Source organism: Flavobacterium sp. ASW18X (genome assembly GCF_005144745.1).
In the GTDB taxonomy this organism is placed as follows: domain Bacteria; phylum Bacteroidota; class Bacteroidia; order Flavobacteriales; family Flavobacteriaceae; genus Croceivirga.
The window spans coordinates 115,343-346,028 of sequence record NZ_SWKK01000004.1; the positions used below are offsets into that span (position 1 = coordinate 115,343).

Annotated in this window: 211 protein-coding genes and 1 tRNA gene (2 of these 212 cut by a window edge); 99 read left to right on the top strand and 113 right to left on the bottom strand. The window is 36.3% G+C overall.

Features of this window, described 5'->3' with window-relative positions:
- The 10 genes from glpK to FBT53_RS03325 all read left to right on the top strand — a co-directional run.
- A protein-coding gene (gene glpK / locus FBT53_RS03280; protein ID WP_136949745.1) for a glycerol kinase GlpK crosses the window boundary here: on the top strand, positions 1-467 show its end. The gene continues 1,030 nt to the left of window position 1, outside the view; only the last 467 of its 1,497 coding nucleotides appear in the window; its start codon lies beyond the left edge, outside the window; it ends in the stop codon at positions 465-467.
- A gap of 24 nt (positions 468-491) precedes the next feature.
- Positions 492-1,229, top strand: coding sequence for an MIP/aquaporin family protein (locus FBT53_RS03285; RefSeq protein WP_136949746.1), 738 nt, complete (start codon positions 492-494; stop codon positions 1,227-1,229).
- An 88-nt stretch (positions 1,230-1,317) separates the two neighbouring features.
- Positions 1,318-2,394, top strand: coding sequence for an ABC transporter substrate-binding protein (locus FBT53_RS03290; RefSeq protein ID WP_136949747.1), 1,077 nt, complete (start codon positions 1,318-1,320; stop codon positions 2,392-2,394).
- 163 nt (positions 2,395-2,557) lie between these two features.
- On the top strand, positions 2,558-3,100 hold the full coding sequence (locus FBT53_RS03295) for a hypothetical protein (protein WP_136949748.1): 543 nt from the start codon (positions 2,558-2,560) through the stop codon (positions 3,098-3,100).
- Positions 3,101-3,697: 597 nt separating this feature from the next.
- Entirely contained in the window at positions 3,698-4,162 is a 465-nt protein-coding gene (locus FBT53_RS03300) for an MFS transporter (protein ID WP_136949749.1), read from the top strand.
- Positions 4,163-4,183: 21 nt separating this feature from the next.
- Positions 4,184-4,807, top strand: a complete 624-nt coding sequence (locus FBT53_RS03305) for a CatB-related O-acetyltransferase (protein WP_136949750.1) — start codon at positions 4,184-4,186, stop codon at positions 4,805-4,807.
- A 47-nt stretch (positions 4,808-4,854) separates the two neighbouring features.
- Positions 4,855-5,352: a hypothetical protein gene (locus tag FBT53_RS03310; protein WP_136949751.1), complete on the top strand. Its 498-nt coding sequence runs from the start codon at positions 4,855-4,857 to the stop codon at positions 5,350-5,352.
- 11 nt (positions 5,353-5,363) lie between these two features.
- Entirely contained in the window at positions 5,364-7,889 is a 2,526-nt protein-coding gene (locus FBT53_RS03315; protein WP_169630307.1) for a YARHG domain-containing protein, read from the top strand.
- Positions 7,890-8,261: 372 nt separating this feature from the next.
- Positions 8,262-8,465, top strand: coding sequence for a hypothetical protein (locus FBT53_RS03320; RefSeq protein ID WP_136949753.1), 204 nt, complete (start codon positions 8,262-8,264; stop codon positions 8,463-8,465).
- 6 nt (positions 8,466-8,471) lie between these two features.
- The gene (locus tag FBT53_RS03325) at positions 8,472-8,951 is read left to right on the top strand and encodes a hypothetical protein (protein ID WP_136949754.1); all 480 of its coding nucleotides are present in this window, start codon (positions 8,472-8,474) and stop codon (positions 8,949-8,951) included.
- Positions 8,952-9,440: 489 nt separating this feature from the next.
- Here the strand turns inward: FBT53_RS03325 and FBT53_RS03330 are convergent.
- Positions 9,441-9,525: transfer RNA gene (locus FBT53_RS03330), tRNA-Ser, on the bottom strand.
- Between the two features lie 120 nt (positions 9,526-9,645).
- Between FBT53_RS03330 and FBT53_RS03335 the strand changes: the two genes are divergently transcribed.
- The gene (locus tag FBT53_RS03335; protein WP_136949755.1) at positions 9,646-10,836 is read left to right on the top strand and encodes a DegT/DnrJ/EryC1/StrS aminotransferase family protein; all 1,191 of its coding nucleotides are present in this window, start codon (positions 9,646-9,648) and stop codon (positions 10,834-10,836) included.
- Here the strand turns inward: FBT53_RS03335 and ribB are convergent, their stop codons facing one another.
- The 11 genes from ribB to FBT53_RS03390 all read right to left on the bottom strand — a co-directional run bounded on the left by ribB (position 10,837) and on the right by FBT53_RS03390 (position 21,792).
- Positions 10,837-11,967 carry a 3,4-dihydroxy-2-butanone-4-phosphate synthase gene (gene ribB, locus FBT53_RS03340; protein ID WP_136949756.1) on the bottom strand — a complete coding sequence of 377 codons (1,131 nt, stop codon included), beginning with the start codon at positions 11,965-11,967 and terminating at the stop codon, positions 10,837-10,839. It lies immediately after the preceding gene.
- A 4-nt stretch (positions 11,968-11,971) separates the two neighbouring features.
- A complete protein-coding gene (locus FBT53_RS03345) occupies positions 11,972-13,414 on the bottom strand; it encodes an LptF/LptG family permease (protein ID WP_136950125.1) in 1,443 nt (480 codons plus the stop codon).
- Positions 13,415-13,530: 116 nt separating this feature from the next.
- The gene (locus FBT53_RS03350) at positions 13,531-14,175 is read right to left on the bottom strand and encodes an outer membrane lipoprotein carrier protein LolA (protein WP_136949757.1); all 645 of its coding nucleotides are present in this window, start codon (positions 14,173-14,175) and stop codon (positions 13,531-13,533) included.
- A gap of 16 nt (positions 14,176-14,191) precedes the next feature.
- Positions 14,192-16,588 carry a DNA translocase FtsK gene (locus tag FBT53_RS03355; RefSeq protein ID WP_136949758.1) on the bottom strand — a complete coding sequence of 799 codons (2,397 nt, stop codon included), beginning with the start codon at positions 16,586-16,588 and terminating at the stop codon, positions 14,192-14,194.
- Positions 16,589-16,645: 57 nt separating this feature from the next.
- Positions 16,646-17,011, bottom strand: coding sequence for a diacylglycerol kinase family protein (locus FBT53_RS03360; protein WP_010516569.1), 366 nt, complete (start codon positions 17,009-17,011; stop codon positions 16,646-16,648).
- On the bottom strand, positions 17,004-17,510 hold the full coding sequence (gene tpx, locus FBT53_RS03365) for a thiol peroxidase (RefSeq protein ID WP_136949759.1): 507 nt from the start codon (positions 17,508-17,510) through the stop codon (positions 17,004-17,006). Before tpx ends, FBT53_RS03360 begins: the two co-directional genes overlap by 8 nt.
- Positions 17,511-17,603: 93 nt before the next feature.
- Positions 17,604-17,861, bottom strand: coding sequence for a hypothetical protein (locus FBT53_RS03370; RefSeq protein WP_010516571.1), 258 nt, complete (start codon positions 17,859-17,861; stop codon positions 17,604-17,606).
- Positions 17,842-18,156 carry a thioredoxin family protein gene (locus tag FBT53_RS03375; protein ID WP_010516572.1) on the bottom strand — a complete coding sequence of 105 codons (315 nt, stop codon included), beginning with the start codon at positions 18,154-18,156 and terminating at the stop codon, positions 17,842-17,844. The genes FBT53_RS03370 and FBT53_RS03375 overlap by 20 nt, the downstream gene beginning before the upstream one ends.
- A gap of 6 nt (positions 18,157-18,162) precedes the next feature.
- Positions 18,163-18,807, bottom strand: a complete 645-nt coding sequence (locus FBT53_RS03380; RefSeq protein ID WP_010516573.1) for a peroxiredoxin — start codon at positions 18,805-18,807, stop codon at positions 18,163-18,165.
- A gap of 212 nt (positions 18,808-19,019) precedes the next feature.
- The gene (nhaC, locus tag FBT53_RS03385) at positions 19,020-20,501 is read right to left on the bottom strand and encodes a Na+/H+ antiporter NhaC (protein WP_136949760.1); all 1,482 of its coding nucleotides are present in this window, start codon (positions 20,499-20,501) and stop codon (positions 19,020-19,022) included.
- Positions 20,502-20,571: 70 nt separating this feature from the next.
- Entirely contained in the window at positions 20,572-21,792 is a 1,221-nt protein-coding gene (locus FBT53_RS03390; protein ID WP_136949761.1) for an aminotransferase class I/II-fold pyridoxal phosphate-dependent enzyme, read from the bottom strand.
- Between the two features lie 150 nt (positions 21,793-21,942).
- On the opposite strand from FBT53_RS03390, the gene FBT53_RS03395 reads away from it, so the two are divergent.
- The gene (locus tag FBT53_RS03395; RefSeq protein ID WP_010516576.1) at positions 21,943-22,401 is read left to right on the top strand and encodes an Lrp/AsnC family transcriptional regulator; all 459 of its coding nucleotides are present in this window, start codon (positions 21,943-21,945) and stop codon (positions 22,399-22,401) included.
- 64 nt (positions 22,402-22,465) lie between these two features.
- On the top strand, positions 22,466-23,872 hold the full coding sequence (lpdA, locus tag FBT53_RS03400) for a dihydrolipoyl dehydrogenase (RefSeq protein ID WP_136949762.1): 1,407 nt from the start codon (positions 22,466-22,468) through the stop codon (positions 23,870-23,872).
- 111 nt (positions 23,873-23,983) lie between these two features.
- Here the strand turns inward: lpdA and FBT53_RS03405 are convergent, their stop codons facing one another.
- Positions 23,984-25,180, bottom strand: a complete 1,197-nt coding sequence (locus tag FBT53_RS03405) for a heparan-alpha-glucosaminide N-acetyltransferase domain-containing protein (protein WP_136949763.1) — start codon at positions 25,178-25,180, stop codon at positions 23,984-23,986.
- A 128-nt stretch (positions 25,181-25,308) separates the two neighbouring features.
- Here FBT53_RS03405 and FBT53_RS03410 point away from each other — a divergent pair, with 128 nt between their 5' ends.
- The 5 genes from FBT53_RS03410 to FBT53_RS03430 are packed head-to-tail and all read left to right on the top strand — an operon-like array spanning position 25,309 to position 33,159.
- The gene (locus tag FBT53_RS03410; RefSeq protein ID WP_136949764.1) at positions 25,309-25,842 is read left to right on the top strand and encodes an NADPH-dependent FMN reductase; all 534 of its coding nucleotides are present in this window, start codon (positions 25,309-25,311) and stop codon (positions 25,840-25,842) included.
- Positions 25,843-25,861: 19 nt separating this feature from the next.
- The gene (gene tilS, locus FBT53_RS03415; RefSeq protein WP_136949765.1) at positions 25,862-27,166 is read left to right on the top strand and encodes a tRNA lysidine(34) synthetase TilS; all 1,305 of its coding nucleotides are present in this window, start codon (positions 25,862-25,864) and stop codon (positions 27,164-27,166) included.
- The gene (locus FBT53_RS03420; protein WP_136949766.1) at positions 27,167-29,125 is read left to right on the top strand and encodes a protein-disulfide reductase DsbD; all 1,959 of its coding nucleotides are present in this window, start codon (positions 27,167-27,169) and stop codon (positions 29,123-29,125) included.
- A gap of 49 nt (positions 29,126-29,174) precedes the next feature.
- Positions 29,175-31,568, top strand: a complete 2,394-nt coding sequence (locus FBT53_RS03425; RefSeq protein WP_136949767.1) for a penicillin acylase family protein — start codon at positions 29,175-29,177, stop codon at positions 31,566-31,568.
- 55 nt (positions 31,569-31,623) lie between these two features.
- A complete protein-coding gene (locus FBT53_RS03430) occupies positions 31,624-33,159 on the top strand; it encodes a YifB family Mg chelatase-like AAA ATPase (protein ID WP_136949768.1) in 1,536 nt (511 codons plus the stop codon).
- Here the strand turns inward: FBT53_RS03430 and FBT53_RS03435 are convergent.
- On the bottom strand, positions 33,156-33,599 hold the full coding sequence (locus FBT53_RS03435) for a hypothetical protein (RefSeq protein WP_136949769.1): 444 nt from the start codon (positions 33,597-33,599) through the stop codon (positions 33,156-33,158). The two genes, FBT53_RS03430 and FBT53_RS03435, sit on opposite strands and share 4 nt — an antisense overlap.
- 169 nt (positions 33,600-33,768) lie before the next feature.
- Between FBT53_RS03435 and FBT53_RS03440 the strand changes: the two genes are divergently transcribed.
- From FBT53_RS03440 to FBT53_RS03455, 4 genes are read left to right on the top strand one after another with little or no spacing between them, the layout of a single operon-like run.
- On the top strand, positions 33,769-34,965 hold the full coding sequence (locus FBT53_RS03440) for an Nramp family divalent metal transporter (RefSeq protein ID WP_136949770.1): 1,197 nt from the start codon (positions 33,769-33,771) through the stop codon (positions 34,963-34,965).
- A complete protein-coding gene (locus FBT53_RS03445; protein ID WP_136949771.1) occupies positions 34,965-35,720 on the top strand; it encodes a LamB/YcsF family protein in 756 nt (251 codons plus the stop codon). Before FBT53_RS03440 ends, FBT53_RS03445 begins: the two co-directional genes overlap by 1 nt.
- Positions 35,699-36,433 carry a 5-oxoprolinase subunit PxpB gene (pxpB, locus tag FBT53_RS03450; RefSeq protein ID WP_136949772.1) on the top strand — a complete coding sequence of 245 codons (735 nt, stop codon included), beginning with the start codon at positions 35,699-35,701 and terminating at the stop codon, positions 36,431-36,433. Before FBT53_RS03445 ends, pxpB begins: the two co-directional genes overlap by 22 nt.
- On the top strand, positions 36,430-37,266 hold the full coding sequence (locus FBT53_RS03455) for a biotin-dependent carboxyltransferase family protein (protein ID WP_136949773.1): 837 nt from the start codon (positions 36,430-36,432) through the stop codon (positions 37,264-37,266). The genes pxpB and FBT53_RS03455 overlap by 4 nt, the downstream gene beginning before the upstream one ends.
- Here FBT53_RS03455 and FBT53_RS03460 read toward each other — a convergent pair.
- Positions 37,256-37,981 (bottom strand): nitroreductase family protein, encoded by a 726-nt coding sequence (locus tag FBT53_RS03460; protein WP_136949774.1) that lies wholly within the window; start codon positions 37,979-37,981, stop codon positions 37,256-37,258. The two genes, FBT53_RS03455 and FBT53_RS03460, sit on opposite strands and share 11 nt — an antisense overlap.
- A gap of 290 nt (positions 37,982-38,271) precedes the next feature.
- Here FBT53_RS03460 and ilvD point away from each other — a divergent pair, with 290 nt between their 5' ends.
- The 8 genes from ilvD (at position 38,272) to FBT53_RS03500 (ending at position 48,963) form a co-directional block, all read left to right on the top strand.
- Positions 38,272-39,948 carry a dihydroxy-acid dehydratase gene (gene ilvD / locus FBT53_RS03465; RefSeq protein ID WP_136949775.1) on the top strand — a complete coding sequence of 559 codons (1,677 nt, stop codon included), beginning with the start codon at positions 38,272-38,274 and terminating at the stop codon, positions 39,946-39,948.
- Between the two features lie 11 nt (positions 39,949-39,959).
- Entirely contained in the window at positions 39,960-41,693 is a 1,734-nt protein-coding gene (gene ilvB, locus FBT53_RS03470; protein ID WP_136949776.1) for a biosynthetic-type acetolactate synthase large subunit, read from the top strand.
- 12 nt (positions 41,694-41,705) lie between these two features.
- A complete protein-coding gene (ilvN, locus tag FBT53_RS03475) occupies positions 41,706-42,236 on the top strand; it encodes an acetolactate synthase small subunit (RefSeq protein ID WP_010516606.1) in 531 nt (176 codons plus the stop codon).
- A 26-nt stretch (positions 42,237-42,262) separates the two neighbouring features.
- Positions 42,263-43,738, top strand: a complete 1,476-nt coding sequence (gene ilvC / locus FBT53_RS03480; RefSeq protein ID WP_136949777.1) for a ketol-acid reductoisomerase — start codon at positions 42,263-42,265, stop codon at positions 43,736-43,738.
- A 50-nt stretch (positions 43,739-43,788) separates the two neighbouring features.
- Positions 43,789-45,054 carry a threonine ammonia-lyase gene (ilvA, locus tag FBT53_RS03485; protein ID WP_136949778.1) on the top strand — a complete coding sequence of 422 codons (1,266 nt, stop codon included), beginning with the start codon at positions 43,789-43,791 and terminating at the stop codon, positions 45,052-45,054.
- A 46-nt stretch (positions 45,055-45,100) separates the two neighbouring features.
- Positions 45,101-46,690: an NADP-dependent glyceraldehyde-3-phosphate dehydrogenase gene (locus FBT53_RS03490; protein WP_136949779.1), complete on the top strand. Its 1,590-nt coding sequence runs from the start codon at positions 45,101-45,103 to the stop codon at positions 46,688-46,690.
- A gap of 97 nt (positions 46,691-46,787) precedes the next feature.
- Positions 46,788-47,501: a DUF4197 domain-containing protein gene (locus tag FBT53_RS03495; RefSeq protein ID WP_080318411.1), complete on the top strand. Its 714-nt coding sequence runs from the start codon at positions 46,788-46,790 to the stop codon at positions 47,499-47,501.
- A 235-nt stretch (positions 47,502-47,736) separates the two neighbouring features.
- Positions 47,737-48,963, top strand: coding sequence for an MFS transporter (locus tag FBT53_RS03500; RefSeq protein WP_136949780.1), 1,227 nt, complete (start codon positions 47,737-47,739; stop codon positions 48,961-48,963).
- 71 nt (positions 48,964-49,034) lie between these two features.
- On the opposite strand, the gene leuB is transcribed toward FBT53_RS03500, so the two are convergent.
- The 5 genes from leuB to recG form a co-directional block, all read right to left on the bottom strand.
- Positions 49,035-50,090 (bottom strand): 3-isopropylmalate dehydrogenase, encoded by a 1,056-nt coding sequence (gene leuB, locus FBT53_RS03505; RefSeq protein ID WP_136949781.1) that lies wholly within the window; start codon positions 50,088-50,090, stop codon positions 49,035-49,037.
- A 24-nt stretch (positions 50,091-50,114) separates the two neighbouring features.
- The gene (locus tag FBT53_RS03510; protein ID WP_136949782.1) at positions 50,115-51,629 is read right to left on the bottom strand and encodes an alpha-isopropylmalate synthase regulatory domain-containing protein; all 1,515 of its coding nucleotides are present in this window, start codon (positions 51,627-51,629) and stop codon (positions 50,115-50,117) included.
- Between the two features lie 9 nt (positions 51,630-51,638).
- Positions 51,639-52,235, bottom strand: a complete 597-nt coding sequence (gene leuD, locus FBT53_RS03515) for a 3-isopropylmalate dehydratase small subunit (RefSeq protein WP_010516622.1) — start codon at positions 52,233-52,235, stop codon at positions 51,639-51,641.
- A gap of 57 nt (positions 52,236-52,292) precedes the next feature.
- Complete coding sequence (gene leuC, locus FBT53_RS03520) at positions 52,293-53,702, bottom strand: 3-isopropylmalate dehydratase large subunit (protein ID WP_010516624.1); 1,410 nt, start codon at positions 53,700-53,702, stop codon at positions 52,293-52,295.
- A gap of 122 nt (positions 53,703-53,824) precedes the next feature.
- Positions 53,825-55,930, bottom strand: a complete 2,106-nt coding sequence (gene recG / locus FBT53_RS03525; RefSeq protein WP_136949783.1) for an ATP-dependent DNA helicase RecG — start codon at positions 55,928-55,930, stop codon at positions 53,825-53,827.
- A 47-nt stretch (positions 55,931-55,977) separates the two neighbouring features.
- On the opposite strand from recG, the gene FBT53_RS03530 reads away from it, so the two are divergent.
- Positions 55,978-58,056, top strand: a complete 2,079-nt coding sequence (locus FBT53_RS03530) for a M1 family metallopeptidase (RefSeq protein ID WP_136949784.1) — start codon at positions 55,978-55,980, stop codon at positions 58,054-58,056.
- A complete protein-coding gene (locus FBT53_RS03535) occupies positions 58,053-58,967 on the top strand; it encodes a patatin family protein (RefSeq protein WP_010516631.1) in 915 nt (304 codons plus the stop codon). The genes FBT53_RS03530 and FBT53_RS03535 overlap by 4 nt, the downstream gene beginning before the upstream one ends.
- A gap of 12 nt (positions 58,968-58,979) precedes the next feature.
- Here the strand turns inward: FBT53_RS03535 and FBT53_RS03540 are convergent, their stop codons facing one another.
- The 6 genes from FBT53_RS03540 to FBT53_RS03565 form a co-directional block, all read right to left on the bottom strand.
- On the bottom strand, positions 58,980-59,498 hold the full coding sequence (locus FBT53_RS03540; RefSeq protein WP_136949785.1) for a hypothetical protein: 519 nt from the start codon (positions 59,496-59,498) through the stop codon (positions 58,980-58,982).
- Between the two features lie 70 nt (positions 59,499-59,568).
- A complete protein-coding gene (locus tag FBT53_RS03545; RefSeq protein ID WP_136949786.1) occupies positions 59,569-60,081 on the bottom strand; it encodes a DinB family protein in 513 nt (170 codons plus the stop codon).
- Positions 60,082-60,086: 5 nt separating this feature from the next.
- Positions 60,087-60,854: a hypothetical protein gene (locus tag FBT53_RS03550; RefSeq protein WP_136949787.1), complete on the bottom strand. Its 768-nt coding sequence runs from the start codon at positions 60,852-60,854 to the stop codon at positions 60,087-60,089.
- A 7-nt stretch (positions 60,855-60,861) separates the two neighbouring features.
- Entirely contained in the window at positions 60,862-62,421 is a 1,560-nt protein-coding gene (locus tag FBT53_RS03555; RefSeq protein ID WP_136949788.1) for an FMN-binding glutamate synthase family protein, read from the bottom strand.
- 107 nt (positions 62,422-62,528) lie between these two features.
- The gene (locus FBT53_RS03560; protein WP_136949789.1) at positions 62,529-63,806 is read right to left on the bottom strand and encodes an amidohydrolase; all 1,278 of its coding nucleotides are present in this window, start codon (positions 63,804-63,806) and stop codon (positions 62,529-62,531) included.
- Positions 63,807-63,816: 10 nt separating this feature from the next.
- A complete protein-coding gene (locus FBT53_RS03565; RefSeq protein WP_240729753.1) occupies positions 63,817-64,347 on the bottom strand; it encodes a DsrE family protein in 531 nt (176 codons plus the stop codon).
- A gap of 127 nt (positions 64,348-64,474) precedes the next feature.
- On the opposite strand from FBT53_RS03565, the gene FBT53_RS03570 reads away from it, so the two are divergent.
- Positions 64,475-66,799, top strand: coding sequence for an ATP-dependent helicase (locus tag FBT53_RS03570; protein WP_136949790.1), 2,325 nt, complete (start codon positions 64,475-64,477; stop codon positions 66,797-66,799).
- Between the two features lie 3 nt (positions 66,800-66,802).
- On the opposite strand, the gene FBT53_RS03575 is transcribed toward FBT53_RS03570, so the two are convergent.
- Positions 66,803-68,641 (bottom strand): HAMP domain-containing sensor histidine kinase, encoded by a 1,839-nt coding sequence (locus FBT53_RS03575; protein ID WP_136949791.1) that lies wholly within the window; start codon positions 68,639-68,641, stop codon positions 66,803-66,805.
- An 86-nt stretch (positions 68,642-68,727) separates the two neighbouring features.
- On the opposite strand from FBT53_RS03575, the gene FBT53_RS03580 reads away from it, so the two are divergent.
- Entirely contained in the window at positions 68,728-69,348 is a 621-nt protein-coding gene (locus tag FBT53_RS03580; RefSeq protein ID WP_136949792.1) for an L-threonylcarbamoyladenylate synthase, read from the top strand.
- Positions 69,349-69,403: 55 nt separating this feature from the next.
- Here the strand turns inward: FBT53_RS03580 and FBT53_RS03585 are convergent, their stop codons facing one another.
- The 3 genes from FBT53_RS03585 to FBT53_RS03595 form a co-directional block, all read right to left on the bottom strand.
- Positions 69,404-70,276: an OmpA family protein gene (locus FBT53_RS03585; RefSeq protein WP_136949793.1), complete on the bottom strand. Its 873-nt coding sequence runs from the start codon at positions 70,274-70,276 to the stop codon at positions 69,404-69,406.
- A gap of 74 nt (positions 70,277-70,350) precedes the next feature.
- Complete coding sequence (locus FBT53_RS03590; protein ID WP_136949794.1) at positions 70,351-71,352, bottom strand: glycosyltransferase family 2 protein; 1,002 nt, start codon at positions 71,350-71,352, stop codon at positions 70,351-70,353.
- A 12-nt stretch (positions 71,353-71,364) separates the two neighbouring features.
- Positions 71,365-71,811, bottom strand: coding sequence for a type I restriction enzyme HsdR N-terminal domain-containing protein (locus tag FBT53_RS03595; protein WP_136949795.1), 447 nt, complete (start codon positions 71,809-71,811; stop codon positions 71,365-71,367).
- Between the two features lie 26 nt (positions 71,812-71,837).
- Between FBT53_RS03595 and holA the strand changes: the two genes are divergently transcribed.
- Entirely contained in the window at positions 71,838-72,839 is a 1,002-nt protein-coding gene (gene holA / locus FBT53_RS03600) for a DNA polymerase III subunit delta (protein WP_136949796.1), read from the top strand.
- A gap of 27 nt (positions 72,840-72,866) precedes the next feature.
- Here holA and FBT53_RS03605 read toward each other — a convergent pair whose 3' ends face one another.
- From FBT53_RS03605 to uvrA, 5 genes are all read right to left on the bottom strand, one after another.
- Complete coding sequence (locus FBT53_RS03605; RefSeq protein ID WP_136949797.1) at positions 72,867-73,229, bottom strand: DoxX family protein; 363 nt, start codon at positions 73,227-73,229, stop codon at positions 72,867-72,869.
- 116 nt (positions 73,230-73,345) lie between these two features.
- The gene (locus FBT53_RS03610; RefSeq protein ID WP_136949798.1) at positions 73,346-75,757 is read right to left on the bottom strand and encodes a thiamine pyrophosphate-dependent enzyme; all 2,412 of its coding nucleotides are present in this window, start codon (positions 75,755-75,757) and stop codon (positions 73,346-73,348) included.
- Positions 75,758-75,914: 157 nt separating this feature from the next.
- Positions 75,915-78,779: a metalloprotease gene (locus tag FBT53_RS03615; protein ID WP_240729754.1), complete on the bottom strand. Its 2,865-nt coding sequence runs from the start codon at positions 78,777-78,779 to the stop codon at positions 75,915-75,917.
- Positions 78,780-78,782: 3 nt separating this feature from the next.
- Positions 78,783-79,469 carry a TIGR00730 family Rossman fold protein gene (locus tag FBT53_RS03620; protein WP_136949799.1) on the bottom strand — a complete coding sequence of 229 codons (687 nt, stop codon included), beginning with the start codon at positions 79,467-79,469 and terminating at the stop codon, positions 78,783-78,785.
- 5 nt (positions 79,470-79,474) lie between these two features.
- A complete protein-coding gene (uvrA, locus tag FBT53_RS03625; RefSeq protein ID WP_136949800.1) occupies positions 79,475-82,336 on the bottom strand; it encodes an excinuclease ABC subunit UvrA in 2,862 nt (953 codons plus the stop codon).
- Positions 82,337-82,450: 114 nt separating this feature from the next.
- On the opposite strand from uvrA, the gene FBT53_RS03630 reads away from it, so the two are divergent.
- A complete protein-coding gene (locus FBT53_RS03630) occupies positions 82,451-82,975 on the top strand; it encodes a hypothetical protein (protein WP_136949801.1) in 525 nt (174 codons plus the stop codon).
- A 45-nt stretch (positions 82,976-83,020) separates the two neighbouring features.
- Here the strand turns inward: FBT53_RS03630 and FBT53_RS03635 are convergent, their stop codons facing one another.
- Both FBT53_RS03635 and FBT53_RS03640 read right to left on the bottom strand, forming a co-directional pair.
- Positions 83,021-83,794, bottom strand: a complete 774-nt coding sequence (locus FBT53_RS03635) for a TIGR03915 family putative DNA repair protein (protein WP_136949802.1) — start codon at positions 83,792-83,794, stop codon at positions 83,021-83,023.
- Between the two features lie 17 nt (positions 83,795-83,811).
- Positions 83,812-85,077, bottom strand: coding sequence for a putative DNA modification/repair radical SAM protein (locus FBT53_RS03640; protein ID WP_136949803.1), 1,266 nt, complete (start codon positions 85,075-85,077; stop codon positions 83,812-83,814).
- Between the two features lie 96 nt (positions 85,078-85,173).
- Here FBT53_RS03640 and FBT53_RS03645 point away from each other — a divergent pair, with 96 nt between their 5' ends.
- Positions 85,174-85,935 carry an XRE family transcriptional regulator gene (locus FBT53_RS03645; RefSeq protein WP_136949804.1) on the top strand — a complete coding sequence of 254 codons (762 nt, stop codon included), beginning with the start codon at positions 85,174-85,176 and terminating at the stop codon, positions 85,933-85,935.
- Between the two features lie 3 nt (positions 85,936-85,938).
- On the opposite strand, the gene FBT53_RS03650 is transcribed toward FBT53_RS03645, so the two are convergent.
- The 6 genes from FBT53_RS03650 to FBT53_RS03675 are packed head-to-tail and all read right to left on the bottom strand — an operon-like array spanning position 85,939 to position 91,351.
- Positions 85,939-86,460 carry a DUF3124 domain-containing protein gene (locus FBT53_RS03650; protein ID WP_136949805.1) on the bottom strand — a complete coding sequence of 174 codons (522 nt, stop codon included), beginning with the start codon at positions 86,458-86,460 and terminating at the stop codon, positions 85,939-85,941.
- Positions 86,461-86,485: 25 nt separating this feature from the next.
- On the bottom strand, positions 86,486-87,187 hold the full coding sequence (locus FBT53_RS03655; protein WP_136949806.1) for a hypothetical protein: 702 nt from the start codon (positions 87,185-87,187) through the stop codon (positions 86,486-86,488).
- A gap of 23 nt (positions 87,188-87,210) precedes the next feature.
- Positions 87,211-88,116 (bottom strand): DUF1338 domain-containing protein, encoded by a 906-nt coding sequence (locus FBT53_RS03660; protein WP_136949807.1) that lies wholly within the window; start codon positions 88,114-88,116, stop codon positions 87,211-87,213.
- 34 nt (positions 88,117-88,150) lie between these two features.
- Positions 88,151-89,071 carry a RimK family alpha-L-glutamate ligase gene (locus FBT53_RS03665; RefSeq protein ID WP_136949808.1) on the bottom strand — a complete coding sequence of 307 codons (921 nt, stop codon included), beginning with the start codon at positions 89,069-89,071 and terminating at the stop codon, positions 88,151-88,153.
- A gap of 4 nt (positions 89,072-89,075) precedes the next feature.
- Positions 89,076-90,770, bottom strand: a complete 1,695-nt coding sequence (gene ggt / locus FBT53_RS03670; RefSeq protein ID WP_136949809.1) for a gamma-glutamyltransferase — start codon at positions 90,768-90,770, stop codon at positions 89,076-89,078.
- The gene (locus FBT53_RS03675) at positions 90,758-91,351 is read right to left on the bottom strand and encodes an ACP phosphodiesterase (RefSeq protein ID WP_136949810.1); all 594 of its coding nucleotides are present in this window, start codon (positions 91,349-91,351) and stop codon (positions 90,758-90,760) included. Before FBT53_RS03675 ends, ggt begins: the two co-directional genes overlap by 13 nt.
- 92 nt (positions 91,352-91,443) lie before the next feature.
- Here FBT53_RS03675 and glmM point away from each other — a divergent pair, with 92 nt between their 5' ends.
- Positions 91,444-92,832, top strand: coding sequence for a phosphoglucosamine mutase (gene glmM / locus FBT53_RS03680; protein ID WP_136949811.1), 1,389 nt, complete (start codon positions 91,444-91,446; stop codon positions 92,830-92,832).
- Positions 92,833-92,878: 46 nt separating this feature from the next.
- On the opposite strand, the gene FBT53_RS03685 is transcribed toward glmM, so the two are convergent.
- Complete coding sequence (locus FBT53_RS03685; RefSeq protein WP_255578200.1) at positions 92,879-93,817, bottom strand: lysophospholipid acyltransferase family protein; 939 nt, start codon at positions 93,815-93,817, stop codon at positions 92,879-92,881.
- Positions 93,818-93,828: 11 nt separating this feature from the next.
- Here FBT53_RS03685 and FBT53_RS03690 point away from each other — a divergent pair, with 11 nt between their 5' ends.
- Together FBT53_RS03690 and FBT53_RS03695 are read left to right on the top strand one after the other, a co-directional pair.
- Positions 93,829-94,479, top strand: coding sequence for a rhomboid family intramembrane serine protease (locus FBT53_RS03690; RefSeq protein ID WP_136949813.1), 651 nt, complete (start codon positions 93,829-93,831; stop codon positions 94,477-94,479).
- A gap of 131 nt (positions 94,480-94,610) precedes the next feature.
- Positions 94,611-96,248, top strand: a complete 1,638-nt coding sequence (locus FBT53_RS03695; RefSeq protein ID WP_136949814.1) for a hypothetical protein — start codon at positions 94,611-94,613, stop codon at positions 96,246-96,248.
- Between the two features lie 58 nt (positions 96,249-96,306).
- Here FBT53_RS03695 and FBT53_RS03700 read toward each other — a convergent pair whose 3' ends face one another.
- Positions 96,307-97,419, bottom strand: coding sequence for a TlpA disulfide reductase family protein (locus FBT53_RS03700; protein ID WP_136949815.1), 1,113 nt, complete (start codon positions 97,417-97,419; stop codon positions 96,307-96,309).
- Between the two features lie 95 nt (positions 97,420-97,514).
- Entirely contained in the window at positions 97,515-98,009 is a 495-nt protein-coding gene (locus tag FBT53_RS03705; RefSeq protein WP_136949816.1) for a hypothetical protein, read from the bottom strand.
- A gap of 87 nt (positions 98,010-98,096) precedes the next feature.
- On the opposite strand from FBT53_RS03705, the gene FBT53_RS03710 reads away from it, so the two are divergent.
- Entirely contained in the window at positions 98,097-101,000 is a 2,904-nt protein-coding gene (locus FBT53_RS03710; RefSeq protein WP_136949817.1) for an FAD-binding and (Fe-S)-binding domain-containing protein, read from the top strand.
- Here FBT53_RS03710 and FBT53_RS03715 read toward each other — a convergent pair.
- Complete coding sequence (locus FBT53_RS03715; RefSeq protein ID WP_136949818.1) at positions 100,959-101,912, bottom strand: UDP-2,3-diacylglucosamine diphosphatase; 954 nt, start codon at positions 101,910-101,912, stop codon at positions 100,959-100,961. The genes FBT53_RS03710 and FBT53_RS03715 overlap by 42 nt on opposite strands.
- Positions 101,913-102,100: 188 nt before the next feature.
- Between FBT53_RS03715 and aroC the strand changes: the two genes are divergently transcribed.
- The 3 genes from aroC (at position 102,101) to FBT53_RS03730 (ending at position 105,845) form a co-directional block, all read left to right on the top strand.
- Entirely contained in the window at positions 102,101-103,165 is a 1,065-nt protein-coding gene (gene aroC / locus FBT53_RS03720) for a chorismate synthase (RefSeq protein WP_136949819.1), read from the top strand.
- A gap of 60 nt (positions 103,166-103,225) precedes the next feature.
- On the top strand, positions 103,226-104,551 hold the full coding sequence (locus tag FBT53_RS03725) for a dicarboxylate/amino acid:cation symporter (protein ID WP_136949820.1): 1,326 nt from the start codon (positions 103,226-103,228) through the stop codon (positions 104,549-104,551).
- 124 nt (positions 104,552-104,675) lie between these two features.
- Positions 104,676-105,845, top strand: a complete 1,170-nt coding sequence (locus FBT53_RS03730) for a flavohemoglobin expression-modulating QEGLA motif protein (protein WP_136949821.1) — start codon at positions 104,676-104,678, stop codon at positions 105,843-105,845.
- A 17-nt stretch (positions 105,846-105,862) separates the two neighbouring features.
- Here the strand turns inward: FBT53_RS03730 and FBT53_RS03735 are convergent, their stop codons facing one another.
- The 6 genes from FBT53_RS03735 to FBT53_RS16340 all read right to left on the bottom strand — a co-directional run bounded on the left by FBT53_RS03735 (position 105,863) and on the right by FBT53_RS16340 (position 114,009).
- Positions 105,863-106,969, bottom strand: coding sequence for a DUF748 domain-containing protein (locus FBT53_RS03735; RefSeq protein WP_136949822.1), 1,107 nt, complete (start codon positions 106,967-106,969; stop codon positions 105,863-105,865).
- Positions 106,970-107,132: 163 nt separating this feature from the next.
- Positions 107,133-109,160 carry a mucoidy inhibitor MuiA family protein gene (locus tag FBT53_RS03740; RefSeq protein WP_136949823.1) on the bottom strand — a complete coding sequence of 676 codons (2,028 nt, stop codon included), beginning with the start codon at positions 109,158-109,160 and terminating at the stop codon, positions 107,133-107,135.
- A 107-nt stretch (positions 109,161-109,267) separates the two neighbouring features.
- Complete coding sequence (locus FBT53_RS03745; RefSeq protein ID WP_136949824.1) at positions 109,268-109,672, bottom strand: thiol-disulfide oxidoreductase DCC family protein; 405 nt, start codon at positions 109,670-109,672, stop codon at positions 109,268-109,270.
- A 4-nt stretch (positions 109,673-109,676) separates the two neighbouring features.
- A complete protein-coding gene (locus FBT53_RS03750) occupies positions 109,677-111,848 on the bottom strand; it encodes a DNA mismatch repair protein MutS (RefSeq protein ID WP_136949825.1) in 2,172 nt (723 codons plus the stop codon).
- Between the two features lie 66 nt (positions 111,849-111,914).
- Entirely contained in the window at positions 111,915-112,946 is a 1,032-nt protein-coding gene (locus tag FBT53_RS03755) for a DUF1611 domain-containing protein (RefSeq protein WP_240729755.1), read from the bottom strand.
- A 25-nt stretch (positions 112,947-112,971) separates the two neighbouring features.
- Positions 112,972-114,009 carry a dipeptide epimerase gene (locus tag FBT53_RS16340; RefSeq protein ID WP_136949826.1) on the bottom strand — a complete coding sequence of 346 codons (1,038 nt, stop codon included), beginning with the start codon at positions 114,007-114,009 and terminating at the stop codon, positions 112,972-112,974.
- Between the two features lie 108 nt (positions 114,010-114,117).
- Here FBT53_RS16340 and ung point away from each other — a divergent pair, with 108 nt between their 5' ends.
- Both ung and FBT53_RS03770 read left to right on the top strand, forming a co-directional pair.
- Positions 114,118-114,783: a uracil-DNA glycosylase gene (ung, locus tag FBT53_RS03765; RefSeq protein ID WP_136949827.1), complete on the top strand. Its 666-nt coding sequence runs from the start codon at positions 114,118-114,120 to the stop codon at positions 114,781-114,783.
- Between the two features lie 98 nt (positions 114,784-114,881).
- The gene (locus FBT53_RS03770) at positions 114,882-115,277 is read left to right on the top strand and encodes a response regulator (protein ID WP_167987910.1); all 396 of its coding nucleotides are present in this window, start codon (positions 114,882-114,884) and stop codon (positions 115,275-115,277) included.
- Here FBT53_RS03770 and FBT53_RS03775 read toward each other — a convergent pair.
- From FBT53_RS03775 to FBT53_RS03800, 6 genes are all read right to left on the bottom strand, one after another.
- Positions 115,274-116,125 carry a substrate-binding domain-containing protein gene (locus FBT53_RS03775; protein ID WP_136949829.1) on the bottom strand — a complete coding sequence of 284 codons (852 nt, stop codon included), beginning with the start codon at positions 116,123-116,125 and terminating at the stop codon, positions 115,274-115,276. The two genes, FBT53_RS03770 and FBT53_RS03775, sit on opposite strands and share 4 nt — an antisense overlap.
- Complete coding sequence (gene ppk1, locus FBT53_RS03780) at positions 116,112-118,145, bottom strand: polyphosphate kinase 1 (RefSeq protein ID WP_136949830.1); 2,034 nt, start codon at positions 118,143-118,145, stop codon at positions 116,112-116,114. Before ppk1 ends, FBT53_RS03775 begins: the two co-directional genes overlap by 14 nt.
- A 54-nt stretch (positions 118,146-118,199) precedes the next feature.
- Positions 118,200-119,066: a nucleoside phosphorylase gene (locus tag FBT53_RS03785; protein WP_136949831.1), complete on the bottom strand. Its 867-nt coding sequence runs from the start codon at positions 119,064-119,066 to the stop codon at positions 118,200-118,202.
- A gap of 9 nt (positions 119,067-119,075) precedes the next feature.
- Positions 119,076-120,008 carry a DUF1835 domain-containing protein gene (locus FBT53_RS03790; protein WP_136949832.1) on the bottom strand — a complete coding sequence of 311 codons (933 nt, stop codon included), beginning with the start codon at positions 120,006-120,008 and terminating at the stop codon, positions 119,076-119,078.
- Between the two features lie 136 nt (positions 120,009-120,144).
- A complete protein-coding gene (locus tag FBT53_RS03795) occupies positions 120,145-120,477 on the bottom strand; it encodes a translation initiation factor (RefSeq protein WP_136949833.1) in 333 nt (110 codons plus the stop codon).
- A 2-nt stretch (positions 120,478-120,479) separates the two neighbouring features.
- The gene (locus FBT53_RS03800; protein ID WP_136949834.1) at positions 120,480-121,430 is read right to left on the bottom strand and encodes an isopenicillin N synthase family oxygenase; all 951 of its coding nucleotides are present in this window, start codon (positions 121,428-121,430) and stop codon (positions 120,480-120,482) included.
- A gap of 250 nt (positions 121,431-121,680) precedes the next feature.
- Between FBT53_RS03800 and FBT53_RS03805 the strand changes: the two genes are divergently transcribed.
- Complete coding sequence (locus tag FBT53_RS03805; protein WP_136949835.1) at positions 121,681-122,163, top strand: lipocalin family protein; 483 nt, start codon at positions 121,681-121,683, stop codon at positions 122,161-122,163.
- A 4-nt stretch (positions 122,164-122,167) separates the two neighbouring features.
- Positions 122,168-122,860: an OmpA family protein gene (locus tag FBT53_RS03810; RefSeq protein ID WP_136949836.1), complete on the top strand. Its 693-nt coding sequence runs from the start codon at positions 122,168-122,170 to the stop codon at positions 122,858-122,860.
- Between the two features lie 56 nt (positions 122,861-122,916).
- Here the strand turns inward: FBT53_RS03810 and hpf are convergent, their stop codons facing one another.
- Complete coding sequence (gene hpf / locus FBT53_RS03815) at positions 122,917-123,222, bottom strand: ribosome hibernation-promoting factor, HPF/YfiA family (RefSeq protein ID WP_136949837.1); 306 nt, start codon at positions 123,220-123,222, stop codon at positions 122,917-122,919.
- A 189-nt stretch (positions 123,223-123,411) separates the two neighbouring features.
- On the opposite strand from hpf, the gene FBT53_RS03820 reads away from it, so the two are divergent.
- From FBT53_RS03820 to FBT53_RS03840, 5 genes are all read left to right on the top strand, one after another.
- A complete protein-coding gene (locus FBT53_RS03820; protein WP_136949838.1) occupies positions 123,412-123,729 on the top strand; it encodes a hypothetical protein in 318 nt (105 codons plus the stop codon).
- A 52-nt stretch (positions 123,730-123,781) separates the two neighbouring features.
- On the top strand, positions 123,782-124,363 hold the full coding sequence (locus FBT53_RS03825) for a Crp/Fnr family transcriptional regulator (protein WP_136949839.1): 582 nt from the start codon (positions 123,782-123,784) through the stop codon (positions 124,361-124,363).
- 92 nt (positions 124,364-124,455) lie between these two features.
- Complete coding sequence (locus tag FBT53_RS03830; protein WP_136949840.1) at positions 124,456-125,571, top strand: alkene reductase; 1,116 nt, start codon at positions 124,456-124,458, stop codon at positions 125,569-125,571.
- 23 nt (positions 125,572-125,594) lie between these two features.
- The gene (locus tag FBT53_RS03835) at positions 125,595-126,650 is read left to right on the top strand and encodes an NAD(P)-dependent alcohol dehydrogenase (protein WP_136949841.1); all 1,056 of its coding nucleotides are present in this window, start codon (positions 125,595-125,597) and stop codon (positions 126,648-126,650) included.
- Positions 126,651-126,776: 126 nt separating this feature from the next.
- Positions 126,777-127,955, top strand: a complete 1,179-nt coding sequence (locus FBT53_RS03840; RefSeq protein ID WP_136949842.1) for a sorbosone dehydrogenase family protein — start codon at positions 126,777-126,779, stop codon at positions 127,953-127,955.
- On the opposite strand, the gene FBT53_RS03845 is transcribed toward FBT53_RS03840, so the two are convergent.
- Positions 127,952-128,620, bottom strand: a complete 669-nt coding sequence (locus tag FBT53_RS03845) for an NAD-dependent epimerase/dehydratase family protein (RefSeq protein ID WP_136949843.1) — start codon at positions 128,618-128,620, stop codon at positions 127,952-127,954. The genes FBT53_RS03840 and FBT53_RS03845 overlap by 4 nt on opposite strands.
- A 169-nt stretch (positions 128,621-128,789) precedes the next feature.
- On the opposite strand from FBT53_RS03845, the gene FBT53_RS03850 reads away from it, so the two are divergent.
- From FBT53_RS03850 to FBT53_RS03890, 9 genes are all read left to right on the top strand, one after another.
- The gene (locus tag FBT53_RS03850) at positions 128,790-129,476 is read left to right on the top strand and encodes an FAD-binding oxidoreductase (protein WP_240729757.1); all 687 of its coding nucleotides are present in this window, start codon (positions 128,790-128,792) and stop codon (positions 129,474-129,476) included.
- Between the two features lie 7 nt (positions 129,477-129,483).
- The gene (locus FBT53_RS03855) at positions 129,484-130,110 is read left to right on the top strand and encodes an SDR family oxidoreductase (RefSeq protein WP_136949844.1); all 627 of its coding nucleotides are present in this window, start codon (positions 129,484-129,486) and stop codon (positions 130,108-130,110) included.
- Positions 130,111-130,114: 4 nt separating this feature from the next.
- Positions 130,115-130,624 carry a peroxiredoxin-like family protein gene (locus tag FBT53_RS03860; RefSeq protein ID WP_136949845.1) on the top strand — a complete coding sequence of 170 codons (510 nt, stop codon included), beginning with the start codon at positions 130,115-130,117 and terminating at the stop codon, positions 130,622-130,624.
- Positions 130,625-130,854: 230 nt separating this feature from the next.
- Entirely contained in the window at positions 130,855-132,801 is a 1,947-nt protein-coding gene (locus tag FBT53_RS03865; RefSeq protein WP_136949846.1) for a hypothetical protein, read from the top strand.
- A gap of 8 nt (positions 132,802-132,809) precedes the next feature.
- The gene (locus FBT53_RS03870) at positions 132,810-133,637 is read left to right on the top strand and encodes a DUF2490 domain-containing protein (protein ID WP_136949847.1); all 828 of its coding nucleotides are present in this window, start codon (positions 132,810-132,812) and stop codon (positions 133,635-133,637) included.
- 5 nt (positions 133,638-133,642) lie between these two features.
- On the top strand, positions 133,643-134,506 hold the full coding sequence (locus FBT53_RS03875) for an MORN repeat-containing protein (RefSeq protein ID WP_136949848.1): 864 nt from the start codon (positions 133,643-133,645) through the stop codon (positions 134,504-134,506).
- Between the two features lie 39 nt (positions 134,507-134,545).
- On the top strand, positions 134,546-136,093 hold the full coding sequence (locus FBT53_RS03880) for a hypothetical protein (protein WP_136949849.1): 1,548 nt from the start codon (positions 134,546-134,548) through the stop codon (positions 136,091-136,093).
- Between the two features lie 90 nt (positions 136,094-136,183).
- Positions 136,184-136,375 (top strand): cold-shock protein, encoded by a 192-nt coding sequence (locus tag FBT53_RS03885; protein WP_136949850.1) that lies wholly within the window; start codon positions 136,184-136,186, stop codon positions 136,373-136,375.
- A gap of 127 nt (positions 136,376-136,502) precedes the next feature.
- Complete coding sequence (locus FBT53_RS03890; protein ID WP_136949851.1) at positions 136,503-136,961, top strand: cold-shock protein; 459 nt, start codon at positions 136,503-136,505, stop codon at positions 136,959-136,961.
- 58 nt (positions 136,962-137,019) lie between these two features.
- On the opposite strand, the gene FBT53_RS03895 is transcribed toward FBT53_RS03890, so the two are convergent.
- A complete protein-coding gene (locus FBT53_RS03895; RefSeq protein ID WP_169630308.1) occupies positions 137,020-138,384 on the bottom strand; it encodes a S41 family peptidase in 1,365 nt (454 codons plus the stop codon).
- A 215-nt stretch (positions 138,385-138,599) separates the two neighbouring features.
- Here FBT53_RS03895 and FBT53_RS03900 point away from each other — a divergent pair, with 215 nt between their 5' ends.
- A complete protein-coding gene (locus FBT53_RS03900; RefSeq protein ID WP_136949853.1) occupies positions 138,600-139,226 on the top strand; it encodes a TetR/AcrR family transcriptional regulator in 627 nt (208 codons plus the stop codon).
- Between the two features lie 16 nt (positions 139,227-139,242).
- Positions 139,243-139,728, top strand: coding sequence for a DUF962 domain-containing protein (locus FBT53_RS03905; RefSeq protein WP_010516741.1), 486 nt, complete (start codon positions 139,243-139,245; stop codon positions 139,726-139,728).
- On the opposite strand, the gene FBT53_RS03910 is transcribed toward FBT53_RS03905, so the two are convergent.
- On the bottom strand, positions 139,725-140,612 hold the full coding sequence (locus tag FBT53_RS03910) for an AraC family transcriptional regulator (RefSeq protein WP_136949854.1): 888 nt from the start codon (positions 140,610-140,612) through the stop codon (positions 139,725-139,727). The two genes, FBT53_RS03905 and FBT53_RS03910, sit on opposite strands and share 4 nt — an antisense overlap.
- 154 nt (positions 140,613-140,766) lie before the next feature.
- Between FBT53_RS03910 and FBT53_RS03915 the strand changes: the two genes are divergently transcribed.
- The 3 genes from FBT53_RS03915 to FBT53_RS03925 are packed head-to-tail and all read left to right on the top strand — an operon-like array spanning position 140,767 to position 143,361.
- Complete coding sequence (locus FBT53_RS03915) at positions 140,767-141,807, top strand: L-dopachrome tautomerase-related protein (RefSeq protein WP_136949855.1); 1,041 nt, start codon at positions 140,767-140,769, stop codon at positions 141,805-141,807.
- Between the two features lie 34 nt (positions 141,808-141,841).
- On the top strand, positions 141,842-142,516 hold the full coding sequence (locus tag FBT53_RS03920; RefSeq protein WP_136949856.1) for an NAD(P)H-dependent oxidoreductase: 675 nt from the start codon (positions 141,842-141,844) through the stop codon (positions 142,514-142,516).
- Between the two features lie 11 nt (positions 142,517-142,527).
- Positions 142,528-143,361 carry a DUF4437 domain-containing protein gene (locus FBT53_RS03925; RefSeq protein WP_169630309.1) on the top strand — a complete coding sequence of 278 codons (834 nt, stop codon included), beginning with the start codon at positions 142,528-142,530 and terminating at the stop codon, positions 143,359-143,361.
- Positions 143,362-143,440: 79 nt separating this feature from the next.
- On the opposite strand, the gene FBT53_RS03930 is transcribed toward FBT53_RS03925, so the two are convergent.
- Both FBT53_RS03930 and FBT53_RS03935 read right to left on the bottom strand, forming a co-directional pair.
- Positions 143,441-144,811, bottom strand: a complete 1,371-nt coding sequence (locus tag FBT53_RS03930) for a hypothetical protein (protein ID WP_136949858.1) — start codon at positions 144,809-144,811, stop codon at positions 143,441-143,443.
- A 23-nt stretch (positions 144,812-144,834) separates the two neighbouring features.
- Positions 144,835-147,204 carry a carboxypeptidase-like regulatory domain-containing protein gene (locus FBT53_RS03935; protein WP_136949859.1) on the bottom strand — a complete coding sequence of 790 codons (2,370 nt, stop codon included), beginning with the start codon at positions 147,202-147,204 and terminating at the stop codon, positions 144,835-144,837.
- Positions 147,205-147,364: 160 nt separating this feature from the next.
- On the opposite strand from FBT53_RS03935, the gene FBT53_RS03940 reads away from it, so the two are divergent.
- Together FBT53_RS03940 and FBT53_RS03945 are read left to right on the top strand one after the other, a co-directional pair.
- Positions 147,365-148,321, top strand: a complete 957-nt coding sequence (locus FBT53_RS03940; RefSeq protein WP_136949860.1) for a helix-turn-helix domain-containing protein — start codon at positions 147,365-147,367, stop codon at positions 148,319-148,321.
- An 84-nt stretch (positions 148,322-148,405) separates the two neighbouring features.
- Positions 148,406-149,773 (top strand): NAD-dependent succinate-semialdehyde dehydrogenase, encoded by a 1,368-nt coding sequence (locus FBT53_RS03945; RefSeq protein WP_136949861.1) that lies wholly within the window; start codon positions 148,406-148,408, stop codon positions 149,771-149,773.
- 67 nt (positions 149,774-149,840) lie between these two features.
- Here the strand turns inward: FBT53_RS03945 and FBT53_RS03950 are convergent, their stop codons facing one another.
- Together FBT53_RS03950 and FBT53_RS03955 are read right to left on the bottom strand one after the other, a co-directional pair.
- Positions 149,841-150,425, bottom strand: coding sequence for a hypothetical protein (locus FBT53_RS03950; protein ID WP_136949862.1), 585 nt, complete (start codon positions 150,423-150,425; stop codon positions 149,841-149,843).
- A gap of 102 nt (positions 150,426-150,527) precedes the next feature.
- Entirely contained in the window at positions 150,528-150,890 is a 363-nt protein-coding gene (locus FBT53_RS03955) for a hypothetical protein (protein ID WP_136949863.1), read from the bottom strand.
- 240 nt (positions 150,891-151,130) lie between these two features.
- On the opposite strand from FBT53_RS03955, the gene FBT53_RS03960 reads away from it, so the two are divergent.
- From FBT53_RS03960 to FBT53_RS03980, 6 genes are all read left to right on the top strand, one after another.
- Entirely contained in the window at positions 151,131-151,583 is a 453-nt protein-coding gene (locus tag FBT53_RS03960) for a PA2169 family four-helix-bundle protein (RefSeq protein ID WP_136949864.1), read from the top strand.
- Between the two features lie 362 nt (positions 151,584-151,945).
- The gene (locus FBT53_RS03965; RefSeq protein WP_136949865.1) at positions 151,946-152,500 is read left to right on the top strand and encodes an AraC family transcriptional regulator; all 555 of its coding nucleotides are present in this window, start codon (positions 151,946-151,948) and stop codon (positions 152,498-152,500) included.
- A gap of 15 nt (positions 152,501-152,515) precedes the next feature.
- Complete coding sequence (locus FBT53_RS03970; RefSeq protein WP_136949866.1) at positions 152,516-152,962, top strand: response regulator; 447 nt, start codon at positions 152,516-152,518, stop codon at positions 152,960-152,962.
- A gap of 3 nt (positions 152,963-152,965) precedes the next feature.
- Positions 152,966-155,134 carry an ATP-binding protein gene (locus FBT53_RS03975; RefSeq protein WP_136949867.1) on the top strand — a complete coding sequence of 723 codons (2,169 nt, stop codon included), beginning with the start codon at positions 152,966-152,968 and terminating at the stop codon, positions 155,132-155,134.
- A gap of 152 nt (positions 155,135-155,286) precedes the next feature.
- The gene (locus tag FBT53_RS16345) at positions 155,287-155,415 is read left to right on the top strand and encodes a hypothetical protein (protein ID WP_255578203.1); all 129 of its coding nucleotides are present in this window, start codon (positions 155,287-155,289) and stop codon (positions 155,413-155,415) included.
- A gap of 21 nt (positions 155,416-155,436) precedes the next feature.
- Complete coding sequence (locus FBT53_RS03980) at positions 155,437-156,453, top strand: AraC family transcriptional regulator (RefSeq protein WP_136949868.1); 1,017 nt, start codon at positions 155,437-155,439, stop codon at positions 156,451-156,453.
- A 323-nt stretch (positions 156,454-156,776) separates the two neighbouring features.
- Here the strand turns inward: FBT53_RS03980 and FBT53_RS03985 are convergent, their stop codons facing one another.
- The 5 genes from FBT53_RS03985 to FBT53_RS04005 form a co-directional block, all read right to left on the bottom strand.
- Positions 156,777-157,796 carry an AI-2E family transporter gene (locus FBT53_RS03985; protein WP_136949869.1) on the bottom strand — a complete coding sequence of 340 codons (1,020 nt, stop codon included), beginning with the start codon at positions 157,794-157,796 and terminating at the stop codon, positions 156,777-156,779.
- A 55-nt stretch (positions 157,797-157,851) separates the two neighbouring features.
- Complete coding sequence (locus FBT53_RS03990) at positions 157,852-158,004, bottom strand: YqaE/Pmp3 family membrane protein (protein ID WP_136949870.1); 153 nt, start codon at positions 158,002-158,004, stop codon at positions 157,852-157,854.
- A 108-nt stretch (positions 158,005-158,112) separates the two neighbouring features.
- Positions 158,113-158,748 (bottom strand): DUF1989 domain-containing protein, encoded by a 636-nt coding sequence (locus FBT53_RS03995; protein WP_136949871.1) that lies wholly within the window; start codon positions 158,746-158,748, stop codon positions 158,113-158,115.
- A gap of 1 nt (position 158,749) precedes the next feature.
- A complete protein-coding gene (gene gntA / locus FBT53_RS04000) occupies positions 158,750-159,439 on the bottom strand; it encodes a guanitoxin biosynthesis heme-dependent pre-guanitoxin N-hydroxylase GntA (protein ID WP_136949872.1) in 690 nt (229 codons plus the stop codon).
- Between the two features lie 153 nt (positions 159,440-159,592).
- Entirely contained in the window at positions 159,593-160,399 is an 807-nt protein-coding gene (locus tag FBT53_RS04005; protein ID WP_136949873.1) for a glucose 1-dehydrogenase, read from the bottom strand.
- Positions 160,400-160,616: 217 nt separating this feature from the next.
- On the opposite strand from FBT53_RS04005, the gene FBT53_RS04010 reads away from it, so the two are divergent.
- Positions 160,617-161,681, top strand: coding sequence for a leishmanolysin-related zinc metalloendopeptidase (locus tag FBT53_RS04010; protein ID WP_136949874.1), 1,065 nt, complete (start codon positions 160,617-160,619; stop codon positions 161,679-161,681).
- Between the two features lie 54 nt (positions 161,682-161,735).
- Here FBT53_RS04010 and FBT53_RS04015 read toward each other — a convergent pair whose 3' ends face one another.
- From FBT53_RS04015 to FBT53_RS04025, 3 genes are all read right to left on the bottom strand, one after another.
- On the bottom strand, positions 161,736-162,635 hold the full coding sequence (locus FBT53_RS04015; protein ID WP_136949875.1) for an EamA family transporter: 900 nt from the start codon (positions 162,633-162,635) through the stop codon (positions 161,736-161,738).
- A gap of 74 nt (positions 162,636-162,709) precedes the next feature.
- Entirely contained in the window at positions 162,710-163,282 is a 573-nt protein-coding gene (locus tag FBT53_RS04020; protein ID WP_136949876.1) for a DUF4494 domain-containing protein, read from the bottom strand.
- A 131-nt stretch (positions 163,283-163,413) separates the two neighbouring features.
- Positions 163,414-166,677 (bottom strand): sensor histidine kinase, encoded by a 3,264-nt coding sequence (locus FBT53_RS04025; protein WP_136949877.1) that lies wholly within the window; start codon positions 166,675-166,677, stop codon positions 163,414-163,416.
- A gap of 416 nt (positions 166,678-167,093) precedes the next feature.
- On the opposite strand from FBT53_RS04025, the gene FBT53_RS04030 reads away from it, so the two are divergent.
- Positions 167,094-168,692, top strand: a complete 1,599-nt coding sequence (locus FBT53_RS04030) for a hypothetical protein (RefSeq protein WP_136949878.1) — start codon at positions 167,094-167,096, stop codon at positions 168,690-168,692.
- 40 nt (positions 168,693-168,732) lie between these two features.
- On the opposite strand, the gene folE is transcribed toward FBT53_RS04030, so the two are convergent.
- Complete coding sequence (folE, locus tag FBT53_RS04035) at positions 168,733-169,437, bottom strand: GTP cyclohydrolase I FolE (RefSeq protein ID WP_136949879.1); 705 nt, start codon at positions 169,435-169,437, stop codon at positions 168,733-168,735.
- Positions 169,438-170,230: 793 nt separating this feature from the next.
- Here folE and FBT53_RS04040 point away from each other — a divergent pair.
- From FBT53_RS04040 to FBT53_RS04055, 4 genes are all read left to right on the top strand, one after another.
- The gene (locus FBT53_RS04040) at positions 170,231-171,106 is read left to right on the top strand and encodes a hypothetical protein (protein WP_136949880.1); all 876 of its coding nucleotides are present in this window, start codon (positions 170,231-170,233) and stop codon (positions 171,104-171,106) included.
- Positions 171,107-171,213: 107 nt separating this feature from the next.
- On the top strand, positions 171,214-171,504 hold the full coding sequence (locus FBT53_RS04045; RefSeq protein WP_136949881.1) for a WYL domain-containing protein: 291 nt from the start codon (positions 171,214-171,216) through the stop codon (positions 171,502-171,504).
- Positions 171,501-173,828: an AAA family ATPase gene (locus tag FBT53_RS04050; RefSeq protein ID WP_136949882.1), complete on the top strand. Its 2,328-nt coding sequence runs from the start codon at positions 171,501-171,503 to the stop codon at positions 173,826-173,828. Before FBT53_RS04045 ends, FBT53_RS04050 begins: the two co-directional genes overlap by 4 nt.
- Positions 173,821-174,852 (top strand): hypothetical protein, encoded by a 1,032-nt coding sequence (locus tag FBT53_RS04055; RefSeq protein WP_136949883.1) that lies wholly within the window; start codon positions 173,821-173,823, stop codon positions 174,850-174,852. The genes FBT53_RS04050 and FBT53_RS04055 overlap by 8 nt, the downstream gene beginning before the upstream one ends.
- An 817-nt stretch (positions 174,853-175,669) precedes the next feature.
- On the opposite strand, the gene FBT53_RS04060 is transcribed toward FBT53_RS04055, so the two are convergent.
- From FBT53_RS04060 to FBT53_RS04070, 3 genes are all read right to left on the bottom strand, one after another.
- Positions 175,670-176,773: an adenylate/guanylate cyclase domain-containing protein gene (locus FBT53_RS04060; protein WP_136949884.1), complete on the bottom strand. Its 1,104-nt coding sequence runs from the start codon at positions 176,771-176,773 to the stop codon at positions 175,670-175,672.
- 419 nt (positions 176,774-177,192) lie between these two features.
- On the bottom strand, positions 177,193-177,567 hold the full coding sequence (locus tag FBT53_RS04065) for a hypothetical protein (RefSeq protein WP_136949885.1): 375 nt from the start codon (positions 177,565-177,567) through the stop codon (positions 177,193-177,195).
- A 212-nt stretch (positions 177,568-177,779) separates the two neighbouring features.
- Entirely contained in the window at positions 177,780-178,691 is a 912-nt protein-coding gene (locus FBT53_RS04070) for an AraC family transcriptional regulator (protein ID WP_136949886.1), read from the bottom strand.
- Positions 178,692-178,887: 196 nt separating this feature from the next.
- On the opposite strand from FBT53_RS04070, the gene FBT53_RS04075 reads away from it, so the two are divergent.
- Positions 178,888-180,411 carry an aldehyde dehydrogenase family protein gene (locus FBT53_RS04075; protein WP_136949887.1) on the top strand — a complete coding sequence of 508 codons (1,524 nt, stop codon included), beginning with the start codon at positions 178,888-178,890 and terminating at the stop codon, positions 180,409-180,411.
- A gap of 1 nt (position 180,412) precedes the next feature.
- Positions 180,413-180,772, top strand: a complete 360-nt coding sequence (locus tag FBT53_RS04080) for a DUF779 domain-containing protein (protein WP_136949888.1) — start codon at positions 180,413-180,415, stop codon at positions 180,770-180,772.
- 19 nt (positions 180,773-180,791) lie between these two features.
- Here FBT53_RS04080 and FBT53_RS04085 read toward each other — a convergent pair whose 3' ends face one another.
- Both FBT53_RS04085 and FBT53_RS04090 read right to left on the bottom strand, forming a co-directional pair.
- A complete protein-coding gene (locus tag FBT53_RS04085; RefSeq protein WP_136949889.1) occupies positions 180,792-181,358 on the bottom strand; it encodes a DUF4251 domain-containing protein in 567 nt (188 codons plus the stop codon).
- 79 nt (positions 181,359-181,437) lie between these two features.
- Entirely contained in the window at positions 181,438-182,388 is a 951-nt protein-coding gene (locus tag FBT53_RS04090; RefSeq protein WP_136949890.1) for an EamA family transporter, read from the bottom strand.
- A gap of 110 nt (positions 182,389-182,498) precedes the next feature.
- Between FBT53_RS04090 and FBT53_RS04095 the strand changes: the two genes are divergently transcribed.
- Both FBT53_RS04095 and FBT53_RS16350 read left to right on the top strand, forming a co-directional pair.
- Complete coding sequence (locus FBT53_RS04095) at positions 182,499-183,131, top strand: GntR family transcriptional regulator (protein ID WP_136949891.1); 633 nt, start codon at positions 182,499-182,501, stop codon at positions 183,129-183,131.
- A gap of 39 nt (positions 183,132-183,170) precedes the next feature.
- The gene (locus FBT53_RS16350; protein ID WP_255578204.1) at positions 183,171-183,302 is read left to right on the top strand and encodes a hypothetical protein; all 132 of its coding nucleotides are present in this window, start codon (positions 183,171-183,173) and stop codon (positions 183,300-183,302) included.
- Between the two features lie 415 nt (positions 183,303-183,717).
- On the opposite strand, the gene FBT53_RS04100 is transcribed toward FBT53_RS16350, so the two are convergent.
- The 11 genes from FBT53_RS04100 to FBT53_RS04150 are packed head-to-tail and all read right to left on the bottom strand — an operon-like array spanning position 183,718 to position 193,581.
- Entirely contained in the window at positions 183,718-184,317 is a 600-nt protein-coding gene (locus tag FBT53_RS04100) for an NTP transferase domain-containing protein (RefSeq protein WP_136949892.1), read from the bottom strand.
- A 4-nt stretch (positions 184,318-184,321) separates the two neighbouring features.
- The gene (locus tag FBT53_RS04105) at positions 184,322-185,329 is read right to left on the bottom strand and encodes an XdhC family protein (RefSeq protein WP_136949893.1); all 1,008 of its coding nucleotides are present in this window, start codon (positions 185,327-185,329) and stop codon (positions 184,322-184,324) included.
- Entirely contained in the window at positions 185,330-186,526 is a 1,197-nt protein-coding gene (locus FBT53_RS04110; RefSeq protein WP_136949894.1) for a molybdopterin molybdotransferase MoeA, read from the bottom strand.
- On the bottom strand, positions 186,523-187,305 hold the full coding sequence (locus FBT53_RS04115) for a sulfite exporter TauE/SafE family protein (protein ID WP_136949895.1): 783 nt from the start codon (positions 187,303-187,305) through the stop codon (positions 186,523-186,525). Before FBT53_RS04115 ends, FBT53_RS04110 begins: the two co-directional genes overlap by 4 nt.
- Entirely contained in the window at positions 187,286-188,356 is a 1,071-nt protein-coding gene (locus FBT53_RS04120; RefSeq protein ID WP_136949896.1) for a HesA/MoeB/ThiF family protein, read from the bottom strand. The genes FBT53_RS04115 and FBT53_RS04120 overlap by 20 nt, the downstream gene beginning before the upstream one ends.
- Entirely contained in the window at positions 188,357-188,944 is a 588-nt protein-coding gene (locus FBT53_RS04125; RefSeq protein ID WP_136949897.1) for a molybdenum cofactor guanylyltransferase, read from the bottom strand. It abuts the gene before it with no gap.
- Between the two features lie 10 nt (positions 188,945-188,954).
- A complete protein-coding gene (gene moaA / locus FBT53_RS04130) occupies positions 188,955-189,938 on the bottom strand; it encodes a GTP 3',8-cyclase MoaA (RefSeq protein WP_136949898.1) in 984 nt (327 codons plus the stop codon).
- Between the two features lie 9 nt (positions 189,939-189,947).
- Positions 189,948-190,586: a transglutaminase family protein gene (locus tag FBT53_RS04135; RefSeq protein WP_136949899.1), complete on the bottom strand. Its 639-nt coding sequence runs from the start codon at positions 190,584-190,586 to the stop codon at positions 189,948-189,950.
- A 3-nt stretch (positions 190,587-190,589) separates the two neighbouring features.
- On the bottom strand, positions 190,590-190,844 hold the full coding sequence (locus tag FBT53_RS04140) for a MoaD/ThiS family protein (protein ID WP_136949900.1): 255 nt from the start codon (positions 190,842-190,844) through the stop codon (positions 190,590-190,592).
- 10 nt (positions 190,845-190,854) lie between these two features.
- Positions 190,855-193,095 (bottom strand): molybdopterin cofactor-binding domain-containing protein, encoded by a 2,241-nt coding sequence (locus FBT53_RS04145; protein ID WP_136949901.1) that lies wholly within the window; start codon positions 193,093-193,095, stop codon positions 190,855-190,857.
- Positions 193,096-193,119: 24 nt separating this feature from the next.
- Positions 193,120-193,581: a (2Fe-2S)-binding protein gene (locus FBT53_RS04150; RefSeq protein WP_136949902.1), complete on the bottom strand. Its 462-nt coding sequence runs from the start codon at positions 193,579-193,581 to the stop codon at positions 193,120-193,122.
- A gap of 170 nt (positions 193,582-193,751) precedes the next feature.
- Here FBT53_RS04150 and FBT53_RS04155 point away from each other — a divergent pair, with 170 nt between their 5' ends.
- The 3 genes from FBT53_RS04155 (at position 193,752) to FBT53_RS04165 (ending at position 196,880) form a co-directional block, all read left to right on the top strand.
- Positions 193,752-194,846 carry a VWA domain-containing protein gene (locus FBT53_RS04155; RefSeq protein ID WP_370323666.1) on the top strand — a complete coding sequence of 365 codons (1,095 nt, stop codon included), beginning with the start codon at positions 193,752-193,754 and terminating at the stop codon, positions 194,844-194,846.
- A gap of 134 nt (positions 194,847-194,980) precedes the next feature.
- A complete protein-coding gene (locus FBT53_RS04160; protein ID WP_136949904.1) occupies positions 194,981-195,802 on the top strand; it encodes an OmpA family protein in 822 nt (273 codons plus the stop codon).
- Between the two features lie 157 nt (positions 195,803-195,959).
- Positions 195,960-196,880, top strand: a complete 921-nt coding sequence (locus FBT53_RS04165; RefSeq protein ID WP_136949905.1) for a DUF1080 domain-containing protein — start codon at positions 195,960-195,962, stop codon at positions 196,878-196,880.
- 54 nt (positions 196,881-196,934) lie between these two features.
- On the opposite strand, the gene FBT53_RS04170 is transcribed toward FBT53_RS04165, so the two are convergent.
- Together FBT53_RS04170 and FBT53_RS04175 are read right to left on the bottom strand one after the other, a co-directional pair.
- Positions 196,935-198,413 carry a M14 family zinc carboxypeptidase gene (locus FBT53_RS04170; RefSeq protein WP_136949906.1) on the bottom strand — a complete coding sequence of 493 codons (1,479 nt, stop codon included), beginning with the start codon at positions 198,411-198,413 and terminating at the stop codon, positions 196,935-196,937.
- A gap of 3 nt (positions 198,414-198,416) precedes the next feature.
- Entirely contained in the window at positions 198,417-199,070 is a 654-nt protein-coding gene (locus FBT53_RS04175; RefSeq protein WP_136949907.1) for a peptidoglycan recognition family protein, read from the bottom strand.
- A gap of 128 nt (positions 199,071-199,198) precedes the next feature.
- Here FBT53_RS04175 and FBT53_RS04180 point away from each other — a divergent pair, with 128 nt between their 5' ends.
- Together FBT53_RS04180 and FBT53_RS04185 are read left to right on the top strand one after the other, a co-directional pair.
- Complete coding sequence (locus tag FBT53_RS04180) at positions 199,199-200,533, top strand: serine hydrolase (RefSeq protein WP_136949908.1); 1,335 nt, start codon at positions 199,199-199,201, stop codon at positions 200,531-200,533.
- Positions 200,534-201,259: 726 nt separating this feature from the next.
- A complete protein-coding gene (locus FBT53_RS04185) occupies positions 201,260-201,658 on the top strand; it encodes a hypothetical protein (protein ID WP_136949909.1) in 399 nt (132 codons plus the stop codon).
- Between the two features lie 26 nt (positions 201,659-201,684).
- Here FBT53_RS04185 and FBT53_RS04190 read toward each other — a convergent pair whose 3' ends face one another.
- The 3 genes from FBT53_RS04190 to FBT53_RS04200 are packed head-to-tail and all read right to left on the bottom strand — an operon-like array spanning position 201,685 to position 203,523.
- Positions 201,685-202,530 (bottom strand): 1,4-dihydroxy-2-naphthoyl-CoA synthase, encoded by an 846-nt coding sequence (locus FBT53_RS04190; RefSeq protein ID WP_136949910.1) that lies wholly within the window; start codon positions 202,528-202,530, stop codon positions 201,685-201,687.
- Positions 202,531-202,532: 2 nt separating this feature from the next.
- Positions 202,533-202,892 (bottom strand): hypothetical protein, encoded by a 360-nt coding sequence (locus FBT53_RS04195; protein ID WP_010518855.1) that lies wholly within the window; start codon positions 202,890-202,892, stop codon positions 202,533-202,535.
- A complete protein-coding gene (locus tag FBT53_RS04200; protein WP_136949911.1) occupies positions 202,879-203,523 on the bottom strand; it encodes a SatD family protein in 645 nt (214 codons plus the stop codon). The genes FBT53_RS04195 and FBT53_RS04200 overlap by 14 nt, the downstream gene beginning before the upstream one ends.
- Before the next feature lie 112 nt (positions 203,524-203,635).
- Here FBT53_RS04200 and FBT53_RS04205 point away from each other — a divergent pair, with 112 nt between their 5' ends.
- On the top strand, positions 203,636-204,058 hold the full coding sequence (locus tag FBT53_RS04205; RefSeq protein WP_240729758.1) for a GNAT family N-acetyltransferase: 423 nt from the start codon (positions 203,636-203,638) through the stop codon (positions 204,056-204,058).
- A gap of 108 nt (positions 204,059-204,166) precedes the next feature.
- Positions 204,167-205,000: a formate/nitrite transporter family protein gene (locus FBT53_RS04210; RefSeq protein WP_136949912.1), complete on the top strand. Its 834-nt coding sequence runs from the start codon at positions 204,167-204,169 to the stop codon at positions 204,998-205,000.
- A 68-nt stretch (positions 205,001-205,068) separates the two neighbouring features.
- Here FBT53_RS04210 and FBT53_RS04215 read toward each other — a convergent pair whose 3' ends face one another.
- Positions 205,069-206,301, bottom strand: coding sequence for a glycosyltransferase family 4 protein (locus FBT53_RS04215; protein WP_136949913.1), 1,233 nt, complete (start codon positions 206,299-206,301; stop codon positions 205,069-205,071).
- On the bottom strand, positions 206,301-207,812 hold the full coding sequence (locus FBT53_RS04220) for a DEAD/DEAH box helicase (protein ID WP_136949914.1): 1,512 nt from the start codon (positions 207,810-207,812) through the stop codon (positions 206,301-206,303). Before FBT53_RS04220 ends, FBT53_RS04215 begins: the two co-directional genes overlap by 1 nt.
- Before the next feature lie 228 nt (positions 207,813-208,040).
- Between FBT53_RS04220 and FBT53_RS04225 the strand changes: the two genes are divergently transcribed.
- Together FBT53_RS04225 and FBT53_RS04230 are read left to right on the top strand one after the other, a co-directional pair.
- Positions 208,041-208,904 (top strand): RNA polymerase sigma factor RpoD/SigA, encoded by an 864-nt coding sequence (locus FBT53_RS04225; protein WP_136949915.1) that lies wholly within the window; start codon positions 208,041-208,043, stop codon positions 208,902-208,904.
- Positions 208,905-209,405: 501 nt separating this feature from the next.
- Complete coding sequence (locus tag FBT53_RS04230; RefSeq protein WP_136949916.1) at positions 209,406-209,930, top strand: DUF4269 domain-containing protein; 525 nt, start codon at positions 209,406-209,408, stop codon at positions 209,928-209,930.
- On the opposite strand, the gene FBT53_RS04235 is transcribed toward FBT53_RS04230, so the two are convergent.
- The 6 genes from FBT53_RS04235 to FBT53_RS04260 all read right to left on the bottom strand — a co-directional run bounded on the left by FBT53_RS04235 (position 209,923) and on the right by FBT53_RS04260 (position 219,039).
- Positions 209,923-211,143, bottom strand: a complete 1,221-nt coding sequence (locus FBT53_RS04235; protein ID WP_136949917.1) for a YaiO family outer membrane beta-barrel protein — start codon at positions 211,141-211,143, stop codon at positions 209,923-209,925. The two genes, FBT53_RS04230 and FBT53_RS04235, sit on opposite strands and share 8 nt — an antisense overlap.
- On the bottom strand, positions 211,140-213,467 hold the full coding sequence (locus FBT53_RS04240) for an alkaline phosphatase family protein (protein WP_136949918.1): 2,328 nt from the start codon (positions 213,465-213,467) through the stop codon (positions 211,140-211,142). Before FBT53_RS04240 ends, FBT53_RS04235 begins: the two co-directional genes overlap by 4 nt.
- Positions 213,467-214,900: a glycosyltransferase gene (locus tag FBT53_RS04245; RefSeq protein ID WP_136949919.1), complete on the bottom strand. Its 1,434-nt coding sequence runs from the start codon at positions 214,898-214,900 to the stop codon at positions 213,467-213,469. Before FBT53_RS04245 ends, FBT53_RS04240 begins: the two co-directional genes overlap by 1 nt.
- Positions 214,901-214,902: 2 nt before the next feature.
- Positions 214,903-216,783 carry a HEAT repeat domain-containing protein gene (locus FBT53_RS04250; RefSeq protein ID WP_136949920.1) on the bottom strand — a complete coding sequence of 627 codons (1,881 nt, stop codon included), beginning with the start codon at positions 216,781-216,783 and terminating at the stop codon, positions 214,903-214,905.
- Positions 216,784-216,921: 138 nt separating this feature from the next.
- Positions 216,922-217,302, bottom strand: a complete 381-nt coding sequence (locus tag FBT53_RS04255; protein ID WP_136949921.1) for a response regulator transcription factor — start codon at positions 217,300-217,302, stop codon at positions 216,922-216,924.
- Positions 217,303-219,039, bottom strand: a complete 1,737-nt coding sequence (locus FBT53_RS04260) for an ATP-binding protein (protein ID WP_136949922.1) — start codon at positions 219,037-219,039, stop codon at positions 217,303-217,305.
- A 167-nt stretch (positions 219,040-219,206) separates the two neighbouring features.
- On the opposite strand from FBT53_RS04260, the gene FBT53_RS04265 reads away from it, so the two are divergent.
- Positions 219,207-220,511, top strand: a complete 1,305-nt coding sequence (locus FBT53_RS04265; protein WP_136949923.1) for a dipeptidase — start codon at positions 219,207-219,209, stop codon at positions 220,509-220,511.
- Here FBT53_RS04265 and FBT53_RS04270 read toward each other — a convergent pair.
- Positions 220,508-220,927: an acyl-CoA thioesterase gene (locus tag FBT53_RS04270; protein WP_136949924.1), complete on the bottom strand. Its 420-nt coding sequence runs from the start codon at positions 220,925-220,927 to the stop codon at positions 220,508-220,510. The two genes, FBT53_RS04265 and FBT53_RS04270, sit on opposite strands and share 4 nt — an antisense overlap.
- Positions 220,928-221,228: 301 nt before the next feature.
- Between FBT53_RS04270 and FBT53_RS04275 the strand changes: the two genes are divergently transcribed.
- Positions 221,229-221,636: a glyoxalase gene (locus FBT53_RS04275; protein WP_136950131.1), complete on the top strand. Its 408-nt coding sequence runs from the start codon at positions 221,229-221,231 to the stop codon at positions 221,634-221,636.
- On the opposite strand, the gene FBT53_RS04280 is transcribed toward FBT53_RS04275, so the two are convergent.
- Positions 221,637-222,308, bottom strand: coding sequence for a DUF2461 domain-containing protein (locus FBT53_RS04280; protein WP_136949925.1), 672 nt, complete (start codon positions 222,306-222,308; stop codon positions 221,637-221,639).
- A 107-nt stretch (positions 222,309-222,415) separates the two neighbouring features.
- Here FBT53_RS04280 and epsC point away from each other — a divergent pair, with 107 nt between their 5' ends.
- Both epsC and cysM read left to right on the top strand, forming a co-directional pair.
- Entirely contained in the window at positions 222,416-223,210 is a 795-nt protein-coding gene (epsC, locus tag FBT53_RS04285; protein WP_136949926.1) for a serine O-acetyltransferase EpsC, read from the top strand.
- Complete coding sequence (cysM, locus tag FBT53_RS04290) at positions 223,203-224,087, top strand: cysteine synthase CysM (RefSeq protein ID WP_136949927.1); 885 nt, start codon at positions 223,203-223,205, stop codon at positions 224,085-224,087. The genes epsC and cysM overlap by 8 nt, the downstream gene beginning before the upstream one ends.
- 52 nt (positions 224,088-224,139) lie before the next feature.
- Here the strand turns inward: cysM and FBT53_RS04295 are convergent, their stop codons facing one another.
- From FBT53_RS04295 to FBT53_RS04315, 5 genes are all read right to left on the bottom strand, one after another.
- Positions 224,140-224,679, bottom strand: a complete 540-nt coding sequence (locus tag FBT53_RS04295; protein ID WP_136949928.1) for a hypothetical protein — start codon at positions 224,677-224,679, stop codon at positions 224,140-224,142.
- A 47-nt stretch (positions 224,680-224,726) separates the two neighbouring features.
- Positions 224,727-225,227 carry a Dps family protein gene (locus FBT53_RS04300; RefSeq protein ID WP_136949929.1) on the bottom strand — a complete coding sequence of 167 codons (501 nt, stop codon included), beginning with the start codon at positions 225,225-225,227 and terminating at the stop codon, positions 224,727-224,729.
- Positions 225,228-225,386: 159 nt separating this feature from the next.
- Complete coding sequence (corA, locus tag FBT53_RS04305) at positions 225,387-226,460, bottom strand: magnesium/cobalt transporter CorA (RefSeq protein ID WP_136949930.1); 1,074 nt, start codon at positions 226,458-226,460, stop codon at positions 225,387-225,389.
- A gap of 89 nt (positions 226,461-226,549) precedes the next feature.
- On the bottom strand, positions 226,550-228,013 hold the full coding sequence (locus FBT53_RS04310) for a magnesium chelatase (RefSeq protein WP_136949931.1): 1,464 nt from the start codon (positions 228,011-228,013) through the stop codon (positions 226,550-226,552).
- Between the two features lie 58 nt (positions 228,014-228,071).
- A complete protein-coding gene (locus tag FBT53_RS04315) occupies positions 228,072-229,232 on the bottom strand; it encodes a VWA domain-containing protein (protein ID WP_136949932.1) in 1,161 nt (386 codons plus the stop codon).
- 78 nt (positions 229,233-229,310) lie between these two features.
- On the opposite strand from FBT53_RS04315, the gene FBT53_RS04320 reads away from it, so the two are divergent.
- The gene (locus tag FBT53_RS04320) at positions 229,311-230,114 is read left to right on the top strand and encodes a DUF1853 family protein (protein ID WP_136949933.1); all 804 of its coding nucleotides are present in this window, start codon (positions 229,311-229,313) and stop codon (positions 230,112-230,114) included.
- Positions 230,115-230,169: 55 nt separating this feature from the next.
- On the opposite strand, the gene FBT53_RS04325 is transcribed toward FBT53_RS04320, so the two are convergent.
- Positions 230,170-230,686, bottom strand: the 3' portion of a protein-coding gene (locus FBT53_RS04325; RefSeq protein WP_136949934.1) for a DUF4249 domain-containing protein. It continues 329 nt past the right edge of the window; 517 of the gene's 846 nt are visible here — the last part of the coding sequence; its start codon lies beyond the right edge, outside the window; it ends in the stop codon at positions 230,170-230,172.

Consider the following 230,686-nt stretch of genomic DNA (forward strand, 5'->3'; position numbering starts at 1 on the left):
TACCAGCATTAACTGGTTTAGGTGCGCCATATTGGGACCAATATGCTAGAGGCGCGATGATGGGGATTACTAGAGGTACAACAGATGCTCATATTGCTAGAGCAACGGTAGAGGGTATTGCTTTTCAAGTATATGATATTGCAAAAGCGATGGAAGCAGACGCTGGAGCAAAAAGCATAGAGCTTCGTGTAGATGGTGGGGCTAGTGCAAGTAATCTATTGTTACAAATACAATCCGATTTATTCGATTTTAAAATCATCAGACCCAAAACATTAGAAACCACTGCAATGGGAGCGGCATATTTAGCTGGACTAGCAGTAGGATATTGGGAAAATATAGAGGAAATACAGCAGCAATGGAGTATTGATAAAGAGTTTTATCCAGAAGCACCTAAAGAAAAGATTGCAAATATGCTACATTACTGGCATAAAGCGGTGAAGTGCGCACAAAACTGGATAGAAGAATAAACCAACCCTTTTAAATAGTAAATTATGTCAATACTTGTTGCAGAACTGTTAGGTACCATGCTACTCATTCTCTTGGGTAATGGGGTGGTAGCCAATGTGGTTTTAAAAGATACAAAAGGGAATAATGCAGGTTGGATGGTCATTACTACGGCTTGGGCGTTAGCAGTATTTGTTGGAGTAGTGGTAGCTGGGCCATATAGTGGAGCGCATTTAAATCCTGCTGTGACCATAGCCTTAGCTGTCGCTGGTAAGTTAGCGTGGGGATTGGTTCCAGAATACCTTGCGGGCGAATTGTTAGGTGCCATGCTTGGTGCTTTTTTGGTTTGGGTGTTCTACAGGGACCATTTTAAGGTAACCGAAGACGAAGGAGGAGTGCTGGCCTGTTTTAGTACAGGCCCTGCTATAAGGAATCCATTTTCTAATTTGTTGAGTGAGGTTATTGGAACATTCGTACTGGTATTTGTAATTTTTTATTTAGCAGGTCCAGAGCTAGATATTGTAAGTACGGTAGATACCAAAGCTGTGATGGGACTTGGTTCCATAGGAGCAGTGCCAGTGGCATTTTTAGTATGGGTAATTGGCCTTGCATTGGGTGGTACTACAGGCTATGCTATTAATCCTGCGCGAGATTTAGGCCCAAGAATTGTACACACCTTATTACCCTTAAAAGGTACTAGTGATTGGGGATACGCCTGGATACCCATTGTAGGGCCCATTCTAGGCTGCGTAATTGCAGCATTAGTTTATATGGCGCTAAGTTAACATAACAGGGGTTTTCCTTTAATCGGATTTTAGTAGTTTTACACCTAACAGTATTATTATTGAAGATTTTTGTAGAAAATAGGTAGCTATGCATAAACAAAATACCCCTATTTATTTAGGTGTAATCGTTCCTTTAACTAGTCCAGGTTGGGCGGAGGCAGGAAAACAAGTACTTGCGGGTATAGAGCTCGGAGTTTCAGAAATAAATAGTAGCGGTGGTATTAGTGGAAAGCCTATAAAATTATTAGTAAGAGACAGTGCGGCGGACCCCAAAAAAGCCTCCAAGTTTGTAGAAGAATTGGTTGGTTTAGAGGTAAAGGCAATCCTTGGCGAATACCATAGTGTTGTTGCAAAGCATATAGCGGTTAAGGCAGATGAGCTAAACGTTCCTTTTTTATGTACGTCTGCCGTTATAGATAATTTAATTGATAAACCTTCTACATACATTGCAAGACTACCTCTGGTACAATCCAAAGGGTGGGAGGTTTATTCAAGATTTTTGATGGATGAGGGCCATACAAATATAGCAGTAGCAATTGCACCAAGCGTGTATTGGGAATCTGGAGTAACTATTCTTAAAAAAGCGTTTAGTCAGCAAAACGGTTCTGTAATAGCGTTTAATATCCAAGATTATACACCATTAGAATTATGTGATGTTGTTGCAGCCAATAGCGCCACAGCATTGCTGCTTTTAACAGGATATCCAGAACCTGCAACAGCTATTGTAAAAGCTTTACGAGAAGATAATAGATTGCAAAATTTGAGGATAGGAGCCCCCGCTGGACAACCAGAATTCAATGGCTGGACCAATACTCTTGGCACAATAGGTAGTTCAATTCCGTTTTTGCGGTATATGCCCAAGGAAGCTAATTCACAAATGGAATATGTTCTAAAAGAAATACGTGAAAAGGGTAAAGAAGAACCTTCATTTGTAGCTTTAGAAGGTTATGATGCCATACAGTTGATAGCAGAAATAATGAACCAATTTGGAACAAACCGAGAGCATATTGCAAACGCTTGGACTAAAGTAAGTATGCAAGGTACTCGTGGTGCCATTAATCTATCTCAAAATGCAAAAGATATGTTTGCACAATGGAAAGAAGCTCCTGTACAGGTTGTAGAAAGAGATAAAGAAGATTTAAGCTGTTTTAGAGTATTATTTTAATTGTAGTCATCTCCATTTACTACAACCGATACTCCAGAATTTAGAATCTTAAAAGGTTTAGAGAAAGAATCTTTGTTTGTGGAAGATTTGGTAGTTTTATACAAAAGAGATATCCGCTTTATTACGGATATTTTAGTGTTGTATTGCATTTTGACTACGAAAAATGGAAAACTCAAAACATTGTGAAATTTGCGACCATCAATCATTCAATTTTAAAGATGGGATTATCTGTGGCTTGATAGAAAGAAAAGCGGAATTCAATAATAAATGTCCAGATATTAAACTGGACAAAAATCTTAAGGAAAAGATTATTGAAATAAACACGGAATTTCAAGATTCCAAATATGTCAAAAAACTAGCTATTGGAAACCTAATCTTTTATGGGATTATCGGGTTGATTGTCCTAGGATTTTGTAATTACCTGACAACAAAATTATTTGGACTTGGTGTCTTCCATACGGGTTCAATTGTCATTTTTGTAATTGGAATAATGATACTTGGAATTGGAATTGGAGCTATGAATTATTCAAGGCAAAAACGTGAAATAATATTTCCAAAAAAACAAACATTGGACAAATTAGCGGGAATTTATAACATCCGCTATGAATTCGACTCTCAGATATCGACCGATATAATGGGAATTAAAGAAACGAAAATCACCTTGCGCCTAAATGGAGAAAAAATCGAAAGAATTAACCGATATTAAAAACGCAATACAACACGGTGTATAATTAATTGCGGGCGGATTTCTTAAACGGAATCCTTTGAAATCAATTATCTTTATTCACAGGCGGACATTTTCCGTTGGAAAAGTCCGCAACCAATCATACACGAACCGTTACCTGCAAGCTTGAAAAACCGGATTGTCCTGAAATAGGTTGACTAAAAAAGTTATCCTATTTAGTAATCTATGAAAGAATCAAAAATACCACCTTGTCAAAAAAAAGGAAGTATGAAAAAGTGGGTTTTGAACACAAACTTTTCATCATTGACCAAATTCATAATGGACAAATTTCTATTACTTCTGTTAAGCAATAAGATGGTATCTCCATTAGTTCTATTTCATCGTCTTAAATACTCTACATAAATGGAATAAATAGCTGTATAAATTTTTACTCAATAGATTCTGTTATACTATAGTAGCTAAACCATAGATTGTATTATTGCAGCACTTTTGATAAGAAAATAAAGTTTGTTAAAACTTTTAGTAGCAACCAATGTGGAGAAAAATTAAAAACATGGTAACATTTTGCACTGCTTGTACACCTATAGTAGACGTTAATTCTAAACCTAAAATTTACAGATGAAAATAAAAGAGCTTAAAAAAAGGCCAAGCATTGACCAAAATAAAAACTTGACTAATACTTATTCTCAATTTGATAAACTTTTGATTGAATTGAAAAAAAAGGAACTGCCAGAAGAAATTGTAAAGTTTGTTAATGATGGAATTGAACAAATAAACGCAGTTTCGGAATCAAACAAAGAACTAAGAATACAAATAAAAAAGAGTCAGTCAAGTATTCTTAAGTTGATTGAGAAGAAACTTAAGCTAGTGACTAAAAATCATTATAAAAATACTTGGTTAGCATTAGGGATGGTTGCATTTGGTATCCCTTTAGGAGTTGCTTTTGGGACAATCCTTGGGAGTATGGCTTTTTTAGCAGCAGGATTACCCATCGGATTGGCTATGGGTATCGCAGTCGGTCAAGGGATGGATAAGAAAGCATTTGAAGAAGGAAGACAATTGAATTTAGAAATAAAACACTAAGCAAAACAAAATTAAGATTGAATGGCAGGTCCCGATAAAAACCTAAAGTTTCCACTTAAAAATTATGAAAGGCTTTGTTTCTTAAAAAATATTGTAAAGAATCCTAACATAATCGTTGGAGATTACACTTATTATGATGATTTTGAAAACGTTGAGAATTTTGAAAAAAATGTAAAATATCACTTTGATTTTGTTGGTGACAAATTAATAATTGGAAAATTCTGTATGATTGCTTCTGATGTTAAATTTATAATGAACGGAGCAAATCACTTAACTGACTCATTATCAACTTATCCTTTTGCGATTTTTGGGAATGGCTGGGAAAATGCAATGGATGAAAAGAGCTATCCCCAAAAAGGAAATATTAATATTGGTAATGATGTTTGGATAGGTTACAATGCAACAATTATGGCAGGAGTAACAATTGGCGACGGAGCAATAATTGCTGCAAATTCCACAGTAATTAAAGATGTTGAACCTTATTCAATTGTTGGAGGAAACCCAGCTAAAGAAATTAAAAAAAGATTTTCAAGCGAAATAATCGGAAAATTATTAGAGCTGAAATGGTGGAATTGGGATATTGAAAAAATAACTCAAAACGTACAACATTTAACAGATAATAAAGTTAAAAATATAATTGAGTAACAACCAAAGCACAACATACAAACCAACAAACATATCCCCAAACCAAGATGAGATTAAGCAAGCTAGTATACCTATTGCTGATAACTGTTCTGCTCAATAGCGTTAAAACTCAAGCCCAAAAAGTATGGACAGGCAATTTATTGACCCAAGACTTAAAAGATTTTGCCGCTGGCCACTATACAGAAGTTAAAGGAACTATTACTATTCAGGATTTTGATGGAGTAGATTTAAGACCCTTAGAAGGACTACAAAGATGTTCGGGGAATATTGTTATTAGCAAAAACCAAAAATTAGAATCCTTAAAAGGTTTAGGTAATTTACAAGAAGTTGGAGGCAAAATTGTGATTGAAAAAAATCCAGAATTGTACAAATTTTGCTCACTTACCAAACAGTTATTGGAACATGGAATTAAGGGAGAAGAAATTAGTAAAGGTATTATGGATAAGATAGATATAAACCGGAACGGCTATAATCCTGAACTCATTAATTTACTCAATAAGGATTGTTCCTATGAGAGGTTTCGAGACTTTTGTTTCTCTTGCTAAACCTACACCAATTGACAACTAAAATTATACAACTAGTACTATTACTAACGTTTATAGTGAACGTAAATACGCAAACTTCTAAAGTTTGGGAAGGAGATGTAACACCTAAAGATTTAGACACTTTTTTAGAGGGCGGGTACACTGCAATTAAAGGCGACCTTAAAATTGGTAAAACAAAGCTTACCCAATTGGCGCAGCTCAAATCGCTAAAAGTGGTTAACGGCAATGTATCTATAGGTATTCAGGATTATACCGAAGATGTAGATGATGGTAATGAGGGGTTGCAATCCTTAGCAGGTCTGGAGAATTTAACAGAAATTACCGGTAAGCTTTTTATTAGTGGTAATGATGCATTAGAAAACATAGACGCCTTAAAAAACTTAAAAAAGGTACACTGGCTCAATATTTCTAACAATGCCAAGATTATAACCTTAAAAGGTCTCAGTAATCTTTCGGGAGAATTGTTAGGAGGGTTAGAAATCTATAAGAATAAAAGATTAGAAAGTCTATCCTCACTATCTGGCATTACAGGAGTGGGTCGTGTTCTATCTGTACATTCATTGTTATCTATAAAAAGTTTAGAAGGATTACATAATGTAGAAACTATAAAAGAGGGGGATATAAGTGTAAGTAGTAATGCAAACCTTAAAGATTTAAAAGGGTTAAGAAAACTGAAAATTGTAGAGGAGTCTGTATACATACAAAGCAATCCCTTACTAGAGAATTTAGAAGGTCTAGAAAAATTAACAGAAGTTGGTGAGTATCTAAATATTAAGCAAAACCACAACCTTAAAAATTTAGAAGGATTATCTTCTTTAAAAAGTATAGGAGGAGGCTTTTATGTTACTAAGAATGATAATTTAACTGCTTTAAATGGAATTAAAAAACTGAGTACTCTACAGGGAAATTTAAAAATAACAGAGAATCCACTACTAACAGATATTAGTGCCATTAATAGTTTAAAAGGGACCGTAAAAGGAATTTATATTGGCAGAAACCCTTCTTTAAGAGAAATTAATGGGTTAAACAATATAGTAGGCGTTGCAGAGAATGTACAAATCTATAAAAATCACTTGGAAAGAATTACAGGTTTTAACGGGTTAAAAACTATAGGAGAGGGGCTTAGTCTTGTATTTAATCACATCAAAGATTTTAATGCCTTTGAAAACCTTACAAGTGTTGAAGATTTGGGAATTGGGACCAATTTAGAGGTTGTTGATTTAACAAACACATTTAAAAATTTACGGTTTGTTAAAGACGGTTTTTTTCTGAGGAGTGAAGAAACGTTAAAACATTTTAGTGGACCCAATGCTATTGCAGAAATAGGGAAAATAGTTGTAACAGATAATGAGAAGCTAGAGTCATTGTCTGGGTTTAATGGTCTTAAAACGGTTAGAGAAAATATAGATATTAAAAAGAATAAACGATTAAACAACGTACAGGGATTCAATAGTTTAGTGACCTTAACGGGCACTTTTAATATTGTAGAAAATCCAGTGCTAAAAAGTATACAAGGGTTTAAAAACATAGACTTTATTTCTTACCTCTACGTACATGAAAATAGCGAATTAGTAGACCTTAGTGGTTTCAGTAATTTAAAAAGCGCAGATGAAATCTTTTTAAGACGAAACTATGCCCTAGAAGATTTAACAGGCTTTAGAAGTTTAGAGAAAGTGTATAAGGATTTAGACCTTAGTTATTTATCGGAATTAAAATCGTTAAATGGGCTGCAGAAGCTGATGTTTATTGGTAATCAATTAGATTTTACTGATAATAAGAAATTAATAGATTATACAGCTTTGCAAATTCCTTTTTTAGAAACGATAACTAATAAAAACCTATGGTTTTCTCGTAATGGTTATAGTCCCTACAAAACAAGAATGCTAATACATGATAGGTTAGACACGCGTATTATTCCTGAAGAATACCTGAAATTAAATAGTAGGTGGGAGCTATCTCTCCTTAGAAATGAGATTTTTGCTAGAAGAGGTTTTGATTTTGGGAGTTCAGAGTTAACAGAATTTTTTTCAAACATGGGGTGGTACCAACCTGTAGAAGGCGTGGAAATTGTTTTAAATGATATTGAAGAAGAAAATGTGCGACTCATAAAAATGTACGAACAAGAACGTATAGAGGCGGCTACCAAAGCAATACAAGGTTTAAAAAATAAATACCAAAACAGTATAGATTTTTCTAGTGATTATGAGAAGTACTATGCCATTTTAAGAAAGTTTATAAACGCTATAGCGGTTAAGAGCGTCGCAAAATCTAACAAACTCACCTATTCTAGAACAGCAAATCTTGATAGAAATTTGCTACTGGAAAATGGTGCAGAAGATGTTAGCCAAGCGGAATTAGATAAGATTTCAATTGATTTTAATCACGAAGAAGAAACCACAACCATCAGTATTGAAGATAATCGTATTGAAGAAGATGAATACGATAGTTGGTTGGTAAAAGAGCTTATTAATTTTAAATTTAAGGTAAAAGATGGCTCTACCGTAAATTTTTTACAAGCTACAGGGGAGTATCTGTAACAAATGGTTTTAAGTACTTTCCGTTTCGTTTAATTTTGAGCTTATAAAAATGGCTTTATTACAAGTTTAGACAGCTAGGGTAGGGGTTCTTTGCCAACCTACCAGAGTCGTCTGCTTAATGGGGTAGTTTTGCTTATTTCTCGGGTGATTCTAATTGCGTTTAGGTGTTGTTTTATTTTAAACATGAAAAAAATAACGCACACAAAAACCAATTTTATTTGTCTATAATTTATTAGTTTTATACAAAAGAGTTATTCGTTATTACGGACATCCGCAAATAATAGTATAATTTACGTCAAATGACAGGTATTAATTATTATTCTTTATATTGAGGAACATTCAAACATTTTTTATTTTTATAGGACCAACAGCATGAAAATACGCTTGTTGGAAAATGATAATGATGCTGCAATCTTTTTTATTAGTACAACTATCCTGCACGAGTATGTTCATTATGGTGATTACAGTAATGGATTTGATTATCCCGGTGAAGAAGGTCGGAAATTTGAAATTTCTGTATATGGCGAAAATGTTCATACTGATAGAGCAAGAATAGTGTTAAACAGAATAAATTAAAAGCATATGTGGAATTTTAAAGCTATTTTTTTTATATACTTGACACTATTCCTTTTATGCTGTAAAAGAAATACATCTAATTTTTCCGATTCCATTTTACAGCCTGCTCCCTTAGATATTGTAAAAAAATGTTTTACCAAACAGGATAAAGAAAATATTTTGGAATCAATAATGGGTACTGAAGAATTTCAGATGTTCTTGCATCCTGAAATCGATGGTCGTTTACCAATTTTGTTAGTTAAAAGTGAGTTTATATCTACTGATTTAGAACTTTTTTCTAATGGACAAAAGGTAGAATATGTAGACTCATTAAATCTACCAAATGGTAGACAACACAGAATTAAACTATTAGAGATGGATTGCGAAAAAAACATTATAAAATATTCTATTTTTTATCCCATTGAAGGAGCAATCATTTCTGGTTCAGTTAAAAAAAAAGAAAATATTTGGGTTCCATTTAATACATCATGGGGCGAGAAAAATTAAATACAAACCACAACAAAGAACTTAGGTATAAACGCATTAACGGCAAGAGTAATTAGCCCAGCCCGCTTTGCTCTATGAACCAAAACCCAACTAAACAGTAAATTAAGTTTCTAAATATTGCTATTGCGCTTATACTAACCGTTGAAAGTTCATAAAAAGGATTGGTTCTGAAATTACTGAGTAGTATAGTTAAGCGTAGAAAGTCTACTTAATTAGATTGTAGGAATCTAAAATTCTATTTAAAGGACAATTAATAAACAGGTTTTAAAAAAATGAAGCCAGATACTAATATCGTTTTGCAGATAAGGGACAAAAAACTTTATTGTATATCAGAAATTTGTGAAAAATCAATTTTATATTTTTCGTTAGACAGCAATCAATCTTAAAAATTTTATCGTCTAGCAAAATCTTATGGCCGCAACAACTGTCAACTATACTATCATCTAAAAAATAAAAACCCTGTAAATCATCAGATTACAGGGTTTTTTGCGGAGAAAGAGGGATTCGAACCCCCGGAGGTGTGACCCTCAACAGTTTTCAAGACTGCCGCATTCGACCACTCTGCCATTTCTCCTAAGCGGGTGCAAATATAAGAACCTTTTTTAAATCTGTAAAAACATTCTTAACAAATTTTATTAGAAGGTATATTTCTTTTGTTCTCCATACTTTTGTAATCACTTTAAAACACATAGGCATGCCAGGATTTGAAATGATAGCTGAAGAAGAAAAAAAGCACGTAAACCAAGTATTAGATTCTACCGTTTTTATGCGTTACGGTTTTGATGGTATGCGCAATGGGCATTGGAAAGCTAAAGAACTGGAGCAGGCATTAGCGTCTAGAATGCAGGTAAACGAGGTACATTGTGTAAGTAGCGGTACCGCAGCCTTAACCGTTGCCTTAGCGAGCGCAGGTATTGGTGCAGGAGATGAGGTCATTATGCCCACATTTACTTTTGTAGCAAGTTTTGAATCTATCTTAGCCTTAGGCGCAGTTCCTATTTTAGTAGATGTTGACGATACCTTAACATTAGAATCATCGGCGGTAGAAAAAGCAATAACACCAAACACTAAAGCTATAATGCCGGTGCATATGTGTGGTTCTATGGCAGATTTAGATGTATTAAAAGCAATTTGTGCCAAGCATAGCTTACTATTAATAGAAGACGCTTGCCAAGCCATTGGGGGAAGCTATAAAGGCCAACCCTTGGGTAGTATTGGTGATCTAGGTTGCTTGTCTTTTGATTATGTAAAAACGATAACGTGTGGCGAAGGTGGTGCTGTGTTAACTAATAACAAAACCTACTACCAGAATGCCCATAAATATTCTGACCATGGACATGACCATATAGGGAATGATAGGGGAGCAGAGGCTCATCCATTTCTTGGATACAACTATCGTATTTCTGAGCTACATGCAGCTGTAGGCTGTGCGCAAATAGAAAAGTTAGATGGCTTTATAGCATTACAAAAAAGAAACTATACTATTTTAAAGGAGAAATTAAAGGCTGTGCCCGGTATCACTTTTAGGCGGGTGCCAGAAGGCGGTGAAGAAAACTTTTCTTTCTTAAATTTTTACATGCCAACTATAGAAAAGGCAAGATTAGCACATAAAGCACTTAAGGACGGGGGTGTAGATGCTTGTTTTTATTGGTTTGATAATAATTGGCACTATTACCGTAAATGGGAGCACTTAACTCATAAAACAGCGCTAGGGAAATTACCAAAAGAAGTATTACAACAGCTACCAGACTACAGCAAAGCAGACTTTTCTGCCTCTGACGCTTGGGTAGGACGCAATATATCTTGTTTAATTAAATTAAGCTGGTCTGCGGAAGAAATGGAAGCACGCGCTACAAAAATGGCAACCCTACTGGCTACTATTTAATTAGTAGCCAACGTATTCCACAATTTCTAATCCATAACCCACAATACCAACACGCTTGGTATGTTCAGAATTAGAAAGTAGTTTAATTTTTGTTAGGTTAAGGTCGTGCAGAATCTGTGCGCCAACGCCAAAGTCTTTATTATCCATTTCTATTTTTGGAGCTTTAAATTCGCCTTGACCCTGTAACTCTTTTACTTGCGCTAAACGCGCTAAAAGATTCATGCTTTTAGGTTCTTGGTTTATGAATACAAAAGCGCCCTTTTCTTCCTTATTTATCGCTTTAAACATGTCTTTTAACTTGTCTTCAGGATTATTGGTTAGGGTGCCTAAAATGTCATTATTTACCAAGGTACTATTGATACGTGTTAATACACTTTCACCTTTTTTCCAATTTCCTTTGGTAAGAGCAATGTGTATTTGGTCATTAGTAGTCTGTTTATAGGCACGTAGACGGAACGCTCCAAAACGAGTGGTGATATTAAAATCTTCCTTTTTCTCAATCAAACTATCATGTTCCATACGGTAAGCCACCAAATCTTCTATGGAGACTATTTTGAGGTCGAATTTCTTAGCTACTTCCATCAATTGCGGTAACCGAGCCATGGTACCGTCTTCATTCATTATTTCTACTATTACTCCAGCCGGTTTTAGACCTGCTAAGCGCGCAAAATCAATAGCAGCTTCTGTATGCCCTGTTCTTCTTAATACGCCCCCTTCTTTAGCAATCAATGGAAAAATATGTCCAGGCCTTCCTAAATCGTGTGGGCGTGTATCTTCGTCCACTAGAGAAAGAACGGTTTTAGCTCTATCTCCAGCAGAAATTCCGGTAGTTACCCCATGGCCTCTTAAATCTACAGAAACGGTAAAAGCAGTTTCTAAGGGGTCTGTATTGTTGGTTACCATGCGGTGTAACCCTAATTGGTTGCATCGGCTTTCTGTTAGTGGAGCACAAATTAAGCCTTTACCGTGGGTGGCCATAAAATTGATGGTTTCTGGCGTAATAAGCTCAGCAGCTGCAAGAAAATCACCTTCATTCTCTCTGTTTTCATCATCAACTACAATAATTACCTTCCCTTTTCTAATATCTGCAATTGCTTCTTCTATGGTATTTAAAGTAAATTTCTTTTCCATGCTATTATGCAGCCTCTTGGCTTTTTTTCTTTTTGAATAGTTTAGTTACTTGTTGAATCCAGTTTCCGTCTCCCATTAGACCACGGTCTGCAGTAGCCCTTCTAGTTAAATAAACCCCTAAGGGTAACATGATGATGGTAGATAACCATGCGCCTAAGATTGGATTGATACCGCCTTGTTTAGCAGAATTCTCTGCAAAAACTCCAATAAAATAATAGGTTAGAAATAAGATGATTGCAATAACCATGGGTAATCCCAATCCACCTTTACGAATTATAGCACCCAAGGGAGCACCAACAAAGAATAATATTATACATGATAGTGCCAGTGCGAATTTTTTGTGTAGCGATAAAATGTGGCGATTATACACCTCATACCGTTTACCCAGTTCTTCTTTTTTAGAATTGACGGTATTCATAACGTTCTTTACAGAATTTTTGGCATTATTATAAATTTGTGTTTGCTGCCAGTCCTTGTAAAGCATTGGAATATCATCTGTGTCTATGATACTGTCTAAAGGTTTTAGTTTCGGCTTTCCTTTTAAAGAATCTTTTGGGTTAACTGGGAAAGCGCCCATCCGAGCATATATGTTATGAGAAAAAGCTGTAACCTGTTTTAAATTTACTCCTTTTAGCGAATCGATATCCTTAGTTAAACGTACTACGTTTTTCATTTTATCTGTCATGATATCTGATTCTTCCTCAATATCTTGACTATTTAATGCGGATACGTCTATGTTTTTAATGTAAGTATCAAAATAAGCCTTAGCAAAGGGTTGTTGCCGTTTTTCTTTGGCGGCTTTAGGTTGCATTTCTTCGTAGTAATACCCATCTTTAAGTACAAGAGAAATAATGTCTGAACCTTCACTGCTAACCAGTTCACCTTCTTTGGCTTTGATTACCGTGGTATTTACGTTGCTTTTAGATTTTTGGTGGATGATAACGTCGTGAAGGTATTGGTCTTTGTCACCAGATTTTTTAGCAACCTTCATATTCATATTGGTGCCTTCTACATCACTAAACACTCCTTCTACTATTACAGCAGCCGGTTTTACCTTGGCAATATTTCTACGCATGTTAAAAATCTTCTGTTCAGAAGCAGGTATTACATTATTGGCCAAAAAGAACGCTCCAATCCCAAGAATACTTACAAATACAATTAAACTTCGCATTGCTTTTTGTAAAGAAACACCAGAAGCTTTCATAGCAGCGAACTCATAGTTTTCTGCGAACGTACCAAAAGTTAATATACTAGCTAGTAGTACTGTAAGTGGTAATACTTTGTCTATAAGTGTAGGCATGTAGTACAACAAGAATTTACCAATGATGGCTAAATCTAAATCTTTCCCTGCCAAGTCATCTATAAATAGCCATACGGTTTGGAAGATGAAGATAATCATCAGAATTGCGAACGAACTGAAGAAGTTGTATAGGAATCGCGATAATATATATCGGTCAATGATAGGTAGCACCTGGTCTTTCTTGTTATCTAGTTATAAAAACCAAAAGAGGTGCCTTAGCCAAGGACCTCTTTATGGAAATGTGTTTTATTTAATTCAGGCTATTAGTTTTTAATAATGTAATACCCTTCATCCTCATACTTGGCTTGGTCAAAGGTAAACAAGCTTTTTGATAAAGGTTGATTCGTTTTAAAAGAATTAACTGTGATGGTAGTTTTAGTACCGTTTTTACCCGTTTCTATAACCTTATAAATATGTTTGGTTTCTGCATCTATACCTAAAAGAATAGATTTAATGTCAGAATAGGTGTCTATAGGGGTAAGTTTTACATATTGTATTTTTCTGCCTTGTACATTTTGTAAAATGTCCCACTTATAATTGTGACCTTCTCTGTAAAAAGTTAGCATTTTAGAAGGGGTTATCGTGTCTTCTTCCTCGGATTTATCATCAATAGTAACCTCTTCATTATCAGGAACAATAGTGTACACTTTAGCACCATCAAACAACTGGGTTGCACCAAATAAATTTACACGGTACTTTTCGCCTTGCATGGTGGCATTACCTTTAGTTTCACTCTTTGTATTGGCTTCTGTGTTTTCTAAAGCATACTTAAAAGCAACTTCAATATTATCGTAAGACTTTACTTTGTTGTAGACATCATCTAACAACGCTTTTGCTTTTGGTGAATTCTGGGCAAAAGTGGTTGCACTTAGTGCGATAAATAAGATAAATGGTAATACTTTTTTCATCGATTTTGTATTCGTTTTATGTATTCGATTCATTTTCTAATAATTGGTCTAAAGCTACCATGTCTGGTACCAGAACCTGTCTAGCTTTACTACCTTCAAAAGGACCTACAATTCCCGCAGCTTCTAATTGATCTATTATTCTACCTGCACGGTTATAGCCTAATTTAAGTTTACGTTGAATAAGAGAGGCAGAACCTTGCTGTGCAATGACAATAACTTCCGCTGCTTCCCGGAACTTACTATCCCTTTCGCTTATCTCATAATCAATTCCCGTGCCAGAGTCTTCACCTACAAATTCTGGCAGTAAATGAGCATCTGGGAAAGCCCGTTGAGACCCAATAAATTCGGTTATTTTACTTACTTCTGGTGTGTCTACAAACGCACATTGTATACGGGTAACATCATTGCCTTGAGTATAAAGCATATCTCCACGACCAATTAATTGGTCTGCTCCTTGTGCATCTAAAATAGTTCTAGAATCTATTTTAGAGGTTACCCTAAACGCAATACGCGCAGGGAAGTTTGCTTTAATAATACCCGTAATTACGTTCACAGAAGGTCTTTGCGTGGCAATAATTAAGTGAATACCAATAGCTCTTGCCAATTGTGCCAAACGTGCAATAGGCGTTTCTACTTCTTTCCCTGCGGTCATAATTAAATCTGCGAACTCATCTATTACCAATATAATGTATGGTAGGTATTTGTGCCCTTCGTTTGGATTTAATTTACGAGCCTTAAACTTGGTGTTGTATTCTTTGAGGTTCCTTACCATGGCTGTTTTTAAAAGCTCATAGCGATTATCCATTTCTATACAAAGTGAATTTAGCGTACTAATAACTTTACTGTTATCTGTGATAATGGCTTCCTCAGAATCTGGAAGTTTGGCTAAGAAATGACGTTCAATTTTATTATACAGCGTTAACTCTACCTTTTTAGGGTCTACCAGAACAAATTTTATTTCTGCTGGATGTTTTTTATAGAGTAGGGAAGTAATAACAGCATTTAAACCAACCGATTTACCTTGACCGGTAGCACCTGCCATAAGCATGTGCGGCATTTTTGCAAGGTCTACCACAAAGGTTTCATTGCTAATGGTTTTACCAAAAGCAATGGGTAATTGCATTTCTGCTTTTTGAAATTTAGCGGAAGCAATTACCGAACGCATACTTACTATAGAAGCATTTTTATTGGGCACCTCAATACCAATAGTTCCTTTACCTGGAATGGGGGCTATAATTCTAATACCCAATGCCGCAAGTGAAAGTGCAATATCGTCTTCTAAATTTTTGATTTTAGAGATGCGAATACCTGCTTCGGGTACAATTTCATATAAAGTAACGGTAGGCCCAATAGTAGCTTTAATCTGCGCAATACCAATTTTATAGTTTTTAAGCGTAGAAACAATTTTGTTTTTGTTTTCTTCTAACTCTTCTTGATTTATAGTGATACTGGTATTGGCACCATGTTGCTCTAATAAATCCAGTGGTGGGAATTTATAATTACCAAGCTCTAAAGTAGGGTCAAACTCACCAAAATCCTTTACCAATTGTTCCGCAGTGCTACTTGTCTCTTCCTTTTCTACCGTGGCAGCCTCTACCTGTAAATTAACATCTTCTTCCTCCTCTTCGGGTTGAGCTATGGTAATGTCCATATCCGATGAGTTTGTTACTGATGTTTCTGGCGCTTCGGGTTCTAATGGAGGTATATCTTCTTTATGGGTGTAGGTGTCCAGATTAATTTCGGAATCCTCATCAGAAATGGATAGCGGTGTATCTTCTACTTTTGAAGTAACCGTATTTTTTGCCGGTTTTGGTTTCCGTTTGGGCAAATCCATCGCCTTAAAATAATTACCTATAGCTTCTGGTGAAAAATTGAATAGTTGTACCAAGATAACTATCAAAGCAAATAACAATACCAGAAATATACCAATTTTACCCACATAATCTTGGAGAAAGTCGTTCATCTCAAAACCTATCAATCCACCCAAAAGCGGATGTTCAAAAGCAAAGAAACCTAAAGCGATAGAGGTCCATATCATCCCTATTAGGCCCCAAATCCACTTACCAATTAAGTTTTTGTATTGCAATCCTAAAAAAAAGTATAGCCCGCTAATGGCCATAAGTACAGGCAACAGAAAAGATGCTAACCCAAAACCCTTGTACATAAAAAAGTGGCTTACCGCTGCTCCAAATTTATTGAGCAAGTTTTTAGCTTCTGCATTACGGTCTCTAAATTCGGTCAACAAGCTTTGGTCTGCTTGCCAGGTAAAATAAAACGAGATAAACGAGAAGAATAAGGCAATACTCAACACGATTAAGAAACACCCAAAAATAATTTTATTCTTTTTGGATAGTACAAACCGATTTGGTTTAGGGGTTGAAGATGCTTTGGATTTTCTCCGTTTTTTGGCCATAGGTTGAATAAAAGGGCAAATTTACAAAATTAGCTTAGCTGTAAAAGCCGAAGCTTTTTAAAGTATTTTGGGAATATAAATGATTAGGCCAACTGCCACCGCAACTAAGGAAACCAGCATAACAGCCCCGGCGGAAACGTCTTTGATTAGGCCTATTTTTTCATCGTATTCTGGTTGTACAAAGTCCGAAATCTTTTCTACAGCGGTATTTAGGCCTTCTATGCCCATAACCATGCCAACCGCTAAAAATTGCAATGCCCATTCCATGGCGGATATCTTAAAATACCACCCCGCAATAGTAACCATAACCGCAATAAAAAGCTGAATTTTTATACTTGCTTCTGTAAAAAGCAGAATAAAAAGGCCTTTAAAAGCATATCCTACACTTTTTATGCGGTTAATGATAAATGGTTCCTTAGGCATTCATCAAAGCTTCAAGTGCGGCTTTATAATTAGGCTCATCTACCGTTTCTGCAACTTGTTCTGCATACAAAACTTTCGCATTTTCATCTAAAACTACTACAGAGCGGGAGTGTAGTCCTTTCAAAGGTCCATCCGTGAATTCTAATGCGTACGCTTTACCAAAATCTCCAGACCTAAAATCAGATAGGGTTTCTACACTATCAATACCTTCTGCACCACAAAAACGGGCTTGCGCAAAAGGTAAGTCTCTAGAAATGCATAAAATTTTGGTATTTTCTAGTTCGGCTGCCTCCTGGTTAAATTGTCTAACCGATTGTGCACATGTTCCGGTATCTATACTTGGAAAAATGTTTAGCACTACTTTTTGTCCTTTAAAATCCGACAGGGAGCACTCACTTAAGTCGTTTTTGACCAACGTAAAATCTGGGGCAGCACTGCCAACTTCTGGTAGGTTCCCCACTGTGTGTATTTCGTTTCCTTTTAAGGTAACTGTAGCCATTTTTTTGTTTTTATGTTTTCTCAAAAATAGCACAAAAAGAAAACCTTCCACAAGTTAATGTGGAAGGTTTATAGTATTTAGGTTTAAAAACCTCTATTTATCTATGGCTCCCGTTACCCTAGACATAAAACCGTTTAAGGCTTCTTTTTTGGGAGTACCCTGCTTTACTTCTTTGTAAACTTCTATAGCCCCGTAGATATTAGAAATTAATTCGCCCACGGTATCCAGTTCTTCATCTTTTAAAGATGGACTCTCTGTAAGGTCTTCTAACGTTTCTGCAGTCTCTATTAAGAAATCTTCATCGTTGGCTTCTGCAAAAGCCACCAAATGTTTAATTAGCGGCAACCTCATGAACTAATGTTTTTAAAACATCGTACTTATTGGTTTGTACTTGGTTTTTTAAACTTCCATTTTGAAAAGCAGCAAATGTTGGCAAGTTATCTACCGTTGCTAATTTGCGCGATTCTGGAAACTTTTCTGCATCTACCAAGACAAAGGTTACATTCTCATTTTCCCTAGCTTCTTTTTTAAACTTGGGTTTCATGATTCTGCAGTTACCACACCAAGAAGCAGAATATTGCACAACTACATTACTGTTCTCAGCAATGATTTCTTGTAAATTGTCCTGTTCTAATTCTAGTAACATACTTAATTAATTTACGTGGTTAGCCAAGTAATCTGCAACACCCTTACGGTCTGCATTCATAGCTTCTTTACCTTCTTCCCAATCTGCTGGGCAAACTTCACCTTTTTCTTGTACGTGGGTATAAGCATCTACTAAACGTAAAAATTCGCTAACGTTTCTACCTAAAGGCATGTGGTTTACGCTCTCATGAAATACAGTACCTTCTTCGTCTATAAGGTAAGTGGCTCTAAAGGTAACATTATCACCATCTAACAATACAGAATCCGTTTCTTCATTGTACTCTTCTGTAGTGTTATCTAAAATATTAAGTGCACTTGCTAAATTTCTATTGCTATCTGCAATTAATGGGTAAGTAACACCTTCTATACCGCCATTGTCCTTTTCTGTATTTAACCAAGCAAAGTGAACTTCTGCAGTATCACAAGAAGCGCCAACTACTAATGTATTTCTTTTTTCAAATTCTGCTTGAGCTTTTTGAAAAGCGTGTAATTCTGTTGGGCAAACAAAAGTAAAATCTTTTGGGTACCAGAAAAGAACCACTTTTTTCTTTTCTTCCTGTGCTTTTTTAAGGATGTTTAATTTGAATACATCACCTAATTCGTCTATTGCGTTTACTTCAATGTTTGGGAATTTTCTTCCTACAATTGCCATAACTATTCGTGTTTATCGGTTCAAAATTTTAGCAAAATTAACCCCTATAATACAGTTATTAAAATGACGTACAATAAGTAAATGTTATACTAAAATAGGTAACGGTTATACTGTAGAATTTGACCTAATTTATTAACGATTTGACAAAAACAAACCCACTAATTTGTCATATTGAAAAGAAAAGGGTAGATGTGTAGATTGCTCCTAATAATTTATTTTGATTCTAATTGCTTAATCTTAATATTCAATGCTGCAAATAAGAGCGTCATTAATGGACTTAACCAGTTGAAGATGGCAAAAAGAGCGTATTCCGCTACGCCAACACCTAGTACGCTACTGTGGTAAGCCCCGCAAGTGTTCCAAGGAATTAAAACGGAGGTTACTGTTCCAGAATCTTCCAATGTTCTACTTAAGTTTTCTGGGGCTAAACCTCTTTCCTCGTAGGCTTTAGAAAACATTTTACCGGGCACAACTATGGCCAAATATTGGTCAGAAGCCGTTATATTTAATGCCAAACAGCTACCTACGGTACTAGCGAACAACCCAAAGGTAGATTTGGCTAATTTTAGTAGGGATTTAGTAATTCTTTCCAACGCGCCAATACCATCCATAATACCACCAAAGACCATAGCACATAGAATAAGCCAAATAGTACCTAACATCCCTTTCATACCTCCAGAAGAAAACAAGTCGTTTAGGCTACTATTATCGGTTTCTATTGCCACATCTACTGTAATGGCATCCATTATTCCTTTGTATGCTGTCTGTAGATTTAGACTTTCTCCGCCCCCTATTTTTGCAACAATTTCTGGCTGAAATATAAGTGCGAATAAACCGCCTAAAAGCGTACCTACCAGTAAGGCCAACAACGGTGGTGCTTTTTTTACAATCATGGCCACAACAACTACGGGTACTAAAAACAACCAACCGCTCACATTAAAAGTACTGCTAATAGTACCCAGTAAGGCATCAGTTTGTGCGGTTCCTGTTGTTTCTATGGTGAAACCAAGGATGATAAATACAACCAAAGTAACAATTACCGTAGGTACTGTAGTAATGGTCATGTATTTTATGTGAGAAAACAATTCGCCACCCGCCATGGTAGGGGCTAAGTTGGTAGTATCACTCAAAGGCGACATTTTATCACCAAAATAGGCCCCAGAAAGTACAGCGCCCGCTGTCATCCCCAAAGAAATACCTAAGGCTTCTCCAATACCTATTAACGCAATTCCTACTGTAGCAGCGGTGGTCCAACTACTACCTGTTGCAATAGATATAATGGCACAAATAACAACACAGGCCGCTAAGAATATGGTTGGGTTTAAAATTTGCAGCCCATAATAAATCATGCTGGGAATAATACCGCTGATAAGCCATGTGCCAGAAAGTGCACCAACCATAAGAAGGATCAACAATGCACCTGTGGTAGACCGCACATTTTCTGCTACTTCATCCATCATTTGTTGGTAAGATACTTTATTAAAAAAACCAACAATGGCAGCAACAGCTGCGCCAAGTAATAGAATAAATTGGTTGGAACCGCTTAGGGCATCGTCTCCATAAACAAATACATTAAAGGCAAGCATGCCTACAAGAATAAAAACAGGCAATAAGGCTTCCCAAATATTTAATTCTCTGTTAGAAACTATATTCTCGTTTTCTCTGTGTTCGTAGTTTGGTTTGTTATCTGCCATGTAATACAAGTTGCAATCCTGTAATATTACGACTTTGACCTAGGTTCTGCAAGCCGTAAAATGCTTCTAATTATGCTGTGACTGTGGAACTATTTAGAATTCCAAGTTTTAGCATGCAACTTTTCATCGCGTTATATGTATGTTCTATATCATGGTCCAAACCTATAGAAAAACGTATTAAACCATCCGTAAGGCCCATTTCTTCTTGCTCCTCTATTGGAATTTCAGAAGAGGTAGAAGTTCCCGGAGCACTAAATAAGGTCTTGTAGAATCCTAAGCTTACCGCAAGGTATCCCAAGTTTTCTTGCTGCATCAATTCCATCAGCGCATTCGCCTTGTCCAAAGAGCCAACGTCTAAAGTCATCATACCACCAAAACCGTATTCAGGATTCAATTGTTTTAGCATGGTTTCGTGCCCAGGATGGGATGCCAGACCGGGATAAACCACTTTTAAACCATCCGCTTCAAACTTGTTGGCTAAATAATGGGTGTTTTCACTGTGTTTTTTAATCCGGATATGCAGGGTGCGCATATTTTTCAGGATGGAAGCGGCGCGTAGGCTATCCAGCGTGCTGCCAAAAAGCATACCAGCACCATCATTTACATCTTTTAAACTTAAGCAAAAGTCTGTAGTACCACACACCACGCCAGCTACACAATCACTGGTGCCATTAATAAATTTGGTTAAACTGTGAATTACAATGTCCGCACCAAGACTTGCCGGGCTAATGCTTAGCGGGGAAAAAGTGTTATCCACTACTAAGGGAATATTGTGTTGTTTTGCCAATTGGGCAAGTGCTGTAATATCCGCTATTTCTAAGAGTGGATTACTAACCGCTTCGCAGTAAATCATCTTGGTTTTTGGGGTAATGGCTGCAGCTACAGCTTCCAATTTAGTAATATCAACAAAACTGCTATTAATATTGAATTTTGGTAAAAAATTCTTCATTAATGCGTAGGTGCCGCCATAAATGGTTCTACTGGTTACTATATGTTCATTAGTACTGCACAATTGCATTATTACCGCTGTAATGGCTCCCATGCCGCTGGCATATACGTTGGCAGATTCTGTCTGCTCCAATGCTGCTAGTGCTTCACCCAAATATAAATTAGAAGGGGAGGAGTGTCTGCTATACAAGTAACAACCTTCAGTATTTCCCTCAAAGGTATCGAACATGGTTTTAGCAGATAAAAAGGTATAGGTAGAAGAATCGGATATTGATGGATTAACACCTCCAAATTCGCCAAAGTAATGTAAGTCTTGTAATTTCTGTGCGGCTTTGCTTTTCATGATAGAACTATTTTTGGTAAAAATCAATTTTAAAAGCGTATTTATCAATAGAGTTTATAAAATGAAGAATTTAATTCAGTTTTATTATAATTATTAGAAAATTAATCACTTTTACTATCTTTAAACTGATGTTTAACGAATAACATTAAGATGGAACTAGATGCAACGGACAAAAAACTACTGAACCTATTGCAACAAGATTGTAAAAAGACTACAAAAGCGTATGCTTTAGAATTAGGGTTGTCCACGACGGCTGTTTTTGAGCGTATAAAGCGGTTAGAGCGCAATGCCATTATTACAGATTATGTTGGGTTGGTAGATAAAAAAAAGGTGCAAAAAAGCTTTACGGTGTATTGCCATATTAAGTTGATACAACACACAAAGGAAAATGTGTTACGTTTTGAGCATCAAATACAACAATTGCAAGAAGTACAAGAGTGCCAACATATTAGTGGTGATTATGATTACATTGTGCTGGTGAATGTGGCTAATATGCAGGAATACAGGGAGTTTATGGTTAATAAATTAACAGCTATAGACCAGATTGGTAGTACGCAAAGTTCTTTTGTGATTAATCAGGTTAAAAAAACAACCGCCGTTTACATCTAATTACGCTAGTTTTCTATACCAATTTTATGTGGTATTTTTGTTTTAAATACTGAATTCTGAATTTATGAGTCAATTTGATGTGGCCGTTATCGGTTCTGGACCTGGAGGCTACGTTGCTGCTATACGTTGTGCCCAGTTAGGCCTAAAAACAGCTATAATAGAAAAATACGCTACCCTTGGTGGAACTTGCTTAAATGTAGGATGTATCCCTTCTAAAGCATTATTAGATTCCTCTCACCATTACGAGGATGCCGTTAAACATTTTGAAGAGCACGGAATTGAAATTCCCGGAGAGATTAAGGTGAATTTAGCACAAATGATAGCCAGAAAGGACAGCGTGGTAGAGCAAACTACTAAGGGAGTTCAGTTCTTGATGGATAAAAACAAGATAACAGTTTTTGAAGGTGTAGGTAGTTTTAAAGATGCTACTACAATTACTATAGCTAAGAACGATGGTAGTACAGAGACCATTGAAGCAAAAAATACCATTATTGCTACCGGTTCTAAACCGTCTAGCTTGCCTTTTATTTCTATTGACAAGGAAAAAATTATTACATCTACCGAAGCCTTAAAACTTAAAGAAATACCAAAACACCTATTAGTTATTGGTGGTGGTGTTATAGGTCTAGAGCTAGGTCAAGTATACAAACGCTTAGGAGCAGAGGTTACGGTAATTGAATATATGGACCGCATAATTCCAGGTATGGATGGTGCTTTGTCCAAAGAACTTACTAAAGTGATGAAGAAGCAAAAAGTGAAATTTGCGCTTTCTCATAAAGTAAAGTCCGTGGAGCGTGTTGGTGATGAAGTGGTAGTAAAAGCAGACGATAAAAAAGGCAATGAAGTTGAGTTCAAGGGCGATTATTGTTTGGTATCCGTAGGTAGAAAACCATATACCGATGGTCTAAATGCAGAAGCGGCTGGTGTAAAATTGGACGATAGAGGTAGGGTAGTGGTAAATGATCATTTACAAACAAATGTCTCTAATATCTATGCCATTGGTGATGTTGTACGTGGCGCTATGTTAGCCCACAAGGCAGAAGAGGAAGGTACCATGGTAGCGGAGATTTTAGCTGGGCAAAAACCACATATAGATTATAATTTAATTCCTGGTGTAGTGTATACTTGGCCAGAGGTTGCCGCTGTTGGTAAAACAGAAGAGCAATTAAAAGAAGATGGTATTAGTTACAAAGTAGGTCAATTTCCTATGCGTGCTTTGGGGCGTGCCCGTGCAAGCATGGATATAGATGGTTTTGTTAAAATTATTGCAGACAAGCAAACAGATGAAGTGTTGGGGGTTCATATGATTGGTGCCCGTTGTGCGGATTTAATTGCCGAAGCAGTTACTGCTATGGAATTCCGCGCGTCAGCGGAAGACATCTCGCGTATGAGCCATGCGCACCCTACATTTGCAGAGGCGGTTAAGGAAGCTGCTTTAGCGGCAACAGATGATAGGGCTTTACACGTTTAATTTACTATTCATTTTACCATAAAAAATCCCGAAACTAAATATTTAGTTTCGGGATTTTTTAATTTTTGTCTTGATAGTTCTAATCATGCAATATACTTACGTATCCTCGCATTAACTTCGAACACCTATAAATAGTCGAATTATAAAAAGACGTAAACGGGAAATACCCATTTTTACTATTGGAATAGCAAATGCGACACCGTTATTTAAATGTATTAAGGTTTGTTTTCCAGCATAACTAATTTGTGTTTTAACTTCATCTTCGTGCTTCATATACATCAAAGAAAGGTAAGTGCAAATAAACATAAATGCTAGTGCTCCAGGAATTGCCATGGCGGGAGTCAAATCGTGATGCAAAAATTTATACAAACCTAAGCCTGTAAAACTTCCATAAAGTAAGATAAAATGCATTACATAGATAGTTAAGGTACTCCCTCCAATTTTTAGAATGGTTTTATGCGTTAAGGCTTGCCTTAAAAGCATGAAGACTGCAAAAACTAGAAAAACATCTCCTAGACGTATAAACAAATAGTTATTATTTAAAATAAGCTCAAAAAGCTTCCACTGGGTTTGAGCTAGTAAAACCTCAAATAAATTAGAAGATTGAAAAAGCAGTAAGTAGCCTATTACTAAAGCCACAGGAATTGCTATGAAATATAGGTTTCTATAGGACTTGAATTTGGTAAAGAGGAGCGATAAAAAAGCACCAACCGTTGCATAACCAAACCATGGAAAAATAGTGAAAACAGAGCCATTAACCTTTGTGAAATAATTAGCGATACCAATGGGTAACCCTTCAAAAGTCCATGTTTTATATATCGGTTCTAAAAGGAAGAGGAATAGAGTAATGCTTATTAAAACGCTAGGAAATATCCAAGCTTTTCTTTTAGCGGTGATTATATACGTAGTTATTATACCCAAAATAGATAGCCCTATACATTGTAGAACGTCTATCAAAAAAAAACCGTCATAGAGTTCTCCTTTGAGTAACCCGAATAAATTTAAACGAAGGAGGTAACCTATAAATAATAGTTGCAATCCACGGCGAATCCCCTTTTTAACTCTAGGATTTTTCCAGCCAATTTCCGGGGCAGCTACCAATAAGTAGGTAAAAATAAATCCAGAGACAGTGAAAAAGACAGGGGCTGTTATGCCTCTAAAGTAAAGCCAAATAGAATAAGCTAAATTATTAGGTTGTCTAAATACTGGGTCTAATAATCCATCTATAAAATGGCCTTGTAGCATCATCAAGATTGCCCATGCGCGCATGGCATCAATAAAAAAGAGTCGTTTAGAATTTGAACTCACATGCAACTATTTGTATGGATATACTCAAAATAACCATCCATGGATTATTAATGCCGCAAAATTAGGTAAAAAACAATCAAATGGCTGATATTTAAGTTATTTTAGGGATAAATAATCAATAAATCACTATGGCTAATATATTGGCATTCGCTGGGAGTAATTCTTCAAAATCTATTAATTATCAACTGGTGCTTTACACAGTTTCTCAAATAGAAAATCACCAAATACAAACACTTAATCTTGCCAATTATCCATTTCCTATGTTTAGTGAAGATTTAGAGGAAAAAGAAGGGTATTCTAATTCTTTGATAGAGTTAAAAAATGACATTCAAAAAGTAGACGCACTAATTATTTCTGTGAATGAACATAATGGAAGTATGTCTGCTTATTTTAAAAATTTATTGGATTGGTTATCCAGAGTAGACCGTAAATTTCTAGCAAACAAAAAGATTTTATTAATGGCAACTTCTACAGGACAACGCGGCGCAAATGGTGCATTGACATCTGTGTCTGCTTTGTTACCAAGATTTGGAGCAGAAGTAATAGCCACTTTTTCCCTACCTAGTTTTATGGCTAATCTTAGCGCGGAAAAAGGAATTTTAGATTCCCATTTAGAAGCTGAATATAATAAGGCATTGTCTAGCTTTTTAGATTCTTTGTAAACCGTACCTTTGTCCAGCTATGTTGGACCAATTTAAAGCTCATTTAGAACGGCATTTTCCACATTTATTCTCTGCAAAAATACTTGTGGCATGTAGTGGAGGTATAGATAGTGTGCTATTGGCTTATTTTGCAAAAGCTTGTAGGCTTAATATAAGTTTAGCACATTGCAATTACCATTTAAGAGGTGAAGAGAGTGACGGTGATGCTGATTTTGTGCGCCAACTGGCAAAATCATTACAGGTGCCCTTGCACAGCACAGGGTTTAATACCTTGGAAATACAAAGAAAACAGGGCGGTTCCATACAAATGGTTGCACGGGAATTACGATATGAATATTTTGAGGAACTTTGCCAAAAAAATGGTTATGACTTTGTGCTTACAGGTCACCACGCTAATGATAGTTTAGAAACTTTTACAATTAATTTATCTAGAGGTACAGGTATAGATGGCCTTTTGGGTGTGCCAGCCATAAATGGTAAATATAATAGACCTTTGTTACCTTTTACGCGTAAAGAGCTAATGGCTTATGCTAGGAATCACCGTATTCAATGGCGAGAGGATAGTAGTAATAAAAGCAACAAGTATATCCGAAATAGAATCCGGAATAAAATTGTGCCAGAATTAGAACGTTTGCATCCTAATTTTGACCAGAATTTTATTCAAACCCTAGGTTATTTAAAAGAATCGGCTACGCTTTTAGAGGCATATGCCAATCGCCTTAGAAAAGAATATTTTATGCAAGGTGAATACGGTACTCGTATTCCTATAAGTGATTTACAAAATCTACAACCTTTAGATGCACATCTGCATCTACTCTTTAAACCCTATGGCTTTACACAATGGGAAGATTTATTGCGAATGTTACAGAGTACAAGTGGTAAAGAAATTTATTCTACAACACACAGATTGGTTAAAGATAGAGAAGAGTTGCTATTGCTAACTCTATGTACAGCAACAGAAAATGAATTTTTTATAGAAAAAGAAATGAGTCAAATAGTACGGCCAATTTCTTTGCGATTTGAAGAAGTAGATACGATTAAAGAAAAGAATCAAAACATTGCTTATTTAAATAAGGATTTGTTAAAGTATCCGTTAGTGTTAAGAAAATGGCAGAATGCCGACTATTTTTATCCCATCGGAATGCAGGGCAAAAAGAAACTGTCTAAGTATTTCAAGGATAAAAAAATGAGTATTATAGCTAAAGAACAACAGTGGTTGCTGTGTTCTGGTGAAGACATAATTTGGGTTGTAGGTCATCGTTTAGACCATAGATATCGTGTAACTGCTGATACTACTCAAATTGTAAAAGTGATTTTATATTAAATGAAAAAAAATTTCCTGTTCTTATTTGTATTAATTACCAATGTACTTTTTGCTCAAACTGAAGAATCGCCAGCTATTTGGTCTCATCAGGTACAAAAACTATCTGAAACAGAATATGAGTTACAGTTTAAAGCAAGTATTTTAAAAGACTGGTACATCTATTCTCTATATACCGCAGAAGGTGGTTCTATGCCAAGTGAGTTCGAATTTGTGGGGGAAGGAGAAGATTATGAATTACTAGGAAAAACGATAGAGGGTAAAACCTATACTAAATACACCGAAGTATTTGATGTGGATGAGACCTTTTTTAAAAATGAAGCACTTTTTAAACAAAAAATAAAGCTTAATAACAAAGCAATTAACCAGTTAAAAGTAGTGCTGTATTATCAAATTTGTAAAGAAGTTTGCGTTTTAAAGGAAGAAGAATTTAATATCTCTTTAGATGGTTCCGCTTTAAATGTAGTGACAGAAAAGCTAGATGATAAAAGTTTAGCAATGACTGATGCCCTTAAATTGGATTTAAAGAAAAAAGAACGTTTAAATGGAGCGGATGGAGTAGCTAGTCCATCTAAAAACAGTCTCTGGGTGGTGTTTGGACTGGGTTTTTTAGGAGGGTTAATTGCGTTGTTTACCCCTTGTGTCTTCCCTCTCATTCCTTTGACAGTTTCCTTCTTTACCAAGCATACTGGTAGCAGGGCAAAGGGTATTAAAAATGCATTGCTTTATGGTTTTTTTATTGTTCTTATATACTTTTTATTAAGTATGCCCTTTCATGTATTTAATTCAGTAGACTCTCAGGTATTAAATACCATTGCAACTAATATTTGGCTCAATCTTTTTTTCTTTATCATTTTCATCTTTTTTGCCTTTTCTTTTTTTGGGTATTATGAGCTTACATTACCAAGTTCTTGGGCAAATAAATTAGACAGTGCCTCCAATAAAGTTGGTGGTGCTTTAGGCATATTTTTTATGGCTATTACGTTAGCTATAGTATCCTTTTCTTGCACAGGACCTATTTTAGGTGGTTTACTAGGAAGCACAACACTAGCAGAAGGTAGTGTGGCCAATAATTTAACGGCAGGGATGACGGGTTTTGGAGCTGCCTTAGCATTACCTTTTATGCTTTTTGCCTTATTCCCAGCTTGGTTAAATTCTTTACCTAAATCTGGTGGATGGATGACTACAGTAAAAGTGGTGTTAGGCTTTTTAGAGCTAGCCTTAGCCTTTAAGTTTCTTTCTAATGCTGATTTGGTAGGGCATTGGGGATTATTAAAACGAGAGGTTTTTATAGCTATATGGATTATAGTCTTTGTATTGCTGACACTATATCTATTTGGTATTTTTAGATTTCCGCATGATGGTCCAAAGCAGAAGTTGTCTGCAGGTAGAAAAATTGTTGGTGTGGTTAGCCTTGGTTTTAGTCTCTTTTTAATTTTAGGACTAGCAAAAGTGGTTCCGCTAAAAGTTTTAAGCGGGTTTCCACCTCCAGACTTTTATTCAATTACCGAACAAAAGTCAGATTGTCCCTTAGGACTTGATTGTTATAAAGATTTTGAAGAGGGTTTGGCGGTCGCTAAAGCGGAAAACAAACCAATTTTATTAGATTTTACAGGTTGGGCATGTGTAAACTGCCGTAAAATGGAAGAAAATGTATGGAGCGACCCTGAAATCTATCCTATTCTTAAAGAAAAGTATGTTTTAATATCACTTTATGTGGATGACCGTAAGGAATTAGCGGAAGAGGAACAGTTTAAATTTCAATATGATGGTGGTCGAATTAAAGCTATTAAAACAGTTGGGCAAAAATGGGGAACGTTTCAGACTGTTAATTTTAATGCAGCTTCTCAACCTTACTATGTTTTACTATCACCAGATTTAGAAGTACTTACAGAGGCCGTACAATACGTGGATAAAAATACCTATTTAAATTGGCTAAAAACCGGGCTAAACACTAGATAAAATCTTAACAATTTCATTAAATTAGTCGCTCAACCAACGATTAAAGTACATGAAAAGATTCAAAAAAGTGCTGCTGAGCTTTTTGGGTGTTTTATTGATTTTTGTTTTTTTTCTTTTCGTATTTATTAACTCTTTAAAACCTACTTATAATGGTACTAAAGAGTTAAACGGAATTGCTGCAGAAGTAAAAGTTTACTACGACACTTACGGAATACCTCACATCTATGCGCTGACAGATAAAGATGCCTATAAGGCTTTAGGCTATGTACATGCTCAGGACCGTTTATGGCAGATGGAATTGATGCGACGTATTGCTAAAGGGGGCCTTTCAGAAGTATTTGGAAAGGACTTGCTTAGTACGGATAAATTTATGCTCAGCTTAGGTATAGATGAACACGCAAAAGAAACTGTTGCTAACTTAGATAAGGATGGTGAAATGGCGCAGCTAAGTTTAGCATATTTAGAAGGAATAAACACATTTATAGAAGAAGGGCCTACACCAATAGAGTTTTACTTAACAGGCTTGGATAAAACGCCTTTTAAGTTAGAAGATATTTATAACACAGTAGGTTATATGGCATTTTCATTTGCGCAAGCCCATAAAACGGACCCATTATTAACGCATATTAAAGAGAATTTAGGGTACGATTATATTAAAAATTTAGCCATAGATGCAGATACGGTGGGGGTCAGAATAAAATCTTTTACCTCTTCTACGGATAGTCTTTCCAAAACACTAATGCAAGCTTCAGAAAAAGCGTTAGCAAAGTTGCCCATTCCTAAGTTAGAAGGCAGTAATAGTTGGGTTTTAGGACCCAAGAAAACAAAAAGCGGACAAGTTATTTTTGCAAATGACCCACATATAGGTTTTGCGCAACCATCTGTTTGGTATGAGGCACATGTAAAAACTCCAACCTATGAAAAATATGGATATCACCTTGCAGGAATCCCTTTTCCGTTATTGGGGCATGACAGAAATATAGCCTACGGATTAACCATGTTTCAAAATGATGATATCAATTTTTATTACGAAACACCCCATCCTACGGATTCTACCCAATATAAAACACCAGAGGGTTGGGCTAGCTATAATTGGGTGGATAAGACTATTAAAGTTAAAGGCGAAGAAGATGTTAAATTTAGTTATAAGGTGAGTAGGCATGGTCCTATTTTAAACGGAATAGCTAATCAGATAAATGGGGATAAGCCTGTAGCAATGTACTGGGTATATACCCAAAAAGAAAATAAGGTTTTAGAAGGGTTGCATGGTATGATTAAAGCGAAAGACATTAAAAGCTTTAAGTCTGCTTTGCCTAATATTCACGCACCAGGTTTAAATGTGATGTACGGCGATAAGCAAGGTAATGTAGCATGGTGGGCTTCTGCGGCATTATATAAAATGCCAGATAGTGTAAATACTAAATTTATACTCAACGGAGTTTCGGGAAAAGATGAGCCCGTAGAATGGTTAGATTTTAGTAAAAATCCACGGGCAATAAATCCAGATTGGGGATACGTATATTCTGCCAACAATCAACCAGATACCATTGCTGGTAATTTATATCCTGGATATTATTTACCAGATAATAGAGCTAAAAGAATAGTTTCGCTTCTGGAGCCGAAAGACGATTGGGATGTAAAATCAACTCAAAAAATGATAACCGATGTAACCTCTGCAATGAACGCAGAGATTATAAATTCGTCCCTACGACTTGTAGATGTATCGCCATATACAGATGAACAGTTAGAACTTTTAGATATGCTTAATAGTTGGAAAGGGGATTATCCTTTAAATTCTATTGCAGCAACATTTTACCACAGATGCGTGTATTATGTATTTAAAAATTCTTTTGAGGACGAATTGGGTCCCGAGCTTTTTAGTCAATTTATGGAGACTAACCTTATGAAGCGACATTTATCTACAGCTATAAGTTTTAAAGATGGAAAGTGGTGGGATGATGTTAATACAAACGACAAGGTAGAGACCAAGGAAGATATAGTAATTAAGTCTATAGGGGAAGCATATACTTCTTTGGTTAAAGATTTTGGACCCGATTATAAGAATTGGACATGGGATAAAGTTCACACTATAGAATTTGAGCATCCAATAGGTAAAGTAAAAATTTTGCGTTCTTTTTTTAATGTAGGACCATTTCCGGTTGAGGGTAGTCGGGAAGTCATTAACAATATGTCTTTTCCCTATGACGATAGTGGTTTTTATAAGGTGTCTTCCGGACCATCTACTCGTAGAGTGATTGATTTTTCTAACATAGATGAAAGTGTAAGTATATTACCTACTGGGCAATCTGGTAATCCCTTTAGTAGTCATTATAAAGATCAAACAGCCAAGTATTTAAAGGGCGAGTTTCGTAAAATGCTGATGAATAAAAAAGAAATACAGGAAAAATCTAAGAATGTGTTGGTTCTAAAGCCGTTGAAATAAGAATTGTATGCATTCCCCTAAAAAGGATTATATTAGACGCAAACACTAACAATTTATGTTAATTAAGGTTTATGGCAGCGCTGTCTTTGGCGTGGAGGCTACAACTGTCACTGTAGAAGTAAATATAGATAAAGGAATAGGTTATCATTTAGTTGGTTTGCCAGATAATGCAATAAAAGAAAGCAATTACCGTATAGCCGCAGCCTTACAAAACAATGGATACAAGATACCAGGTAAAAAGATTACCATAAATATGGCTCCGGCAGACTTGCGTAAAGAGGGCTCTGCATACGATTTAACGTTAGCGCTCGGTATTCTTTCAGCTTCAAGCCAGATTAAAAGCCCAGAAATAGATAAATATCTTATTATGGGCGAGTTATCTCTGGATGGAACGGTACAGCCAATTAAAGGAGCTCTGCCAATCGCCATTAAAGCACAAGAAGAAGGTTTTAAAGGATTTATCTTACCCAAACAAAACGCTAAAGAAGCTGCTATTGTAAATAAGTTAGAAGTTTACGGCGTTGAAAATATTAAACAGGTAATAGATTTTTTTGATAATAATGAGCCATTAGAACAAACCGTAATCGATACGCGGAAGGAATTTTACAAGCAATTAGAATTTCCCGAGTTCGATTTTTCTGACGTCCGTGGACAAGAAAGTATTAAGCGCTGCATGGAAATTGCTGCTTCTGGGGGGCATAATATTATATTAATTGGTCCTCCTGGTGCTGGTAAAACCATGCTTGCTAAGCGCTTACCGTCCATTTTGCCGCCTATGACGTTGCATGAAGCTCTAGAAACCACAAAAATTCATAGTGTGGTTGGTAAGGTAAAAGATGCTGGGCTCATGAGTCAACGACCATTCAGGTCTCCTCATCATACCATTTCAGACGTGGCACTTGTGGGCGGAGGTACGTATCCACAACCAGGAGAAATATCTCTAGCGCATAATGGGGTTCTTTTTTTAGATGAATTACCAGAATTTAAACGCTCTGTTTTAGAGGTCATGCGCCAACCCTTAGAAGATAGAGATGTTACTATTTCTAGAGCTAAATTTACAGTGACTTATCCCAGCAGTTTTATGTTGGTTGCTAGTATGAATCCAAGTCCTGGAGGTTATTTTAATGACCCAGATGCACCCGTAACTTCTTCACCAGCAGAAATGCAGCGCTATTTAGGTAAAATTTCTGGTCCATTACTAGACCGTATTGATATACATATAGAAGTAACACCTGTACCTTTTGATAAATTGTCAGACGAGCGAAAAGGGGAGAGTAGCAGCGCAATTAGGGAGCGTGTTATGAAAGCTAGAGAGTTGCAAACTATACGTTTTGCAGATTTGGATAAGGTGCATTATAATGCTCAGATGAATACGAAGCAAATTAGGGAGTACTGTAAATTAGATGCCGCATCTAAAGAGTTGCTAAAAACTGCTATGGAACGTCTTAATTTATCTGCAAGAGCATACGACCGAATTTTAAAGGTAGCACGTACAATTGCAGATTTATCCAATGATGAGGCTATAAATGGTACTCATATCTCTGAAGCAATTCAATATAGAAGCTTAGACAGAGAAGGGTGGTTGGGTTAAATCACTTTGATGTTAGCCTTTAACCCTTCCATAATACCTTGTATGTTACGTACGGTATCTGCTAAGTAATATTTTATTACAACGCTGGGTATACGTATGGTAGTGAAACCATTTTTAAAAGAATGCATAGCTTCTTCTAAATCTTGTATAGCCTGTTCATGCGTAAGCATTTGGTATTCTGTTTCTACCTCAATGTTTAATTTTACTCTAGAAATAGCAATATCTATAGACTTATGTCCATCCCACCATTCAAGCATAGGATTAGTCCCTGCCTCTTTTAAAGCATAGTATAGCTGTACCGCTTCTAAAGGAGTGTTATTATTCCTTCTAATTTTGTCGATAAGCGAACTGTGCCTTTGGCATAGTGCAACCCCATATTTTTCTAGGGACTTTTGTTGCTCTAAAAAACTTATGTCTTTTTTACAATCACAGCATGTCATGTAAGTAGGTGTCTTTGGTTTTTAATTCATGATTTGGGACTATTATAACTTTAACATTTTTCAATTCGTATAATAAGGAACCGATTTTTAGACGAAATACACTTTTTTAGATGAAATGCATATTATCTGTCTTAGAGTTGTTAATTTACGGGCTGAATTGTGATTAGCTATGTTCAAAAATATTGGGCCAGGAGTTCTGGTCGCCGCAGCCTTTATTGGTCCAGGTACTGTCACGGCCTGTTCCCTTGCAGGCATAAGGTTTGGCTATAATTTGTTATGGGCTTTATTGTTGTCAATTTTAGCAACAATGGTTCTCCAAGAAATGGCGGCAAGATTGGGATTAATAACCCAGAAAGGTCTTGGTGGTGTCATCAATAAAAATATACCTAATAAAAGCTTAAAAGTAACTATTACGGCGGTTGTTTTAGGTGCAATTTTAATTGGTAATACAGCCTATGAAGCTGGTAATATTGGGGGTGCTGTTTTGGGTTTAGAGGCAATATTTGGTAAGGCTTATTTAGGTAGCTATCCATGGATAGTTGGTCTATTAGCATTTACCTTATTATGGTTTGGTAGTTATAAAGTTTTAGAACGATTTTTTGTGGGTCTCATTAGTTTAATGAGCCTGTCTTTTTTAATTACTGCTATCCTAACCAAGCCAAAGCTCTTACCATTACTAGAGGGACTTTTTTTACCACAAATAGAAGAGGCAGGTTTTACAACTATATTGGCTCTGGTAGGTACTACTGTGGTGCCTTATAATCTCTTTTTACACGCTAATTTAGTTAACAAAAAGTGGAAGTCATTTAAAGACTTAAAAACAGCACAGATAGATACCGTTATTAGTATTGCGGTGGGTGGATTAGTATCTATGGCAATAGTAGTGTGCGCAGCTTCTATTCCTAAATCTAATTTAACTACAGTAATGGATTTAGCGTTGGGATTGGAACCTTTATACGGTAAAGCTGCCGTTTTTTTTATGGGCATCGGCCTTTTTGCGGCTGGTTTAACCTCTGCAATTACAGCACCTTTAGCAGCAGCTTACGTAGCAAATAGTTGCTTTAACTGGAATGTTGCTGCCATAGATTGGCGATTCAGAATGGTTTGGGCCTCCATTATTATTATTGGTGTATTGTCACTATCTTTTAATATTACTCCTATACAAATCATCAAGTTTGCGCAAATAGCCAATGGAGTTTTGTTACCTATTATAGCTATTTTGCTTGTTTGGATGGTGAATAATAAAAAAATAATGTCTTATTACAGCAACACGCCTTTGCAAAATTTTATTGCCTTACTCATTATCGTTTTTGCCATATTCTTGGGTTTAAAAAGTGTATTGAAGGTCGTAGGAATTTTAGAGTGATGAATGTAATAGATATAAACGCAGACGTTGGGGAGGGATTAGAAAATGAAGCTAGTCTATTACCACTTATAAGCTCTTGTAATATTGCATGTGGTGGCCATGCTGGTTCTAATGCTACGATGGGATCTGTGGTGATTTTAGCCCTAGAAAATCAGGTGAAAATTGGTGCGCACCCCAGTTATCCAGATAGGGCTAATTTTGGGCGTAAAAGTATCCCTATTGGTAAAAAAGAACTACTAAAAAGTTTATCTCATCAATTAGAAGATTTTGAAAAGGTACTCCAGGCTAAAAAAGCTAAGTTGCATCACATAAAACCTCATGGAGCATTATATAATGATGCTGCTAATAATCACCAAATTGCTCGTGTCTTTTTAAATGCTGTGCAGCCTTATAAAAACAATACTCATTTGTATTTACCACATAATTCCGTTGTAGCCAACTTGGCCTTGGAAGATGGTTTTTCGGTCAACTTTGAAGCTTTTTTAGATCGTAATTATAGTAACGATTTAAAACTGGTTTCTCGTTCTATGGAAAAAGCGACAATACAAAAGCCAACAGCTGTGCTCGCACATTTGTTAACCATAGCTAAACAAGGAAAGGTACTTACTATAGATAATGAATTTAAAAAAATACAAGCAAACACCTATTGCATCCATGGAGATAATCCTAATGTATTGCAAATATTAATGTATCTTCAAAAGGAATTGCCAAACCATAACCTACAACTGCAAAAATGGAATCAGAATACCCAATAAGCATTAGACCATTTGGCGCACATGCCGTTTTAATAGAATGGGAGCATCTGGTGTCCAGAGCTATTCTAAACCAATGTATAACCCTTGAACGGGAATTGAGAAATAGTTTTAGCGGAATGTGGGAATTTGTGCCAGCCTATAATTCACTCACTTTAATTTATAATGGAACGGAAGCATTTCAATTCGAAACGATAGCTTCAAAAATTAAATACACATATAATAGCTTAGAGCAAGTTGCAAATCGAGATAATGTGCTTTGGACATTACCAGTTTGCTATGATGATGAATTTAGCATAGATATGGAAAATGTTATTCAACGGCTGGGGTATAACAAATCAGAAATAATAAAATTGCATACGGAGTCTATTTATGATGTTTATGGCATTGGTTTTTTACCGGGTTTTATGTATTTAGGTGGATTGCCAGAAGTTCTTGAAATTCCAAGAAGGAAACACCCTAGACAAAAAGTGGCCAAAGGAGCTGTGGGTTTGGCAAGTAAACAAACAGGTATATACCCGCAAGAATCCCCAGGAGGTTGGAATATTATTGGCAATTGTCCTGTTTCTTTATTTGAAATTGAAAAGGAACAACCTTGTTTTGTATCTGTGGGTGATAGGGTTCAATTTAAGGCGATAGAAAAATCAGAATACGATTTAATCAAGATTCAAGTAGAAGTAGGCATATACAAACCAGAAAAACAAGAAGGAGTATGATTAAAGTGCTGAAACCTGGTTTATACACTTCTTTACAAGATAAGGGTCGTTTTGGATATAGAAATAAAGGTGTACCCGTTTCTGGGGCTATGGATTCTATCGCTTTTGAACAAGTGAATATGCTTTTAGGGAATTCAGAAGAAGCTACTCTTATAGAAATTACAATGACAGGGCCAACACTACAATTTTATGCACCTACATATATCTGTATTGGCGGAGCAAACATGTCGGCTACCTTGAATAAAGTTTCCATAGAAAATTATAAGGTATATCAAGTAAGTGAAGGCGATGTTATTGCTTTCGGACGACTCATTGATGGATTTAGAGGATATCTAGGGGTTAAAAATGGTTTTGATTCTGCTGTAAAATTGGGTAGCCGTTCTCAGTACTATCCTATTACAGAAATATCTAGATTAGAAGCTAATACAGAATTGCCATTTAAAGCGTATGAGAAAGGTTGGGAAGTTCCAATAGTAAAAATAGATACAAATTATCTAAATACGCCTATTTTAGAGGTTAGTAAAGGACCAGAATTCCGTTTGTTAACAGATAAACAATTAGAGCAATTGTTTAGTAAAACGTTCGCTTTAGCAAAAGAGAACAATAGAATGGCTTATCAATTAGAAGAAGCTATACACCCACACGAACATTCAATTTTAACCGCCGCTACACTACCTGGTACGGTACAACTAACTCCTGCTGGCAAGCTTATTATTTTAATGAAAGATGGGCAAACAACTGGTGGTTATCCTAGAGTATTACAGTTGTCTGAGCTAGCAATTTGCGTACTAGCTCAGAAAAAGTATGGAGATAGTATCACTTTTAAACTATAAAATGCACGTCGGAAAATGGCACTCTAAATCGTGGCCCGTAGATTCCGTTATCATCTCTAACACCACAACCTATAACCATATTTATTTCAGCACCGCTTGGTAGATTTAAAATCTGTTTAACTTTAATACTGTCAAAACCTTCCATGGGGCAGGTGTCATAGCCCACAGCTGCCATTCCTGTCATAAAATTTTGGGCCGCTAAAGCAGCACTTTTATGCGCAACAATACGCATATCAGATTTTCGCACTTGTCGGTATACAGGTTTAAAAAGGCCTATAACATTAAAGACTAAATATTTTAATAATCCTAATATTCCCAGAAAGTCAACGTACACAGTAGGGATTAATTTGCGGTAATAGTTAAGAGCAAACTTTTCTCTTGAGGTGTATTCACTTTCTTTTTTATTACCGTAAGCTTCCTCTAAAAAATTAATATTCGCTTGTACACGTTTTTTCCATAAATCTTTTCTTGCAACCACAACAAGTAGACGTTCTGCTGTTTTTGCAGCATTTTGTCCTAGGCAAGCCGCAGTCATTTCTTCTAAAGTCTTACTGTTTCTAACTTCATAAAACTCCCATAACTGCAAATTACTGCTGGTAGGTGCTAAAGTCGCATTCTTTATGCAAGAAGCTACTGTTTCATCATTCAATTTCTCATCCTTAAATACACGAACGGAACGTCTATACGCTACCGCTTCGGAAAAGGTTTTTTCCATGTCATCATTTTAAAGCTGCAAAGAACGGTAATCATTAAGGATTATAAAAAAACTTGATGCCAGAGACCTTTGGTTTTTATATCCATAATGCTAAATAAAAACTTTATGAATTAGTTGAATATGATATTTAAAAACAACTTAAATAACTGTATATCAGATTACTATTATATTTTGACTTGCACTGGGGCTAAACACAATGATAGTGTTAAAATTCTAAGGTGTATCAAACATATATCTTTGATATTCGAAATAAAATGCAATAAAAAGACCTTTTTTAGGAAAATATACTAATGGAATTAAATAAGTACAGTAAAAACGTAACGCAAGACCCAACTCAACCGGCAGCACAGGCCATGTTGTATGCTCTCGGCTTAACGGAAGAAGATTTAAAAAAGCCATTTATTGGGATAGGCAGTACAGGATACGAAGGTAATCCCTGTAATATGCACCTAAATGAACTAGCCAAACATGTAAAATCTGGTGTGCAGTCTAAAGATTTAGTGGGACTTATTTTCAACAGTATTGGGGTTAGTGATGGTATTTCTATGGGAACGTATGGAATGCGCTATTCACTTCCATCTAGAGATTTAATTGCAGATTCTATGGAGACTGTTGTTCAGGCCATGAATTATGATGGTTTGGTTACTGTTGTTGGTTGCGATAAAAATATGCCGGGCGCTCTAATGGGGATGATTCGTTTAAATAGACCTTCTATATTATTATATGGTGGCACTATAGCCTCAGGTTGTCATAAAGACAAAAAATTAGACATTGTTTCTGCTTTTGAGGCATGGGGAGAGAAGGTAGCTGGTTCTATTGATGAAAAAGAATACAAATCAGTAATACAAAAAGCGTGTCCGGGTGCAGGTGCATGCGGCGGTATGTATACGGCAAACACCATGGCATCGGCTATAGAGGTATTGGGAATGTCTTTGCCTTATAGTTCTTCTAATCCGGCGGTAGGTTCGCAAAAAAATAATGATGGTAAGGCAACAGGGGAAGCGATGCGCTACCTTATTGAAAATGACATTAAACCTTTAGACATCATCACTAAAAAGTCTTTGGAGAATGCCGTACGACTCATAACCGTACTTGGTGGTTCTACCAATGCGGTATTGCACTTTTTGGCAATCGCAAAAGCTGCGGAGATAGATTTTACTTTAGACGACTTTCAACGCATTAGCGATACCACTCCGTTTTTAGCAGATTTAAAGCCAAGTGGTAAGTATTCTATGGAAGACTTGCACAACGTAGGGGGTGTACCTGGAGTAATCAAGTTTATGCTAGAAAATAACATGTTACACGGCGATTGTTTAACCGTAACCGGGAAAACATTGGCAGAGAATATGAAAGATGTTCCAGGCTTACATGACGGACAAGATGTAGTTCATGGTCTGGACAATCCTATTAAAGAAACAGGACATTTAAGAATTTTATACGGTAACCTGGCAGAATTAGGTTCCGTAGCTAAAATTACAGGTAAAGAAGGGTTGCATTTCTCCGGTCCCGCAAAAGTCTTTAATGGCGAATTTGAGGCTAATGCGGGAATCCGCGATGGCTTGGTAAAAAAAGGTAATGTTGTGGTTATCCGTTATGAAGGTCCTCAAGGTGGTCCAGGTATGCCAGAAATGCTAAAACCTACAGCAGCTATTATGGGTGCTGGGCTAGGTAAAGATGTAGCATTGATTACTGATGGTAGATTCTCTGGTGGTACGCACGGTTTTGTGGTAGGGCATATTGCCCCAGAGGCACAAGAAGGTGGTAACATTGCTTTGGTAGAAGACGGCGATATAATCACCATAGATGCCGAGGCAAACACCATTTCTGTGGCAATTTCCGATGAAGAAATGGCAAAAAGGAAAGCCAAATGGGCTGCTCCAGATTTAAAAGTGAGAAAAGGAAGTTTGTATAAATATGCTAAAACAGTTTCGTCTGCCTCTAAAGGCTGTGTAACTGACGCCCTTTAAAAAAAAGGTTTATGGAAACATTAAAAGCAACAGAAGATAAATCAGCAAAACAAAAAAGCATGAGAGTTACAGGTGCAGAGGCTATAATTCATTGTTTGCTGGCAGAAGGTGTAGATTTAATTTATGGGTATCCAGGAGGGGCTATAATGCCTGTGTATGACGAGTTGTACAAGTTCCAAGATAAACTTACCCATATTCTTACACGCCACGAACAAGGTGCTACGCATGCCGCGCAAGGGTATGCAAGAGTAAGTGGTAAAGTAGGGGTGGCAATGGCTACTTCGGGACCAGGGGCAACCAATTTGGTCACCGGGTTGGCAGATGCACAAATAGATTCAACACCAATGGTTTGTATTACGGGCCAGGTTCCCAGGCATTTATTGGGTTCTGATGCTTTTCAAGAAACAGATATTGTTGGTATTTCTACACCTGTTACAAAGTGGAACTATCAAATTACCAAGGCGTCTGAGATTCCAGAAATTTTGGCAAAGGCATTTTATATAGCACGTTCTGGTAGACCAGGACCTGTATTAGTAGATATTACTAAGAATGCTCAGTTTGATGAAATTGATTTTACGTATGAAAAATGTACCGGCGTACGTAGCTATACACCTGTAAGTGAGCCAGACGAAAATGCCATTTCTGCCGCGGCAGAACTTATCAATTCGGCTAAAAAGCCCATGATAGTTTTTGGGCAGGGCGTAATTCTTGGAGAGGCAGAAGAAGAATTAAAACGATTGGTAGAAAAAGCAGGTATTCCTGCAGCCTGGACTATCATGGGACTTTCTGCAATGGATACCGAACATCCGCTTAACGTAGGTATGGTGGGTATGCACGGTAATTACGGTCCTAATGTGTTAACCAATGAGTGCGATTTGTTAGTTGCTATTGGGATGCGTTTTGATGACCGGGTTACGGGTAGCTTAGATACCTATGCCAAACAAGCCAAGGTTATCCATTTTGAGATAGACCCAGCAGAAATCAATAAAAATGTTAAGGCAGATGTAGCGGTTTTAGGAGATTGTAAAGCGTCCTTAAAATTGTTATTACCAAAGGTAAAAGAGAACTCACACGAGGCATGGAAAGCGGAGTTTGATAAAAAATACCAAGAAGAATTTGAAGCGGTAATTAAGAACGATATTCATCCAACCAAACCTGGTCTAACCATGGGAGAGGTGATAGAAGGAATAAATATAGCTTCGGACCAAAAAGCGGTTGTGGTTACCGATGTGGGGCAACACCAAATGATAGGCTGTCGCTATGCTAAATTCCGTCAAAGTAAAAGCAACATTACTTCTGGTGGTTTGGGTACTATGGGTTTTGCGCTACCAGCAGCCATAGGTGCTAAAATGGGAGCTCCAGAGCGTCCTGTGGTAGCAATTATTGGTGATGGCGGTTACCAAATGACCATTCAAGAATTGGGTGTCATTTTTCAGCATAATGTGGGCGTTAAAATTGTGGTACTTAATAACAATCACCTAGGTATGGTGCGTCAATGGCAAGAATTGTTTTTTGACAAGCGATATGCTTCTACGGTAATGACTAATCCTGACTTCGTGAAAATAGCGGAAGGGTATCACATTAAATCGAACCGAATAGAAGAGAGAAAAGATTTAGAAGCGGGTATCAAGGAAATGATGGAGTATGATGGTCCGTATTTCTTGGAGGTTGTGGTGGAACAAGAGGATAACGTTTTTCCTATGATTCCTTCTGGTGCATCCGTATCTGATATTCGTTTAAAATAAGAAAAGAATCCTATGGAAAATCAATGGTTTACCATTTCGGTATATTCAGAAAATAGTGTTGGATTGTTAAATAGAATATCAGGAATATTCTTAAAGCGACACATTAATATAGAGAGCTTAAATGTTTCTAAATCAGAAATTGAGAATGTTTCTAAATTCACTATCGTTGTATTTACTACAGAAGATTGGACACGTAAAATTGTACAACAAATAGAAAAGCAGATAGAAGTTATAAAAGCCTTTTATCATACAGACGATGAAATAATTTATCAGGAATCTGCCATCTTTAAAATAGATTCTGATTTGTTGTTTGATGAGCGTCAAATTCAGAATATAATTAAGGAGCATAATGCCACCATAGTTACGGTAGCAAGAGACTTTTTTGTATTGGCTAAAACAGGTAGAAGAAATGAAATTGATGAAATGCACGATGCTTTTGAACCGTTCGGTATTTTACAATTTGTACGTTCGGGTCGTATTTCCGTTTCTAAGGAAACCATGCCAATTTCCAATTTATTAGAAGAATTTCAATTGAATAACTAAAAGTAATACCAATAAACACGTATAAAATGACAAATTATTTTAATACACTATCGCTTCGTGACCAATTAACGCAATTGGGAAAATGCCGATTTATGGACACTCATGAATTTGCGAATGGTGTATCTGCACTAAAAGGAAAGAAAATTGTAATTGTTGGTTGCGGAGCCCAAGGTTTAAATCAAGGTCTTAATATGAGAGATTCTGGTTTAGATGTATCTTATGCCTTAAGGGATGCAGCCATTAAAGAACAAAGACAATCGTATAAAAATGCTACGGAAAACAACTTTGTTTGTGGTACTTATGAAGAATTGATTCCTATTGCAGATGTAGTCATTAACCTTACGCCAGACAAGCAGCATACTAACGTAGTAAATGCGGTAATGCCTTTGATGAAGAAAGGCGCAACCTTGTCTTATTCTCACGGCTTTAACATTGTAGAAGAAGGCATGCAGGTACGTGAAGATTTAACTGTAATCATGGTGGCACCTAAGTCTCCAGGATCAGAGGTTAGGGAAGAATACAAAAGAGGTTTTGGTGTGCCAACACTAATTGCGGTTCACCCAGAAAACGACCCAGAAGGTAAAGGGTTAGAACAGGCTAAAGCTTATGCAGCAGCAACGGGTGGCGATAGAGCAGGTGTGTTAGAGTCTTCTTTTGTTGCAGAGGTAAAGTCAGATTTAATGGGTGAGCAAACTATTCTATGTGGTTTGTTGCAAACAGGTTCTATCCTAAGCTTCGATTTAATGGTAGCTAAAGGCATAGATGCGGGTTATGCCTCAAAATTGATACAGTACGGTTGGGAAACCATCACAGAAGGTCTTAAGCAAGGTGGTATTACTAACATGATGGACCGTCTGTCTAATCCTGCTAAAATAAAAGCTTTTGACTTGGCGGAAGAGTTAAAAGAAATTATGCGTCCATTGTTCCAAAAGCATATGGATGATATTATGAGCGGTCATTTCTCCAAAACAATGATGGAAGATTGGACTAATGATGATAAAAACCTATTAACGTGGAGAGCAGAGACAGGCGAAACTAATTTTGAAAAAACTCCCGCAGGTGACATTGAAATAACTGAGCAGGAATTTTACGATAATGGAGTGTTAATGGTGGCGTTTGTAAAATCTGGTGTGGAATTGGCATTTGAAACCATGACTGAATCCGGAATTATTGCAGAATCTGCTTATTATGAATCGTTACACGAAACACCACTTATTGCGAATACTATTGCACGTAAAAAGTTATTTGAAATGAATCGTGTAATCTCTGATACGGCAGAATACGGTTGTTATTTGTTTGATCATGCTTGTAAACCTTTGTTAGCGGATTTTATGAAAACCGTAGACACAGACGTAATTGGCAAGCCGTTTGCAGCGGGCCAAGGAAATGGTGTGGATAACCAACGATTAATTGCTGTAAACAAAGCCTTAAGAGAACACCCGGTAGAAGTAGTAGGAGCGCGTTTACGAGCCTCAATGACCGCAATGAAACCGATAGCTTAAAACAATACAAGGCAGGTTTAAAACCTGCCTTTTTTTATATCTTTTTTTGAATGAAAGAAGAAAGTAATACTTATGTTCCCAAAATAAGTGCAATACAGCAAGCTGCGATTACCATAAGTAGTATCGCAGAAGAAACACCTTTGCAAGAAAGTATACGGCTAAGCAAAGCACTTGGGGCTAATGTATTGTTAAAACGGGAAGACTTACAACGGGTACGTAGCTACAAAATTCGTGGTGCTTTCAATAAAATTCATTCACTTTCCAAAGAAGCATTGGAAAATGGAGTGGTTTGTGCCAGTGCGGGTAATCATGCACAGGGTGTAGCGTTTGCTTGTAGCCATCTTGGGGTTAAAGGAACCATCTACATGCCAGTGGTAACCCCAAAACAAAAGATAGACCAAACCAAAATGTTTGGTGGCGATTGGGTTACCGTAGTTTTAAGCGGTGATACTTTTGATGATGCCTATCTGGCAGCCCAAAAAGAATGTGATGAGCAAGGTAAAACGTTTGTGCACCCATTTGACGACCCAAAGATTATAGAAGGACAAGCCACGGTTGGTTTAGAATTGCTCAACCAAACTAAAGTGCCTATAGATTATGTTTTTGTACCTGTTGGTGGTGGTGGTTTGGTGTCTGGTATCTGTTCGGTTTTTAAAGAGTTGTCTCCCAACACCCAGATAATCGGGGTAGAACCAGAAGGTGCTCCTTCCATGAAAAAATCTATGGAGTTGGGTAATGTAACAGTACTTGAAGAAATTGATAAATTTATAGATGGCGCTGCGGTAAAGCGGGTAGGAACACTTAATTTTAATATCTGTAAACAGCATTTAAGTCAGATGGTTACAGTGCCAGAAGGTTTGGTTTGCCAGACCATTTTAGACTTGTACAACAGGGATGCTATAGTGGTAGAACCTGCTGGTGCGTTAACTATTGCGGCATTGGGTCAATTTAGCGAGCGGTTAAAGGGTAAAAATGTGGTCTGTATAGTTAGTGGTAGTAACAATGATATTACTAGAACTGCAGAAATTAAAGAACGAGCGCTTTTATTTGGTAAGGTAAAACATTATTTTATTGTTCGTTTTCCGCAAAGACCTGGGGCATTAAAACAATTTGTGGCAGATATTTTAGGGCCTACAGATGATATAACCCATTTTGAATACTCTAAAAAGTCTAGTAGGGAAGATGCACCGGCCGTTGTGGGTATAGAGTTGCAGTCGCCTTTAGACTTGGAGCCACTGATTAAACGTATGAAAGAAAATAACTTTTTTGGCGACTATTTAAATGACAAACCAGATTTGTTTCAATACTTGATTTAAACTTAAATCTAACTTAAAAAAGGGATTAAATACAAGAACACTTAGCATGACAACAACACCACAAATTCCTGAAGAATTTCAAATAAAAGAACAAAAACACCAAAGACATTATTTAGTCAATGGTGAACTTAGAGCGTGGAATGGCGCTACAACAGAAGTTATTTCCACTATTTCTAGTACAGAAGATTACCAACCTACCATTTTAGGAAGTATCCCAGATATGGGAGAAAAAGAGGCTCTAGATGCATTAGATGCAGCTTTAAAAGCGTATGACCAAGGTCAGGGCTTGTGGCCTACCATGAAAGTAAAGGACCGTATTGAGTGTATGGAAACCTTTGTAAAAAAGATGGAGGCCAAAAGAGAAGAGGTAGTTAAACTTTTAATGTGGGAAATAGGGAAGTCTAAGCCCGATTCTTACAAAGAATTTGACCGTACCGTTGAATACATTTACGATACAATAGAAGATTACAAGCAGTTAGATCGAGACTCGGCTAAATTTCAAAAGCATGATGGTGTTTATGCGCACATACGCCGTGGACCTTTAGGAGTTGTATTGTGCTTGGGCCCTTACAATTATCCTTTAAACGAGACGTTTGCGCTATTAATACCCGCGATAATCATGGGTAATACTACTATTTTTAAACCCGCAAAACATGGGGTTTTGTTAATAGCACCTTTGTTAGAAGCTTTTCAAAGTAGTTTTCCAAAAGGCGTGGTCAATATTCTTTTTGGAAGGGGTAGGGCAGTTGCTGCGCCAATTATGCAAACAGGAAAAGTAGACGTTTTGGCATTAATTGGTAATAGTAAATCGGCCAATGCATTGCAAGAGCAACATCCAAAAAGCAATAGGCTAAGATTAGTTTTGGGGCTCGAAGCTAAAAATCCGGCCATAGTGCTACCGGATGCAAATATGGATTTAACGGTGAACGAAGTTATTGCTGGGACAACCTCATTTAACGGGCAACGGTGTACCGCTCTTAAAGTGGTTTATGTTCACGAAGAGGTTAAAGACGAATTTTTTGAGAAATATACCAAGGCTATCGATGCCCTAAAATTTGGTAATCCATGGGAAGATGGCGTTAAGCTTACGCCACTACCAGAACCTGGAAAACCAGATTATATTCAAGAATTAATTGATGACGCCGTAGCAAAAGGTGCTAAGATAATGAACGAAAAAGGCGGGCAGCGTTTTGATAATTACATTTGGCCAGCGGTATTGTATCCCGTAACAAAAGATATGCGTGTGTACCAAGAGGAGCAATTTGGACCAGTAGTACCCGTGTTGTCTTTCAAGGATATTTCTGAACCCTTAGATGATATGGCAGAATCTAATTACGGACAACAAGTGAGTCTATTTGGTAAAGACGTTTATACCTTATCGCCTTTAATTGATACATTGGCCAACTTGGTTTGTAGGGTAAACCTAAACAGTTCTTGCCAACGCGGACCAGACGTGTACCCGTTTACAGGGAGAAAAGACTCTGCGCAAGCAACTTTGAGCGTGCACGATGCTTTACGTTCTTTTAGTATTAGAACGTTTGTTGCCTTTAAAGACAATGAGGTGAACAATGAAACAGTAGAGCAACTATTGGAAGCTAAGGTGAGCAACTTCTTAAGTACGGATTACATATTATAATTGCAATTAACTAGAATTAAAACTGTGCGGCCCTTGTTTTAACAAGGGCTTTTTTTGTGGATTGTTATACTTTTGGAATACTTTAAAAATAGTAACTATGAAAATATCTAAAATTACAATAGTATTAGCGGTGTTGCTCACTTTTGGCAGTTGTGCAGAATTGCAACAAGTAGTAAATAATTTGCCAACCACAGGTGGTCCGGTAACCCAAGAAGAAATCATTGGTGGTTTAAAACAAGCACTTGAGTTTGGTGTGGTAGAAGGGGTAAATATCTTGAATAAGGAAGATGGTTATTTCAAAGATGAAGCGGTCAAAATTTTATTGCCAGAAGAACTACAGAAGGTAGACGCAACACTGCGTAAAATAGGTCTATCTAACTTAGCAGATGAAGGATTGAAGGTATTGAATAGGGCTGCAGAAGATGCAGTAAGCGAAGCAAAACCAATTTTTGTGCAGGCCATTAAGGATTTTACTTTTGCCGATGCTAAAACCATTTTAACATCTTCCAATGATCTGGCCGCTACTGAATATTTAGAGGGTAGTACCTCTACAAAATTAGCAGCTGCTTTTGAACCAAAAATTGCTGCTTCATTAGATAAAGTAGGGGCAAACGATATTTGGGCAACTATTATTCAGAAATACAATACCGTTCCATTGGTGAAACCGGTAAATCCAAATTTAACAGAGTACGTAACCAATCAGGCAATTGACGGTTTGTTTGTAAAAGTAGGCGACAAAGAAAAAGAAATTAGAAACTCTGTATCTTCTAGAACTACCGCGTTGTTGCAGAAAGTATTTGCTCTACAATAAAATATACTTGTTTAAGAGATTAAAGTCTGGCTTTATAGCCGGACTTTTTTGTTATATCTATTCGTCTTTAGCATCTAAAATTTACACTTTATTAACAATATATTATACAAATTAAGGCAACACATGTTAATATAGCATATAAAAGTAACAATTTACTATCATCTCAACAGGAACAAAATTTGGAACTTTGCACAGTAGATAATATGATAAAAAACAAAGAATTAAAATATATTCTATGAAACAGAATATCAATACAACAAAACCATTGTTAGCATTAGCTTTAGGTGGTTTTGGAATTGGCTTAACCGAGTTTGTTATCATGGGTATTTTACCAGAGGTAGCAAATGGTTTACAAGTTAGTATTCCAGAGGCAGGGCATTTTATAGCGGCTTATGCTTTAGGTGTTGTAGTAGGTGCACCATTATTAGCTTCTATGGGCGATAAATTGCCTTCTAGAAAAATGTTATTGCTATTAATGGTTTGGTTTACGGTTTTCAATACTTTGTCTGCCTTTTCTCCTAATTACTATACCATGTTGAGCATGCGCTTTTTATCAGGCTTACCACACGGTGCATTTTTTGGAATTGGCTCTATAGTTGCCACTACTTTAGCAAAAGAAGGAAAGGCGGCCCAAGCTATCGCCATAATGTTTTCGGGCTTAACCGTTGCGAATTTGATAGGTGTTCCATTAGGTACCTATCTAGGACAAACCTATAGTTGGAGCATCTCTTTTTTCTTAGTGGGTATTGTTGGTATACTAACTTTTTTGAGCATCTTTTTTTGGATGCCTAAAATTGATGGTGAGGTAAAACAGCAATCCGATGAAAAAGAGCAGCCTAAGGCTAATGTACCAGTATTCAAAAACGGAGAGCTATGGGCCATAATTGCTTTAACAGCCATAGGTACAGGTGGTTTTTTTGCATGGTACAGTTATATTGCTCCTTTGATAACGGATGTGGCCAATTTACCAGAGTACGTGGTAAGCTATGCTATGGTAATTGCTGGTGCAGGCATGGTTTTAGGTAATTTTATTGGCGCTAGAATGGCAGAGGTATATAAGCCTTTAAAATCGGTGATAATAAGTTTAACCGCAATGAGTCTGGTTTTATTGATTAATTCCTTTTTTGCATTTAATGCCATAGTGGTATTGGTTTTAGCCTTTTCTATTGGATTAATCACCTTTACGGTTGCCGCGCCCTTGCAAATGGCAATTATCAATAGTGCAAAAGGAGCGGAAAAAATTGGTGCTTCAATGAATCAAAGTGCATTTAATATAGGTAATGCTTCTGGTGCATATTTAGCCGGACTACCATTGGTCTTTGGATTTAGCGTAACTGCAGCCAGTGTGGTAGGTGCTATTTTGGCAGGTTTAGGTGTTCTAATTGCTATTGGTATTATGGTTTATAGAAAGCAAAAAGTAAAAGCCGAGAAACAAAAAAATCAGTTAGCCTCTTGTTGCTAATGTATTTTAAAGAAATAAAAAAAGGCCTGAATGCTTAGTTCAGGCCTTTTTTGGTTATTATAAGTTATGGCTTAAATGTTTTTGGCCAACCAATCCCCAACCTCCGAGGTTTTGTACGCCTTACCACCTTCAGCTATATCTTCTGTTACGATACCTTCTGCTAAAGATTTGTTTACCACATCACGGATAGCTTGCGCTTCTTCAGAAAGCCCTTTATCTTCAAAAAGCATTGCGGCAGATAATACTGTTGCTAACGGATTAGCGATGTCTTTACCCGCAGCTTGTGGATACGAGCCGTGTATTGGTTCATATAAAGAAACTTCACTACCAACAGAAGAGGAGGGCATTAGCCCCATAGAGCCAGAGATTACAGAAGCCTCATCGGTTAAAATATCGCCAAACAGGTTAGCGGTAATTATTACATCATATCCTTTGGGCCATTGTATTAAACGCATGGCTACGGCATCTACAAATTCATAAGTTACCTCTACTTCTGGGTAATCTTTTTCCATGGCTTGTACGGTTTCTCTCCAAAGACGAGAAGCCTCTAAAACGTTGGCTTTATCCACGCAGCACAATCTTTTTCCACGTTTTAAAGCCATTTCAAAACCCTTTTTAGCCAAGCGCTCAATTTCAAAACGATGATAGGTCATGGTGTCAAAAGCGGTGTCACCATCATTTAGTCTACCTCTTTCACCAAAGTATACTCCACCAGTTAGTTCTCTAAGGATTATTAAATCGGTTCCTTCTATACGGTCTCTTTTTAAAGGTGATTTATCTATTAAAGAAGGAAAAGTGAAAGTTGGACGTACATTGGCGAACAACCCCAATTTTTTACGCATTTTTAATAGGCCTTGTTCTGGTCTTACTTTTGCAGAAGGGTCATTGTCAAAACGTGGGTCGCCTATTGCGCCAAATAGGACAGCATCTGCATTAGCACAAACTTCATGTGTCTCGTCCGGATAAGGCTCTCCCACGGCGTCAATGGCAGCTGCACCAGTAAGTGCAGGCTTCCAAGTAATATCGTGCCCAAATTTTAGGGCTACGGCATCACTAACTTTAACCGCTTGATCTATAACTTCTGGTCCAATTCCGTCTCCTGCCAATAAGGCAATATTTAATTTCATGTATGTAGTATCTAAGTGTGGTTATCAAATTAAGTTCAACATTTTTTCCGTGGCTTTGATTGCAGATACCGTTTGGTCAGAATCCAAGCCCGTTGTCACAAAATCCTGCTTCTTCGTCTTCCATGTTATCATGGTTTCACAAAGGGCATCAGAATTACTGCCTGGTGGTATACGTACGGCATAATCTATCAGCTTTGGAAGCTCACGGTCAATTTGTTTGTATATTTTTTTCAAGGCAGTGATGAAGGCATCAAACTGTCCATCGCCTTGTGCATTTTCTTCAAAAATTTTCCCTTCAATCTCTATGGATAGGGTAGTAGAAGGCTTTAATCCTTTAGCATGTGTAAGAACATAGGATTTTATAAAGACCTTTTGTTGAAAGGCACTGCTGTCCAATACATCAGAAATAATGTAGGGTAAGTCTTCTTTGGTAACTTTTTCCTTCTTATCGCCCAGCTCTATTATCCTTTCGGTAACCTTTTTAACCTCATCTTCATTAAGGGTAAGTCCTAGCTCTTGTAAATTCTTTAAAATATTGGCTTTTCCAGAGGTTTTTCCTAATGCATACTGCCTTTTTCTACCAAAACGTTCTGGCAATAAATCATTAAAGTAAAGATTGTTTTTGTTGTCTCCATCTGCATGTATACCAGCGGTTTGTGTAAAAACATTCTCGCCTACTATAGGTTTGTTGGCTGGGATGCCAAATCCTGTAAATGTAGAAACCAATTTACTTACTTTGTATAAGCTAGATTCCTGTACTCTGGTGTCAATTTCTGGTAAAAAATCATTGATTACCGCAATGGTACTAGCTAGCGGTGCATTACCGGCACGTTCTCCCATACCATTCACGGTAAGGTGTAATCCATGACAACCGGCCTCTAGGGCTTCCATGACATTGCTTACACTTAAATCATAGTCGTTATGACCATGAAAATCAAAATGTGAGTTAGGATAACGCGCTATTATTTTAGAAATATACTGATGCGTTTCTTTTGGTGTAAGCACACCTAAGGTATCTGGTAACAACACCCGTTGAATAGGTTGTTGGGTTAAAAAGTCTAGAAATTGAAATACATAATCTTGAGAATTACGCATGCCATTGCTCCAATCTTCTAAGTAAACATTAGTGGCAATACCGTTTGCTTTAGCTTGTACAATGGTTTCCTCAATAGCTTTAAAATGTTCCTCGGGTGTTTTTCTAAGTTGATGGGTTAAATGATTAAGAGAACCCTTAGTAAGCAGGTTTTGCACCCTTGCACCAGCTTTAAGCATCCAATCTATGGAATTGCCACCATCAACAAAGGTTAAAACCTCTACCTTATCTATGCAATTGGCCTCTGCGGCCCAAGAAGTAATGTTCTTAACAGCTTGAAATTCCCCTTCGGAAACACGTGCCGAAGCAATTTCTATACGGTCTACCTTTAGTTCTTCTAGCAATAGTTTGGCCAAAGTGAGCTTTTCTGAGGCAGTAAAAGACACTCCAGAGGTTTGTTCACCATCCCTTAGGGTGGTATCCATTATTTCTATGGTTCTCGCCATGGAATGTTATTAAATAGGTCTAGAACTAGCGAATTCCTTGATGTCTTCTTTTAAATTTAGGAGGTAATCTATATCATCAAAGCCGTTTAAAAGGTTCCCTTTTTTGTATTCGTTGATATCAAAAGATTCTGATTCTCCGGTTTCTGAAAGCGTAATGGTTTGTGAAGGTAAATCTACCTTTAGTTCTGTGTGTGGGTTCTTTTCAATCGCTCTAAAAATCTTTTCTAAAAATTCTGGACTCACTTGTACCGGTAATACGCCAACATTTAAACAATTGTTTCTAAAAATGTCTGCAAAGAAACTAGATACTACACATCTAAATCCATAATCGTATACTGCCCAAGCAGCATGTTCTCTAGAGGAACCAGAACCAAAGTTTTTACCACCTACAAGAATTTTACCGCCGTATTGGGCGTTATTTAGTACAAAACTTTCTTTGGGAGTTCCGTCATTGTTGTATCTCCAATCACGGAAAAGGTTGTCTCCAAATCCTTTACGTTCTGTTGCTTTTAAGAAACGAGCAGGAATAATCTGGTCTGTATCTACGTTTTCTATAGGTAAAGGTACTGCGGTACTCGTTAAAACTTCAAATTTATCGTATGCCATAGTCGTATGCTTTATTTTGATTTCCGCTAAAGCAGAAATATTTAGATTTTAGATTGATTATGCTTCTTGCAATTGCATTAATTCCCTAGGGTCTGTTACCTTGCCCGTTACCGCTGCTGCTGCTGCCACTAGCGGGCTTGCCAAAAGTGTTCTAGAGCCAGGACCTTGTCTGCCTTCAAAGTTTCGGTTACTGGTACTTACCGCATATTTGCCAGCAGGCACCTTGTCATCGTTCATAGCTAAACAAGCAGAGCAACCAGGCTCTCGCAATTCAAAACCAGCTTCTTGTAAAATGTCTAAAATTCCTTCTTCTTTAATGGCAGCTTCCACCTTATGAGAACCAGGAACTAGCCAAGCCGTTACATTATCTGCCTTCTTTCTTCCTTTAATTATAGAAGCAAAAGCTCTAAAATCCTCTATTCGCCCGTTGGTGCAACTTCCTAAGAACACAAAATCTATTGGTTTACCAATCATAGAATCGCCTTCGTTGAACTCCATGTAGGCTAATGACTTAGCAAAGGTTGCTTTAGCTCCGTCTATTTGTTCCGCCGTTGGGATAGAGTTGCTAATACCAAAGCCCATACCTGGATTGGTACCGTAGGTAATCATAGGTTCTATTTCGCTAGCCGCAAAAGTTAACTCCTTGTCAAACGTAGCGTCATCTTCAGTATATAAGGTTTCCCAATAAGCCATGGCTTTATCCCAGTCTGCGCCTTTTGGTGCAAACTCTCTTCCTTTAACATATTCAAACGTTTTTTCGTCTGGGGCAATCATACCACCACGGGCACCCATTTCTATACTTAAGTTACAAACCGTCATACGGCCTTCCATACTCATTTCTCTAAAAACGCTACCAGCGTATTCTACAAAATAGCCTGTAGCGCCAGAAGTGGTAAGTTTAGATATAATAAATAGGGCAACGTCTTTTGGCGTAACCGCCGTGCTTAATTCGCCCTCAATATTAATTCGCATTTTTTTAGGCTTTGGCTGCATTATACATTGGCTGGCCAATACCATTTCTACTTCTGATGTTCCAATACCAAAGGCGATGGCACCAAAAGCACCGTGAGTAGAAGTATGGGAATCTCCACACACGATAGTTGCACCAGGAACGGTAATTCCGTTTTCTGGACCTATTACGTGTACAATTCCGTTTTTTTCATGTCCAAGGCCCCAGTAAGGAATACCATGTTCACCTGCATTTTTCTCTAATGCTTTTAGCTGATTTGCAGATAATTCGTCTTTTACTGGTAAGTGTTGGTTTATAGTAGGGGTATTGTGGTCTGCCGTTGCAAAAGTCCTATTTGGATACAAAACAGGAATATTTCTGTTTTTAAGACCTAAAAAGGCTACCGGACTTGTTACCTCATGCACCAAATGGCGGTCTATAAATAGGACGTCCGGACCGTTTTCTATATTCTTAACAACGTGTGAATCCCAAACTTTATCAAAAAGCGTTTTACCCATGTCTCTGTAATTACAAATTTAGCTTTCAAATCTAAGCAATAGCATTGTTTCAACAGGGTAGGGTAGGTCATGAAATTACGATGTTCAACAGAAAAGTTGGCTATTGTTACAGTTGGGTCAGTTTAACTAATGTAGCCCCAAAGTCCTTTACCCTTAACTAGTTGCGTATAGGTATTTCTAATTACATGATGGTCTGGTTGTTCTAATTTTGGGTCGTTCTTTAGCAATTGGATAGCATGGTAACGTGCCAATTTTAGAATAGGATTATCTTTAACGATATCAGCAATTTTAAGATTTAACATTCCGCTTTGTTGTGTACCCATTAAATCACCTGGTCCGCGTAATTTTAGGTCAACTTCGGCAATTTCAAATCCATCATTGGTTCTACACATAGTTTCTAGGCGTGTTTTAGCATCTTCAGATAGTTTATGGCTCGTCATTAGAATACAAAAACTCTGCTCAGCGCCCCTACCTACACGGCCACGGAGCTGGTGTAATTGGGATAATCCAAATTTTTCTGCACTCTCTATAATCATAACGGATGCATTGGGTACGTTTACACCCACTTCTATTACGGTGGTAGCTACCATAATTTGTGTTTCGCCCTTAACAAAGCGATCCATTTCATAATCCTTGTCTTGCGGCTTCATTTGTCCGTGAACAATGGAGATTTGGTATTTGGGAGAAGGAAACTCCCGTGCAATACTCTCATAACCATCCATTAGGTCTTTATAATCTAGGGCTTCGCTTTCTTGAATCAGTGGATAAACCACATAAATTTGTCTGCCTTTTTCTATTTCGTCTTTTATAAAACGGAAAACTTTTAATCGGTTGGCATCAAAACGATGCACAGTTTTAATAGGTTTGCGGCCAGGCGGCAGTTCATCTATTACGGATATATCCAAATCGCCATACAAACTCATGGCCAAGGTTCTTGGAATTGGAGTGGCGGTCATAACTAAAATGTGAGGAGGAATGGTGTTTTTCTGCCATAGTTTAGACCGTTGGGCAACCCCAAAACGATGTTGTTCATCTATGATGGCTAACCCTAGATTTTTAAACTGTACTTTATCTTCTAAAACGGCATGGGTACCAACCAAGATGTTAAGATTGCCATTTTCTAATTGGTTGTGCAAAAATGTACGTTCTGCCTTTTTGGTTGAACCGGTTAATAAGGCAATTTTTATGTCGGTTTTATGCAATAATTCTTTTAATCCGTTGTAATGCTGCTGTGCCAAAATCTCGGTAGGTGCCATTAGGCAGGCTTGGTAGCTGTTATCTATGGCCAAAAGCATACACATTAAGGCAACAATAGTTTTACCAGAACCAACATCGCCTTGCAATAAACGGTTCATTTGTGCACTACTGCCCATATCATTACGAATCTCTTTTATCACCCGTTTTTGGGCATTGGTAAGCTCAAATGGTAGGTGATTGGCATAAAATTCATTGAATTTTTCGCCTACGGCGGTAAAAGGCATTCCTTTTATCTTGCGTTTTCGCACTGCCTTTTTAGATAGTAATTGTAGTTGTACGTAAAATAACTCCTCAAATTTCAATCGAAACTGTGCTTTGGCCAATAAATCTTGACTTTTTGGGAAATGAATATTAAGTAAAGATTCCGGTCTTGGTAATAAATTCAATTCGTTGAGTAACCCTTGGCTCAAAGTTTCTGAAAAATTGGCCTTGGTTTCCATGAATAATTGTTGCACCATTTTACTTACTACCTTGTTGGTAATGCCTTTATTGGTAAGTTTTTCCGTAGACGGATAAATGGGTTGCATACTTATTTTAAGTCCAGCTTGGTGGTCTTTAAGTAATTCCATTTCTGGATGTGGCATGGAAAAGGTACTCCCAAAACGATTTACCTTACCAAAAACCACGTAAGGGGTATTCATTTTTATGTTCTCTTTTATCCATTTGTGACCTCTAAACCAAACCAATTCCATTTGTCCCGTTTCGTCTATATAAGTAGCTACTAAGCGTTTTCCTCGTTTTTGTTCCACGGTTTTTAGATGCACAATCTTACCCACTATTTGTACATCTGCTCCGCTATTGTGCAACTGCGAGATTTTATAATATTGTGTTTTATCTAGATACCGATTGGGATAAAATTGCAGTAAATCGCCATACGTTTCAAGGCCTAGCTCACTTTTTAAGGTCTCGGCACGGTTAGGGCCAACACCTTTTAGGTAAACCAAGGGTGTGTGAAGCAAGTTGGGTTTCATCCGATTAAAAATAGCTAAATTGGTCTAGCTTTTGAATTAGCCAATTTATGAGATTCTTTTCACTTTTACTGTTTTGTTGGTGTTTAAGTGGTTTTGCACAAAAACAACAGGCCGTTGATTTTATCCATGCAGCTGTTGCAATTGAACCAAATGGTATAGAAAAAACGGTACAAGGTAGCGTTGAGTATACGTTTTTGGTACAACGTAAGGTAGACAGTATTTTTTTGGATGCGGAGAATATCAATATAATTAATTTTAGATTGAATGACACCACCATTGAATACGTAAATACGGGAAAGAAACTGGGGTTTAAATCGCCTAAAAAGCCGGGAGAATATAGCTTGTATATTGATTATCTGGCAAGACCAAAACAAACGGTATATTTTTTTGGGTGGGATGATGTCAAGGTAGGCAATGAACAAATTTGGACGCAAGGGCAGGGAAAATATACGAGACATTGGCTGCCCAGTTTTGATGATATGACAGAAAAAGTGGAATTTGACTTGTCTATTACCGCACCAAAACACTTAGCCGTAATCGCCAACGGAGAACTAAAGTCCAAAACTTATGGTGAGGACAAACAAACCTGGAGTTGGAACATGGAGCACCCTATGAGCAGTTATCTAGTAGCCTTTGCCATTGTTGATTTTAAAAAAGAAACCAGAGAATCAAGTACGCGCGTTCCCATTGACTTGTATTACAATCCAAAAGATAGTAGTAGGGTAGCGCCTACCTATAAGTACACCACGGAACTCTTTAATTTTTTGGAGCAAGAAATTGGCGTTCCGTACCCATGGCAAAATTACAAACAAGTACCCGTGCACGATTTTATGTATGGAGGGATGGAAAATACCAGCTGTACACTGTTTTCTGACCAATACATGATAGATGAAAAAGGTTTTGTAGATAAAAACTATGTAAATGTAAATGCACACGAGTTGGCGCACCAATGGTTTGGCAATCTAGTTACAGAAGTAAGCGGAGCGCATCATTGGTTGCAAGAAGGTTTTGCTACCTATTATGCTTATTTAGCTGAAAAGGAGGTGTTTGGGGACGATTACTACTATTGGAAGTTGTATGAAACCGCCCAAAACTTAATTGCTGAATCAGAGAAGGGAAATGGCGAATCTTTATTAGACCCTAAGGCTAGCAGCCTAACTTTTTATGAGAAAGGGGCTTGGGCATTGATACTATTAAAAGACTTGGTGGGAGACAAAGCTTTTAAAAAAGGCATACAAACGTACTTATTAGCATATAGTTATAAAAATGCAACTGTTGCAGATTTTTTAGCCGTGATGGAAAAAGCCTCTGGTAAAGATTTAGAAGAATTTAGAAAAAAATGGTTGGTAGCATCTGAATTTCCTAAAGCTTCTGCACTAGCATATTTAAAAAAGAAAGACCCCTCTATTAAAAGGTTAGAAGAATTAGCCACAACTATTGAAAGTTCTACCGTAATTACCAAAGAAAACGTAACTAACTTCTATGATAGTAAAGCTCCCATAGGATTTAAAAAGGAATTTATAAAACGCTATGTTAACCAGTTAGATACACCAACACTGCAGAAAATTTTAATGGAAGGGGAGTTGCTCGTTAGGCAAGCTATTATAGCCAATCTGGAACAGATACCTGCCGAATTACAAACTGATTTTGAAACCTTGTTAAAGGACGATAGCTATTTAACCCAAGAATATGCTTTACTAGCACTTTGGCAGCAATTTCCGGAACGTGGGTCATTTTACTTGGATAGTCTGTCTACTATAGAGGGTTTGCCCAATAAGAGTTTACGTATACTTTGGTTAACCCTAGCTTTGGTCACGGAGCAATATAATTCGTCCGCTAAAAAGCAGTATTATGAGGAGTTAAACGCTTTTACTGCGCCAGAATATAATTTTGAGGTCCGCATTAATGCATTTCGCTACTTAAATCAGATACAAGCACTTAGTGATAGTAGTTTGCGTAATTTGGTGCAAGCAACACAGCATCATTCCTGGCAGTTTCGTTTATTTGCCAAAAGGCAACTACAACATTTAGTAAGTTTGCCAAATATGGTAGCAAGGCTAGAAGATTTACAACCTAGTTTATCTGAGACTGAAAAAGAGCTAATTTCTAAATTATTGACAGAATGAGGGCATTGGTAATATCTGGTGGTGGAAGCAAAGGTGCTTTTGCTGGTGGTGTGGCGCAATATTTAATACAGAACGATAAACGGGAGTACGATATTTTTGTGGGTACTTCTACCGGTAGTTTATTGATTAGTCATTTGGCCTTAAATAAGATTGATAAGATTCGAAATATTTATTCCAATGTAAATCAAGACAGTATTTTTAGCAATTGTCCTTTTGTGGTTCGTAAAAAATATGGCTCGGATATTATTGGTATGAACCACTGGAACATTCTTAAAAACTGGATGCGTGGTAAAAAGACCTTTGGGGAGAGCGAGAACTTAAGAAAACTAATTAGAAATAGTATTACCAGAGAAGAATTTGAAGCTTTAAAAAACGGTCCAAAAAATGTTGTGGTAACCGTATCAAATCTTTCCTTAAATCAGGTAGAATACAAATCGGTCAACGATTTTAATTACGATGAGTTTTGTGATTGGATTTGGATTTCTTCTAACTACACGCCTTTTATGAGTTTGGTGCGTAAGAATGGTTGTGAATATGCAGATGGGGGCTTGGGAACATTGGTACCTATAGAAGAAGCTATTAAAAGAGGAGCTACAGAGGTAGATGTTATTGTTCTACGTACAGAAGTAAGCAATTACAATAGAATGCCATCTAGAAATGCGTTTGAAGTACTTACCAGTATGTTTTCTTTTGTTTTAGACCGAATAGAAAATCAGAATATACGTATTGGGAAATTGGTAGCAAGCCAAAACGATGCCATTATAAATTTGTACTACACACCAACTGTGCTAACTACCAATTCACTAATCTTTGATAAGGAAAAAATGACCTTATGGTGGAAAAAAGGATTTCTCTACGCTAAAAATAAGAATGAGGAAAGCATGCCTATTGAACCAGATTTACAAGAATAGCCGCAAAAAAGTTTACCAAAGTTCGGAAATTTCTTTTTTAACAAAAGCAAGTGCTGTTACAGAAGGAGAGGATTTTTCCATTGTCTTATTAAGAATATCTTCTCTTAACTTGTCTGCGGTCTCAGATGAGCTCATGGCTGCAGAACGGATAGCTTGTATGGTAGCATTTTTTGCAGTCTTAATCACATTCCAGCATTCATCTGTCATATATATTTGCTGAGAAAGATTATGTTCAAACTCATTTTCAATTTGTTTGATGAGTAGGTTTTCATAGTTATTTTTATCTTGACCAATAGGCGCAACACGCACAATTAAATTATTAATGGCAATACGCTCTAAAAATAGTGCCATGCGCTCGTAAGCCTGCAGGCGTATAGGTAATGTTTCTTTAAGAGAATCCTTATGTAGTAAATACCTTCTGCGGCCGTCTTCATTCTTAGTATGCATTTTAAAAAAATAAAACGCTACAACTCCAGTTACCACTGCAGGTAATAAAAAGCCAAATAGTTGAAGGATATTCTCTGTACTCATAATCTTTTATTGTCTTTTGGTTATTTGCAATCTAGAACGCAAACCAAAATTAAAAAGTATGCAAAGAAGACTATAATTCTGGTTTTTCTATCAGAATACTGGCAGTTACTAGCAATTGCCCTAAATGCCGTTGACTATGTTCCGCTGCATGAAATATTAACCCTAGTAAGTTGGTTGCTAATCGTTTTCTTCCTACAAATCTTGGCGCAGTAAAATGAGCTTCAGTCAATGTTTTAAAATAAGCCAATGCCTCTGTAACTTTTTGTTCAAAATTTTCTACTAGTACCTCTGGGCTGTATTTTTCATTAGCTTCACCTTCCAATTTTAAATAAAGAAATTGTTCTTTTGTAAGTGATTTTTCTTGTGCATAGGTTAATAATCTATCCAAAACACCCGTTAAGTGTTGGGCATGGAAACCTACAGAAGCTCTCTCACCAACCTTTTTCCAAAGTTTATCCTTTGGGAAATCTAGCAGAATTGCTCTTAATTCCCTTTGGGTTTGCAACAAGGCATGAGCAGCAGGTTGTGCTAAAACAGGAATGTCTGGCACAGGGCCAGACAACCAATATTCTTCTTGTGGCACTAGTATTATTTAAATTCTGATTTCATGGTGGTGTAAAACCCCTTGTAATCTGGCGCTAAACGTATTTGTACCCCCTCAGAAAAGTTGCCATCTTTTGCTAATAATTGTAGCTTTTCCGCACCTATGCCGTCTATGGCAATAAGGCCGTTTGCAACGGCTTGTACTTGTTTATAGGTCAGGTCAAACTCCCCCGTAATATTTAACCCTTCTATTGCTACCGTTCTAGATGGATTTTTCTTAATAATTTCTGCAATTCTAGTTACCCAATCCTTACCAGTAGCAGTTAATGCGCTACCGCTATCTGAACCAAAAAGAGTAGGTAAACTGTTACTTATAACAATATCTCCCCCGGCAATACCAACAGTAGCCTCTGGACCTAAAGTTTGCTTGGCTTGTGTAAGTATGGCTATAGCTGTAGAATCATTGCTGCTAAAAGTATCTGTGATAATCCGCATTTGCTTTTCCTTAGCAGAAAGGGTAGCAAGAGCATTATTAACAGTTTCTGTATTTTTTTTAGAGATTTTAGAGAAATTGGTCAAATTCCCTAAGAGCGTCGTATTTGCATCTTTTAATTCGGTATTTTCTTTTTCTAGTAATTCCGATTTAGAAATGGCAGTATTCATTGTACGATTAACTCTTGAGAGGGAATCATTTAAAGAAACAATTTCTTTCTCCAATTCAGAAACTTTTGTAATGAGTTCACTCTTTTTTTGAGCATGGACTGCAGTCCCAATGAGCAATAGGGCAGTGGCTAGGGTAAAAATTTTTGTCATAAGCTGTTTATTGGTGTTTTCCACCTAAGTGGATGCAATTATACAATTCATTTAAAGAGGTGAACGGCACCGCTGTTTTTTGATAACCGTAAACCGATTTTAAATCGCTGCTAAGGTAATCATCATCTACATTAACCTGTATATCTTCCATGGTAAATTGACAAGGATGTTCATAACCTGCAGCATGAGTAATTTCTAAAAATTCTTTTCTAAAACTTTTAAAGTATTGTGCCAATCTTTCTGACTTTAATGGCACATTTATACCAGATTGAAGCCACTTACTTTGAGTGGCAACACCTGCCGGGCAGCGATTGGTATGGCAAATTTGTGCTTGTATACAACCAATACTCATCATAGCTTCTCTTGCAACATTTATAACATCTACGCCCATGGCAAAAGCCATAGCAGCTTTAGCAGGAAACCCTAATTTACCACTGCCAATAAAAACAATTCGCTCAGTAAGGCCACGTTCTAGAAATAAGCGATAGAGACTACTAAAACCATAAGTCCATGGTAAGGAAACATGGTCTGCAAAGCTCGGTGGAGCAGCACCAGTGCCGCCTTCACCACCATCTACTGTGATAAAATCTGGTCCTTTACCTGTTTCTTTCATTAAATCTGCCAATTCTTGCCATTGGTCTAGCTTACCAATGGCCCCTTTAATGCCCACTGGTAATCCTGTGGCTTCTGCTATCGATTCTATAAGTTGAAGTAATTCTGGAATATTACGGAACGCTTTATGGGTGGCTGGCGATAATACATCTTTGCCCATTTCTACATGGCGAATTTCTGCAATTTCCTTAGTAATTTTTGCTCCAGGCAATACACCGCCTTTTCCTGGTTTAGCTCCTTGAGATAGTTTTATTTCGATAGCTTTAATAGAAGGATTTTCTGCTACTAACTGTTTCATTTTTTCTAATGAAAAGTTGCCATCTGGGGTACGCACACCAAAATAACCCGTTCCAAAATGAAATACAACATCACCTCCTTTTTTGTGATAAGGGGATAAGCCGCCTTCTCCGGTATTGTGATAAGCACCAGACAACCGCACACCATGATTCATGCTTTCTACAGCGGCCGCAGATAGTGAACCAAAACTCATAGCAGATACATTGATTACAGATGCAGGTCTAAACGGCTTTTTTCTCTTATTATAAGCGCCTATAACCTTAGCGCAGGGTAGAAAATAAGGGTCTTTTTGGTTGATGTGGTTAGAGGGTAATTGGTAACCAATCATAGCATTTTTTACAAATATGTGTTGATGCGCATAAATATCTCTATCCGTACCAAACCCTTCGTAATTATTTTCTTTTTTAGCCGATGCGTAAATCCATCCCCGTTCTATACGATTAAAAGGGAGTTCTTCTCTATTGTTGGCTACAAAGTATTGCCTCATTTCTGGGCCAATACTCTCTAACCAATAGCGTAAGTGCCCAACAATGGGGAAGTTGTGGGTTATGGTGTGTGCTCTTTGCAAGAAAATATCCCGAAAAGCTAATAATGCTAAAAAGAGTAAAATGTAGGCCCACCATGGTAAGGCCCCAAGCGTTTGTAATACGGATTCCATTTATATCGGTTTACATTACAAAAATGGTAAACTTTTAGAAATAGACATAAAAAAGCCCAAATCAGTCGTTGAAAAACTAATTTGGACTTTAGTATAAACCTTGTTAATTACTTTGCACTAAGATAGTCTAGCGTTAATTCTGTCATCGCTTTAACGCCTAATTGCATACCCGCATCATCTATTAAAAAATCTGGGGTGTGATGCGGAAAAGATTCTTTAGTACCTGGTGTCATTCCGCCTAAAAAGAAAAAGAATCCTGGAACCTCTCTCTGAAAATAAGAGAAATCTTCTGCCCCAGTAATTGCCTTTTGTAATTGTACATTATCAGAACCTGCAACTCGGTTAAGTGTCGGTAGCATTTGGTCTACCAACTTTGGGTCATTATAGGTTATGTCAGTTGCGTCTTTTATTTCGCAAGTAGCCTCACCACCGTATACTTTAGCAATAGTAGCTACCATTTCTTTCATACGTTTATTAATATGGTCTTTCATGCCATAATCTAGTGTTCTAATGGTACCAATCATCTCTGCGCTTTCTGGAATAATATTAAAACGAACTCCACTTTTAATTTTACCTACGGTAATTACGGCCGCCTCATTAGTTAGCTCAGACTCTCTACTAATAATCGTTTGCAATCCATCTATGATTTTAGCACTAATTAAAATAGGGTCTACACCGCTCCATGGTTGGGAGCCATGACTTTGTTTTCCCTTTACTTTGATGGTAAAACTTTGCGCTGCAGCCATTGTTCCGCCGGCTTTATAGCGTATCACACCTACGGGAGTTTCAGAATTGATGTGCAATCCAAAAATAGCATCTACATCCGGACTTTTTAACACGCCTTCTTTTACCATGAGTAGAGCACCGCCCTCTTCTCCTGGTGGTGGTCCTTCTTCTGCAGGTTGAAAGATGAATTTAACCGTGCCGTTAATTTTATCTTTGTTATTGGCTAAAACCTCTGCCACACCCATTAAAATTGCAGTATGCGTATCATGACCACAAGCATGCATAACACCAACTTGTTCTCCTAAAAACTCAGAAGTAACCTCTGATTTAAAAGGCAAATCATTTCGTTCTGTTACAGGCAGTGCGTCTATATCTGCTCTTAGTGCTACAACTTTCCCAGGATTATTACCCTTAAGCACACCAACTACACCCGTATGAGCAACCCCTGTTTGTACAGCTATACCCAAACTTTTAAGATGCTTCGCAATTTTTTCTGCCGTTTTAAATTCCCGATTACTTAACTCTGGATTTTGGTGAATATCATGGCGCCACTCAATTACCTTAGATTCAATTTTTTCATAATCTTTATCAAGCTTAGGCCCTTGACCATAACACAGGATGGTAAATAGTCCTGCTAAAGAAAAGCATAGTTTTTTCATAGTGTTAGTATTAAAATTTTATAAGTTGGTATCCTTGGTTTTGTAATTGTATTAAGGCCGTCATTGCAGATAGAGCAAGTTGTACACCAGGAATTAATTCGCTTTTCTCAATGCCTCTTCCGTTAGCAGATTGTCCACAGAGAATGACGCTTACCTTATTTGATAGTAAGTCATGAAGTAAAGGTTCGTTAGGATTATCTACTGCATTCCTTTTTTTATATGCCGTAGAAACCAATACATCCAAAGCAGCTTTGCCATGAACCACTAATGCAACATGTAATTGTTCAGCAGGAACACCAGCTTGCGAGTGCATATTTAAAAAGCGAGCAGCGGTTTCAATACTGCGATTTAGCATATTTGGGTCTTTTGGGCTAGAATACACATCAAAAACGACTTTAAACTCAGATTCTACATTGGTTTTAAAATCAGGATTGGAAATTTTGTAAACAGCACCGAATTCAGAAATAATAGGGCCTGTAGCTTTCTCTTGTGCAGAAAGCATCATCCCAAATAATAGCACAAAAAGGTAAAAGAGCTTCATTTTCATGCCTTCTAAGGTATTTAAAAAAGTGAGAATAACAGGAATGTTTAAAACTATTAAATACAAGATTTTAGTAAAAGTGTTAGAATGGCTAATTTCACGTTTGGTTTAATGTAAAGTACCATCCATGTCTTATATTGATGAGTTGAATGATGCCCAACGTGGTCCCGTATTACAAAAAGAAGGACCATTAATGGTAATTGCAGGAGCAGGTTCTGGTAAAACAAGGGTATTAACCTTTAGGATTGCCCATTTGATGGAACAAGGAGTAGATTCTTTTAATATTTTGGCGTTGACTTTTACCAATAAGGCGGCGCGAGAGATGAAACATAGAATTGCCACCATTGTAGGTAGTGCAGAAACCAAAAATCTTTGGATGGGAACGTTTCACTCTGTTTTTGCAAAATTACTTCGGTTTGATGGAGATAAGTTGGGGTACCCCAGCAATTTTACCATTTACGATACTCAAGATTCTCAGCGTTTAATTGCATCCATTATTAAGGAAATGGGATTAGACAAGGACATTTATAAATATAAACAGGTACAAAATAGAATATCATCCTTTAAAAATAGCTTAATCACAGTTAAGGCTTATTTTAATAATCCAGAGCTTATGGAGGCAGATGCCATGGCAAAAAGACCTAGGCTAGGAGAGATATATCAGAATTATGTGGACCGTTGTTTTAAGGCGGGTGCTATGGATTTTGATGATTTATTGCTACGTACTAATGAATTATTAAATCGTTTTCCAGAAGTACTTAAAAAATACCAAGAGCGATTTCAGTATATTTTGGTAGATGAGTACCAAGATACCAATCACTCACAATACCTTATCGTAAAAGCGTTGGCAGATCGTTTTCAAAACATTTGTGTTGTTGGGGACGATGCCCAGAGTATATATTCTTTTCGTGGAGCGAATATTAGCAACATATTAAATTTTCAAAGGGATTATACAGATGCAAAAGTGTACCGCTTGGAGCAAAACTACCGTTCTACGGGTAACATTGTAAAGGCCGCCAATTCTGTTATAGAGAAGAATAAAAATCAGCTAGAGAAAGTGGTTTGGACCTCAAATGAGGATGGTAACCAAATTATTGTACACCGCAGTCCTACAGATGCAGAAGAAGGCCGTTATGTGGCAGGTTCTATTTTTGAAAATAAAATGCAACACCAACTTCCTAATGGGGATTTTGCAGTATTGTACCGTACCAACTCTCAATCTAGAGCTATAGAAGATGCGTTACGTAAACGAGATATTCCTTATCGTATTTATGGAGGATTATCTTTTTACCAACGTAAAGAAATAAAGGATGTTTTGGGATATCTGCGTTTGGTTATTAACCCAGCGGATGAAGAGGCACTTAAACGTGTTATCAATTTTCCTGCAAGGGGTATTGGCCAAACTACAGTAGATAAGTTGGTCGTTGCTGCAAATCATTATGGGCGTTCCATTTTTGAGGTTATGGAACATTTGGACCGCATCAACCTTAAAATAAATTCGGGCACCAAAAGAAAATTATCAGATTTTGTAACGATGATTAAGAGCTTCCAGATAATGAATGAGGGAGCAGATGCTTTTGCCTTAGCCGAGCATGTGGCCAAAAAAACAGGATTGCTCTTAGAGTTTAAGAAAGATGGTACTCCAGAAGGTATTGCCCGTATGGAAAATATAGAAGAGCTCTTAAATGGTATTAAAGACTTTGTAGAAGGGCAAAAAGAGGTAGCAGATGCAACAGGCAGCCTTACTGAATTTCTAGAGGATGTAGCTTTAGCCACAGATATGGATAAAGATACTGAGGACGAAGACCGGGTAGCGTTAATGACCATACACTTAGCTAAAGGATTAGAGTTCCCTTATGTTTACATTGTAGGCATGGAAGAAGATTTGTTTCCTTCTGCAATGAGTATGAATTCCCGAAGTGAATTGGAGGAGGAGCGAAGGTTATTTTACGTAGCTCTTACCCGTGCAGAAAAGCAAGCCTATTTAACTTACACACAGAACCGTTACCGTTGGGGTAAATTAATAGATGCAGAACCGAGTCGTTTTATTGAGGAGATAGACGAGCAATTTATAGAAAGTTTAGTTCCTGTTAATGATGGATACCGTTATAAATCTTTGATTAACGATAATATCTGGGGAGAAGTAGATAAAAGTAAACTTCGCCAAGTAAAACCAGTAAGCGGAACACCACCTAAAGTACAAGGACCCAATGCTAATCAATTACGTAAACTACGTAAATTAAAGCCTAATTTAAGTGAGTCTGCCAGTAGTACTAACAGCGCAGACCCAAATCTAATAGAAGGAGCAATGGTAAATCATACTCGCTTTGGTCGTGGTAAGGTGCTAAACATAGAGGGCGTTGGCAACGATAAAAAAGCAGAAATCCAGTTTGATAGTGGCAATATTAAAAAACTATTGTTACGTTTTGCCAAGTTAGAGGTTATAGGATAACCCTTAATCTATTTTGTTTAATATAGCGTTAGTTGTAAGGTTAGTAGGTAGACTAAATATAAAGGCGCTTCCTTTTCCTTGCTCTGAGTCAATCTCTAAGGTACCACCATTACGCTTTATAAAATCTACACAGATAGAAAAGCCCAGTCCATTACCTTCTTCATTATGAGTGCCTTTGGTTGTTAACCCTTCTTGATTACTATTTAGTAGCGCCTGTACCTGAGATGTGGTCATGCCAACACCTGTATCCGATACTTTTATGTACAGTTGTTCTTCTTTATTATGTACGGTTACTGCAATACGATCTCCTTGAGTGGTATATTTAAGTGCATTACTCATTAGATTTCTTAAGATAAAATCTACCATATCCTTATCCGCATAAGCTTTATGCACTTCTGTAGGTAAATAAATTAGTTCTACACCTTTACGGTACGCTCCATCTTGGAAAAGCTCAATATTCTTTTGTATCACTTTGTGTAAATCAAAAGAACGTTTAGAAATTTCATGGTCACTCATCTGAGTTTTTGCCCAATTAAGTAAGTTGTCTAAAAGTAACTGCAAGTTTTGCGTAGAATCTAATAGGTATTTGGTAAATACTGATTTTTCTGCCTCGCTAAGTCCCTTATTTTGGTCTATAACTTGTGCTAAAGAAAGAACATTACCCGTATGTCCCTTTAAATCGTGAGAGACAATAGAAAAGAATTTGTCTTTAATTTTTGAAGCTTCCTTTAGCTCTACTTCAGACTCTGCTAATAGGGAATTTAAACTGTTAAGTTCTTCGTTCTTTAAATTTAAATGGGTAATCTGATTTTGAATTTTTTGCACCAAATTATCGTAAGTTTTAGATAGTTTATCTAATTCTTCAGAATTGGTATTGACCGTTACTTTTGTACCCAACTTAAAATCGTTTTCTACAATGTGATCCATGTCGGTAATTAATTGTTTAATCGGTTTAACTATGTAACCAGAAAAAACAAACGCAAAAACGATTAGAAATAAGAAAGTAATCAGTAGAAAAAGAATAATGAAAGATTTGATTTTATTAATAAGTAATTCAAGGTCTTCATTTAAAACGTCATAGAGTTTGGTAATATTTGCATTCAATAACTGATTAAGCTCTTTGGTTTGAAAGAGTAGGCCCGTGTTTGCATCTCCAATAGCGGACTCTAACTGTACTATTTTATTAAAATTAGTTAAATAGGCCTCCAAAACAGTGATGGATTTTTTATTGGTCTCTATATCTTTCGCTAATCGTAACAATATACTATCTCCCATTTGGTTTAATGCATTGGCATAACTTAAATCTGAACGTAAAAAATAATCTTTTTCTTTACGTCTTAGAGAAAGGTTTTCTATTTGGGTTAAGGTTGTAGTATCATTCTCTAAACTTCTAATATGTTTACGCATTTCGCCCTCCAACCCATAATCTTTAAAGCCACGCTCTCTTTTAAGACGTATAATCTCATTTACGTAATTATCTAAAGAATGTAATTTATTGGTAATATCTTCTACCCTTAAATCTACTACTTGGCTAGTTACTATAGATGTGGTATTAATAGCCTCTAATGCAATTCTTGCATTTTGCATGTAGTTTTTGTAGCTGAGCAAATTAGCAGTAGAGTCGGTAGTGTAGAAAGCATCTAATTTAGGGTCCTCTTCTATTAAGATATTAAATGTATTGACAGCTTTTAATCTATTTATATTGAAAAATGCTACCTGCTCTTTTAAATTTCTAGCAGTTTCAATATCTTTCATTGAGTTGTAGGTAAATAGAATAACAGGTGCCGTAATTAGGCATAAGGTTAGAAAGGCCAATAAAATTCGTCCTCTAATGGTATTCATAATTTGGGTGTTTGGGCATAACCTTAACGCATATTGTAGGTTAAGTATTTTATAATTGTAGAAAAAAGATTACAAAAAATATTGTTATGGCAGAATTTATCAAGTTATATAATGAAAATCCTGACCCTAGAAAAATTGCGCAGATTGTACAAGTTTTACGTAAGGGAGGTTTGGTTATTTACCCCACGGATACCGTTTATGGTTTGGGGTGCGATATTAGTAATACAAAAGCTTTAGAGAAAATTGCTAGGATTAAAGGGATAAAATTGGCTAAAGCCAATTGGTCTTTTATTTGTGCAGATTTAAGTAATTTATCCGATTATGTAAAACAGATAGACTCTCCAACATTTAAATTACTAAAGAGATCGCTACCAGGACCGTACACCTTTATTTTGCCTGGTAATAATAATTTACCCAAAGAGTTTAAAAAGAAAAAAACAGTAGGTATACGTATACCTGATAATAATATTGCAAGAGCTTTAGTACTAGCTTTAGGAAACCCAATAGTATCTACCTCTATAAAGGACGATGATGATATTTTGGAATATACTACAGATCCTGAATTGATTTTGGAAAAGTGGGATAATCTAGTAGATGTGGTAATAGATGGTGGTTATGGTGATAATGTACCCTCTACTGTAATAGATGTGTCTGATGGGGAATATGTAGTGGTTAGAGAAGGCAAAGGCGCTACAAATATTATTTAAACAAAAAAACGGCTCCATTTTGGAGCCGTTTTAATTTTCTTTTGGTATTTAACGTTTATTTACCGCTACCACCAATTGCAGGGTCTTTCATTCCCTCTTCAATCATGCTGTAGAATTGGTCTAATTTAGGAAGTACTACAATTCTAGTTCTTCTATTTTTTGCTCTATTGGTAGCAGAATCATTACCTACTAAAGGAATATGGTAACTACGACCAGCAGCTGTCATTCTAGCTGGATCTACACCAAAATCGTTTTGTAAAATTCTAACTACAGAAGTAGCACGTTTTGCACTCAAATCCCAGTTATCTAATAAAACACCTTTACGGTAAGGTACGTTATCCGTATGTCCTTCTACTAAGAATTCAAAATCTGGTTTGTTGTTCACCACTTTTGCAACCTTACCTAAAACTTGTTTAGCCGCGGAAGTTACATTATAGCTACCACTACTAAATAATAATTTATCAGAAATAGAAACAAATACAACACCTTTTTCTACGCTAACCTCAATGTCTTCATCATCAAGATTTCCTAAAACACCTTTTAAACTCTGTACTAAAGATAGATTAACAGAATCTCTTCTGGTCACTGCATCTTGTAGTTTACGTATTGTTAAGTCTTTTTCTCTTAGACTTTCTAAAGATTTTTCCAAGTTTTCAGCTCCTTTTGCTGTTAAAGTGGTTAAATCTCCCATATTATTTATCAACTCCTGATTATTTGCTTTTAAGAATGCATTTTGCTCTTCTAGAGCATTCATTCTAGAGGTAGCATTTGCTTTTTCATCCAAACAATCGTTTAATTTAACGGTTGCAGAATTTAAAAGGTCAGCAGTTTCATTGTGTTTTGCTTCTAGTTCAGCATATTTCTTCTGAGAAACACAAGAACTTAAAAGGATAGCTATCCCAAGAGTACCCAGTACTATTTTTTTCATAATAAACTTAAATTTAATTTACGCTAGTCTAATCAAAATTATACAAATTGAAAGCTCTTAACATTGTGCCTTAGTTAATCTTTTACTAAAATGTTAAAATGCTTTATATGATGTACGAAATAAGACCACACTATGGATTTTACGAAATAGTATTTTAATATAAAATTAGCTTTTTCTCGCTTTTTATACATGCTTCTAACATTACGATAAAAGCTGAGGTGTGCCCTTAAAATGGCCCACGCATGCCAACCTCTGAGCTGTAGTAAAAAACGTGCTGCTGCAATACCATCTAAAACTAACCGAATAAAAATAATTACAAATGCCTGTCTAGTAGGTAGGTTTTTAATTACCGAATAAAGTGAGTTTCTAAAATTGAGAAAGGTTTTATTTGGATTACTATTTTTTAATGTTGAGCCACCTAAATGATACACCGTGCTATGACCATTGTAAAACACCTTATACCCTGCATTTTTGGCTCGCCAGCATAGGTCTATTTCTTCTTGGTGTGCAAAATAATCGGCATCAAACCCTTTAAGTTTCCAAAACACTTCTTTTCTAAAAAACATACAGGCTCCTGTAGCCCAAAAAACTTCTGTAATATCGTTATATTGACCGTGGTCTTTTTCTAAAGTTTGAAAAATTCTACCTCTACAAAATGGGTATCCGTATTTATCAATAAATCCACCAGCAGCTCCAGCGTACTCAAAGTATTCTGGTTGGCGTAGGTCTAAAATTTTAGGTTGAGCTATAGCAATATTGGAATCCTCACTAAACATTTGCACCATGGGTTTTAACCATTCGGCGCTCACTTTTACATCAGAATTAAGTAAGCAGTATATATCAGCATCAATAGTTTGTAATCCTTCATTATACCCCCCTGCGAATCCGTAGTTTTCTTTATTGATAACTAACCTAACTTCTGGAAATTTTTGTTTTACCATGCTAACCGAATTATCGGTAGAGGCATTATCTATAACGTAAACATCGGCATTGGGTGAGTGCTCCAATACGTTGGGGAGATAGGCTTCAAGTAAAGCAGCTCCATTCCAATTTAATATGGCAATTGCAATTTTCAAAACGGGAGCAAATTAACGGCTAAAATCAGGAATATCCTTTAGAAATACATATTTTTCCGCTTTGTTATCCATTTGACAGTAGTAGTGCTGCAAACCATTTGTCACCATTAAATAGTCAGACGCAACATTCATGTTGTAAATAGCTATTTGGTTAAACGTATTTTGTGTAATGTTTACTTCTGGCGCTTTGCACTCCACTAAGATAGAAATACTACCGTTTGGTTTAAATACTACAACATCGTAACGTTTTTTTAATCCGTTGATTATAAGTTGTTTTTCAATATTAATAAGCGTTTTTGGATAGCCTTTAATTGTAATTAAATTATGCACTACATGTTGCCTTACCCATTCTTCTGGCTGCAATACCACAAATTTTTTTCTGATGATATCAAAGACATGGAGCCGATTTTCGGTACTTTTAAACCGAAATTCAAAATTTGGGAATTTCAGATTTTGCATATGCAAAAATCTAGTTTTTTTTTTAAATGGAAGAAGCCAAAAAAATTGTAGGGGATATTATAAACAAGAAAATAGCGCCAATCTATTTTCTTATGGGAGAAGAACCCTATTATATAGATAGGATTACGGATTATATTGCTAAAAATGTATTAACAGAAGAAGAGCAAGGCTTTAATCAGATGACGGTGTATGGTAAAGATACCACCGTGGATGAAATTGTCTCTAATGCTAAACGATTTCCCATGATGGCAGAATATCAGGTGGTTATTGTTAAAGAGGCACAACATTTATCTAGAACTATAGAGCAATTAGCAGAATATGCTAAGAATCCCCAGCCTACAACTGTTTTAGTTTTTAATTACAAGTATAAAAAGCTAGATAAACGCAAAAAGGTTTACAAGGAAATAGCTAAGACAGGAATCATCTTTGAAAGTAAAAAACTTTATGAAAATCAGGTAGCTGATTGGATAAGGCGTGTTTTATCTGGTAAAGGCTATAAAATTACACCCAAGGCTGCTGCTTTGTTGGTGGAGTTTTTGGGTACGGATTTAAGTAAAATTAGCAATGAATTAGAGAAGCTGTATTTAGTATTAAAAAAGAATACAGAAATTACAGCGGATAACATTGAAACCCATATTGGAATTAGTAAAGACTACAATAATTTTGAATTAAAGAAAGCGGTAGGGGAGCGCAATTTTGAGAAAGCCTCTAGAATAGTTGCTTATTTTGCTCAAAACCCAAAAGACAACCCGTTTGTGGTTACAATTTCTCTTTTAAATAATTTCTTTATACAATTATTACAGTATCATGGATTAACAGACCATTCTCAAAGAAATGTGGCAAGTTCACTAGGCGTTAGTCCTTATTTTGTAAAAGAATATCAAACGGCTGCTAAAAACTATCCCATGAAAAGTATTAGTGGCATAATCGCGGGTCTAAGAAAATTAGATTTAATGGGTAAAGGATTGGGAGCGCAAAATTTATCGCAAGCAGATTTACTAAAAGAACTTTTAAACACAGTCTTTTAGCAATCAGGTAGGCATTCATAGACCGAATTACTTTCGGTCTATGCCAAATTTTCCGGGACCTACTAAACTTATCACAACAAAAATTACAGCATACAACAATGCTAATTCTTTTTTACCTAAAGGATCCGCACCATGAACAACAAAAGCCGCGACTAACATGGTAAATGCTACAGGCATAGCAGCTATTCTAGACTTAAAACCTAGAATCACTAAAATAGGGGCAATAAATTCCGCAATCACAGTTAAAAATAAAGAGGGTGCCTCACCGATACCTAATGGATTAGCAAAAGTAAAATCACCAGAAATTAATTTTTGAAATTTAGGAAATCCATGAGTCATCATCATTAAGGAAGGTACAATGCGTAATAACGCCAAACCTATGTCTTTCATAAGAGCATATATTTTTCAGGGGGATTTAACAATACCCTTAAAATTATAAAAAGTGAACCGTCTTAAATTAGACCATTCACTTTAGTAATTAACAATTTTATTAAAAATTATACCGACTAGCGTAGTTTAGGAAAATTAGTTGGGTTGGCCTCGTGCATAATACTATAGATTTTTTCAAAAATATCTTCTTCATTGGGTTTAGAAAAATAATCGCCATCTGTAGCATAAGCGGGCCTGTGCGCTTTAGCTGTTAACGTTTGGGGTGCACTATCTAAATATTGATAGGCACCTTGCTTTTCCACAATCTCTTGTGTTAAATAGGCAGAACAGCCGCCAGGCACATCTTCATCTATTACAAGCAACCTATTAGTTTTCTTAACGCTTTGAATGGTATCATGATTTATATCAAAAGGCAATAAACTTTGTGCATCTATCAATTCTACATCTATACCAACAGCAACCAATTCTTTAGCAACTTTTTCTACAATTCTTAAGGTAGAGCCATAAGAAACTACTGTAATATCCTTTCCTTCTTTTATGGTTTCTACTACACCAATAGGCGTTTTATACTTCCCGAGATTGTTTGGTTTTTTCTCTTTTAAGCGATAACCGTTTAAACTTTCTATGACTAGTGCAGGTTCGTTGGTCTCTAACAAGGTGTTATAAAAGCCAGCTGCCTGAGTCATATTTCTTGGGGTAAGTATGTACATGCCGCGCAATAAATGGATAAGCCCACCCATCTGTGACCCAGAATGCCAAATACCTTCTAAACGGTGCCCTCTAGTTCTTATGATTAAAGGAGCTATTTGCTTACCAACAGTACGGTAACTTAAGGTTGCCAAATCATCACTCAAGGTTTGTAATCCGTATAAGATATAATCTAGGTACTGTATTTCTGCAATTGGGCGTAAACCTCGCATGGCCAGACCAATACCTTGCCCTACAATGGTTGCTTCTCGTATTCCTGTATCAGATATTCTTAAATTACCATATTTGCTCTGCAAACCTTCTAGTCCCTGATTTACATCGCCAATTTTACCAGCGTCTTCTCCAAAGACCATGGTATTTGGATACTTGCTAAAAAGCTGGTCAAAATTGTCTCTTAGGATAACACGGCCATCTACTTCTTCTGCATTTTCATCGTAAGTCGGCGCTATTGGAGTAACTGTGGTTGCATTAGTAACAAAACTATTGTGTAAATCACTGCTATATTTTTCTTGGCTCTCTAACATAAAGCCATCTAACCATGTATTAAAATTGGTTTTAGCGGTAGAATTTTCACCAATAACATAACGTAACGCTTTGCGTGCCATGCTGGCAATGTCTTTTTTAATGGGCTCATCAATAGCAATTAAATCATTTTTAATCTTGTTGATAAACACTTTATTGGCACTAGCGTTTGCTAACTGGTCTAAATGCGCTACCAATTCCTTTTTATTTTGAATGATAGGTGCTAAAAATTCTGCCCAAGCTTCTTTTTTCGCATTTCTAACATCTATTTTACATTGTTTTTCTAATGCTTTTAATGCGGCATCATCAGCAATATTATTTTCTATAATCCACTCCCGAAAACGCTTGTTACAATCATTTTCTTTTTCCCATTCTAGGCGCTCTGCGCTTTTGTAACGTTCATGAGAACCAGAGGTGGAATGTCCCTGAGGTTGGGTTAATTCTGTTACGTGAATAAGCACTGGAACATGTTCCTCCCGGGCAATATCAGAAGCGTTTTCATACGCATGGATAAGGGCAGTATAATCCCAACCTTTTACTTTGATTATTTCGTAACCATTGGCATCCTCATCTCGTTGAAATCCTTTTAAAACTTCAGAAATATCGCTTTTAGTCGTGTGGTATTCTGCTGGTACAGAGATGCCATAAGCATCATCCCAAACACTTATAACCATTGGTACTTGCATGACTCCCGCAGCGTTAAGCGCCTCAAAAAAGTGTCCTTCAGAAGTACTGGCGTTACCAATAGTACCCCAAGCAACTTCATTACCATTGTTAGAAAAGTTGGTTTGGTCTATGCCTGCAACATTCCTGTAGATTTTTGATGCTTGTGCAAGCCCAACTAAACGTGGCATTTGCCCAGCAGTACAAGAAATATCTGCACTACTATTAGTTTGTGCGGTTAAATTTTTCCATGTACCATCTTCATTGATACTATGGGTTACAAAATGTCCGCCCATTTGCCTACCAGCACTCATAGGTTCTTTTTCTAGGTCCGTGGTGGCATACAATCCGTGGAAAAACATTTTAGCATTTAAATGCCCCAACGCCATCATAAAGGTTTGGTCTCTGTAGTACCCACTTCTAAAGTCTCCGTTCTGGAAAGCTCTAGCCATAGCTAGTTGTGGAAGTTCCTTACCATCACCAAATATTCCAAATTTGGCTTTCCCCGTCAATACTTCCCTACGTCCTAGTAAGCTGCATTCCCTGCTGATTAAGGCGACTTTATAATCACTGAGAATTTGATTTTTAAAGTCATCAAAAGAAATTTCGTTGCTAGTTTTTGGGTCTGTATTCATAAGCTGGACTGATTTTCTGCAAAATTACTAAAAAAGATGCATTCAACGTAACGACAGAAGTCATAAAATATTTTGAAAATCTTAATTCGATGCAGCTTGAATTATGAATAGTTTAAAAAATAATTAAAATATCGCCCTTTGGATGATGATTTATCAATTAAAACCACCTACGAGTGAATAGGCCAGTTAGTGTTTTTGGGCTAACTGTAATTATAAAACGGATAGACTGGTCATAATTAGGTTGCGCAATTTCCCAGCCTTTATTGGAATAAAGCGGAAAGTACAATTCAAAATAATCTGTAACTAGATTTAAGCGTACTCCAGAGTCATAGACAAACCTAGAAGACGCACCTCTATCCCCAATAAAACCAATATCACCATATAATTCTATCCATCGCCATACATTAATACTTGCGTTGGTAGTCATAATCCAATCACTGCCAAATTGGTCATCGTAGATAGACTTAAAGCCGCCTTCTGCAATTATAATTTGCTGACTAACTAGCCCTGTAGATTCTGACCTGCCCAAGTAATTTAAATCAAACATATAATCAGTGGGTCTATCTAAAGCAAAACTAAAGAAGTCTGAGTTAGTCTTGTTCCTCAAAAATTTACCTGCATAGAATCTTACATTTAACTGTCTGTTACTTTCAAACAACCTTCTATACTCCAATTCATAAGAAACTTTGGTAAATTGAGCTGAGTGTTGAAAATCAATTACAGAAGATTTATAATTAATTAGATTGTTGTTGTAATTTAAAAAGCGAGCATTAAAGACGCTATAGTCTGGATTATTTTCTAAGTCTAAATCTATGGTATTATCATTACGTACATTTTCATCTATACTTCTAAATACATTTCTATATCTAAAAGAGAGTATTTTTCGTTTATTAGAACGTAAGTCTTCTGGTCGCCAGGCAAAGCTCATAGCAGGGGTTAATGTACTTGCTCTAGAGTTTTCTTGAAAGTGAGAAGTACTACCACCAATAGAATAGTTAGATACATACAATCCGGATTTTCCATGATATTTACGGTACTTTAAACTGGCTCTACCAACCATAGTTTGTTCTCCAAAACTATAAGTAGGGGAGATATCATACACAAAAGGGCGCTCTAGAAAGGTTTTATTGTATAAACGGATTCCTGGTGTAACGCCATCATAAATATTAAAATTGGCAATGGGAACAAAAAATACTTGATTGTAATATGGATTTTCTGTGTCTTTAAAAAACGTAAATTTTAGTTTTTTGTTACTGCTAAAGAAACCGTTTAAGGTTTTCCAGTTATCTCGCTGATTAAATTCAGGTATTTTTTTGTCGTAATTTAGTACCAGGCGGTCTTCCCCTGTTCTAGGTATGGTAAATGTTTTGGTGCTATCAATATCTTTGAACCAGTACTTAGAGATAACAGAGTCTTTATACAATCCAAAGAGTGATATTGGGACGTTAGTGCCTCTTTTATTTTTTAAGGTAAAGGTAATGCTGTCCTCTGTTTTAGCAATATTCTTAATTTTAAAATCAATTTTTTTACGGGTGCTTACGTATTCATCAAAAAACCAATTTACATCTTCGTCAGAACAATCTGTAAGTACATTTTTAAAATCTATAACGTGGGTTCTAGGGGTCAATTTATGCACATTATAAAAATCAGCTATCGTACTATCTACTCGCGATTTACCAATATAATCCGCTAAGTAAGATAAGCCTAAACCTGCTTTATATCTATTAGCTATTTTTTGGTTGAATTTTATGAGGGAATCATTAGGGGTGGTTAACGCTTGGTCAATATTGCTACGTGCAGATAACATTTGCAATAAATTAAACTGCTCATTAAAATCCATCTGGGCAACATTAAACCCTTTTAAATACCATTTGTTAGCAAGTTTACCTATTAGTTTCTGGTCTGGATAATACGTTTCTACATATTTAATAACCAAGTAATTTGCTATAGCATCATTAACCCAACGTTCCTTTCTGGGGTCCATAAATAGAGTCTCATTTAAAAAGCTATTCAAACTGGTTTTTAAATATGCCAATTCAAATTGAAACTGGTCACTATAAGGCCTTACAAAAGAGGGTAATTGACTAAGACCGTAGATGGGGTTTTTAGTATAATCAATAGAACTTACCAATAAATTACCGTGTGGATACGGCCCCAGATGAGTGGTGACAAATTCGTTAATACGATTAATACTAACCCCTTGTGAGATTTCATCGTAACGTACCGCATCTAAATCTGTTGTTACCGTAAGATAAGGGGTTACATGGGTGGTGTATTTTTTTTCAGTAGTAAGAATGATAACACAATTCTTACGCTCCTGCGCATTTAGTTGTATGTTTTTCCCTTGCGGAAATTCTGAGTTTTGTTGATATTTAAAATTACTAGCTAAGGATAAATGTTTAGGGTATGTAAAATTGATAGTTGTATTAGTGACTTCTGTATATAAATCTTCTAAACCTTTATTAGAATACAGATGCCAATTGCCATCGAAAACTGCAGGGTTTATATACCAATCCCGTAAATAATAACCGCCATTGGGTTGGTGTCCGTAGCCAGTAAATTTACTTTCTGGTAGGCGTACACTGTAATTAAAATATAGGGTAGTTTTTTCTCCGGGCTTAAGCTCTTTGGGTAACTCTACCTTTATGATATCTCTGGTACTAATGCGTTCCCAAGATAATGTTTTGTTATCTGTACTATTAATTGCATTTATTTGGGTGTAGCCACGCTCAAAATCCTTTGCTAAATGAAGTCTACGGTCAAAATCTTCGCCAAAACGTTTAGCTAAAGGTGTTTTTTTACTTGAATAAGCATGGTTCCAATCATTAAAGTACAGGGTAAATAAGGAAACATCAGCATCGTTTACGTAGGTTAGTTCCTGGCGTATTGAGATGATTTTAGTAGAATCGTTGAGATGGGCGCTTATTGTATTTGTGTGTTGACCAAAACAGAGTAGGGGTATGGCTCCAATAATAAACCATACCCAATAATATAAAAGTCTGATATTCTTTGGTCTAATCAAGAATTAAAAGTTTGGGGTAAGATTGTGTCCTTTGTAAAAGGCATCAATAATTTCCACAACTTCATCCGCGGTATCTACAATGCTTATTAAATCTAAATCTTGAGGACTAATATTTTTAACTTCTAGCATGGTATTTTTTACCCAATCCATAAGGCCAGTCCAAAAGGTTTTACCTACTAAAACGATTGGAAACTTTTGTATTTTATTGGTTTGGATAAGGGTAATAGCTTCAAACAGTTCATCTAAGGTTCCAAAACCACCAGGCATTACAACAAAACCTTGAGAATATTTAACAAACATCACTTTACGGACAAAAAAGTAATCAAAATCTAAGCTTTTATCGCTGTCTATATATGGATTGTCATGCTGTTCAAAAGGTAATTCTATATTTAAACCTACAGAAGTACCGCCTGCTAAATGAGCTCCCTTGTTACCAGCTTCCATAATTCCAGGGCCACCACCAGTAATTACGCCATAGCCAGCCTCTGCTATTTTTTGTGCGGTTTCTACCGTTAATTCATAAAATGGAGCACCGGGTTTAGTTCTGGCAGAACCAAATATGGAAACGCATGGGCCAATCTGACTCATTTTTTCAAAACCATTAACAAATTCGCCCATAATCTTGAACAATGCCCAAGAATCATTGGTTTTAATTTCGTTCCAACCTTTATGATGTTTTTCTGTTCGCATAGGTATTATACTGCTTTTGCTATATTTTTTTTAGCTTCTTCTAATTCGTTTTTTAAAAATCTTGCCGTATGGCTTTTGGTATTTTTTGCTACCTGTTCTGGGGTACCTTCTGCAACAACTTGTCCGCCACCTTTACCACCTTCGTAGCCAATATCTATAACGTGGTCTACCATTTTAATAACATCTAAATTATGTTCTATCACTAAAACAGTATTCCCTTTGTCTACCAATTTATTAAGAACTTCCATTAGTACACGAATATCTTCAAAATGTAATCCCGTGGTAGGTTCGTCCAAGATATAAAAAGTATTTCCGGTATCCCGTTTAGAAAGTTCTGTAGCTAACTTAACGCGCTGCGCCTCTCCACCGGATAGTGTAGTAGATTGCTGACCTAGACTAATATAGCCTAAGCCCACATCTTTAATAGTTTTTAGTTTTCTGTGAATTTTAGGAATATTCTCAAAAAAATCCACCGCTTCGTTAATGGTCATTTCTAAAACATCTGCAATAGACTTCCCTTTATAACGTATTTCTAAGGTTTCTCTGTTAAAACGCTTGCCGTGGCACGTTTCACATTCAACATATACATCTGGTAAAAAGTTCATTTCTATCACCTTTAATCCACCGCCCATGCAAGTTTCACATCTACCGCCAGCTACGTTAAAACTAAAACGTCCGGGTTTATACCCTCTTATGGTTGCTTCTGTGGTTTTGGCAAATAAAGAACGTATTTCACTAAAAACACCAGTGTACGTAGCCGGGTTAGACCTTGGAGTACGACCAATTGGACTTTGGTTGATATCTATGACCTTATCTATATGTTGCAGCCCTGTTATTTTTTTGTAAGGCATTGGTTTTTTTACGCCATTAAAATAATGAGCATTCATAATAGGGTAGAGTGTCTCATTAATTAAAGTAGACTTACCACTGCCAGAAACTCCAGTAACGCCAATCATCTTACCCAAAGGAAATTTCACGGTAATATTTTTAAGGTTATTACCTGTACAACCACTTAACGTAATGTTTTTCCCAGTTCCTTTCCGTCTATTTTCTGGTACAGCAATTTCTTTACTGCCATTTAAATATTGAGCTGTTAGCGTTTGGTGTTGGTCTAATTCTGACGGTGGCCCTTCTGATATAATTTCACCACCGTGCTTCCCAGCTCTAGGACCTATGTCTATGACGTGGTCGGCAGCTAAAATCATATCCTTATCATGCTCAACCACAATAACAGAATTTCCTATATCCCGAAGTGAAACTAAAGAGTTTATAAGGCGTTCATTGTCTCTTTGATGCAAACCAATACTAGGCTCATCTAGAATATAAAGTACCCCAACCAATTGTGAGCCAATTTGTGTAGCCAAACGTATACGTTGTGCTTCCCCACCAGATAGTGTTTTAGAGCCTCTGTTTAACGACAAATAGTCTAAGCCAACATCTAACAAAAACTGCAAACGGGTTCTAATTTCTTTTACTATTTCTTCGGCAATTTTCTTTTGATTCCCTTCTAAAGTAGCTTCTAGCTCTTTAAAAAATGTTGCAAGCTCAACAATGTCCATATGGGCCAACTCCGCAATATTTTTGCCATTAACTTTAAAATAAAGAGATTCTTTTTTAAGCCGAGCACCACCACACGTAGGACAGGTTGTTTTATCCATAAAATCCTTGGCCCAACGTTTTATACTGGTAGAGTTAGCTTCATTAAATTGTGATTTTATAAAATTGGATATTCCTTCATAATCAATCTTATAATCGCGTTTTACTCCTAGGGTTTTAGAATTAACAGAGAAACTTTCTTTACCGCCGTTTAAAATAATTTCCAAAGCGTTTTTAGGAATATCTGCTATTGGCGTGTCCAATTCAAAATTATACCGCTGAGCAATAGTTTCTAATTGCTTAAATGCCCAAGAACGTTTGTACTCCCCTAAAGGAGCTATGCCACCACTTTTTATAGATAATTTGTCATTCGGAATTATTTTCTGCTCATTAACTTGGTAAACATGCCCAAGACCATTGCATTCTGGACACATTCCTCTGGGTGAATTAAAGCTAAAGGTGTTGGGCTCTGGGGTAGGGTAAGAGATTCCAGATTCTGGACACATTAAATCGCGACTAAAATAGCGCGGTTCTTTTTCGCCTTCTTCTAAGACCATCATCACGTTTTCACCACTGTACATGGCCGTGTTGATGCTTTCCATTAAACGTTTATCAAAATCGGCACCTTGCCCAACTTTTAAGCGGTCTATAACAATTTCTATATCATGGGTTTTGTAACGGTCTACTTTCATCCCTTTGGTGATGTCAGTAATTTCTCCGTCTATACGCACCTTTACAAAACCCTGCTTGCCTATTTGTTCAAATAGTTCCCGATAGTGCCCTTTTCTAGATTTGATTACAGGAGCTAGAATATTTATTTTACTATCTGTATAGGTTTCAAGAATTAACTCCTTTATTTGAGCATCACTATAGCTTACCATTTTTTTACCTGTAACATAGCTATAAGCATCCCCAGCACGGGCAAACAGTAAACGTAAAAAGTCATAAACCTCCGTAATAGTACCCACAGTGGACCTAGGAGATTTAGAGGTGGTTTTTTGCTCAATAGCAATCACTGGAGAAAGACCATCAATTTTGTCTACTTCTGGTCTTTCCAAACCACCTAAAAATTGCCTAGCATAGGCAGAAAATGTTTCTATATAACGTCTTTGGCCTTCTGCATAAATGGTATCGAAAGCCAAAGAAGATTTACCACTACCAGATAAGCCAGTAATAACAACAAGCTTTTCTCTAGGGATGGTTACGTCTATATTTTTAAGATTGTGTACGCGAGCACCGCGGACTTCAATATTTTCTTCGTAGTTAATCATAGCACAAGATGCTAAAGTAAACAATTGACATTTAAATTGGAAGTGACTTACTGTTGCTAATTTGTTAATTGATGTCTTATTTTTACCCTACAAACCATTTTTTATACTTGATATATGAAAATACTTGGAATTGGCTCTAGGATAAATCACCCAACACATGGTAAAGGCGTAGTTACTAACGTTACTGCACAACTGTATTGGGTTACCTTTATGGAAATAGGCTTGGAAACCATTGCAATTGATGATGATTTTGAGGTCATTGAAGCTGTAGAGGATGAAGTAGATACCGTAAGTTTTTTTGAAGTTGAACGCTCCTTGGTTAAAATTTTACAACGTTGGAGTGATGCTACAGAAAAAGTTGCAATAGCAGATAAGTGGAAAGGCGGTAAGCTTATTCTTGAACCTGGCGATGCTGTAGCCAATAAAGAAATGCCTATTGATACCTTTTTTCATAAAATTGTAATGGTTAGAGATAGGCTACGTGTAATGGAACAAAAAATTAATAGTAGCAAAAATCTAGATGACCAAGAAAAAGTTGACCTACAACAATACATTACTCGTATTTATGGGTCACTAACGAGTTTTAATGTGCTCTTTAAAAACAAGAGTGACAATTTTGTGGGTGAAAAAAGTAAATAAATTAGTATAGTGCATCGTCCTAAAAGAATAGTACAGGGCGATGCGCTACACCGCTTTTTTCTCACTCAAATACTTCCAATATCTTTTGGGTACATGTTGGGTATGTAGTTTTTTATTAATTCTAGATTTAATGTTAGTGCTATTAAAATAATTACCCCATAATTCTTGATATTGATGTTCTTCATCTTTTAGTAAATTACTCTTTTTAAGGCTATTGTGTAATTGTGCAGTTAAATCTATAGTAACCATCTCTACTTTATCGCCATGATAGTGTATGCCATAACCCCTCTTTCTGTCATATATAAGCCATTCTTGGTCTGCATATCTGTTTCTAAAATGTTTAGAAATAAGGGGTAATACATTAAAATCTGGCTCTACAATAGCAAAGTAAATAGCGTCTTTTGTTAATTGAAAACGTACAAAGGCTTCCATTCGGTGTTTTTCTCTACCTACTTTTTTCGCCAATTGATTTATGTATAACACCAATTTATCACTGTAATCCAAGTGTTCATTTTTCTTACTGTATATAATTTTAGATATATATTGGTATAGCTGTACTTCTATTCCTTCAGTTTCACTTAAAAAAGCAAAATAAGCAGTATTAAGAGCATTGTTATTTTTAGCCTTTAAACCTTTCCACACCCGATGCGCTTTTTTTACTTCTGTATATACTTCTTCTGTGGAGGCGAAAAGGCCATTTTGAGCAGCACTTTTTCTTTGGATATCTGCTATTTTAAGTTTTTCATCAAAAGCTTTAAATATGCAGCTAAGGAAGCCGTTAAAACTACCGTCGTAAATTAAAGTGGTCATTACAGTCATAAACAGGGTGCTTAGAATTAATTTGTAAAAAGAGATAGCTGATTGCTATATTGTGTTCTAAATTTACTTTGAGAATTACGTAGAATTAAATTTTTAATTCCCTCCGCTTCTATATCCTTTTTATGCCAATCTTTAGAGTTGCATATCAAAAAATATTGTGCACGGTTAAGTGCTACACCAATTTTTTTTAAGTGTTCCCAGTTTAACTGTCTAAATTTTCTTGCATTTAAAATTTTGTAAACCGATTTAGTTCCCAAACCTGGAACACGTAGTAACATGGATTTATCAGCGCTATTAACATCAACTGGAAAATAATGCATATTACGCAATGCCCAAGAAAGCTTAGGGTCTATATCATGGTCTAAATTGGGGTGAGATTCATCTAAAATTTCATTTACTGAAAAGCCGTAAAACCGAAGCAGCCAATCAGTTTGGTAGAGTCGATTCTCTCTTAACATGGGCACTTGAGAAGTGATAGAAGGCAGTCTACTATCTTGTATTACGGGTACGTAGCCAGAATAATATACCCTTTTCATATGGTATTTTTTGTAATAATAGGTAGCAGAGTACATTATATCCTTGTCAGATTCACCAGAAGCACCCACAATCATTTGAGTGCTTTGCCCAGCAGGAGCGTACTTGGGTGTGCTTTTTATTAGTTTTCGTTCGTTCTTATACCGTATTAATTCATTTTTAACCTTCAACATAGGTTTTGTAAAGTCTTCATGCTTTTTTTCTGGTGCCAAAAGTTTAAGGCCAGATACGGTGGGGACTTCTATATTAACCGATAAACGGTCTGCATACAAACCAGCTTCATACATTAATTCATCACTACAACCAGGAATAGATTTTAAATGAATATATCCGTTAAAATTCTCTTCTTGGCGCAGTTTTTTGGCAACTTGCACCAAACGTTCCATAGTGTAATCAGCATTCTTAAAAATGCCTGAGCTTAAAAAAAGACCTTCAATATAATTTCTTCGGTAAAAATTTATGGTTAAATCCACTACTTCTTGTATTTTAAAAGCAGCACGTTTAACATCATTACTACGGCGCGTAACACAATAAGCACAATCAAAAATGCAGTGGTTAGTTAACAATATTTTCAATAAACTCACACATCTACCATCCTCTGTATAGCTATGGCAAATACCCATGCCAGTGCTATTTCCTAAGCCTTTATTGGAGTTTTTCCTAGTACTGCCACTACTTGCGCAAGACACATCATACTTAGCAGCATCTGCAAGGATGTTTAACTTCTCTTTTATTCGTTCAAAGTTCACAACAATTGGTTTTTATCCAAAAATATGGAAATAATCCAATAATTGGAAATTGTCCAAAATATTTTTGGAAATTATCCATAAATAGTATATTTGACTATGGAAAATGAGCTGACTTTAAAGCGTTTTGTAGAAATTAGAAGGGAATTAGGATATACCCAAGTACAATTTGCTGCACTTTTAGGTGTCTCTAATACTACGGCAGATATAGAACGGGGACGTACTAAATTATCTGGAAAAGTAATAGCAGAATTATTGAAACAATTTAAGGTGAATCCACTTTGGTTGTATGGAGATAGTGAAGAGAAATATTTAGAAACAGCAAAAATTAGCGTTATCCCCAAAGTAGTTACGGTAGATAATATGGAAAGGGATAATATGGTTTTGGTAAATGCGAAAGCAGCAGCGGGTTATCCGCAAAATATTCAAGATACTACCTGGTACCAACAATTACCAGCGTTTGATTTACCTATCCCCGAATTTAGAAATGCTACGTACCGCGGTTTTCAGGTAGAAGGAGATAGTATGCTCCCTAATTTACGTTCTGGAGAATGGGTTTTAGCAAAAGCTGTAGAACATATAGATTATGTTTCTGCCAATAAAATGTACGTTGTGGTGTTGCAAGATTCCGTTATGGTAAAAAAAGTTGAAAAGCGCCCTAATTCTAACAACATCACTTTAATTTCTTTGAATGAAAATTATCCGCCTTACGAGATAAAACCTTTTCAAATACAAGAGATTTGGGAAGTTAGCAGTAAGCTCACTTTTAATTTAGATGCAACTACAGAGACTGGTTTACTAAAACAATTGCAAGCCTCTATGGACGACTTAAAAAAACAATTAGGACAAGTTAAAAACTAGGGTTTATTTTATTCGTTCTCCGGTTGTAACAAAGGATAACCCTTGTTGCCCCTGTGTAGAAATCATTACAGCTTCAAATAGGGGAGGAGTACCTTCTTTGTTTATGGCCCAATCAAATATAAAATTGGCCCCAGTGCCACCACTTTCGTCTCGCTCGTCTATTACTATATGTAGTGTTTCCATGGGTTTAAGAGAAATCGGATTTTTTATATACTCATGTAAAGCTGTACCCTGGGTATCAAAATAAGTTGCTTTGGTAATAAATACTTCATTTTTTGCATCCCTGTTACGTAAGCTTATAGTAGAAGTTAAATTGTGGGTTGAATGTTCTGAGTAACTGTATACTCCAGAATAAACAGATAAATAGGTCTGTCCTTTTTCTACCAAACTATCTACAGGTATTTTGGCAGCAGGCTTACCAGAAAAATCTGTGCGTTGCGGATTTTGCTCCTTAGGCGGTAGATTACAACTTGCAAAGCCCAAAACAATGCTTACTATTAAGGCGGTGTAGCGCAATTTAATCATACTACAAATATGGCGAAAAAAGCTATTAGTTGTAAGCTTTAATGGCACCCATGTTTAGCGTAATGGGTCCTAGTTGGTGTGTTTTGGGTAAAAATGCACCAGAATCCATCACCTGCCAGTCATCCCAAGTAGCTTTAACACCACCAATGGGAATAATTTTTACCCACATTTTAAAGGCGTTAGGAAAACCATTATCGTTTAGTAACCATAAATAACTATCGCCAGGGGTTGTTCCTCCAGAATTATAGGTAATCAATAAGGCTTTTTCTCCACTGTCTAGCGACACAACTTTACGGGTAACACCATTATCAAATACTTTGTAGGGGGCAACTAACCAGAACGAGTCATTATTAAAATTGTCAAGAGCCTTGTTTATCAAAGCGGTCTTTTCCTCTTTTGATAAGCTTATTGAAGCATCTAATACTTCAGATTTTTTTGGGGCATTAAGGTTTAGATGTATTTTGGTATCTTCTAGAGTAACTGTAACCTTACCCATTTTTTTATCCCATTTGTAACGATTTGCTCCATTTTTAAAAGACCATTCTAAATAACGAGAATTTTGATATTTAGAATAGTTTAAAGATGTAAGCATTTTCATTGCTAAGGCATCAGCTTCTGGGCCTGCTTTCCCCTCTGGAAGGGCTTCATTTGTAATAAATCCCCATGTAACCATTGCAATTAGTATAACAATTACAACAATCCCCGTCCATTTAAAGAACCTTCTCATCCTTTTTTGAGCAAAAGTAAAGACTATTTTCCGGTTTGTCCAGAATAGGTGCTTTCAAATATTTTATCCGCATTAGCTGCTTCAAAACCTTCTCTCCTCATCGTTGCATCTAATTGCTCTTTAGGTAAATGAGCAAACTCAGCCAAAGGTAAACGTTCAGCAAACTCTACATAACTACCAGAAATGGCTAAAGTTTCTCCACCAGCAAAGGTTGCTGGTATCATTTTGGCTACAGAACTACTCTGTTTTAAAAGGCCATCTGCACTTACTTTAATTTTTGAACCAGAATCATTGAGTTTAATACCATGCTCCTCTAAGAAGGTATTAAAAACAGATAATAAATTAAATGGTTCTGGAAGCTCGTGAACGCTAATGGTATAATGGTTTAAGTAATACCTATTATAAATAACCCAAGCAGCATATTCACTTTCTGTTGCTAAACTTTGATAATCTTCTAAACTGGGCAATTGCCATAGTGGTTGATAAAAGAATTTACCTACCATGCTGGGATTATCTAAATCAATAGACGCAATGGGGTCTTCTGTAATAGGATGGGTGTATTTATAAATTATATCTTGGGTTGTCTTTGATAAATCGTTCACTCGTAATTCCGAAATAAAAATCCGCGGATATTTTTGTGAGGGAGGTGCATACCAAAACGCATCTAATTTCTTTTCTTTAAAATGATATGGAGCCATTTTGGTGTAACCGTGATGCAAAAAAATCTTTTCAAAAGAGGATATGCCTAAATTTGGGACGCCTAACGTTCTAAAGGCAATGTGATCGTTGATAATATCATCTTCTGAAGCAATCATTCCCTTAGAAATCATTGCATTAACAATTTTAGCAACGTCTGGTACACTTTCTTTGTAGGGAGTAAAAAGCGCTTCTAAAATCTGGTCTAACGGTGCATCACTTTTAAAATTCATAACATAAGTAGTTTATATTGTTACAAATATAAAATTATATCGATTTGAAATAGTTTTCAACCACAGAATTAGCAAAAATTTGTGCGGCTTTTTTAGATGTTCTAAACCACAGTTCTGGTTCAAACAACTCTAGTTCAGCCAATGCAAGTTGATTATCATTATCTTTAAATAGGTCTATTCTACTGTAAACAGGAAGTTCTGGGGCAGCATGTACTGCTTGCAGGGCAAATTGTATTTGTGCTTTGGTAGGTTGAATATGGTGAACGGAGCCTCCAAAATCATCTTGTACTCTAAAATCACCTGGTTTCGCTTTTTTGAGTATGGCATGACTATAGGTGTCTCCAAAAAATATCAGCGAAAACTCTCCTTCTTTAATAATATTAGTTTGAAATTCTTGCAACATCATTGCTTCTCTGGCTATCAACTGCAAAAACTGTTTGTTTAAGTTATGCCAGTCTTTACGTTCAAATTTATAAGTATACCTTGCACCACCTGCAATACAAGGTTTTAAAATTAGGTGCTTGGATTGTATGTCAGCCTCTATTGTAGCTTCTTCAATAGCATCCACTAAGCTTTCAACACTTCTTTTTTCTATAAAATACGTTTTAGGAACATGTACTCCGGCATTGGCTAAATCTATAAAGTAATGCTTGTCTAAATTCCATTCTACTAGATTTTTGCTATTGATAAATTTGGTTTTCTGGGCAGTAGCTTCAAACCATTTTTTAAATTCGGTTATTCTATGAAAATAATCCCAAACGGCCCTAAAAATAACATACTTAGTTGAGCCCCAATCAAAATTAGGGTCGTCCCAATAGGTGCGACCAACTTTTAACCCCTTGTTTTGTAAAGCATCAGCTACCAATTGGTCCTCTAGAATTACATTTTTAGTATATGCATCTTCTTTAGGTTGCAGGTAGCGCTTATCGGTAACTAAAACTACATCTAACCTCATAATCTTAAAAGCCTACGGCAGTATCATCACCACGTTTATCAGCACCACCTTCTAACTGGCCATTAGGTAAAATTCTTATGGCGTCTACTTTACCAATAATAGGATTTTTACCCTCCCTTAGTTTATACCCTTTTTCTTTAAGATTGGTTTTTAGCTCTTGTGTAAATCCTTCTTCCTCAAACATAATTAAATCTGGTAGCCATTGGTGGTGAAAACGAGGAGCGTTTACAGCATCTTGCATGCTTAAATTAAATTCATACACATTTAATATGGTTTGTGCTACTGCTGTAATAATGGTGGAACCACCAGGGGTGCCAACAACCATGTACAACTGACCTTCTTTTTCTACAATAGTTGGCGTCATACTACTAAGCATTCTTTTTTCTGGGGCAATACTATTGGCCTCAGCTCCAATTAATCCAAACATGTTGGGAACACCAGGCTTGGAACTAAAATCATCCATTTCATTGTTTAAGAAAAATCCCAATTCGTCACTATAAAGTTTGGAACCATAAGCGCCATTTAAAGTAGTAGTAACAGAAACGGCATTGCCCTCAGCATCTACAATAGAATAATGTGTGGTTTCATTGCTCTCTATAATTTCTATTGCACCATGGCCAACATCATCAGAAGCAGTTGCACTGTCAAAACTAAATGTTTTCATACGTTCTGTAAGGTAAGAATCTGAGGTTAGTTTGTTGGTTGGAATAGTAACAAAATCAGGGTCTCCCAAAAAGTAATTTCTGTCAGCATACGCACGTCTGGCAGCTTCTGTAAATAGTTGAATGGTTTTTTCTGAGTTATGACCAAAAGAAGCAACATCAAAAGGCTCCATCATTTTAAAAATCTGTTGCATAGTGATTCCGCCACTACTGGGAGGACTCATAGAGATTATTTTTAGGTCTTTATAATTAAAAATAACAGGATTACGCCATTGAGCTTCGTATTTTGCTAAATCTTCTTCAGTAATAAATCCTCCTTTTTCCTGAATAAAGTTGGCTAATTTCTTTGCTATTTCGCCTTTATAAAATCCATCTTTTCCTTGTAGCATAATGGTGTTTAACGTGTTTGCCAATGCAGGATATTTTATAGTGTCTCCTTTATAATAAACTTGTGCAAACTTGGTGCTATCACCATTAACCGAAATAAACTTTTCCCTGCTATTTTCTAATCGTTTTGCTTGCTTTTCTGTAACTATAACACCTTTATTAGCAAGGGCTATAACCGGGGTTAAAATTTGTTCTAGTGGTAGTTTTCCAAATTTTTTGTGCACCGCCATTACGCCAGCTACGGTACCTGGTACGCCAACCGCAGTGGCTCCAACAGTACTCATCTCTGGCACCACATTGCCTAATGAGTCTAAATACATGTTTTTATGTGCTGCTAAAGGTGCTTTTTCTCTATAGTCTAAGGCGCCTACACTACCGTCATTTTTTCTATACACCATGAATCCGCCACCGCCTAGATTGCCAGCAAACGGATATGCAACTGCTAAAGCCATTTCTGTTGCCACCATAGCATCAAAAGCGTTACCACCTTTTTTTATAACTTCTGCCCCAATACTTGCCGCCTCTTCCCGTGCAGCAACCACCATAGCTTTTTTAGTTACTAGTCCCGTTGGATTGGCAGGTTTATGAGGGTTTTGTTTGCAGGCTATTACTAAGAAGAAAAATAGGCAGGCGGTAGTTATTTTAAGCATATCTCTTGGTATTTAGTTTTAGAAAAGATAATTAATTCGTCAAAAAAGGTAACAAATTCTTGTTCAAAAGCAGTGTAATGTTCCTCTAAATCTAGGATAGCAAAATTCATTTTACTTCTATTTTTAGTTCGTCTATTCATTCCATTTAAAACTTTTGCTATACCTGCTAAGTTAGCATAGTTGTAAAGCCAATTGTCCGCAATCATATAAGGAATCATTCGTTGCGTAGCTTTTGGCAAAATGGTAAAATAATCTTCTAACAGCGAATAGAAATTTTCTACATAATCTAGCAAAGGTTCATTAGAATACCTATGCCAATTTTTAGCTAGGAAATGGTCGTAATAAATATCTACAATAACCCTGCTGTAATGGCCATAATTTTTATGTAATTTTTTACTGCTTTTTTTAGGAATAGGATGCGTATCTGTAAAAGTGTCAATGGCTCTATGCAATAGAATACCTTGTTGTATACGTTCTGGTAAATGTTGGTATTTATTTGCGCGTATGTGGTCTGCTATAAAATTTCCTACGGTAATTTCAGGCTGGTCAAAAGAAAGGTAAATATGGGCCAAGAAGTTCATATACCGAAACTTTGGGGTTAAATACCGAATTTACAAATTAGAAACACCCTTTACACGGCATCATTATATATTTGCACAAACTTTTTTAACATATGACACTCATAAAATCCATTTCTGGTATACGAGGCACTATAGGCGGTGCCACTAATGATAATTTAACACCTATTGATGCGGTTAAATTCGCAGCAGCCTATGGTACTTGGCTTAAAGATTATGCAGGCAAGGATAAGCTTAAGGTGGTTATTGGTAGAGATGCCCGTTTATCTGGAGAAATGATACAGAATTTAGTAGTTTCTACCTTGGTGGGCTTGGGTATAGATGTTATTGATTTAGGGTTGAGTACTACGCCAACCGTAGAAATTGCGGTACCTTTAGAGAAGGCTGATGGTGGTATTATCTTAACTGCAAGTCATAACCCAAAGCAATGGAACGCTTTAAAGTTGTTGAATGAAAAAGGAGAATTTTTAAATGCAGAGGAAGGGGCTAAAATATTGGAATTAGCAGAGGAAGAGGATTTTAATTTTGCAGAAGTAGATGATTTAGGGACTATTACTACGAATGATGCTTATATGGATATCCATGTAGATGAAGTTTTAGCATTACCTCTTGTAGATGCAGAAGTTATAAGAGAAAAGAAATTCAAAGTTGTAGTAGACGGTGTTAATTCTTCTGGAGGTATTGCCATTCCTAAATTATTGGATGCCTTAGGAGTAGAGGTAGTAAAGCTATATTGTGAGCCAACAGGCCATTTTCCGCACAACCCTGAGCCTTTAAAAGAGCACTTGGGAGATATTTGTAAAAAGGTAGTAGAAGAACAAGCAGATTTTGGTATTGTAGTAGACCCAGATGTAGACCGTTTAGCGTTTATTAGTAATGATGGCGAAATGTTCGGAGAAGAGTATACATTGGTGGCCTGCGCAGATTATGTACTGGGTAAAACTAAAGGAAATACAGTTTCTAACCTATCTTCTTCTAGAGCCCTAAGAGATGTTACAGAAAAGCATGGAGGTACTTATGAAGCTGCTGCTGTAGGAGAGGTGAATGTAGTTACTAAGATGAAAGCCAATAATGCTATAATTGGTGGCGAAGGTAATGGCGGCATTATTTATCCAGAAAGCCATTATGGTAGGGATGCTCTAGTAGGAACGGCATTATTTTTAATGTTAATGGCAGAAAAGGGAGGCACGGTTGCAGAATTACGAGCTAGTTACCCTAGTTATTTTATGAGTAAGAAAAAAATACAATTAACACCAGAATTAGATGTGGATGCGCTTTTAGTAGCTATGCACAATAAGTATAAAAACGAAGATGTTTCTACCATTGATGGGGTAAAAATTGATTTTGCAGAAAACTGGGTGCACTTGCGTAAATCTAATACAGAACCAATTATTCGTATTTACACAGAAGCAAAAAGTCAAATAGCGGCGGATGAACTTGCTGACCGAATTATAGGTGAAATAAAAGAAATTGCAGGGTTGTAGTACAAAAGACTATGAATAAAAAGCCTCCGAACGGAGGCTTTTTATTTTAAGATACTTTGGCGTAATGTGCAGGTTGCTTGTTTCTGTGTTTCCACCTCCGGTGCGTCCATAGATAATAGGCTGGCTCTTCTTTAATCTGTTGTTCTGCCAATCTTAAATAGGTATCGGTGATATAGTTTTCTTCGGTTGCTGCACCATTTTCTGCTATGGCTATAAACTCTGCTTTGTAATACCCACGTTTAACCTTGCTCACTTTTAAAAATACTACCGCTAAATCTAATTTTCTAGCCATAGTTTCTGCTCCGTTAAAAATAGGCACTTTTATCCCCATAAAATCTGACCAGTATTGCGCTTTACTCACCATAGGGCTCTGGTCGCTAACCATACCAAAGACCCCAATTACGCCATCTCTTTTATCTTTAACCACTGTTTTTACGGTCTGTTTTTGTGTAATAAGGGTAGTGTTGAACCTAGCCCTTACTTTACGTACAAAGTCGTCAAAATACTTATTGGCAATTGGCTGGTATACAGCGTATCCTTTAGAGTTTACATAATTGTTAATACTCACATTCCACTCCCAATTGGCATAATGCGAGCAAACAACTAGTATGCTTCGTTCTTTTTCTATTCGCTTAATAAGTTCTATGTTCTGTACCGCATACCTTTTTTTAACCTCAGCATTGCTTAAACTCATAGTTTTTATCATTTCTAAAAACATATCACACAGGTGTGCGTAAAACTTCTTCTGGATTTGTTTTAATTCGCTATCCGGTTTATCAGGGAACACTAATTTTAAGTTGCTATAGACTACTTTTTTACGATAGCCAACAATGTGGTAGAGTAAAACAAAAACAAGGTCAGACAACATATAAAGTAACCTAAATGGCAGTTTAGATACCAACCAGATAAAAGGGTAAGCCAGTAAAAAAATCAATAATTGCATGTGGTAAAATCTATCGGCAAATATAGCTATATTTGAATCCAAACCTTATGCTAATGCTTAATTTACACTGGGCTACAATAGCCATAATGGCAGCAAATGTGGTGGTTTCTTTAAGAGGATTTAAAGACAGCTATTTTTTTGACCGTTATAAATTCCAAATAGGAGCTATTAAAACTGGACAAAAGGAGCGTATGTTAACCTCTGGTTTTTTGCATGTAGATATTCCACACCTCTTCTTTAATATGTTTACGCTGTATTTTTTTTCTGATGTAATCATAAACTGGTTGGGATATCCCAAATTCTTTATAGTCTATTTTGTTAGCTTATTGGCGGGCAGTTTGTTAGCCCTATTTTTTCATAGAGATGAACCCTATTATAGTGCTGTCGGTGCAAGTGGCGCTGTAACAGGTGTACTTTATGCAGCCATTTTATTGCAACCAAATATGCGTTTAGGTTTCTTTTTTATTCCTATTCCGCTACCTGCATATGTAATTGGCATAGCGTATTTGCTCTATTCCATTTATGGAATGAAAAGTAGATTGGGCAATATTGGTCATACCGCTCACTTTGGCGGTGCTATTGGTGGGTACGTAACAACCCTGCTTTTTGTTCCAAGTTTAATTTTTTCTGAAACCTTGATGGTTTTCTTACTTGCTGTACCTATCATTATTTTATTTGTGCTAGACAAGATGGGTAAAATTTAGTTCCTTTAAACGATGCTTTTCATCGATTAATCGATAGAAACGCTACACTTTATCGAAAATTCTTACGTGGGTTGAAATATTATATTGAACTTGCACGTTGAATTTTTACCAAATTTTTAAACCTACTTATTATGACACGGAAATTACTATTTCCATTGCTAGCAATGGTCGTGGTGTTAATTTCATGTTCAGATGAAACCACCGTATTTGAAGAGAATGATGACAACTTAGTCGTAGAACAAGACGCGTCGGTTTTAGAAAACAGCCTTAATTTTGAAGATAGCGGAGTTTTGGATTTTTATCCTGACCAATCTGCCTCTAGCAAGTATGCTCGCGAAGGCGAGGAACAAGCTGGGGACTATCCATTGTCTTTAGTGGCACAAATTAATCCCCCTTCGTATTCAGGTGCAGAAAACTTAACTGCATCGCACATTCATTTAGTAAATGATTATGTGTACGTATCCTACAACACTGCAGAAGATGACTATGCAGGAGCTATGGATATTATTTATGTTGGTGATCCTTATCAACCAAGGGTAACCTCTAGATTGTATTATACTAATGCAGACATTAATTCCATTAAATATGAAAATGGATTTGTCTATGCAGCAGGTGGTGTAGATGCAGAGCAATCTGCAACCGCAGATGCTAACTCATTTTTAGCTAAAATACCGGTAGCGAACGGAAGGTTTAATACTGATGCAGGTATATCTTACGCATTCCAAGAAGGATTTAATGCCACAGATGTAGCTTTGACTAATGCAGGTGTTTATGTAACCTCTGGTAAAGATGGCTACATCCGTTTGTATGATAAGTCGAGCCTAGAAATGATAAATGAAGCGGCTTTTCAAGACTTAAGGTCTTTAGCTATAAATAACGATAAAATTGCTGTTCTAGATGCAAGTTATGGTGTTCGAGTGTTGAATTCGGATTTCAGTCAAGCAAGCGATATAGCTATTTCTGGCGATTTTAGAGAGGCAGATAAGCGTACCTTAGATTATTACGGAGAATTGATTGTTGTTGCCGAAGGTCAAGATGGTGCAGGAGTATATAATGCTGCTACGGGTAATTTAGTACAACGTTTGGAGATACCAATCAGTCCTGAAAATGTAGAGCAAGGAGATATTGTGACCAATGCAGCTGCGTTTAATGAGAATATTTTATTAATGGCTAATGGCGGTGCTGGTCTTTGCTTGTCAGAAGACGATAATGGGGTAGACCTTGTAGGTATTATTGCATTAGATGGCAGTATCAACTACGTTGAGACAAAAGATGATTACATATTTGCAGCTTCTGGTAGAGGAGGTTTACAAATTATTAAGATGAATAAACCTTCACAAAGTTTAGAAGAATCTTGTGTAGATACCTCTAGATACTCTGGGAGCTCTAATTTAACTGTTGCTAGTAATCAAAACTTAGGGTATAATGGCTCTAATAGATTTAATAGTATAACCGTTGAAGGTCAATTACTATTGTGTGGTACCTGGGCCGTACGTAATGATGTAAAAGTAGACAAAGAAGCAGCTTTTGACATGCGAGGTACTCTTATTGTAGGTAGAAATAGTGATAGAAAAGACGTAATCGTAGAAGAGAATGCAACCTTACGTATTGAAGGTGATTTTGCTATCTATGGAAATCTAATTTTAAAAAAAGGTGCTAGTTTAGAATTCCTTGGAGATGCTAATAGAGCCTACATCACAGGAACGGTAACACAAGAAGAAGGTACTACAGTAACTGGCGAATTTAATGATATGAATAATAGATTCTAGAGTGTGCTAGATGAGAGTGAGGAAGCCCGCTGGATGTATATCTGGCGGGCTTTTCTTTTTAATTAAGTAGTTCTGCTACTTTAGCCTCTAAAGCTGGTCCTCTTAAATCTTTTGCCACAATAACACCATTCTCGTCTAACAAAAAGGCTGCCGGTATGGCATTAATATTGTAAAGTTGCGCAATTGGGTCCTGAAAACGCTGTAGGTTAGAAACATGATTCCATGTAAGGCTATCTTTTTCAATTGCATCTAGCCAAACTTCTTTTTTTTGATCTAAAGACACTCCCACTACATTAAAACCTTTGTCTTTATATTTATTGTATACGGCTACAATATTGGGGTTTTCCATTCTACATGGCCTACACCATCCTGCCCAAAAGTCAATTAACGTAAGTTTGCCTTTTACCTGATTCAAAGCAATTTCTTCCCCGGTTGGAGTAGGCCCACTGAACATGGGAGCTCTTGCTCCTATTTTAGTGTTTTTGTTTTTTGCTAACATTTCACCAAGACGTTTTCCAGGTCTTGAGTTTTTTATTTCTTCTGTAAAAGCATTGTACAAAGCCTCTATTTCGTCCTCTGGTAAAGCTTTTGTCGCCATGATTTTATCTAAAATTAAAGCGGAAATGAGAGCATTTGGGTTCTCCTTTATATAATCTAACTCCATAGTCTTACCGCGCTCTTGTAATTCCTGATATTCATCACGTAAAGAACCAATAACAACGGTATCTCCCGTGGCATTTGCTTTCTTAAATTCTTCGTTCATGGATTGTGCCATGTTAGATAATTCGCGTTGGCCATTCAAATAATTCATAAACAGTTCGTTTTGTGTTGTACCAGTAATTTCTGCGAATTGTAAACTATCTTTTTGTGCTTTAAAGTTGATGGTTCCATTTTCTAATACAAAAGCAGTATTGGCTCTGGTACCGTCTACAAATAGGTAATGTAGCTGCGGGCTATTAGCATTTCCAGTAAATGTAAATACGCCGTTTTCTACAGTAGCTGTATCCACTTCAATAAGACCACGTCTTAGAGAATCTGTAGTCTTTAAAAATACTTGAGTACCGTCTTTTACATCTCCAGTTAACTCACCATTAATAGTATACCCTTCTGGGGTGGTAGAACAAGCTATAACCAAAAGTCCTAATGTAACAATAGATAGGATTTTTTTCATGTGTGATAATTATTTTGGATAAAGGTACACAAACATGCTAACAAAAAAAGTGCCCCTAAAGGCACTTTTAAAAATTATCGTTTGTGTGTTATTGTTTAGAACTGATATCTGAGTCCTAATGCGATATCAAACAAGAAATCATTATCAAACTCGTTAAAACCAACCAAACCTATCTCTGGCCGTATATCCAAGGAGATTAATAAAGGGATATCAAAATCATATTCCACCCCTAGATTACCAGCAGCAAAAACAAAAAGACCATCATCACGGTCTCTGTCTGGCACACGTTCAAAATCAGAATTTCCTAAACCGCCACCAACGCCGTAATACCAGTTAAAATTGCCATCTAGGTTGTGTACCCATTGGTAAACTCCGGCTAATTTAAAAGCATCATATTCGCGACTATCACGCCAACCAAGGTTAAACTCAGCACGGTTGTATCTTCCAATAGATTTTTGATAAGAGATTTCCGCTCCAAAGCCATCACTATCTCCTAAACGTAGTCCCAAGGTGTGTTCAGAGATGTTTTGAGCGCTTACTAAAGCTGTTACAAAACTGAACAAACCAATTAAAAATGTGGTCATTTTCATAAGTGTCTATTTAAGTTGAATAAATAAAATAGCTTTACATTAGCTATTCTTTTTTAACCGAAGTTTTAGACCAAAAATTGTTCCAAGTTGGATAAAAATATCTTAAAAAAATTCTCAGAATCCTTTATAGGTGATTTTCAATATGATGCATTAGTAAAAACTTTATATGCTACTGACGCATCGGTGTACAGAAAACTGCCAACTGCGGTTGCCTTTCCTAAGAATGACGAGGGTTTAATACAATTGTTACAGTTTGCGAATACACACAAGATTGGCTTAATACCTAGGACAGCAGGTACTTCTTTGGCAGGGCAGTGTGTTGGGGAAGGTATTGTGGTAGATACCTCTAGATATTTTACTCAAATTTTGACTTTAGACGTAGCTAATAAAACAGTTACCGTGCAACCTGGCGTGGTTAGGGACGAGTTAAACATGTACCTTAAACCACATGGACTGCAATTTGGTCCAAATACGTCTACTTCTAACAGGTGCATGATTGGAGGTATGGTTGGGAACAATTCTTCTGGTACTACCTCCATACAATCTGGAGTGACTAGAGATACTATTATTAGTATGAAAACCATTTTGGCAGATGGCACAAGGGCAGAATTTAAAGATATTTCGGCAGAAGAATACGAGCAGAAAACAAAACTAAATACGTTAGAAGGAAAGATTTATGCTGCTCTTAAAACGGAGTTAGGTAATCCGGTTGTCAAAGAAGAAATCCTTAAAGAATTTCCAGAGCCGTCCATCCACAGAAGAAATACGGGATACGCGGTAGACGAACTCTTGTTTAATTCCGTCTTTGGAAAAGAAGATAAACCTTTTAATCTATGTAAACTGCTTTCAGGCAGTGAGGGGACCTTGGCATTTACCACAGAAATCACCTTACAGTTAGAAACTTTGCCACCCGCGCATGCCGCTATGGTTTGCACCCATTACAAAACTTTAGAAGATTGTCTTACAGATGTGGTTCCCGTAATGAAGCACGATTTGTTTTTGTGCGAGATGATGGATAAAACCATATTGGATTGTACTAAAAATAATAGGCAACAACTAGCTAACCGATTTTTTGTAGAGGGCGACCCAGAAGGCTTGTTAATGCTAGAGGTTAGAGCGCATAGTCCAGAGGAATTAGAGCAAAAGATACGTGACCTCGTTACCACGGTAGAAGCGTCTGGATTAAGTTATGCACAACCCGTGTTGTATGGTGCAGATATACAAAAAGCGGTGGAGCTTAGAAAAGCAGGTCTAGGATTGTTGGGGAATATGGTAGGCGATAAAAAGGCTGTAGCGTGTATTGAAGATACTGCAGTAGCTTTAAACGTTTTAAAACCTTTTATTATGGAGTTCAGTGCCATAATGGATAAATACAAACAAAGTGCAGTTTACTATGCTCATGCAGGGGCGGGAGAATTGCATTTAAGACCTATTTTAAATTTAAAAGAAAAGGAAGATGTGGTTTTATTCCGAAAAATAACTACAGATGTAGCCCATCTTACTAAAAAATACAAGGGTAGTTTTAGCGGCGAGCATGGAGATGGTATTGTACGTGCAGAATTTATACCAATCATGATAGGCGAAAAGAATTATGAGTTATTAAAACGCGTAAAAGCCTATTTTGACCCCAATCATATTTTAAATCCAGGAAAAATTGTAGATGCTTATCCTATGGATGCTTCGCTACGTTACGAAGTAGATAGAAAAGAACCAGAGATTAGTACGTTACTAGATTTTTCTGATAGTCAAGGTATTTTAAGAGCCGCAGAAAAATGTAATGGTAGCGGTGATTGCCGAAAAACAGAGTTGAGCAAGGGTGCAATGTGTCCTAGTTACCACGCTACCAAACAAGAGAAAGACACGACTAGGGGTAGAGCCAATGTATTACGGGAGTTTCTTACCAATTCTGACAAGCCTAACCGGTTCAATCACATAGAACTTAAAGAGGTTTTTGATTTATGTCTTAGTTGTAAGGCTTGTTCTAGTGAATGTCCCAGTAATGTAGACGTGGCTACGCTAAAATCAGAGTTTCAATATCAGTATCAAGAAGCAAATGGGTATTCGTTGCGCTCTAAGTTGTTTGCGCATAATACAAAGATAAATGCTTTTAATAGTAAAATGGCCGCATTGGTCAATGCTACGTATAAGTCGCCCATTGGAACGCTTGTTAAAAAACTCTCTGGTGTTGCTGTGGAGCGAGAATTGCCCTCAGTATATAAATTTAATTTTGATGCCTTTTTAGCGCTACAGAAACAAAATCCTGCAGGACAAAAAGTGGTACTATTTATAGACGAGTTTACCAAATACTTGGATGTAACTGTAGGGCAAGACGCCATAGTGTTGCTCACTAAATTAGGATACCAAGTGGAATTGTTTTACGGCGATAGTGGTAGAACTTATTTGTCTAAGGGGTTTTTAAAACAGGCCAAAGAATTGGCAAATAAAAACATTGCCGCTCTTACAGCTTTCACAGACCAAGGCCTAAGTATCGTTGGGATAGAACCATCTTCAATTCTTTCATTTAGAGACGAATACAGTCGTCTTGCGGAAGATAAACTTCAAGCAAAAAAACTAGCAAACCATTCGTTATTAATTGAGGAGTTTTTAGCGGGGGAAATCGCATTAAATCGTATAACAGCTTCATCCTTCACTAAAGAAGCTAAGGAAATTAAAATCCACGGACACTGTCATCAAAAGTCACTTAGCAATCAAAAAGTAACTTTTGATGTGCTTAATTTACCGGAGAACTACAAAGTTGCCATAATACCTTCTGGTTGTTGTGGTATGGCAGGTTCTTTTGGTTATGAGAAAGAGCATTACCAGATTAGCATGAAGGTGGGCGAAACAAAATTATTCCCCGCTGTAAGGAAAACAGGTAGCAGTACCGTTATAGCGGCAAACGGAACCAGTTGCAGACATCAAATTAAAGATGGAACGGGTAGGCATGCTTTACACCCCGTCACCATCTTGCGTAGCGCTTTGACTGTCTAAAAGAGCATCTTTTTTAAATTCTTTTTCGGAAATTTCTTCTGGATAATCTTCTGAAAATTCTTTATCTAGACTGTTGTATTTTGGCGTGTCTTTAGCATCCGTAATAGAAGCTATAAGCTCATTAATATCCATTTCTTTTAAGTCTTCATCTACAAAGAAAGGAGATAGCTTGTCATGATTGTAATGATATATACGCCATCTTTTAAAAGAATATTCTAAGGCGGTTAAGTTTTCTACCCAATCGCCAGAATTTAGATAGGTTGTACTGCCTTGTTTGTTCTCAAAAACTTCTTTTTTAGGCTGATGAATATGACCACAAATTACATAATCATAGTTATTCTCAATAGCTAACTCTGCTGCTGTACGTTCAAAATCATTGATATACTTTACGGCACCCTTAACGCTATTTTTTATACGTTTAGAAAGCGAGTATTTCTTTTTACCCATTTTAACTCTACACCAGTTGATGAAACTGTTAATGAGGATAAGCATATCATAACCGTAACCACCAAGCTTAGCTAGCCATTTGGCACGTTGAATGGAGATGTCAAAAACATCTCCATGAAAAATCCAAGCTTTTTTACCATCGAGGTTTAAAACTAATTTATTGACAATATGAAAGTTACCCATGGATGTAGGGCAAAATTTACGTAGCATTTCGTCATGATTACCTGTAATATAATACACCTCTGTGCCTTTAGAAGCCATGCCAATTACTTTCTTGAGAACTTTAAGGTGTGCCGGTGGAAAATAACGCTTGCTAAATTGCCAAATATCTATAATATCTCCATTTAAAATGAGCTTTTTGGGCTTAATGCTATTTAGATACGCAATCAATTCATCTGCATGGCATCCATAGGTTCCTAAATGTACATCAGAAATTACCGCTAATTCAATTTTACGCTTTTTCAATACAAAACACTTTGATTACAAAGTAAATAGCCATGTATGAGCTTACAATAAAATTGTAATCAAATGATTATAAGCTAATCGTTAAGTTTATATCACCTGTTTTTAAGTAATGTTGCTAAATGTTTAAGTGCAATTCGGTTTTTTTAAAAGAGCGATAAAAATTACCTTTACGGCTTAATTTTTAGACAATGGCCAGAAATTCTTTTGGAACCTTATTTAGAATTACAACATTTGGAGAATCCCATGGTAGAGCCCTTGGTGGAATTATAGATGGGTGCCCTGCTGGTATTGAATTAGACGAAAAGGCTATTCAAGAGGAATTAAACCGAAGAAAACCCGGGCAATCTGCAATTGTAACGCAGCGCAAGGAACCAGATACGGTAGAAATATATTCTGGTGTCTTCGAAGGTAAAACTACTGGTACACCCATTGGTTTTGCTATCCATAACACCAATCAAAAGTCTAAAGATTACTCCCACATTAAAGACTCATACCGCCCTAGTCATGCAGATTATGTGTACGACCATAAATATGGTTTTAGAGATTATCGTGGTGGCGGGCGTTCTTCGGCTAGGGAAACAGCGAGCAGAGTTGTTGCAGGTGCTGTTGCCAAGCAATTTTTAAAGGATATAAAAATAACTGCTTACGTTAGTCAGGTTGGGGGTTTAAAATTGGAAACACCTTATCAGCAATTAGATTTCTCTGAAATAGAGAAAAATCCAGTTCGTTGTCCAGACCCTACAATGGCAAGCCAAATGGAAGAATACATCAAATCCATTAAAAAAGATGGGGATACCATTGGAGGTGTAATTACTTGTGTGATTCAAAACGTACCAATTGGACTTGGGGAGCCTGTTTTTGATAAACTCCATGCAGAATTGGGTAAAGCCATGCTATCCATAAATGCGGTAAAGGGCTTTGAATATGGCAGCGGTTTTGAAGGGGTAACCCAAAAAGGAAGCGAACATAACGACCAGTATAATACTGATGGTACCACTAAAACCAACAAAAGTGGTGGTATACAAGGTGGTATTAGTAATGGTATGGATATTTACTTTTCTGTAGCGTTTAAACCCGTTGCCACGGTGCTTCAAGGGTACGATACTATAGACAAAGAGGGGAACAAGGTTGCTACCCAAGGCAAAGGAAGGCATGATCCATGTGTAGTGCCTAGGGCGGTGCCCATTGTAGAAGCAATGGCGGCATTGGTATTGGCAGATTACACTTTGTTGGCCAAAGGCAATAAAATCTAAACCGCATTATTTGGGGCATTTTGGGCAAATTGGTATCTTCCAAGCCAAAACCAACTTTATATGCGTAAACTGGAACTTCACTGGCAGATTCTTATAGGAATGTTGCTGGGTATTGTTTTTGGATTTGTAATGACCAAAGTTCCCGCGGGAAAAGACATTGTGTCTGACTGGATACAGCCTTTAGGGGCAATTTTTGTAAAGCTACTCAAGCTCATCGCTATTCCGCTTATTATCGCCTCTTTGGTAAAGGGGATTTCTGATTTAAAAGATATTTCTAAGTTTAGAAATATTGGTTTAAGAACAATTGGTATTTATATTTTAACTACGGTTGTTGCCATTACCATTGGTTTGGTGTTGGTGAACATGCTGAATCCAGGTGCCGGTATTTCTGAAGAAACGGTTGCTAAACTAACCGAAAACTATGCCAATGATGCTGGGGTTACCTCTAAATTAGAGGAGGCTTCTAGGCAAAAAGATAGCGGACCGTTGCAGTTTTTGGTAGATATGGTGCCAGATAACGCAATTAATGCCTTGGGGAATAATAGTGCTATGCTTCAAGTTATTTTCTTTACTATTTTTCTTGGAATTTCTATGTTATTGATTGGTGAGGAAAAAGCGAGGCCTTTAAAAGACTTTTTTGATTCTTTAAATGATGTAGTCTTAAAAATGGTAGACTTGATCATGTTAACGGCGCCTTATGCCGTGTTTTCACTTTTGGCCGCTGTTGTGGTTTCGTCTAGTGATCCAGATTTGTTATTGGCACTTTTAAAATATGCCGGTGTAGTTGTGGGTGGCTTGTTTTTAATGATTGTATTTTATGCTATTTTGGTGGGAACCATCACTAAAAAAAATCCTTTCTGGTTTTTACAGCAAATGAGTCCGGCTCAATTACTTGCTTTTTCTACCAGTTCTAGTGCCGCAACCTTACCAGTTACTATGGAAAGGGTAGAGGAGCATATTGGAGTAGATAAAGAGGTGTCTAGTTTTGTTTTGCCGGTTGGTGCTACCATAAATATGGATGGTACCAGTTTATACCAAGGTGTAGCAGCTGTTTTTATAGCTCAGGCATTAGGGTTTGAGTTGACTTTGGCCAATCAATTAACTATTGTGCTAACGGCCTTACTAGCCTCCATTGGTTCAGCAGCAGTTCCTGGGGCGGGCATGGTAATGTTGGTAATTGTTCTTGAAGCTATTGAGTTTCCTTCAGATAAACTAGCAATTGGTTTGGCCTTAATATTTGCTGTAGATAGGCCTTTAGATATGTGTAGAACGGTTGTTAACGTTACAGGAGATGCAACTGTTTCTATGCTAGTTGCTAAATCTGTTGGTAAACTTGGAGAGCCCGATGTAAAAGAATGGGACGATAATTATGAGGACGTAAAATAAGAGTTTAGTTCTAGATAAGATGATTAATATCAGTAGGACCAAGGTTTTGCTGATATTTTTTTTACCTAATGTTTTTTAGAGAGAAAGACTTTATACATTTGGCGATTAATAAAGCATACTTAAGATGAGTTCAGCAGAATTACAGGCGTTACGCAACGACTATCCCAATTTATTCGATATAGACTCCAATTTAGACCGATTGGTACGAAAAATTGAGTTATTGAGCTATGTAAATCCTGCTAACATAGAAAAAGAGAAGCAACGCTTTTTTAGTTCAAAATATACCGAAGAGCCACAATTTAAGTATCCTAAGTTAAAATTCGATGCCTACAAGTTGCAACGCTTGTTCTTTTCACAACGTTTAGAACGTATTAAGGACGAAGAAATTCAGAAAATGTACCGAGATATTGTGTATTACTATGCCAATATGATACAGTGTATAGAAACAATAGGGAAAGGGCAATCTTTCTATTACAACTCGCTACGCTTGTATGGTACCCCTAGGGAAAGAGATGTTCAAAACGCACGATATATTTTACACTTTCAGGATGAAGCGCCGCGAGAAGACATGATTTCTAGCTATTCTGCCTTGGAGGCAAAGGCTTATTTTGAAGCGTTCATGTCTCAATACCAGTTTCCCTTGCATATCAAATTCAGTAATCAGATTGCTGCAGAGGCCATGGTACGGAATCGGGATAAAAGTTTACTGCTAAAGAGAAATGCAAAGTTCAGTAAGAACAGAATGGAAACCTTGGCCAACCATGAAATTGGCGTGCATTTGGTTACTACTTTTAATGGCAACGATCAACCGTTGCGCATTTTTGCCAACGGTTTACCAAAAAATGTAGAAACACAGGAGGGGATGGCGGTTTTGAGTGAATATATGAGTGGAGCTCTTACTTTAGAGCGATTAAAAACACTGGCTTATAGAGTTTTAGCTAGTGATAGTTTAATTAAAGGTTACAGTTTTGCAGATACCTTTGATTTGATACATGGGCAATATAAATTGGACAGGGAAGCTGCGTTTAACATTACACTGCGGGCACACCGTGGAGGTGGGTTTACCAAAGACCGATTGTATTTAAGTGGATTAAGTAAAATGTACAAACGGTATAAAAAGCAGCAAAGTTTTGATGTATTTTTAACCGGAAAAGTAGCACAAGAGTTCGAGGACAAAATAGTTTACTTGCAAAAATTAGGCTTAGCAAAATCAATAACGCATCAAAGCCATTCTTTTGATGCCAACAGAAATACAAATACCACCTTAGACTTTATCCTAAATAATTTAAAATAAGCCGTTTTAAACTTCCCTTATTTGTTTTCGTCGTCTACGGCTTCCTCGGCGTCTTTGAAATCAATATCATCGTCTAAAACGCCTTTATAAGCCTTTATCCAAGCATTTTTAAAAATATTGGTTACCGTAGGCCATATTTTAGCCCCTGCATTATTTAAATTGCCCTCTATAGGAACTTTGGTGGCAAGCGTATTATGTTTTTGATTTTTAAATAAAAATTTAAAAAACCCTACAAATCCTTCCCATAGGCTATTAAGAAAACCATCTTCTTTACCCAGTAACTTGGCATTGGTTAAAATTGGTTTTATACTTCCTTTTAAATAGCCGTCTGCTATGGCTATTTCGCCAAAAACCTCGAAGGTACCTTTGTTAAAATCAATGCCAGCGTAGTGGTTGGTGAAATCATTGAGTGCAGTGGCATTGGCGTTGGTGAGTTCAAAAGCAATATCCATATCCGGTATTTGCTTCACAAGATTTAGACGCCCGTCTAGTTCTAAATTACCATCGCCAATAGATGTGGCGGTGGCATGGACCTCGGAAGGCAGGTTTCGTTCTTTTTGAACCACATTACGCAAGTTGTAGGCAACTAAATCAATGTTTTTTAAATGTAAATCTATATTCGGGTCGGCCTGTAACTCAATAAATGCCGCAGTTCCATCTACGAGTTGCAAACGGTTTATATCAATCGGTACAATATCTGTAAGTGCTTTGGTCCAATCCTCTACTTCGGGGTCAACTCCTTTAGCTTGTTGGTCTTCAAATACATAGATAAACTCGGGCTGGTAGAGTGTAAGTTCGCTCACCACTTCCCCATTAAACAAGGCATTCCATTCTATGGAGATATCGGATTTTTTGATGGAAAGAAAAGGAACTTGTGATGTAGCGGCTACTTTGTTCAACTTTAAATCGTGTATTACGTAGGCGCCACGGTAAAGCGCAATATCTATAGCTGCTACATGCCCATGATAACCGGGAATCTCAGACAGCACCTTATTTACGTAGTCTTTAACAATGTAGGGTAGTGCCAATCTAAAAGCTAAAAGAACAAGGATAATCGTTAACGGTATCCAAGTTCTTTTTCTTTTAAACCAACTCTTTTTATTCTTTTTTTTAGTCGAATTCATATTGCAAGTAAGGCCAATTATCTTGCTAAGTTTAATCCAATCACACTAAAAACGAACTCAATTGAATTGCTTATTTTTTAATTTAAGTGATGATGTTTATTAATTTGAAATACAATATGTTATTTATTTTGTTTAACGTGTTAAAATTGCGCATTTTATGGATTTATAGCGATATGAATTTCCCTTTTGGATACTTAATCCTAAAACTAAATTCGTTGGTTGTGGTGGCTTTGGCCTCTATGGAATTGTTCCAGCTTAAAATTCCCTTTTTAGCATCGTATGATGCATCCCCGGTAACTATATCATCTACCTTAATATCTCTATTCTCAGATAGGGGAATACGGTCCATTACTTTTAGATTGATGGGTATATTTTTGTTGTTTTTTATAGTGATTCTATATGTTCTATCTACCAATCTGGTTCCGCCAGAAAAGGATTTGGATTTAAAGTTGCGTTCTTGATTACGTTCTATTTGAATGTTGTGGTCTATCCCTAATGAAACCGTCATTTCTTTTTTGGTTAGGTAGGGGTCTATCACTGTTTTCCCTTCGTATCGACCATCAAAATAGATGTGAGCTTCTCCAGGTAAAAGATTAAATTGTTCCCAATCTGTAAAAGAAGCCGTTAAAAATACATTGGTATCAATTACAGGAATCGCCAAATACTGATAGGTAGCTTTTAACTGGTAAAGGTTGATGTCTACTGAGGTTATTTCCATTTTACTTTTAATCGTATACGATTTTGGAATGCGGAAAACGGTATTTTTTCCATCGGTTTGGGTACTACTTTTATGCGTGTTGATGATGATAACACCGTCTGCGGCTCTAGAGCCATACAAATCGATAGCATTTTCATTTCTTAAGGTTTCTATAGAAGCAATTTCACTGGCATCTAAATCTCCTTCGGTAAAGCCTTCTACCGGAATTCCGTCAATAATATACAAAGGTTCGGGCGTTTGTATTTTTTGTGGCATGGAGCTGGCTCCTCTTATTTGTACGCCGGATGCCCTGCCAGCAAGGCCATAACCCGTAACTACAACTTCTTCTAGAGCCTGTGCATCTTCTTCTAGTTGCAAATTCATGATAGAGGAATAGATGGGTAGGTCAACAGGCTTAAATCCAATGTAGGAAAAGGATAAGCTACGTCCATTAGGGATATCTAAGGTGTAGTTCCCATCAAAATCAGTTTGGGTACCTTGGTTAGTGCCTTCTATTACTATAGCTACTCCTGGTAGCGGTTCTCCTTCTGGGTCTGTAATAGTGCCAAATACTCGTTTTACCATAGGATTGTAGCTGTAGCCGTTTTTTCTAGTGGTAGAATTATACTTTTTGGTATAAGAACTAGAAAAGTTTAAATATTTGGTTTCCAATTTTGGTTTACTAATGTTGCTACTGGGTTTATTGGTAGCTAAAGTTATTTCTACATTCTCCCAATCTTCCGCGGTATTTTGGTATACATGTGCTTTGTATATCAATTGTAAGGGTTTATCTATACCTGTAGAGCGAATGTCATAAGTGGGTACCCAACCAGCTTTTTCTACCTGATAAGAAATACTAAGATCGGTAGTTAACGTAATAGGCGAGTCTAGTATAAGTTTAATTTCGCCTACTGCTTTTTTAGGACTTCCTTGTGATTTAACCAGCTCACTAGTATACAGTTGAATGCTGTCTTTTAATTTATTTGTTTTAATAGAATTCGAATAGATTTCATTATAAATTGCCTGCGTTCTTTCCCGGTAATAGGCGCTTATTTCTTTTAAACGATTAAGGTCTAAATTCTCATTGTCACCAGATATACGTCTGTTCAATTCAATCATTTTTACTTCTTCTTGTAAACCTTGACTTGCGTTTTCTAGATAAGCTTGCTCCTGTTTAAATTGTTCAAGTTTATTGGAAAGTGAAGCTATTTGTGGACTTTTTGTTGCTGCATCCAAATAATTGATTTCGTATTTCATACTTCGTATAGCTGCTTGTTTAAGACCAGCAATTTGTAAGGTGTTTTCATCCAAATCCGCGGATACGCCTTTAATGCTAATCGCATTAGCCCCTTTTTTTAGGGTACATTGAACGTTACGGTGTACTTGGGCACCACTCAGGTAAATGGTTATGGATTCAATATTTGATTGTAATTCGTGCTCTTGAGAAAATAGAACAATTGGTATAAAAAATAGAAATAAGCATAGTTTTTTCATGATTGGTAATTTAAAAGTTGCTTAAACCTAATGGTAGTAAGTGACTTTTAAAACCAAAAATGAGTCATGTGGTGGTTAAGCGTGAGGGAAAACTGGGTTTGGATGAGTTAATCTAAAAATCGGGATTGTAACTCAGGTGTTGGAATCATACAAGCATCCTTTTTACCAAACCATTTATATCTATTCTTAGCGATAAAATCGTATACGATATCTCTAAAACCTTCCGGAAGTACTGTAAATAGGCGAGTTAGGTTCCAAATACCTCCAAAAGATTTCATAATCTGCAAAGCAGCTGTAGATTTGCTGTAATAGGCAATGCCCGGCTCTATTAAGATGATGGAATCTAGTAATTCGGTATCTATTCCGCGCTCTTTTGTTAGCCGTTTGCCAATTTCACTTTGAAGCGAAGCGAATTTAAATACAGAACGTTTATCCCGTTTGATGATAAATTGCACCGCACCATTGCATAAGTTGCAGACGCCATCAAAAAGAATAATTTTTTTTGCTTCCATCTGCTTATTTTTTTCGTTCTACCAACTCCAATTGGTCTACACTTACATTGGTGGTAAATAGGCCGTAATTTACCACGGCTTTGCCTTTTTCTAAAGTATCTATGGTGCCCACGGCTTTGCCATCTTGCATACGCACGCGGTCTCCTAGTTTTAGGATTGCTTTTGGTTTGGCTTTTTCTTGCTTAACCGCTTTTGCTTTTAGTTCTTTTTTCTCTTCACGAACCTTCACAATTTTTTGCTCTAGTTCCTTAGCGGTTTGTTTTTTAATTGCCTTTTTTGCTTTAGCCTCTTTTGCGGTCGCTTTTTTACGCTTGCTATTTTCTGTTTCCACTATACGGAGCATTTCAGATATGAGCGCACGTTTCTTTTTATCATGAAAATAACGCTCGGCAGCATCGTTGAGCTTGTTACCTAGATAAATCATACGCTGATTATGATCGTACAATTCTTGGTAGTTTTCTAGCTTATTCTTGATTTTTGCATTCAGTTTTTCAAGTCGTTCTGCTTCTTCCTTGGCTTTGGCTTCTTTATCCTGTAAACGGGATTCCGTTTTAGACATTTTAGAACGCTCTTTCTGGAGTTTGGAAATGGTGGCGTCAAAGCGCACCTTGCCCCGGTCAATTTTCTTTTTCGCTTTATTAATTAGACTGTATGGAATACCATTTTTTTGGGCTACCTCAAACGTAAAGGAGCTCCCCGCTTCGCCCATAATCAATTTAAAGGTGGGTTCTAAGGTTTTATTGTCAAATTGCATATTGGCATTGGTCATATGCGGTAATTCGTTAGCCAATAGTTTTAAATTAGCGTAATGGGTTGTAATAACCCCGAATGCCTCTCTTTCATAAAACACCTCTAAAAACGATTCTGCCAAAGCACCACCTAGTTCTGGGTCCGACCCTGTTCCAAACTCATCAATCAGAAAAAGAGTTTGTGAGTTGCATCGCTTTAAAAATTGATTCATGTTCTTTAAGCGATAGCTATAGGTACTTAAATGATTTTCAATGGATTGGTTATCACCGATATCTGTTAGGACTTTATCAAACAAACACATGCTACTGCGCTCGTGTACCGGAACCATAAATCCAGATTGTAGCATAAGTTGTAGCAAACCAATAGTTTTAAGGGTAATACTTTTACCGCCGGCGTTAGGTCCAGAAATTACAATGATTCTATTGTCTTGACTTAAAGATATGGTTTGCGGCCATGTCTTTTCTTGTTTGTTTTTATTGTTAAGGTAGAGTAGTGGGTGGTAGGCGTCCCTTAAATATAGTGTTCGTTCTTCATTAATGATGGGTAAAATACCATTCATCTCATTAGCATACTTCGCTTTAGCTGCAGTTAAATCAATTTCGGTTAAAAAATACTGATAGGTTTTTATTAAAACTGCCTCGGGTCTAATGGTGTTGGTTAAAACCAAAAGTATACGTCTAATTTCTTCTTTTTCTTCGTATTCTAAATTGCTAAGTTCTGTACTGTATTGGAGTGTGGCTTCTGGAACAATGTAAACGATACTTCCTGTTTTAGAATTTCCCATTACCGTACCCCTTACCTTTCTTCGGTACATGGCTTTTACGGCTAAAACCCTTCTGTTTTCTACAATGGATTCTTTTATTTCATCCAAATAATCCATGCCTTGGTAGCGACTTAAAGCAGTACCAAAACTCGAATTTATTTTTCCGCGAACCACATTCATATCCATTCGGATTCGCTTAAGCTCTACAGAAGCGTTGTCTTTTATCTCTCCAAAACGGTCTACAACATCATTAATAGCGTTTGGTATAAACGTATTTTCTTCTATCTGGTCAATACCCGCAAATAGCAAAGGGTAGTATTCTTTAAATTTTTTAAAGAACTTCTTGTGTAAGCTTATGGTGGTACATAAGTGCGCAATTTTCCTAAAACTAGGCACCTCTAGAACCGTATTTTCTATAGCTAACAATTGCAATTCTTTATCTACCGCATCAAATCCGTGGTTGGGAATTCGATTTTCGTTGGTAAAAGAAGCTACGTATTCTGATGTTTTCCCTAGAGTAGCCAATAGGTGGTCTTTGTCTGCTATTGGTACAACCGTTAACGCGGCTGCTTTGCCTTTTTCAGTAGTGCAACGTGCCGCTAGTTGCTGCAGAACGGTTGGGAATTCTAGGTCTTGTAATGTTTTTGTTTGTACGCCTTGCATATTCTTTTTCTAGCGCAGCAAAGATAGCGTATTTGCATCAGTTGCTTTGCTAGCTACCGGTTTGGTTCATGCCAATAAAGCTTCTACTAAAGGTTCGGCACCATACCTAACGGTATCTGTTGTGGGTAATTTGGTTAGAATAGTAGTATCCTTAATTTTTTGTTGTGCTTCTTCTTCTGTTAATCCAACCGTATTTAATGCAATACCGATTGTTTTTGTTTCTTGTAGCGTACCACAAACATGGGCAACAGCTTCATTTAACTGTACAAATTGGTCTAAAGGAGGAATAGCGATGTGTTCTACTGGTGGCCTTAAATGGGTATGAGCAGCCTTATGACACAAAATTAAATGTGTAGTTTGCGAACCGCGCATTAGGGGTAAAGTAGCCGTGCTACCAGGGTGTGCTAAGGAACCTTGCCCCTCTATTATGATGATTTCTTTATCCGATTGCTCTAATACTGCCTCCTCTACAGCGCCTGCCGCTTGGTCTACTTTTATTGCATCTAATGGAATACCATTACCCATCAATGTGATTCCTATTTGCCCTGTAGGTACAAAGCCTACCTTTATCCCTTTGTCTAATAAAGCGGCATAAAGTTCTAATCCTGCAGTCATTTTGCCAGCAGCCATATCGGTGCCGACCATGAGCACCCGCTTTGCTTTTAATTTTGACGCCTTGCCAGAGGCGATAGGATAATGAGCTTTTGGTTTACGAACATCCCAGATAGTGTTTGTGGTCAAGAGATTGCCAAAACGCGCATTCAAGTCATCATGAAGCCCATTGATAAGGTGTAGACCACTTTGTAAAGCTTCTGCTATTGGAGCATCCCATTTATCCGGAAATTTACCACCGCTAGGGGCTATACCAAGTACCATAATTTCTGGCTGGTAAGTTAACGCTTCTTTTACCGTAGCTACTACTGGGATATCATAGGGTAGGTCTACGCTTTCTTTAACCGATTTGCCAGCAAAATTTGAATCGATTATGCATACTATAGGGTGTTTAGAAAAACGCATGAGGCCGTAGCCCATTTTACCAGCATCTTTGTCTAAAGCACCTTCCATAAAGATGCATAAAGGTTGATTGGTAGTAAACATTTTCAAATAAATTTTAGGGTTAAGTTTAACTTTTAAATTGTCCCCCGTGGCCCGGAAGGGATAAAGGCATTATAATTTGATTTACCAAAGGAGCCCCCGAGCAAGGGTCTGGATTTAAATTTAAATGTGAGTCAAGGTCTATATGGTCTAACATGCCAGATACCGCTGCACCGGCAGCGATAGATACAGAACTTTCTCCCATACAACCTATCATGGTTTTTAATCCGAAGGCATAGGCAGTATGGATAATTCGCAGCGCACCTGTAATGCCTCCGCATTTCATTAATTTCATATTAACGCCATCTACAGTATGCGCCCATTTAGGAATGGAGCTCGCAAAGCGACAAGATTCATCCAAAAAGATGGGTAGGGGGCGGTTTTTATAAAGATAAGGCAATTCAGATTCTAGCCCTTCTTGTAACGGTTGTTCTACGTATTCACAGTGGCGCTCTGCCAACCATTGCATCATATGTTTTGCATCCTTGGGAGACCAACCACCGTTGGCATCTACTCTAATACTTATGGGGTATGCTTTATTGTAGTAAAGAACCTCTGTGTACATAGCCTTGTCAGCTTCTATACCTTCAGGATTACCTAATTTTACTTTAAGTGTACGTATGCCATCTTGCTCTAAAATAATGGGTAAACGTTCCTTAGCTTCTTCCGGAGTCATAATCCCTAACGTAATGGAGGTGGCTACCTTTGGTTTTGCAATCCCTAATAATTGATATAGCGGCAAACCTGCTTTTTTTGCCTTTAAATCCCATAATGCCATGTCTAAAGCTGCTAATGCACATGGGGCTATGTTTTCTGCCAAAGCCTGGTCGTACACATTGTAAATAGCATCTGGGTTAAAAGATTGTTGTACAAATTTTTCTAATTGTAATTGTGCTTCTTCTGCGGTAGCTGCGCCTTCTGATATCCCTGGAGAAGTTTCGCCCAAGCCTACAAAACCATCATCTTCTACTTCTACGTAGAGATTATATTGTCCGTCTCGCACGCCTCTACTTATCCTAAGTGGAAATCTCTTTTTTAGGTAAACAATTTTGAATCGTACTTCCATCATTTGTAGTTTGAATAGTTAAATGTAGTAGATATTGGTAAATTTGAAGTTTGATTGTTCAATCTTATATCATCTTTAACATAAGACCTTTAAAAGGGATACATTGCTATGGAAGTTACAATAGAAAAAAGCTGGAAGACTGCTTTAAAAAAAGAATTTGAAGCCCCTTATTTTAAAGCGTTAACTGCTTTTGTAAAAGAAGAATATCAACAAAATACCTGTTATCCTCAAGGCAAAGATATTTTTGCGGCTTTTGATTTTTGCCCACTACCCAAAGTTAAGGTGGTATTAATAGGCCAAGATCCCTATCACGGACCTAACCAAGCGCATGGCTTATGTTTTTCTGTAAATGAAGGAATACCGCACCCACCTTCTTTAATTAATATTTTTAAAGAGTTGGAACAAGATGTTGGCAAACCGTATCCTACTTCTGGGAATCTAGTATCTTGGGCAAGGCAAGGGGTGTTATTGCTCAATGCGACACTTACCGTGCGCAGGGGAGAAGCTGGTAGTCACCAAAAAAAGGGATGGGAAACGTTCACAGATGCTGTAATCAAAACCATATCTGACAAGAGAGAAGGTGTAATTTTTCTGTTATGGGGCGGTTACGCAAAGAAAAAATCTAAGCTAATAGACCAAAATAAGCATCATATTCTATCTTCTGGGCACCCATCGCCCTTAAGTGCAAATCGAGGCTATTGGTTTGGAAATAAGCATTTTAGTAAAGCAAATGAACTTTTAACAGTTCTAAATAAGGAAGAAATTAGTTGGTAGAACCTAAAAAAAAATAGATTCTTTTAAAAACATCCAGAAAAATATTACGTTTGTAACTTACAACCAACTAAGAAAATTCCTATATAAAGGTGGGTAAATTGAAATCTGTTTTATTGGTAGATGATGATGAAACCACGAATTTTTTAAATAAATTCTTCATTAAGCAAATAGATTCTACAATAGAAATCCATTCCGTAGTAAACGGTTTGGAAGCCTTAGAATTTTTACGAAACGCAGATAACAACCAATTAGATTTTCCATGTTTGTTAATTTTAGATACCAACATGCCTGTGATGAATGGCTGGGACTTTCTAAATTCTTATGAGGAATATTTTGATGCCAAGTTTAAGGAGAACATTACCATAGTCATGATAACAGCTCTAGAAAATGAAGAGACTGTAAGGCGTACTTTAGCGGACCCAAATGTTAGAGATATTGCTCAAAAACCCTTGTCTGACCGAATTTTTAGAAAAATGTTCACCAAACATTTTTAATCTTGGTGCAAAAACAAATCCTTATCTTTTAATTCTTCAATTATTTCTAGTTGATGTAATGTGTTCTGTACCTTTTGTAAGGTTTCTACACTTAATTGTTGCTGACTCCATTTAGTTTTACTTAACCAGCTTGTAATATCTTCTAATTTTTGCCCGTATCTGTTAGCCAGAGTTCTATCAATGCTTGGTATACTCTTAAATTCTTTAGTATAGGTATTAATAACGTCTAAAATATGCTTAAGAATGGTAGCATTTTCAGTAATGAATTTTGTTGTAGCAGCTATTACAAAACAGGGCCACGGGGTTGGGCAATCTCCCAAACGTCTAAAAGTATTGTTATCTACTAATGGTTTTGTCGTAAAATGTTCCCACATAAAATAGTGTGCCTGCTGTTCTTGTAATCCTTGGACTGCGCCATCTAGATTGTTAATTACTTCAAATAGAAGTTTAGTGGTGTCCCAACCTTGCTTTTGTGCGTTTACATAGGCCATTAAGTGGCTTCCGCTACCATAGCGACTAATTGCTGCTTTGGTGTGTTCTAACTCTGATAGATTTGTAAAAGAACTATGGTGTGCCACATGTATACCCCATAAAAGTGGACTTTCAACATATATTTGCACTATTTTAGAGTTGTTACCTTCCGTAATGCTTTTTACCAAACCTTCTGTTAAAATAATTGCCAAGTCTGTCTGCTCATCGGCTAACAACTTAGCCATCCTACCTGTGCCTTCTGGAATATCTTCCCAATGTAAATCGATTCCTCTTTCTTCAAAAGCACCATCTTCTATGGCCAAATGCCAGGGCAAATTAAAATGTTCTGGTACGCCTATAATTTTAACTGTTTGCATGGTATTTTTCTTTTAGGTAATCGTAAATGGCATATTGGGAACGGATGTTATTGCGGTTAGATTTAACCTTGTGGTTATTATCTTCCGCGTCTAGCACACGTGCTTTTACCGTGTCGTTTAATTGTAAAGTTAGGATGTCTTTTAATTCAGTAAAAATTGTTGGGTCTAAAATTGGAGTTAATACTTCAATTCTGCGGTCTAAATTTCTCGTCATCCAATCAGCAGAGCCAATAAACATTTGTTCATCACCTCCATTGTGGAATAAGTAAATTCTTCCATGTTCTAAATATCGGTCAATTATACTGGTGATATAAATAGGTTTTTCATTGGGCTTTAACTCATGCTCTGCCTTAGGTACTAGTCTACAAAATCCTCTTACGATTAACCGGACGCTAACACCAGCTTCGCTAGCATCTTGTATGGCTTTTATCATTTTGCGGTCTTCCAAGCTATTCATCTTAGCCGTAATTTTTGCAGTCTTACCAGCTTTTGCAAAACGAATTTCTTGCTGTATCAACTCTAAAAATTTATTTCTTGTATTGAAAGGACTAATCATTAACTGCTTGCTTTTGGGTATGATTAATGTCCGTTCTAACACCTGAAATACCTGTGCTAGTTCTTTGGTAATTTTTTTATGTGCAGTGAATAAACCGTGGTCCGAATAAATTTTAGCGGTTTTAGCATTAAAGTTCCCAGTACCAATATAAACATACCGTTTAGGACCTTCTGTAACGGCTCTTTCTACCAATGCTATTTTAGAATGCACTTTAATGTTGGGAACACTATATAGAACTGTTGCTCCGTGTTCTTCAAAAATACGGCCCCATTTAATATTGTTCTGCTCATCAAAACGGGCTTGTGCTTCCACAAATAGAAGTACTTTTTTACCATTTTTTAGAGCGGTTAAAAGGGCGTCTGTTAATGCTGATTCTTTAGCAATGCGATAGAGCGACATTTTAATGGTGGTCACCTTTAAATCATTGGCAGCTTGTTGAATAAACTTTTCTATTACCTTAAAATCCTGATAGGGAAAATGCACAATTTGGTCTTTCTCTGCAATGGTTTTAAAGATATCATTAGAATTAGATAAGGCAAAATGCGGTAGGGGAGGTCGCTGGTCATATACTAAGTGGGGTTTATTTTTCGGAGCGGGAAAAGAAAAAAAATCCGATAAATTATGGTATTTACCACCTTTAACCATATCTACCTTGCCCAATTGTAGAAGTTCTTTTAGTTGAGATACTAAAGTGGTTGGCATGGCAGCATCATACAACAACCGGGTTGGCTGGCCAGATTTACGTTGTCCAAGACTTTGGTAAATTTTATCTACTAAATCCATATCCGTATAATCATCATCCAGATATAATTCAGCATCTCTAGACAATTTGATGGCATAGAGTTGTTGTACTGGCATTAGTGACAAGGATGCGGATTTTAATCGGATTACATCATCTATAAACATATAATGATGTCCTTCTCCAGGTAAACTAACAAAACGACCAACTTCGTTACTTGGAATTTTCAATAATTGTAATTTTTCATCCTCATTTTGGCAAACAAAATACAGTTGTCCGTCTTTTATCTTAGAAGGATTGTCTAAAGCAATTTGCTCACAATGCTTTGCAACTTCTTTATTAAAATAAGTATCAATAAACTGCAATTGATTTTGGGATAGCGTATTGTCTGTGTGGATAAAAACCTGTTCAGTTTTTAATTCCTCTACTATCGCTGATAGGGTTTTGCCAAAAACGGTTTGCTGCTCCGCTATGAGTTCAAGTATACTTTTAAGTGTTTTATTTCCTTTTAAATCAAGTTTTTTTCTTAATGATTTGTCAACCTTTTTTAATTGCCGTAATTGCGAAATTCGCACCTTAAAATATTCGTCTAGATTAGACGAGAAAATAGCTAAAAATTTTAATCTTTCTAACAAAGGAGTGTCTTGGCATTGCGCTTCTAGTAGTACACGTTCGTTAAAAAACAACCAATTATGGTCTCTATGTTTTAGCGGAATTTCTTTCATCTACAAATTTTACCAAAAGTAAGTATTTGCCTCTTTTTTTAGATGATACAAATGTTAAGTAAGTTGACTCAAACAATACTGAATAAGCTCCGCAACCGTTTCAGTGGGTTTGTTAGAAAATTCTCCCGTAGCTCTATTGGCTAAAATGGCATTCATAGATAATGCATTGTGGCCTAGTAATTTAGATAAGCCATAAATGCCCGCCGTTTCCATTTCTAAATTGGTAATTAAATCTGAACCTAGTTGAAAGGACTTTAATTTAGAATGAAAATCTTTCAGTTGAGGGCGTAATCTAAGTTGTCTTCCTTGCGGTGCGTAGAAACCGGCGTTGGTTACGGTAATCCCTTGAAAAATAGTATCGCTTTTAAACTGTTCTAATGTTTTAGGAGCTGCTGAGTAAGCATAGGGGATTATTCCGTACTCTTGCCAATTACAATGACTGGTTAAAGCTTGTTCTAATGCTAACTCATTAAGGTTATTGTGCTCATAAAAGTGCATTAAACCATCTAAGCCAACCGCTTTTGTTGATACTAAAAAGCTGTCTATGGGAATATGGGGTTGTATGGCCCCAGAGGTGCCAATTCTTATAATGGTTAGGGCGGTCTTCTGTTCCTTAATAGCTCTGGTAGCAAAATCTATGTTTACCAAAGCATCTAATTCATTAAAAACAATATCTATGTTGTCTGTTCCGATACCTGTAGAAATAACAGAGATACGTTTGTTCTTGTAATACCCAGTATGGGTAATAAATTCTCGTTTACCTTTTTTTATTTCTACGGCATCAAAAAAATCAGAAACCATGCTCACCCTATCAGGGTCACCTACAGTAATAATAGTTTCCGCAAGGTCTTCTGGCATTAAATTTAAATGATAGATACTCCCGTCTGGGTTGATTATCAGTTCCGAGTCCGCTATGGGCATTCGCTATAATTAAAGTTTAAGAATACGTTCGCTCTCTGTATTGTATAGAAAATTGTATTTAAGTGCACCACCTAAATAATCGTTCCCTTCTCTAAGATTTGCATAAAAATTGGTTTGGTGAGCTAGCACTTCCTTGCCAACTTTTGTTAATCTTACTGGGTTAAAAGAGGAAAATAATGGTTTTAGTTTTGTTAATACTCTATCGTATTGAGAGTCTCCAAAACCATAACCTTCTTGGGTTTTTAAAAGTGTACCTACAAAGGCTTTTTTGGATTTTGGTTTTGCTTCTATTGCGGTGTTTAACACCTTGTTTTCTAAAGCATTTAATCCATTTCTAATAGAAGGAAAACGCTGTAAATGCATCTGTAAAGCGTCTGCAAGGTAAGTGAATTGGTAATTTTCAAAGTCCCCTAGATTTTCTAATCGTATGGGATTGTCACTACAATATAATTGCCAAACATAGTCTGCAAATTCTATATCGTCTTGGGTAAGTACTTTTCTGTTTTCGTATAATTCTGCCAGACGTTCATCGGTCAGTTCATTTAACGCCTTTAATTTACTAGACCCTTTTTCCTTGCCACTGCATACTAAGGAAATTTCTGCATGCCTTCTGTGCGTTTTTAGCCAACTAATTACAGCTAACATATTAATCTGGCAAAACAAATCATACTCAAACCAAAGTACTATTTGGTCTTGTTGTTTATGGTTGCAAAGAGAGCGGTATTCTTTTAAGGTTTTTTCTATAAACCAAGATTTACTCACTTTATAATTTTCGTTTAAAAATTCAAAACGCGTTTTCCAAAACGTTTCACTACCCACAGTACTGATAGTTTTGCCTTCGCAAAGCATTTCTCTCCAGGTAATAATGTCTCCTTTGTATGGGAGGGATTTTAAACGGTCCGTAAAGGCATCACCGTTTGTAATGTGTAATAAAGAATTCATTTTTAGGTAGTAGTTTTCGTTGGTTAGACTTGTTAAAAATAAGGCTTACAGCAAGAAAAGCAAAACAAACGCCACAAAAGATAGACCATTGGTCGGTAAATTTAACAGTTTATCGATAGGGGTAGTTAATGCTTGGTTAGCCCCCAACACGTTTTACAGTGAAACCACTCTCCTTTAAAAAAGTCATGATTTTATCGCGGTAATCTCCTTGTATAATAATGGTGTCATTTTTATGACTGCCACCTACACTGAGTAACTGCTTAAGCGCTTTGGTTAACTTTTTAAAATCGTCAGTAGCCCCGTTATATCCTTCAATAATAGTGATAGGTTTACCTTTTCTTTTTTCGTACTTACAGATAAGAGGAGAATCCTGAATCCAAAATTCAGAATGTTCCTTTTTCTCTTCTGTTTTATCAGTTTCTGGCTCGTGCTCTGGGAAAAGATTTTTTAACTGGTCCTGTAAATCCATCCTTACTTTTTAATTAAGCCTAATTCTATAAGACGTTCATGCAAATAAGCCCCAGCAGTAATGTCTTCAAATTGTTTTGGATAATTTTCATCTATACAGTTTTCCAGACAATTTAAAGGCATATTGCTCACTGGATGCATAAAAAATGGAATGGAATATCTAGAGGTTCCCCATAATTCTCTTGGCGGGTTCACTACTTGGTGGATAGTAGATTTTAATTTATTGTTAGATAAGCGTGATAGCATATCCCCAACATTAATCATTAATTCATCTTCTTGAGCAATAGCGTCTACCCAATTACCTTCATGGTCTTTTACTTGCAAACCCTTACCATGTGCACCCATTAATAGTGTAATTAGGTTAATATCACCATGTGCGGCTGCTCTAACTGCATTTTTAGGTTCTTCTTTTATTGGGGGGTAATGAATAGGACGTAGAATGGAGTTACCATTTTTAATATAATCATCAAAATAAGTTTCTTTTAGACCTAAATGTAAAGCCAAGGCTCTAAGTACATATTTTGCTGTTTTCTCTAGCATTTGGTAAGTTTCTTTCCCAACAGTATTAAACTTGGGCAACTCCTTTACCATAACATTTACAGGATACTCTTCTTCTAATTTTGGATTATCCTCTACGTATTGCCCAAAATGCCAAAATTCTTTTAAATCGCCCTCTTTTTTACCTTTAGCATGTTCTTTACCAAAGCTTGTATAGCCACGTTGCCCACCAATACCTTCTATTTCGTAACTATCTTTTACTTCTTGTGGTAGCGCAAAAAACTTTTTAATTTCAGAATACAAATCTTCTACCAAATCATCGGACAAGAAATGTCCGCGTAACGCAACAAAACCAATATTTTCAAAAGCTGCACCAATTTCCTTTATAAATTTCTCCTTTCTATTCGGTTCTTCTGATAAGAAGTCCCTTAAATCCACGCTTGGAATAGCACTCATGTGTTCATTTTTATTAGTTAAATCAAAAATAAGCAAAGTTGTGCATTAGTATTACTAACTGTTAATAACTAAGCTAGAATGGGATTGTGAGCCAATAAAGCTAAGAATGGAATGTATTGCACTAAAACTATTTTATGGTCTTTAGTTTCTTTGCCAGGTGACTGTTCAACGACTTTAACATTTGTTAACAGTGACGTAAATCTTAAAATACGTTTCTAAGCGTATATACATGGAACAAATAAAAACTATTATGAAATCAGCTAAATTATTAAGTGCGTTACTCATGGTAACAGTGCTTTTTTCTTGTTCAGTATCCAAATCGTCCAGACAACAGCAAAACATACTTAGCGGTACTTGGATATTGAGTGATGTTTCTTATGAAGGTAATCAAGGAGCATTTAAATCGGTATTATTCAATGATTCTAAAGACATTTGTTTTGAGGGAAGCCAGTGGTTTTTCCGTGATAATAATAATACTGGACGCTATACTATACAAGGTGGGAGCTTATGCCAAGGTGGTGATAGGTTTATAAAATGGACTATTGTGGAGCCCACTAATAGTGTTAGCCAATTGCAATTTAAATTCATAGATGAGAAAAATAAAGATGTATCGGGAGGTTTAGGATACCGATTAGATATTACAAATCTAACTGAGCAAAATATGACACTTAAATCTAGAGTCAGTGTAGATGGTGAACCCGTTACTGTAGTATACAATTTTAATAAACAATAGTACAATGAAAAAGATAAACGTAAAATTAGCTACTGTACTTATGACTTTCGCAATTTTGGCAAGTTGTAGTACAGTAAAGAATGCAAATAATAAACAAAAAGGTGCGGTGATTGGTGCCTCAGGAGGCGCTGCCATAGGCGGTGTAATCGGTAATAATGTAGGTAAAGGTAATACTGCATTAGGTGCTATAATTGGTGCTGTTGTAGGTGGTGCTGCAGGTGGATACATTGGCGACCGTATGGATAGACAAGCAGAACGTATTGAAGAGGAAATTCCAGGTGCAGAGGTAGAACGAGTTGGCGAAGGTATTAATGTAACATTTACGCAAGATGCTGGTGTTTATTTTGACACGAATAAATCTGATGTTAAAGGAGATGCAGCCACTACTTTAAATAAATTGGCGGAAATTTTAAAAGAGTATCCAGATACCAACATTTTAGTAGAGGGCCATACAGATAGTGCTGGTGCAGAAGATTACAATATGCAACTGTCTCAGAAAAGAGCTAGCTCCGTGACTGACTATTTAGTTGCCACAGGTATAAGTTCATCTAGATTTACTACCAAGTGGTATGGGGAAACCCAGCCAAGAGCCACCAACGATACCGCAGAAGGGAAAGCTAAAAATAGGAGAGTTGAGTTGGCAATTGTGGCGAGTGATGCCTTAAAGCAAGAGGCTATGCAACAAACAAAAGGATAAGGAAAAGCCTTTCTAAATATTAAAAAAGCCCGGTGTAACCCGGGCTTTTCTATTTTTTAATAATGTGCTTTCATCTTTTCTTTCTTCTTACTCAACTGCTTATCCAATTCATGGATTGTTTTATGTATCGCATTCTCATAATTTTCTTCGCTTGCCTCTGCAAACAATCTAGGTCCAGGAACACTTAACTGAATACCGCATATTTTGCCTGTTAATGGTGACGAGGTGTTCTCATGCTTTAAGAAAACTTGAGCTTGTACAATAAAATCGAATTTCTCTTGTAAATGCTCTAACTTTTTAGTGATAAGTTCTTCTAATCTTTCACTTGCTTTAATGTCATGATATTCAAATGTAATGTTCATATACTTTTTTTTAAGTTAAACTTAAAGCTATCTATTCAAATGTAAAAATGCTGTTAGTGCATTGTTAGTTTATTTATAAATGCAAGGTAGGGTGTGTTAAAGTTTTAAAATATGATATTTATCATTTAAATAAATGTAAGATATTTCTTAACTTTATTACTTGGATGACTCCCTTAAAACTAAGCTGTTATGAATACTTCTGCCACGATAAATGACACAGACCAATTGGTCATGAGATTAGAGCGAAACCACAGATGTGTTTTGCGCATGGTACGTAAATTAAACTCGTATCAATTTGAACCTAAGAATTATGATGGATTTGTAAAATTACAAGACATCAAATCTGGTTTTGAAAATCTTGCCAAGGAACAGATGTTATTGTTTAACGAGTTGCAAAATCAAAATCTACATTTTTACCCTGCCTTAGACAAAGTAAAAGCGTCTTTAAAAAAATTTAATGTTTTAGAACAAAAGGTAGCGGCGTACATTTTAGATTCACATCATTAAAAAAAAAATAAAATCTTTGGTATAGGTTTAAAATAATGAGCAATTTTACCACATGTACCAAGGATTAAAAGCGCATGTATCCCGTATTATTTCCCCTACCGCGGAGGAGATGGCTTTTTTTTGTACTAAGTTTAAGACACTAAACTTTCCTAAAAAATCAAATATAATTCACCCAGGGCAATATACAGACCACGAGTATTTTGTGGTAAAGGGTTGTCTAACTTCCTACTATCTAGATAAGAAAGGGCATAAACATATTATTCAATTTGCTATAGAAGATTGGTGGATTGGCGATTTTGACGCTTTTTATAACCATAAGCCTTCTAAATTATATGTAGAAGCACTTGAACCAGCAGAATTGTTAGCCATTAGTTATAAAGATTTGGAAGAAGTCTACCAAGAAGCACCTTTATTTGAACGGTATTTTAGGATTTTAGTTACAAGAGGTTTTATAACGCAGCAAGGACGTGTTTTAAGTACCTTAGAAAAATCTGCCCAAGAGCGTTATGAGGAGTTCTGCCAACGGTATCCTACCATAGAAAAGAGAGTTCCCAATTATCAAATAGCTAATTATCTAGGTATCTCTGCAGAGAGTCTAAGTAGAATTAGGAAAAGATTAACGACTACCCATTAAGTTATTGATGTAGGTCAATATTTACCGTATAGCGTCTATCTAATTTTGAAACTATTGCCAACTTGGGCAAAACATCAAAAAAAAGCGCTACTATGAAAAATACACAACCTCTTTTACAACCTTTAAAGCAAAACGGACTCTATTTAAATAATAGAGTGGTCATGGCTCCTATGACTAGGAGTAGAGCAGATAACCCCGAACTTAAACCAACAGCGGATTTACACGTGCCCTATTACAAACAACGTTCTGGTGCCGGTCTAATTATTACGGAGGGTTCTCCCGTTTCTAAAGAGGCTATAGGATACGTATTTACACCAGGTATTTTTACTCAAGAGCAGGTAAATGGTTGGAGAAAAGTTACTGCCGGGGTACATGAAAATGGAGGTAAAATTTTTATTCAATTGTGGCACGTAGGGCGTATTTCTCATCCAGACTTTCACGAAGGTCAATTGCCTTTAGCGCCATCTGCTATTAATCCAGAAGCACAAGTGTATACTCCAGAAGGTTTTAAGGATACTGTAACACCAAAGGCAATGACAAAAGAAGATATAGACAAAACGATATCTGATTTTAAAAAGGCAGCTGAAAATGCTATGTTGGCTGGTTTTGATGGTGTGGAAATACATTCATCCAACGGCTATCTTTTCCATCAATTTTTCAACAAATGCTCTAATGTAAGAACAGATGAGTATGGCGGTAGTATAGAAAATAGAGTAAGATTCTTTTTTGAAGTTTTAGAGGCGGTAAAAAGTGTAATGCCTGCATCCAAGATAGGAGTACGTTTTAATCCTTCTATGCATGGTATGATGGGAATGTCTGTTGACGAAGAAACCATACCTACTTTTGAGTATATCATTAATAGATTGAGTAAATACAACTTGGCTTATGTGCATTTATCAGAACCGTTCACAGATGTTTCTGATGTACCTTTTGCGGTGACACAGATTGCCAAACATTTTAGGCCGATGTATAGCGGTAACCTAATTATTAATGCCGGATTTGACCAAGAAAAAGGAAATGAAGTTATTGAGACAGGAGAGGCAGATATGGTTGCTTTTGGTAAACCTTATATCAGTAATCCAGATTTAGTAGATAGATTTAAAAATAATATAGCATTGGCAGATTGGGATAAGGATACTTTTTACACTCAAGGAAAAGAGGGTTACTTAGATTATCCAACATATAAAGAGGAAAAACAAGAAGCGTGAAACACGTATATTAAAAATTATATATGAATACAGAAACACATAAAGCGTACGGTGCAAGCAGTAATACAGCGGCATTGGAACCTATGCATATAGAGAGAAGAGCAACGGGCGCAGAAGATGTAAAAATAGATATTTTATACTGTGGCATTTGCCATAGTGATATTCATCAAGTACGTAACGACTGGAAAAATTCTAAATACCCTGTAGTTCCAGGACATGAAATTATTGGCCGAGTGGTTGCCACAGGAGCTAATGTTACCAAATTTAAAGAAGGTGATTTAGTAGGAGTAGGTTGTATGGTAGATTCTTGTCAAGATTGTCCTTCTTGTCATAATCACTTAGAGCAATTTTGTGAAAATGGAACAATTTACACCTATAATAGCCCAGATAAACACTTAGGAGGTTACACGTATGGAGGTTATTCCACAGGCGTAACGGTGCAACAAGATTTTGTGTTAAAGGTGCCAGACAATATAGATGCCAAGGGTGCCGCACCACTTTTATGTGCGGGTATTACCACATGGTCTCCTTTAAGTCACTGGAAAGTGAAAAAGGGGGATAAAGTAGGGATTATTGGTCTGGGAGGCCTGGGTCATATGGGGGTTAAGTTTGCCAATGCTCTAGGAGCGCATGTAGTTATGATAACCACATCGCCAGCAAAAGCAGAAGATGCCAAAACATTAGGCGCACATGAGGTGCTAATTAGCAAAGATGCTGAGGCTATGAAAGCACATGCAAATAGTTTTGATTTTATTTTAAACACAGTCCCGGTAGGGCATGATGTTAACCCATATCTTTCTCTATTAAAAATAGATGCTACTATGGTTATGGTTGGTGCAGTAGAACCATTAGAAGCTGTTAACGGTGCTGGTTTAATTAGAGGTAGAAAACGTATTGCAGGGTCTTTAATCGGTGGTATTAAAGAAACACAAGAGATGTTAGATTTTTGTGGAGAGCATAACATTACAGCAGATGTAGAAATGGTTAATATGCAAGATGTAAACAACGCCTTTGAACGTGTAATAAAGGCAGATGTTAAATATCGTTTTGTGATAGATATGGAATCACTTAAAAATTAGGTGATTCTACTTTTTGATTGATGGGAAACGGTCCTTTTTATAAGGGCCGTTTTTTTGTTTGGTAAATTAATGAGTTATCCTTTTGAAGATTAATTATATTTGAAAACCACATTTAATACAGAGAACATGTTTCTAAAAAATTTTAAGCTATTAACCATAGTAGCATTACTAGCCTCAAGCTTTGCCTGTAAAAATCAAAATAAAAAAGCTACAGAGGTAGCTGTGGAAGAAAAGCCAGTTTACACCTCAAGTTTACCTTTGGATAGTTTGGTGATGCCAGAAGGTTTTAAAGTACACACTTTTGTAGAAAATTTAGATGGCGCACGTTCTATGGCAATGGGGGATAAAGGCACTTTATTTGTGGGTACCCGTACAGAGAATAAATTATATGCTGTAATAGATAGTGATAATGATTTTGTTGCAGACAGAACCATAGTTTTAGACACCACCTTAGAAGTGCCTAATGGCATCGCTTTTAAAAACGGTGCATTGTATGTGGCAGAAGTAAATAGGTTGCTGCGTTACGATAATATAGAAGAGCGTTTAGATAACCCACCCAAACCAGTTGTGATTTATGACGATTATCCAGATAAATTTCATCACGGGTGGAAGTATATAGCCTTTGGTCCTGATGATAAGTTATATGTACCCGTAGGTGCACCATGTAATATTTGTGATGATACAGATAAAGACGAACGGTTCGCAACCATCACTCGTATGGACCTGGATGGAAGTAATAGAGAGATTGTGGCACGTGGGGTGCGTAATACCGTTGGGTTCACTTGGCACCCAGATACAGACCAACTGTGGTTTACAGATAATGGTAGAGATATGATGGGGGATGATGTGCCTCCTTGTGAATTAAATAAAGTCACAGAAATTGGTGCTCATTTTGGCTATCCATTTTGTCATGGCGGTACTATTGCAGACCCAGAATTTGGAGCAAAGCGTTCTTGTGATGAGTTTGTGCCACCAGTACAAAATCTTGGAGCCCATGTTGCGCCATTAGCGGTCAAATTTGTAGAAGGAACAATGTTCCCAGAAAAATACCAAAAGCAAATACTAATTGCAGAACATGGCAGCTGGAATCGGAGTGAAAAATCGGGTTACCGTATAACTAAGGTAACACTAGAAGGGGATAAGGCCCTCAAGTATGAGCCTTTTATAGAAGGCTGGTTAAATCATGAAAACCAAACAAGATGGGGTAGACCTGTAGATATGCTATTCTTAAAAGATGGTTCTTTACTAATTTCGGATGATTATGGGGACGCTGTTTACCGTATTTATGTAGAAGAACAATCTTAATTTTGTAGGGTTGCAGCGGTATTTATTTCTTCACCTTCTAAATGTTTATTAGGTTGTGGATTGGCATAAATATTTAACATAGCCTTACCTATTTTTGTGGTTGTAGTTACACTTTTAAGCTTTTCTAGAATTGGGAATATAGGTTTTGCTATTACATAAAACCAGTGGTATAGTTTGGTGCTAGAACGAATACCTTTTTCTGGTAGAATTATACCAGGCCTAAACATATAAGCATCTTTAAATCCTTTACCAAGTAAATAATTCTCGGTTTTGCCTTTTACACGGGCCCACATAACGCGTCCTTTTTCTGAGCTATCAGTACCTTGCCCACTAATATAGGTAAAGACCATATTAGGATTGTATACAAATAATGCATCTGCTAAAGCTTTGGTCATGGTATAGGTATAATGGGTAAATTCTTTTTCTGACTTTCCAGCAGAAGAAACCCCCATACAATGACAACATAAGTCAAAACCCTTTAAATGTGTTGCTATTGTAGAGAAATCTGTAAAATCTTGATGCAACACTTCAGAAACTTTTGGGTAAGATTGTCCAATAGTACGTCTGCTAAGTAATAAAATGGCAGATACCTTAGGGTCTTTTACGGCCTCTAAAAGCACCGCTTTACCAACCATTCCTGTAGCCCCTGTAATAATTACTTTCATTATTTTTTTGGATTAACTTCAATTTCAAAGTACGGATAGCGTATTTAATCTACAAGCCTTTTTAACAGAAATAAAAAAATCTAATTACGTAAATAGGAAATGGGTTAAGGATAAATTTAAAGTGGTCAAAGAGCAAATAACAGTAGTGCTACCTTGTAGCTGCTATTAAATGAAAAAGATTAAACAAATGGAATACACAGTAAATATTCAAGAAACAGGTTTCATTACGCATGATGTTTTGCAGATAAAAACAGACAGGCCTGCAAATTTTGATTTTACACCTGGCCAAGCTACAGAAGTAGCATTAAATAAAGAAGGCTATAAAAGCAAGAAGAGACCGTTTACGTTTACCAGTTTGCCAAGTGATGGATTTTTACAATTCACTATTAAAATTTATCCAGAACACAATGGGGTTACGGATAAGTTGCAAACCTTAGAGGCTGGCGATGAGTTGATAATAAGTGATGCGTGGGGAGCAATTTCGTACAAAGGGCCAGGAACTTTTATAGCAGGTGGCGCAGGCATTACACCTTTCATATCCATATTCAAGGATTTGGCGGCACAAAATCAATTGGAAGAAAATAGGCTTCTTTTTGCAAATAAGCGTGAAAGAGACATTGTTTTAGATTCGCAATTTAATCAATGGTTAGGAGCAGATTTTATCAATATTCTATCAGAAGAGCAAAATCCAAAACATGCTCACGGACGTATAGACCAATCGTTTATTAAAGAGAATGCTGGTGACCTAGATAAAAACTTTTACGTCTGTGGTCCAGTACCGATGATTAATTCGGTTAAAGAAGACTTACAGGCCTTAGGTGTAACGAACAAACAAATAATAACAGAAGATTTATAATAAAACTATGGAAAGGATATTAGTGGCGGGAGCCAATGGAACAACAGGTAAACAAGTGGTAGAAATTTTAAATAATACAGAAGGATATGCGCCTGTGGCTATGGTGCGCAAGGAATCCCAAATGGAACAATTTAAGTCCAAAAATATTGATACGGTGTTGGGAGATTTGGAGAATGATTTAAGCCATGCGGTTCAAAACATTGATAAAGTCATATTCGCAGCGGGTTCTGGAGGTAAAAAAGTAGTTGCTGTGGATCAAGAAGGAGCCAAAAACCTTATAAGAGAAGCAGAAAAAGCTAACGTTAAAAAATTTGTTATGCTTAGTTCTATGGGGGCAGACGCACCTGAAAAGGCCGAAAAGTTACAGGATTATTTGAAAGCAAAACACAACGCGGACGAATTTTTGAAACAGAGTAAAGTACCCTATGCAATAGTAAGACCGGGTACTTTAAATAATGAAAGTGCTAAGGGGACTATCAAAATTGGTGATTCTCTTGAAAAAAAGGGTGAAATTACGCGTGCAGATGTCGCAAATACGCTTGTAAGTTCTCTGAGAGAAAGCACGACTACCAATAAAACTTACGAAATTTTACAAGGCGATTTAAAAATTGATGAAGCATTAAAACAGATATAATAACATGTTAAAACCAAGAACAAAAGTACCAGAGTTAAATTTAAAACTAGTGAATGGTACAAGTTGGACTTTAAGCGAACAAACCCCTGACAATTTTACTATGGTAATTTTTTACCGTGGGTTGCATTGTCCTATTTGTAAAACATATTTAGAAGAATTACAGACTAAATTAAAGGATTTTACAGCTAAAGGGGTTAATGTAATCGCTATAAGTTCTGATAGCGAAGAAAGGGCTAAAGAACAATACGATAAATGGAAAATAGCAGACATTCCTTTGGGTTATAATTTTAGTATACAGAATGCCCGTGAATGGGGACTTTATGTGTCTAAAGGCATAAAAGATAAAGAGCCAGATATGTTTATTGAGCCAGGCTTGTTTTTGATTAAACCAGATGGTACACTATACAGTGCTTCTATACAAACAATGCCTTTTGCACGTCCAGAATTTGATGATTTACTTAATGCTATTGGCTACATTACTAAGAATGATTATCCTGCAAGAGGAGAAGCTTAATTGAATAATTTAATACAAAGAAAAGCCCATGAAAATGGGCTTTTTTAATAGCAGCTTGGCAATTTTGTTTAATTATTGATAAGCTAGTGAGGAATACGTTATTGATTCCAAAATTTTAACCATCATCTTTTACCTAGTCTGTAAATGTTGGGCCTATATAATCTATAAAAAGGTTTTTAACGTATATGTAATAATTGCCGTAAAATTGCGGAACCAAACTACGTGTAATAATGATTTTTTGTAAAAAGACGTATGTTCTTTCCTTAGCGCTACTCATGGCCTTTTTTGGTCAAGAAAAACTATTGGCGCAAGAACTAGAAAAATACAATGGCCCCTACAAAACAAAGAGCTATGCAGGTAAAGCTGCTTTTAGCTATACCGTGACGGAAAAAGACACTATTTTTAATGGGCCATTTAGCTTGCAGCGTTCTAGCTTAGATGCACTTGTTGCTAAAGAAGACAATTCTTTTTTAATAAAAGGTAATTTTAATCAAGGAACACCAGAAGGTAAATGGTTGTTTCAATTTGGAGAGTTTAAATCCAATCGCGAATCTGAGGTGGTAGATTACCAATATCGGGTTTTAATAAGTGGCATTCAAGAAGAAGCTAAAGGTTTGATTGCTAATGGCGAGCCAGATGGCGAATGGACTATAACTGTGCAAGAAATAGAAAATTCTGAGCAGATAGCCACCCTTTTTGAAAGTGCTATTAACTTTGAGGCAGGAATACCACAGCAAGGGTTTAGTATTTCTGATAAAAACAGCACCTTGGTGGGCCGCTTTTTAAGAGATGGATTGGCTCATGATGATTGGTCTTTGTTCTCTTCACAAAGTAGTTTAGGGGAAGAAACTTGGAAGTTTAAAGACGGAGTTCTTGCAACCATAGATAAAACAACCAAAAACGGAAATGAAACGATTCCAATTTTTGACTTTAAACAAGGTGACTTTAAGACCATCAATTTGGATAAAAACTACCTGAAGTTGGTCGCACTTTATGAGGCACAACATGCCACATCATCTTCTCAAGTTCATGGCATGGAAAAACTTTTAGCAAAAAATGCCGACTACTATGCCAAAATAGACGGAATTCTCACAGATTTGGGGAACGCAAATTTTAAACCAGACTTTAAAGTTAAAGTCCCATATTTCAAAATGGATTCTACCCAACAGGAAAAGTTAGATAATACATTTGCTGTAGTAGATTCACTTCTAATTTCCACAGCGGCTTTATTGGCAGATTCACATTTAAATATTCTAAAACGCTCCAATGAAGACGCTATGTTCCACTATAATGTATTAGAACGTTTGCAGCAGGAATACCTACTACCATTAAAGGAGCTTTCAAAACTAAATGGGCAGGGTTTACTCAATTATATATCTCCAAAGGAACTTTACGGCTATTTGTTTTCTGCAGATGCACCTCAGAAAGAATTTTTGGTCATGGTAGACTCTAAGGAAGAGAAAAAAGAGAAAGCCTTTGCGTTGAATAATGCTGACGATTTTGATTTTAATGGAGAGAATTTAGAAGCCATATTTAATATGTATGGTTTTGCAAAAGAAGGTGTAAATCTTACCCTCCTGGAGCTACAAAAAATTCTGCGTATAGAAAAAGGAGAACAAGAGTTAGTAGCTTTAGAAGAAGGGCTTATTGCCCAACAACAACAAATAGAAGGTTTATTAGATAGTTTGCCAAAAGACAAGTGGACTAGAGCTATAGAAGATATCAACAAAAAAATGGAGCAAGGCCTTACGGATTATGCCAAACTACGGACTAATAAGGCGAAGCTTTCTTTCGCACAAAACCAAAAGGAATGTAATAATCAACTATTACTACTGGCCAATCAATTAGCGGCAATACCAATGCGACAACAAATTGTTGAAAAAGCGTATCTGGATCCTGTTTGGAATCCATTTATGGCTACGGTAATGGAAGAAGAGGTAAAAAAGCGGATTACCGCCGCCTATAAAAAGGTGTTGTTGCCATATTTTATTGAAACCACCAAAGCTTCTATGGATTGCAATACAGCAGCGCAATTGGCGCAAGACCTAGAATTTACCCACAAAAGTATGCTTCAGTTACGCGAAAAAGAGACAAAGAAATTAGAGAAGAAACTCAAACGAGAGAATAATCCTAAAACCGTCCTCCAATTGTTTCATCAATTTACCAACGCCAAATAATCGCATCTATGAAAAAGTGGAAAGTTATTGGTTTTTGGTTATTAGTTAACGGTCTATGCTTAGGACAGCTTTCAGCACAAGTAGAAGAAAAGGAATATTTGCCCGTTGAGTCCAAATATAATGACCCTACTTCTAAAGTATGGATAAATACATACGGCAAAATAAGAATTGGTAAACGTTTGTTTTGGGATGCTCAAACACATTTTAGATTTCAAGAAACAGAGGCTACACCTTTTGTTGGGCAAATAGCTCAAGTGTATAATAGGCATGCTATTGGGTATATCTACAATAAAAAAGTCAATTTTAGTTTGGGCGGTGTGCTACGTGTGAATTTTAATACTGATGAGGACTCTGAAGATAGAAATGTAGTTCCAGAATGGCGTATTTGGCACCAATACCAATTTGCAATGCCATTGTACAGCGCAATGATATATCATAGACTACGTATAGAACACCGCTGGACACAAGGTTTTGCAGAAGATAGTGAGTATATCTTCAGAAACCGTTGGCGCTATATGTTTAGAGCTAAGATTCCTTTAAACAGTCATAAATTAAAACCCAAAACATTGTACGTATCACCAGAGGCTGAGTTAATAATGCAAAGTGGTAAGGCTGTGGTTGCAAGCCCTATGGAAGATTTGCGTTTAACAACCACCTTAGGGTATATTTTAACCCCTAGATTAACTGTTGCGGCGGGCTTAATGTATTCTCAAGGGCAAGATTTAGGTAATGGAGGTATTTACAAACAATCTTGGACTATGCGCTTTCATATGTACTATTCTCCAGATTTCAGAAGAGTTAAAAACAAATTACCAGACATTCATTTAGACGATTAATCGTGATGGAAAAAATATCTAAAAGAGCATTGGGGATAGTAGCAGGCGTTGGGGTAGTTGCCGCGATTTACTTTATAGTTAAGGCGTATAACTTAACCCAAAAGTTAGAAGAAGAAACTGCTACTACTACAGAATTAGAAAATGCGTTGAATGAAAGAGATGCCTATTTAACTATTGATTCTATGGTGGTTATGGGGGATTATGATAGTGCGATAAAAGCATATAGTGACCAACTAGCTACAGGGTCCAAAACATATGACAAAGACCTACGTATGCGTATTGCTTTAACTCAAAAATTAAGATCCTTAGGTGGAAGTTCTATACATCCTAAAAGAGATAGTCTAAAAGCAGAATTAGATAGTTTAAAAGAATTACCTACGATTGCTACTTCTGATATCCGTGCGGTAGATTCTTTGGCATTTGCGTTGCAGAAAGCAAAGGTGCAAGTAAGCAGATTGCAAGAACAGCTCAAAAACCGTTCGCAAGGGGAATATTTAAAGTTTAAAAGCAAGAAGGGTAATCTCTTGCATTATGTAGGGCAGGTAGACCAAGGTAAGGCTAACGGTTATGGCATTGCATTATTGGAGACAGGTAGCAGGTACGAGGGACAATGGCTAAACAACCAACGCCATGGGCAAGGCGCATTTTATTGGATAGATGGAGAATACTACATTGGCGCTTATAAGGAAGACAAACGTTTTGGGGAAGGAACTTATTTTTGGCCAAATGGGGAAAAATATGTGGGACAGTGGAAAGAGGATAAGCGTAATGGAAAAGGAGTATTTTACTCAGAAAAAGGAAAAGTAGTAACCAGCGGTGTTTGGAAAAATGATAAACTAGTAAGCCCTGATAAGAAAAAAGAAAAGTAGCCAATGATAATTGACTACCTTTAAACAAATGGAGATGCATTGAAGGGATGGTATAAAGGTTGGGTAAAATCACTATTAGCAATTGTATTAATTGCCGCTTTAGTTTATGTAGGCGTATTAATAGGGGTAAAGTATCGATTAAATCAATATTTGGCGGCTAAAGAAGAGCAAGGTGTTCCTGTCCGTTATCAAAAGCTAAAGTTGAAATTGTTTGAGGGTACAGCAACTTTTATAGCCCCTGATCTTACATTAAAGAAAGAATTAAAAGCTGGCTATACTGGAACACTTCGTTTCGAATCCATAAAGATTAAAGATATCGGTTATATTAAACTGTTATGGACTGGTAATCTTACCATTGATTATATTGAACTAAAACAACTCAATGGCTTATTAATCAAAGGAGAAACAAAATCTGTTACGGAAAATAAATCTACAGAAAAAAGTGATGAACTTGGTTTTGCTATCAAACTAAAAGAACTTATTCTCACTCATGCCAATCTTACGGTCTTAAATCAAAATGAAAAAAGACCATTGGCAACCTTGTCTGATTTTAACTTGGAAATTGAAGATATTTTAGTCTCTAGTCGCACTCTAGAAAAATCGTTTCCGTTTACGGGGAATTCATATGCCATAACGAGCGGCCCGGTTTACCTTAAGGCTACTGCATATGAGGATTTAACGTTACAAAGCATTTCAGGAGACTCAAATTATACAGTAATCAAAGACATAAGTTACCAAACAGTATTGCCACCAGAAGATTTCTCTAAAGGATTGGCGGTAGAAAGGGACCACTACAACATCACTATAGATTCTTTAAGTTTTACTCAATTGCAGTTAACAGAAAGGCAAAAAGACAGTCTAGGTATCGCTGCAGAACATATTAATTTACATCAGCCATATATAAAAATACATCGCAATAAGCTCGTTGCTGAAGATAGTAGATATAAACCCATGTATGGCGAGTTACTCCGTAAAGCACCAATCGCCATTCAAGTAAATCACTTTAATTTTTACAATACTTATTTGGCTTACACGGAAAAAACAAAGGATTTTAATGATGGGGGAATATTGACTTTCGAAGATATGGAGGTAGAAATTCAAAATCTTGGCAATACCTATTCTTCACCTTTAAAATTACACTTTGAAACACAATTTATGGGGGCTGGTAAGTTTGATGCCGATTGGACTTTTAATGTTAGAGATACTACAGAAGCTTTTGTGTTTAAAGGAAGGTTGGTAGATTTTGACATGCGTAAGGTAAATAGCTTTACTAAACCTGTGGCCAATACTGAATTAGAAGGTAATATGAGCGAGTTGTATTTTACAATTGATGGTCATAATTACCAATCTACTACAAATTTAAAGGCACGATACACAGATTTAGGAGTGTATTTAATACAGCCAAATTCAGGAAAAAGAAAAGCTATAATTAATACGATACTAAATTTATTTTTACCCAGTAATTCTCAAAAAAAAGAGGAACCTTTTAAAACGTCTGCCACCAAATTACAGCGAGATGTAAGCCGTTCACCGTTTAATTTTGTCTACAAATCCTTAGAAAAAGGGCTGCAAGAAGCCATGTTGTAATTTTTATTAAAAATATTTAAAATAAACTACTGTTTATAAATAATTTAAGTCGACATTTGCCGAATATAAATACTATTTAATTTTAAAGTAATGAGTAAAGGAACAGTAAAATTCTTTAATGACACTAAAGGATTTGGTTTTATTAACGAAGAAGGTGCTAACAAAGAGCACTTTGTACATGTTTCTGGATTAATTGACGAGATTCGCGAAGGTGATGTTGTTGAGTTTGATTTAGAAGAAGGAAGAAAAGGGTTAAACGCTGTAAACGTAAGAGTGGTTTAATACCTTAGTTTATACAATACTTTTTTTGAAAGCCTATTGAAGTAAATTCGATAGGCTTTTTTATTTTAATCAATAAAAATTATAATTCTAGCTTTATAAGCCGTACCTTATGGGCCTAACATAATTTATGGCAAAATCACAACAAACCTATTCCAAAAGGGAAAAGGAGAAAAAGCGTTTAAAGAAACGAGAAGAAAAATTAAAGCGTAAAGAAGAGCGTAAAGCTGAAGCTAAAGAAGGCGGCGGAGGCATTCCGTTTGCTTATGTAGATGCAAATGGAAATCTTACAGATACGCCACCAGACCCAACAGAAAGAGAAGAGATAGATGCTTCTACTATAGAAATTGGGATTCCTAAAAAAGAAGATATAGAGGAGGAAGAGGTAGACCCTGTACATAAGGGTAGAGTTGCTTTTTTTGATACTTCTAAAGGTTTTGGTTTTATCAATGATTTGGAAGACCAAGAAAAATACTTCTGCCACGTAAGTGGTTTAATAGATGAAATTGCAGAAGGGGATAAGGTAACTTTTGAATTGGAGAAAGGGCAAAAAGGCTGGAATGCCGTAAAGGTAACGCTAGAAAAATAGGCTTACGTTTGGCTAAGATAATAAAGAGACCCAAGTAGGGTCTCTTTTTGTTTAAAACTTATTCTAATATTGCTATTGTTTTTAAAATACCACTGTCTACTTGCCGTTGTATGTCATCATCAGTTAGCAGAGGTACTAAGAATTCTTCTTGTAGAGGAGCTATGCCAACTCCTTCAAAAACAACACCTTTACTGTCGGCATAAACCTCATTAGACAAGCCTATAGTAGCTCCATTGGGTAAACGATGTTCCAAAATATCAGAAAACACGCCATTGGTAGCTTCCCCAACTAAGGTTACGTTGGGCATATCTTTTAAACATAAGGCAAATACTTCTGCAGCACTTGCAGTAATAGGACTTGTTAGTAATACAATTTCTCCTGTAAATTGCTCATCGCCCTTTGGGCCAAAATTCACTGTTTTTACCGGGGTAAATCCTTCTATTAGTCTTGCCTTTTTGGTAAAACCAACACGTTGCTCTGTAGTAAATCTAGAAGCAATTTCTACAGAGACTTGGTCTATGCCTCCAGTATTAAAACGGGTGTCTATAATTAGTTTAGACATACCTAGAGATTTAAGATAAGTCAAAGCTGCTGTCATTTCTTTACCAACTGCCGCTATCTCATTATTAATATCAGTGCCAAAACCGTCCATTTCTAAAATATTTAAATATCCAATCTGGTCATTTATCATTCCATAAACCATGTTGGTAGTAGCACTACTTTTAAATCCATTGGATAAATATTTTTGCTGTATAAGTTCTAATTTTAAATGTATTAGCGCTACCAATTCTTCCTCGTTGGCAGCTTTGTTATCTACAGAAAGGTTTGCATTTAATCTTGTAAAAAGCTTTGGTGCACCTGCATTAATTTCTATGCCATTAGCCTCGTCTGTAATTGTTATATGACCATCTTCAAATTGATACACAATGGCAGCCAAAGTGTCGTAAAAATTAGCTTCGGTTACTATATCTTCAAAACCACTAAATTCTTCCCAATTAATACTTCGTAACTCAAAAAACGCATAATGGTCATTAAAAAAGTTCCAGAAGTAATTGTAGTTTACCATTGGATCATTGTTTGGCTCCATGGACAATACATCGCAAAATTCATCAGTTTCTTCAGCAGTAAATACAATATCCGCTATAGATGAAAAAGAAGGGCGTAATAGAATTGTAGAATCCTTTTGTTCTAAACGGTAACCAAAATCTTCAGGTTTAAAGTTTGGAACGTAGTACGCACAACCACCATTGGTTATATTTATTAAATCAGTTTTTTCGTCTTTTATGTTTAGTATATAACCCTTTTCTGCATTATACCATAGTCCACTGTTAGGGTCCGGAGATGGGACAATTTCTCCGTCATCTAATTCGCAGGAGAAAAAACTTAATGCAAAAAGAACCAAAATAGATTTAAATACTTTCATGATTAATGTTTTATATTTTAAATAAAGACAATCACAAAAGTCTAAGGTTGCATGCCGTTGCCAGTTTATTTTAAGAATAAATCGATGGTACTCAAAAAATAGGGCGGTAGTTCCGCATAGCTGCATATTACGCTACCATTTTGACTCAAACTAAAATATTTAGTAAACGTTTACTAATATTTTATATATTTACGTAATTGATTTAAAAATTTACAATGAAAGCCAACATAAAGGCAGCAGCAATACAATTGTTTAATAAGGAGGGAATGTCAAATGTTTCTATGAAACAGTTGGCAGACAACATGGGTATAAGTGCTGGTAATTTAAAGTACCATTACAATACCAAATCGGATTTGTTAGAAGCGCTATATGAAGATATGTACACGGTGACACTAGACTATATCTTGCCTAAAAACACCTATCTAACCTTGTTTCATTTGGAAGATATGATGGGGAAATTTGATGCGTTGCAACAAGAATATGCCTTCTTTTTTAACGATTTGGTAAACATCATTAAAACCCATCCAACTATTGCCAAGCGTTATGAGGCGGGCAATATAGAGCGATTTAAGGCAGCGCGTAAACTGTTAGATTATTACATAGAAACAGGAAGAATGAAAGCGACACATGGTCTCGTAGATTTTGACCAAGTGATATACGCTATTTGGATGTTGAGCACTTTTTGGCAATCACAAAAAATCGCAATTAATAACCCCAACTATAAAGTAAACCAAACAAGTAGTATATCCCTACTATGGCAGCTCATAATTCCACATTTAACGGAAAAGGGGATAGAAGAATACCAGCAAATGCGCCAGTTTGTTACATTACCTAATCACTAACTAAAAAAAATTATTAATGAGAACTATAGATGCTTTATTATCTGAATATGCAGAAAGCCACCAAACCAAATTAAATATTAGTATACATTATATCTGCGTGCCGCTTATCTTTTTTAGCTTAATAGGGCTATTGGCTTGTATTCCGTTACCGGATACCCTAACATCAGTTTTACCCACATTTTTAAAACCTTTTTCTCACGTGGGAACTTTACTGATTATTTTTGGATTGCTCTATTATCTACGCTTATCTATAGTTTTGTTTGTTGGGATGTTGTTGTTTTCTATTGGTGTACTTTGGGGCATTTATGCTATTGCACAACTAAATTTTGCACCGCTTTGGGCGCTAATGCTCGGTATTTTTGTGGTAGCTTGGATTGGTCAATTTATTGGGCACAATCACGAAGGTAAAAAGCCGTCTTTTTTAAAAGATTTACAATTTCTAATGATTGGTCCGGCATGGACCATGAGCCATTTGTTTAATGCTTTGGGAATACGATTTTAAGCGCTACAAACGCTACGTTTTAACAACTGGTATTCTCCGTTTTGTTTAAATTCTTTTAGTGTTGAACCAGAATACCGTTTAAAGGTTTTAGAAAGATGGCTCACATCTGTAAAACCCAGCTCGTCTGCTATTTCCGTATACGTATAATCACTATTTAGAAGCCTAATTTCTACTAATTTAAGTTTGGCCTTTATAATGTATTCCCGTAAGGATAGATTCATTTGCTTCTTAAAAAATTCGCTTACATAAGTCGCAGACATATTAAAAACTGCTGCTAAATTTTCAACTTTTAAAAGAGCAGGTTTATCCAAATGTTCATTAATGTAGTTTAGCATCTTTCCTACACGTTCATCTCCATGAGTATTAGAAGTACTGTCTAAATAAATACTTTTCTTAACATTACGCATCAATAATTCTAAAATACTGGTCATTAAGCTGGTAATAAGGTTATGGGAATCTTCAGAATAATTACGAGACTCTTGTAGAATCATATCAACAAGATTAGTAATATACTTTCGGTCTACATTAGAGGTGATAATATCTCCCGGTATTTGGTTGTAATTAGAAAGAATGTATGCAGCTTCTTTAAACCAAGCATTGCGGTCTATGGTTATTTTGCTAGTGGTTTTAAAAAATGCGTCAGAAAATTTTAGAAAGATAAACGTAGTGGGTTCCGCAATAGTAAATAAATGACATTTAAGCGGTGGTAGTAGAAAAATATCGCCTTTGGTATACTTATATTCATTGTAATTAATACACTGAGACCCGTTTCCATCTTTAATCAAAACCAACTCAAAAAAATTGTTTTTAATGGGCCGTTGTTCCCACATATCTAGTCGCACTTCTTGTATATCTAAAGGTTTTATTGCCTGTAAAACTTCCATCTAACGCTATTTTGGACATAAAAATAGTTTAAAACAACCTTAAACTATTGTTAATACTATACTGCAACCTTTAAATGTACCAAACAAACCTCTTTTTGTACATGGTTGTAAGCTTATTCCAAGCCTAACTTTGCTGTATTAAAAATTTAGAACCATGAAAACAGTATTTAGTTTTATAATAGTATCAGTTATGGCCTACCAATTAGGATGGGGCCAACATAAAGAATTGCAGATTGCAGCTGCTTTACCTTTTAGGCCAGGAAACGTAGCCGTAAGTAATGACAGAATTTTTAGTACTGTTCATCCGCTGGGTAATGACGGAGTAAATGTGCAACTCATAGAAATAACAGGTAAAGATAGCTATAGGCCTTTTCCAGATGCTAGTTATCAAAGTATTAAAGGTGCTCCAAAAGGAAAACAAATAGACAGCCCTTTAGGAATTAGGATTGATGCTAAAAATAGACTTTGGATTGTAGACATGGGGCAAAATCGTGGAACTACTAGAGTGTATGCATTTGATATCAACTCGGGTAAAGAGGTATACCAATATGAATTTTCGCAAGAAATAGCACCAAAAGGAAGTTTTATCCAAGATTTGGCGATAGATGATGTTAATGGGTTCGTATTCTTGGCAGATATAGCCAACCCTGGAATTTTAGTGTTAGATACCAATACCAACACGGCAAATAGAATTACTCATTCTAGCATGCAACCCGAAAATATTGACACCTATATTAATGGAGAATTGGTGCTATTTGGTGGAGCACCAGCACGTGTTGGTGTAAACCCTATTACCTTAAGTGCTGATAAGGAAACACTTTTTTACGGGGCTATGAGTGGTACTACGTGGTATGCAATACCAAGCTCTGTTTTAAGGGAAGGGAAGTCTAAGGATGAATTTGCAAAAGCACTAAAAGTAGTTGGGCCAAAACCAGTTTCTGACGGTGTTATCACAGCTAAAAACGGTGAGCATTATATGACCAATTCCCAGAATTATGGAATAGATAAATTAACAACATCGGGTGATTTGCTTCCTGTTATTCGTGACAAGCGATTAGATTGGCCAGATAACGTTTCTATAAGCGGAGATTTTTTATACATATCTGTTAATCAACTACATAAAACAACAGCTTTTACCGGAAAGCCAGATTCGGGTACCAAACCTTTTTACATCTATAAACTAGCTATAAAATAAAAACAACGTTTATTGTTTAAAACAAAAAATTTCAATGGAAACAACACTAATAGCAAAAGAGGACATTTTAAAAGCGTTCAATTTTAGACATGCAACAAAAGAATTTGATTCGACTAAAAAAATACCGGATACAGATTTTGATTTTATTTTAGATACTGCGCATTTATCTCCCAGTTCTTTTGGTTTTGAACCATGGCATTTTGTAGTGGTACAAGACAAAGATTTGCGTGAATCTTTAAAACCCTTTGCATGGGGTGCTCCTTTAAAATTAGACACGGCAAGCCACTTTGTACTTGGGTTGGCCATGAAAGCCCCCATGGTAAAGCACGATGCACAATATATAGATGATATGATGCGTAAAGTGAAACAATTTCCAGATGATGTGGTAGAAATGTATTCCAATTTCTATAGAGAATTTCAAGAACGTGATTTTAACTTGGATACCGATAAAAAATTATTTGACTGGTCTACGAAACAAACCTACATCGCCTTGGCAAATATGATGACATCTGCTGCCTTAGTAGGTATAGATAGTTGCCCAATAGAAGGGTTTCATCAAACAGATATAGAGCCGCTATTACGAGACAAATTTGGTGTTGATACCAATAAATATGGCTTAGCCTTTATGGTCGCTTTTGGCTATAGAAAAGCAAATCCTGAACGTTCTAAGGTAAGAAGGGAGAAGTCCGATATTGTGACATGGAAATAGGAATACTAAAAATGAAAAATATACTATTAGGCATTTTTGTCTTGGCGTTAACGGGTACGGCTATTGCCCAAACACCAACCACGGATACTACAAAAAGTAAAAATGAGGTAGTAACACAAGACCAGATAGATTGGGGTTGGTTAAACCCGGCTAGGGGAGATAAAAGTCCTGCTGCAGGGCAATTATGGGGAGACCGTACCAAGAATGAACCTTCCGGTTTTCTGGTAAAATTCAAGAAAGGATTCTCTTCCCCACCGCATATTCATAACATTACGTATCGAGCCGTGGTTATTAAGGGATTGCTACATAACGATGACCCAAAGGCAGAAGAAATGTGGTTGCCTGCAGGTAGCTATTGGCAGCAGCCTGCCGGTGAAGGACACGTAACCGCTGCAGATGGAGAAGAAAATATGGCATTTTTAGATATACAAGAAGGGCCATATTTGGTACAACCTACAGATGAGGCTTTTGATTATGGGGAACGCCCCATTAACATAGATGAATCTAATCTAGTTTGGTTACATGCCAAGGATTTGGAGTGGGTTTCCGAAAAGAGTAATGTAGAAACCGCTTTTTTATGGGGAAGTCATAATGCTAATCAGTTACGAGCAACACTATTAAAATTACCAGCTGGCTTTAAAGGACGTATTAAAAATTTAAGTCCAAACTTTAGATCTGTGGTTATTTCAGGTAAAATAACCCATCAATTTTCTAAAAAGGATGCTAAAAATGAATTGGAAGCAGGTTCTTATTTTGGGGTAGAAGAAAACGCATCTCCTTACATAAGCACCGATGTTGAAACGGTAATTTACGTCCGTTCTAACGGCGATTTTGAAATGAAATAATATCTAAACTTGACAAATAAAAGGGTTTCTAGCTACGCACTAGAAACCCTTTTTTATTAGGTTATTATTTAAAAGGCTATTACCAAGCGCCAATAAAATGACTTCCTTCTACGTTAACCAATTCTGCACCTTTGGTAACGGCTCCAGTTTCTGTATCTACAACGTATATATTTCCGTTTTGCCCTACTGGGGCTTGAGTTAGGTAAATTTCATTACCGTCTACTGCATAGCCTTGATATTGGAATAAGTAGAAATCTGGGTCGTAAGGAATGTCCGTAATTGTAGTTGCTGTTTTGGCATTTAAATCTACCAACGCAAAGAAGCCTTGCGCACCCGCAACACCCTCTTCAGAACCGTTGTGCCTATAAGCTAATACAGCCTTACCGTTTGCAGCAGGTCTCCATGCCAAAACATATGCACCTTCTACACCTAAAGCATCATCCAGATTAAAAACATAAGAATCATCATACTGGTTGTCTGCACCAATTTTTAGAATATAAGAACCATTTGGGTCACTTTGGTTGGCTTGGTATACCGCTTCATTGTACTCAAAAGAATTGATACTACGGTAGCCATTGGTATTTCCATTACTAATTCCTGATGTAATAATTGTAGGATTTGTTAACGATGGATAGTCTAGAACAATGGTTTTAGAACCTAATATTTCATAATCGCTCTCTCTTTCTCCAGTTGCAGGGTCCAATTTTCTAACTCGTGCTCCAATGTATAATTTGTCACCAGCTGCATTTAACGTTGGCATATCTATCCTATCAATATAATAGCCATTTGCAGCATCTTCGGCATTTAAAGTAAACGTAGATTCTTCAAAATTAATAATAGCAGAATTTTCCAAATCTAAAGTTACTACCCCCATAGTAGAAACCGTATTTATATACGTGTCATCTGTCTCGTCATCCGGGGTATCATTATCATCATACCTATTTTCCGTAGATACATAAACAGCGGCACCCGTTTTATCGCCATCAAATAATTTAATCCATCTGGGGGCAGATCCTACATAAGGAGCAATACTAATTTCGGAACCTGTTTGTTCAAAATCTTGCCCACCATTTACCAAATATTTGGTATAGTTACCGCCAGTATCTCCTGCATAGCTTATGTTAAAAATAGTACTTCCATCTTCAGAAGCTTGTAATCTAGCTGTTCTATTAGAAGGCACAATAAAACCATTATCAAAAGGCGCAACAGAAACAGAAGGGTCTTTAGCATCTTCACTATCTAAAGCATAAATTAGAGTACCACCGTTACCATCTCCAGGATTTTCTCCCATACGAGCAGCTGCAACCGTAATCCATCTGGTGTCTTCTTGGTCTGGGTCTGGATTTGGTGTTGTACCAGGACCATCATCTTCATTACTACATGCTGTAAAAAGACCAGTAGCAATTAGGGATAAAACAACTGCTTTAAAATTTAAATTAGTACGTTTCATATTGTATAGCGTATTTATAGGTATTAAAAATTATAAAGGTTATAGGTTAATTTTAGATAGAAAGCCCTTCCTGGTTTTTGAACTGATAGGTTGTCATAAACCGGCTTATCAAATATGTTTTTGGCATCAAAACTTAAAATGATATTCTTGTTTGGAAACATGTAGCTTAATCCTAAATCTTGGACCAGCTGTTCAGGAACCCTAAAGAAATCGTCTCCAGTGGTGTTAGAACCTTGAGGAACCAAATAGGAAAAATCGTCTGTGTAGTATAGGTTATAGAAAAGGTTTAATTGCGCGTTTTTTTGGATTACATTATCAAAACGATACCTGGCGCTACCGTTCATGGTTAAGAAGGGTGTGTTTGGCACATCTATTTCAGTACCTCTATTCTCTATTTTTAAATCGAATTTGGACATGTTAAAATTTAATGCCAGATTGTTATTGTAGGTATAGCTTAATTGGGCATCAATACCCTTAGAGGTACCACTACCTTGGTTTACGTAAACAATTAGTTCATCATTCACGTTTAAAGAAGTTTCTATTGGTAGGCCAATACGGTCTTTAATGTTTCTGGTAAGAAAATTGCTGTATACAGAAAACTGATGCTTTTTGATATTGAAAGAACCAAAACGGAACCCTACGTTTAAATTATCGCTACGCTCGGGATTAATACTAGAATTGGCAACGACGTTATCCCCATCATTGCCAAATATTTCGGTCTCATTGGGTAAACGCACGGCTTTTTCCGCAGAGGTAAGCAAGGTTACCTCTGGTAAAATAGCGTAAGACGCGGCAAATCCATAACCTTCATTAGTAGTATTATTGGTTACAACTTCTTCAACTATTGTAGAATTACCCTCTTCATCTTCTGTTATTGCTGGGTCTTTGCTAATATTTTTTTGCTGATAATACTTACCAAATAAGCTCGCTTTAAATCGATTCTCAAACGCAGAAACATCATAGGTTAATGAAAATATATTCTTGCGCAAGTCTCTAGTACCCACAAATATATTTTCTAACAAGGTGTTTAGGGCATCACTATCTTCCCTATCAATACTGCTAAAAACATGATTGAACAGCATCTTATGGTTTTCATTAAAAGCATAAGAAATTCCACTTCTTACCGAAGCAACGTTTCTTTTAATTTTTGCTAGGGTAGGACCACCTTCTTGCTGTGAGCCCCAAGTGTATTCATACTCATCTCCTCTAAAGTCTATGGCCCGCTGCCCATTCCATGCATAGGCGGCAGCAAGCGTATCTACCACCTGTCTGTTGCGTTTACCGTAAAGTCCTATAATATTTAAATCCAAACCTTTGGTAAACAAATCTTTCTTTTTATAGGTAAGATTACCCAACAAGGCATCGGACTCTAAATAACGGTCTTTGTAAGGGGTTATGGTCATAAAAGCGCCGTGTTGCACCTCCTTATAATCATCTGAAGCAGTGATACCCAAAAAGAATTGGTCTGCCCAAGAAACATCTGTAAAACCAAATTGGGCAATGCCGCCCACAGAACGGTAGGCATCATTAAAGCGTTTTGCGGTAATTGGTGTTTGTACCCCGCCAAGACCTGTTACTACAACGCTACGACCAGAAACTTCATAATCATTATCAGAATAGTTCTGAAATAAGGATGCTTTAACCGTAAAACCAGAAGAGTCCATCCTATATACGGCATTCGCGTTGGTCTGTAGGGTGTTGAACGATCCATAAGAAGCAGATACGTTTAATGTGTATCTAGCTTGGCTGTGGAGTTCAATATTAATGGCTCCGCCAAGGGCGTCACTTGCCAAATGGCCTGGCACAACTCCCTTATACACCTGTATTTCTTTAATCAAAGAAGGCGGTATGCTATTAAGGTTAAAAGAATTACCATAAATAGATATTGGTATACCATCTATAAAAATACGCACAGCACTCCCAGACAGTCCATTTAAGCTGTATTCTGCATTAGCGCCTAAACCACCATTTTGTCTAATTTTTACACCAACGGTGGTGTTCAATAGTTCATTGGTCTGTATGTTACGTATACTCGCTTCTTCCGTCTGTACCGCAGTAACAGCAAAGCCTTCAGTTTCTAAAGCAGTTTTCTTAGATTTTCCATTTACCGTAACGTTATCCAAAGTATTGGTGCGTTCTACTAAAGCAAAGTCTACCTTTATATTATTCTCTTCTGCAAGAAAGGTTACATTTTGTTTTTTGTTATAATAACCTATGTAAGAAGCTTGTAATAAAACGGTGTCTTCTGTAATGTTTTCAAGCAGGTAATTCCCGTTAATATCTGTTTGCGTTCCTTTTTGGGTACCCACTATAACCACTGTAGCTCCAAAAAGTGGTTCGCCGTTGGCAGCACTTATTTTACCAGAAATAGTACGGTTTATTTGGGCTTGCATAAAAATGCAATGGATAAGGACTAGTAGGTTTAAATAATAAAAACGCACGTTATTTTTATTTAGAACGATTAAAAATAATTAGGTTTGCAAAAGTAAAGGGCAACCAAAAACAAACGATAACGCAAACGGAAGAATATATGCCGAGAAAGGAAGTTTTAGAGTGAGTATTTCTAAAAAGACCGTATTTAAAGGGTCTAAAGCAATAGGCTTTATACCAAATGGTATTGAGGAAGTGGCTGTGGACTTGGGTTATCTACCTAAAACAGGATTGCAGCGCGAATTTAGGTTGAATGGTTTTACCCTTGTAGAGGTAGATTATTCAAGCAAAGAGGCTTTAAATGCAGTCTTAGAACAAGAAAGTCCCTATTATAAATTAATTTTTCAATTAGAAGGACTAAATACCATTCAGTATAAAAATAATTCTATAACCCTTGCACAAGGCTATTACAACTTAACCTATTTCCCTAAAGGCAATTATTTACTCAAACAAGAGGGACCGAAAGTATCTCACTATGTTATTACTTTCAGTACAACTTTCTTGGAGAAAATTTTAACTACTCAAGATGGTCTAGCGTTAAATTTACTCGCATTACAATCTACAAATCAATTAAATTGTTTCTGGAAAGAAAATAAGCCTTTTACCACCACCATTTGCACACTACTTAATCAAATGAAAACCATTCCACTAGAGGGTAGTTTAAAAAAGTCATTTTTAGAGGCTAAGGTGATAGAGTTACTATTGCATTTATTACAAAATAATCCCTATAAACAAGTTGCCCAAACCACTTTAGCTAAACCTCCCCAATTGGTACCTCCTGTAATGCATAAAGTGGAGCAATATCTTTTGTACAATCTACATAGAACCATTACTATAGCTGAGTTGGCTGTTTTTGCGGGAATTAATACATCTAAATTGAAGAGTGAATTTAAAATTGCTTTTGGCCAAACTATTTTTAAGCATTTAACGCGCTTACGAATGGAAAAAGCAAAGTACCTTTTGAAAAACAAAGAGACAAGTATAGCGCTTATTTCTAATCAAGTAGGATACAAAAATCCACAACATTTTACAGCAGCTTTTAAACGATATTATGGTTATTTACCCAGTGATATTCACTAACATTTATTTGCGTTAATCATAGGTTGAATACGGGTAGTTGGCAGATTTAGAATAGCTAATTTTACACAATTAAAAGTTTGCTTTATGGAAATTGCTAAAAGTATAAATCCTGCTACAGGTAAAATTATAAAAGAATACCCTAGAATTACTACTGAAGAGGCGGTTACTAAAATCGATAAAACACACCAAGCCTATCTGCAATGGCGAACTAAATCCTTTGATGAACGTGCAAAATACCTACACAGGTTAGCAGATGTTTTGGAACGGAACAAACAAGTGTATGCTGAGTTGGCAACTAATGAAATGGGTAAATTACTAAAACAATCTGTAGCTGAGTTAGAAAAATGTGCTTGGGTATGTAGATACTATGCGGACAACGGCGCAGAATTACTCCAAGACGAATATATTAAAACAGAAGCTAGTAAGAGCTATGTTACCTTTCAGCCTTTAGGTGTGGTCTTAGCTGTTATGCCGTGGAATTTTCCATTTTATCAAGTTGTCCGTTTTATTGCTCCAGCATTAATGGCTGGCAATGGTGGCGTACTTAAACATGCATCTAACGTTCAAGGTTGTGCGTTTGCATTAGAAGCTGCAGTGGCTAAAGCTGGATTTCCAGAGGGATTATTTCAGAACTTAAATGTGAATTCAGATGCAATAGAAAACATCATTGCAAATGATAAGATTGTAGCAGTAACCTTAACCGGGAGTGACCCTGCGGGGCGTTCCGTAGCTTCTATTGCTGGTAAACATCTTAAAAAATCAGTATTAGAATTAGGGGGGAGTGACGCGTATATTATTTTAGAAGATGTAGATATAGAAAAAGCTGTAGATACGGCTACTTATGGTAGATTACAAAATAACGGACAAACATGTATTGCGGCAAAACGTTTTATTGTTGTAGAAGCTATTTATGATGAGTTCTTAGAGAAATTTACTAGTAGTATGAAAGCAGCAAAAATGGCAGAGCCAAAGGATTTATCCGCTTTTTATGGACCAATGGCCCGCACTGATTTAAGAGATGAGTTGCACGAGCAGGTTATGAAAACGGTAGAACATGGTGGTGTATTACATTTAGGAGGAAAAATACCCGATAGGGAAGGTGCATATTACCCTGCAAGTATTCTTACCAATATAAAACCAGGTATGGTGGGTTTTGATGAAGAATTATTTGGCCCGGTAGCCGCTGTAATAAAAGCTAAAGATGAAGAAGAAGCTGTGGCTCTAGCCAATGCTTCAGCATTTGGTCTGGGAGCCGGCGTTTTAACAGGGGATAAGGAGCGTGGAGAAAAACTAGCGCTTCAACTAGAAGCGGGTAATGCTTTTGTGAACAAGTTGGTAGCTTCTGACCCTAGACTACCCTTTGGAGGTGTAAAAAACAGTGGATACGGAAGAGAATTGTCTAGTTATGGCATACGAGAATTTACCAATACAAAAACCATTTGGGTAGATTAATTACAACTTAGCTTAAACAAAAAAAACACCGCATTGCGGTGTTTTTTTTGTCTTTAGAAAATGCAATTTAGCTTTTATAAATTTCTTTATAGCCATCTAGTTTTTCTTCTAATTCAGACATATTTTCCACATAAGTATATTCTGTATTAAATACACGTTCTGGTTTTTCACCAACAATGTAATGCTTAACATTCAAGTCTGGAGCATTCAATGTTACCTGGTCAGAAATACGCATTTTTTTATCACCTAAATTTTGTTCGCCTTTTTCTAATGTAGATACTACAATTAAGTTGTTGTCACTAGCGTAAATCTTATCAATATCAAGTTCGTGTTCTACGCCATCAATTTCTGCCTCTACGCGTACGGTACGCTCTTTTTTGTCCCCAAAGTCTTCTGGCATATCCACATCAATATAAGGTACTTCTACCTCTTCTTCTTCCATTACAACAACCACTTTAGGGATTTCTACCATTTTAGTAGTTGTACCCACATTTACGTCTGCCCAGTCCACATCGTAAGAAGGTAATTGTCCAGCTGCAGTTTCAATATCAACATCCACTTCTGGTAATTCTGCCTCCTTTTTTTGGTCTACTTTACAGCTTGATAATAAAATAGGAGTTGCTACTGCTATACTAACTAGTAATTTTTTCATGAGATACTGTTTTTAATTGTTATTAAAGTCGTAGCAAAAGTAGGTGGCTGCTGTGCCAATGCCTTGCTGTAATCCTAAAATCCTTGACGCGATGGATTGATTTTAAGATACATCTCTCAATTGTTGTTTTGTTATAATTCTAGGGGACTCCAAACTTATATTGTAATAAGTTAAGAGTTCATCGTAATTCCGTAAGGCTTTAATATTACCTTTTTTTATACCTATTGCAAATGGAATACTTTTAGGAGTCTCTTTTAAGAGGGTTATTTCGTGTAGTTGCAGACTTTTGTCCCGGTGGATTAATTTATGTACTATCTCTTGCCAAACTATAGGTAGTAGACGTTCTTTATTCACATTTATACTTCGCAATCTATTTAAAGACTTCTCTAGCCCATTTGTTGGTAAAAACGTATTTGTGCTAGTGTATATAATAAGGTCTTGTTGGTTAAAGTGAAGAAATCCCATGATTTTTACTTGTAGTTGTTCGTATTGTTTGTTCAATCCATAAAACTCCGACGTTTACTGGCTTTATATTACACCAAAAGCAAATAAGATGAACGCAATTGAAAAACGACTTCTTTTTATAAGTAAAACGTAATGAGTTAATTACAATGCCATATGAAGTAAGGTTAAGTAATTATAATTACAACTTTTGTAAGGCACAGTAGAAGAAAAAGAATTTAGAAATAAAAAATTGTATAGAATATGTCATTATTTGAAAAGACCACAGAAGATAAATTGAATAACTTATTGGCCAAGGCTTACGATGCAGAGCAAGGTTTTACCAAGGCTGCTGAAAAAATAGACAATCCAACATTGCAACGTTTTTTTGAGCATAAAGCAAATGAAAGAAATCAGTTTAAAGCAGAATTGGAGCATGAGCTGGTTGCAAAGGGAATGGATATAAATAAAAGTGGAGGCAGTGTTTTAGGTGCTATGCATAGAGCTTGGATAGATACCAAAGCATTATTTTCTCAAGACGATGAGGAAGCTATGTTAGAAGAGGTTAGAAATGGAGAAAAAGCAGCTTTGGAAGATTATCAAGAAGTGCTTAAAGAAACTAAAATTCCTACATCTACTTTAAACATTTTAACAACACAAAAAAATAAGATTGAGCAGAGCTACAATCGCGCAAATTACTTAGAAGAAATTCACTAAGATTTTATTTGGTTAGTTTGGTTTGGTTTGTAAAAAGGTTGCCCACTTTGGCAACCTTTTTCTTTTTAAATTATGTAGTTCTTCTTTGTTTAATACTTCAACAAAATTCTTCTAGCTTATAAAGCTAGGAACATTTTAAGGTGCTTTAGATTATTATAAATCTGGTAATCAGACCTTAAATTAAAATATCCGTTTAAGCATATTTTAATTATCGCCTTAATAAACGATAAAATGTTCGCTCGCTTAACTTTTTGTTTATGATGCTGAGTTATAGATTAAACAAAGTTTTCTTAAAAAAACAATTTTGTTTAAAAGATTGACTTATGTTTGTTGTATATTGTTTGATGTAAACAGACACCTTTATGACCTTGTATTTAAAATATGATCTCTCACAAACCTATAAATCGGTAATTGAGTTTGTATTGAAAAATGCAAATATTGAATACAACTTGGTCAACTTAAACGAAGTGCAACTTACAACGCCTTTAGAATTATCAGAAAAAGTGGAGTTACAAGACCAGTTGTCTACCTTTCATATAGAAATAGTAGACGACCCCAAACTGAGCTTGGTACAACGGATGAAATTTTTGATAGACCTTTATTTAAAGGATAAGGAAGCACAATTAAGGAATGTAAGTGATTTTTTAGCAGAGGAATTAGACTACTCTTATGCCTATTTATCTAGTTTGTTTTCTGAAGCTACCTTCACTTCTATAGAGAGTTTTATTATCCTAAGAAAAGTGGAAATGGCCAAGGAGCTATTATTAAAGACAAGTATGTCTTTAACAGAAGTTGCCTTTGAACTCAATTATAGTAGTGTAGCCCACTTGTCCACACAATTTAAAAAGACAACGGGATTAACGCCATCTGCATTTCAGCGGATTATTCAGAAAAGGAAAAGCATGTTCCCTAATTAATTAACCAAGCACACAATGTTACAGGACAGATTAAAGATTAACCTGACGGATGACGACTTAGATGACCGTCTGTTCTTTGAAGAGGCCATTAATGACCTACAGATGAACACAGAATTAACCACTTTTTGCCATGGAGGGGAATTGATGGATTTTTTAAATGCCAATGTGGCTAATAAGCCAGATTTAATTTTTTTAGATTTAAACATGCCAGTTATGAATGGTATGGAATGTCTTAAACAAATTAAAACATCTCCTTTGTTAAAAGATATTGTTGTAGCTATTTACAGCACTTCTTCTTCAGAAAAAGATATTGAAGATACGTTTATTAGAGGTGCAGATATTTATCTAACTAAACCTAGTTCTTTTGCAGAGTTAAAAAAGGCTGTGGAACGGGTTTTAAAAATTAACTGGCAATACCACACCTCTGCATTGAATAAAGAAAATTTTCTTTTAAGAGTATAATTTATGCCCACAAGAGCGTTAGACCGTTCCAATAAAGCACAAACATTTGCAATGCTAGTTGCATTTACGGTTTTATTGGCGGTTTTTATTTTTTCTTATATAAGATATTACAAGTTAGACGATGACCGCTTGGCTTCTTCAGAATTATTTAAGGAGCAAGTACAAGCAGAAAAACTGTTTAATACTTATAACGAGCTGCAAATAACCCAGCTCCAATCCTCTTTTGTAAAACAACGGGTGCCTGTAGAAAAATTTCAATCACTTATAGAAAAGTGTCAGCAAATTTTAAATCAACTCAACAAAAATTTTAAAGACGACCCACTACAAAAAAAGCACATAGACCTCATACAAAAACAGCACGATAGTCTACTAAAAGCTTTCACCAAATTAGATCTGGTTGTAGAAGCAGAAAATAGCAATAGTGAAGATGTAAGAAGACTGTTTAAAGAGATGAATGGTATTCTATATAATATTGACAATGCCAAAGACAACATTATTGCTTTTCAACAACACAAAGTACAAGAAAGCGAAAACAACTTACAAAGAAGCAATAGGTATTATGCAATTTTGTTCTTCGCCGCAGGATTTATCTCACTATTAATTTCAATATTAGCATTTGTACGGATAACAAAAGACAATAAACACATAGTCCGTACTACAGAGTTTTTAGAAAGTGTTTTAGAAGCTACGGAAGAAATTGCCAACTTATACCTTCCTGTTTATAATGATGAAGGGGACGTTGTGGATTTTAGAATTGATTACGCCAGTAAGGCCAATGAAAGTGTAACAGTATTTAAAATAGAAGAATTAAGAGGGATGCTTGTTTCTGATGTGTATCCCTTTATGAAGAAAAGTGGCGAACTAGATCGTTTGATAAATTGTTTTAACACGCAAGAGGCAACTAATGATATTTTAGACTTTAATATAGATGCGGCAAGAAGGTATTTTTGGGTACGCTATTTTCCTTTTAAAGACAATGTAAAAGTTCTTGTTTCTGATGTTACTAGCAACAAAATGTATGCTCAAGATTTAGAACGACTAAATAGTGAGTTAGAGATTAGCAACAGCCTGTTGAACGAAGCAGAGAAAATTGCATCTATGGGTTCCTATATATGGAACTTAGACAAAGAAGAAACCTTTTTATCGGATAACGTCTATAGAATTTTAGGTTATAAAAAAGGGGATTTTGATGCAGGTCCAGAAAAATTTAGAATGTTTGTACATCCAGAAGACTTGGAAGAATACGAGCAACAAATACAGGAGGCTTACGAACTTAAGAAACCATTAGACTTTAATTTTAGAGGGATAAAAAAGTCTGGCAAGGAAGTACATTTGTATACAACGGGCATTTTTGATGAGCACTCTGAGGATAGAATAATGGTAGGTGTTATTCAAGATATTAGTAAACAAGTACGTTTAAATAAACGTTTGTTAGAACAAAACACGGTATTACTTAAAAAAAATACGGAATTAGAATCCTTTAACCGGGTAGCAAGTCATGATTTACAAGAACCTTTACGCAAGGTGCAAATGTATTTGTCTAGGGTTATGGAGGGAGAAGAAAAACTACCCGAACGTAAACAACAGTTTTTAGAAAGAGCCTTAGACGGTTGTGCTAGAATGCGTGTGCTTATTAATAATTTACTTTCCTTTTCTAGAATAGATAAAAGAGGTGAAACCTTTGAGCGAATAGACCTTACCACTATTTTAGAGGGTCTTGCTAACGATTATAGTTTAAAGTTAGAAGAAACTAATTCTGAAATAATATTAGGAGAATTGCCTGTTGTACGGGGTATTCCTTTTCAGATGGAGCAGTTATTCAATAATCTAATTAGCAATGCCATTAAATACCGTAAAAAAGGAGAAGGTGTAATAATTAACATCAACGCAGCTGTGGTACATAGAGAAGTTGCCATGAATGACGGTCTTATGGTAACAATGGACTACCATAAAATTACGGTTACTGATAACGGGATGGGTTTTGATAATGATAAAAGAGAAAAGATTTTTGATATTTTCCAACGCCTGCACCAAAAACATCAATATACTGGCACCGGTATAGGTTTGGCTATTTGTCGTAAAATAATCACCAAACATAAAGGTAAAATATACGCCAAAGGCTTTCCTGGAGAAGGATCTACATTTACGGTTGAATTACCAGTGATTTCTTAACGACTTCTAAAAATCTTCCTCATTTTAACATAGTTTTATAAATTTTTCAGAGCAATCTAAAAATCATGTAACGCAATTGAAAAATTGTGTAACGTATTAGGCTTTCTGTTAAACGATATTTGGAATATCAAAATTGCCAAACAAAGAAAGCTATGAATATACAATCAGATTCCTCCAGTAAGTTATATGCCAAAGTAGGCAGAACCATCGCAAAATCGCAATACTTCGCAACACCTACATCTATTACAGAAGTAGAAGAAAATGTAGAAGAAGAAATATAAAATCACACAAAACAAATCATCATGGAAACATTCACAATTCACTCAAATACCTTAGGCAAAGCCTTAGAAGAATTAAAAACCCAATTAGGTGCAACAGCTACTTCGGGTTTAAAAGAGCAACAATTAACTTTTAACAACGCTACCGGTAGAGGCCAAGTAACCGGTTTATCTCTAAAAGGAAGAATTAACTATTTAGAATTTGATGTAACTTTTAAAGAAGACACACAGATTCTTTTGGGAACAGAAACCCAAAATTCCTTATTTTTTGCCTATTGCGTGGAAGGTTCTCTGCGTCACAAGTTTAGCGAGAATCACCAATCTGTAACCTTAGAACCATTCCAGACGGCAATTATGGCCAATAGCGTTTCTCCTTTAAACGTGCTTGAGTTTAAAGCAGGTGAGCGCACTAATGTAAGTATCATTGGGGTATATGGTTTATTGCAGGCAGACAAACCAAATACCATAAGATACCAACTTAAAGAGACTTTTTTAGAACAAAATCAAGAAGATTATAGATTTGTTGGCTCCTACAATTTAAAAATTGCTGATAGCGTAAGCCAATTACAAAATCTTAAAATGACAGGTTTAGTACGCGCCTTAATGACCGAAGGTTTAGTACATATTATACTTGCCATGGAGATACAACAACACCAAAGAGATAAACTGCTTAAGGATGAAGTTTTAGGCTCTCTTAATAGTAGAGATAGAAGATTGGTAAAAGAAGTATCTGATTTTATAAAGAATTATCCAGAGACCAATAAAACGGTAACCGATTTATCAGAAAAAGTAGGTATTTCACCAGCAAAATTACAAGAAGGATTTAGATTGATGCACAATACTACGGTAAATGATTTTATCCGTAATGAGCGTATTAATAAAGCAGAAATGCTTTTAAAAACAACAGACCTCAATATATCAGAGATTGTATATACTATAGGATTTTCTAGTAGAAGTTATTTTTCTAAAATATTCAAAGAAAAGTACAACTGTTCTCCTATAGAATACAAATCTAAAATTAAGTTGGCGGTAACTGCTTAACTTAATAAGTAAAATTTTCATACATATTGATTTGTGGTGATTTGGCCGTCTATTAGCATGCTAGTAGACGGTTTTTTTACAATGTATATAATTTTGTGTCTCTCCAAATTATAAGCTTAAATTTTTTACGAGCACTTAATTATAGTCGATACAAGAGGATAATCATTTGTTACATTTGATGCTTACATACCCATTCCTATAAATAAAAGAAGTAGTAGTTATAGCTTATTTGTAAATAGCTGAAGATATTTGGGATATTAATAAGGTAAAACCTAGTGACTGTGCAGTTTGGTAAGAAATAGCAAAACAAACAGTATGTTAGTTTATTCGGTAGATTTTAATAGACGCTCTTTATAAATAAATTTAATCAATACAATAAGAATAGCTATAATGGGTACCGCTAAAATTAATCCCAAATAACCGGTAAACAATCCTAACACAACTTGCGCTAACAATACCAAAGCCATGGGCATAGCAATCATTCTCTGATTAATGTAGGGTGTAATAAGATTACTTTCTACAAATTGTATTCCAATGTAAAGTAGTATAGTGTATAAAGCTAGTTGCGGGCTAATAGAGGCTGCCAATAACACTGCAGGAATTAAAGATAATAACGGACCTACATTAGGTATAAATGATACCAAAGCCGCAAAAATGGCTAAGGTTATCGCTAATGGAACGTCTAAAATCAAAAGTCCTACCAAGGTTAACAATCCAACTACACTCATAGAAAGAAGTTTACCCATTAGCCAATGCTTAAGGGTTGTTCCTAACTTATTAATAAGTTCAGCAACATCCTTTTGATAAGTTTTAGGAAATAAACCCGTAAAACCTTTAGTATAAACGCTTGGTTGTATAGTGAAAAAAGCACCTAAAAATAGTATTATATATACATCACCAGCAATACCAAAAAACGAACTAAAAAATTGTTTAATAAATTTTCCACCTTCATTTTGATTGCTTAATTGTTGTTGTAGAGGCTCTACCAAGACACCAAACCATTGGGTGTGTTTAAATTGGTTATTTAGCTGTTTTGCCGCTTTAGGTAACTCCTCTTTTAATTGTGGTATCTGGCTTTCCAAGCTTGGAACCACTAAAAAACCTAAAATTATAAAGAAAAGAAGTGTAGCTAAAAATGCAAAACCTAAAGAAACAGAGGTGGATAATTTTGTTTTGCGTTGAAACCAGCTTTTAATTCCATGAAAATATAAGGCAATGAGTACAGCCGCTAAGAGGAGCAATACTACTTTGAATGCTTTGATGAAAAAAATGATAAAAACCACCATCAGCAAAGCTATTGCGATAACGGTGGTTAGTTCTTTTACACGTTTGGAAGCATCCATGGTAGGATAGATTCTCTTTGTTATAGATGTTGTAAAGGCTAATGCCCTAAATAGTTTACTTATTTACAATAAAAGCATGAATTACACCTGGTAACCAGGCAAGAGCGGTTAATAGAATACTTATCAGCAGAGTAAGGCCTAATCCGTGTTTAAGTCCAACTGCTAAAGGTGGTAACAATATGTTAAGTAAAATTGTTGCTAAAGACATAATTGTGTTGTATCGTTTTTTAATTTACTAGTTGGCCTCAAAGTTAGAAATGGGAATAACCTAGGCTGTGCTCATATGATTATTTAGTGAACTCATTTGTGATTGACGCTAGTAATCCATTCCAAATTCTTCAGGTTTAACTTTTTGATTTTCAGGAATATTTAATTTCTCCATTATTTGGAATCCTATGGGTTTAAAACTCCCCCCATTACTATCTTTGGCGCTACAGGCCGTAAGTGCCACAATAACATCAGTCAAAGCTTTAAATATAATAATGTCTCCCGCCTTACTGATGGGCGGGAGCACTTCTATCTTACCGTCTAAACCTACGTTCACATTCATAAATATGTTGAAAGCTGTAGGTATTTCATCTGCCTTAATTCCGTAGGGAGCTAAAGCGCACTCTAGATTGTTTTTACAACTATGTGTTGTATCATGGTCATCATACAAATACATAAAGGTTTCCTTACTACAAGGTGCTAAAAGAAAATCGTGCTGTTTTACATCATCATAAACAATCTCTAATAACTTATTACTGCGGTTACTCCAGATGTAATTACCTGTAGTTAATCTAATGGTGCCTTCAAAATCCAAGGTTTTCCCAGAAGAAATATGTTCTCTGGTATCATTTGCAGCAAACAAAACCATATCAGACACTTGCATACCTTGTATATCTTGTACACATAGGTATTGCCCTTTTGTTAGTGTAAAAGAAGTTCCGCTTCTGGGTTCAATTGTAGTCATATTATATTTTTTGAAAAGGACATTTCCAATTTAAATTGTTGTTTTTACCAGAGTACTGTAGTGCTTCACTAGCTATACCATGGTCTTGCAAAACGGGATTAATGCTTCCGTTTTTCTCCAAATCTCTTTGTCTAATATGGTCTCTCACATTTTCAAACAGGCCTTCTTCTCGTAGGCGCTCAAATTGCCAATGCAGATTAAACGCAATCATAGGGTAGGGGCTTCGTCTTGCGTTTCTTGAACTATTAGGATGCATACCAACAATGTAAAAGGCTCGTCCCTTTATGCTAAAACTGAAATCAGGACTTTCTGGATTGCTAGAAACTGTAGGGTCCCATTGTTTGTCATCCTGTAGATGCATATTTTGCAATAATGTCCACAATGCGTTCTCAAAAGCTTCCTCTGTAGGAAAATCATCTGCCGGAAATGCGGCTAAATACGTCTCATAACGGTCATTTGTAAAATCGTAATCTTCCAAGTAGGATTCAATGTGCTGCAATAATTTTGCAGCTGTATCATTACGTTCCATAGAACCGTACACATGATAGGTCATTCTATCCATTTTAAAAAGTGATTTCGCCATAACGCAAGGATGGTCTTGGTCTACCAAAAAATGTTCTAGCGCATCTTCAAATTTTTCTCGGGTCAAGATTAAATCGCACGTACTCGTTTCTTTTTCAATTAGCCTCATTTTTAGTGTGTTTAGGTGTTCTGTTATCGTTTGCTGGCGAGGCTTGATTTGTGTATCAAAAGTACAGGAAGTATCTAGGGATAGGGTGTCTATATTAGCGAAAGGTTAATGCAATTGCAATGGTCATATCCATTAATTTTTATGGCAAATGAATTAACCATTACCTTTAAAGCCAGGGTAGGTGGTCATGCCTCCATCTACATAAATGGTTTCTCCGTTTATGTAATCAGAATGGTCAGAAGCCAACCAAGCGGCCACTTCTCCAATATCTTTAGGTTGACCAATACGGCCGTAGGGAATTAACTTTAGCATTTCTTTTCGCTCTTCTTCTGTATCCCTAGCGTTCTCATTAATCTTTGTAGCTATAGCTCCAGGAGAAATAGCGTTACAGCGAATTTTATCTACTGCATAACCTTGGCAAATACTTTTCATAAGCATATCAATCCCGCCTTTAGAAGCGGCATAATTTACATGACCGGACCATGGAATTACATCGTGAACAGAACTAATATGTATTAATTTACCAGCTGCTTTAGAGATGTGGTCTCGAACACCTTGTTTCAAAAATAATTTTACTGCTTCGCGAGCACATAAAAATTGTCCTGTCAGATTTATATCAATAACTTTTTGCCAATCCTCTAAGGCCATCTCGTGCAGTTTATAATCTATTTGTATACCTGCGTTGGGCACCACAATATCTACAGCATCAAACATTGCAATTGCTTTTTGAAACAGGGTGATTACGTCTTGCTCCTTGCTTACATCCCCTTTTACAGCAATAGCGTCAGTGCCAAAACTTTTTAATTTTTCCACAGTTTCTTGAGCCCCTTCTGCATTAGAATGGTAATTAACAACCACTTTAGCACCAGCTTTACCCAAGGCAAAAGCAATACCTTGTCCAATTCCAGAGCTGGCCCCTGTAACTATAGCAATCTGATTATTTAATGTGGTCCCTTCCATATTCTAAGTTTTACCCTATAAAATTAGGAGCAATAGGGTAGTGCAATTAATACAAATACAACTAAGTTTAACTCCTTAAGCTTTTTAGAAAATGACGAACGCGTTTAGTAATACAAAAGTGTTAATTAATTGTAAAAAAATCATATATTTAGCGAAACGAGAACGAATTGTAGTATTCCTACGCAATTCCATTGAATAACTCTTAATGACTAATTAAATGATGAAAAAAAACTTGCTTAAAAATCGTTTTTCTGCCGTAACAATGGCTTGGAAAACCATGACTTTGGGTGTTTTATCGGGTCTCTTTTTGTTGTCTTCTTGTACAGAAGAAACTACAGCGGAGGTAGAAGAAACGGTATTAGAAAGCCAACAATTAAGTTTTACCTTAGCCCCAGACCCAAGTGAATTAATTGTGGTAGAAGGAACAACGGATGCTGGTGCAATAGAGAAAACAACTTCTGCTGCAGGACCAGATAGAGGTAGATTTAATATCACATTAAAATATTTAATTCCACCTTCTGAAAGGCAACAAGCTGTATTTGAAGCAGCTGCAGAAAGATGGGAGCGCATTATTATAAAAGATGTGCCTTCTTTTACTGGAACATTACCTTCTGCTTTTCAAGGTGTACCTCCTGTATTGGATAATGAAACTGTAGACGACGTCATCATAGAAGTAGTATTAGCCCCAATAGATGGACCTGGACAGATTTTAGGACAAGCTGGTCCACGTTTTGTGCGTACTAGCGATTATCTTACACTTTCTGGTGTTATGTTTTTTGATATTGATGATTTAGACTTTTTAGACCAGATAGATTTGTTTGAAGAGGTTATTGTGCATGAAATGGGTCACGTTTTAGGTGTTGGCACTTTATGGAATGCTGGTGGACGTACTTTATTACAAGGGTCTGCAGAGGAACCGTTTTTTGCAGGTAAAAAAGCTAACGTATTCTGGAATGCAGAAGGTGGAGCATACGAACTACCTATAGAAAACACTGGTGGTCCTGGTACCGCTTATGGCCATTGGAGAGAATCTGTATTGAATAACGAGTTAATGACGGGCTACTTAAATTTGGGAGAAAACCCATTAAGCAGAATTACAGCTGGTTCCATGAAAGATTTAGGCTATGGAGCTGCTAGTGTAGGAGAATCTTATGATTTACCAAAAGGAACGGAAGGTGTTAATACCGCCGTTACAAGAGAGGCCGATGGTGATATGGGCATTCATATTGCAGAACGAGAAATATTATTACAACCTATAGGTGTAGTGAACATAAAAAAGTAAATACTACTTTCTAAAGATTAAAAACCCATCTAAACAGATGGGTTTTTTAATATTTTAACTATACAGAATAAGGAACACGCCAAGTAATACTCCACATAAAGGAACTAGTTTTTTACGTTTGTTTTTTTCTTTAAACAAAACACCACCGAGTAATACTGCAATTAAAAGCTGACTCCTTTTTATGGCAGATAAAAGCATAATTAATGCTTCTGGGTCTTGTAGCGCTTTAAAGTAAAAATAGTCGGCAAACTGCAGTAATACACCTACAGCTGGGATGCTCCATCGCCAGTTGAACGACAAGTTACTACTGCTGGTATTCTTATATTTAATAAGGACTATAAGTCCAACCAAAAGCATAGTATAGAAGCAAAACCAAAATTGTAGCGTTGGCGGATTTAATGTTAATGATTGTATTAAAAATTTATCATACAAACCACTAGATGCCCCTAGAAAGGTAGCAGCAATAATGGCATAAATCCATTTATTACTTTTAAATATAATACCTTCTTTTTTGCCTATTTGTGAGTACAGAAAAACAGAAAGTATAATTAAAAAGAAACCAATCCATTGAAAAGCATTAGGCCTTTCTTGGTAGATAAGAATGGCACCTAAAAATGTAAAAAATGGCCCAGCCGAGCGTATGGGAGTAACTATGGTAATGGGCAAATGTTTTAGCGCTTGGTAAGCCAAAACCCATGAAGAAGCCATTATCATAGACTTTATTAAAATATAACCATGAACCTTTGCTGGAACAGGGTTGACCATTAATTGCAAGTTTTGCATGGTTTCTGGTGTCCATAGAGAACCTAAAAAAATAGGCAAAAGCACTAAAAAGCCAGCCGTAATAGTGCCTAATAGCACTCCGTACACTTCATTATTACGTACAGCATGTTTTTTGCAAAGGTTGTGTAATCCTAAAAACAATGCTGCTAATAAGCCTAGATACATCCACATACGGTTCGCAAAAATATTGGTTTAAAAAAACCGCCAATGCAAAAATTGACGGTTTCCAAGTATTTAAATGATTTTTATTCTTCTTCTTCTGATGCTGCTACTGCAAGCACATCTGCTAGCTCTAAAGTCTCATCCATTTCGGAACTTAAGGGAACCGAGTTTTTAGCCGCATTAAATTTTTCTATGCGTTCTACCTCATTTTCATCGCCAGAAAAATAAGGAAAAACGTCTACGATGGGCGATTCTGCTATAGCAGGAATGGTATAATCTCCCATAGTACCTTTCATCACCTCAATGGTATTATCATAAGCTTCTTTAACGTCATTGGCTTGTACTAATAAGTACATATTGGTTTTACGCTCCTTGCCACTTTCTTCATCATAAGCAATAAGACTCACACGACTTTTAAACCAACGGTCTGTATTCTCAAAAGGGTGTATTTCTGCGTAATTAGCTACTTTAATATTAGTGATTTTTATCTCCTCACTATCACTTAAATAGGCTTGCATCTCTTCTGTAATTCTACTTTCCGCTTCTGTATAAGAAATTGCATCTACTAAAAAAGGCTCTGTTTTAACCTTTTGTGTGCCTGTAGCTTCGTCTAACTTTCTGTATTTTACTTTACACTCGTACCAGGTGGCGCTCATATCTTTTGTTTTTGGGGTGGCAAAGATAAAACTCACTTAGGCCACTGAAAGAACTTTTGAACAAAGAGATATTCACATTATTTTAATACCTAAATTATAGTGTTGCTAATGAGTATATTATAGGTTGTTTTTTAAGAAACAAGAGAAGTTTCTGAGTGATAAAACGGATTTGTATTGAGTTCTTTATAATATGGAAAAACAACGGTAAAAGTAGTGCCAAAACCAAAACCTTCAGATGAGGCTTTTATAGTGCCCTCATGAGATTCTACAATTTGCTTTACCATATACAAGCCTAAACCTGTGCCCTTTACACCAGAATGAAAACGCATAAAAGGAGCAAATAACTTTTCTAACGCATTTTGGTCCATTCCTAGGCCATTATCGGTTACAAAGAATTTTATAGTATTGTTTTGTACCAAAAAATCTACCGTAATCTCTGGATGGGTTTCGTTACCCATATACTTTATGGCGTTATCCAATAAGTTGCTGAATACCTGTAAAATTCTGTTTTTATCACCCTTAATTACGGGCATATTGTCTGCAATTTTTACTTTAATATTGGAGTTATTTAGCTTTCCTTTTACCGTATTATGCGCTAAATCTAATACCTTATTCATATCTAGCGGTTGCATATGGTTTTCTATCTTACCTAATTTGGCAATTTTAGTAATATCCGTGATTAAATCGTTCATAGTATGGCAAGACATGTGTATCATGTTAACATACTCTTGCAGTTCTGGCTGTTTTTCAGGGTCTATCTCTGTTGCGATTAAATTAGTAAGCGCTTGTATACTTCCGGTTGGACTCTTTAAGTCATGCGATATGGCAAAAGCAAATTTTTGAATTTCAGCGTTTTTCTCGCTTAATTCTTTAGCAGCCACACTAAGTTTTTTCTTTTCTAATTGTAATTCGCTTGTGCGGTCTGCAATTTGTACTTCTAGTTCTTCTTGATACTTTTTTAATCGGGCTAAACGTAAAAAATGGACCAAGTATATCAGCAATGCAATTGATAAAATGGTTATCATTTTAAACCACCAAGTTTTCCAAAAAGGTGGAGTAATGGTAATGTATAATTTCGCTTCATCCGTACCCCAAATTCCGTCTGTATTCGTCGCTTTTATCCGGAGTATATATTCTCCGTGATTTAAGTTGGTATACGTAGCTCTGTTATTAGTACCTACATAATTCCATTGCTTTTCAAACCCTTCTAAATAATAAGCATAATTAATACGTTCTGGATGACCGTATTCTAACGCATTAAAATCCACACTGAAGACTGAATGTTTATGTGATAAGGTAACGGAATTGCATTCCGTTATTTGTTTATCTAAAATTCCAGAATCATCATAAGGGAGTACCTCTTTATTAAATATTCTTAGATTTTTAAGCACTATTTGGGGTTGCTCACTGTCTTTTTTAACTTCTTCTGGATTAAAAATATTAAAGCCATTACTACCTCCAAATAACAACGTATGGTCTTTGGTGTAGAAGGCGGAACTTCTATTAAATTCATTACCTTGTAAACCATCGGACCGATTGTAATGGAGGGTTTCTTTTGTAGCATCATTGTACTGTATTAATCCGTGCCCCGTACTTAACCAATGATATCCGTTTTTATCTTGTACTATAGCTTTAATAGCATCGTCTATTAAACCTTCTTTTTTAGTAATAAATTGAAATTTATCTGTTATCTCATCGTATCTATTTAATCCAGATTCTGTACCCACCCAAATTACATCATCATTATCTTGATATATAGACGTCACAAAATCGTTTGTAAGGTCATTATTTCCGTCCTTATGATATTGTTTTACATCCCAACTGCCTGTAGTAGTTTCTATAATTTTATAAAGTCCTGTATTTTGTGTGCCTACCCATATAGCGCCATCATTAGCGATTAATATTCTGGAGACACTTGTTGCCAATCCCGTCCCTTTTTCAGTGGTTAGTGGTATGGTACCATTTGCCTTTGTAGTAGGATTATACCAATGTAGCCCACCCAAAAAGGTAGGAATCCAAATTCGGCCTTTAGCATCTTTAGCCATGGCAAATATGTGGTTGGCTTCTAGGAACGAATTTTCCGTAGTCAAAACCTCATAATTCTTTGTTTTTAGGTTTAATATACCCAATCCATGAGCCCAAGACCCAACATACAGGTTACCATCCCCATCTGGTAATAAAGAAAGTACCACATTGGTGTGTAGCGTATTGTTATCTAAACTATAATGGGTAAACGTATCTGTTTCCCTATTCCAATAATTCAATCCACCACCATCAGTGCCGATATAAAGATTATTGGCATCGTCTTCATAAAAGCAATGTATTATATTATTATTAAGCTTATCTGGCCTAAAGGGGTTCACCTTTACGTGTTCGAATTTGTGATAATTGGGGTCATAAATACTTAGACCATTTTTAAACAATCCCAACCACATTACATTGTCTTTACTTTGGTATAGACTCCAAATAGAATTGCCGATAGGGGATTGGGGTATAGTTATATCATTTTTATAAACTTTTACGGTTTCCGTTTTTGGATTATAAATAGCAATCCCTGCATTTTCACTGCCACACCAAATATTACCGTGGTGGTCTGTGGCAAGAGAAAGTATGGTGTGGTTAGGAGTAACCATCACCTCTTTAGCTGATAAATTTTTGTCCTTGGTTAAATCTAGTAATATTAATTTGCCTGTTCTGGTACCTAATACTAAGGTATTGCCATCGGGCGTTAAAAAAGATTCTTGAATAAATTCATTAGTTTTAAAGACTTGACTCCCCTTGTTTTTTGTAACAAAAAATACAGTCCCTGCAGTGACTACAAAGTAGTTACCGCTATTTTGATACTCGTGTATACCAAATATAGTATCATCTTCTTCTGAATCTTTTAGATTAGAAAGCGATATTTTTATGGTTTCACCACTTACCGTATTATGCTTAAATAAGCCATTTCTAAAGGTGCCTATCCATAAAGATTCGTCCTTTTGATATAGTGCATTAATGTATTTAGACTGTAAAAATTGGGATTCTTCTTTGAAAGGATAGGGTTTTACTACATCTAAGGCTCTATCGTAAATACTTACTCCGTACAACGTTCCTATAATAAGGTTTTGGTCCTCATTTTCTATAAAACACTTAATGTAACCATCCGTTAGGCCAATTTTGCCGTCAGTACTCCCCGCAAAGAGTCTAATATCACTACCATCATAACGGTATATACCATTGGTAGTTCCCATCCACATATACCCTTTACTATCTTGTAAAATTTGGGTAGACGAAGCTTGAAAAACGTCCTTAGCAATGGGGTAAAAGGCAAGGGAATCTTTAGCAGACTGCGCTATGCAATACCCACTCCATAGCAGTATCAGGACAAAAACAATAGGGGCGTTTTTAGACATTATGCAGCTTTAAGAATATATTTTGTAATACTTAACCTACAAATAAAACAAATTATTTTCGGATATCTATAAATTTGTTGGGAAAGGTACGCAAGTTGTGGTCGTATAAAGATACAAATTATTATCAAACCGCATCGTTACGGCTGTTATGTAAGATTTTGTGCAATTGTGTACTCCTCTAATTATTGAGATTACCACACTATTGAACTCAAAATCAACTGGATATTCATCAATTATTTTCGATATATCTCTAATATAATCGTTAACAAAAATAAAGCACCAAAGATTTAAACAATCACTTCCAAGGTTTAAGGTTACAATCCATCTTATTAAATCTACAGTTGAGTAAAGACGATTAGGTTTTAGTTACTTCCTAAATGCATCTTTGCAACCAACTAACACACAACACCGTCATCATGAAAAAAACAATCCTTTTATTATTTCTTCTGATAATCGCCCAAGGACAGGCCCAAATGGAAACCAGCGTATCAGCTACGCAATGGCAAGAAGATTTAAGCTACTTACAATACCAAGTACACACCAATTTTCCATTCTTATTTAAAAAAGTAACACAAGAAAATTGGGATAGGGCAGTTGACCAATTGCATCAAGAAATTCCAAATATGGAGCCGCATGAAATTAAAGTAGGCTTCTCTAGAATTATTTCTTTATTTAAGTATGGACATACTCAAATCCCCTTTAGTACGTTAGGTAAAGCAGGAATACTGCCGTTAAACCTATACCATTTTAAAGATGGTGTGTTTGTGGAAGGTACAACTAAAGAGCACCAGAAAATACTCGGTGCTAAACTGATAAAAATAGGGGAGTACCCAGTGGCGGAAGCTTTAGAACATATTTACCCAGTAGTACCTGCAGAAAACGATAGCTATTTTAAAGCATATGGATTACGATTTTTGACTATACCAGCTGTGTTGCATGCACAAAACGTAATAGACACCTATGCGGATGCTGTAACCATGACTTTTGAAAAGGAAGGTCAGCAGTTTACATATTCGTTGCCACACATAGCCTATAAAGACCGCTCTACGGATTATTTGTTAACCATACCAAACCAGAATTGGATAAGTGCCAGAGATACTACAGAAACACCTTTGTACCTTAAAAAATTGAACGACACCTATTTTAATTTTGAATATTTAGAGGATTCCAAAACGCTTTACGTACGCCAAAGCTCTGTTTTTAATCATGAAACGGAAACCATCAAAGACTTCTACAATAGACTGTTCGCCTTCGCGGATGAACACGAAATAGAAAAATTTGTATACGATGTTCGTCTAAACGGTGGTGGCAATAATTACAACAATAAAGGTTTAATACAAGCCATACTTGCGAGGCCAGATTTAAATAAAACCGGCAAATTCTTTTACATTACGGGAAGACAAACATTTTCTGCCTGCCAAAACTTAACAAACGAAATAGAAAACTACACCAATGCTATCATAATAGGGGAGCCCACAGCAGAGAATAAAAACTTCTATGGCGATACTAAAAAGGTAACCCTACCCAATTCAAAACTAAATTGTTATCTATCTTTTGCCTGGTGGCAAGACATGCCGCAGTGGGAAAATGCAGATGCCACGGTCCCTATTGTAGCTATTGAGCCCACTTTTGAGGAGTACCAAACCAATCAAGACCCCGTTTTAGCATTTATTCTAACTCAGGATATGGACGGATTCATGGCAGACCCCATGGCACATTTAACACAATTATTTATAGAAAATAAAATTGATCAATTGCGTACCGATGCTGCACAAATTATGAGCAATCCCTTATACGAGCACATTCCGTTTGATGCGCATTTTATGCAGGCAGTAGAAAACCTAGCGTTCCAAGGGCAGCACCAAGGCGTTTTATTAATATACCAATTGCTGTCAGAGTCGTACCCGGAGGATGTTACGGTTTGGGAAAACTTAGGTAAGGCCTACGAAAAACTGAACCAAAAAGAACTTGCGCAAAAGGCTTTTAAAACGGCAGCACAATTGCGCAAGGAGTAGCATTAATTGAGTATTAAAAAGATTTGCAGGAAGTTTACAACTAGTTAGTAATATAGTTGTAGAGTTCCTGTACTTTTTCTGCTTGTTTAAATTGCCCACCGTAAAACGAAGTTACCGTTGCAGACGTATCATCCTTAATACCTCTAGAAGACACACATAAATGTTTGGCATCTATTATAACAGCAACATCTTCCGTTCCTAAAATTTCTTGCAATTCTAAACCTATTTGGTTGGTTAAACGCTCTTGCACCTGTGGACGTTTAGCAAAATACTGTACCAAACGGTTTAATTTAGAGAGGCCAATCACCTTACCAGAAGAAATGTAGGCCACATGCGCTTTACCAATAATAGGCACAAAGTGGTGCTCACAGTTAGAGTAAAAAGTAATGTCTTTTTCTACCAACATTTGGTTGTACTGGTATTTATTGTCAAACAGGGCCACCTTAGGTTTATTGGCAGGGTCTAAACCAGAGAATATCTCGTCTATATACATTTTGGCTACGCGGTTTGGTGTACCTTGGAGGCTGTCATCTGTAAGGTCTAAGCCCATAACATCCATAATTTGGGCAAATAAATGCGCAATTTGCTGCTTTTTTTCTGCATTACTCAACAGAAAAGCATCTGGTTTCATGGGTGTAGCTACACCAGTATACAGATGGTCATCTCCAATTTCTTCGTGACTGTGGGTGTCTAGCAAACGTGTACCGTTTACCAATTCTTCTAAAACTAAATCTTTTTCTTTCATAGCGTTTTAATTCCAGTGGAATTCCTAGTAGGAACTCCCAGTTCAATTAAATTTTGAATGAAGATACGTATTATGTTTAATAAATATAATTAATAGTTAAACATTTTAAGTAGAGATTGTGAAATCTGAGGAATTAACGGAGTGGTGAATTTTGCTATAGAGTTGAAATAAAGCAGTTTATGAAATAATTTATAGTGCAATTAAGAAAAATGACCAAGCTACTGGTTTTGCGGGAAAGAAAGTGAATTGTGATATAGAATGTAAAACATTATCTCTATGTCAGATAAAATGGAGGTGTGAAGCATTACAATACTCTATTGATAAACAATAAGCAAGTGTGGTGAATAACTATAGCTCATGTTTTTCATTAAACTAAGTACTAGTCAAGGGAGCCGCACAAATCTCGCTGTCAATCTTAAAATTTTACTAGATTTTCTAGATTGCCACGTGTACTATAATGTATCGTGTTATGTTCACTTTGCTTAGGTAAAGCAAAGACTATATAACTAGATTTCTCCTTTAAATTTTTCTTCTAAAAAGCCTATTTGTAAGAAAATGTAATACTGTTTTGCCGTAGCGACAAAGTTGCGTAGGTAAAAGTGTATGAAATGGCATTAAAACCCCAGAAAGTCTAAGGTTTTTGTGCAATGGATTTTAACAATCAATTTCTATATTGAAGTACTCCAAACCATTGACTTACTTTCTTCTGCTTTCTCCCCCAGAAAATACCTATTAGAGGGTATATTTTAAAATTGATTTATAGTATAATTTCTTCATATTAAAATCGATAAGAATGAAAAAAGTAGTAACAATTATTATTTGCCTCCCAATATTGGCTTTTTGTCAAGAAAAATCAGAAAAGGAAGCAAAAAGTGTAGCAATTGACTTGGGTGACACAAAATCTTGTAACTATTTCAAAAGTGAAAACTTAAACAAAAAAGATAAGCAACCCAACAGAGCATTTTTTGATTATGTGTATACTGTAACAGCTGAAGTTGGGGCATTCACAATAATTGGAAAAGGTCCGGAACTGGGACATACTAAAGAACTTGATGTTATTTTGAACAAGGAAGGTTTTGGAACAGATAAATTATACAAACTAAGAGTTATTTGGGAGGATTGTGATGGATTAATTGATTCGAGGAATTCATTCAAAGTTAAAACTTCAAATAATGTTTTCGTCAATCTCAAAAACAACGGGAGAACTTATAACCCATTGAATTCGATTTCATTGATAACTGTACCTTTTAAGATAAGACCTAAGGTAAATGATGATATTTTGGGAAGGTCGACTTCGGGGTTAAACAATGTTGGGTTGAATTTTGATTTAGGTTACCTACAACGCGAAAAATACTTCTTTAACGGTAAAAAATCCACAAAAAGGGCGAGTTGGGGATTACTTATTTCTCCATCGGTTGAAACCATCAAGTTTGATGAGTCAAACGAAAATGAAACGGATTTAGAAGATGGAGAGGAAAGTAATCAGTTTTTTATTTCTGGAGGTCTGACCTTGAATTATATCTACAATGGAATAAGCTTTACTCTAATTCCAATTGGGGTGGATATTGCTACAAGCAGTATTGGAAGGGCATGGGACTTCAATGGAAAACCTTGGTTTGGCTTCGGGATTGGATTGGAACCTAAGTTTCTTCAGCCCAAGGTAAAATAATCTAAAAATTAGGATAATTAAAGGTCGAGAATAACTCTTTTGAGGTTGATTAGTTCCTCATATAATGCTATTAATAAATTACTCAACAATAATTAAAATATAGAAATATGGAAAATCAAATATGCGATGCTATAGGCTCTCAAAACATCATTGAATTCGAATATGAAGGGGAACTAAGAGTGGTAGAACCTCATTGTTTTGGAATTACTACAGCTGGTAACTTAGCTTTGAGGGCATATCAAATTGATGGCTATAGTAGTTCTGGTAAATTAGGTTGGAAACTCTACAATTTAGCTAAAGTCGAAAACCTCTCCGTTCTTAATGATACTTTCGAAGAAGAACGAAGTGGATATAACCCTGACGATAGTGCAATGGTTGAAATCATCTGTGCTTTATGATTAAAAAACTTAATTCACTTAAGGAGTTTGGAATCTTTAGAAATTTTGTCGAAACAACTGAATTACAAGAATTTAAAAAATATAATTTATTCTATGGGTGGAATGGCTCTGGAAAATCCACTTTTGCAAAATTATTTGATTGTGTAAATACTAAAAAGATAGACGCAGACTTCCAAAACTGCTCCTTCAAGATTTTACTAAACAATGGTGTCCAAGTTGACAACAAAAATGTTTCTAAGATTGAAACTGGACTTAAATTATCTGTTTTCAACAATCGATTTGTAAGGGAAAATATTGATTGGGATAACATAACTAAGAGACTACTTTATATTTCAAAAGAGAAGGTAGAGGAGAAAAAAAAGCTTCTAGAATTAAAGGAAGAACATAGGACTTTAGAGATATCAAAAAACATTATTGAAAATAAAGTATTTAAGATTCAAAATGATTGTGATAACTTCCTTACAGTTGGAGCTAAAGAAGTAAAAACTCAGTTTGAGGTCCTAAGCACAGATGACAATTATTATTTGAATTACGATAAAAGAAAACTCAAACGAATTATTGACAACAACGAGAATCAAATTAAAAAAGTCAAACTTATTGCGAAATCTAAGGAGATTAATGGGCTAAAAATGACTGCTAGGTTAGAAGAGCTTGATAAGGTTAATTATGATGAGTCAAAACAACTCCAAATCGAACAAATAAAAAAACTAGAAGATGAAATCAACTCTATCTTAAAGAAAAGTATTGCATTTGCTGGAATTACAAGTCTTAAAAACAATCCCAAGGTCGGTTCTTGGGTGGAAGAGGGTATAGAAATCCATAGGAACTCCAAAAAATGTAAGTTTTGTAAAAATACAATCGAACAAACCAGAATTGATGAATTAAATGCTCATTTTAATACTGACTTTAAATTACTTAAAGAAGAAGTAAAAGTGTTAATCACTAAAGTGGAGGAATATCAGGATAAAATTAGTAATTCATTACCTGGCGATTTTGAGTTATTTCAATTCTTAAAAAGTGACTACAATAAGCAAATCTCAAATTTACAGAGACTAATTAAAGAGTTGATAAAATCTTTCTCAAAGGTTAATGGCTTACTAGGTGAAAAATTAGACAATCCCTTTTTAACGAATTTTCAGGAAGTTAGCATTGATAATAAGCTAGTGGAAGGCTTTAATTCTGTATTAAATTCAATTACAAAAATCATTCAAGCTCACAATACAACATCAGATGATTTTGAAAACTATGTTAAGTCTGCTAAGAAAAAACTTGAGATGTCAATTGCGCAGAGCGAAGTAAAAAAATTCAAATATTTCAGTAAGCTCCGTGAAAAAAAGAGTGAAGAAAAAAAAATAATACCATTAGAAAAGAAAATATCACTTCTAGAAAAAAAAATTGAGATTCTGGATGCATCTTTAAGTGATGAGATATTAGGGGCAGAGGAGTTCAATAACAAATTACACAGGTTCTTAAATCATAGCGACTTAAGCATAAAATACAATGAATCCAAAAAAGGATACGAAATCATTAGAAAAATTGGAAGGAAAAAAGAAAGGGGAAATAATTTAAGTGAAGGTGAAAAAACAGCTATTTCCTTTATTTACTTTTTGACAAAATTATTAGAAAACGAGGATGAATTGAAAGAGACTATTGTAATAATTGACGACCCAATTTCAAGTTTCGATTCAAATCATTTATTTAATTCCTATTCTTTCATTAAAAACATATGTAATGATACCAAACAACTCTTTGTCCTAACACATAATTTTACTTTCTATAGGCTAGTAAGAGATTGGATGTTGGGAAAAAAGAAATGGAGAACCAAAACGGATGGAAGTAAATATGTAGAAAAAAAATATGCAGTTTTCAATATAACAAGCAGTTATTCTGGCAATTTAAGAGAATCTATTATTCAAAATGCAGATAACGCACTATTGGATTATAGCACAGAGTATCATTATTTGTTCTTAAGGTTGAAAGGTTTTATTTCTAAGCCTAAGCTATCAATTGAAGAGTGTTTCTCAGTAGCAAATATGTCAAGAAAATTGCTTGAAATATTCTTAAATTTTAAGTTTCCGAGAAAAAGAAATGACTTTGCTCAACTATTTAATCATGCTCTTCCCAATAAATCCGATTTAATTATGAGAGAAAAGGTATATCGTTTCATAAATAAATACTCGCACAGTGATCACATAGAAGCTTTTGACAATTCAATTGATAATATTTTAAGTGAAAGTGACAATATTGCAAAAGATGTTTTAAAAATCATCAAAAAGCTAGATAAAAAACATTACGAGGAATTAATCGAAATAGGTAATGAGTAAAATAAAGTTAGACCAAAAGCTTAATAGAGTAGAGGTAGAACAATTTGAGATAGGCAACGAAATAGTTTTCAATTACTTCAACAACTTACCTTCCAATGAGAGAGAGGACAAACTATTTAGGGCCTTATACATTGGCGTTTTAGCTCTAATGGAAGATAGGATTTCAGCCTTTCTTTCCAAAACAAGCAATGAACTTGGAACTGAACTCGAAAGTCTGAAATTGATTTTCGATATGAAAAAGGAACTGTTCTACAAAACAACAATAAAAGGATCTCTAGCTGAGGATGACATAGCAGAGTATCTGAATGAGTACTTCAAGGAGAAAAAAATGAAAGATATCGCCTTACTAACCGGTAATGAAACCGGCATTCTTCCAAGAAATAAAACAGGTGATATAATTTGTAAGATAAATGGAGATGCTAACTTGAAAGTTTCAATCGAATGCAAATTTGATAAAAGCATAAGACTAGGTGAAATTGATAAGAAAGATATATTCACGCGTAAAACGGATACTGCTTGGAGTCAATTAATAGAGTCGGACGCAAATAGAAACTCGAAGGTGAGTATTATCGTTTTTGATATCTCTTTAGTGGATAATAGTATTCTTAGGGCAGTTGAAAATGTAGGTTTTATTGAATCAATTGGATTCATAGCAATTATTGATTCACAAAGAGGAGATTATACCAATTTAGCGACAGCGTATATGCTTGCAAGGGACATAGCCATCAACGCAAAAAAGATTGAACTGGACAAGGGTATTTTAATGATTTTAATAAACAGAATTATTAAAGATATCAATGAGGTAAAAAAAATTAAGGACTTAGTAGAAAGCAACATTGAAAACAATAAAGCGATTCTAAAGCAATTGGAAAAGAGTATTCTAATACTGAAATTCAATCAACAGTATTTGACAAAGTTTTTAAATGACGGTATTCTTAGCAAAAAGGATTTGCTTGATTTTTATATGGGTGAAGACATAAAAGATAGATTCAAGTTGATTGAAAAAGAAATCAATGAATTATAAAGTGAGGTAAGAAGAAAATGCGGGCCGGCCTGGGAGTGAATTTGTGGCTAGCACAAAGAGCGATTGCCCTCGGCTTTGTGTTGGGGTGTGAAACACCCGTGGCGTAGCCACAAGACACAAAGGGAGCGCGGAAGCATATTTTCTTCTTGATTTTTTGTTTCTTTTTTATCAAGAAAAAAGAATAGAAAGAACCACTAGAGGTTTCAATGCTATTTGACATAATGTTATAGGTGCTCTCAAAAGAAGGCTAAATTAGGGGAGTATGTGAGCAAGTGCTAAGAATTTTGCTCAAGGAGAAAATTTTAGCTTTTGCGTAAACTTGACTAAAAACTCGTGAAAATTTAATTCTAAAGAGCTTCATAAAAAACTAAAATTTGAAAGGAATTAAGAAAGCTTTGCTTTTTTGGCGTTGGCAAGCGATGGATAATTGAGTTAAAAAGAAAATGCTCAGCATTTTGCTTTTTTAAAACAATCGAGCGGTTGGTAGCGGCAATTTGACATAACGGCAAATTATAGATACAAATCTTTGCCCGTGCGCAGCACACCGCTTAAAAAGGTTTCTTGTATAGCGCAAACGAAAGTTTTAAGGCTTGTGGATTTCTCCGCGATATTTGACATAATAGAATTATAGCTTACGAATGCGGCAAGGAAATAACCTTACTTGTAAAACTGCTGTGACATAATTGTTGACGATATGAGCCTAAAGGCAGTCATATCTACAATTATATCAAATACGGTGGTATTGGCGCAGTTTTACCCATATAAGCATTTGTACTATAATTTATATTATGTAAAATAGAAGTTTTTAGGAATAGCCCTATTCCTTGTTTTGTTCTTCTACAGCGTATAATTTAATAGTTTCTTCTTTCCCTCTAAGTGCTATGGTTCCTTTTACATCAAACTTATATTTATGGTTGGGTTGTAGCGCTTGCTTCAATTGGTCAGATATGAGCAATTCGGTTTTCATTTCATTACACAAACTTTGTATGCGCGCTGTGGTATTGACCACATCTCCTGTAAATACCAATTCCTTTTTCAGTGCACCTAATTCGCCCGTGGTTACTTTACCCATATGCATACCTGCTTTAAACTGCGGTACTACATCAAATTGTTCTTTGTATTTTGAAGCCTGTTTTTGTATGGCTCGCTGCAGGCTATAAAAACAAGCAATACAATCGGTATTACGGATTCCCTTTTTAACTGGCCAACTAATTACTACTTCGTCCCCAATATATTGGTATACCTCACCCCAATGTGCAATTATAGCATCTGCCATATCATTGTAATACCGTTGTAAAAAGGTAAAATACCTAACATGTCCCAATTGTTCTGCTATGGTGGTAGACGCTTTCATATCTACAAACATAAAAATGCGCTCTTCTGTAATGGGTTTATGGTATTTACCCGTAAAAAAGTTATAAAGTACCGCAGCGCCAAGATTATCCCTTATTTCCGCGTACAGAACCGTTACTAACAAGCTAAACACCAACTGTATACTTGTACCATACAACGCGTTACTTTGCCAAAATTCTGCAAATCGTTGTTTTACCTGTATATCCCATAAGCTTACATTCATTTCTAATGCCGCCGCAATAGGATACAACACAGCCATCATCATCACAAAAAAAACGTTGTAAATCAAGAATTTCCAAACAATAGTAGCAATAAAACTCTTATTTCTTAGTCTGGGGTCTACCACAACAGTTTCTAAATATCCAACCACCAACCCCACAATAAATACGGCGCTACTGGCAAAAGCAAAGGTTTCTATGTTTAAGGTAATAGCGCCCCGTTCTAGGGCCTTATTTCCAGTGGCAAAATAATCGCTCAGCATAAATACGCTTCCCGTAAAAAACCAGATAAACCCAAAAGGTAATATCCTATTAATGGTTCTGTATCGGAATGGATTTAGTGTTCCCAAGCTTTTAAAAGTTCGTTAAAAAAGGGCATTGTTAACAGCTAAAGTGCTAATTTATAGTTACTTTTAAATGTCATCAATCAAAAAGTGCAATTGCTGTACAGTCGGCAATAACCCTAGAGTTCTTAAAGATATGGATTCTAGGGTTTTTCTTTATAGATGAGATACTGAAACAAGTTCAGCATGATGCAGAATTTAATAGTGCTTTGTACTGTTCACTCTAAAAAAGATTTCTCAGTCGTAGCTTGGCTACTCATTAGCGAAATGACGACGTAAAGATGTTTTAGAGCACTTGTAACTTCAAATAAATGAGATGCTGAAACAAGTTCAGCATTGCGAAAGATTACAGCGCTTGTACTTTTTAAGTAGTACTTTAAGCGCTGTACTTCGTAATTTTACTTTCTTTAAATCTCTAGATGCGTTTACTGCTCTAAACCAGCAATAATTTGTTGTTCAGAACTAAGTAATAGTGCTTTGTGTTCTGCAACAAAACGACGCAACTTAGCAGAAAATGGATTATTCACCACATCATCAATAAGACGTTCTTTATCTCGCTCTTTCAAACTTTCTTGTGCGCTGATAAAGGCAATAAGCTGTTCTTTTTTCGCCTTATTGGCTTCTTTTTGTTCGCTTAAAGAGGTTTGATTCTCAAAAAGCGAGCTATCAAATTTGTGGGCTACCGGGGTTTTGGCTTCCTCTATTTTTCGCTGTTCCATGGCATCTTTCGCGGTTTCTTGGGCGCATAAACTACCCATGCCACAAAAGGCAATGCCAAGCATAAATAAAGTGTTCTTCATGCTCATTTTCATATAGTGTTCTCACTATTAAAATTAGAATACCCCTACCCTTTTTCCAAATTAAGCTACAACATATGTTATACATCGATATTTATGGTAGATAAACGGTAAACCTAGGAATAAATAGCAGTGCTCACTCGTTTAGTAGCCTGCTTTCATCGATGAAATGCATGTTGAAATTCACAAAGTCGAACGCTAAGCAGCAACTCTGATTATAGATTGGTAAAGCGTGCTCTATATGCTTTTGGACTAAGTTTTTTACTCTTTTTGAACACACGGTTAAAATAAGAACGGTTACTAAATCCGCATGCCATATAGATTTCCGTTAGGTTAAAATCGGGATTTTGTAATAAGCGTACCGCTTTCGCTATGCGTTCTTTATTGATAAATTCAACCGGACTAAGGCCAATTTCATTTTTAAAGACCCTGTAAAAGTTAGAAATGCTCATGCACGCTTTTTCTGCTAGTTCATCATTTGTAATTGTACTATCCAAATTATCTTTTATGTATTGTACAACATGCCCAAGTTGTGTATTGCTCATTATATAAGAACTGTCTGCAGCATAAGCCTTTCTAGAATTAGCTTGTAAAATGCGGACAATTAATTCCTGTACCATATTGTCTACAAAAAGTTCTTTAGAAGGGTGGTTTTCTGTAAATAAATATACCAAACGCTGTAGTATTTGGTAAATACTGGCATCATTAGTAAAGTGAAAATTATAATCCATGAGCTGCCACTCTCTCCCATCACTACGGGTCATTTGCTCATTCATGCGTTGTACCACTTTTAAAATACGTTCTTCTGCAATTTCCATAGCCAAACATTGTGTGGGGTTGTCTAAACGTGCTATAGGAAAATCAATACACATCAATTCGTTAGCCGGTAGAATCAAGGATTCGCCCGGTAAAAAGTCGAACGATTGTTTGTCTCGTAGGTGCATAATCTTCTTGCCCTGAAACATGCTGGCCAAAACGGGAGCATTGAACTGGAGTGCTACCTTTTCGGCTACTTTATGTGTTTCATACACATGCATGATAACATGGTCTAAAGCATAACTCGTTTGGTTTTCTACAAGGGTTCCTATTTTCCGATTTTTATAGTGGTTAGGTGATAGATGCAACATGGTTCAATTATTATATCAGCAAGTTAATAAGGGCTGTTGTGTAATATTCTTAAAAATATATCAAATAATTATTAATTCGGTAAACAAATATAGATATGTACAGCTAGTCTGTAGAAATGTTCACACATCTAGGGGCATTCCGTACTAATTTGGACCACAGCTAATTATAGCAATAACTGATATAAATTGACAAACTATGAGCGATGTAAAAACAACCACACAAGATGTGCTTAAAAAACCACGATTTAAGTCCCAATATGATAATTATATTGGTGGCAAATGGACTCCACCCGTAAAGGGACAGTATTTTGATAATATATCTCCCGTAGACGGTGCTAGTTTTACAAAGGTGGCCCGTTCCACTGCAGAAGATATAGATTTAGCCTTAGATGCCGCATGGGCAGCAGCTCCCAAATGGAATACCTCTTCTGCGGGTGAACGTAGTAATCTATTGCTAAAAATTGCCGATGTTATGGAGCAAAATTTAGAAGCACTAGCACGCGCAGAGACCTGGGATAACGGTAAAGCGGTAAGAGAAACGCTTGCGGCAGATTTACCGTTAGCCGTTGACCATTTTAGGTATTTTGCTGGCGTAATCCGTGCAGAAGAAGGTACTATGAGCGAATTGGATGCCACTACAATTTCCATGAATGTTAAAGAGCCACTGGGCGTTGTTGGGCAGATAATTCCTTGGAATTTTCCACTATTAATGGCGGCTTGGAAGGTGGCTCCTGCCCTTGCGGCAGGTAATTGTGTGGTGTTAAAACCTGCAGAGCAAACACCTGTAGGCATCATGATTTTAATGGAGTTAATAGATGGTATTTTACCTGCTGGAGTGCTTAATGTAGTAAACGGTTTTGGTATTGAAGCGGGCAAACCTTTAGCTTCTAGTCCACGTATTAATAAAATAGCATTTACCGGAGAAACCACTACGGGGCAACTAATAATGCAGTATGCTTCTAAAAACATCATACCAGTAACCTTAGAATTAGGGGGTAAATCGCCCAATATTTTCTTTGAAAGCATCATGGATGCAGATGATGCTTTTTTTGATAAGTGTTTAGAAGGCGCTGCTATGTTTGCGTTAAATCAGGGCGAAGTGTGTACTTGCCCGTCTAGAATCTTGGTTCAAGAAAGTATTTATGACCAGTTTATAGCTCGTGTAGTGGAACGGGTAAAGGCGATTAAATTAGGACACCCGTTAGACCCAACAACAATGATGGGAGCGCAGGCCAGTAATGATCAATACGAAAAAATTCTAAACTACATAGATATAGGTAAAGATGAAGGTTGCGAGGTATTAACGGGTGGTGGTGCTGCTTATAACGAAGGTTTAGAAGGTGGATATTACATACAACCAACACTTTTAAAAGGAAATAACAAAATGCGTGTATTCCAGGAAGAAATTTTTGGGCCCGTTGCCTGTGTTACTACGTTTAAAGATGAAGCGGAAGCCTTAGAAATTGCTAACGACACCTTATATGGTTTAGGTGCGGGGGTATGGACTAGAGATACTCACCAAGCATACCAAATTTCTAGACAAGTACAAGCAGGCCGTGTGTGGGTAAATTGCTACCACCTCTACCCTGCCCATGCTCCTTTTGGAGGTTATAAAAAATCTGGAATTGGTAGAGAAACGCATAAAATGATGCTGGACCATTACAGACAAACTAAAAATATGTTAGTTTCTCATGACAAAAATGCCTTAGGATTCTTTTAAAATGATAGCGCGTGTACTTGTAACGGACAGTGCTTTAAAGGTAATTGATTCGCTAAGAGAAACCCATGGAGAATTAATGTTTCACCAAAGTGGTGGGTGTTGCGATGGCTCATCCCCCATGTGTTTTCCTAAAGGCGAATTGATGCTGAACGAAACCGACATTTTACTAGGTGAAGTTGGCAATTGCGAGTTTTACATGAGTAAAGACCAATTTGAATATTGGAAACATACCCAATTAACCCTAGATGTTGTCACAGGAAGAGGGTCTAGTTTTTCTTTAGAAATACCGCTGGGACTCCGATTTGTAACTAAATCTAGAATTTTTAAACCAGAAGAAATGGCAATGCTACAAATGCCATAGCTATGAGAACCAGAATGCTTTATGGGCGTTTTGGTTTTTCTTTTAAAGTATAATTGCCTTGATACCCAATGGTATTTCTATAATTACTGTTGATTTGAAACGAAGCTTGCCTCTTTCCGTAAACCATTCCAAAAACTCTTAACTGTTCACCTTCTTTCGTACGTACATCAAATTGTATTTGCTGTGCCTTTTTCTTTGCGTTTAGTGTGATGGTAAAATTCTCGGGTTTTGTATTGAATTCTATACCTAAGTCGGTGCTATTATACGTATTTCCAAATTGACGCTCCCCATAATACGGTAATGCAGCAGTAACCGAATCTTTATTCAACCTTAGAAAATACATATTGGTATTAAGGTTTATACGTGTAGCAGTACTACCCAAAGGTAAAAGTCCCGCATTTGCAATAGATTGTATTCCCATACTGGCCATGGGGTTGGCACTGTTGGCCGTAAAAACCAAGCTTTTTTCCGTTAGTGTTTCTGGCAATAGCTTTAAATTATGCCATTCGGTCTCAGATAACTTGGCAGGGCCGCAAGCGCTGAGTAGTAGGCAGATAAATGGTAGGTGCAGACCAAGGCGATTCATAAGTTAAATATTTGACGTTAAATTAATTAATGTCAGTTATTAAAGCAATACGTTTAACCCTAATTTAAGTTATGGTTTACTATGGTTCTACCGTTCCTTGTTTTCTTCTAAAACGTGCAAATAATACCATTTTCTTTTTACTATTGATAAAGTAAACACCCGTAAGTAAAACTATTGCAGCTACTAGGGAACGTGTGGTTACGTTTTCGTCCAAAAAGAACCATCCTAAGAAAAGCGCTACGATAGGATTGATATAAGTAGATGTAGAAACTTTTTCTGGCGAAACCGTCTTTAATAAATAATTGAACGAGGTAAAGGCCACAATACTACCAAAAAGGACTAGCAACAACATACAAATTTGGGTTTTGGTGGTCCAAACCAATGGGCTAGACCATTCTTCACCAAAAGAAAGACTCATCAAGGCTAGAATAATTCCTCCATTAAACATTTGGTAACCCGTATTTACAAAGTAATTTTTAGGTAAATCTGCTTTACCTACAAAAAGACTGCAATACGCCCATGCCACTAAACAAGCAAATATCATAGCAATACCTAGCAAAGCATTTTCTCCCTGTACAATTTCTTTCTGCCCTACCAAAAGGTATATACCAATCATTCCTAATACAACACCAATGATAGACATGGGTTGTATTTTTTTGCCTTGTAATAACCACATTAATAACAGGATTATCAGTGGTTGCACAGATATTATAAGTGCCGCAAAGCCACTATCTACAAAACGTAAGGCCCACACCACAACACCATTACCAAAACTTAGAAATAGAAAGCCAGCAATTACAGTATTGCGTAATTGTTTTATGCTAATTTTTAAAGAAATCCCCATGAGTTTGGCTATGCCAAAAATGAGTAATCCGGCCGTAACAAAGCGCATACTTGCTAGCATAAAGGGCGGTAACTCCGCCACAGCAATTTTATTTAATAAGTATGTAGAACCCCAGATAACATAAATGGCAAAAAAAGCCAAAACAATTAAGATAGTGCTGTTTTTAGTAGTATTGTTCTGTTCCATAGGGTACTGCTGAAGGAATCATCAAAGCTAACTTTTTATACTGCAATTTAAAGTGATTATTCCTTAAAAAGAATGCTTAATTTTAATCGTATACGATATTTAAATGGAGTATGATTCGGAATAAAGTAAAAAGACATTTACTAAAACTCATTTTACAAGGGGATTTGCAGGTAGGGCAAACAATAAATTTAGCTAAAACTGCGCGTAGTCTAGGAGTCAGCGTTACTCCCGTCCGGGAGGCATTAAGTCAATTAGAGCAAGCACGGATTTTAGCGTCTATACCCAATAGAGGATTCATTGTTCCAAAGCTGAGCTTACAAGAAATAAGGGATTTATACAGTGCCATGGCAGATTTAGAGTTGATGGCTATGGAACAATCGGTATATACGGCAAAGCTTATTCAGAAACTTAAAGAGGAACAAGTGTTGTTGCAACAAAGCCATACCAATGGGGTTCGTATACAACGTAGAATGCAATTCCATCAACTGTTAATTAAAGCCTGCAGTAACCAAATTTTAAAACAGCTTATAACTGATTTGCAAGCTAGAATACTGTTTTATGAGCGTATGTTATTGACCGATGCTGAAATGTTTGAAACAACCGACAACCAAAATGAAGGTATTATCAGGGCTTTAGAGGAAGACAATTTGCCAACAGCCATACTAATAGCTAAAATGAATTGGATGCATTTACTAGAACACATGGAAAAACAATTGATACGCCAAACCAAAGTAAACTTTTAAAAGTGTACAATGGACAGTAAATAAATACGTTATGGGGATATGAAGTATTTAAACGCACAAATTGCTGCTAAGGCCAAGAACAAGAAAAGTTCACTGGTACGCAAACAGATTTCATGTGGTATTTTTCAAGAGTTAGAGCATCCAAAGAAAAATAAAAGTAAGGTGAAGTAAAATTGGCTTTACCCAGAAATTAACCAACGCTCTAATACCATTTAGGGTGCAAATTTTTATATATGCTTATTTGGTCAGGAAGAGGAATTTTAACTTCCCTATTCTTATTAGAGATGTAAATTTTAGGAACCATTTCATTTGATGGTTATTCAATTGATAATGCCTTTACTACTACCCTACTGGTTCTAAAAATCATCATTGCATCTTATGTGATGAAACCTAAAAAGAACGTTTTGTTTTCAAAGCGGCAGTAGGAGCTGCTCCAAAACAGTGAACGGCCAAAAAGAGTAAGGTTACTATCGCTAGTTCTTATCAACCCAATCAAAATGCAGTAGCGGCGGCACAGCTAACTAAGACTCCTTTAGCAGCAAAATATTTTGAACCGTCTGACCATAGCCGTTTTATGCCCAAATAGTTAGCGTCCAAATAAGTTATAGTAATGTTGGTACATTTCTGGGGTATCTAAGTCAATCGTGAATTTATTTTCTGGCAAATATTCCAATTGTTTTTTGTATTGCAGCAGTAGATTTTTAGCTCCCTTTTTACCATTTAAATCTCGTAAATCTTTAAAATAGGCCTTTCCAAATACAGCAGGAACACCTGGCGTGCCCTTGTAATTGCTTACTACAATAGACTTTTTGTCTTCATGTTTAGATACTAGCTGTTCTAGGTAAGTATAACTTATTAAGGGTTGGTCTACTAAAACGATTAGTATTTTTTCTATTGACCTCTTTTTAGTTAGCTCTTGTACTCCGGCAGCTATAGAAGACCCCATGCCTGTAGCCCAATCATCGTTTTCTACTACATCGTAGTGCTCTAACTGATGTAAAGAAGTTTGGATTTCACTAGCATAAGCTCCTAAAACTACTACAACAGCGTTGGTAAGTTTACCCACAACTTCCAAACAATGCGTGAGTAAATTGCCATTTTTCCAAGGCAATAGCTGTTTTATGGCACCCATACGGCTCCCTTCTCCAGCTGCTAATACTACAACACCTAAATCGGAATATTTCATTTCGCTATACGTGAATGCTACCCGCTTTATTTGCAAGGGGTTGTGCGTCTCTATTTCTAATAACACTTAAAATTTCTGCCATTACTGCAATACAGATTTCTTGTGGTGTTTCCGAACCGATATCTAGACCCGCTGGACCTTTAATGAGCTCTAGAAAGCTTGGGTTTACATCAGGAACACGCTCCAGAACATCATTAAGCAGGTTGTTGCGTCGTTTTGTAGGGCCTAATAATCCCAAATAAGCAGGATTTGTTTCTAAAAGGGCAAGCAAATAGGCCAAATCTTTAGTGTAGCTATGCGTCATTAATACTATGGCAGTATTTTGGTCTACAGCCAAACTTAGATGCGCGCCATCGGCAGCAATATAATGGGTAGCTCCTGGAAAATCACTCAGCTGCTTATCTTCTCTCGGGTCTACCACTACAGTAACTTCCCAACCCGTTAGGTTTGCGTATTGGCAAAGATTCACCGCATCATGCTCTCCACCTATTACAACCAATTGAAAGCAAGGCGGATAATTTTGCTCAAAATATTCAGAGCTTTCTAATGGTAGGCTTTTCTCCGCAAGGGAATAAGCCGTGTTAAACAGTAATATCTCAGTGCCAAAACTACTATTCTCGCCGTGAGTAGGCTCAAAATAGCTTTTCGCTATAAATTCCTTTCTATTGTTTAAAACCCTCTCAAAAGCATCTAAAAATGCTTCCGTAGGGTAAAATGGCTCTATCAATACGTACAAAATACCCTCACAACCCAATCTATATCTACCATCGTAGGTAATCACTTTAGCAGTTCCTGTTTTAAAAACGCTTTGAGCTTGTACCTCTATTTCTTTTTCTACGCAACCCCCACTCACTGCACCAACTCTTTTTCCATCGGCCTGTAACAACATACGGACCCCAGGCCTCCTGTAAGAAGACCCTTCTAAGGCTACTACGGATGCTAAAACACAAGATATGCCTTGTTGCTTTGCTTTTATGTAAGCGCTGACTATCGCTTTAAATTCGTGTGTCATCTATAAAATAGGCTTTGTAGGTATAAAAGGTACTAATTCTCCTTGGGAGTATTTGGTTTCTGGCTCTAGCTTTACAAATCCGTTAGCCTTAGTTAAACTAGTTAAGTCTCCAGAACCATTTTCAGTAATAAATTGTGCTTGTAGTTGATGTTGATTTAGGCTGATTCTTGTACGCACAAATCGGGTCAGGGGTAAATCATTTTCTATGGCTTCTGCAAGTTGTACCCAGAAAAATGTTGTAGGTATACCTAAGCTTTTATGGTACCAAGGCACAAAGTAAACATGAAAGTTAGCGAATGTGGAAGCTGGATTGCCGGGGAAAGCAAGTACGGTAGCCTTATGCTTGTTAGACGTTCCGAACCAAAAAGGTTTTCCTGGGCGTTGCTTTACCTTATGAAAAAGTTTGGTAACACCTAATGATTCTAGCGCTCCTGGTAAATAATCATATTTTCCTTTTGATACACCTCCGCTCAACAAAAGCACATCATAATTTTCTAATATTTGTGCTAAAGATTCTTTTACACTTAAAGCTTCATCTACCACGTGATATTGCGTAGCCATAATTCCCATCTGGTCTAAGGCGGCAACTATGCTATAGCTGTTACTTTTTCTAATTTGATGCGGTTGTGGCGTTTCATGTACATCTACCAATTCGTTCCCCGTAGAAATTACTGCAACTTTTGGTTTTTTGTACACTAAAACTTTGTACTTACCAACAGAAGCCAAAACTCCAATTTCGGCTGGAGTAATGATGGTTCCTTTTTGTAAAACCAAACTACCTTTAGGTTCATCACTCCCTTGTTTATGAATATTTTGCCCTTCCCGAACAGGTTTTACGATGGTTGCTATAGAATCCTTAATTTCTAGATGTTCATACATGACAATGGTATCCGTGTTTTTAGGGACCATGGCTCCTGTCATTACCTCTAAACAACCTTCTGGTTGGTTTAATTCTTGTTGTGGATTCCCAGCCGCAGCTACACCTTCTATGACAAAAGAACGTTGACCTGCTTGGTATGCTTTATAAGTGATTGCAATACCGTCTTTGGTAGCCCTATGGAAAGGTGGAAAATCTCGGTCTGCATAAACAGCTTCTGCCAACACATTTTGGTGTGCTTTGGTAATAGAAACGTGATGTGTATGTAAAGGCATGCTATGCTCCAATACCAGTTGATATGCTTCTTTAAATGAAATCATGAAAACAGATTTAAGTTAAGGCCATTGATTAAAAAGACGCGTAAACCAACAAATAGTACTAATAATGCAGTGAGTAATCGAATGGCTTTGGCGGTAAATTTACCTAAGCTAATTCGCACCCCCAATTGACCACCCAAAAAAACCGCAACTAGCAAAAGCATTATTTCTGGCCATATTACTTTTAGAGTCCCAGCGCTAATTAACCCTACTAAACCAGCGATAGAGTTTACCCAAATAAAGAAACTGGCTAAGGCTGCTATAATTATGGGTTTATCCCACTTTAGCTGATTTAAAACAGGGGCTAGAAAAATACCACCTCCTATACCTACTAAGCCTGATAGTAATCCAATACCCGCTCCCATAAAATATAAAAAAGATTTAGGATATGTTTTTGGCTCAAATTTGGCTTGTTTTTTAAGCGTTTGATAGGCTAGCGCCACAGCAGAGCTAATCAGTGCGATACCTAAAATACCAAAGAATACAACTTCTTTTAACCTAAAGCTTGCTCCCAAAAAGGCAAATGGAATACTGGTAATTATGAAAGGTAGGAATTTTTTAAGATGAAAATGACCTTTTTTGTAGTACAACCAACAACTGCTAGTGACTACTGTTAAATTGCAAAGCAAAGCGATACTTCTTATTGCAAAAAAACTAGTTACTACTAAAGTAAGTAGCGCTAAATAACTACTACCACCACCAAAGCCTACGCTAGAATAAAGTAACGCAATAAAAAAGAAACCAATACATAAGGCGATAAAATCAGGTTGTTGCCACATCATACTGCAGTAGTTTTTGCATTCCTCCTTCTACGGAAAAAATAACGCTTTTGGGGTAGTATTCTAGTGCAATAGCTGCAGCTCGCAAACTACGCTTTCCACTTTGGCAAATAAAATAGATAGGTTTGGTAAAGTCTAACTTGCCCAAGTTTGCCTTTAATTCCACTAATGGAATATGGACACTTGGTATTAAGTGTTTTAGCTCATATTCATGGCCTTCTCTTACGTCTATAATTTGAGCCGAGTTAGAAAGTACTGCAAACGCTTTAGCTGCTATTTCTGGTATGGTACTGCATTGACTTAACTCATAACTATCTTGTAGTTCGGTTATTTGTTCTGCGCGTACTACCTTATGTAAACCAATTTTCATAGTGTGTTGCGTTAGTCCATTGTAAACTAGAAGCTTACCAGCTAACACTTCTCCTATTCCAGTCATTACTTTTACCGCTTCTAAGGCCTGGAAACTTCCTATTATCCCAGGAATAATTCCCAATACACCATTCTCATCACAATTGGGCACTTCCTCAGGGTTTGGCATAGTTGGAAACAAACAACGGTAAGTAGGTCCGTTGTTGTAATTGAATACGCTTACCTGACCTTCAAATCCGTGTAAAGCACCATAGATAAAAGGCTTATTAAGAATAACACATGCATCGTTTATTAGGTATCTCGTACCAAAATTATCAGAGGCATCTAGCACCAAATCATAGGCTTTTATAATTTCTAATGCATTTGCAGTGGTTAAATACGTAGGATGAGATTGTAATTGCGTCTCTGAATTTTGTGCTTGTAATTTTTTAAGAGCGATACTTATCTTGGATTTACCAACTTCATTTTCTGCATATAAAACTTGACGCTGTAAATTATGGATGTCAATACAATCGCCTTCTACTAAACCCAAGGTACCTACCCCCATTGCATTTAAATATTGCAAAGCGGGCACACCTAAACCACCTAAACCCACCACTAAAATTTTAGCCACTTTTAACCTGGCTTGGGATTCTGGGCCAAATTCCTTTAAAGCAGTTTGTCTTATGTAGCGGTTTTGGGGCATTTATCCCAATTTTTGTTTAGCAAACTGATATTCTTCTAAAGTATTGGCATTGTAAAGCCACTCGTCCTGTTCTGGATATATTAGTTTGGTATCCGCATTAATTAAGAATTTACGAGGGCAAGAGCTTTGCGCCTTGTCCATATAGGCTTTAGCATCTATAAGTCCTTGTGGCTCCCAAATAGCAATTAGTGGTTCTGGCAATTTACTTTCTTGGGTTGCCATAGCAGTTGCAGTTTTAGTTCTATCTCTTTCCTGTACCAATTGCGCTAAAACTGCATGGTTTAATAAAGGTAAATCGCACGCAAGCACCAACCATGCCACATTGGGATGTTTTTTATGAGCACTTAAAATGCCATTTAAAGGACCTTTATACTCATTTAAATCAATTATAATTCTCTCTTTTGGAATCCTTTCATCTTGATTAGGTCTAACACTATAATAAACTGCATCACAGTATGCAGATAATAATTGATAAAGGTATTCCCGTTGAGGAACGTCATGATACTGCAATAAGCCTTTATCCTTACCCATCCGGGTACTTTTACCACCAGAAAGTACCAATCCGTATATTTTTGTCGCCTGATTCATATATAAAATTTTAACCACCAATAGAAGTCATAGAACTATCAAAAACTGCTTGATGTTCTTGCTGTGCTTCGAATCCTGTTTTGGCACGGTTGCTTACCGTTTGTTGTAGTAATTTCTTTACCACTTCATCATCACTAGATTGCCTCAACAAATCTCGCAGATTAGCTTTAGGCTTGCCGTACAAACAAGTTATGATGTCTCCTGTAGCGGTAATACGTAGTCGGTTACAGCTACCACAAAAGGTTCTGCTGAAAGATGGTATGATGCCAAAAGTACTTTGGTGACCTTTAATTTGATAGTTGATAGATGTAGATGTAACTGGCGAAACTAATTTCTTAATATCAGGATATCGTTCCTTTATGTGCTCAAAAATGGCTTTATAGTTCCATTTTATATGCTCAAATTGTTTACTTCCTCCATTAAATGGCATTTCTTCTAAAAAACGAACACTTACAGGATAGTGGCGCATAACCTCTAAAATAGACAGGATATCTTGTTCGTTTTGACCCTCCAATACAATAAAATTGATACGTACATTAAAGCCTTCTGTAATTAAACGTATTAGGTTTTCATGAACCGTATCATAATGGGGTCTCCTGGTAATGCGTTCAAAAGTTGCTTTGTCTATAGCATCCAAACTTACATTGATATTTTTGATACCTAATGCTTTTAATTCATCAATATGTGGACCAATTAAAGTGGCATTTGTTGTGATAGAAATGTCATTAAGCCCATCTAATGCACTCATGTAACGCATTAATTCCATCACATCTTTCCGCACAAAGGGCTCTCCCCCAGTTATTCTAATTTTATCAATGCCCTGCGCCACACTTAAGGAAGCAACACGTTTTAATTCGGCTATAGACAATAATTGGTCATTTTTTACAAAATTGATACCCTCACTAGGCATGCAATAATTGCATCTAAGATTGCATCGGTCTGTAACCGCCAATCTTAAATAATTAAGAACTCTATTATGATTGTCTATCAACATACATCAAATTTAAAACTTGTAATCCACATTACCGTTCTTAGGGTCAAAAACTCCTGGGTAATGCTCTAGCAGGTTCTTCATCATAAAATCTACAGGAACATCTTCAAAACTGCCATAATCTTCTAGATATTCCATGAACTGTTGGCCGTCCGTATTATATTCTTGGAACATAGAATCAGTCTTACCATCAAATTCTAAAGGAGCCACTTTACATAAAATACATAACTCTTTATTAAAGGCTGGTGTTGCCTTAATCCACCACCCGTCTAAATATACCTCTACCATCCCGTGTGGGGTTAAAATATTAGTGCCAAAGCGGTTTGTAAGCCTTTCTACAGCAATGTGGTTGGTTACTTTGGCCAACCTAATACGTGCAGGTATGTTTAAACCACGTAGTGCTGCGGTAAGTAAAATAGCTTTATCTACACAGTGCCCTTCTTTTTGTTTAGCGAGATAGCTGGCTTTGAATTTATCTTTATTTAAGGTGATATTATAAGCATTATAGCGATAACCATCCCTTATTTTAGTGTAAACACCGATGGCTTTTTCTTTTAGCGATAATGAATCAGACTTAAATTCAGCTATCAGCCCTTGTATTTCGGGCGAATTGTAATCCAAAAAAGTTGTTGCTGCAGTATATTGCTCCATAGGCTATCCTCCACTTACGGGTGGTATTAATGCAATTTCGTCATAAGAATTAATACTTTCCTCATCTTTTGCGTAATTATTATTTACTGCAATTGCCAGAGAAGATAAATTTTTCATAGCTGGGTATCTTTTAAACAAAAATTCCTTTAGCTCTTTTACGGTCTTTGGGATGGGTTTACCCATGATGTTAGTGGTAGGTATAGAAAGAGAAGGGCTACCAACAATATCTTTGGTAACCCCGAATAATAATATGGTCATAAGTTATGCTTTATCCTAAAATTTCTTGTTTTTGGGGTTTTAATAATTCTGGAAATTTTGTGAATGGTTGTTGGTAAAGTCTGTTGCCTGTTGCTGCTTTAATAGCATTGGCTACAGCCGCACCTGCAGGTGGTAAAGTTGGTTCTCCTAAGCCAGTAGGAGCAAAATCATTTTCTATAAAATACGTCTCCACTTTAGGAGCTTCTTTCATTCGTATTAAGCGGTATCGGTCAAAGTTTTTAGCACTTGGCATCCCCTCTGTAAAGGTAAAGTCTCCGTACATGGCATGGCCAACCCCATCTACAACACCACCTTCTATTTGGTTTAGAGCTCCTAACGGGTTAACCACAATACCACAATCCACAACAACGGTTACTTTTTTAACCACAGGATTGCCATTTTCCAAGACTACATCTGCCACCTCCGCAACATGTGTATTATGGCAATAGTAATTTACAAAGCCTTGATAGGTATCTTTGGGTTGTTTACCCCATCCAGATTTTTCTACAGCCGTCTCAATTACTTTGGCCATACGGTCTGGGTTGTATTCTATGCGCTCATCAGCGTCTGCATCTACCTTTTTAAGTAAATCTAAACGCATTTGTATTTTATCTACATTGATGGTCTCTGCCAATTCATCAAAGAAACTTTGTTCTGCAAACGCCAAAAAATTGGTATATGGCGCACGCCATGCTCCCGTGGTAATATTACTTTTTAAAGCGGCAACATCTACCTTATAATTCGCTACAGCGCCTGCGGGAAAAAAATTGGGTATCAAACCGTACATATTAGCGTTAACCGCAGCTTCTTTTAAATGATAAGCAACTAGTTCACCATCCTTAATCCCGGCTTTTATACGGTATTTGGTAGCCATCCGGTAGATGCCGTCATTCATGTCGTCCTCTCTAGAATAGACGATTTTTACTGGTTTTCTAATGCTATTGGCTATCTCTGCAGCTTCTAGCACAAAATCACCATAAAGCCTTCTACCAAAACCACCACCCATACGGGTCATTTCCAATTCAATTTCTTCTGGTTTTCTGTCTAGCATAGTCGCTACAGTACCCGCTTTCCATTGCGGGGTTTGTATAGGACCTACCAAATGTACTTTCTCATCTGTAACATGAGCAAAAAAGTTCATGGGCTCTAAACAATTATGAGGTAAAAAAGGAGATTCGTACGTGCGTTCCAAAATTTGGTCCGCAGTTGCAAAGGCCTCTTCTACATCACCATCCTCTCTCATCGTAGTAAAATCTTTACCATCTAAAAGGGCTGTTAATTTTTCATTATGTAACGCAGTGCTTTCTAGTTCAGACGTGTTTTGCCATTCTGCCTCTATTGCCTTCTTGGCCTTCATTGCTTGCCAAGTACTTTTTGCAATGACTACAACTTTATCTGTCTTAGCTAAAATAGCCTCAATGTTAGGCATAGCGTCTATCAATTTACGGGCGCCTTTACCAATAGTGATTACATCTAAAACGCCATCCATTTTTTTGGCTGCTTCCGCGTCAAAAAAAGAAAGACTTTGACCAAAAGCAGGTGGGCGTACCACAGCAGCATAAACCATACCTTCTGCTTTATAATCAATACCAAACAGTGGTTTACCAGTCGTAATCTTATCAATATCTACATTTTGTGCGTCCGTACCAATTATGGTAAAATCTTTTGGGTCTTTTAGCGTAACATTTTCTGGTACTTCTAATTTTGCGGCCTCATTTACAACCTCCCCGTAGCCTAGAGTCTCATTCGTTTTTGTGTTGGTAATAACTCCTGCTTTAACAGTACAATCCTCTGGTGCTACACCCCATTGCGTTGCGGCAGCATTCACCAACATCTGTCTAGCTGTTGCGCCAGTTTGCCGTAAAGGCTCCCAACCCTGTCTAATAGATTGGCTCCCACCAGCTACCTGTCTGGTGAAATTTTTAGTATCTAATTTGGCTTGTTGAACATAGACATTTTCCCATGCCACATCCAATTCTTCTGCAATAAGCATAGGCATAGCAGTTTTAACGCCTTGCCCTATTTCTGGATTGGGAGAAAAAATAGTTACCGTACCATCTTCTGCAATCTTTATATAGGCATTAAAATCCTGATAATTCAATTGCGATAAATCTTTAGGAGGTATAAAGGTTTGTTCTGTTTTAGCTTTGCAAGCCTGAAAAAGGTTAAATCCTATAAGCATACCTCCACCAGCAAGGCCAGAGGTTCTCATAAAGGACCTTCTACTAAACGTATTTTTTGATGTCTTCATTTGTTTTGATGCTTATATTAAGGATTATCCCATATGCTTTGCTGCCTCTTCTACAGCTCTGTAAATTCTGTTATAACTACCGCATCTACAAATATTTCCATGCATAGCATTTTTAATATCTTCTTCTGTAGGGTTGGCATTTTTTTCTAAAAATGCCGCTGCTGTCATCATCTGTCCTGCTTGGCAATAACCGCATTGTGGTACGTCTATTTTTTTCCAGGCTTGCTGCACTGGATGTTCTCCATGCTCGGACAGCCCTTCTATAGTAGTAATATTTTTACCATCAATTTGTTCTAAAGTAAGGCTGCAACTACGCATTGGGGTGCCATCCACGTGTATGGTACATGCACCACATTGACCAATACCACAACCAAATTTGGTTCCTACTAAATCTAGGTGGTCTCTTAAAACCCATAGTACTGGAGTGTCTGCGGTAACCTCTACAGTTTGTGAAGCTCCATTGACATTTATTTGATAACTAGGCATAATTTAGTCGTATTTTTCTCAAAGGTAAGTTATCAATTTATGATGAAGTACTACTATTTTTAACCCATACCTTCTTTATTTTAACTTTTATTTAGGCATATCAATTAGAAGGATACAAAAATTTCTGCACGATTATTGCGTTGTACATTTGGAACCTAAAAATTATGAAAATGATAAACTACACAAAGAGTGTGTTGTGCCTATTGGTACTGTCTTTAATTTTCTCCTGTGGAAATGCTGATGATGATGTCAACTTTCAATTAAATGAAGGTAATGGAGAGCTAGGTAAAGGTAAAGAACCAGACGATTGTTTAAATTTTGGCGAAAGCGATTTAATTCTCTCCATACAAGATGAATACACTACCCTGCCAGGGAAAGTTTCAATTCTATTTAAAGTTAGCGATAGCGATGGCAACCCAGTAGCAGGCCTAACAGCAAATAAATTCACTATTTACGAACAAGGTAGAAATGATGATTGTTTTAATACGATCTCTTCTAGTGAGTCTTTTGCTCGTATTTCTCCCAATAGTCAGGTATTCAGCAATAACACCTTACTAGTATTAGACCTAAGTAACTCGGTTTTACAAGGTAGTTTGGCAGAGTTAAAGAATGCAGCTACTAGCTTTGTAAATAATGTAATGCCAGCAACACAATCAGAATCTTTTAAAATGGCAATTTATTGGTTTGATGGAGAAGATGAATTACATTTATTAAACGATTTAACCTCTTCTGCTACAGAATTAACAGCAGCAATAGATGGCATTACAGAAGATATTAGCAATGACCCTTCAACAGATTTGTACGGAGCAGTACTTAAAACAACTAAGAAAGCGGAAGAATTGGTAAAATCGACTTCTTCTGACGATAATATTAGCGCTGCATCTGTGGTTTTATTTACCGATGGAACAGACCAAGCTTCTAGATATAAAGAGGCAGACGCCATCAAAGCTGTAGAAGATGCTAACAGAAATATTTCATTCTTTACCATTGGTTTAGGTGCAGAAATAGATACTCAAGTTTTAGAAAATATTGGTAAGACCTCTAGTGTAGTTGCGGCCAATGCTGCCGAATTAGAAACTACGTTTAACCAAATCTCGGCAAGAGTATCAGAACAAGCAAATAGCTTTTATTTGTTTGAGTACTGCACCCCAAAAAGAGATGGTAGTGGTGAGAGCAACTTGGTAATCCGTGTAATAAATGGTACCAAACAGGGGGCAGTGCAAACCAAGTTTAGTGCTAATGGCTTTACCGGTGGTTGCGAATAATTTAAAAGTTTAACATACTGAAATTCAGTTTCAAAAGTCCGTCTGTCTAAGACGGACTTTTTTTATATGATCCAAAAACGAATTTGGTGCGTACATATAAAGTGAAAGATTTATGAACACTTAAAATTTTCAAAATGAAAAAAGTATTATTTACCGGTCTTGTGGCAACTGTTGTGCTTACAGGCTGTGTTTCTAAAAAGAAGTATGTAGCCTTAGAAGAAAATTTAGCACAAACACAAAGTCAACTGACCAAGACTCAGGTAGAAAAAGAGGAATTAGCCTCTAAACTTTCCAAAATAGAAGCTCGTGTAGCTGAGTATAATGCTAAAATCAATTCTTTAAAAGAAGTTAATGATAGTCAGTTCCAAATTAAAGGAAACACTGTAATGAGTAACACCAATAAGGCTAAAATGGAAGCTACTTTGGCTAAAGTAGACCCTGCTAAATTGGCTGAAGCTAAGACTATGGAAGATTCTGTAAATTTAGCTATCTCTTACAACTTAAAGAACTCTATCTCTGATAATAGTGATGACATTGATGTGTTTGTTGACAAAACTGTTGTTATGATTAATATTTCTGACAACCTTTTGTTTAGAACAGGTAGCTACCGTATTAATGATAAAGCTAATACAGTATTGGGCAAACTTGCAGAAGTAATTAACTCTGAGCCTAGTATGGAAGTGATGGTAGAAGGACATACAGATTCTAGATCTATCAATACAGCAGTGGTAGAAGACAACTGGGATTTAAGTGTTAAGCGCGCTACTTCTGTAGTACGTACGCTACAAGAAAAATACAATGTGGATCCAACGCAATTGATTGCTGCTGGTAGAAGCGAATACCAACCATTGGTAGAAAATACAGATAAAGACAGCATGGCTAAAAACAGAAGAACACGTATTGTAATTATTCCAGATTTGGATAAATTCTTTGCACTTTTAGATTCTGAAAGCTAAAATTCTTAATTTTTGATTGAGATTGAAGGGAGGATATAAGCCTCCCTTTTTTTATGCCTTCATTTAAAAAAAAATAAGGTGTTACAAAATGGATATTATGTTCTAAAGCTGAAATCCATTACCTTCATCACACTAAAAACTATACAAAAACTGACACATGAAAAAACAACTAATATGCTTATCATTCTTGCTTTGTAATCTTTTAATAAATGCACAAAAAAGCGATTTAGAGGGTCGTTGGGATTTAGAAATAGACTTTCAGGGTAAAAAAGCACCATCTTGGCTAGAAATTAGACATTCTGGGCATGCTACTCATGTTGGTAGGTTTGTATTTGCTTTTGGTAGTGCAAGACCTGTAGCTGAAATTACTATTAAGGAAAATAATTTCTCTTTTATCATTCCTAGACAATGGGAACCTGAAGGGGAAGATATGAAGCTTGTAGGGCGATTGAATAACAATACATTAACAGGAACCATAACATATACGGACGGCAGTAGTATTCCTTTTACTGGTACCCGTGCACCAAAACAGCCGCATAAGGCTTTATATGTAGAAGAAAAACCAATTGCTCTATTAAACGGAAAAAACTTGGAAGGCTGGCATGCAGACCGAGAAGAAAATCAGTGGCAGGTGAATGATGGAATTCTTGTAAATCCAAAAAGTGGCGCTAACCTTATTAGCGACCAAAAATTTAGAGATTTTAAGGCCGAGATTGAATTTAAGTATCCGAAAGGCAGTAATAGTGGTATCTACCTAAGAGGACGTTATGAAGTACAAATTGAAGATAATTATGGTTATACGCCTATGGATATTTATTTTGGCGGCATCTACGGGTTTTTAGAACCTAATGAAAATGCAGCACTACCTGCTGGCGAATGGCAAAAATATGAGATTACTTTAATTGGGAACCGCGTTACTATTGTAGCAAATGGAAAGCGTATAATTACAGACCAAACTATACCAGGCATCACAGGCGGTGCATTAGACAGCAAAGAAGGGGAGCCTGGAGCTTTTATGATACAAGGAGACCATGGCCCTGTAGAATTTAGAAAATTTTTGGTTACACCATTGAACTAAGAAAAAGGAGAGCCCTGCTCTCCTTTTTTAATTTTTAATTTTTAAGTATTAATCTTAACGAATAATAATCCCGTTACCTATTTGTTGTAGCGATAACGGTTTGTTTAAATCGATTAGAAAACCATTAATAACTGCATATTGTAATTTACCATCTTTTTCTAGGAAAAACGTAGGGTTTAATCCAGGTGACACACCAAAATTTTTAAGGGTGAAGTTTTTTGGAACAACATTAAAAGGTGAATTGCTATAAGTTAATTCTATGGGTATGCGCTCTGCTCTAACATAAGCTTGTCCGGTCTTCAATAGTTCTAAGGTATTTAAAACGTGTATTTCATTTCCTTGCGGCATTACTACGTTTTGAGATATTTTTGGCGCTACTATCTTATACCCTGTGGCATCAAAGGTTTCATAGCCATAAAAAGTAGATAAATCCCCTTGGTCTGCTATCACGCTTCTATAATGAAATTTATTATGGTATGCATCGTCCACCTCATTACGTACAATTCCTAAGTCTAAAATATAATCCTCCCCATTTAATTCGTACGTTACATTTTCTAATTTTAGGTCGAATAAATTTCGGTCGTTTTTAGGAATTTTTTCGTATTCTTCTATAGAAATTTCTTGGTAGCTTCCGTCCGCAATAGTATGCAATGCAGAAAGGATAGAAACATAATTAAGCTTACGTATTTCTTGCTTTTCTTGGTCTTTAGGATACCCTCCAGATTCAATCAAAATAAGACTAGTACCCCATTTTGCAATATTGTCTCCAAAAGCACGTGGTTCAAAATCATCACTATAGCGCCCCACTTGTCCAGGAGCATATTGTTGTACAATATTATTCATATACACAATAACCTTCATGGCATTGGCACGCACTTCATTAATATCTTTTTCATAGTTATAAGCCGTAGCTAAATAAGAAACAGTTGCTGGTTTTTCTGTACGTTCCGCATTATAATATCTACTTTGGTCATGCAGATTAAAACCAAAATTGGCATCTAAACTATCCCTTATCTTCTTGAGGACGCGCCCTTCTGGAGATTGTAAACGTAAGGCATCTCTGTTAATATCTATACCCAACGCATTTCTTCTTGTAAACACTTCTGCGCCATCTGGGTTAAGCATGGGTAAAAAATGAAGCTTTAGTTTGGATAATATCGCTTTCTTTTCCGCTTTGTAGGCATCGCCTTGTAAAAAATTAAAGATGTCAAAAATAGCTTGGGTAGCTGTTGGTTCATCTCCATGCATCTGGGACCATAAGAACACATTAATATCACCTTTACCTATACTTATTAATCGTAAATCCCGCCCCTGAATAGACTCCCCAACCTTCTGCACCGTGAAATCAGAATCCTTAGTTAATTTATTGATGAGAGGTTGAATTTGATGGTGTTTAATACGGCGCTTATCTAAGCTTTTTTCTTTATACCTATCATAAGAACCATAGAGACTACTGGTAAAATCTTGAGCTTGCATGGTTAAGAAACCTATAGTAAAAGCAAAAATTCCCAATATTTTTTTTGTGATATTCATAAACTATTTTGGTAAAGGTTTAAAATTCAATTTTAATGTAGCCATTCTTAATTCTGCCATAAATTCTGGTCCTGGGTCCGTTTTAGTGGTTCTGTAACCATCATTTACCTCTAGCCACAGTGGATGGTCTTCAAACAAAGTATATTCATGATGACCAATTAAATAATCTATAGCATATTTATTTTTTAAATACTTTATTAATTTGATGTTTGCTTTAAGCTGAGCTTGGGTTAAAGGAGTATTTTCGGTACCACCAACATTTTCTATACCAATTGCACAATGGTTTAAACCGATAACATGCCGTGCCATATGGTTTTCTGGCATTAACCGATACACAGTACCATCTTGATCCACTAAAAAGTGACTAGAAACATTAAGACCGCTGATAGTAGTTAAATCTGGCCTCCAAGAAGGTAGAGTTGGTCTTTTAAAAGCATCAAAAGAATCCTCTAAAGAAGCAATGGCGGTCCAGTGTACCACAATCATACGGGGGATAATTGTAATCGTCTCTTGTTTTAATTCATATCTATCTTCTAAATATTCTTTAGTAAGTTCAATCCGTTGCTCATCAAAAACAATGGGTTTCTCTTGGATAAATTTACTTGAGCTACAAGACGTAATTATACCAAGTATAAGTAAAAGATTAAATATCTTCATAAGCCTAAATGTACAGCATTCTTAAAGAAACTCAAATTGAAAAGTTACGCTTTACACTTAGTTTAATAAGGTTTAAAATAATTTTTACTACTAGTAGCTTTATCTTTAAGAACTAAAACATAATTCGTATGAAATGGTTTAAACGTGTATTACTCCTATTGCTTATTATAATAGCTATTGTGGTGTATGTAAACTACCCCAAATTAAATATTATCTCTGGATACACCTCTAAATACACCGCTTCTAGTGTATTAATTGCACATAGAAATGCAGCAGATGTAATTGCTAAAGATTTACAAGCACCTTTAGTAGAATTGGCAGACACAGAATATAGCGTTCAACAAAAAACAGCTGTAAGTAAAGTTTTTGGATTATTGCCAAGAAAGGCGGTTGCACGTAAAGGCTTAGGAGCGGTATTGGTCACTAAAGATTATGATGAAAACACTCCATATTTATCACCCAATAGAATTCAAAAGTTCGATTCACTCCCCTATCCCTATGGACATTTACCAGCTAAAGACTCTGTATTTACCACAGTAGACTATAATGCCTTGCAAAAGGCAGTAGCATTACCCTTTGGGAATCCTAAAGTGCAAAAAACACGAACCCTATTAGTGCTTTACAAAGGGCATTTGTTGCATGAGAAGTATGTAGATGGTATTACGGTAGATACTCCAGTTTTAGGTTGGAGTATGACTAAGAGTATATTAGCTACACTTTACGGCGTTTTGGAACACCAAGGAAAATTAGAAATGGACTGGCCTGCTCCTATAACCGAATGGAAGAATGATGAACGAAAAAACATCACTTTAAATCATTTGTTGCGTATGCAAAGTGGTTTGGAATGGGAAGAAAATTACAGCAAAATATCTGATGTAACTAAAATGTTGTTTTTAGATACAGACATGACCTTGGCACAGAAAGAAAAAAAGGCAATTGCAAAACCTAAAGAAATATGGAATTACAGTTCTGGAACTACCAATTTGCTTTCAGGAATACTGCGCCAACAATTTAGAACCCATCAAGAGTATTTAGACTTTCCGTATAGTGCACTATTAGACAAAATTGGAGCCCATAGTTTTTTATTAGAGGCAGATTTGGCAGGGAACTACGTGGCTTCTTCTTATGGTTGGGCAACCACCAAAGATTGGGCCAAAGTTGGGCAATTGTATTTAAATAAAGGCCAATGGAACGGACAACAGCTCTTTTCTCCGGAATGGGTAGACTATGTAAGCTCCCCAACAGAAAATAGCGACGGTCTATATGGGGGTCAATTTTGGTTAAACGCAGGAGGAGACATGCCAGATGTACCAAAGGATACCTATTATATGGATGGCTTTGAAGGTCAATTTGTATACATTATACCCTCTAAAGACTTAGTAGTAGTAAGGACAGGCTTATCATCACCACCTAATTTTGACGCCAATACCTTTTTAGGAGCGTTAGTTAAGGCCATAAACTAGTAATAAATAACAGGTTTAACAGTTATTACCACAGTATAACATCCCTACACAACAATAGTTTCTTTTGTAGGGAGACTACTCCTACTTTTACATCGTAATAAACAAGGAAGTAAATTTTTTCATTTTCATATAGTGTTCTCGTAAAAGGGCTTTGTCTACAGACAAGGCTCTTTTTTTTTGGTACAATTTGAGGTTTGTGAACTCATAAAAATACAAGTAATGAGAAAATTAAAATAGTATTGCGCATCAGTCTAAAAAAATAACTGGTATTCTAATTTTAGTAGTACTGCCAAAATAGAAGTTATTTACAACATTCCAAGAGTTAACCACAAGTTTTAATAGGTTGACAACAATAGTTATGATAAAGATTAGAAGCAGGGTACATTTACAACGTATTAAGTAAGAAATTAAAATTTTCATTTTCATATAGTGTTCTCGTAAAAGGGCCTTCGTCGACAAACAAGGTCCTTTTTTTATGTCCAATTTTTACTTCACCACAAGATTTGCTAAGTACACAACAATAATTGTGCAGACAGTCACTACGGCACTACTTTTACAACGTATTAAATAAGAAAAATAAAATTTTCATTTTCATATAGTGTTCTCGTAAAAGGGCCTTTGTCTTCTGACAAGGCTCTTTTCAAATTAAGCCTACCCTACTACATTATGTGACTTCTTAAGTAATTCTGTGTCTTAATTAGTGTATAACCACAAACACTATAATAAATGAGAGAAGTATTACTACTATTGGCTTTGGGATTAATGAGTTTTATGAGTGTTACTGCACAAAATTCTGAAAATAAAACCGAAGAAGTCATAAAAGAGGAAATAACAGAGGAAGACCTCAAAGCTAGAGAGAGAGCCATAAAGGCGGAACAAAGAGCGGCAAAAAAGACCGAAAAAGCCCTTAAAAAGCATCAGACAGCAGAGAAAAAACTCTTAAAAGCTCAAAAAAAAGTACGTTCTAATGAAAGGCGTATTGCCAAACTAAGGAACAAGCTTAGAATGGCAGAAGAATTGGAACCTGTAAAAAAAGAAAAGCTAGAATACCAATTAGCTAAGGCCGAAAAGGAATTAGAAGGCAATCAGAAAAAATTAAATAAAACCCGTTCCAAACTATATTAAGGAACGGGTTTCCTTTTTTTATAGGATTAAGGAATCCATTTATTTTCACCAAAGTTAGGCTTTCGTTTTTCTAAGAAAGCATTTCTACCTTCTTTGGCTTCATCTGTCATATACGCCAAACGGGTAGCTTCTCCTGCAAATACTTGCTGGCCAACCATGCCATCATCCGTTAAGTTCATGGCAAACTTTAACATTTTTATAGATGTAGGCGATTTAGCCAATACTTCTTGTGCCCATTGGTAAGCAGTTGCTTCTAGTTCATCATGGGGTATTACCGCATTTACCATTCCCATTTCGTAGGCCTCTTGCGCTGAGTAATTTCTACCTAAAAAGAAAATTTCACGCGCTTTCTTTTGGCCCACCATTTTGGCTAAATAGGCAGAGCCATATCCGCCATCAAAGCTAGTTACATCGGCATCTGTCTGCTTAAAAATAGCATGTTCCTTACTTGCTAGCGTCATATCGCACACAACGTGCAGACTGTGGCCACCGCCTACGGCCCAACCAGGTACAACAGCTATAACCACTTTAGGCATAAAGCGTATTAAGCGCTGTACCTCTAGTATGTTTAACCTGTGGTAACCATCTTCACCAACATAGCCTTTATGTCCCCTAGCCTTTTGGTCGCCACCGCTACAAAATGCCCATTTACCATCTTTGGTAGATGGTCCTTCGCCAGAGAGTAAAACTACGCCTATAGAAGTGTCTTCTTGTGCGTCATAAAATGCCTTATACAATTCCGCCGTGGTTTTTGGTCTAAACGCGTTACGTACATTAGGTCTATTAAAGGCAATACGTGCCACACCATCGCACTTTTTATAGGTAATATCTTCAAATTCTATGGCCGTTTGCCAATTGGGTGTATTATCCATTGTTATAAATTAATTTTTATAAAAGGTTTAAAAAGTAGGAATGCCAATACCGCAGCTGCAATAGAGATAAAATTTCCTACTATAAAATAATCATTATTTACTTTGGCCTCTTTATCACTGTCCAAACGGGTCCCTAATTTAATAGCACCAAAAAGAATCAAGGCAGAACCTTGAAAACCAGTTAGCAATAAAAAAGTTAAAAATACACGCTCTAAAAAGCCTTTAAGCCAAGAGGTACTTTTTTGCCCTATACTTTTTCTACTGTTCTTAGGATCTAACCATTTAGATACCGCATAGAAGATAATGAGCAAAAAGACTTCTATAATTACATAGTATAAGATGTGAAATTTAAGTTCGCTCATTTGCTATGATATTTAAAATCAATTTTTTTACGGTTTCGTAGGCCTCAATTTGTAAAGAATTGTACTTTTTCCAAGCTCCAGAACGTGTTTTGTACAATCCTATTTCTTGTAATTTTTTATAATCCTTATGGGTTAAAAATGCGGAAATAATTTTAGATTCACTGCTTTTCCACCCTGTTTTTATACTTTGGTACAAATATAAGCTCAGTTGTAGTTGCATGTCTGTATACGATTGCAATTGCACATAATAATGGGGTTCCATTTCTTTGAGCGATTCTAAACCTTCTCTGGCCCGCGTTAAACCACTACCATACATCTCATGGGCTATTTTAGGGTTTATAGGTGTTTCTATTTCACCATAGACCAATGCATAGCGTAATTTAAACGGATAGCCCAATGCCAACAATTGTTCGTCTAAATAAAATAGAAGAGCAAATAATGTATTTTTATTAGCTACCACTCCTTGAAACTCGTCTCCTAGCGTTATGGTCAAGGGCGATAAAATAGCATCCGATAAAGTAGAATTGGCTTGTTTTATGAGCGATTTAAACGCCTCCATAAAACCTTTATCTTTAGTAATGGAGCGGCTATCGATAACGTCTGCCATAATTATGTAATACTGCTCTGCCATTTTTTCCTATTATTGGAGATAATAATTGATATTTCCTAAATTAGGAAACAATATACAAAATTTCCTTAATATGGAAATAATAAAATAGCAAAAAGCCAGTATCTTTAACCCAGTGAAAACTGAAATCCATATTAAACCTATCCATTACACCAAAACATGGCCTATAAGGCATAGCGTAATGTGGCCTAACCAATCCATAGATTTTGTAAAACTAGAAAAAGACGCAGAAGGTTCGCATTTGGGGTTGTTTGTAGGAGTACAATTAACCAGTATTATTTCTTTATTCCATACCCAAGAGGGAATACAATTTAGAAAGTTCGCCACACTAACCGAAGCGCAAGGAAAAGGATATGGCACTCAATTGTTAACCGAAGTATTTAAGAGGTGCTCTAATGATTCCGTTTCTCGCATTTGGTGTAATGCGCGTGTTGAAAAGGCTAAGTACTACGAGCGTTTTGGTCTGCAAAGAACCAATAAAACCTATAGAAAAGGTGGTATAGCGTTTGTGGTGATGGAGAAATTGTTTTGTTCATAAACCAAGCTCTTAAAACTGCATAAATTATACTAAACAGCATGGGGAAAAGCACGTAAAAATACCAATTCAGTTAATCCAAGATATTTAAAGCTAGTAATTTGCAACGCTATGGCAGAAAAAGAAGAACTGGATAAAAAAATTGAGGAGGTGCATGAAAATGCGAACCAAGAGCAGGTGAAAACTGAAGAAGCTATCTTGGTAGACCAACTTTGTGAAGGGCTGGAAACCTATAAAAATAAAAAGACCAATGTTTTTATCAGTGCCTTAATTGCGGGCTTAGAAATCGGGTTTAGTTTTTTACTCTTGGCCATTTTACATCATTTATTAAAAGGTAAAGTCTCAAAAGACCTTCTGTTTCCTCTTTTGGCGTTTGCCTATCCTGTGGGATTTATAATTGTAGTTCTCGGGAAATCTATATTATTTACCGAACAAACTTCGTTGCTAACCCTTCCTGTTTTACACAAAAGACGTTCCGTAAAAGAACTATTACAATTATGGGGCATTGTTATTCTAGGTAATTTATTAGGTGGGTATATTTTTGCCTTTCTGGGTGGCCATATAGGGCTATCTTTAGAGATTATAACCATAGAAAGCATAGAAGAAATTGCACATCACGTTTCTAAATCGGGACCGCTATTGACCTTAGGTAGTGCTATTTTTGCGGGGTGGCTTATGGCCGTATTATCTTGGCTTTTAAGTTCTTCTAGAGATACTATTAGCAGAATTGTTATTATCTATTTAATAACCTTTACAGTAGGTTTTGCTGGTTTTCACCATAGTATTGTAGGAAATATTGAGGTCTTTGCAGGACTTATTTTTACGCACAAGGTTTCTATAAGCGATTACCTGGGTTTTCAAGGTCTAGCCCTACTGGGTAATGCCATAGGTGGTGTAGTGTTTGTAGCGGGTTTACGTTACCGTGCTTTTGCCTCTAATTTTTAGATGCATTCAAAGAAAAACTATTTAAACTAGGATTTAAACTGTGTCTCCAGTAAAGAAAGTAGAAAATTCTAACGGTTTCCTTTATTTTTTTCCGTAATCCACTTTCCCATATATTTTGTTGCATTCAAGCTATTGGAATGCAAAAGATTACCTATTATATTTTTAGCACGATGCGAGACGATATTCTCTTGAATATTATGGTAGGTGTTTAAAAATTTCTGTGATTGTTTAGCTTTATCAAAATGATTTTTTAAAAACTGGAATCCTTTTTCTTGCGCTTCTTGCCAGAGCTTTTCATCTTGATAAAAGCGTATCACTTCATCAACAAATTCTTGGGTTGTATTTCCAATACTTCCAGGCCAATTTTTAGGGTCCCCCATTCCCTCTACGCCAATTTTGGTTGTGATACTCGGCGTACCACATTCCATAGCTAGACTTAATTTACCTTTAATTCCTGCTCCAAACCGCAAAGGTGCTACCACCAAACGTGCCTGTCGTACTTTGTCTTTTAAATCTTTTACCCAACCATGTACTAAAAAACCTTCTTTTGGATTATGACATTCTTGCACTCGTTGCGGTAAATAGGCTCCGTACACGTGTAATTTTGTGTCCTTAGGCAATTTTTTGCGTAACAAAGGCCAAATTTCCTCTTTTAAGTAGGTGATGCTATCTACATTGGGTCCATGTTTGCCGTTACCAAAAGTTATTACATCCTTGCGTGTCTCAAAAGTAGGTGTTACTTGTGTTTGTGGACGTATTGAAAAGGGTAAATGCAGAAGATAGTCTGGTTGTATACCTATTTCTCGCTGTAAAAGCTGCATTTCGTAATCTGAGACAAGTAGGGTTAAATCGCATCGGTAAATACTACCAATTTCTCGTTGCGTTTTTGGATGGGTGTACCAATCTTGTAATTTAAATGGATACTTCTTTTTATGTGCTATTTGCCGAGCTTCCCGCAAAGAATGTAAATCTTCCGTATTCAAAATCCGTAAGGCATCTGGGCACTGTTCCCGTACACGCCAACCAAATTGTTCTTCCAACATAAATCGGTCAAAAACAACTACATCAGGATTTAACCGCTGTAAATAACTATCAAATGTATCACTATTTAATGCAATTGCTTGGCAATGCACACCAAGTGCTTCTAAGTTGGTGGAGTATTCGGTTTTGACAGCGGAGGTGGCAAAATGTACTTCAAAATTGTGGGTTAAAAAGAACTCCAATAGTTGTAACATACGCTCGCCAGCCGCTGTGGTATCGGGTTCTGGCCAAACATATCCTACAATCAATATTTTTTCCATTACATACGTTGCGCAAATTTCTTAGAAATACTAGAACGTAATTTACGTTCATAGTCTTCTTCTAACCACTCTTTATAATTCTTGGTATTGTTCATGATGCAGTATGAATATTGACGTACGCGATAAGCAATTTCATCTTTCAACTCCTTAGCCAAAATTCGAGCATCAAAAACATCTTCGCTATTTTCTACACAAATTTCTGCGTGCTGTTCAATGCTTCGTTCTAGCACTAATTTTGACTTTAAACCTTCTGCAAAAACCTTTTTGTATTCCGCCTTAATATCAAACTTTATGTTTTCAGAATTCTTGAATTTCTCGCGCAGCTCGTCTGGCATTTGGTACACAAAGTCGCGCTCAATATCTTCATCATTCTTAATATTCTCCAAGTAAAAGTCTGGAAAATGAAAAATTTCTTGCCAATCTACTGGTTCATCCCAAGGACCAAAACGAGCAATATTATTCCCCAAATCAATAACGTTAAACGTATCCTTATTTTTTAATTTACGAGACCCTCTACCAATCATCTGAAAATAAAGCGTAAGGGAGCGTGTGGCTCGGTTTAAGATGATAGACTCTACGGAAGGCTCATCAAAACCGGTGGTTAAGATACTTACTGAGGTTAAGATTGCATCAGGGGTAGTGTGGAACCAGTCTAATATTTCTTTTCGCTCAGCGCTAGTATTTCTGTTGTCTAAATGGCGAACGTTGTACCCTGCTTTTTTAAAAGTCTCATATACGTAGTAAGATGTGTTGATTCCGTTATTAAAAATAAGTGTTTTGGTTCCTTTAGCTATTTCTTCATAAGCCGCTAAAAGCTTACCTAACATGGAGTGGTTACCGTAAAACTCTTCTGAAGATTTAACGGTATAATCTCCATTCATGCCCAATTTTAAAGTTCTAAGGCTTACATCATAATTGTACAGCTTGGCTTTAGCTAAAAAACCATCTTGTATTAATGACTTTATAGACTTCCCTACAATTAGTTTCTTGTAGTTGTCCTTCATCGGTAATTTAATATTAGAACTTAACGGCGTTGCCGTTACACCGAGAATGTTAGCTTTTTCAAAAAACTTAAATAGTTTTCTAAAACTATTATAATGAGCCTCATCTATAATGACTAAACCTACGTTTTCTAACGTTATTTTTTCTTCTTGTAAGCGATTATTCAAGGTTTCTACCATGGCTACAAAACAGTTGTAGTTTTCTTGGTCGTCTAATTCCTTTACTTCGCTATTAATAACCTTATTAGTCACCCCAAAACCTTTAAGCATTTTAGAGGTTTGTCCGCTCAATTCTATTCTATGGGTAAGCACTACCACTTTTTTGCCAGTCTGTTCTATATACCTACGGGCAATTTCTGAGAACACCACCGTTTTACCACCTCCTGTTGGTAATTGGTAAAGCATGTTGCTCCCTTCTGGCATTTCTTCTAGCTCCTTAAAAATTTTTTTAAGGTCTGCTAGCTGATAATCATATAAACTTTTTTTAGCAACTTTCTTCTGTACTTCCAAAATTGTCTTGGTTTAGGCCGTTTTTTAAAAAACCCTACAAAATTAGGAGATTTTAAGGCCTTAAAAAAGAAATTATCTTGCTTTAACCTAAAAAAATACAACTGTTCTAGTATGTATGTGAAAGCGAGTTGCTTATAACTTTTAGAAAACATTATCAAAACCTATTTGGAAATTAGCGAGTTATGCATTATACTGAGAGCTTATACACTTAAAAACAGAACAAAGAGAATGAGGCAATTAAAAATCATTAAGCAGGTAACTAACCGTGAGTCCAAATCCTTAGATAAATACCTACAAGACATTAGCAAGATTGATTTGATAACTGCCCAAGAAGAAGTAGATTTAGCCCAACGTATTAGAGCCGGCGACCAAGTTGCACTAGAAAAGTTGACCAATGCTAATTTACGTTTTGTGGTCTCTGTAGCTAAACAATATCAAAACCAAGGCCTTAAACTTCCAGATTTGATAAATGAAGGTAATGTAGGATTAGTCAAAGCAGCAAAGCGTTTTGATGAAACTCGTGGTTTTAAATTCATCTCTTATGCTGTTTGGTGGATTAGGCAATCCATTTTACAAGCCCTTGCAGAACAGTCTAGAGTAGTTCGCTTGCCTTTAAACAAGATAGGTAGCATTAATAAAATTAAAAAGACGTTCTCTTATTTAGAACAAGCCCATGAGCGTCCGCCTTCTCCAGAAGAAATTGCGAAGGAACTAGATATGACGGTTTCAGAAGTAAAACAGTCTCTTAAAAATACGGGCAGACATGTTTCTATGGATGCGCCTTTAAAAGAAGGAGAAACATCTAATTTATATGATGTAATGAATTCTGGCGAGTCTCCTAAACCAGATAAAACCTTAATGCACGAAAGTTTAAATACTGAAATTAACCGCGCATTAGATACCCTAAGTCCTAGAGAGGCAGATGTTGTTCGTTTGTATTATGGTATTGGGGAAAACCCTAGTATGACTTTGGAAGAAATTGGTTCTACGTTTGACTTAACCCGTGAACGTGTAAGACAGATTAGAGAAAAGGCCATTAGAAAATTGCGACACAGCTCTAAGAGTAAAATCTTAAAAACCTATTTAGGTTAAAATAAAAAAAGGGAATCTAACTACTAGATTCCCTTTTTTCATCACACTATATAAAATTAAGAACAATTCAATGACTTGATTTCAAAGTGATTTAAAATATCGTTTAAATTCTGAATGAAGTTTGTGTAAGCGCTGTTTTCTTGATTATTTTTCTCCATGGTTTTGTGTTTTTTGATGATGACTATAAATAGTCCAATTCAACTAATTCGTTTAAACTCAAAATTTCATTCAACTCTTGCAAGAATGCTAAGTACTCTTCTCCGTAGGTATCGTATAACATAATGGTAAAGGATTAAGTTTAATAAATTTGGGTGCCTTGATTATGATGCTAACTTATTCTAAAGCTGGGTATACAACAATATTTTGTGGTGAAGTAAATTATTCTTGTTGTGAAACTTTAGTTAAAGGAATATTAAACTGAATAAGAACTATAGATTTTTATTCCTCAGTTTTAATTAAACAACATAGAAATGACACTCTGCATGAGTAAGATTAAAACTTATGATAGATTTTAGTACTATTACCTATTTAAAACAAGGCGATAGTTTGCAACGGCAGGCTTATTTAGAGTTAACCCAATTAAAATTATTTGAGGTTTTAGCTCCCTATAAACCAGTTTTGGCTGGTACTATACCTATAGGCATTGCTGTATCGGGAAGCGATTTAGTCGTGTGTTGTGAATGCTATGATGCCCAAGCATTACTTAAAACAATGAAAGAACGATATGGCGGCTCAATAGGCTTTACAACAAAACACTACCTGCAAGGCGGTGTTCCTACAACTTTAATTCAATTTTTTGGGAATCATTTTTTAATAGAAGTATTTGCACAACCCGTACCTAGTAAATTACAAAACGGGTACAGGCATATGATAATAGAGCACCAATTGTTAGTAACTAAGGGCGATGATTTTAGGAAAAAAGTGATTGAGTTAAAACAAAAAGGAGTAAAAACAGAACCCGCATTTGCACAGATATTAGGCCTAGAAGGCAATCCCTACCAAGCATTACTCCACTACCCTATTTAAAGCGTATTTGATAACGAAATCCTGCGTTAACGCCCCAGAAAAAACTTCCAGAATTAAAAGCCAATTCTTGTCTACGCACACCAGCATATATTGTATACAAATTAGAGCCCTTTTTATTGCTAAATTGATATTCTAGGTCTAAACGCTGACTTTCTAAATAGAGTAACGTTTCTGACAGAAGTCTGTCATTAGCAATAAACTGATTTAATTGCGAATCGAACCCATAGGTTAACCGTGCTCCCAAGAAATTATCACCATCCCTAAAATAACGCCTTCCTAAAAGTGTACCAGAAACGCCGATACCTCCATCATTTTTAAGCGCTACATAGGGTCTAGCAGAAAGGTAATTATTACCCTTGTATACCCCAAAAGAGCCTGTACCTATAAACGCAGTGCCACCATTAGCAAATTGTATATAACGGCCTCCTAAAGAAGCTTCTTTCCCTTTAGAAAATTCCCTATAAAGTTCTACTCCTGCAGTTTGCTTGGGATAAATGGCAGCCTTAGAATAAAAATAGCCGGCATATCCATGCCATTTTGTGGATATGATTGGATAATATTCTAAGCCATACTGGGCACCAACGGTATCTAATCGTTGACTAAAATGCACTTGGGGTATCACAACACCTAATTTAGAACGGTGTTGGTAATTTACTTCTCCTCTATAAATTGGGTCGTATATTTGATCAAAGGTTTCAGCACCCGTAAAAACTGCGATAGTATGCTTACGCTCCTCTAGTCTTTTTTCCTTTTTTAGTTGCTCTTTAATTTCTGGTGTTGTTGTTAGTATGGTAATTAAGTTTTGTCTTATATCTTCTAATTCAGCATCTTCTCCCAAATAATGTATTGCTTTTTGGGTAAGTCCTAATGCGGTTTGAAAGTTCTCTGCGTAGCGCTCATTGCGTATAGCTGCCATCCAGGCTTCTCTATGGTTACGTTTCTTAGAGGTTATCTTGTTAAGCTGACCTCTAGCTTTGGTATAATCGCCATCCCAGCTATCTAATTTAGCCAACAACACAGCTGCATCTGTATAATTTGGATAAACCCGTAATAAGTTAAACAAGCTATCTCTTGCGGCTTCTTTTTCGTCGTTAAACGCCAAATCTCTGGCTATATTAAAATATTGGTCTGCATCTTTTATTTGTTGTCCAAACATCCCCAGGCAAAGACAAAACAAAATGGAAGTACAAAGAAATTTTAACTTCTTTCTCATGCGCTTTTAGCTTTAGGAGTTTCTGAATTTTGGGTAAGGCTTTTTAATTGGTTAATGCAACGCATTACCTTATCCATTAACTCTGGACTTTCAATTTTATTCTCTTCTAGCTTTTCTGCAATTACTTTTGCTCTATCATGATTACCAGACCAGAAGTATGTATCTAATAAGGCGGCGTAACCATCTTGGTATTGTGGATGAAGGTCAATTACTTGCTCTAACAACTCAATACTTTCACTAAATCGCTCGTTCCAGCTATGTATCCTTGCCTTTAAAATTATGGCATCTACATGGTTCGGAACTTTATGTAATATATAATTACACATTAGTAATGCTCCTTTTCTATTGCCATTGTGAGCTAGTTCTTTAGCACTTTCATACGCTTTATCATAATTGGCCCCTTGAAATATGCTATTGACATATAACATGTCTTCTTTGCTAAAAACATTTTTATCTGCAGGGTAAATAGTTATAGTTTCTGGCAATAACTTGTCTTTTTGAGTTACATACTTATTTACCGCGAGGTAGTGTTTAAAATGCTGCTTTATCTCTAAGGCGTTGGAGTTATCTTTTACTAAGGAAAGATGTTTTTTGAGATGATAAACATCCCCATTGGCGTAGACTTTCCCATTTTTTATGTATTCTACCGTGGTACTTTGAAAACGATGAAGACCTATTTCTTTATTTGAAGAAAGTAAATCGCTTCCCATCCAGGCCGTATGTTCAGGTAGATTGACATGTTTTTGATGTTCTAAAAATCCAAGTAGTGTGGGTGTAACATCATTATGGCTAGCCAATGCATCAAACTCCATAGCTTTCTTTACTAATGGTCCTGTTATAAATAGCGGCACATGATATTTTTCTAGAACATTTTCACTTGGTATGTAAGCATTAGATGTTCCTGTTACAATATAAATGGTATTTTGATGTCCCTCTGTTGTTGCCATCAAACTAAAAAAGTCTTTTAACTTTTGGTCCACATAAGACATTGCTGCAAAATAATCAGAATTACTGTTGATAAAGCGTTTTTCTTTTTTATCAAACTGACCTTTGGATTTTAAAACACGAATCTTTTTTAAATAGTTTTCTTGGTCTGGAATGATAAAAGGCCTACCACTACTTAAATTTAAAATAACTTCTAATTTAGAAGTGTTGGGCGTTTGGTAGGTACTTGCCCACTTTCTATACAATTCCCCATCAGGATATCCCTTACTTACGCCTGCACCATCTTCTAGTTGTAATTTGTAGTTGGGTCCAAATCTGCTCTTATCTAAAACCACATCTACTTTTTCTTGCTTAAGGTAATTTTGTAGTCCGTTGGTAGTGGTATTACCTCCGTAATAGAAATAGGTGCGGTAGTTTTGCTTTTTTAAAATGCTGAATAACGTATTTCTATTAACGTTATACGGGTCCAGACCTAAACCATTAGTGCCATAGGGCAATGAACCTGTAAGTTGTGCTATACTAGCAGCAGGCTCTGTGGTAGTACTCAAAAAATTAGTCCAATAAAGAGATTTTTCTCTTAATTTATTCAGATAAGGGGTAAACGCTCCAAAGCTTGCGTTTTTGTGTGTAAATTCCGTGCTTAAACCCTCTATAACAACTAGCACCACGTTGGGGGCTTTAGCGGTTTCTTTTAAATACGGATTTAAGGAGTTAATACGCTTTGTGGATTGTAGTAAGGGATACTCCGCTTGGCCCTCGTACGAATTAAAATCTAAAAGTTCGTTTAATTTATTAGCGAAAAGGTATTGCGTTTTATTTTCATTAAAAACATTTTTATCTAAAAATATAGAGCCAACAAATAAGATAAAAAGAATAAATGTAAACGGATACAAGTAACCTATTAAAGGATTTAATGCGTTAGCTACCCTATAGCTTAGGACGTAACTCACTATTAAAATAATAAGCAAAACAAAAAAGCGTGAAAGATTGCCAACAGATAAAGTAAGACTAAAACCTTGATCTAAGGCCATATAATTTAACAGGCTATGAGTTTTTAGAAAGTAAATAACCAGTACAGTTTCTAAAAAGACTAAAAGACTAAATACAATGGTAGCGATTTTAAACCCTAATCCTGGCCGCATACTTTCAAAAAAGCGGTAGATAAATAGTAGTACAAAAGATACTAAGGCAGCAAAGCCCAAATGATTCAAAACTAAGGTGTACAGAGCGTTATTAAAGACCGTGTCTAACACCCCTGTACGGTATAGAAATACTTGTTGGTATATGGAAAGAATTACTAAGGTAAAAGCGTACCCTATAAATAAGCGTGTAAAGTGCTTAAGCGTGCGAATCTTTTTTATTTTGGCCTTAACATCCATTACACAGCAGGTTTACTAAATCCTTTACGAGTCATTGCCCCCCAACCAGATTGTATATTAAAAAGCTTTTTGTAATTACCTTTAATGGCAGACCATACTACGATAGGATGAAAAGCAATGGGCTCAATAATAGCGCAAAACATTAACGTGAGTATGTCTTTTGGCTTGTTGTATTGATTGTAAGAGTATACTTCCCAAAGAATAGCATAAAAAGAAAACATGATGCTATACGTATAAATAGCCATGGTAATGGCAATAAAGAACTTAACATTTAAAATGCCTAAAAAATAGAATATGATAACAGAAAAGAAACCTAAAAATTCAAGTATTGGAGAAAGCCACTCATAAAAAAACCAATATGGATAACTTAACATACCCAATAACCCATATTTAGGATTAAAAAACATGTCTTTATGTTTTTTTAACGTTTCTAGATTTCCTCTTGACCATCGGTCTCTTTGCTTAACCAATACTTCTAAACTTTCTGGAACTTCTGTCCAACACAAAGGGTCTGGAATATACTCAATGGTATAAGGCACTTTATTATCATGCATATAGCGCCTCATCCTAAACACGATTTCCATGTCTTCCCCTACCGTATTAGTATCATATCCACCAGCGGCTAAAGCTACTTCTCTATCAAAGAAACCAAACGCCCCAGAAATAATTAAAAGACTATCTATACGCCCCCAAGCCATACGACCAATAAGAAAAGAACGTGTATATTCTAACAATTGAAATTTAGCCAACCAGTTGGTAGGCAAATTAATTTGTTCTAATGTACCACCAGAAATTTGACAAGAGTTCGCAATTCTAATGACACCACCAACAGCAATAACCTTCTTTTTACTACGCTGAGAGAAAGACTTTACTACATGTAATAATGCATCTGGCAATAATAAACAATCTACATCTATGCACCCAACATAGCGGTTTTCTGACAAGGACATACCCGTATTGAGCGCGTCTGATTTTCCTCCGTTTTCTTTGTCTATAACTGTAAGTTTAGCGAACGATTTTTGTATGGATTTATACACCCCACGTATGGGTTTACTTTTCCAATTAGGGTCTATTTGTTTTTCTATCTTTTCTAAATGAAAAGCATCTATAAGTTTTTGTAATGTATCATCCTTACTGCCATCGTTAACCACCATAACCTCATAGTTTACATACTTTAAAGAAAGTAAGGAACGTACATTTTCCACAATGGTCATCCCCTCATTATACGCGGGAGCAATTATGGTAATAGAAGGTGCCAAGGGAGATGCCATGACCTTAGAGAGGTCATTAAAACTATTTTTTTTCTTGTAGTGCAAGGAGTTTTTAGCGGATAAATAGCCCATGATAGTAAACATGCTAAACAGTACTAAGGAGAACGTGAGGAATATCATGTTCATGTACTGTAGCAATATTTCTAAAAGGCTACTGTTCATGGCTAACTAACTAATTTATTTTCACTACTGGAGTTGCTAAAAAACTCAGGGTCTAACTCAAAATCGAAAAGGATGTCTTCGGAATCTTCTTCTGTGGATTCTTTCTCTTTATTTTCGTTCCAAAAAAGCAATTCTAACGGCATGCGTTCCTCTGACTCTGTATTAGTATTCTCAGAAGCATCAGACGGCAACTCTTCCAAATCTCCATTATCTTTTACAATGGTCATAGAAATTCCATTTTCAATATCTTCTTCTACCTCGTCTTTTTGTAAAAGACGGTCAATAGAAAGGAGTGCCTGTGCCTTTATTTGAGGGTTGGTATGATTACTAAGACTCTTTAAGAATGCTATATCTTTATCTGTCCCAATTTTACCTGCTTGGTCTAACAAAATTAATTTAGCTTCAATATCAGAAGCATACTCAAAGAGTGGATAGAAAATACTAGCTTTAACTTGTTCTTCTTTTGGTACTGGGTTAGTAGCTATACCGCTATTTAAATGATTTTCTTGAGGTTGTTGTTGCTGTAAAATTCTGAATGCCTTGTAACGTAATTCAGAAATATCTTCATGCTCGGCAATAAATTCTAAGAAATTATAATCTTTCGCTAAATTTCCCAACTCATACGCTTCTATTACGGCATCTTTTTGAAGTATGGAAAATTCTAAATAGGCGTTTATCTTTTGCTCTGTTGTATAGGTATTAAATACCTCTAAAGTAATCTCCTCTGGTTTGTTGGCTATGTTATTTTGATAAAAAGTACCTACGGTAGCAGTTTCTTCTATAACATCAAACACCTCTATTTCTGAGAACTCTATTTCTCTTTGCATCACATCTAACACCTCTTCATAAACTACTTCTATTTCTAATAAATCCGAATTTTCTATAGGTTGATGTACTGCTATTTCTGGTTGCTCTTGTACAAAAATGGTTTTTGACTCCTCTTCTTGCTCTATTTCTAATAAATCTTTGGTAGGTAAAACGGTTCCTGGAGAGATTGCATTCATGGCTGCTTGAGCTTTACTTTGTACTAGAAAGTTTTTTTCTTGAACTACAACATCATGCAGAAAGAATAAATCGTCTTCCTTCCCCATTAACCCAATGGCATTAAGGATATTTATTTTTGTAGGATTATTACTTTTCCAGAAAACTCGTTTCATAACTGGTACAGCATTGGTGAAATTAAAATCTACCAAGCACTGTATGGCGGCCGTTTTAACATCGTTATTCTTATGCCTTACCAATTGTGTAATAGCCTCCTCTGCACCAATTTGGTTGTAATGTTTTATAAGACGTAAGGCGAATAGAACGACATCTTTATTAGAAGAAATTAACCAAGATTTAAATTGTGGAGGTGTGTAATCTTCTTTATTACTAAGCGTCTCCATCAATTTGAGCTGTTGCCATTCACTTAAAGAAAATCGAGTGGTATCTAAAAGATAGTTGATGCCATCATTTCTTAGGCTTACCGTAGCCATTTCAGCTTGTTTACGGATAACACTTCTTCTATCGTTAATAAATTTTCTTATTAGCTGATACGAATCTTTCACTTCCATTTTAGAAAGTTGCACAATGCCTTTAGCTATAGTTTCCCAGCGCCAACTGTTTAACTTTTTATAGGCATCTTGATGTAAATCAAGCTCTTTAAACAACTGAAACAAACGGTCTTTAGTGTCTCCTGCTACGTCCTTTTGCAAATCAAAAAGCACAGCAGAAATTACCTCTCTAAATTGCTTGTCTTTTAAATAGTCTCTTATTTCAATTTTTAACTGCACATATTCTTTTTGCGCCTCTTTTGGGTCGTCTGCGGCATGAAATAAAAAATTACTGATGATAGGTGCAAGCTCAGCTCGCTTGGCATTAATTTTCTTGGTATTAGAGGTCATCTTACTTCTGTAGTAGAAGATGAACAAGAAGTATAAGGCTCCTATAGTAGTAAATAGGACGGTAAGGTCCCATAGTAGGCTTGTATGTATTTGGGGGATTTCGATAAGGCAATAGGATTTAAATGTTATCTCTTTACATTACGCAGTTTTATTTCTTATTAATTCTCTTTTTACGCGTACCAATAACTCTGATGGACTTACGGGTTTAGAGATAAAGTCGTTCGCCCCCATCTCAAAAGCACTAACCACATTTTCATCATTAGATGCCGCAGAAATTAAAATAATGGGCACAGTACTATTTAGGCTATTTCTTAAAAAGTCTGTGAGCTCTATTCCAGAGAAATAGGGCATCATTATATCAGAAACAATTAAATCTGGTATTTCAGATTCTAATTTCTCTTTAACCATTTTGCCATCAGCACAAAGGGTAACATGGTACCCTTCTCTTTCTAGTCTAAATTTTAGCAAGGATGCCAGCATAATATCATCCTCTGCCAGTAATAATTTTTTAGTATCCATTTATTCCTCTTCGTTCTTCAATCTGTTTAACTCCCTGTCTATTACCGGTTCTGTTTTTTGATACTCTGTAATAAATTCTTGGTGTAATTGCCTTAATACCGATAGGTCTTTTTGGTTAGCAAGCTGGTCTTCTATGGCTTTAACAATGGCTAATAAATCCTTTGCATCTACCATTTTTAATGACGATTTTATTTTGTGAGCCACAAATTTTAGGCCCTCAAAATTAGACTCCGTCATATGTACCTTCATTTTACCAATAAATTCTACCACATTGTTTTTGAGCATAAAAATCAGGTCTTCCATGATTTCGGTTTTGCCCATACACTCATGTAGTAACGCATTAAGGTCTACTTTAGAATAGTCAAGGGTTTCTTTTTCTTCTTTTTGCGTCAAGTTTATGTGATTTGGGGTATTCTGTGTAATATGGTTTTTAATTTTTTCTAATAATACTTCTGATTTACAAGGTTTTAAGATAAAATCTGCAATGCCATATTCTTTTATTTCTTCGTTATAGGATTTTAAAATATCTGCAGAAAGTAAAAGGATAGGTATATTTTTAAAAGATGGATTTTCCTTTAATTTTTGTGCAATTAAAAGGCCAGATTCACCGGGTAACCTATTATCCATTAAAATGATGTCTACCTTGTTTTGTTTAAGTTGCGCAAAACATTCTGTACTATTTTGTGCAAAGAATGAATTACATTTCCACTTGTTTAAACGAGTTTCCATTAATTTTTGTGACAGAAAATCGTCTTCTACAACAAGTATATTGGTGCCTGCTATGCCCATCGGATTTTTTGTTTCTTCCTTATCTACAATTGTATCTTCTTGCTCCATTACCTTCTCAAAGGGCATAATTATCTCAAACGTAGTACCCTTGCCCAAAACGCTAGAAACGGCAATACAGCCGTTCATGGCACTTACTAATTCTTTAACAATACTTAATCCAAGTCCACAACCTTGATATCCGTTATGGTTGTATGTGGTAGCTTGGCGATAGCCTTCAAAAATGTATTCTATTTGATCACTGGCAATGCCAATACCGGTATCCTTAACTAAAAACTCTACATACACTCTTTTTGAACGAGTTTCTTTTAAATTCACGACTAAATCTATACTACCACGTTCTACAAATTTGATAGCATTACCCAATAAATTCAATAATACTTGTGATAGTTTAGCGGGGTCTCCTATTACCTTTTCAGGAATATTTTCATCATATATTAGATCAAAAGACACCTTGTCATTTTGGGCAATTAGGGTTTTCCCTAGGAAAGAAAGCTCGCTTACCAAATTTTTTGGATTAAAACTTACTTGCTCTATGCGTTCGTTACCAGAAGCTATTTTAGAATATTCTAATAGCTCGTTAATTAGGTTTAATAAGCTTTTAGATGCTACATCCATTGCCCTAACCAAATCTAACTGGCGTGTATCTAGTCCGGTTTCTTTCAACAAATCCAAGAACCCAATTATGCTATTTAAGGGCGTTCTAATTTCATGGCTAACATTAGCTACTACTCTTAAATCTTTTTTGTGCTCTGCAGGCTCTTGTATAGCTATATGTTGGGTTTCTACCACAATTTCTTCACCAAAAACCTTGTTTTCAAAACCATTTTTAAATGAGGCAAAAGATGCTTTTAAAGCTTTTGCTTCATCGGAATTTAACTCCTCGTAAGAAAACTGGTCTAAACCATTCTCAATTTTTGCGATGTAGTTTAGTAATTCCTTGGTTTTCAATTGGTTAAAATTTAAAATTGAAAGGCATAATTCTTAAATGCGCTAACAATCTGGTTTTTATAAGATTAAAACTGCTTATTTCATGTGCTAAAACCAACTAATTGTTACCTAGTATTGGTTTTTTGTTGTCAAAATGCGTTTCTTGTAGGTAATAACACCAAATACATATGAGACCAATACTTTCCATAATCCTTTTAGGATTTGTGTTTTCTTGCAAGGAAGCACCTAAAAAAGATACCGCAGAAACCGTACAAGACATTGAGGCTATAGCCCGTAAAATTCACGAAGAGGTAATTACCCTAGACACCCATGCAGACATCAATGTAAAAAACTTTACCGATACCCTTAACTATACTCAAAAACTAGATACGCAGGTAGATTTACCTAAAATGAATGCGGGTGGTTTAGATGTAGCATGGTTTATTGTGTATACAGGGCAAGATACACTTACCGTAGAGGGTTACGCAAAGGCAAAGGAAAACGCAATGAGTAAATTTAAAGCAATATATCAACTGTGTGAAGAATTTGCACCAGATAAAATTGGTTTAGCTACAAACTCAGAAGAAGTTAGAACTTTAATAGCTGAAGGCAAAAAGGTTGCGATGATTGGGGTAGAAAATGCCTACCCTATTGGCGAGGATTTAAGCGAATTTGAAACCTATTACAATCTTGGCGCAAGGTACATTTCATTATCACACAACGGGCATAGTCAATTCTGTGATAGTAATACCGGAGAAGAAGATAATGTTTGGCTGTATAATGGTTTAAGTAACTTAGGTAAAGAAGCTGTAAAAGAGATGAATAGACTTGGTATAATGATAGATGTTTCTCATCCTTCCAAGGAGTCTATGAAACAAATGATAGCCTTATCCAAAGCCCCAATAATAGCTTCTCATTCCTCCGCAAGAGCACTGTGTAACCATAGTAGAAATCTAGATGATGAGCAATTAGAACTGATGAAACAGAATGGCGGGGTAGTACAAACCGTGGCATTTAGTTCCTATTTAAACACAGAAAAACACGAGGCACTAGCGGAATATATGAAAGGAATATACTCAGAAGTCGCAGATAGTTTAGGGTTAAAATGGTATGATCGTTCACAATTTAAAACCTTGACCGATACGGAACGTACTACTTTCTTTTCAAATTACAGAAATATAATGGCATTAGGAAAGGAAAAAGCGGCAAAACGTACAGATGTTCCCCCTGCTGTGAATGTATCTGATTTTGTAGACCACATAGATTATTTAGTGGAAAAAATGGGAATAGACCATGTTGGTATAAGTTCTGATTTTGATGGCGGTGGTGGCATTGAAGGGTGGTCAGACGCTTCTGAAACTTTTAATGTCACCTTAGAATTAGTAAAAAGAGGTTATACCAAAAAGCAAATTGCCCAGTTGTGGGGTGAAAATCTATTACGAGTTTTGGATGAAGTACAAGCAATTGCCAAAGAAATGAAGCAGAATTCTTAATTCTGCTTCTTCTCCATTTCTTGTTCTTTTTTAGCCAAACGATCAGTAACATACTCCACCTTTGTTTTACCATGAGGAGCAGGTTTACCAGCTTCGTTCAAGTTGACCAAAATAACATTATCTACAGTAACAATGGTTTCATGAGTCATTTTATTCCTAACCTCGCAGTTTAAGGTAAGGCTAGAATGACCAAACTTTTTTACCTCAATACCAATTTCTACAATGTCACCTTGGGTGGCCGTACTCATGAAATTGATTTCTGACATGTATTTGGTTACTACTCTTTTGTTTTCTAACTGAATAATACCATAGATAACCGCTTGCTCATCTAACCAAGTAAGTACCTTACCTGCGAATAATGTGCCGTTTGCGTTTAAATCTTCTGGTTTTACCCATTTTCTAGTATGAAAGCGCATTTGGGATAATTTTAGGGTGCAAAATTATATAAGAAATATGGATGTCCCAAAGCCCTTGGATATTGGTTTCTAATTTTTAGGAATATGCCAAATAGATAAATTGGACATTAACTAGCTGCCAAATATAAGGTTGTAATAATTGGGTATTCTTAAAAAGAAAGTCTAATAGACAGCTGGGTGTAATTAAATAGTTAAGTTCCCTTTAAACTACTGTAATTGTTTATAGTTTGGTTGAAAACTATGTTATTTTATGGTCATTATACCAATCGTTACTCGTAATTTTAAAGAAACGATTTTTATTATGGAGGACAGGTCTATTTTTCTCTTAAAGGCTAGGCCAGAGATAAAAGCAGCCCATATTCATGAGAATATGAGTAATGACGAGCGGTTCCAAAACAAAACGCTACGTCCAGTTATTAAACTTCAAAATCTATTGCTAATAGCAGTTTTTAAAAATTACATTAAAAAACACAAGAATACGTTTTATGAGCTTTCCGTACCAAAACGGTTAGATTATATCGAAAAAGTGGTACAAAAGGACATTAAATTCAGAAACTCTTTAAAAGGTATTATTATTGGTCAATTTACCTTAGAAGAGTACGAAGATTATATTCAAAACTCATCTGCTTTAAATAAGCGAATGATGAATATGGTCATAGCGCGGTTACAAGACCAAGTACAACTTTTTGATACTGCGATTGCAGTGTAATTAAAGTAAACTTTCACCATTCAAATTTGTGGTAAGAATATCGCTCATTAAATTAAAGAATGGACGAATAGCTAAGTAAGACTCGTCTATAGTTTTAGTAAATGAAGAAGATAGCACCTCTTTATCTGTGAAAGAACGGGTAAAGAGGTATTGTTTTTTGCGGATAAATTCTATAGCTGGGTGTTCTTTGTCAAAACCTTTGGGAGCGGTTTTTAATTCTTCACCTTCTAAGTTTCCCCAAATATTTTTAAATGCAGTAGTATTAAGTATTTCCCTAAATTCAGAAGCATCTTGCTCCCATTCTTTCCGTATCCGAAGTAAATCTTCTTTCTCTGGACCAAAAAATCCAGCTGCAATAAAAGATTCTCCAGGTTTAATCCGTAAATAGTAACCACCACGCAATGCAGCCCCTGCACGGGTAAAGGACCCTGCAAAATGAGCTTTATAAGGTGTTTTGTCTTTAGAAAAGCGTACGTCTCTGTAAATCCGAAATAATTTTAATTTTTCTATTTGGTCATGTTTATTCAAATTATCTAATACCGATTGGTAGAATTCTTTTATAACAGTCTCATGTTCTTTAAAGGTGACTCTATTTTCTGCAAACCACTCTCTATTATTATTCTTTGCTAAATCCTTTAAAAAGTTCAGGGTCTCTTTTGTAATTTTCGACATAGAAATTCGATTAAACCAATGGTTTTAATGCTAAAGTTAACCAAATTATAGTGGGGTGCTTACGCATTATTATATAATTTAGGTGTTTCTTAGCAACCACTAAGTATATGGACAAGCAAACAATTATAACCCAATTAAAAAAGCATAAAAAACATACTCATCTGGATTTTAGGCTTAAAAGTGCGACGGAGGAATTTACCAACACCCTTTTTTTAACGTTATTTGACGCAAATACGCCTTTAGATAAGAATTTAGAGCAATTAGAAAATCAGTTTGAAGTTTTGGTTGATTTAGCTTGTTGGGAGGCAGACAAACCATGTAGCAAAATTTGGGACCGGTACGTAGCGAAACTACCTTTTATTTTAGAAATGTTAAATAAAGATGCAGAAGCCACATTAAATTGTGACCCTGCCTCACTTTCTATAGAAGAAGTATATATGGCATATCCTGGTTTTTACGCCATTGCAATTTATAGGCTTTCTCACGAATTATATGCAGAGGGTTTTCCTTTGGTTCCACGTTTAATGACGGAGTACGCCCATAGACAAACAGGCGTAGATATTAATCCAGGCGCTCAAATAGGAGAATCTTTCCACATAGACCATGGTACAGGTGTTGTAATTGGTGAAACTGCAGTGATAAAAAACAATGTAAAGATTTATCAAGGGGTTACCTTAGGAGGCTTGTATGTTGCAAAGAATTTACAAAAAATAAAAAGACATCCTACTATAGAAAATAACGTAACCATTTACGCAAATGCTACTATTTTAGGTGGTGAAACCGTGGTTGGAGAAAATACTATTATTGGCGGTAATGCCTGGGTTACGCAATCTGTACCAGCTAATTCCACAGTTTTCCACACTCCAGAAATTAAAATAAAAACAACAAATTCTCATGTCTAATTCTTTATTAGCGCTTATTGGCAATACGCCTTTAGTACTTTCTAATGCGATAAATACCAATCCTAACGTAAAGCTTTACTTTAAGTTAGAAGGGCAAAACCCTGGTGGGAGCGTAAAGGATAGACCAGCATACAATATGATAAAAAGCGGTTTAGACCGTGGTGACTTTGACAAGGATACAAAGCTTATAGAAGCAACCAGTGGCAATACGGGCATAGGCTTGGCTATGGTAGCGGGTTTATTTGGATTAACTATTGAACTTGTAATGCCCGAAAATTCTACCATTGAACGTGTAAAAACTATGGAGGCTTACGGTGCAAAAGTAACCTTAACTCCAGCAGAAATAGGTATCGAGGGCGCTAGAGATTATGTTTTGGAAAAAGTTGCCAATGATGGTTTTAAAATGTTAGACCAATTTGGCAATGAAGACAATTGGAAAGCCCATTACAAAACTACCGGGCCAGAAATATGGAGAGACACGGAAGGAGCTGTCACACACTTTATTTCTAGTATGGGTACAACAGGTACCATTACAGGCACTTCTACCTATTTAAAAGAACAAAACCCAAATATTAGCATAGTTGGAGTGCAGCCAAAAGAAGGAGCGCGCATTCCAGGAATCCGAAAATGGTCCCCAGAATATGTACCTAGTATTTATAAAAGTGATAAAGTAGATGACATTTTATATGTATCCGAAGAAGAGGCCATTGCAATGACTAAAAGGTTGGCTCATGAAGAAGGTATTTTTGCTGGTATGAGTAGTGGGGGTGCTGCTGTTGTTGCTGCTCAAATAGCGGCTAATTTAGAAAGTGGGACTATTGTATCTATAGTTTGTGACCGTGGTGACCGCTATTTATCTTCTGATATTTACAAATAAAAAAGAGGGCTATTAATAAGCCCTCTTTTTAAATGGTTTGCTGAATAAATTATTATTTACTCATGTTTTTATTCGTTTCTTTTTCTACTACAAATTCCACTTTTTCACCTTTATTATCCGTATAAACGTAAGTAGTATTTGTTTGCATATCCTTTTTCATCTTCAAATCCTGATTTTCTAAAATTTTCAAGTTTTCACCGTCTTCCACGGCTACCATCAATTCCTCACCGCTACTTACTAGCGCAAAATCAGTTTTTTCTTCGGTCTTGTAGCTGAATTTAATGACTTCATCAATATCATTATCAGCATCCCTGTCAATTTCAATAGTTTTTACCACGGTTACCGGGGTAAAAATACGGTCTCCATTTACCATTCCCTCATCTTTTGGGTCTGTCTTAACTTCACCGTCCACCATTGTATTAATGGTTACTGAATTTTTTATCTTTTCTCCATTTTCATAAAACGTTAGAGTTTTAGAGGTGGTCTCATTTTTCACCTCTTCTTGTCCCTTTTCACTTTTCATCTCCTGTGCTCCTACTACGGTTAGTCCAAATATCATGGTTGTAGCAGTTAATGTCTTCAATAATTTCATTTTCTTTTCTTTTTGTATTCAACAATTTTTTTTAGCGATGCGATTTCTTACGCTGTCACTGCTTGTCTTTGTCTATCGGCGGTGGTCTTTAACCAAGCATCTAACATCCAGCTACTCTTTTCTAATTCTCTAATGTACGCACCTATTAAATCTACAGTACCTTCATCTTCAATTTGCTCTGCTTCGTTCACTACACGGTACATTTGCTTAATTAAAATGCCATGAGTTTCTAATAAGGCAGATACCATCTGTTGGTCATCTACAATTTCCTTAGTTTCGCTTACATTAGAATTTTCCAAATAACTAGATAGATTGCTCATTGGGTGGTATCTCAAGGTTAAAATACGTTCTGCAATTTCATCAATCTTAACACGAGCATCGTTATATAAGTCCTCAAATTTTTCGTGTAAATCGAAGAAATTCCTTCCTACAATATTCCAGTGAAAATTTCTTAGTTTTTGATAGTACAATTGATAGTCTGCCAATAGCGTATTCAATTCTTGTACTACTGGTAACACTTTTTCTTCATTTAAATTCAAATAATTCATAACATAGTTTTTTAGGTTCAACAATAAATTACTTACTTAACATCTATATACCAATGTGTTTTTCAGTAAATCAACACTCATAAGATATGTGCAACCTAAAATTTGTCAAGCTATTTAACGGGCTTTAACCCAATAAGGAAAGTGTTAACATAAGAAATGTTAAAGCCAGTCTTTCTTTTTAAAGAATATTAACAGTCCCAGCCCAATAATTATAAAGGACAACCATACTAAGGGATAGCCATAGGGCGAATTGAGTTCTGGCATATTAGTAAAATTCATGCCATAAATACCAGCAATAAAAGTCAACGGAATAAAAATGGAAGCAATAACCGTAAGCACTTTCATTACCTCATTCATCTTGTTACTCATATTGGTCATGTACATTTCCATAAGGCTGGTAACCATTTCACGATAAAGAACGATATCTTCATTAATCTCTGTACAGTGGTCAGAGGTATCTCTCAAAAATATTTTAGTATCCTTATCAATTAAGGAACTTTCTGTTGCTAGCATTCTATTGACAATCTCTTTTACAGGAAATACCCATTTACGGATACGAAGAATTTCTTTTTTGAGTGTCTGTATTTTTTTTGCAGATTCTTTGGTTGGATTTTCATAAACTTCTTCTTCTAGCGATTCCAAATTCTCTCTAATATCATCTAACACTACATAATAATTATCCACAATGGCATCTAGTAGTGCAAAAAATAAGTAGTCTGCTCCCCTACTTCGTATACGCCCATATTTGTTAGTGATACGCTCCCTTACCCCACCAAATACGTCTTCATCGGTTTCTTGAAAAATTAGAACTTGCTTGTCTAATAATATAAGACTTACATGTTCTATTTTAATCTGTTTTTCACCATCTAGATATAGCATTTTAAATACGCCAAATAAATGCTCATCATACTCATCTATTTTGGGACGTTGAAGGGTATCCATGACATCCTCTAAGAGCAAATTATTTAATTTGTAATGTGAGCCTATGTTATTAATAGCTTCTTCATCAGAAATACCTACAATATTGAGTAATGTCGTTTCTAATTCATTTTTAACCGGTAATTGTTTGTGAGCTATTTCTGACTGTTTAAAATTGTGTTCATTATATGTTATTAATTGCAGATGCGATGGTTCTTTATCTCTTAAACCTACGTAGGAAATATGACCAGGTGCTTTCCCTAATTTAGATTTAGAACGGGAATATCTTTGCGTAATTTTCTTTTTCTTGGCCATATTTAAGGATGTATTAAAACAAAGTAACTAAAAAAAGCCCTTTCAGAAAGATAGGGCTTTTACAACATTCTTATTGTTAGGATTACCTTTTACAATCCATTAATATAGTTTCCATACAAGTCATTGAATTGCAAACCTTTATTGATACGTTGTTTGCTTAATTTTTTATAAGCTACTAATCCCCATAGTAAAAATTCCTTTAAAAAATATTGATCTTGTGCAGGAATTTCATCTCCATACTCCCGTGCCAAATCGTTTAATGGAACTATTGCATTTAATTTTTGCTGATATTCTTTATCGCTATCGCCATCTATCAGTTCAAATCCGTCTTGATCAAAAAACCAACTAATAATATCATCATAAGCAGTAGGCTCTCCTTTACGTTCTAGTTTACTAATCTCTGGAAAATATTTTGGAAAAATGGATTTAATAGCCTCTTCTATTAACGTTTCGGCTACAAAGGCGGCGCCTTCTTGTTCGCCCTCATAAACCAATTCTATCTTTCCTGTTATAGCTGGAATAATACCCATAAAATCGGCCAATCGCACTTGTGTTTCTGAATCACCATTTATTAGCATTCTTCTTTTAGCGGTGCTCAACAAATTTTCATAAGCGGTAATACTCATACGAGCACTTACACCACTTTTGGCATCTACATATTCACTATCTCGCGCTTCAAAGCTTATCTGTTCTAATACATCTTTCGCTAATTCTGGCACATAAATTTCCTTATTTTCAGAAAGTAGCGCACTTACTTCTTGTTGTGTGATTTTCTTAGCGATTTCTAATTCTTCTGGATAATGTGTCAGAATTTGAGAACCAATCCTATCTTTAAGCGGAGTTACAATACTACCTCTATTAGTATAATCTTCTGGATTAGCGGTAAATACAAATTGGATATCTAATGGCAATCGTAATTTAAAACCACGTATTTGAATATCGCCTTCTTGTAAAATATTAAACAAAGAAACTTGTATTCTTGCCTGCAAATCTGGTAATTCGTTAATCACAAAAATACAACGGTTCGCACGCGGTATCATTCCAAAGTGGATTACTCGGTCGTCTGCATAACTCAGTTTTAGATTTGCTGCTTTTATAGGATCAACATCTCCTATTAAATCAGCTACAGTTACATCTGGCGTTGCCAATTTTTCGTAAAAACGGTCTTCTTTAGGTAACCAAGAAATAGGCGTGTCATCCCCTTTTTCTGCAATTAGTTCTTTTGCAAATCGGGATAAAGGATTAAATGGGTCGTCATGGATTTCTGAACCCGTTACATAAGGAATATAATCATTCAATAGGTTAAGCATTTGCCTGGCTAAACGTGTTTTTGCTTGCCCTCTTAAACCTAACAAATTAATGTTATGCTTGGATAAAATGGCGCGCTCTAGCTCTGGAATTACAGAATCTTCGTATCCCCAAATGCCTTCAAAAACAGTTTCTTTATTTTTGATTTTAACAATAAGGTTATCCCTTAATTCGTCTTTAACCGATTTTGTGACATAACCAGCTTTTTTTAAAGCTCCTAAAGTTTGAATGTTCTCTATCTTCATATATTTTTTTTATCACCCTAAGGCTTCAGGGTTTTATAGCCCACAACGTGTGAGGCTTTTATTTAATTCTCTTTCTTCTATTGTTTTCGTAGTCTTCAAAAATCATTTCTCCAAGACCTTTGAGACCTGTATAAAATGCTTTTCCTTTATTTGCTGCGGTAAACTCCCGTACAAACTGCATTAAATAAGGGTCTTGCGCAATCATAAAGGTAGTAATGGGTATATGTAATTTTCTTGCTTGTGCGGCCATATTGTAGCATTTCTCAACTATATACTCGTCCAAGCCTACGCTGTTTTTATAATAATCACCATTGGGCAAGCGCAAACAACTTGGTTTGCCATCCGTTATCATAAATATTTGTTTGTTGGTATTACGCTTTCTACGTAACATATCCATAGCCAATTGCAACCCAGCCACTGTATTAGTATGGTATGGACCTACCTTTAAATAAGGTAAATCCTTGATGGGAATTGGCCAAGCATCGTTCCCAAATACCAGAATATCCAAAGTGTCCTTTGGGTACCTAGTGGTGATTAATTCTGCCAACGCCATGGCCACTTTTTTAGCAGGAGTTATCCGGTCTTCTCCATACAAAATCATGGAGTGACTAATATCAATCATAAGCACGGTACTCATTTGTGCTTTATGCTCTGTATCCTCTACCACCAAATCATTTTCGTCTAACATAAAGTTACCTATGCCATGGTTTATTTGGGCATTACGTAAACTCTCTGTCATAGAAATATGCTCTAGACCATCTCCGTAGCGGTATTCTCTAAAATCGCCCGAGTGTTCATCTCCTTTCCCTAATTTTCCGGTCTTATGATTGCCAGAGCCACTACGTTTAATTTTACCAAAGATTTGGTCCAACGCACGTTGGCGTAGCATCCGTTCTAATTTAGCCGTGATATTTATGGTGCCACCGCCTTCACCATCTTGTCCTTCCTCACCTTCACCTGCCGTTCCATCACCTTGTTCAAACTCTTCACGGATATAACCTTTCTTTTTAAGGTCTTCTATAAAATCGTCTATAGTATAGTCTGGAGTTGTTAATTGGTATTCTTCATCTAACTGACGCAACCAATCTATTGCCTCATCAAAATCACCGGAAGTATGTGTGATTAGCTCTTGAAAAATATCAAACAATTTTTCAAACGGACTCTGGTCTGGCGCACTGTACGTGGTAAAAAGGAATCCTTTTCTTGTTTTCATAGCCATACCTTAAAATTACTGTATAATGCTCAGTTGTCGTTATTTTTTATAAAAACTTAACGCTTTCCGTAAGTTTGTTTAAGGATGAAAGAATTGATACAAGCATTTTACAATACCAAGCCCTTATGGACTCATAAACAATTTGGATTGGAACAATTTGAATTTCCTTCAATTGACATGGGGGTCATAAAAAATGTTGACATTCCAGAAAAACTGCGTTTGGGGCACCAAATGGAATACGTGTTTAAGCACCTAATTACACTAGTTAAAAACTATCAAGTAATTGCATCTAATATTTTAATAGATGAGGGAAAAGTGCGTTTGGGGGAGTTAGATTTTATATTGAAAGATATCAGTAGCAACAGCTATCTGCATGTAGAATTGGCGTACAAATTCTATATTATAAATCCTGATATTTCGGAGCCAATTCACCGACTCATGGGTCCAAACAAACGGGATATGTTTTATACTAAATTGGATAAGCTTAAGGAAAAACAATTTCCACTCCTACAGCATCCAAGTCTTAAACAAAAATGGGAAAGTTTAGGCATTGATCCTTTAAAGGTGAAACAACAGTCTTGTTTTAAAGCGCAATTATTTTCGCCATTTAAGGAAGAAAAGTTAGCAATAAGACCACTAAATACAGCTTGCCATGCAGGTTATTGGGTGCGCTTTGAGCAATTCAGCAGTATTGCATTTAAAACGTATCAATTTTATATTCCTACCAAAAGGGAATGGCCGTTGGTACCCCATCACCAAGTATTATGGAACAACCATTATAATACATTGCTAGACATCAATTTAAAACACCTTAATCAATATGCACCTATGGTTTGGGTGCGTACCAAAGAGGGCGAATTATTTAAGTTATTTGTAGTATGGTGGTAGGAAAAAAAGGTAGCATTAAGCCCTAGGAACCCAATGCTACCACATCAATCACATTTTAATCTGCTGTAAATGTGTAAGTAACCCTGTTTACCTCTGTAAGCCTAAAATAACCAAACGGGTAATTATCTGGTTGGGTTTGGTTAATACAATTGCCTTTTAAAGCAACTGGTGTTGAAGAGAATAAGCCAGCGCCACCCATTTGTTCAATTAAAATTTTCATGTATTCATAATAGCTTTTAGATACACCATGCATGCTAATGTAAACGGTATCACCCGGCTCAAAAGGCGTTAAACCATCCATCTCATCTTCTTCTATCTCATACCACCAATCAATCTCATTCCCATTTATAAATTCGTCCTTAGCATCTTCAAAAACAGGAAATAATTCTCCCTCTTTTAAAAATTTGAATAGGTAGTAATTCTCTTCTGCTTCAGGGTCCGTAAAAACTAAATGAACTTCTAAATCCTCATCATTAAAACCATCATCCCTTGACTGAAAAATTTCCTTGATTTCTGGAACGGGAGTCATTTTCTCTGTAGCGGTAAATACTTCGTTTTTATAGCTTATGGTT

What these genes read in the sequence shown, in the direction of transcription:
- FBT53_RS03750 (WP_136949825.1), bottom strand. Translation starts at nt 111,848, where the DNA reads ATGCAAGGCGTACAAACAAAAACATTACAAGACCTAGAATTCCCAACC.
- folE (WP_136949879.1), bottom strand. Translation starts at nt 169,437, where the DNA reads ATGAAAGAAAAAGATTTAGTTTTAGAAGAATTGGTAAACGGTACACGT.
- FBT53_RS04055 (WP_136949883.1), top strand. Translation starts at nt 173,821, where the DNA reads ATGAGTAAAATAAAGTTAGACCAAAAGCTTAATAGAGTAGAGGTAGAA.
- FBT53_RS03870 (WP_136949847.1), top strand. Translation starts at nt 132,810, where the DNA reads ATGAAAAAGTGGAAAGTTATTGGTTTTTGGTTATTAGTTAACGGTCTA.
- FBT53_RS03295 (WP_136949748.1), top strand. Translation starts at nt 2,558, where the DNA reads ATGGAAAACTCAAAACATTGTGAAATTTGCGACCATCAATCATTCAAT.
- FBT53_RS04230 (WP_136949916.1), top strand. Translation starts at nt 209,406, where the DNA reads ATGATAGATTTTAGTACTATTACCTATTTAAAACAAGGCGATAGTTTG.
- FBT53_RS04310 (WP_136949931.1), bottom strand. Translation starts at nt 228,013, where the DNA reads ATGAAGATAGAGAACATTCAAACTTTAGGAGCTTTAAAAAAAGCTGGT.
- FBT53_RS04110 (WP_136949894.1), bottom strand. Translation starts at nt 186,526, where the DNA reads ATGATTTCATTTAAAGAAGCATATCAACTGGTATTGGAGCATAGCATG.
- FBT53_RS03950 (WP_136949862.1), bottom strand. Translation starts at nt 150,425, where the DNA reads ATGAAAAAATTACTAGTTAGTATAGCAGTAGCAACTCCTATTTTATTA.
- FBT53_RS03925 (WP_169630309.1), top strand. Translation starts at nt 142,528, where the DNA reads ATGAAAAATATACTATTAGGCATTTTTGTCTTGGCGTTAACGGGTACG.
- FBT53_RS03935 (WP_136949859.1), bottom strand. Translation starts at nt 147,204, where the DNA reads ATGCAAGCCCAAATAAACCGTACTATTTCTGGTAAAATAAGTGCTGCC.
- FBT53_RS04075 (WP_136949887.1), top strand. Translation starts at nt 178,888, where the DNA reads ATGAGCGATGTAAAAACAACCACACAAGATGTGCTTAAAAAACCACGA.
- FBT53_RS04140 (WP_136949900.1), bottom strand. Translation starts at nt 190,844, where the DNA reads ATGACCATATTATTATTCGGGGTTACCAAAGATATTGTTGGTAGCCCT.
- FBT53_RS03970 (WP_136949866.1), top strand. Translation starts at nt 152,516, where the DNA reads ATGTTACAGGACAGATTAAAGATTAACCTGACGGATGACGACTTAGAT.
- FBT53_RS03655 (WP_136949806.1), bottom strand. Translation starts at nt 87,187, where the DNA reads ATGAGAAGGTTCTTTAAATGGACGGGGATTGTTGTAATTGTTATACTA.
- FBT53_RS04200 (WP_136949911.1), bottom strand. Translation starts at nt 203,523, where the DNA reads ATGGCAGAGCAGTATTACATAATTATGGCAGACGTTATCGATAGCCGC.
- FBT53_RS03930 (WP_136949858.1), bottom strand. Translation starts at nt 144,811, where the DNA reads ATGAAACGTACTAATTTAAATTTTAAAGCAGTTGTTTTATCCCTAATT.
- FBT53_RS03645 (WP_136949804.1), top strand. Translation starts at nt 85,174, where the DNA reads ATGGAAAATGAGCTGACTTTAAAGCGTTTTGTAGAAATTAGAAGGGAA.
- FBT53_RS03795 (WP_136949833.1), bottom strand. Translation starts at nt 120,477, where the DNA reads ATGGATTTACAGGACCAGTTAAAAAATCTTTTCCCAGAGCACGAGCCA.
- FBT53_RS16350 (WP_255578204.1), top strand. Translation starts at nt 183,171, where the DNA reads ATGAAGTATTTAAACGCACAAATTGCTGCTAAGGCCAAGAACAAGAAA.
- recG (WP_136949783.1), bottom strand. Translation starts at nt 55,930, where the DNA reads ATGAAACCCAACTTGCTTCACACACCCTTGGTTTACCTAAAAGGTGTT.
- FBT53_RS04225 (WP_136949915.1), top strand. Translation starts at nt 208,041, where the DNA reads ATGAGGCAATTAAAAATCATTAAGCAGGTAACTAACCGTGAGTCCAAA.
- FBT53_RS04235 (WP_136949917.1), bottom strand. Translation starts at nt 211,143, where the DNA reads ATGAGAAAGAAGTTAAAATTTCTTTGTACTTCCATTTTGTTTTGTCTT.
- FBT53_RS04255 (WP_136949921.1), bottom strand. Translation starts at nt 217,302, where the DNA reads ATGGATACTAAAAAATTATTACTGGCAGAGGATGATATTATGCTGGCA.
- FBT53_RS04135 (WP_136949899.1), bottom strand. Translation starts at nt 190,586, where the DNA reads ATGGAGCAATATACTGCAGCAACAACTTTTTTGGATTACAATTCGCCC.
- FBT53_RS04125 (WP_136949897.1), bottom strand. Translation starts at nt 188,944, where the DNA reads ATGAATCAGGCGACAAAAATATACGGATTGGTACTTTCTGGTGGTAAA.
- ilvA (WP_136949778.1), top strand. Translation starts at nt 43,789, where the DNA reads ATGAAAGAAGAAAGTAATACTTATGTTCCCAAAATAAGTGCAATACAG.
- ilvD (WP_136949775.1), top strand. Translation starts at nt 38,272, where the DNA reads ATGGAATTAAATAAGTACAGTAAAAACGTAACGCAAGACCCAACTCAA.
- tilS (WP_136949765.1), top strand. Translation starts at nt 25,862, where the DNA reads ATGTTGGACCAATTTAAAGCTCATTTAGAACGGCATTTTCCACATTTA.
- FBT53_RS03355 (WP_136949758.1), bottom strand. Translation starts at nt 16,588, where the DNA reads ATGGCCAAAAAACGGAGAAAATCCAAAGCATCTTCAACCCCTAAACCA.
- FBT53_RS03610 (WP_136949798.1), bottom strand. Translation starts at nt 75,757, where the DNA reads ATGAATACAGACCCAAAAACTAGCAACGAAATTTCTTTTGATGACTTT.
- FBT53_RS04070 (WP_136949886.1), bottom strand. Translation starts at nt 178,691, where the DNA reads ATGTTGCATCTATCACCTAACCACTATAAAAATCGGAAAATAGGAACC.
- FBT53_RS03825 (WP_136949839.1), top strand. Translation starts at nt 123,782, where the DNA reads ATGTACCAAGGATTAAAAGCGCATGTATCCCGTATTATTTCCCCTACC.
- lpdA (WP_136949762.1), top strand. Translation starts at nt 22,466, where the DNA reads ATGAGTCAATTTGATGTGGCCGTTATCGGTTCTGGACCTGGAGGCTAC.
- FBT53_RS04050 (WP_136949882.1), top strand. Translation starts at nt 171,501, where the DNA reads ATGATTAAAAAACTTAATTCACTTAAGGAGTTTGGAATCTTTAGAAAT.
- FBT53_RS03335 (WP_136949755.1), top strand. Translation starts at nt 9,646, where the DNA reads ATGCCAGGATTTGAAATGATAGCTGAAGAAGAAAAAAAGCACGTAAAC.
- FBT53_RS03595 (WP_136949795.1), bottom strand. Translation starts at nt 71,811, where the DNA reads ATGCAAAATCTGAAATTCCCAAATTTTGAATTTCGGTTTAAAAGTACC.
- FBT53_RS03785 (WP_136949831.1), bottom strand. Translation starts at nt 119,066, where the DNA reads ATGCCCATAGCGGACTCGGAACTGATAATCAACCCAGACGGGAGTATC.
- FBT53_RS04145 (WP_136949901.1), bottom strand. Translation starts at nt 193,095, where the DNA reads ATGAAGACATCAAAAAATACGTTTAGTAGAAGGTCCTTTATGAGAACC.
- aroC (WP_136949819.1), top strand. Translation starts at nt 102,101, where the DNA reads ATGGCCAGAAATTCTTTTGGAACCTTATTTAGAATTACAACATTTGGA.
- FBT53_RS04150 (WP_136949902.1), bottom strand. Translation starts at nt 193,581, where the DNA reads ATGCCTAGTTATCAAATAAATGTCAATGGAGCTTCACAAACTGTAGAG.
- FBT53_RS03865 (WP_136949846.1), top strand. Translation starts at nt 130,855, where the DNA reads ATGATTTTTTGTAAAAAGACGTATGTTCTTTCCTTAGCGCTACTCATG.
- FBT53_RS03490 (WP_136949779.1), top strand. Translation starts at nt 45,101, where the DNA reads ATGACAACAACACCACAAATTCCTGAAGAATTTCAAATAAAAGAACAA.
- FBT53_RS04010 (WP_136949874.1), top strand. Translation starts at nt 160,617, where the DNA reads ATGATGAAAAAAAACTTGCTTAAAAATCGTTTTTCTGCCGTAACAATG.
- FBT53_RS04195 (WP_010518855.1), bottom strand. Translation starts at nt 202,892, where the DNA reads ATGAGCGAACTTAAATTTCACATCTTATACTATGTAATTATAGAAGTC.
- FBT53_RS04170 (WP_136949906.1), bottom strand. Translation starts at nt 198,413, where the DNA reads ATGAATATCACAAAAAAAATATTGGGAATTTTTGCTTTTACTATAGGT.
- FBT53_RS04160 (WP_136949904.1), top strand. Translation starts at nt 194,981, where the DNA reads ATGAAAAAAGTATTATTTACCGGTCTTGTGGCAACTGTTGTGCTTACA.
- moaA (WP_136949898.1), bottom strand. Translation starts at nt 189,938, where the DNA reads ATGTTGATAGACAATCATAATAGAGTTCTTAATTATTTAAGATTGGCG.
- FBT53_RS03660 (WP_136949807.1), bottom strand. Translation starts at nt 88,116, where the DNA reads ATGAATTTTAAAAGTGATGCACCGTTAGACCAGATTTTAGAAGCGCTT.
- FBT53_RS03560 (WP_136949789.1), bottom strand. Translation starts at nt 63,806, where the DNA reads ATGAAAAAACTATGCTTTTCTTTAGCAGGACTATTTACCATCCTGTGT.
- FBT53_RS03695 (WP_136949814.1), top strand. Translation starts at nt 94,611, where the DNA reads ATGACACGGAAATTACTATTTCCATTGCTAGCAATGGTCGTGGTGTTA.
- FBT53_RS03580 (WP_136949792.1), top strand. Translation starts at nt 68,728, where the DNA reads ATGGCAGAATTTATCAAGTTATATAATGAAAATCCTGACCCTAGAAAA.
- FBT53_RS03585 (WP_136949793.1), bottom strand. Translation starts at nt 70,276, where the DNA reads ATGAAAAAAATAGTACTGGGTACTCTTGGGATAGCTATCCTTTTAAGT.
- FBT53_RS03635 (WP_136949802.1), bottom strand. Translation starts at nt 83,794, where the DNA reads ATGACTGTAATGACCACTTTAATTTACGACGGTAGTTTTAACGGCTTC.
- ung (WP_136949827.1), top strand. Translation starts at nt 114,118, where the DNA reads ATGGAAGTTACAATAGAAAAAAGCTGGAAGACTGCTTTAAAAAAAGAA.
- FBT53_RS03875 (WP_136949848.1), top strand. Translation starts at nt 133,643, where the DNA reads ATGGAAAAAATATCTAAAAGAGCATTGGGGATAGTAGCAGGCGTTGGG.
- pxpB (WP_136949772.1), top strand. Translation starts at nt 35,699, where the DNA reads ATGGAATCAGAATACCCAATAAGCATTAGACCATTTGGCGCACATGCC.
- FBT53_RS03430 (WP_136949768.1), top strand. Translation starts at nt 31,624, where the DNA reads ATGTTAATTAAGGTTTATGGCAGCGCTGTCTTTGGCGTGGAGGCTACA.
- FBT53_RS03300 (WP_136949749.1), top strand. Translation starts at nt 3,698, where the DNA reads ATGAAAATAAAAGAGCTTAAAAAAAGGCCAAGCATTGACCAAAATAAA.
- ggt (WP_136949809.1), bottom strand. Translation starts at nt 90,770, where the DNA reads ATGCTTAAAATAACTACCGCCTGCCTATTTTTCTTCTTAGTAATAGCC.
- FBT53_RS03550 (WP_136949787.1), bottom strand. Translation starts at nt 60,854, where the DNA reads ATGACAAAAATTTTTACCCTAGCCACTGCCCTATTGCTCATTGGGACT.
- FBT53_RS03375 (WP_010516572.1), bottom strand. Translation starts at nt 18,156, where the DNA reads ATGTTACTAGAATTAGAACAGGACAATTTACAAGAAATCATTGCTGAG.
- FBT53_RS04100 (WP_136949892.1), bottom strand. Translation starts at nt 184,317, where the DNA reads ATGAAATATTCCGATTTAGGTGTTGTAGTATTAGCAGCTGGAGAAGGG.
- FBT53_RS03840 (WP_136949842.1), top strand. Translation starts at nt 126,777, where the DNA reads ATGTTTCTAAAAAATTTTAAGCTATTAACCATAGTAGCATTACTAGCC.
- FBT53_RS03740 (WP_136949823.1), bottom strand. Translation starts at nt 109,160, where the DNA reads ATGAAAAAACTATGCTTATTTCTATTTTTTATACCAATTGTTCTATTT.
- FBT53_RS04080 (WP_136949888.1), top strand. Translation starts at nt 180,413, where the DNA reads ATGATAGCGCGTGTACTTGTAACGGACAGTGCTTTAAAGGTAATTGAT.
- FBT53_RS03305 (WP_136949750.1), top strand. Translation starts at nt 4,184, where the DNA reads ATGGCAGGTCCCGATAAAAACCTAAAGTTTCCACTTAAAAATTATGAA.
- FBT53_RS03995 (WP_136949871.1), bottom strand. Translation starts at nt 158,748, where the DNA reads ATGACTACAATTGAACCCAGAAGCGGAACTTCTTTTACACTAACAAAA.
- FBT53_RS04065 (WP_136949885.1), bottom strand. Translation starts at nt 177,567, where the DNA reads ATGAAGAACACTTTATTTATGCTTGGCATTGCCTTTTGTGGCATGGGT.
- FBT53_RS03510 (WP_136949782.1), bottom strand. Translation starts at nt 51,629, where the DNA reads ATGGCGAGAACCATAGAAATAATGGATACCACCCTAAGGGATGGTGAA.
- FBT53_RS04240 (WP_136949918.1), bottom strand. Translation starts at nt 213,467, where the DNA reads ATGGATGTTAAGGCCAAAATAAAAAAGATTCGCACGCTTAAGCACTTT.
- FBT53_RS04190 (WP_136949910.1), bottom strand. Translation starts at nt 202,530, where the DNA reads ATGGATAATACACCCAATTGGCAAACGGCCATAGAATTTGAAGATATT.
- FBT53_RS03425 (WP_136949767.1), top strand. Translation starts at nt 29,175, where the DNA reads ATGAAAAGATTCAAAAAAGTGCTGCTGAGCTTTTTGGGTGTTTTATTG.
- FBT53_RS03285 (WP_136949746.1), top strand. Translation starts at nt 492, where the DNA reads ATGTCAATACTTGTTGCAGAACTGTTAGGTACCATGCTACTCATTCTC.
- FBT53_RS03755 (WP_240729755.1), bottom strand. Translation starts at nt 112,946, where the DNA reads ATGTTTACTACCAATCAACCTTTATGCATCTTTATGGAAGGTGCTTTA.
- FBT53_RS03810 (WP_136949836.1), top strand. Translation starts at nt 122,168, where the DNA reads ATGAAAAAGATAAACGTAAAATTAGCTACTGTACTTATGACTTTCGCA.
- FBT53_RS03675 (WP_136949810.1), bottom strand. Translation starts at nt 91,351, where the DNA reads ATGAACTTCTTGGCCCATATTTACCTTTCTTTTGACCAGCCTGAAATT.
- FBT53_RS03850 (WP_240729757.1), top strand. Translation starts at nt 128,790, where the DNA reads ATGAAAAAGATTAAACAAATGGAATACACAGTAAATATTCAAGAAACA.
- FBT53_RS04090 (WP_136949890.1), bottom strand. Translation starts at nt 182,388, where the DNA reads ATGGAACAGAACAATACTACTAAAAACAGCACTATCTTAATTGTTTTG.
- FBT53_RS03540 (WP_136949785.1), bottom strand. Translation starts at nt 59,498, where the DNA reads ATGAGTACAGAGAATATCCTTCAACTATTTGGCTTTTTATTACCTGCA.
- glmM (WP_136949811.1), top strand. Translation starts at nt 91,444, where the DNA reads ATGACACTCATAAAATCCATTTCTGGTATACGAGGCACTATAGGCGGT.
- FBT53_RS03905 (WP_010516741.1), top strand. Translation starts at nt 139,243, where the DNA reads ATGAGAACTATAGATGCTTTATTATCTGAATATGCAGAAAGCCACCAA.
- gntA (WP_136949872.1), bottom strand. Translation starts at nt 159,439, where the DNA reads ATGAGGCTAATTGAAAAAGAAACGAGTACGTGCGATTTAATCTTGACC.
- nhaC (WP_136949760.1), bottom strand. Translation starts at nt 20,501, where the DNA reads ATGGCAGATAACAAACCAAACTACGAACACAGAGAAAACGAGAATATA.
- FBT53_RS04295 (WP_136949928.1), bottom strand. Translation starts at nt 224,679, where the DNA reads ATGAAATTATTGAAGACATTAACTGCTACAACCATGATATTTGGACTA.
- uvrA (WP_136949800.1), bottom strand. Translation starts at nt 82,336, where the DNA reads ATGATTAACTACGAAGAAAATATTGAAGTCCGCGGTGCTCGCGTACAC.
- FBT53_RS03885 (WP_136949850.1), top strand. Translation starts at nt 136,184, where the DNA reads ATGAGTAAAGGAACAGTAAAATTCTTTAATGACACTAAAGGATTTGGT.
- FBT53_RS03895 (WP_169630308.1), bottom strand. Translation starts at nt 138,384, where the DNA reads ATGAAAGTATTTAAATCTATTTTGGTTCTTTTTGCATTAAGTTTTTTC.
- FBT53_RS03290 (WP_136949747.1), top strand. Translation starts at nt 1,318, where the DNA reads ATGCATAAACAAAATACCCCTATTTATTTAGGTGTAATCGTTCCTTTA.
- FBT53_RS03620 (WP_136949799.1), bottom strand. Translation starts at nt 79,469, where the DNA reads ATGCGAACAGAAAAACATCATAAAGGTTGGAACGAAATTAAAACCAAT.
- FBT53_RS03975 (WP_136949867.1), top strand. Translation starts at nt 152,966, where the DNA reads ATGCCCACAAGAGCGTTAGACCGTTCCAATAAAGCACAAACATTTGCA.
- FBT53_RS03435 (WP_136949769.1), bottom strand. Translation starts at nt 33,599, where the DNA reads ATGACATGCTGTGATTGTAAAAAAGACATAAGTTTTTTAGAGCAACAA.
- FBT53_RS03455 (WP_136949773.1), top strand. Translation starts at nt 36,430, where the DNA reads ATGATTAAAGTGCTGAAACCTGGTTTATACACTTCTTTACAAGATAAG.
- FBT53_RS04015 (WP_136949875.1), bottom strand. Translation starts at nt 162,635, where the DNA reads ATGTGGATGTATCTAGGCTTATTAGCAGCATTGTTTTTAGGATTACAC.
- FBT53_RS04250 (WP_136949920.1), bottom strand. Translation starts at nt 216,783, where the DNA reads ATGACCTCTAATACCAAGAAAATTAATGCCAAGCGAGCTGAGCTTGCA.
- FBT53_RS04030 (WP_136949878.1), top strand. Translation starts at nt 167,094, where the DNA reads ATGAAAAAAACAATCCTTTTATTATTTCTTCTGATAATCGCCCAAGGA.
- FBT53_RS03900 (WP_136949853.1), top strand. Translation starts at nt 138,600, where the DNA reads ATGAAAGCCAACATAAAGGCAGCAGCAATACAATTGTTTAATAAGGAG.
- FBT53_RS03820 (WP_136949838.1), top strand. Translation starts at nt 123,412, where the DNA reads ATGAATACTTCTGCCACGATAAATGACACAGACCAATTGGTCATGAGA.
- cysM (WP_136949927.1), top strand. Translation starts at nt 223,203, where the DNA reads ATGTCTAATTCTTTATTAGCGCTTATTGGCAATACGCCTTTAGTACTT.
- FBT53_RS03920 (WP_136949856.1), top strand. Translation starts at nt 141,842, where the DNA reads ATGGAAACAACACTAATAGCAAAAGAGGACATTTTAAAAGCGTTCAAT.
- FBT53_RS03460 (WP_136949774.1), bottom strand. Translation starts at nt 37,981, where the DNA reads ATGGAAAAAACCTTTTCCGAAGCGGTAGCGTATAGACGTTCCGTTCGT.
- FBT53_RS03775 (WP_136949829.1), bottom strand. Translation starts at nt 116,125, where the DNA reads ATGCAAACAGTTAAAATTATAGGCGTACCAGAACATTTTAATTTGCCC.
- FBT53_RS03370 (WP_010516571.1), bottom strand. Translation starts at nt 17,861, where the DNA reads ATGAGGTTGCCGCTAATTAAACATTTGGTGGCTTTTGCAGAAGCCAAC.
- FBT53_RS04095 (WP_136949891.1), top strand. Translation starts at nt 182,499, where the DNA reads ATGATTCGGAATAAAGTAAAAAGACATTTACTAAAACTCATTTTACAA.
- FBT53_RS03570 (WP_136949790.1), top strand. Translation starts at nt 64,475, where the DNA reads ATGTCTTATATTGATGAGTTGAATGATGCCCAACGTGGTCCCGTATTA.
- FBT53_RS03630 (WP_136949801.1), top strand. Translation starts at nt 82,451, where the DNA reads ATGAAAATACTTGGAATTGGCTCTAGGATAAATCACCCAACACATGGT.
- FBT53_RS04045 (WP_136949881.1), top strand. Translation starts at nt 171,214, where the DNA reads ATGGAAAATCAAATATGCGATGCTATAGGCTCTCAAAACATCATTGAA.
- FBT53_RS04185 (WP_136949909.1), top strand. Translation starts at nt 201,260, where the DNA reads ATGAGAGAAGTATTACTACTATTGGCTTTGGGATTAATGAGTTTTATG.
- FBT53_RS03725 (WP_136949820.1), top strand. Translation starts at nt 103,226, where the DNA reads ATGCGTAAACTGGAACTTCACTGGCAGATTCTTATAGGAATGTTGCTG.
- FBT53_RS03945 (WP_136949861.1), top strand. Translation starts at nt 148,406, where the DNA reads ATGGAAATTGCTAAAAGTATAAATCCTGCTACAGGTAAAATTATAAAA.
- FBT53_RS03690 (WP_136949813.1), top strand. Translation starts at nt 93,829, where the DNA reads ATGCTTAATTTACACTGGGCTACAATAGCCATAATGGCAGCAAATGTG.
- ilvC (WP_136949777.1), top strand. Translation starts at nt 42,263, where the DNA reads ATGACAAATTATTTTAATACACTATCGCTTCGTGACCAATTAACGCAA.
- FBT53_RS03530 (WP_136949784.1), top strand. Translation starts at nt 55,978, where the DNA reads ATGAGATTCTTTTCACTTTTACTGTTTTGTTGGTGTTTAAGTGGTTTT.
- FBT53_RS03420 (WP_136949766.1), top strand. Translation starts at nt 27,167, where the DNA reads ATGAAAAAAAATTTCCTGTTCTTATTTGTATTAATTACCAATGTACTT.
- FBT53_RS04040 (WP_136949880.1), top strand. Translation starts at nt 170,231, where the DNA reads ATGAAAAAAGTAGTAACAATTATTATTTGCCTCCCAATATTGGCTTTT.
- FBT53_RS03390 (WP_136949761.1), bottom strand. Translation starts at nt 21,792, where the DNA reads ATGAAAAGCAAAGCCGCACAGAAATTACAAGACTTACATTACTTTGGC.
- FBT53_RS03890 (WP_136949851.1), top strand. Translation starts at nt 136,503, where the DNA reads ATGGCAAAATCACAACAAACCTATTCCAAAAGGGAAAAGGAGAAAAAG.
- FBT53_RS03440 (WP_136949770.1), top strand. Translation starts at nt 33,769, where the DNA reads ATGTTCAAAAATATTGGGCCAGGAGTTCTGGTCGCCGCAGCCTTTATT.
- FBT53_RS03360 (WP_010516569.1), bottom strand. Translation starts at nt 17,011, where the DNA reads ATGCCTAAGGAACCATTTATCATTAACCGCATAAAAAGTGTAGGATAT.
- FBT53_RS04155 (WP_370323666.1), top strand. Translation starts at nt 193,752, where the DNA reads ATGATAAACTACACAAAGAGTGTGTTGTGCCTATTGGTACTGTCTTTA.
- FBT53_RS16345 (WP_255578203.1), top strand. Translation starts at nt 155,287, where the DNA reads ATGAATATACAATCAGATTCCTCCAGTAAGTTATATGCCAAAGTAGGC.
- FBT53_RS03325 (WP_136949754.1), top strand. Translation starts at nt 8,472, where the DNA reads ATGTGGAATTTTAAAGCTATTTTTTTTATATACTTGACACTATTCCTT.
- FBT53_RS04020 (WP_136949876.1), bottom strand. Translation starts at nt 163,282, where the DNA reads ATGAGCGCCACCTGGTACGAGTGTAAAGTAAAATACAGAAAGTTAGAC.
- ppk1 (WP_136949830.1), bottom strand. Translation starts at nt 118,145, where the DNA reads ATGAAAGAAATTCCGCTAAAACATAGAGACCATAATTGGTTGTTTTTT.
- FBT53_RS03960 (WP_136949864.1), top strand. Translation starts at nt 151,131, where the DNA reads ATGTCATTATTTGAAAAGACCACAGAAGATAAATTGAATAACTTATTG.
- epsC (WP_136949926.1), top strand. Translation starts at nt 222,416, where the DNA reads ATGGACAAGCAAACAATTATAACCCAATTAAAAAAGCATAAAAAACAT.
- FBT53_RS03575 (WP_136949791.1), bottom strand. Translation starts at nt 68,641, where the DNA reads ATGAATACCATTAGAGGACGAATTTTATTGGCCTTTCTAACCTTATGC.
- holA (WP_136949796.1), top strand. Translation starts at nt 71,838, where the DNA reads ATGGAAGAAGCCAAAAAAATTGTAGGGGATATTATAAACAAGAAAATA.
- FBT53_RS03915 (WP_136949855.1), top strand. Translation starts at nt 140,767, where the DNA reads ATGAAAACAGTATTTAGTTTTATAATAGTATCAGTTATGGCCTACCAA.
- FBT53_RS03830 (WP_136949840.1), top strand. Translation starts at nt 124,456, where the DNA reads ATGAAAAATACACAACCTCTTTTACAACCTTTAAAGCAAAACGGACTC.
- FBT53_RS03380 (WP_010516573.1), bottom strand. Translation starts at nt 18,807, where the DNA reads ATGGCAATTGTAGGAAGAAAATTCCCAAACATTGAAGTAAACGCAATA.
- FBT53_RS03745 (WP_136949824.1), bottom strand. Translation starts at nt 109,672, where the DNA reads ATGGAAGCAAAAAAAATTATTCTTTTTGATGGCGTCTGCAACTTATGC.
- leuB (WP_136949781.1), bottom strand. Translation starts at nt 50,090, where the DNA reads ATGAAATTAAATATTGCCTTATTGGCAGGAGACGGAATTGGACCAGAA.
- FBT53_RS03845 (WP_136949843.1), bottom strand. Translation starts at nt 128,620, where the DNA reads ATGAAAGTAATTATTACAGGGGCTACAGGAATGGTTGGTAAAGCGGTG.
- FBT53_RS04270 (WP_136949924.1), bottom strand. Translation starts at nt 220,927, where the DNA reads ATGCGCTTTCATACTAGAAAATGGGTAAAACCAGAAGATTTAAACGCA.
- ilvN (WP_010516606.1), top strand. Translation starts at nt 41,706, where the DNA reads ATGGAAAATCAATGGTTTACCATTTCGGTATATTCAGAAAATAGTGTT.
- FBT53_RS04120 (WP_136949896.1), bottom strand. Translation starts at nt 188,356, where the DNA reads ATGCCCCAAAACCGCTACATAAGACAAACTGCTTTAAAGGAATTTGGC.
- FBT53_RS04275 (WP_136950131.1), top strand. Translation starts at nt 221,229, where the DNA reads ATGGAGGACAGGTCTATTTTTCTCTTAAAGGCTAGGCCAGAGATAAAA.
- FBT53_RS03410 (WP_136949764.1), top strand. Translation starts at nt 25,309, where the DNA reads ATGGCTAATATATTGGCATTCGCTGGGAGTAATTCTTCAAAATCTATT.
- FBT53_RS04025 (WP_136949877.1), bottom strand. Translation starts at nt 166,677, where the DNA reads ATGTCTAAAAACGCCCCTATTGTTTTTGTCCTGATACTGCTATGGAGT.
- FBT53_RS03805 (WP_136949835.1), top strand. Translation starts at nt 121,681, where the DNA reads ATGAAATCAGCTAAATTATTAAGTGCGTTACTCATGGTAACAGTGCTT.
- FBT53_RS03535 (WP_010516631.1), top strand. Translation starts at nt 58,053, where the DNA reads ATGAGGGCATTGGTAATATCTGGTGGTGGAAGCAAAGGTGCTTTTGCT.
- leuD (WP_010516622.1), bottom strand. Translation starts at nt 52,235, where the DNA reads ATGGCATACGATAAATTTGAAGTTTTAACGAGTACCGCAGTACCTTTA.
- FBT53_RS03445 (WP_136949771.1), top strand. Translation starts at nt 34,965, where the DNA reads ATGAATGTAATAGATATAAACGCAGACGTTGGGGAGGGATTAGAAAAT.
- FBT53_RS16340 (WP_136949826.1), bottom strand. Translation starts at nt 114,009, where the DNA reads ATGGAAGTACGATTCAAAATTGTTTACCTAAAAAAGAGATTTCCACTT.
- tpx (WP_136949759.1), bottom strand. Translation starts at nt 17,510, where the DNA reads ATGGCTACAGTTACCTTAAAAGGAAACGAAATACACACAGTGGGGAAC.
- FBT53_RS03985 (WP_136949869.1), bottom strand. Translation starts at nt 157,796, where the DNA reads ATGGATGCTTCCAAACGTGTAAAAGAACTAACCACCGTTATCGCAATA.
- FBT53_RS04245 (WP_136949919.1), bottom strand. Translation starts at nt 214,900, where the DNA reads ATGAACAGTAGCCTTTTAGAAATATTGCTACAGTACATGAACATGATA.
- FBT53_RS03700 (WP_136949815.1), bottom strand. Translation starts at nt 97,419, where the DNA reads ATGAAAAAAATCCTATCTATTGTTACATTAGGACTTTTGGTTATAGCT.
- FBT53_RS03980 (WP_136949868.1), top strand. Translation starts at nt 155,437, where the DNA reads ATGGAAACATTCACAATTCACTCAAATACCTTAGGCAAAGCCTTAGAA.
- hpf (WP_136949837.1), bottom strand. Translation starts at nt 123,222, where the DNA reads ATGAACATTACATTTGAATATCATGACATTAAAGCAAGTGAAAGATTA.
- FBT53_RS03855 (WP_136949844.1), top strand. Translation starts at nt 129,484, where the DNA reads ATGGAAAGGATATTAGTGGCGGGAGCCAATGGAACAACAGGTAAACAA.
- FBT53_RS03500 (WP_136949780.1), top strand. Translation starts at nt 47,737, where the DNA reads ATGAAACAGAATATCAATACAACAAAACCATTGTTAGCATTAGCTTTA.
- FBT53_RS04280 (WP_136949925.1), bottom strand. Translation starts at nt 222,308, where the DNA reads ATGTCGAAAATTACAAAAGAGACCCTGAACTTTTTAAAGGATTTAGCA.
- FBT53_RS03800 (WP_136949834.1), bottom strand. Translation starts at nt 121,430, where the DNA reads ATGAGTGCTATTCCAAGCGTGGATTTAAGGGACTTCTTATCAGAAGAA.
- FBT53_RS04320 (WP_136949933.1), top strand. Translation starts at nt 229,311, where the DNA reads ATGAAAGAATTGATACAAGCATTTTACAATACCAAGCCCTTATGGACT.
- FBT53_RS03860 (WP_136949845.1), top strand. Translation starts at nt 130,115, where the DNA reads ATGTTAAAACCAAGAACAAAAGTACCAGAGTTAAATTTAAAACTAGTG.
- FBT53_RS04265 (WP_136949923.1), top strand. Translation starts at nt 219,207, where the DNA reads ATGAGACCAATACTTTCCATAATCCTTTTAGGATTTGTGTTTTCTTGC.
- FBT53_RS03990 (WP_136949870.1), bottom strand. Translation starts at nt 158,004, where the DNA reads ATGTCTTTAGCAACAATTTTACTTAACATATTGTTACCACCTTTAGCA.
- FBT53_RS04180 (WP_136949908.1), top strand. Translation starts at nt 199,199, where the DNA reads ATGAAATGGTTTAAACGTGTATTACTCCTATTGCTTATTATAATAGCT.
- FBT53_RS03965 (WP_136949865.1), top strand. Translation starts at nt 151,946, where the DNA reads ATGACCTTGTATTTAAAATATGATCTCTCACAAACCTATAAATCGGTA.
- FBT53_RS04175 (WP_136949907.1), bottom strand. Translation starts at nt 199,070, where the DNA reads ATGAAGATATTTAATCTTTTACTTATACTTGGTATAATTACGTCTTGT.
- FBT53_RS04315 (WP_136949932.1), bottom strand. Translation starts at nt 229,232, where the DNA reads ATGGCTATGAAAACAAGAAAAGGATTCCTTTTTACCACGTACAGTGCG.
- FBT53_RS03790 (WP_136949832.1), bottom strand. Translation starts at nt 120,008, where the DNA reads ATGAATTCTTTATTACACATTACAAACGGTGATGCCTTTACGGACCGT.
- FBT53_RS03605 (WP_136949797.1), bottom strand. Translation starts at nt 73,229, where the DNA reads ATGAAAGACATAGGTTTGGCGTTATTACGCATTGTACCTTCCTTAATG.
- corA (WP_136949930.1), bottom strand. Translation starts at nt 226,460, where the DNA reads ATGGCCAAGAAAAAGAAAATTACGCAAAGATATTCCCGTTCTAAATCT.
- FBT53_RS03395 (WP_010516576.1), top strand. Translation starts at nt 21,943, where the DNA reads ATGGAACTAGATGCAACGGACAAAAAACTACTGAACCTATTGCAACAA.
- FBT53_RS03735 (WP_136949822.1), bottom strand. Translation starts at nt 106,969, where the DNA reads ATGAATTCGACTAAAAAAAAGAATAAAAAGAGTTGGTTTAAAAGAAAA.
- FBT53_RS04300 (WP_136949929.1), bottom strand. Translation starts at nt 225,227, where the DNA reads ATGAATTATTTGAATTTAAATGAAGAAAAAGTGTTACCAGTAGTACAA.
- FBT53_RS03350 (WP_136949757.1), bottom strand. Translation starts at nt 14,175, where the DNA reads ATGAAAAAAGTATTACCATTTATCTTATTTATCGCACTAAGTGCAACC.
- FBT53_RS04005 (WP_136949873.1), bottom strand. Translation starts at nt 160,399, where the DNA reads ATGGAAGGGACCACATTAAATAATCAGATTGCTATAGTTACAGGGGCC.
- FBT53_RS03565 (WP_240729753.1), bottom strand. Translation starts at nt 64,347, where the DNA reads ATGAAGCTCTTTTACCTTTTTGTGCTATTATTTGGGATGATGCTTTCT.
- FBT53_RS03495 (WP_080318411.1), top strand. Translation starts at nt 46,788, where the DNA reads ATGAAAATATCTAAAATTACAATAGTATTAGCGGTGTTGCTCACTTTT.
- FBT53_RS03730 (WP_136949821.1), top strand. Translation starts at nt 104,676, where the DNA reads ATGAGTTCAGCAGAATTACAGGCGTTACGCAACGACTATCCCAATTTA.
- FBT53_RS03650 (WP_136949805.1), bottom strand. Translation starts at nt 86,460, where the DNA reads ATGATTAAATTGCGCTACACCGCCTTAATAGTAAGCATTGTTTTGGGC.
- ilvB (WP_136949776.1), top strand. Translation starts at nt 39,960, where the DNA reads ATGGAAACATTAAAAGCAACAGAAGATAAATCAGCAAAACAAAAAAGC.
- ribB (WP_136949756.1), bottom strand. Translation starts at nt 11,967, where the DNA reads ATGGAAAAGAAATTTACTTTAAATACCATAGAAGAAGCAATTGCAGAT.
- FBT53_RS03665 (WP_136949808.1), bottom strand. Translation starts at nt 89,071, where the DNA reads ATGAGGTTAGATGTAGTTTTAGTTACCGATAAGCGCTACCTGCAACCT.
- FBT53_RS04085 (WP_136949889.1), bottom strand. Translation starts at nt 181,358, where the DNA reads ATGAATCGCCTTGGTCTGCACCTACCATTTATCTGCCTACTACTCAGC.
- FBT53_RS03555 (WP_136949788.1), bottom strand. Translation starts at nt 62,421, where the DNA reads ATGGAATCCGTATTACAAACGCTTGGGGCCTTACCATGGTGGGCCTAC.
- FBT53_RS03955 (WP_136949863.1), bottom strand. Translation starts at nt 150,890, where the DNA reads ATGGGATTTCTTCACTTTAACCAACAAGACCTTATTATATACACTAGC.
- FBT53_RS04115 (WP_136949895.1), bottom strand. Translation starts at nt 187,305, where the DNA reads ATGATGTGGCAACAACCTGATTTTATCGCCTTATGTATTGGTTTCTTT.
- FBT53_RS03835 (WP_136949841.1), top strand. Translation starts at nt 125,595, where the DNA reads ATGAATACAGAAACACATAAAGCGTACGGTGCAAGCAGTAATACAGCG.
- FBT53_RS04105 (WP_136949893.1), bottom strand. Translation starts at nt 185,329, where the DNA reads ATGACACACGAATTTAAAGCGATAGTCAGCGCTTACATAAAAGCAAAG.
- FBT53_RS03705 (WP_136949816.1), bottom strand. Translation starts at nt 98,009, where the DNA reads ATGAAAATGACCACATTTTTAATTGGTTTGTTCAGTTTTGTAACAGCT.
- FBT53_RS04210 (WP_136949912.1), top strand. Translation starts at nt 204,167, where the DNA reads ATGGCAGAAAAAGAAGAACTGGATAAAAAAATTGAGGAGGTGCATGAA.
- FBT53_RS03910 (WP_136949854.1), bottom strand. Translation starts at nt 140,612, where the DNA reads ATGGAAGTTTTACAGGCAATAAAACCTTTAGATATACAAGAAGTGCGA.
- FBT53_RS04215 (WP_136949913.1), bottom strand. Translation starts at nt 206,301, where the DNA reads ATGGAAAAAATATTGATTGTAGGATATGTTTGGCCAGAACCCGATACC.
- FBT53_RS03320 (WP_136949753.1), top strand. Translation starts at nt 8,262, where the DNA reads ATGAAAATACGCTTGTTGGAAAATGATAATGATGCTGCAATCTTTTTT.
- FBT53_RS03310 (WP_136949751.1), top strand. Translation starts at nt 4,855, where the DNA reads ATGAGATTAAGCAAGCTAGTATACCTATTGCTGATAACTGTTCTGCTC.
- FBT53_RS04165 (WP_136949905.1), top strand. Translation starts at nt 195,960, where the DNA reads ATGAAAAAACAACTAATATGCTTATCATTCTTGCTTTGTAATCTTTTA.
- leuC (WP_010516624.1), bottom strand. Translation starts at nt 53,702, where the DNA reads ATGGGTAAAACGCTTTTTGATAAAGTTTGGGATTCACACGTTGTTAAG.